This is a genomic window from Streptomyces sp. NPDC090108 (genome assembly GCF_044747185.1).
GTDB lineage: Bacteria > Actinomycetota > Actinomycetes > Streptomycetales > Streptomycetaceae > Streptomyces.
In genome coordinates this window covers 374,803-603,984 of sequence record NZ_JBIVDQ010000004.1, presented here as the reverse complement: position 1 = coordinate 603,984, position 229,182 = coordinate 374,803, and the positions used below count along the sequence as shown (strand labels likewise).

The 229,182-nt window shown below is 73.4% G+C and carries 184 protein-coding genes and 4 pseudogenes (2 of these 188 cut by a window edge); 82 read left to right on the top strand and 106 right to left on the bottom strand.

Annotated features, from left to right (window positions below; all coding sequences use genetic code 11):
* The 5 genes from ACIPRD_RS17480 to ACIPRD_RS17460 form a co-directional block, all read right to left on the bottom strand.
* Window positions 1–692, bottom strand: partial view of an ROK family glucokinase gene (locus ACIPRD_RS17480; RefSeq protein ID WP_356399559.1) — the 5' portion only. It extends 454 nt beyond the left edge of the window; only the first 692 of its 1,146 coding nucleotides appear in the window; it begins with the start codon at window positions 690–692; the stop codon falls past the left edge of the window.
* Between the two features lie 157 nt (window positions 693–849).
* Complete coding sequence (locus ACIPRD_RS17475) at window positions 850–1,674, bottom strand: ATP-binding cassette domain-containing protein (protein WP_356399561.1); 825 nt, start codon at window positions 1,672–1,674, stop codon at window positions 850–852.
* Window positions 1,671–2,750 carry an ABC transporter permease gene (locus ACIPRD_RS17470; protein WP_356399563.1) on the bottom strand — a complete coding sequence of 360 codons (1,080 nt, stop codon included), beginning with the start codon at window positions 2,748–2,750 and terminating at the stop codon, window positions 1,671–1,673. The genes ACIPRD_RS17475 and ACIPRD_RS17470 overlap by 4 nt, the downstream gene beginning before the upstream one ends.
* Window positions 2,747–3,751, bottom strand: a complete 1,005-nt coding sequence (locus tag ACIPRD_RS17465; RefSeq protein ID WP_356399565.1) for a sugar ABC transporter substrate-binding protein — start codon at window positions 3,749–3,751, stop codon at window positions 2,747–2,749. Before ACIPRD_RS17465 ends, ACIPRD_RS17470 begins: the two co-directional genes overlap by 4 nt.
* A 198-nt stretch (window positions 3,752–3,949) precedes the next feature.
* Window positions 3,950–4,699, bottom strand: coding sequence for a GntR family transcriptional regulator (locus ACIPRD_RS17460; RefSeq protein ID WP_356399829.1), 750 nt, complete (start codon window positions 4,697–4,699; stop codon window positions 3,950–3,952).
* Between the two features lie 118 nt (window positions 4,700–4,817).
* Here ACIPRD_RS17460 and ACIPRD_RS17455 point away from each other — a divergent pair, with 118 nt between their 5' ends.
* On the top strand, window positions 4,818–5,834 hold the full coding sequence (locus tag ACIPRD_RS17455; protein WP_401563915.1) for a Gfo/Idh/MocA family oxidoreductase: 1,017 nt from the start codon (window positions 4,818–4,820) through the stop codon (window positions 5,832–5,834).
* A gap of 237 nt (window positions 5,835–6,071) precedes the next feature.
* Here the strand turns inward: ACIPRD_RS17455 and ACIPRD_RS17450 are convergent, their stop codons facing one another.
* The 9 genes from ACIPRD_RS17450 to ACIPRD_RS17410 form a co-directional block, all read right to left on the bottom strand.
* Entirely contained in the window at window positions 6,072–7,262 is a 1,191-nt protein-coding gene (locus ACIPRD_RS17450) for a cytochrome P450 (RefSeq protein ID WP_401563912.1), read from the bottom strand.
* A gap of 72 nt (window positions 7,263–7,334) precedes the next feature.
* Window positions 7,335–8,060 carry a response regulator gene (locus ACIPRD_RS17445; RefSeq protein WP_401563909.1) on the bottom strand — a complete coding sequence of 242 codons (726 nt, stop codon included), beginning with the start codon at window positions 8,058–8,060 and terminating at the stop codon, window positions 7,335–7,337.
* A gap of 57 nt (window positions 8,061–8,117) precedes the next feature.
* Entirely contained in the window at window positions 8,118–9,380 is a 1,263-nt protein-coding gene (locus ACIPRD_RS17440) for a histidine kinase (protein ID WP_401563906.1), read from the bottom strand.
* Between the two features lie 390 nt (window positions 9,381–9,770).
* Window positions 9,771–10,166 (bottom strand): ribonuclease domain-containing protein, encoded by a 396-nt coding sequence (locus ACIPRD_RS17435; protein ID WP_356399575.1) that lies wholly within the window; start codon window positions 10,164–10,166, stop codon window positions 9,771–9,773.
* Window positions 10,167–10,251: 85 nt separating this feature from the next.
* The gene (locus ACIPRD_RS17430; protein ID WP_401563903.1) at window positions 10,252–11,160 is read right to left on the bottom strand and encodes a DMT family transporter; all 909 of its coding nucleotides are present in this window, start codon (window positions 11,158–11,160) and stop codon (window positions 10,252–10,254) included.
* Window positions 11,161–11,296: 136 nt separating this feature from the next.
* Window positions 11,297–12,112: an AIM24 family protein gene (locus ACIPRD_RS17425; RefSeq protein ID WP_356399579.1), complete on the bottom strand. Its 816-nt coding sequence runs from the start codon at window positions 12,110–12,112 to the stop codon at window positions 11,297–11,299.
* 60 nt (window positions 12,113–12,172) lie between these two features.
* Window positions 12,173–13,453: an allantoicase gene (gene alc / locus ACIPRD_RS17420; protein WP_401563900.1), complete on the bottom strand. Its 1,281-nt coding sequence runs from the start codon at window positions 13,451–13,453 to the stop codon at window positions 12,173–12,175.
* 267 nt (window positions 13,454–13,720) lie between these two features.
* Window positions 13,721–15,058 carry an allantoinase AllB gene (gene allB, locus ACIPRD_RS17415; protein WP_356399583.1) on the bottom strand — a complete coding sequence of 446 codons (1,338 nt, stop codon included), beginning with the start codon at window positions 15,056–15,058 and terminating at the stop codon, window positions 13,721–13,723.
* A 325-nt stretch (window positions 15,059–15,383) separates the two neighbouring features.
* Window positions 15,384–15,671 carry a DUF5955 family protein gene (locus ACIPRD_RS17410; RefSeq protein ID WP_356399831.1) on the bottom strand — a complete coding sequence of 96 codons (288 nt, stop codon included), beginning with the start codon at window positions 15,669–15,671 and terminating at the stop codon, window positions 15,384–15,386.
* Window positions 15,672–15,823: 152 nt separating this feature from the next.
* Here ACIPRD_RS17410 and ACIPRD_RS17405 point away from each other — a divergent pair, with 152 nt between their 5' ends.
* Entirely contained in the window at window positions 15,824–16,513 is a 690-nt protein-coding gene (locus tag ACIPRD_RS17405; RefSeq protein WP_356399585.1) for a nucleotidyltransferase family protein, read from the top strand.
* A gap of 241 nt (window positions 16,514–16,754) precedes the next feature.
* Window positions 16,755–18,380, top strand: coding sequence for a malate synthase A (gene aceB / locus ACIPRD_RS17400; RefSeq protein WP_401563898.1), 1,626 nt, complete (start codon window positions 16,755–16,757; stop codon window positions 18,378–18,380).
* Window positions 18,381–18,399: 19 nt separating this feature from the next.
* Here aceB and ACIPRD_RS17395 read toward each other — a convergent pair whose 3' ends face one another.
* Together ACIPRD_RS17395 and ACIPRD_RS17390 are read right to left on the bottom strand one after the other, a co-directional pair.
* Complete coding sequence (locus ACIPRD_RS17395) at window positions 18,400–19,314, bottom strand: HipA family kinase (RefSeq protein ID WP_356399589.1); 915 nt, start codon at window positions 19,312–19,314, stop codon at window positions 18,400–18,402.
* A gap of 20 nt (window positions 19,315–19,334) precedes the next feature.
* The gene (locus tag ACIPRD_RS17390) at window positions 19,335–20,993 is read right to left on the bottom strand and encodes an IucA/IucC family protein (RefSeq protein ID WP_401564197.1); all 1,659 of its coding nucleotides are present in this window, start codon (window positions 20,991–20,993) and stop codon (window positions 19,335–19,337) included.
* 445 nt (window positions 20,994–21,438) lie between these two features.
* On the opposite strand from ACIPRD_RS17390, the gene ACIPRD_RS17385 reads away from it, so the two are divergent.
* From ACIPRD_RS17385 to ACIPRD_RS17365, 5 genes are all read left to right on the top strand, one after another.
* On the top strand, window positions 21,439–23,016 hold the full coding sequence (locus ACIPRD_RS17385) for an IucA/IucC family protein (RefSeq protein WP_401563896.1): 1,578 nt from the start codon (window positions 21,439–21,441) through the stop codon (window positions 23,014–23,016).
* Window positions 23,017–23,122: 106 nt separating this feature from the next.
* The gene (locus ACIPRD_RS17380; RefSeq protein WP_356399593.1) at window positions 23,123–24,664 is read left to right on the top strand and encodes a hypothetical protein; all 1,542 of its coding nucleotides are present in this window, start codon (window positions 23,123–23,125) and stop codon (window positions 24,662–24,664) included.
* Window positions 24,665–24,712: 48 nt separating this feature from the next.
* Window positions 24,713–25,471: an NUDIX hydrolase gene (locus tag ACIPRD_RS17375; protein ID WP_401563892.1), complete on the top strand. Its 759-nt coding sequence runs from the start codon at window positions 24,713–24,715 to the stop codon at window positions 25,469–25,471.
* Window positions 25,472–25,545: 74 nt separating this feature from the next.
* The gene (locus tag ACIPRD_RS17370) at window positions 25,546–26,811 is read left to right on the top strand and encodes a VWA domain-containing protein (RefSeq protein WP_401563886.1); all 1,266 of its coding nucleotides are present in this window, start codon (window positions 25,546–25,548) and stop codon (window positions 26,809–26,811) included.
* Window positions 26,811–27,611 carry a hypothetical protein gene (locus ACIPRD_RS17365; protein WP_401563884.1) on the top strand — a complete coding sequence of 267 codons (801 nt, stop codon included), beginning with the start codon at window positions 26,811–26,813 and terminating at the stop codon, window positions 27,609–27,611. Before ACIPRD_RS17370 ends, ACIPRD_RS17365 begins: the two co-directional genes overlap by 1 nt.
* Window positions 27,612–27,696: 85 nt before the next feature.
* On the opposite strand, the gene ACIPRD_RS17360 is transcribed toward ACIPRD_RS17365, so the two are convergent.
* A complete protein-coding gene (locus tag ACIPRD_RS17360; protein ID WP_401563881.1) occupies window positions 27,697–28,323 on the bottom strand; it encodes a winged helix-turn-helix transcriptional regulator in 627 nt (208 codons plus the stop codon).
* Window positions 28,324–28,410: 87 nt separating this feature from the next.
* On the opposite strand from ACIPRD_RS17360, the gene ACIPRD_RS17355 reads away from it, so the two are divergent.
* The 3 genes from ACIPRD_RS17355 to ACIPRD_RS17345 all read left to right on the top strand — a co-directional run bounded on the left by ACIPRD_RS17355 (window position 28,411) and on the right by ACIPRD_RS17345 (window position 30,984).
* Window positions 28,411–29,619, top strand: coding sequence for a pyridoxal phosphate-dependent aminotransferase (locus tag ACIPRD_RS17355; RefSeq protein ID WP_356399603.1), 1,209 nt, complete (start codon window positions 28,411–28,413; stop codon window positions 29,617–29,619).
* A 153-nt stretch (window positions 29,620–29,772) separates the two neighbouring features.
* Complete coding sequence (locus tag ACIPRD_RS17350) at window positions 29,773–30,507, top strand: hypothetical protein (RefSeq protein WP_401563878.1); 735 nt, start codon at window positions 29,773–29,775, stop codon at window positions 30,505–30,507.
* Between the two features lie 54 nt (window positions 30,508–30,561).
* The gene (locus tag ACIPRD_RS17345; RefSeq protein WP_356399607.1) at window positions 30,562–30,984 is read left to right on the top strand and encodes an acyl-CoA thioesterase; all 423 of its coding nucleotides are present in this window, start codon (window positions 30,562–30,564) and stop codon (window positions 30,982–30,984) included.
* A gap of 227 nt (window positions 30,985–31,211) precedes the next feature.
* Here ACIPRD_RS17345 and ACIPRD_RS17340 read toward each other — a convergent pair whose 3' ends face one another.
* The 6 genes from ACIPRD_RS17340 to ACIPRD_RS17315 all read right to left on the bottom strand — a co-directional run bounded on the left by ACIPRD_RS17340 (window position 31,212) and on the right by ACIPRD_RS17315 (window position 35,397).
* On the bottom strand, window positions 31,212–32,591 hold the full coding sequence (locus ACIPRD_RS17340; RefSeq protein WP_356399609.1) for an 8-oxoguanine deaminase: 1,380 nt from the start codon (window positions 32,589–32,591) through the stop codon (window positions 31,212–31,214).
* 137 nt (window positions 32,592–32,728) lie between these two features.
* Window positions 32,729–33,655 carry a factor-independent urate hydroxylase gene (pucL, locus tag ACIPRD_RS17335; protein ID WP_356399611.1) on the bottom strand — a complete coding sequence of 309 codons (927 nt, stop codon included), beginning with the start codon at window positions 33,653–33,655 and terminating at the stop codon, window positions 32,729–32,731.
* 7 nt (window positions 33,656–33,662) lie between these two features.
* Complete coding sequence (uraH, locus tag ACIPRD_RS17330) at window positions 33,663–34,043, bottom strand: hydroxyisourate hydrolase (RefSeq protein ID WP_356399613.1); 381 nt, start codon at window positions 34,041–34,043, stop codon at window positions 33,663–33,665.
* A gap of 3 nt (window positions 34,044–34,046) precedes the next feature.
* Complete coding sequence (gene uraD / locus ACIPRD_RS17325; RefSeq protein WP_356399615.1) at window positions 34,047–34,559, bottom strand: 2-oxo-4-hydroxy-4-carboxy-5-ureidoimidazoline decarboxylase; 513 nt, start codon at window positions 34,557–34,559, stop codon at window positions 34,047–34,049.
* A 215-nt stretch (window positions 34,560–34,774) separates the two neighbouring features.
* Entirely contained in the window at window positions 34,775–35,086 is a 312-nt protein-coding gene (locus ACIPRD_RS17320) for a helix-turn-helix domain-containing protein (RefSeq protein WP_401564194.1), read from the bottom strand.
* Between the two features lie 47 nt (window positions 35,087–35,133).
* Window positions 35,134–35,397, bottom strand: coding sequence for a thiamine-binding protein (locus ACIPRD_RS17315; RefSeq protein WP_356399619.1), 264 nt, complete (start codon window positions 35,395–35,397; stop codon window positions 35,134–35,136).
* Between the two features lie 124 nt (window positions 35,398–35,521).
* Here ACIPRD_RS17315 and ACIPRD_RS17310 point away from each other — a divergent pair, with 124 nt between their 5' ends.
* The 3 genes from ACIPRD_RS17310 to ACIPRD_RS17300 all read left to right on the top strand — a co-directional run bounded on the left by ACIPRD_RS17310 (window position 35,522) and on the right by ACIPRD_RS17300 (window position 37,748).
* Window positions 35,522–35,755, top strand: coding sequence for a hypothetical protein (locus tag ACIPRD_RS17310; protein ID WP_356399621.1), 234 nt, complete (start codon window positions 35,522–35,524; stop codon window positions 35,753–35,755).
* Window positions 35,756–36,291: 536 nt separating this feature from the next.
* The gene (locus ACIPRD_RS17305) at window positions 36,292–36,675 is read left to right on the top strand and encodes a hypothetical protein (protein WP_401563872.1); all 384 of its coding nucleotides are present in this window, start codon (window positions 36,292–36,294) and stop codon (window positions 36,673–36,675) included.
* Between the two features lie 275 nt (window positions 36,676–36,950).
* A complete protein-coding gene (locus ACIPRD_RS17300; protein ID WP_401563869.1) occupies window positions 36,951–37,748 on the top strand; it encodes a hypothetical protein in 798 nt (265 codons plus the stop codon).
* Between the two features lie 160 nt (window positions 37,749–37,908).
* Here the strand turns inward: ACIPRD_RS17300 and ACIPRD_RS17295 are convergent, their stop codons facing one another.
* Together ACIPRD_RS17295 and ACIPRD_RS17290 are read right to left on the bottom strand one after the other, a co-directional pair.
* Window positions 37,909–39,543, bottom strand: a complete 1,635-nt coding sequence (locus tag ACIPRD_RS17295) for an AMP-binding protein (RefSeq protein ID WP_401563866.1) — start codon at window positions 39,541–39,543, stop codon at window positions 37,909–37,911.
* Complete coding sequence (locus ACIPRD_RS17290; protein ID WP_401563863.1) at window positions 39,540–41,213, bottom strand: AMP-binding protein; 1,674 nt, start codon at window positions 41,211–41,213, stop codon at window positions 39,540–39,542. The genes ACIPRD_RS17295 and ACIPRD_RS17290 overlap by 4 nt, the downstream gene beginning before the upstream one ends.
* A 175-nt stretch (window positions 41,214–41,388) precedes the next feature.
* Between ACIPRD_RS17290 and ACIPRD_RS17285 the strand changes: the two genes are divergently transcribed.
* From ACIPRD_RS17285 to ACIPRD_RS17275, 3 genes are all read left to right on the top strand, one after another.
* Window positions 41,389–42,243, top strand: a complete 855-nt coding sequence (locus ACIPRD_RS17285) for a LuxR C-terminal-related transcriptional regulator (protein ID WP_356399630.1) — start codon at window positions 41,389–41,391, stop codon at window positions 42,241–42,243.
* 204 nt (window positions 42,244–42,447) lie between these two features.
* Window positions 42,448–45,465: an AAA family ATPase gene (locus tag ACIPRD_RS17280; protein WP_401563861.1), complete on the top strand. Its 3,018-nt coding sequence runs from the start codon at window positions 42,448–42,450 to the stop codon at window positions 45,463–45,465.
* A 201-nt stretch (window positions 45,466–45,666) separates the two neighbouring features.
* Window positions 45,667–46,458, top strand: a complete 792-nt coding sequence (locus tag ACIPRD_RS17275) for a serine protease (protein WP_356399634.1) — start codon at window positions 45,667–45,669, stop codon at window positions 46,456–46,458.
* A 156-nt stretch (window positions 46,459–46,614) separates the two neighbouring features.
* On the opposite strand, the gene ACIPRD_RS17270 is transcribed toward ACIPRD_RS17275, so the two are convergent.
* Both ACIPRD_RS17270 and ACIPRD_RS17265 read right to left on the bottom strand, forming a co-directional pair.
* Window positions 46,615–47,235 carry a TIGR03668 family PPOX class F420-dependent oxidoreductase gene (locus tag ACIPRD_RS17270; protein WP_401563859.1) on the bottom strand — a complete coding sequence of 207 codons (621 nt, stop codon included), beginning with the start codon at window positions 47,233–47,235 and terminating at the stop codon, window positions 46,615–46,617.
* A 16-nt stretch (window positions 47,236–47,251) separates the two neighbouring features.
* A complete protein-coding gene (locus tag ACIPRD_RS17265; protein ID WP_401563856.1) occupies window positions 47,252–47,911 on the bottom strand; it encodes a phosphoribosyltransferase in 660 nt (219 codons plus the stop codon).
* A gap of 331 nt (window positions 47,912–48,242) precedes the next feature.
* Between ACIPRD_RS17265 and ACIPRD_RS17260 the strand changes: the two genes are divergently transcribed.
* Window positions 48,243–48,683: an SRPBCC family protein gene (locus ACIPRD_RS17260; RefSeq protein WP_356399637.1), complete on the top strand. Its 441-nt coding sequence runs from the start codon at window positions 48,243–48,245 to the stop codon at window positions 48,681–48,683.
* A 15-nt stretch (window positions 48,684–48,698) separates the two neighbouring features.
* On the opposite strand, the gene ACIPRD_RS17255 is transcribed toward ACIPRD_RS17260, so the two are convergent.
* The 6 genes and pseudogenes from ACIPRD_RS17255 to ACIPRD_RS17230 all read right to left on the bottom strand — a co-directional run bounded on the left by ACIPRD_RS17255 (window position 48,699) and on the right by ACIPRD_RS17230 (window position 54,984).
* Window positions 48,699–49,343 (bottom strand): LysE family translocator, encoded by a 645-nt coding sequence (locus ACIPRD_RS17255; protein WP_401563853.1) that lies wholly within the window; start codon window positions 49,341–49,343, stop codon window positions 48,699–48,701.
* A 165-nt stretch (window positions 49,344–49,508) separates the two neighbouring features.
* A complete protein-coding gene (locus ACIPRD_RS17250) occupies window positions 49,509–50,720 on the bottom strand; it encodes an XdhC family protein (protein ID WP_401564191.1) in 1,212 nt (403 codons plus the stop codon).
* Window positions 50,718–50,936: pseudogene (locus ACIPRD_RS17245) on the bottom strand (XdhC family protein); the annotation flags it as partial. The pseudogene ACIPRD_RS17245 and the gene ACIPRD_RS17250, both read right to left, overlap by 3 nt.
* Before the next feature lie 172 nt (window positions 50,937–51,108).
* Window positions 51,109–53,532, bottom strand: a complete 2,424-nt coding sequence (locus ACIPRD_RS17240) for a molybdopterin cofactor-binding domain-containing protein (RefSeq protein WP_356399643.1) — start codon at window positions 53,530–53,532, stop codon at window positions 51,109–51,111.
* Window position 53,533: 1 nt separating this feature from the next.
* Window positions 53,534–54,082 (bottom strand): (2Fe-2S)-binding protein, encoded by a 549-nt coding sequence (locus tag ACIPRD_RS17235; protein WP_401564190.1) that lies wholly within the window; start codon window positions 54,080–54,082, stop codon window positions 53,534–53,536.
* Complete coding sequence (locus ACIPRD_RS17230) at window positions 54,082–54,984, bottom strand: FAD binding domain-containing protein (protein ID WP_401563851.1); 903 nt, start codon at window positions 54,982–54,984, stop codon at window positions 54,082–54,084. Before ACIPRD_RS17230 ends, ACIPRD_RS17235 begins: the two co-directional genes overlap by 1 nt.
* Before the next feature lie 357 nt (window positions 54,985–55,341).
* Between ACIPRD_RS17230 and ACIPRD_RS17225 the strand changes: the two genes are divergently transcribed.
* Together ACIPRD_RS17225 and ACIPRD_RS17220 are read left to right on the top strand one after the other, a co-directional pair.
* Window positions 55,342–57,015, top strand: coding sequence for a PucR family transcriptional regulator ligand-binding domain-containing protein (locus ACIPRD_RS17225; RefSeq protein ID WP_356399647.1), 1,674 nt, complete (start codon window positions 55,342–55,344; stop codon window positions 57,013–57,015).
* A gap of 166 nt (window positions 57,016–57,181) precedes the next feature.
* On the top strand, window positions 57,182–57,949 hold the full coding sequence (locus tag ACIPRD_RS17220) for a hypothetical protein (RefSeq protein ID WP_356399649.1): 768 nt from the start codon (window positions 57,182–57,184) through the stop codon (window positions 57,947–57,949).
* 550 nt (window positions 57,950–58,499) lie between these two features.
* Here ACIPRD_RS17220 and ACIPRD_RS17215 read toward each other — a convergent pair.
* Window positions 58,500–59,315: a GntR family transcriptional regulator gene (locus ACIPRD_RS17215; RefSeq protein WP_401564189.1), complete on the bottom strand. Its 816-nt coding sequence runs from the start codon at window positions 59,313–59,315 to the stop codon at window positions 58,500–58,502.
* Window positions 59,316–59,483: 168 nt separating this feature from the next.
* Between ACIPRD_RS17215 and ACIPRD_RS17210 the strand changes: the two genes are divergently transcribed.
* Together ACIPRD_RS17210 and ACIPRD_RS17205 are read left to right on the top strand one after the other, a co-directional pair.
* A complete protein-coding gene (locus tag ACIPRD_RS17210) occupies window positions 59,484–60,329 on the top strand; it encodes a (2Fe-2S)-binding protein (protein ID WP_356399653.1) in 846 nt (281 codons plus the stop codon).
* 238 nt (window positions 60,330–60,567) lie between these two features.
* Window positions 60,568–61,602: a DUF2637 domain-containing protein gene (locus ACIPRD_RS17205; protein ID WP_356399655.1), complete on the top strand. Its 1,035-nt coding sequence runs from the start codon at window positions 60,568–60,570 to the stop codon at window positions 61,600–61,602.
* 97 nt (window positions 61,603–61,699) lie between these two features.
* On the opposite strand, the gene ACIPRD_RS17200 is transcribed toward ACIPRD_RS17205, so the two are convergent.
* The 3 genes from ACIPRD_RS17200 to ACIPRD_RS17190 form a co-directional block, all read right to left on the bottom strand.
* Window positions 61,700–62,182 carry an ATP-binding protein gene (locus ACIPRD_RS17200; protein ID WP_356399657.1) on the bottom strand — a complete coding sequence of 161 codons (483 nt, stop codon included), beginning with the start codon at window positions 62,180–62,182 and terminating at the stop codon, window positions 61,700–61,702.
* A gap of 304 nt (window positions 62,183–62,486) precedes the next feature.
* A complete protein-coding gene (locus tag ACIPRD_RS17195; RefSeq protein WP_401563848.1) occupies window positions 62,487–64,229 on the bottom strand; it encodes a pyruvate dehydrogenase in 1,743 nt (580 codons plus the stop codon).
* A gap of 83 nt (window positions 64,230–64,312) precedes the next feature.
* Window positions 64,313–65,191, bottom strand: a complete 879-nt coding sequence (locus ACIPRD_RS17190) for a protein phosphatase 2C domain-containing protein (protein ID WP_401563845.1) — start codon at window positions 65,189–65,191, stop codon at window positions 64,313–64,315.
* 1,768 nt (window positions 65,192–66,959) lie between these two features.
* Between ACIPRD_RS17190 and ACIPRD_RS17185 the strand changes: the two genes are divergently transcribed.
* The gene (locus tag ACIPRD_RS17185; RefSeq protein ID WP_401563842.1) at window positions 66,960–67,946 is read left to right on the top strand and encodes a helix-turn-helix domain-containing protein; all 987 of its coding nucleotides are present in this window, start codon (window positions 66,960–66,962) and stop codon (window positions 67,944–67,946) included.
* 36 nt (window positions 67,947–67,982) lie between these two features.
* A complete protein-coding gene (locus ACIPRD_RS17180; protein WP_356399665.1) occupies window positions 67,983–68,465 on the top strand; it encodes a DUF456 domain-containing protein in 483 nt (160 codons plus the stop codon).
* A 237-nt stretch (window positions 68,466–68,702) separates the two neighbouring features.
* On the opposite strand, the gene ACIPRD_RS17175 is transcribed toward ACIPRD_RS17180, so the two are convergent.
* From ACIPRD_RS17175 to rsgA, 5 genes are all read right to left on the bottom strand, one after another.
* Window positions 68,703–69,950: a GDSL-type esterase/lipase family protein gene (locus ACIPRD_RS17175; RefSeq protein WP_401563839.1), complete on the bottom strand. Its 1,248-nt coding sequence runs from the start codon at window positions 69,948–69,950 to the stop codon at window positions 68,703–68,705.
* A 294-nt stretch (window positions 69,951–70,244) separates the two neighbouring features.
* Window positions 70,245–70,553: a hypothetical protein gene (locus ACIPRD_RS17170; RefSeq protein WP_401563838.1), complete on the bottom strand. Its 309-nt coding sequence runs from the start codon at window positions 70,551–70,553 to the stop codon at window positions 70,245–70,247.
* Between the two features lie 49 nt (window positions 70,554–70,602).
* Window positions 70,603–71,205, bottom strand: coding sequence for a methylated-DNA--[protein]-cysteine S-methyltransferase (locus ACIPRD_RS17165; protein ID WP_401563836.1), 603 nt, complete (start codon window positions 71,203–71,205; stop codon window positions 70,603–70,605).
* Between the two features lie 17 nt (window positions 71,206–71,222).
* Window positions 71,223–72,647, bottom strand: coding sequence for an AlkA N-terminal domain-containing protein (locus ACIPRD_RS17160; RefSeq protein WP_401563833.1), 1,425 nt, complete (start codon window positions 72,645–72,647; stop codon window positions 71,223–71,225).
* A gap of 400 nt (window positions 72,648–73,047) precedes the next feature.
* The gene (gene rsgA / locus ACIPRD_RS17155; RefSeq protein ID WP_401563830.1) at window positions 73,048–74,238 is read right to left on the bottom strand and encodes a ribosome small subunit-dependent GTPase A; all 1,191 of its coding nucleotides are present in this window, start codon (window positions 74,236–74,238) and stop codon (window positions 73,048–73,050) included.
* Window positions 74,239–74,688: 450 nt separating this feature from the next.
* Here rsgA and ACIPRD_RS17150 point away from each other — a divergent pair, with 450 nt between their 5' ends.
* A complete protein-coding gene (locus tag ACIPRD_RS17150; protein WP_401563828.1) occupies window positions 74,689–82,986 on the top strand; it encodes a hypothetical protein in 8,298 nt (2,765 codons plus the stop codon).
* Entirely contained in the window at window positions 82,983–85,820 is a 2,838-nt protein-coding gene (locus tag ACIPRD_RS17145; protein ID WP_401563825.1) for a hypothetical protein, read from the top strand. Before ACIPRD_RS17150 ends, ACIPRD_RS17145 begins: the two co-directional genes overlap by 4 nt.
* Window positions 85,821–85,854: 34 nt before the next feature.
* Here the strand turns inward: ACIPRD_RS17145 and ACIPRD_RS17140 are convergent, their stop codons facing one another.
* The 3 genes from ACIPRD_RS17140 to ACIPRD_RS17130 form a co-directional block, all read right to left on the bottom strand.
* Window positions 85,855–87,363: a cellulose binding domain-containing protein gene (locus ACIPRD_RS17140; protein ID WP_401563823.1), complete on the bottom strand. Its 1,509-nt coding sequence runs from the start codon at window positions 87,361–87,363 to the stop codon at window positions 85,855–85,857.
* A 248-nt stretch (window positions 87,364–87,611) separates the two neighbouring features.
* Window positions 87,612–88,931 carry a radical SAM protein gene (locus tag ACIPRD_RS17135; RefSeq protein ID WP_401563821.1) on the bottom strand — a complete coding sequence of 440 codons (1,320 nt, stop codon included), beginning with the start codon at window positions 88,929–88,931 and terminating at the stop codon, window positions 87,612–87,614.
* 97 nt (window positions 88,932–89,028) lie between these two features.
* Complete coding sequence (locus tag ACIPRD_RS17130; RefSeq protein ID WP_401563818.1) at window positions 89,029–90,042, bottom strand: hydroxyacid dehydrogenase; 1,014 nt, start codon at window positions 90,040–90,042, stop codon at window positions 89,029–89,031.
* Window positions 90,043–90,150: 108 nt separating this feature from the next.
* Here ACIPRD_RS17130 and ACIPRD_RS17125 point away from each other — a divergent pair, with 108 nt between their 5' ends.
* Both ACIPRD_RS17125 and ACIPRD_RS17120 read left to right on the top strand, forming a co-directional pair.
* Entirely contained in the window at window positions 90,151–91,404 is a 1,254-nt protein-coding gene (locus ACIPRD_RS17125) for an FAD-binding protein (protein ID WP_401563817.1), read from the top strand.
* 271 nt (window positions 91,405–91,675) lie between these two features.
* A complete protein-coding gene (locus ACIPRD_RS17120) occupies window positions 91,676–94,618 on the top strand; it encodes a glycoside hydrolase family 2 TIM barrel-domain containing protein (RefSeq protein WP_401563814.1) in 2,943 nt (980 codons plus the stop codon).
* A gap of 67 nt (window positions 94,619–94,685) precedes the next feature.
* On the opposite strand, the gene ACIPRD_RS17115 is transcribed toward ACIPRD_RS17120, so the two are convergent.
* A complete protein-coding gene (locus ACIPRD_RS17115) occupies window positions 94,686–95,987 on the bottom strand; it encodes an MFS transporter (RefSeq protein WP_401563813.1) in 1,302 nt (433 codons plus the stop codon).
* Entirely contained in the window at window positions 95,984–96,754 is a 771-nt protein-coding gene (locus ACIPRD_RS17110; RefSeq protein WP_401563810.1) for an ArsR/SmtB family transcription factor, read from the bottom strand. Before ACIPRD_RS17110 ends, ACIPRD_RS17115 begins: the two co-directional genes overlap by 4 nt.
* Window positions 96,755–96,928: 174 nt before the next feature.
* Here ACIPRD_RS17110 and ACIPRD_RS17105 point away from each other — a divergent pair, with 174 nt between their 5' ends.
* Window positions 96,929–97,528 (top strand): TetR/AcrR family transcriptional regulator, encoded by a 600-nt coding sequence (locus tag ACIPRD_RS17105; protein ID WP_401563807.1) that lies wholly within the window; start codon window positions 96,929–96,931, stop codon window positions 97,526–97,528.
* A 10-nt stretch (window positions 97,529–97,538) separates the two neighbouring features.
* Here ACIPRD_RS17105 and ACIPRD_RS17100 read toward each other — a convergent pair whose 3' ends face one another.
* Together ACIPRD_RS17100 and ACIPRD_RS17095 are read right to left on the bottom strand one after the other, a co-directional pair.
* Window positions 97,539–99,209, bottom strand: a complete 1,671-nt coding sequence (locus ACIPRD_RS17100; protein WP_401563805.1) for a hypothetical protein — start codon at window positions 99,207–99,209, stop codon at window positions 97,539–97,541.
* Window positions 99,206–100,144 carry a hypothetical protein gene (locus tag ACIPRD_RS17095; protein ID WP_401563802.1) on the bottom strand — a complete coding sequence of 313 codons (939 nt, stop codon included), beginning with the start codon at window positions 100,142–100,144 and terminating at the stop codon, window positions 99,206–99,208. The genes ACIPRD_RS17100 and ACIPRD_RS17095 overlap by 4 nt, the downstream gene beginning before the upstream one ends.
* 97 nt (window positions 100,145–100,241) lie before the next feature.
* Here ACIPRD_RS17095 and ACIPRD_RS17090 point away from each other — a divergent pair, with 97 nt between their 5' ends.
* Together ACIPRD_RS17090 and ACIPRD_RS17085 are read left to right on the top strand one after the other, a co-directional pair.
* Window positions 100,242–100,658: a hypothetical protein gene (locus ACIPRD_RS17090; protein WP_401563799.1), complete on the top strand. Its 417-nt coding sequence runs from the start codon at window positions 100,242–100,244 to the stop codon at window positions 100,656–100,658.
* Window positions 100,659–100,671: 13 nt separating this feature from the next.
* Window positions 100,672–101,367 (top strand): hypothetical protein, encoded by a 696-nt coding sequence (locus tag ACIPRD_RS17085; RefSeq protein ID WP_401563796.1) that lies wholly within the window; start codon window positions 100,672–100,674, stop codon window positions 101,365–101,367.
* A 121-nt stretch (window positions 101,368–101,488) separates the two neighbouring features.
* Here ACIPRD_RS17085 and ACIPRD_RS17080 read toward each other — a convergent pair whose 3' ends face one another.
* The 3 genes from ACIPRD_RS17080 to ACIPRD_RS17070 form a co-directional block, all read right to left on the bottom strand.
* A complete protein-coding gene (locus tag ACIPRD_RS17080) occupies window positions 101,489–102,274 on the bottom strand; it encodes an isocitrate lyase/phosphoenolpyruvate mutase family protein (RefSeq protein WP_401563793.1) in 786 nt (261 codons plus the stop codon).
* Window positions 102,275–102,409: 135 nt separating this feature from the next.
* A complete protein-coding gene (locus ACIPRD_RS17075) occupies window positions 102,410–102,778 on the bottom strand; it encodes a VOC family protein (RefSeq protein WP_356399703.1) in 369 nt (122 codons plus the stop codon).
* 24 nt (window positions 102,779–102,802) lie between these two features.
* Window positions 102,803–104,593 carry a DUF2264 domain-containing protein gene (locus ACIPRD_RS17070; RefSeq protein ID WP_401564187.1) on the bottom strand — a complete coding sequence of 597 codons (1,791 nt, stop codon included), beginning with the start codon at window positions 104,591–104,593 and terminating at the stop codon, window positions 102,803–102,805.
* A 438-nt stretch (window positions 104,594–105,031) separates the two neighbouring features.
* Between ACIPRD_RS17070 and mmuM the strand changes: the two genes are divergently transcribed.
* Window positions 105,032–105,961: a homocysteine S-methyltransferase gene (gene mmuM / locus ACIPRD_RS17065; RefSeq protein WP_401563790.1), complete on the top strand. Its 930-nt coding sequence runs from the start codon at window positions 105,032–105,034 to the stop codon at window positions 105,959–105,961.
* Between the two features lie 424 nt (window positions 105,962–106,385).
* On the opposite strand, the gene ACIPRD_RS17060 is transcribed toward mmuM, so the two are convergent.
* From ACIPRD_RS17060 to ACIPRD_RS17045, 4 genes are all read right to left on the bottom strand, one after another.
* The gene (locus ACIPRD_RS17060; protein WP_401563788.1) at window positions 106,386–107,954 is read right to left on the bottom strand and encodes a carboxylesterase/lipase family protein; all 1,569 of its coding nucleotides are present in this window, start codon (window positions 107,952–107,954) and stop codon (window positions 106,386–106,388) included.
* A 185-nt stretch (window positions 107,955–108,139) separates the two neighbouring features.
* On the bottom strand, window positions 108,140–108,472 hold the full coding sequence (locus ACIPRD_RS17055; RefSeq protein ID WP_401563786.1) for a hypothetical protein: 333 nt from the start codon (window positions 108,470–108,472) through the stop codon (window positions 108,140–108,142).
* Window positions 108,469–109,332 (bottom strand): isocitrate lyase/PEP mutase family protein, encoded by an 864-nt coding sequence (locus ACIPRD_RS17050; protein ID WP_356399711.1) that lies wholly within the window; start codon window positions 109,330–109,332, stop codon window positions 108,469–108,471. Before ACIPRD_RS17050 ends, ACIPRD_RS17055 begins: the two co-directional genes overlap by 4 nt.
* Window positions 109,333–109,491: 159 nt before the next feature.
* Window positions 109,492–110,142 (bottom strand): ThuA domain-containing protein, encoded by a 651-nt coding sequence (locus ACIPRD_RS17045; protein ID WP_356399713.1) that lies wholly within the window; start codon window positions 110,140–110,142, stop codon window positions 109,492–109,494.
* Window positions 110,143–110,352: 210 nt separating this feature from the next.
* On the opposite strand from ACIPRD_RS17045, the gene ACIPRD_RS17040 reads away from it, so the two are divergent.
* Window positions 110,353–110,760: a VOC family protein gene (locus tag ACIPRD_RS17040; RefSeq protein ID WP_356399715.1), complete on the top strand. Its 408-nt coding sequence runs from the start codon at window positions 110,353–110,355 to the stop codon at window positions 110,758–110,760.
* Here ACIPRD_RS17040 and ACIPRD_RS17035 read toward each other — a convergent pair.
* Both ACIPRD_RS17035 and ACIPRD_RS17030 read right to left on the bottom strand, forming a co-directional pair.
* A pseudogene (locus tag ACIPRD_RS17035) lies at window positions 110,752–111,429 on the bottom strand (helix-turn-helix domain-containing protein); the annotation flags it as partial. The gene ACIPRD_RS17040 and the pseudogene ACIPRD_RS17035 overlap by 9 nt on opposite strands.
* Before the next feature lie 163 nt (window positions 111,430–111,592).
* Window positions 111,593–112,744 (bottom strand): YihY/virulence factor BrkB family protein, encoded by a 1,152-nt coding sequence (locus ACIPRD_RS17030; RefSeq protein WP_356399717.1) that lies wholly within the window; start codon window positions 112,742–112,744, stop codon window positions 111,593–111,595.
* Window positions 112,745–113,044: 300 nt separating this feature from the next.
* Here ACIPRD_RS17030 and ACIPRD_RS17025 point away from each other — a divergent pair, with 300 nt between their 5' ends.
* The 14 genes from ACIPRD_RS17025 to ACIPRD_RS16960 all read left to right on the top strand — a co-directional run bounded on the left by ACIPRD_RS17025 (window position 113,045) and on the right by ACIPRD_RS16960 (window position 127,418).
* On the top strand, window positions 113,045–114,682 hold the full coding sequence (locus ACIPRD_RS17025; RefSeq protein WP_401563782.1) for an acyl-CoA dehydrogenase family protein: 1,638 nt from the start codon (window positions 113,045–113,047) through the stop codon (window positions 114,680–114,682).
* A gap of 867 nt (window positions 114,683–115,549) precedes the next feature.
* Complete coding sequence (locus tag ACIPRD_RS17020) at window positions 115,550–116,890, top strand: hypothetical protein (RefSeq protein ID WP_401563779.1); 1,341 nt, start codon at window positions 115,550–115,552, stop codon at window positions 116,888–116,890.
* Between the two features lie 179 nt (window positions 116,891–117,069).
* Window positions 117,070–117,645 (top strand): GNAT family N-acetyltransferase, encoded by a 576-nt coding sequence (locus ACIPRD_RS17015; RefSeq protein ID WP_401563776.1) that lies wholly within the window; start codon window positions 117,070–117,072, stop codon window positions 117,643–117,645.
* Between the two features lie 206 nt (window positions 117,646–117,851).
* Window positions 117,852–117,935: a putative leader peptide gene (locus ACIPRD_RS17010; protein ID WP_356399842.1), complete on the top strand. Its 84-nt coding sequence runs from the start codon at window positions 117,852–117,854 to the stop codon at window positions 117,933–117,935.
* Window positions 117,936–118,060: 125 nt separating this feature from the next.
* Entirely contained in the window at window positions 118,061–119,758 is a 1,698-nt protein-coding gene (locus tag ACIPRD_RS17005; RefSeq protein WP_356399725.1) for a nitrite/sulfite reductase, read from the top strand.
* A complete protein-coding gene (locus ACIPRD_RS17000; protein WP_356399727.1) occupies window positions 119,755–119,937 on the top strand; it encodes a hypothetical protein in 183 nt (60 codons plus the stop codon). The genes ACIPRD_RS17005 and ACIPRD_RS17000 overlap by 4 nt, the downstream gene beginning before the upstream one ends.
* Window positions 119,934–120,647, top strand: coding sequence for a phosphoadenylyl-sulfate reductase (locus ACIPRD_RS16995; protein ID WP_401563774.1), 714 nt, complete (start codon window positions 119,934–119,936; stop codon window positions 120,645–120,647). The genes ACIPRD_RS17000 and ACIPRD_RS16995 overlap by 4 nt, the downstream gene beginning before the upstream one ends.
* Before the next feature lie 26 nt (window positions 120,648–120,673).
* Window positions 120,674–121,210, top strand: a complete 537-nt coding sequence (gene cysC / locus ACIPRD_RS16990; protein ID WP_356399731.1) for an adenylyl-sulfate kinase — start codon at window positions 120,674–120,676, stop codon at window positions 121,208–121,210.
* A gap of 94 nt (window positions 121,211–121,304) precedes the next feature.
* Window positions 121,305–122,249, top strand: coding sequence for a sulfate adenylyltransferase subunit CysD (gene cysD / locus ACIPRD_RS16985; protein ID WP_356399733.1), 945 nt, complete (start codon window positions 121,305–121,307; stop codon window positions 122,247–122,249).
* A gap of 2 nt (window positions 122,250–122,251) precedes the next feature.
* The gene (locus ACIPRD_RS16980) at window positions 122,252–123,586 is read left to right on the top strand and encodes a GTP-binding protein (RefSeq protein WP_356399735.1); all 1,335 of its coding nucleotides are present in this window, start codon (window positions 122,252–122,254) and stop codon (window positions 123,584–123,586) included.
* A 235-nt stretch (window positions 123,587–123,821) separates the two neighbouring features.
* On the top strand, window positions 123,822–124,934 hold the full coding sequence (locus ACIPRD_RS16975) for an aliphatic sulfonate ABC transporter substrate-binding protein (protein ID WP_401563770.1): 1,113 nt from the start codon (window positions 123,822–123,824) through the stop codon (window positions 124,932–124,934).
* A 36-nt stretch (window positions 124,935–124,970) separates the two neighbouring features.
* Entirely contained in the window at window positions 124,971–125,750 is a 780-nt protein-coding gene (locus tag ACIPRD_RS16970; RefSeq protein ID WP_356399738.1) for an ABC transporter ATP-binding protein, read from the top strand.
* Window positions 125,737–126,669, top strand: coding sequence for an ABC transporter permease (locus ACIPRD_RS16965; RefSeq protein WP_356399740.1), 933 nt, complete (start codon window positions 125,737–125,739; stop codon window positions 126,667–126,669). Before ACIPRD_RS16970 ends, ACIPRD_RS16965 begins: the two co-directional genes overlap by 14 nt.
* A 5-nt stretch (window positions 126,670–126,674) precedes the next feature.
* Window positions 126,675–127,418: a sirohydrochlorin chelatase gene (locus ACIPRD_RS16960; RefSeq protein ID WP_356399742.1), complete on the top strand. Its 744-nt coding sequence runs from the start codon at window positions 126,675–126,677 to the stop codon at window positions 127,416–127,418.
* A 30-nt stretch (window positions 127,419–127,448) separates the two neighbouring features.
* Here ACIPRD_RS16960 and ACIPRD_RS16955 read toward each other — a convergent pair whose 3' ends face one another.
* The 3 genes from ACIPRD_RS16955 to ACIPRD_RS16945 form a co-directional block, all read right to left on the bottom strand.
* Entirely contained in the window at window positions 127,449–127,748 is a 300-nt protein-coding gene (locus tag ACIPRD_RS16955) for a hypothetical protein (protein ID WP_356399744.1), read from the bottom strand.
* 517 nt (window positions 127,749–128,265) lie between these two features.
* On the bottom strand, window positions 128,266–128,949 hold the full coding sequence (locus ACIPRD_RS16950; protein ID WP_401563766.1) for a DsbA family protein: 684 nt from the start codon (window positions 128,947–128,949) through the stop codon (window positions 128,266–128,268).
* 106 nt (window positions 128,950–129,055) lie between these two features.
* On the bottom strand, window positions 129,056–129,601 hold the full coding sequence (locus ACIPRD_RS16945) for a DUF1697 domain-containing protein (protein WP_401563765.1): 546 nt from the start codon (window positions 129,599–129,601) through the stop codon (window positions 129,056–129,058).
* 415 nt (window positions 129,602–130,016) lie between these two features.
* On the opposite strand from ACIPRD_RS16945, the gene ACIPRD_RS16940 reads away from it, so the two are divergent.
* The gene (locus ACIPRD_RS16940; RefSeq protein ID WP_401563762.1) at window positions 130,017–132,263 is read left to right on the top strand and encodes an MMPL family transporter; all 2,247 of its coding nucleotides are present in this window, start codon (window positions 130,017–130,019) and stop codon (window positions 132,261–132,263) included.
* A gap of 74 nt (window positions 132,264–132,337) precedes the next feature.
* Here the strand turns inward: ACIPRD_RS16940 and ACIPRD_RS16935 are convergent, their stop codons facing one another.
* Genes ACIPRD_RS16935 through ACIPRD_RS16920 form a run of 4 tightly spaced genes read right to left on the bottom strand, consistent with a single transcriptional unit; the run spans window position 132,338 to window position 136,010 of the window.
* Complete coding sequence (locus tag ACIPRD_RS16935; RefSeq protein ID WP_356399751.1) at window positions 132,338–132,946, bottom strand: hypothetical protein; 609 nt, start codon at window positions 132,944–132,946, stop codon at window positions 132,338–132,340.
* Window positions 132,947–132,964: 18 nt separating this feature from the next.
* Complete coding sequence (locus ACIPRD_RS16930) at window positions 132,965–134,263, bottom strand: ABC transporter substrate-binding protein (RefSeq protein WP_401563759.1); 1,299 nt, start codon at window positions 134,261–134,263, stop codon at window positions 132,965–132,967.
* Window positions 134,263–135,096 (bottom strand): carbohydrate ABC transporter permease, encoded by an 834-nt coding sequence (locus ACIPRD_RS16925; RefSeq protein WP_356399756.1) that lies wholly within the window; start codon window positions 135,094–135,096, stop codon window positions 134,263–134,265. The genes ACIPRD_RS16930 and ACIPRD_RS16925 overlap by 1 nt, the downstream gene beginning before the upstream one ends.
* Window positions 135,093–136,010, bottom strand: a complete 918-nt coding sequence (locus ACIPRD_RS16920; RefSeq protein WP_401563757.1) for a carbohydrate ABC transporter permease — start codon at window positions 136,008–136,010, stop codon at window positions 135,093–135,095. The genes ACIPRD_RS16925 and ACIPRD_RS16920 overlap by 4 nt, the downstream gene beginning before the upstream one ends.
* A gap of 229 nt (window positions 136,011–136,239) precedes the next feature.
* Between ACIPRD_RS16920 and ACIPRD_RS16915 the strand changes: the two genes are divergently transcribed.
* Window positions 136,240–137,103, top strand: a complete 864-nt coding sequence (locus ACIPRD_RS16915) for a phosphotransferase (protein WP_401563755.1) — start codon at window positions 136,240–136,242, stop codon at window positions 137,101–137,103.
* Window positions 137,104–137,127: 24 nt separating this feature from the next.
* Here ACIPRD_RS16915 and ACIPRD_RS16910 read toward each other — a convergent pair whose 3' ends face one another.
* The 5 genes from ACIPRD_RS16910 to ACIPRD_RS16890 all read right to left on the bottom strand — a co-directional run bounded on the left by ACIPRD_RS16910 (window position 137,128) and on the right by ACIPRD_RS16890 (window position 142,709).
* Window positions 137,128–137,931 (bottom strand): SAM-dependent methyltransferase, encoded by an 804-nt coding sequence (locus ACIPRD_RS16910; RefSeq protein WP_401563753.1) that lies wholly within the window; start codon window positions 137,929–137,931, stop codon window positions 137,128–137,130.
* Window positions 137,932–138,053: 122 nt separating this feature from the next.
* On the bottom strand, window positions 138,054–138,767 hold the full coding sequence (locus ACIPRD_RS16905; protein ID WP_356399764.1) for a 3'-5' exonuclease: 714 nt from the start codon (window positions 138,765–138,767) through the stop codon (window positions 138,054–138,056).
* A 248-nt stretch (window positions 138,768–139,015) separates the two neighbouring features.
* Window positions 139,016–140,254, bottom strand: a complete 1,239-nt coding sequence (locus tag ACIPRD_RS16900; protein WP_401563751.1) for an SAV2148 family HEPN domain-containing protein — start codon at window positions 140,252–140,254, stop codon at window positions 139,016–139,018.
* Window positions 140,255–140,356: 102 nt separating this feature from the next.
* Window positions 140,357–141,706, bottom strand: a complete 1,350-nt coding sequence (locus ACIPRD_RS16895; protein WP_401563748.1) for a copper amine oxidase — start codon at window positions 141,704–141,706, stop codon at window positions 140,357–140,359.
* Window positions 141,707–141,884: 178 nt separating this feature from the next.
* Window positions 141,885–142,709: a Tat pathway signal sequence domain protein gene (locus tag ACIPRD_RS16890; protein ID WP_401563747.1), complete on the bottom strand. Its 825-nt coding sequence runs from the start codon at window positions 142,707–142,709 to the stop codon at window positions 141,885–141,887.
* Window positions 142,710–143,034: 325 nt separating this feature from the next.
* On the opposite strand from ACIPRD_RS16890, the gene glgX reads away from it, so the two are divergent.
* From glgX to ACIPRD_RS16875, 3 genes are all read left to right on the top strand, one after another.
* Window positions 143,035–145,173: a glycogen debranching protein GlgX gene (glgX, locus tag ACIPRD_RS16885; RefSeq protein WP_356399772.1), complete on the top strand. Its 2,139-nt coding sequence runs from the start codon at window positions 143,035–143,037 to the stop codon at window positions 145,171–145,173.
* 225 nt (window positions 145,174–145,398) lie between these two features.
* On the top strand, window positions 145,399–147,774 hold the full coding sequence (gene treY / locus ACIPRD_RS16880) for a malto-oligosyltrehalose synthase (protein ID WP_401563744.1): 2,376 nt from the start codon (window positions 145,399–145,401) through the stop codon (window positions 147,772–147,774).
* 206 nt (window positions 147,775–147,980) lie between these two features.
* Entirely contained in the window at window positions 147,981–149,231 is a 1,251-nt protein-coding gene (locus ACIPRD_RS16875) for a M14 family zinc carboxypeptidase (protein WP_356399776.1), read from the top strand.
* 193 nt (window positions 149,232–149,424) lie between these two features.
* Here ACIPRD_RS16875 and ACIPRD_RS16870 read toward each other — a convergent pair whose 3' ends face one another.
* Both ACIPRD_RS16870 and ACIPRD_RS16865 read right to left on the bottom strand, forming a co-directional pair.
* On the bottom strand, window positions 149,425–149,838 hold the full coding sequence (locus ACIPRD_RS16870) for an SSI family serine proteinase inhibitor (protein ID WP_401563741.1): 414 nt from the start codon (window positions 149,836–149,838) through the stop codon (window positions 149,425–149,427).
* Between the two features lie 154 nt (window positions 149,839–149,992).
* Entirely contained in the window at window positions 149,993–150,544 is a 552-nt protein-coding gene (locus ACIPRD_RS16865; protein WP_356399780.1) for a DUF1707 and FHA domain-containing protein, read from the bottom strand.
* Window positions 150,545–150,719: 175 nt separating this feature from the next.
* Between ACIPRD_RS16865 and treZ the strand changes: the two genes are divergently transcribed.
* Entirely contained in the window at window positions 150,720–152,465 is a 1,746-nt protein-coding gene (treZ, locus tag ACIPRD_RS16860) for a malto-oligosyltrehalose trehalohydrolase (protein WP_356399782.1), read from the top strand.
* Between the two features lie 113 nt (window positions 152,466–152,578).
* On the opposite strand, the gene ACIPRD_RS16855 is transcribed toward treZ, so the two are convergent.
* The 4 genes from ACIPRD_RS16855 to cyc2 form a co-directional block, all read right to left on the bottom strand.
* The gene (locus tag ACIPRD_RS16855; RefSeq protein WP_401563738.1) at window positions 152,579–153,523 is read right to left on the bottom strand and encodes a phosphotransferase; all 945 of its coding nucleotides are present in this window, start codon (window positions 153,521–153,523) and stop codon (window positions 152,579–152,581) included.
* A gap of 53 nt (window positions 153,524–153,576) precedes the next feature.
* On the bottom strand, window positions 153,577–154,704 hold the full coding sequence (locus ACIPRD_RS16850; RefSeq protein WP_401563735.1) for a M24 family metallopeptidase: 1,128 nt from the start codon (window positions 154,702–154,704) through the stop codon (window positions 153,577–153,579).
* Between the two features lie 308 nt (window positions 154,705–155,012).
* The gene (locus tag ACIPRD_RS16845) at window positions 155,013–155,630 is read right to left on the bottom strand and encodes a PDZ domain-containing protein (protein WP_401563733.1); all 618 of its coding nucleotides are present in this window, start codon (window positions 155,628–155,630) and stop codon (window positions 155,013–155,015) included.
* A gap of 111 nt (window positions 155,631–155,741) precedes the next feature.
* Window positions 155,742–157,928: a germacradienol/geosmin synthase Cyc2 gene (gene cyc2 / locus ACIPRD_RS16840; protein ID WP_401563730.1), complete on the bottom strand. Its 2,187-nt coding sequence runs from the start codon at window positions 157,926–157,928 to the stop codon at window positions 155,742–155,744.
* A 242-nt stretch (window positions 157,929–158,170) separates the two neighbouring features.
* On the opposite strand from cyc2, the gene ACIPRD_RS16835 reads away from it, so the two are divergent.
* Both ACIPRD_RS16835 and ACIPRD_RS16830 read left to right on the top strand, forming a co-directional pair.
* Window positions 158,171–158,962 (top strand): alpha/beta hydrolase, encoded by a 792-nt coding sequence (locus ACIPRD_RS16835; protein WP_356405745.1) that lies wholly within the window; start codon window positions 158,171–158,173, stop codon window positions 158,960–158,962.
* Window positions 158,959–160,221 (top strand): cytochrome P450, encoded by a 1,263-nt coding sequence (locus ACIPRD_RS16830; RefSeq protein WP_356405747.1) that lies wholly within the window; start codon window positions 158,959–158,961, stop codon window positions 160,219–160,221. Before ACIPRD_RS16835 ends, ACIPRD_RS16830 begins: the two co-directional genes overlap by 4 nt.
* Here the strand turns inward: ACIPRD_RS16830 and ACIPRD_RS16825 are convergent.
* The gene (locus tag ACIPRD_RS16825; protein ID WP_401563726.1) at window positions 160,198–161,409 is read right to left on the bottom strand and encodes a damage-control phosphatase ARMT1 family protein; all 1,212 of its coding nucleotides are present in this window, start codon (window positions 161,407–161,409) and stop codon (window positions 160,198–160,200) included. The genes ACIPRD_RS16830 and ACIPRD_RS16825 overlap by 24 nt on opposite strands.
* A 22-nt stretch (window positions 161,410–161,431) precedes the next feature.
* On the bottom strand, window positions 161,432–162,079 hold the full coding sequence (locus ACIPRD_RS16820) for a ScbR family autoregulator-binding transcription factor (RefSeq protein WP_356405751.1): 648 nt from the start codon (window positions 162,077–162,079) through the stop codon (window positions 161,432–161,434).
* Window positions 162,080–162,419: 340 nt separating this feature from the next.
* Between ACIPRD_RS16820 and ACIPRD_RS16815 the strand changes: the two genes are divergently transcribed.
* Window positions 162,420–163,442, top strand: a complete 1,023-nt coding sequence (locus ACIPRD_RS16815; RefSeq protein WP_401563723.1) for a lytic polysaccharide monooxygenase — start codon at window positions 162,420–162,422, stop codon at window positions 163,440–163,442.
* Window positions 163,443–163,460: 18 nt separating this feature from the next.
* Here ACIPRD_RS16815 and ACIPRD_RS16810 read toward each other — a convergent pair whose 3' ends face one another.
* Window positions 163,461–164,114 carry a Tat pathway signal sequence domain protein gene (locus ACIPRD_RS16810; RefSeq protein WP_401563720.1) on the bottom strand — a complete coding sequence of 218 codons (654 nt, stop codon included), beginning with the start codon at window positions 164,112–164,114 and terminating at the stop codon, window positions 163,461–163,463.
* Window positions 164,115–164,771: 657 nt separating this feature from the next.
* Here ACIPRD_RS16810 and ACIPRD_RS16805 point away from each other — a divergent pair.
* From ACIPRD_RS16805 to ACIPRD_RS16795, 3 genes and pseudogenes are all read left to right on the top strand, one after another.
* Window positions 164,772–165,452, top strand: a complete 681-nt coding sequence (locus ACIPRD_RS16805; RefSeq protein ID WP_356405757.1) for a DUF6230 family protein — start codon at window positions 164,772–164,774, stop codon at window positions 165,450–165,452.
* A gap of 4 nt (window positions 165,453–165,456) precedes the next feature.
* Window positions 165,457–165,945 (top strand): DUF6114 domain-containing protein, encoded by a 489-nt coding sequence (locus ACIPRD_RS16800; RefSeq protein WP_401563717.1) that lies wholly within the window; start codon window positions 165,457–165,459, stop codon window positions 165,943–165,945.
* Between the two features lie 13 nt (window positions 165,946–165,958).
* Window positions 165,959–166,489, top strand: a pseudogene (locus tag ACIPRD_RS16795) (sporulation protein); the annotation flags it as partial.
* A 127-nt stretch (window positions 166,490–166,616) separates the two neighbouring features.
* On the opposite strand, the gene ACIPRD_RS16790 reads toward ACIPRD_RS16795, so the two are convergent.
* The 8 genes from ACIPRD_RS16790 to ACIPRD_RS16755 form a co-directional block, all read right to left on the bottom strand.
* Complete coding sequence (locus ACIPRD_RS16790; RefSeq protein ID WP_356405761.1) at window positions 166,617–167,573, bottom strand: ABC transporter substrate-binding protein; 957 nt, start codon at window positions 167,571–167,573, stop codon at window positions 166,617–166,619.
* Between the two features lie 113 nt (window positions 167,574–167,686).
* Window positions 167,687–168,355 (bottom strand): ABC transporter permease, encoded by a 669-nt coding sequence (locus ACIPRD_RS16785; protein WP_401563714.1) that lies wholly within the window; start codon window positions 168,353–168,355, stop codon window positions 167,687–167,689.
* Window positions 168,352–169,005, bottom strand: coding sequence for an ABC transporter permease subunit (locus ACIPRD_RS16780; protein ID WP_356405765.1), 654 nt, complete (start codon window positions 169,003–169,005; stop codon window positions 168,352–168,354). The genes ACIPRD_RS16785 and ACIPRD_RS16780 overlap by 4 nt, the downstream gene beginning before the upstream one ends.
* A complete protein-coding gene (locus ACIPRD_RS16775; protein ID WP_401563711.1) occupies window positions 169,002–170,132 on the bottom strand; it encodes an ABC transporter ATP-binding protein in 1,131 nt (376 codons plus the stop codon). Before ACIPRD_RS16775 ends, ACIPRD_RS16780 begins: the two co-directional genes overlap by 4 nt.
* Before the next feature lie 389 nt (window positions 170,133–170,521).
* Window positions 170,522–170,929 (bottom strand): peptide-methionine (R)-S-oxide reductase MsrB, encoded by a 408-nt coding sequence (gene msrB / locus ACIPRD_RS16770; protein ID WP_356405770.1) that lies wholly within the window; start codon window positions 170,927–170,929, stop codon window positions 170,522–170,524.
* 19 nt (window positions 170,930–170,948) lie between these two features.
* A complete protein-coding gene (gene murC / locus ACIPRD_RS16765) occupies window positions 170,949–172,340 on the bottom strand; it encodes a UDP-N-acetylmuramate--L-alanine ligase (protein ID WP_356405772.1) in 1,392 nt (463 codons plus the stop codon).
* Window positions 172,341–172,551: 211 nt separating this feature from the next.
* The gene (locus ACIPRD_RS16760) at window positions 172,552–173,025 is read right to left on the bottom strand and encodes an indole-3-glycerol phosphate synthase (RefSeq protein ID WP_356405774.1); all 474 of its coding nucleotides are present in this window, start codon (window positions 173,023–173,025) and stop codon (window positions 172,552–172,554) included.
* Between the two features lie 155 nt (window positions 173,026–173,180).
* Window positions 173,181–174,134, bottom strand: a complete 954-nt coding sequence (locus tag ACIPRD_RS16755) for a pyrimidine reductase family protein (RefSeq protein WP_401563708.1) — start codon at window positions 174,132–174,134, stop codon at window positions 173,181–173,183.
* Window positions 174,135–174,170: 36 nt separating this feature from the next.
* Between ACIPRD_RS16755 and zapE the strand changes: the two genes are divergently transcribed.
* From zapE to ACIPRD_RS16695, 12 genes are all read left to right on the top strand, one after another.
* On the top strand, window positions 174,171–175,274 hold the full coding sequence (gene zapE / locus ACIPRD_RS16750; protein WP_401563705.1) for a cell division protein ZapE: 1,104 nt from the start codon (window positions 174,171–174,173) through the stop codon (window positions 175,272–175,274).
* 211 nt (window positions 175,275–175,485) lie between these two features.
* Window positions 175,486–175,881 carry a hypothetical protein gene (locus tag ACIPRD_RS16745; protein WP_401563703.1) on the top strand — a complete coding sequence of 132 codons (396 nt, stop codon included), beginning with the start codon at window positions 175,486–175,488 and terminating at the stop codon, window positions 175,879–175,881.
* A 79-nt stretch (window positions 175,882–175,960) separates the two neighbouring features.
* A complete protein-coding gene (locus ACIPRD_RS16740; protein WP_356405780.1) occupies window positions 175,961–176,539 on the top strand; it encodes a carbonic anhydrase in 579 nt (192 codons plus the stop codon).
* Complete coding sequence (locus tag ACIPRD_RS16735) at window positions 176,536–178,032, top strand: SulP family inorganic anion transporter (RefSeq protein ID WP_401563700.1); 1,497 nt, start codon at window positions 176,536–176,538, stop codon at window positions 178,030–178,032. Before ACIPRD_RS16740 ends, ACIPRD_RS16735 begins: the two co-directional genes overlap by 4 nt.
* A 277-nt stretch (window positions 178,033–178,309) precedes the next feature.
* Window positions 178,310–179,359: a slipin family protein gene (locus ACIPRD_RS16730; RefSeq protein ID WP_401563697.1), complete on the top strand. Its 1,050-nt coding sequence runs from the start codon at window positions 178,310–178,312 to the stop codon at window positions 179,357–179,359.
* Window positions 179,360–179,508: 149 nt separating this feature from the next.
* A complete protein-coding gene (locus ACIPRD_RS16725; RefSeq protein WP_401563695.1) occupies window positions 179,509–180,363 on the top strand; it encodes a polysaccharide deacetylase family protein in 855 nt (284 codons plus the stop codon).
* Window positions 180,364–180,406: 43 nt separating this feature from the next.
* Window positions 180,407–180,619: a hypothetical protein gene (locus ACIPRD_RS16720; RefSeq protein WP_401563692.1), complete on the top strand. Its 213-nt coding sequence runs from the start codon at window positions 180,407–180,409 to the stop codon at window positions 180,617–180,619.
* A 153-nt stretch (window positions 180,620–180,772) separates the two neighbouring features.
* A complete protein-coding gene (locus tag ACIPRD_RS16715; RefSeq protein WP_401563689.1) occupies window positions 180,773–181,510 on the top strand; it encodes an aminoacyl-tRNA hydrolase in 738 nt (245 codons plus the stop codon).
* Window positions 181,511–181,717: 207 nt separating this feature from the next.
* Window positions 181,718–183,139, top strand: a complete 1,422-nt coding sequence (locus ACIPRD_RS16710; RefSeq protein ID WP_401563686.1) for a DUF692 domain-containing protein — start codon at window positions 181,718–181,720, stop codon at window positions 183,137–183,139.
* A gap of 124 nt (window positions 183,140–183,263) precedes the next feature.
* Complete coding sequence (locus tag ACIPRD_RS16705) at window positions 183,264–184,013, top strand: DUF4142 domain-containing protein (protein WP_356405794.1); 750 nt, start codon at window positions 183,264–183,266, stop codon at window positions 184,011–184,013.
* A 96-nt stretch (window positions 184,014–184,109) separates the two neighbouring features.
* Window positions 184,110–184,913, top strand: a complete 804-nt coding sequence (locus ACIPRD_RS16700) for a TIGR04222 domain-containing membrane protein (RefSeq protein WP_401563683.1) — start codon at window positions 184,110–184,112, stop codon at window positions 184,911–184,913.
* A gap of 173 nt (window positions 184,914–185,086) precedes the next feature.
* Window positions 185,087–186,772 (top strand): alpha/beta hydrolase, encoded by a 1,686-nt coding sequence (locus ACIPRD_RS16695; protein WP_401563680.1) that lies wholly within the window; start codon window positions 185,087–185,089, stop codon window positions 186,770–186,772.
* A 48-nt stretch (window positions 186,773–186,820) separates the two neighbouring features.
* On the opposite strand, the gene hemQ is transcribed toward ACIPRD_RS16695, so the two are convergent.
* Window positions 186,821–187,552, bottom strand: a complete 732-nt coding sequence (hemQ, locus tag ACIPRD_RS16690) for a hydrogen peroxide-dependent heme synthase (RefSeq protein ID WP_356405800.1) — start codon at window positions 187,550–187,552, stop codon at window positions 186,821–186,823.
* 5 nt (window positions 187,553–187,557) lie between these two features.
* The gene (hemG, locus tag ACIPRD_RS16685; RefSeq protein WP_356405802.1) at window positions 187,558–189,045 is read right to left on the bottom strand and encodes a protoporphyrinogen oxidase; all 1,488 of its coding nucleotides are present in this window, start codon (window positions 189,043–189,045) and stop codon (window positions 187,558–187,560) included.
* Window positions 189,046–189,201: 156 nt separating this feature from the next.
* On the opposite strand from hemG, the gene ACIPRD_RS16680 reads away from it, so the two are divergent.
* Both ACIPRD_RS16680 and ACIPRD_RS16675 read left to right on the top strand, forming a co-directional pair.
* Entirely contained in the window at window positions 189,202–190,188 is a 987-nt protein-coding gene (locus ACIPRD_RS16680; RefSeq protein ID WP_401563676.1) for a DUF4349 domain-containing protein, read from the top strand.
* Window positions 190,189–190,221: 33 nt separating this feature from the next.
* Entirely contained in the window at window positions 190,222–191,661 is a 1,440-nt protein-coding gene (locus ACIPRD_RS16675; RefSeq protein ID WP_401564183.1) for an FAD-dependent oxidoreductase, read from the top strand.
* A gap of 56 nt (window positions 191,662–191,717) precedes the next feature.
* On the opposite strand, the gene ACIPRD_RS16670 is transcribed toward ACIPRD_RS16675, so the two are convergent.
* The gene (locus tag ACIPRD_RS16670; RefSeq protein WP_356406038.1) at window positions 191,718–192,002 is read right to left on the bottom strand and encodes a hypothetical protein; all 285 of its coding nucleotides are present in this window, start codon (window positions 192,000–192,002) and stop codon (window positions 191,718–191,720) included.
* A 100-nt stretch (window positions 192,003–192,102) separates the two neighbouring features.
* Here ACIPRD_RS16670 and ACIPRD_RS16665 point away from each other — a divergent pair, with 100 nt between their 5' ends.
* Window positions 192,103–192,927, top strand: a complete 825-nt coding sequence (locus ACIPRD_RS16665; protein ID WP_401563673.1) for a rhomboid family intramembrane serine protease — start codon at window positions 192,103–192,105, stop codon at window positions 192,925–192,927.
* Between the two features lie 10 nt (window positions 192,928–192,937).
* Here ACIPRD_RS16665 and hemE read toward each other — a convergent pair whose 3' ends face one another.
* Complete coding sequence (hemE, locus tag ACIPRD_RS16660) at window positions 192,938–194,005, bottom strand: uroporphyrinogen decarboxylase (protein ID WP_356405808.1); 1,068 nt, start codon at window positions 194,003–194,005, stop codon at window positions 192,938–192,940.
* A 98-nt stretch (window positions 194,006–194,103) separates the two neighbouring features.
* Here hemE and ACIPRD_RS16655 point away from each other — a divergent pair, with 98 nt between their 5' ends.
* The 5 genes from ACIPRD_RS16655 to ACIPRD_RS16635 all read left to right on the top strand — a co-directional run bounded on the left by ACIPRD_RS16655 (window position 194,104) and on the right by ACIPRD_RS16635 (window position 201,064).
* On the top strand, window positions 194,104–194,760 hold the full coding sequence (locus ACIPRD_RS16655; RefSeq protein ID WP_401563668.1) for a DUF3000 domain-containing protein: 657 nt from the start codon (window positions 194,104–194,106) through the stop codon (window positions 194,758–194,760).
* Between the two features lie 540 nt (window positions 194,761–195,300).
* Window positions 195,301–195,960 carry a response regulator transcription factor gene (locus ACIPRD_RS16650; RefSeq protein ID WP_356405812.1) on the top strand — a complete coding sequence of 220 codons (660 nt, stop codon included), beginning with the start codon at window positions 195,301–195,303 and terminating at the stop codon, window positions 195,958–195,960.
* A gap of 148 nt (window positions 195,961–196,108) precedes the next feature.
* A complete protein-coding gene (locus ACIPRD_RS16645; RefSeq protein WP_401563666.1) occupies window positions 196,109–197,395 on the top strand; it encodes a ribonuclease D in 1,287 nt (428 codons plus the stop codon).
* A gap of 325 nt (window positions 197,396–197,720) precedes the next feature.
* Window positions 197,721–198,938 carry an acetyl-CoA C-acyltransferase gene (locus ACIPRD_RS16640; protein ID WP_356405816.1) on the top strand — a complete coding sequence of 406 codons (1,218 nt, stop codon included), beginning with the start codon at window positions 197,721–197,723 and terminating at the stop codon, window positions 198,936–198,938.
* Entirely contained in the window at window positions 198,935–201,064 is a 2,130-nt protein-coding gene (locus ACIPRD_RS16635) for a 3-hydroxyacyl-CoA dehydrogenase NAD-binding domain-containing protein (protein WP_401563663.1), read from the top strand. Before ACIPRD_RS16640 ends, ACIPRD_RS16635 begins: the two co-directional genes overlap by 4 nt.
* Before the next feature lie 83 nt (window positions 201,065–201,147).
* Here the strand turns inward: ACIPRD_RS16635 and ACIPRD_RS16630 are convergent, their stop codons facing one another.
* Genes ACIPRD_RS16630 through ACIPRD_RS16615 form a run of 4 tightly spaced genes read right to left on the bottom strand, consistent with a single transcriptional unit; the run spans window position 201,148 to window position 208,698 of the window.
* Complete coding sequence (locus ACIPRD_RS16630; protein WP_401563660.1) at window positions 201,148–203,118, bottom strand: PIG-L family deacetylase; 1,971 nt, start codon at window positions 203,116–203,118, stop codon at window positions 201,148–201,150.
* 35 nt (window positions 203,119–203,153) lie between these two features.
* Window positions 203,154–206,024: a stealth conserved region 3 domain-containing protein gene (locus ACIPRD_RS16625; protein ID WP_401563657.1), complete on the bottom strand. Its 2,871-nt coding sequence runs from the start codon at window positions 206,022–206,024 to the stop codon at window positions 203,154–203,156.
* 8 nt (window positions 206,025–206,032) lie between these two features.
* On the bottom strand, window positions 206,033–206,989 hold the full coding sequence (locus tag ACIPRD_RS16620) for a hypothetical protein (protein WP_401564180.1): 957 nt from the start codon (window positions 206,987–206,989) through the stop codon (window positions 206,033–206,035).
* The gene (locus ACIPRD_RS16615; RefSeq protein ID WP_401563651.1) at window positions 206,989–208,698 is read right to left on the bottom strand and encodes a stealth family protein; all 1,710 of its coding nucleotides are present in this window, start codon (window positions 208,696–208,698) and stop codon (window positions 206,989–206,991) included. The genes ACIPRD_RS16620 and ACIPRD_RS16615 overlap by 1 nt, the downstream gene beginning before the upstream one ends.
* Before the next feature lie 688 nt (window positions 208,699–209,386).
* On the opposite strand from ACIPRD_RS16615, the gene ACIPRD_RS16610 reads away from it, so the two are divergent.
* Window positions 209,387–210,481 (top strand): LCP family protein, encoded by a 1,095-nt coding sequence (locus ACIPRD_RS16610; RefSeq protein WP_401563648.1) that lies wholly within the window; start codon window positions 209,387–209,389, stop codon window positions 210,479–210,481.
* A gap of 69 nt (window positions 210,482–210,550) precedes the next feature.
* On the opposite strand, the pseudogene ACIPRD_RS16605 reads toward ACIPRD_RS16610, so the two are convergent.
* A pseudogene (locus tag ACIPRD_RS16605) lies at window positions 210,551–211,567 on the bottom strand (hypothetical protein).
* 123 nt (window positions 211,568–211,690) lie between these two features.
* Here ACIPRD_RS16605 and ACIPRD_RS16600 point away from each other — a divergent pair.
* Window positions 211,691–212,083 (top strand): NTP pyrophosphohydrolase, encoded by a 393-nt coding sequence (locus tag ACIPRD_RS16600; RefSeq protein WP_356405828.1) that lies wholly within the window; start codon window positions 211,691–211,693, stop codon window positions 212,081–212,083.
* Window positions 212,084–212,136: 53 nt separating this feature from the next.
* Here ACIPRD_RS16600 and ACIPRD_RS16595 read toward each other — a convergent pair whose 3' ends face one another.
* The 9 genes from ACIPRD_RS16595 to ngcE form a co-directional block, all read right to left on the bottom strand.
* Complete coding sequence (locus ACIPRD_RS16595) at window positions 212,137–213,669, bottom strand: amino acid permease (RefSeq protein WP_401563645.1); 1,533 nt, start codon at window positions 213,667–213,669, stop codon at window positions 212,137–212,139.
* A gap of 152 nt (window positions 213,670–213,821) precedes the next feature.
* Window positions 213,822–215,762 (bottom strand): 1-deoxy-D-xylulose-5-phosphate synthase, encoded by a 1,941-nt coding sequence (gene dxs / locus ACIPRD_RS16590; RefSeq protein WP_356405832.1) that lies wholly within the window; start codon window positions 215,760–215,762, stop codon window positions 213,822–213,824.
* A gap of 220 nt (window positions 215,763–215,982) precedes the next feature.
* Window positions 215,983–217,296: a sugar ABC transporter permease gene (locus tag ACIPRD_RS16585; protein WP_401563642.1), complete on the bottom strand. Its 1,314-nt coding sequence runs from the start codon at window positions 217,294–217,296 to the stop codon at window positions 215,983–215,985.
* Window positions 217,293–218,084 (bottom strand): ATP-binding cassette domain-containing protein, encoded by a 792-nt coding sequence (locus ACIPRD_RS16580; protein WP_356405834.1) that lies wholly within the window; start codon window positions 218,082–218,084, stop codon window positions 217,293–217,295. The genes ACIPRD_RS16585 and ACIPRD_RS16580 overlap by 4 nt, the downstream gene beginning before the upstream one ends.
* Window positions 218,085–218,263: 179 nt before the next feature.
* Window positions 218,264–219,361 carry a sugar ABC transporter substrate-binding protein gene (locus ACIPRD_RS16575; RefSeq protein WP_356405836.1) on the bottom strand — a complete coding sequence of 366 codons (1,098 nt, stop codon included), beginning with the start codon at window positions 219,359–219,361 and terminating at the stop codon, window positions 218,264–218,266.
* 133 nt (window positions 219,362–219,494) lie between these two features.
* Window positions 219,495–220,706 carry an ROK family transcriptional regulator gene (locus ACIPRD_RS16570; protein ID WP_356405838.1) on the bottom strand — a complete coding sequence of 404 codons (1,212 nt, stop codon included), beginning with the start codon at window positions 220,704–220,706 and terminating at the stop codon, window positions 219,495–219,497.
* A gap of 553 nt (window positions 220,707–221,259) precedes the next feature.
* Complete coding sequence (locus tag ACIPRD_RS16565; protein WP_356405841.1) at window positions 221,260–222,186, bottom strand: carbohydrate ABC transporter permease; 927 nt, start codon at window positions 222,184–222,186, stop codon at window positions 221,260–221,262.
* A 6-nt stretch (window positions 222,187–222,192) separates the two neighbouring features.
* A complete protein-coding gene (locus tag ACIPRD_RS16560) occupies window positions 222,193–223,119 on the bottom strand; it encodes a sugar ABC transporter permease (protein ID WP_356405843.1) in 927 nt (308 codons plus the stop codon).
* A gap of 28 nt (window positions 223,120–223,147) precedes the next feature.
* Entirely contained in the window at window positions 223,148–224,593 is a 1,446-nt protein-coding gene (gene ngcE / locus ACIPRD_RS16555; protein WP_356405846.1) for an N-acetylglucosamine/diacetylchitobiose ABC transporter substrate-binding protein, read from the bottom strand.
* A gap of 408 nt (window positions 224,594–225,001) precedes the next feature.
* On the opposite strand from ngcE, the gene ACIPRD_RS16550 reads away from it, so the two are divergent.
* Window positions 225,002–228,745, top strand: a complete 3,744-nt coding sequence (locus tag ACIPRD_RS16550) for a GH92 family glycosyl hydrolase (RefSeq protein WP_401563638.1) — start codon at window positions 225,002–225,004, stop codon at window positions 228,743–228,745.
* Window positions 228,746–228,880: 135 nt separating this feature from the next.
* Here the strand turns inward: ACIPRD_RS16550 and ACIPRD_RS16545 are convergent, their stop codons facing one another.
* Window positions 228,881–229,182, bottom strand: the 3' end of a protein-coding gene (locus ACIPRD_RS16545; RefSeq protein WP_401563635.1) for a GH92 family glycosyl hydrolase. Its footprint extends 2,965 nt past the window's final position; only the last 302 of its 3,267 coding nucleotides appear in the window; the start codon falls outside the window, past its right edge — the gene reads right to left on this strand; it ends in the stop codon at window positions 228,881–228,883.

The following is a 229,182-nucleotide window of genomic DNA, read 5'->3' as shown; positions in this document are numbered from 1 at the left end:
GCGGCGGCCAGTTCCCGGGCCTCGCGGACGAGCGCGTTGCCGGAGCTGTACTGCTCCCAGCAGCCGCGGTTGCCGCACGGGCAGCGGTGGCCGCCGGGCACGACCTGCATGTGGCCGAACTCGCCGGCCACGCCGAACTTGCCGCGCTTGACCTGGCCGTCCTCCAGGATGGCGCCGCCGATGCCGGTGCCGAGCGTGATCATGACCAGGTGGTCCTCGCCGCGCCCGGCGCCGAAGCGCCACTCCGCCCAGGCGGCGGTGTTGGCGTCGTTGTCCACGAGGACCGGCACGGACAGGCGGCCGGAGAGGCGGTCCCGCAGGGGTTCGTTGCGCCAGGACAGGTGGGGGGCGAACAGGACGCGGTTGCGGTCGGCGTCGACCCAGCCGGCCGCGCCGATGCCCACCGCGTGCACGTCGTGGCGGTCGGAGAGGTCCAGGACCAGTTCGACGATGGTGTCCTCGACGACCTGGGGGCTCTTGGACTTGTCCGGGGTCTCCGCGCGGAGCTTCTCCAGGATGTTGCCGTCGGCGTCCACGACGCCCGCCATGACCTTGGTGCCGCCGATGTCGATCCCGACCGTCGGCACGCGGGGTGCGGTCAGGTGGGAGCGGCGCTCCCGGGTGCCGACCGTGCGGAGGACGGGGGCCCGGCGGGAGCCGATGGGGGCGGTGAGGTCGCGGTAGGTGCTCATCGTTGGTCGATTCTGCCTCACCGGGAGGGCCGGTGCGTCGCGGGACGGGGCGCGGGGCGCCCGGCCGGCGGCGGGTGCCGGTGCGCCGGCCGCGTCCGGGCGGCCGGGCCGCGCGGACGCCCGGCCATGGCCCGTCCCCGTGTTCCTTCAGTCTGCTTCAGTTCCGCTGGAGTTCGTGGACCAGCGCGTCCAGATCGGCTCCGCCGGCCATCTGCTTGGTCAGCTCGTCCAGGGTGATCTCGTCGCGTGTGTGGTTGCCCACCATGGTGCCGCGCCGGAGGAGGACGAAACGGTCTCCCACCAGGTAGGCGTGGTGCGGGTTGTGGGTGATCAGTACGACGCCGAGGCCGTTGTCCCGTGCTGCGGCCACATATTTGAGGACCACACCGGACTGCTTCACACCCAGTGCGGCCGTGGGCTCGTCCAGGACGAGGACCTTGGCGCCGAAGTACACGGCGCGGGCGATGGCCACGCACTGGCGCTCGCCGCCGGACAGGGTGCCGATGGGCTGGTCGACGTCGCGCAGGTCGATGCCCATGCGCAGCAGCTCGGCGTGGGTGGTGCGGCGCATGAGGTCGACGTCCAGGCGCTTGAACGGACCCGCGCCCCTGCGGGGCTCGGAGCCGAGGAAGAAGTTGCGCCAGACCGGCATCAGGGGCACCACGGCGAGGTCCTGGTAGACCGTGGCGATCCCCAGATCCAGGGCCTGGCGCGGGGAGGAGAGCCGGGTCTCCTCGCCCTCGACGCGCAGGGTGCCGCCGTCGTGCTGGTGCAGACCGGCGACGGTCTTGATCAGCGTCGACTTGCCCGCGCCGTTGTCGCCGAGGACGCAGGTGATCTCCCCCGCGTGGACCTCCAGGCTCACGCCCTCCAGGGCGCGGACGTTGCCGTAGTACTTGCTCACGTCGGTCAGCTCGACCAGCGGCGTGCGGGCCGCGTTCGCGGAGCCGGCCGGCGGGTTGGTCTCGGCGCTCTCGTTCATTTCGCGGCCTCCGCGCGCTTGCGGACCCAGAGGTTGAGCAGGGTCGCGAGGAGCAGCATCGCTCCCAGGAAGAACTTGAACCAGTCGGGGTTCCACTCGGCGAAGACGATGCCCTTGCTGGTCATGCCGAAGATGAGCGCGCCGACCGCCGAGCCGATGGCGCTGCCGTAGCCGCCGGTGATCAGGCAGCCGCCGATGACGGCCGCGATGATGTAGATCATGTCGTTGCCGACGCCCTCGCCGGACTGGACGGCGTCGAAGGAGAACAGCAGGTGCTGGCCGGAGATCCAGGCGCCGAGCGCCACGGCCATGTAGAGGCCGATCTTGGTCTTGGCGACCGGGACGCCGACCGCGCGGGCCGCGTCCTGGTTGCCGCCGACCGCGAAGATCCAGTTGCCGACGCGGGTGCGCAGCAGGATCCAGGAGGCCACGGCGACGAGGCCGAGCCACCACAGGATGGTGACCTTGAAGTCGACGCCGCCGACGGTGAGGGTCGAGGCGAAGACGGCGTGGGCGCTGGGGAAGCCCTCCATGTCGGCGATGGTCTTGGTGGAGACCGTGCCGTCGATCAGCTTGGTGAAGCCGAGGTTCATGCCGTTCAGCATCAGGAACGTGCCCAGCGTGATGATGAAGCTGGGCAGCTTGGTCCGGGTGAGCATGAACCCGTTGAAGGCGCCGATGGCCAGGGTGAACAGCAGCGAGACGCCGGCGCCGACCCAGGTGTTGGCCGTCATCTGGTAGCTGAACATCGAGGAGATCAGCGCGGAGGACGTCACGAGGACGCCCGAGGAGAGGTCGAACTCTCCGCCGATCATCAGCAGGGCCACGGGCACGGCCATGATCCCGATGACCGAGGAGGCGTACAGGACCGTGGCGAGGCTCGCCGGGTGCAGGAACCCGTCGGCCATGACGGCGAAGAAGACGAAGACGGCGATCGCGCCGACGACCGAGCCGAGCTCGGGGCGGGCGAGCAGCTTCCGCAGCGGCGAGGTCTGCAGAATCCTTTCGTCGGATGTCTTGTCCGGCAGGGCGCCCGGCGGGCCGGCCGCGCCCCGTTCGTCGGTCGTGGTGCTCATCGGGTGCCCCGCTCGGTGTACTCCGCCAGCGCGGACGCCTGGTCCTTGGTGATGATCTGCGGGCCGGTGAGGACCGGCTTGCCGCCGCCGAGGACGTCGCCGTTGTACTTGTACAGCCACAGCAGGTCGACGGCCTGGTAGCCCTGGAGGTACGGCTGCTGGTCCACGGCGAAGCCGAGGGTGCCGTTCTTCAGTTCCGCGGCCACCTGGGCGTTGAGGTCGAAGGTGTCGATCTCGGCCTTGCTGCCGGCGTCCGCCTTCGCCTTCACGGCGGTGTCGGCGTAGGGCGCGCCGAGGGTGACGACCGCGTCCAGGGACTTGTCGGCCTGGAGCTTGGCCTCGATGGCGGACTGCGTGTCGGGCATGTTCGTGCCGTTGACGTAGAGCTTGCGCAGCTTGCCGTGGAAGGTCTTCGCCACGCCGTCGCAGCGCTGCTCGTGGCCGACGTTGCCCTGCTCGTGCAGGACGCACAGGGCGTTCTTCCTGCCCCGCTTGTTCAGCTCGTCGCCCACGGCCTCGCCGGCGATGGTCTCGTCCTGGCCGATGTGGGTGAGGGCGCCGAAGGCCTTGGACTCCTCGGAGCCCGAGTTCACCGTGACCACCGGGATGCCCGCCTTCTCGGCCCGCGCCACCGCGGCCTTCATGGCGTCCGGCTTGGCGAGGGTCACGATGATGCCGTCGACCTTCTTGTCGACCGCCGCGTCGACCAGCTGGGCCTGCTGCTGGGCCTCGTCGTCGTGCGAGTACAGGAAGTTGATGTTGTCCTTGACGGCGGCCTGCTTGGCGCCGCTCTGCACGATGTCCCAGAAGGTGTCGCCGTCTCCCGAGTGGGTGATCATCGCGAAGGTCCAGCGGGGCGTGTTCACCGCCGACCTGCCCTGGGCGGCGGCAGCCTTGCGGGCGTCCTCGGCCCGCTTGCCGCCGGTGCTGCTGCAGCCGGCGAGGGAGAGGCCGAGCGCCCCTGCCACCGCGATGCCTACCCAGGTCCGAAACCGTGCCACGAGGCGTTGCCCTTCTTGCCGTGCTCTGACTTTGTGCTCCTACAGGCGCAAGGGGCGGGCGAGCACACGGCGCGCCGCGCCGGCGGGCTCACCTGCCCCAAACACTTCAGTATCGAACACGGTAAACACCCGCGATATGCCCGGGGAACCCAAACCGGTCACATTGTCCTGACATTATGACGAACGTGGACGGCCCCCTCAGGGCCGTACGAGCAGCTGGAATTCGAAGGAGTAGCGGGCCGGACGGTAGGTGTGGTCGCCGAGTTCGACCGCCCGGCCGGTGTCGTCGAATGTGACGCGTTGCATGGTGAGCAGCGGGGCGCCCTCCGGCTCGGCAAGCCTCTCGGCCTCCGCCGCGGTGGCGCCGCGCGCGCCGATCGACTGGCGGGCGCTGTGCAGGGTGATGCCGGCGGAGCGCATCAGCCGGTACAGGCCGGTGGCCTCCAGCCGGCCGGTGTCCAGGTCGAGCAGGCCGGACGGCAGGTGGTTGATCAGGTAGGCGATCGGCTCGCCGCGCGCGAGGCGCAGCCGCTCGACGCGGTGCACGTCGGCGCCCTCGGGGACGCCGAGCGCGGCGGCCACCTCGGCCGGGGCCGGGACGACGGTGTTGACCAGGACCTTGGTCGTCGGCCGCTGGCCGGCCGCCTCCAGGTCGTCGTAGAGGCTGCTGAGCTCCAGCGGGCGCTTGACCTGGCTGTGCACGACCTGGGTGCCGACGCCCCGGCGGCGGACCAGCAGACCCTTGTCGACCAGCGTCTGGATGGCCTGGCGGACGGTGGGCCGGGACAGACCGAGCCGGGCGGCCAGCTCGATCTCGTTGCCCAGCAGGCTGCCGGGAGTGAGGACACCGTGCTCGATGGCGGACTCCAGCTGCTGGGAGAGCTGGAAGTACAGCGGCACCGGGGAACCGCGGTCCACACGCAGCTCCAGCGAGACGGTCGGGTCCACTTCTGGTTTCGGCACGGGCCCGAGCGTAGTCCGGCGCCCGGTTGACGGGAAGTTGTGTAGTCCGATTGTCAGGACATGCGGATTGACAGCGTGGCGGGTCGGCCCTCAGGTTGTTCCCATGCGCATCGGGGTCATCGGTACGGGCCGCATCGGCACCATTCACGCGAACACGCTGAGCCGCCATCGGGAGGTCGGATCACTGATCCTCACGGACACGGATCCGGCACGCGCGCAGGCGGTGGCGAACCGGCTGGGCGAGACGGCCGCGCCGAGTGTGGACGAGATCTTCAGGTGGGGCGTGGACGCGGTGGTGATCACCACCGCGACCTCCGCGCACGCCGAACTGATCGGCCGGGCGGCCCGCTCGGGCTTACCCGTCTTCTGCGAGAAGCCGATCGCCCTCGACCTGCCGGGCACGCTGCACGCGCTCGCCGAGGTGGAATCGGCCGGCACCGTGCTGCAGATGGGCTTCCAGCGGCGCTTCGACGCGGGCTACGCGGGCGCCCGGGAGGCCGTGCGCTCGGGGCGGCTCGGCCGGCTGCACACCGTGCGGGCCATGACCTGCGACCAGTCCCCTCCCCCGCCGGAGTGGCTGCCGCTGTCCGGCGGCCTGTTCCGCGACACCCTGATCCATGATTTCGACGTGCTGCGCTGGGTGACGGGCCGCGAGGTGATGGACGTGTACGCGACCGGCTCGGACGCCGGGCCCGCGATGTTCCGCGAACACGGTGACGTGGACACCGGGGCCGCCGTGCTCACCCTGTCCGACGGCACCCTCGCGACGGCGACCGCGACCCGGCTGAACGGGGCCGGGTACGACGTCCGCATGGAACTGGCCGGTGAGCGGGACACGGTGGTGGTCGGCCTCGACGACCGCACCCCGCTGGCCTCCACCGAGCCGACGGGCCCCCCGCCCGCCGACAAGCCGTGGAGCGGCTTCCTGGAGCGGTTCGGCCCCGCCTACGAGGCCGAGCTGTGCGCCTTCGTCGAGGTCGTGCGCGGTGAGCGGGCCAACCCGTGCGACGGTCGCGAGGCCCTCCAGGCGCTGCGGGTGGCCGAGGCCTGCGAGATCTCGCGGCGCGAGCGCCGGCAGGTCCGGCTGACGGAGGTCCCGGACCGGTTGCTGACGCCGTAGGGAGCGGCCGGGGAGGCGGGCGCCCGGAATGCGCTCCGGCGCTCCACGCTCCGCCCGTTCACCCGCGGCCCTCCACGCCCGCGCTCACCGCTGACCTCTGACGCCTGACCGCTGACCTCTGACGCCTGACCGCTGACCGCTGACCGCTGACCGCTGACCGCTGACGGCTGACCGCTGACGGCTGGCGGCTGGCGGCTGGCGGCTGGCGGCTGGCGGCCCAAGCCTCATGGCCGCCGCTCACCAGCGGACCGGCAGCGTGCGCACCCCTCTCATCAGCATGCCCGGGAGCCACTCGCCCGGGGCGGGGTCCAGGGCGAGGCCGGGAGCGCGGGCCAGGAGGCTGCCGATGGCGGTACGGCCCTCCAGGCGGGCCAGCGGAGCGCCCAGGCAGTAGTGGATGCCGTGTCCGAAGGCGAGGTGGCCGCGGGTGTCGCGGCGGATGTCGAAGCGGTCCGGCTCGGCGTAGCGGCCGCCGTCGCGCTGGGCCGCGCTGAGGCCGATGAGCACGGGTTCGCCCTGTCCGATGGCCGTGCCGGCGATCTCCAGCGGCTCGGCGGCGAAGCGGTACGTGGCGGTCTCCACCGGTCCCTCGTAGCGCAGCATCTCCTCGACGGCACCGTCGAGGAGGTCCATGTCGGCGCGCAGGGCGGCGAGCTGGCCGGGGTGGGTGAGGAGGGCCAGGACGCCGTTGCCGATGAGGTTGACGGTGGTCTCGTGTCCGGCGATGAGCAGCAGGTAGGCCATGCCGCGCAGCTCCGTCGGGGAGAGCCGGTCGCCGTCCTCGGCCGTGGTGCGGATCAGGTCGCTGAGCAGGTCGTCGGTCGGGCCCGCGCACCGCTTGTCCTCGATCAGCTCGGTGAGGTACTCGCCGAAGCGGACGACGGCGTCGTACTCCGCCTGCTCGCTGGTGGGCGCGACCACCTCGGTGGTGATCTTGCGGAACTCGGCGCGGTCCATGTCGGGGACGCCGAGGAGTTCGCAGATCACGGTGAGGGGCAGCGGGTAGGCGAGGGCGTCGATGAGGTCGGCGCGGCCGCGCGGGATCATCTCGTCCAGCAGGTCGTCGGTGATGCGCTGGATCCGCGGGCGCAGCCGCTCCATCCGGCGCGCGGTGAAGGCGCGGGTGACCAGCGAGCGCAGGCGGGTGTGCTGCGGCGGGTCGGTGACCAGGAGGTTCTTGCCGATCAGCTCCTCGTCCAGGAACCTCAGGCCGATCCTGCCGCCGTCCTTGGCCAGCCGCGGGTCGGCGAGAGCGGCGCGGGCCTCCTCGTACCCCACGACCAGCCAGGTCTCGCGGTGCTGGTCGATCCCCGGCATCCGGACCCGGTGCACGGGGCCCCGCTCGCGCAGGAGGGCGTACACCGGATGGGGGTCCCGGCGGAACTCGTCGCCGTACTCCCCCAGGTCGATCACAGTTGGCCTGTCCATCGCTCCCCTTCCGGACTCCCCCGAGGCCTGCCGGGCGCGCCCCGGTGACCGGTCAACGTCCGAGGCGTCCGCTCAGTGCCCGGCCTCCGGCGTGTCTCCGCGTCCGTCCCCCGGTGAGTCCTCCCGGCGTCCGTCCTCCAGGTATCCCCCGTCGTAGGCGAGCAGGGCGATCTGGACGCGGTTGCCGAGGTCCAGCTTGGCGAGGATGCGGGAGACATGGGTCTTGACGGTGGGCACGCTCATGAACAGCTCGGCGGCGATCTGCGCGTTGGCCAGGCCCCGGCCCACGGCGACGGCGACCTCCCGCTCGCGTTCGTTGAGCCGGGCGAGCCGCGCACGCGCGCGTGCCTGGCGGGAGTCCGCGGCGGTGCCGGCCGCGTGCCGCATGAGCTGGCGGGTGACGGCGGGCGAAAGCACCGGCTCCCCCGCGGCGACCCGGCGGACCGCGTCGACGATCTCGGCGGGCGGGGTGTCCTTGAGCACGAACCCGGCGGCGCCCGCGCGCAGCGCGTGCAGGACCTGCTCGTCGGCGTGGAAGGTGGTGAGGACCACCACCTCCGGGGCGTCCGGCAGCGCACGCAGCCGCCGGGTGGCCGTGATGCCGTCCACGGCCGGCATCCGGAGATCCATGAGCACGACGTCCGGCCCGGTCCGCGCGGCCACCGTCTCGGCCTCGTCCCCGTCGGCGGCCTCGCCGACGATCTCGATGTCCCCGGCCCCGCCGATCATCAGCGCGAGCCCGGCCCGCACCAGGGGGTCGTCGTCGACGAGGAGGAGTCTGATCGGCGTCGCAGTCATGGGCTCACGAAATCACGTCCGCGCACCGGACACCCCGGCCTCCGGCGCGGGCGGCCTTCAGCCGGCGCCCCACGGCAGCCATCCCCGTACCTCGAAGCCGCCGTCCGTCGTGGGGCCGTGCACCAGCCGGCCGCCGGCGAGGTGCGCGCGTTCGGTCAGGCCGATCAGGCCCTGGCCGGAGCCGGGGACGGGTGGGGCCTCTGCCTCGGGAGCGGCGTTGGTGACGGTGACGGTGAGACCGTCGGCGGGGGTGCCGGCGAGGCCGAGGAGGACCTCGGTGCCGGGGGCGTGCTTGCGGGCGTTGGTCAGGGCCTCCTGGGCGATGCGGTAGGCGGTGCGGCCGACGGAGACGGGGACGTCCGCGGGGTCGGTGACCCGGTGGTCGAGGGTGACCTTCATTCCGGCCTCGCGGCACTCGGCGACCAGGGCGTCCACGGCGGCGAGGGTCGGCTGCGGACGGCTGCCGGCCGCGTCGTCCGCCTCTCCGGTGCGCAGCACGCCGATGATCTCCCGCAGGTCCTGGAGCGCCTCGTGGGCGCTCTCCCGGATGACCCCGGCGGCGCGCACGATCTCCTCCCGGGGCGCGTCCGGCCGGAACTCCAGGGCTCCGGCGTGCACGCTGAGCAGGGTGAGCCGGTGGGCCAGCACGTCGTGCATCTCCCGTGCGATGGCCTCGCGGGCGAGCCGCTGTGCCTGTTCGGCGCGCAGCCGTGCCTCGCTCTCCGCCTGGCGGGCGCGGTCGCGCAGGCTGAGCATGAGCTGCCGCTTGGAGCGGACCACCATGCCCCAGCCGATGACGGTGACCGTGAGCAGCACCGAGAAGGCGACGATCCCGGCGTACGGCAGGTCGGGGTCGGGCCGCAGCCAGTAGAAGACCGGGATCAGCGCGATGTCGATCCCGCCGATCCAGGCGACGTACCGGAAGGGCCGGTGCACGGCGAGGGTGAACAGGGCGACCATCACCGCGCCGCCCGCGGTGTCGGACGCGAAGCCGGCCACGACCATCGCGACGGCGAGCCCGACCGGCCACCGGCGCCGCAGCCAGACCGCCGCGCAGGCGACGGCGCCGAGCACCACGTCGAGGACGGCGAGGGAGTGGGGCAGGCCGGGTTCGTCGCGCAGGGCCCGCGCGGCCACGAATCCGAGGCCCACGGCGAGCAGGAAGCAGGTGAGGTCGACCAGCCAGTCGCGGGCGGTGCGCCGGGGGCGGCGGCCCGCGGGGGCGGTGTCGGGGTCCAGGTCGTGGACGAGGGCGGACGGGAACAGCCACCGGCGGCCCGCGAGATCCTGCGGCGCCCGGGCCGGTTCGTCATTGCTCACATTCGGCAAATCTACGCACGATCGGCGCCCGCTCCGGCACTGTGCGGGCGATCGGCGACCAAAGTCGCACGACCGTGGACTTTGGGTGGCCCGGCGCGCGCGGGGCGCGGTGCTCGCCGGACGCGATGTCCCCGGCCAGGAGGTGTCCGGCGCCTGGGAACGCGCGCTCGCCGCAGGCGCCGTCCGCGGCCTTGGGGGGCGTCCGGCGCGGGACGCGGTGCTCGCCGAGCGCGCCGTGCGCGGCATGGGGGGTGTCCGGCGCGCGGGACGCGGGGTTGTCGCAGGCGCCGTCCGCGGCCCCGGGGTGGGGGTGGGAGGCCGGGCCGGTGAGCGCGGCCTCCCGTTCCCGGGGCGGCGGTGTGGCGGTGCCTCAGGACCCGCCGGGCCGGCTCAGCAGCCGAAGTCGATCAGGTCGAACGTGACGTAGTGGTCGGAGGTGTAGTAGTCCTCCTGGCTCTCCTCGCCCGTGACGATGCGCCGGGCGCCGCGCGTGGAGGAACCGGGGGTCTTCACCGTGTACTCGTGGTAGTAGCCGGTGGACTGCGCGGGCAGGACCTGCTCGCGGTTCTCGAAGACGACGCCGTCCTGCGGGTACGGGAAGGGGCCGCCCTGGTCGATGAGGTCCAGGGTGTCGTGCGCCTGCGAGGGGAGGGAGCCGGCGCAGATGCTGCCGACGGACGTGGCGGCGGCGTCCGCCGCGCCGGCGGAGAGGGTGCCGCCGACGAGGAGGGCGGACAGGAGCGCCGCGGCGGCGCCGATGCGAGATGCGCGTGGGGGGAATCTCATGCCGTCATCATGACGCGCGTAGAGGCTGGCATGTCAACGACAAGAATGTGTGGTCTCCCGCCGGGTCCGGTGAACATCCGGCGTGTCAGTCCGCCGCCCGGCGCCCCCACGCGGTCCCCACGAGAACCAGCGCTCCGCCCGCGAGACCGGTCGCGCCGAGCCGTTCGCCGCCCAGCAGCAGCCCCGCCGCGGCGGCCCACAACGGCTCGGTGCCGAGCAGCAGGCTGACCCGGGACGGCGAGCTGCGGCGGACCGCCCACATCTGGACGAAGAAGGCGACCACGGTGCACAGGGCCGACAGGAACAGCAGTCCGGCCCAATCCCGCACGCCGAAGCCCGCGGCGGTGGCCCACGGCGTGGGCCCGCCGGCCGCCGACAGGGCCGCGAACACGACGACGGCGGTGCCCAGCTGGACCGTGGTGAGCGGCAGCGGTGCGGCGGTCTGTACGGCCCTGATCCGGGACATGGCGAGGACGTGCAGGGTGCGCGCCAGGGCGGCGAGCAGCATCAGCAGGTCGCCCGCGGAGGGCCGGGTGAAGCCGCCGCCCTGGGTGAGCAGGACGACCCCGAGCACCGACAGGGCGGCGGCGCCGAGGAAGGACGGGGCGGGCCGGGTGCGGGTGACGGCTGTCTCGGCGAGCGGGGTGAAGACCATGGTGAGGCTGATGATCAGGCCCGCGTTCGTGGCCGACGTGTGGACGACGCCGTAGGTCTCCAGCAGGAAGATGCCGCTGAGGATCAGGCCCAGCAGGGCCGCGCCGCGCCACTGGGCGCCGGTCAGGGCGCGCAGGGAGCGCCGCGCGGCGACGACCAGGACGGGCACCGCGAGCGCGAACCGCAGGACCAGTACGGCGAGGACCGTGCGGGCCGTGGTGACGTCCTTGGCCGCCAGATAGCTCGCGCCCCAGACGACCGCGACGAGCAGGACGGGCAGGTCGGTGGACCGGGCACGGCGGGGTGCGGCGGCTGCGCCCGGTACGGCGACGGTCGACATGGCGGGCCCTCCGGGGCTGCGGACGGTGCGCGACGTCGGCGGCTCGCACGGGAACGATCACCGTACCGGTGGCGGTGCGCACGGGCCAGGGATCACGCGACGCCGGAGCCTTCGGGGAGGCGCCGGAGTCCGGCCGTCAGCCCACGTTCGTGGAGAAGATGCCGCCGGTCGGGCCCTGCTTGTCGCCGCCCTGGGCCTTCTTCAGGGCGTTGGCCAGGCTTTCGATGGTGAGGGACTGGAGGATCACGCGGCCGTTGCCCTCCAGAGTGGCCAGGGACAGGCCCTCGCCGCCGAAGACCGCGTTCATGATGCCCTGGCGGTTGAGGCCGCCGACGCGCTGGACGCCGTACCGGATGCCCTCCTCGAAGGCCACGACGCAGCCGGTGTCGACCTCGATGCGGCCGCCGAAGTCGGCCGGGTTCAGGTCGATGAAGTTGCCGGCGCCGGCGATGATCACCGTGCCGTGGCCGGTGAACTTCTCCAGGACGAAGCCCTCGCCGCCGCTCATGCCGGTACGGCCGCCCTGGAAGGCGATGCCGAACTCGACGGTGGACTCGGCGGCCACGAAGGCGTCCTTCTCCGCGAACCACGCGCGCGTGCCGTCGAGCTCCAGCGCGCGCATCTCGCCGGGCAGCACGCCCGCGAAGCCGACCGTGCCCTGGCCGCCCTGGGCGCTGAAGTACTGGAACGCCAGCGACTCGCCGGCCAGCATGCGCTGGCCGACCTGCATGGCGGTGCCCATGGCCTGGCGCAGCATGCCGCCCATGCCGCCGCTCCCGCCGCCCTGTTGCCGGCCGCCGCCCTCCGAGGGGCCGGACAGGCGCGTCTCCATGGTCACGTTCGTCGTCTTGAACAGGAACTTCCCGGCCTCGCAGTACACGGTCTGGCCGGGGTGCAGGTTGACGACCGCCATCTGCATGGCGTTGCCGACGATCTCTTGCTGAAGGGTCACGCGGGGGGAACGCGCGGGGCGGGGAGAAGAGTTCCGGAAGATCCGGCTGTGTCCCTCGCCTCACCCGCCCGGTTCCTGGTGACGGGCGGCGAGCGCGGACGCGCCGTCCTCCGTCAGGGAGCCGAACAGCCGCACCCGGGAGACGCCCCCGTCGGGGTAGATGTCCACGCGCGCGTGGGTGGCGGTGGCGGCGGCGGGGAGGACGAAGCGGTGGGCGGTGTCCGGCTGGAGGCGGGTACGGGGCAGGATCTCGGTCCAGCCGCCGCGGCCGTCACCCTCGCCGCGCCCATCACCGTCGTCCTCGCCGCGCCCGGCACCCTCACCACGCCCGGCGTCGTCGTCCTCGCCGCGCCCGGCGTCCGCCCCGGTGACCCCGATGGCCCCGGCATCCCTTGCGTCCCCGGCGTCCCCGGCGTCCCCGGCGTCCCGCACCGACACGGACGCCCAGCCCGCGCTGTTGCCCTTCAGGCACGCCGTGTCGATCTCGATCGCGCGGATCAGGGACCGGGCGACCAGGCGGTAGCGGATCCAGTCGTTGCCGTGGTCGCGGCGGCGGCGGGTCTCCCAGCCTTCGTCCATCCGCCGGGAGCGGCCGGGCAGGATGGTGTTGACGGCCGGGGAGTAGAAGAGGTCGGAGGCGTCCTCGACCCGGCCGCCGTTCTCCAGGGCGACGACGTCGAAGGTGCCGAGCACGGCCAGCCACGCTGGGTCGGGCACGGCCTCGCCGTACACGCGCAGGCGCGCGATGCCGCCGTCGGGATGCTGGACGAGGCGCAGGTGGGTGAAGCGCCGCTCCACGTCCACCGCGAAGCCGTTGGCCGCGTGGCCGCCGACCGGTGTGCGCGGGACCAGCGTCGTCCACTTCACGTCCGCGGACAGCAGTTCCCCGGGGGAAGGGGAGCCGGGCACCGACGCGCCCTCGACCGAGACGGCCTGGGGGTGGTTGCCGCGGAAGTGGGCCGTGTCCACGACGACGCCCCGTACGACCCCCGGCACGCCGAGGCGGATCAGCGCCCAGTCGTGGTCGTCGTCGGCCGGCCAGGGGTGGGCGGCGGACGGACCGCGCCGGCGGCGGCTCTCCCAGCCGTCCATGATCTTGCCCTTGTGGCCGAAGCGCTCGGGCTCGAACCCGGCCCTCCCGGGCAGGAGGAGGTTCTCGCGCTCGGCGAAGAACTCGTCGTTGGCGGCGACGACCCCGGCGCCGAGCCGCCGGTCGGCGAGGTCGGTGAACCGGGTGAATTGGAAGTCGGCGGTGCGGTAGTCCGCGTACGGGTCACCGCCCGTGTAGGGGGCGGCGTCGCCGGTGAAGCCGGCCCAGCCGGCCGGATCCTGTGCCGTCACGGTGTTCGGGGCTCCTTTCGGACTTCGGGATCGTGGGGTCGGAGGGCGCGGGCCGCGTGCCGCGAGGCGGGAACGGGCCACCGGTGGCGGGCCGGGCCTGCGGCGCCGGGGCGGGTTCCGGGACTCCGTCGCCGGGGGCTCGGTTCGGGAGCTCCGTCGCGTGGGCGCGGTCCCGGGACTCCGCCGCCGTGGGCACGGTTCGGGAGCTCCGGCGCCGGGAGCTCCGCCTCCGTGGGCACGGTTCCGGGGCTCCGGCGACGGGACGGTTCACCGCGGGCGGCTGAGGAGTGTGCCCGTCGGTGCGGCGAACTCGCCGTCGGCGAAGACGCGCCGGCCGCGCAGCCAGGTGGACTTCACGACGCCGTGCAGCGTCCTGCCCGCGTACGCCGTGACCGGGTTGCGGTGCTGGAGTCCGGCCGGGTCGACGGTGAAGGTCTCATCGGGGGCGAGGACGGCGAAGTCGGCGTCGCGGCCGGGCTCGACGGCACCCTTGAGGGTGTCGAGCCCGGCCAGCCGGGCCGGCTGCGCCGACATCCAGCGGACGACGTCCTCCAGGCCGTGCCCGCGCCGGCGGGCCTCGGTCCACACGGCGGGCAGGCTCAGCTGCAGGCCGGAGATGCCGCCCCAGGCGGTCGCGAAGTCGGGGGTCTTCAGGTCGGCGGTCGAGGGCGAGTGGTCGGTGACGACGCAGTCGATGGTGCCGTCGGCCAGGGCCTGCCAGAGCAGGTCCTGGTTGGCGGCCTCGCGGATCGGCGGGCAGCACTTGAACTCGGTCGCCCCGTCGGGGACTTCCTCGGCGGTCAGGGTGAGGTAGTGCGGGCAGGTCTCCACGGTGACGCGGACGCCCTCGGCGCGGGCGGCGGCGAGAAGCGGCAGCGCGTCGGCGGACGACAGATGGAGGACGTGCACGCGCGCGTGCAGGCGGCGGGCCAGTCCGACGAGGCGGGCGATGGCCGTGTCCTCGGCGTCGCGCGGCCGGGAGGCGAGGAAGTCGGCGTACCGGGGGCCGGCGTGGGACGGGGCGGCGGCCAGCCGGTGCGGGTCCTCGGCGTGCGCGATCAGCAGGCCGTCGAAGCCGGCGGTCTCGGTGAGGGCCCGGGTCAGCTCCTCCTGGTCCAGGTGCGGGAACTCGTCCACGCCGGACGGGGAGAGGAAGGCCTTGAAGCCGAAGACCCCGGCGTCGTGCAGGGGGCGCAGGTCCTTGACGTTGCCGGGCAGCGCGCCGCCCCAGAAGCCGACGTCGATGTGCACCCTGCCCTCGGCGGCCTCCCGCTTCACCCGCAGGTTCGCGACCGTGGTGGTCGGCGGCAGCGAGTTGAGGGGCATGTCAATGAGGGTGGTGATGCCGCCCGCGGCCGCCGCGCGCGTGGCGGTCCGAAAGCCCTCCCACTCGGCGCGGCCGGGGTCGTTGACATGCACGTGGGTGTCGACCAGGCCGGGCAGCAGGACGTGGTCGCCGACGTCCTCCAGCCGGGCCGCGGTGACCTCGGCGTCGTACGGCAGTACGGCGGTGATCTTCCCGGCGGAGACGGTGACCGTGGCGGCCCGCTTCCCTTCCGGGGTGACGACACGCGTGGAACGCAAGGCCAGGTCGGCGTCGGACACCCGGGACCCCTTCTCTTCTCCGCGCTGTTCCCCGTCGCCCGCTGAAGCTCTTCACTTCCAGGAAACGGGATTTACCCCCATGTAACGGAATTCAACGTTCTGTTGACGGAGTCTTCCCGGCGGCGCCCCGGCCGTCAAGGGGCGCGTCGGCCGACCGGCGGGCACGCCGCCGCCTTCGCACCGGCCCCGGAGGAACGCGCCGTGCCACGTCCGGCCCCCGCGAGGCCGGTCGAGCGTGACCGCGCGGCGGCGGGCGGCCGCGGAGTTCTCCGAGACGCCGACGGGTGCGGGCGGGTGAGCGGAAGGGGGCGGGGCAGGGCGGGGCTCAGGGTGCCGAGGATCCGCCCAGCACGTCCATAGCCGTCCTCAGCTCGGCGAGTCCCCTGGCCAGGGCGCTGACCGAGCCGATCGCCCCGGCGATCAGGAGCAGGGAGCGGCGCAGGCGGGGTATCTCGGGGATGCCGCCGGCGACCATCGCGGCGAGTGCGGCCAGTTCGTCCTCGGCGATTCCCCGGTCGGGGAAGTCCGCCGGGAGCGCGGCGAGTTCGCGGCGCAGACGGGCCACGGCGGTCCGCAGTCCCGCCACTCTCGGGTCCTCGTCGCTGCCGGTCACCGGCGTCTGCCCCAAGCTCCGCAACCCAGCCCTCCCCTTAGCACGGCCATGTGCGCGGGTCAGTTAACGCGACCGGATGCGCGAACGCCACCACGCGGACCGAAATTCAGCCCCAGGGGGCCTTGGCCGACGGCGCCGGGTATGCAGGATCCATGACGGACGATCACGATCACCGGGACGCCGGTCCCCCTCCGGGCCCGCGCGACGCACGGATCCAGGGAGACCCGCGTTCCGCAGGCGTCCCGGCGGACCCGCGCCCGGAGACCGCCGGGCTGCTGCTGGCGGCCGGCGGAGGCAGGCGGCTGGGCGGGCGGCCGAAGGCGCTGCTGGAGTACCGGGGGCGGCCGCTCGTCGAGTACGCGGCGGGCGTGCTGCGCGCGGCCGGATGCGGGCGGGTGCACGTCGTCCTGGGCGCGGGGGCGGACGAGGTGCGGGCACGCGCCGACCTGAGCGGCTGCGTGCTGGTCGACAACCCCGGCTGGGCGGAGGGCATGGGCTCGTCCCTGCGCGCCGGACTCGCCTCGCTCGCGGGGACGGGGGTGCGCGCGGCCCTCGTGAGCCTGGTGGACCAGCCGGGCATCGGACCGCGCGCCGCGGCCCGGGTGCTCGGCGCGTACGACGGCGAGACCACGCTCGCCGCGGCCTCCTACGACGGCGTGCGCGGGCACCCCGTCCTGTGCGGCGCGGCGCACTGGCCCGGCATCGCCGCGGCCGCCACCGGCGACCGGGGGGCCCGCGCCTATCTGCGGGAGCACGCGGGACGGGTACGGCTCGTGGAGTGCGCGGACGTGGCCGAGCCGTACGACATCGACACCGCGGCGGACCTGCGCCGCCTGCGCTGAACGGGCGGCGACCGGCGCGCGGTTCCGGCGGCCCGGCACCGCGCGCCCCTTCACCGCGTGCCTGCGCACCACGCGCTTGTGTGCCGCGCCCCGGAGCGCCTGGGCTTCAACAGAACATTGAAGCTCCACCATGAGGAAACTAGGATCCACGGACCGGTGGCGTCCTTGCGCGCAGCGGGCGCCGACTGTCCGATTCATGCTCCTTGGCGTCCGATGCCCTTGCTGAAGGAAGTGACAGCTGATGTCCGCACCCGCGCCGTCCCCTCTGACCGTCACCGGCGCGGGGCCGCTGCCCCGGCAGGAGGAGGTCCTCACCGACGCGGCCCTCGGCTTCGTCGCGGAGCTGCACCGGCGGTTCACCCCGCGCCGTGACGAACTCCTCGCCCTGCGCGCCGAGCGCCGTGCCGGGATCGCCCGCACGGGAACGCTCGACTTCCTCCCCGGGACGGCGGACATCCGCGCGGACGACTCCTGGCGGGTGGCCCCGGCCCCGCCCGCGCTGGAGGACCGGCGCGTGGAGATCACGGGTCCCACCGACCGCAGGATGACCGTCAACGCCCTCAACTCGGGCGCGCGGGTGTGGCTCGCGGACTTCGAGGACGCCTCCGCTCCCACCTGGGAGAACGTGGTGCTCGGCCAGCTGAACCTGACCGACGCCTTCACCCGGTCCATCGACTTCACCGACGCGGTGTCCGGCAAGTCGTACGCCCTGCGGCCGGACGCCGAGCTGGCGACGGTCGTCATGCGTCCGCGCGGCTGGCACCTGGACGAGCGGCATCTCGTCGACGCCGGCGGCACGCCGGTCCCCGGTGCCCTCGTCGACTTCGGCCTGTACTTCTTCCACAACGCCCGGCGCCTGCTCGACCTCGGCAAGGGCCCGTACTTCTATCTGCCGAAGACCGAGTCGCACCTCGAAGCACGCCTGTGGAACGACGTGTTCGTGTTCGCGCAGGACCACCTCGGCATCCCGCGGGGCACCGTCCGCGCCACCGTCCTCATCGAGACGATCACGGCCGCCTACGAGATGGAGGAGATCCTCCACGAACTGCGCGAGCACGCCTCGGGGCTGAACGCCGGCCGCTGGGACTATCTGTTCTCCCTGGTGAAGAACTTCCGTGACCGCGGGCCGGAGTTCGTCCTGCCGGACCGCAACGCGGTCACGATGACGGCCCCGTTCATGCGGGCGTACACCGAACTCCTCGTCCGCACCTGCCACAGGCGCGGCGCGCACGCGATCGGCGGCATGGCGGCGTTCATCCCCTCCCGGCGGGACGCCGAGGTCAACCGGGTCGCCTTCGAGAAGGTGCGCGCCGACAAGGACCGTGAGGCGAACGACGGTTTCGACGGTTCCTGGGTGGCCCACCCCGACCTGGTGCCGATCGCCATGGAGTCCTTCGACAAGGTGCTCGGCGACCGGCCGCACCAGAAGGACCGGCTGCGCGAGGACGTGCGGGTCGAGGCGGCGGACCTGATCGCCGTCGGCTCCCTGGAGGCGAGGCCGACGTACGGCGGTCTGGTCAACGCCGTCCAGGTGGGCATCCGTTACATCGAGGCGTGGCTGCGCGGGGTCGGCGCGGTCGCCATCTTCAACCTGATGGAGGACGCCGCCACCGCGGAGATCTCCCGCTCGCAGATCTGGCAGTGGATCGACGCGGGCGTCGAGTTCGAGAACGGCGAGAAGGCCACGCCGGAACTGACCCGCCGGATCGCCGCGGAGGAACTGGCCGCCGTCCGGGCGGAGATCGGCGCGGAGGCCTTCGACGCCGGGCACTGGCAGGAGGCGCACGACCTGCTGCTGCGGGTGGCGCTGGACGAGGACTACGTCGACTTCCTGACCCTGCCCGCGTACCGGCAGCTGGAGGGCTGACCTCCCGGGGGCGCCCGTCTCAGCCCAGGTGGACCGACCAGTCCTGCTCGGCCGCCGGCTTGCCGTGCAGGTCGGGGACGCGCTTGAGCCAGTCGGGACGGCCCTGCTCGGTCCGGCGGGCGCGTGCGGCCTCCTCGGCGGCGAGCTCCTCCCGGCTCGGGAAGTCGGTGGGCAGCCACTGGGCCGACAACCGTACGCGCTCCAGGAGGTAGTCGACGTAGGCGGCGCGGACGTCGTCGGGCGTGGCGAAGCCGGCGTCCTCGGCGAGCCAGGCGTCCGGGACCTCGGCGACGATCCGGCGCAGCAGTTCCCCGGTCACCCTGGGCGCGAGTTCGGCGTCGGCGGCGCGGACGTCGGGGCCGTACTGGCCCAGCGCGTGGTGGCGGAAGTCGTACTTCCTGCCCGGGGTCGTGGTGTCCCAGCGGTGGTGGAAGACCAGCGCGGCACCGTGGTCGATGAGCCAGAGCCGCGGCGGCACGGTGCCGAGGGTGGGCCAGACCATGAGGTTGGAGCTGTGGACCGTACGGTCGACGTTCACGGTGAGCGCGTCCAGCCAGACGATCCTGCCCGCCTCCAGCGGGTCGACGGGGAAGTCCCTGGCGATCTCGGGCGTGAAGTCGCGGGCGCCCGGCAGATAGTCCATGCCGAGGTTGACGCCCGCGCTGGCGCCGTGCAGCTCGCGCACCTCCTGGTGGGGCTCGTCGGCGGCGATGGCCGGGTCGAAGTGGGCGAGGACCAGCTCGGGGAAGCGCAGTCCGAGGGCGCGCGCGAGTTCCCCGACGATCACCTCGGCGACCAGCGCCTTGTGGCCCTGCGCGGAGCCGGTGAACTTGACGACGTAGGTGCCGAGGTCGTCCGCCTCGACGACGCCGGGCACGGACCCTCCCGACCTGAGGGGGGTCACGTATCGAACGGCAGTCACATCGCGCAGCACACCGGCCAGCGTAATTCAGGTCAGCCGGGGAGCAGGGGGTTGGGCAGCGGCAGGTAGCGGGCGTCGGCGCCGTCCGCGCCGGTCCAGCGCAGCAGCAGGTTGGTCTTGCCGGGCAGGGTGGGCGCGGCGAGCAGGGCGGGGATCTCGGGCAGATCGTGCCGGGCCAGCTCGCGGCGCACGGCGGGCCACGGGTCGAGGCCGGGGTGCTGTTCGGCGAGGGCGGCGGCGATCTCGCCGAGGTGGTTGACGACCAGGGTGTAGACCAGCCGCTCCCAGCCCGCTGCGCGGGAGACCTCGGGCAGGAGCTTGACGCCCTCGGCGTCCCGGAACAGCGCCTGCACGGGCGCGCCGGTGGCGTCCACGGCGACCAGGGAGTTCTGCAGATGGGCCTCCAGGACCACCCCGTGCGCGTCGAACGCGGTAAGGACGGGCGGGACGACCTGGCGCAGGTACGCCTCCCACCAGGCGTCCGGGTCGGGCGCGGCCGCGGCGGGGCTGCCCTCGAAGCCCTCGGCGAGACCGGCCGCGAGCAGGGGGGTGGCGCCGGGCAGCAGATGGCCGCGCAGGCCGTCGCGGGTGAGGACGGCGAGTTCCTCGAAGGCGAAGGCCGCGGTGCGGTAGCCGCGGTCGCTGAGCCAGGCCGCCGGGCCGTCCATGGCGGCGAAGGCACCCCCGGCCGCCTGGTCGGTGCGGCGCAGTCTGCGCAGGTCGTGGCGCCAGAGGCGGCGGATGTCGTTGGTGATGCGCACGTCGAGGCTGAACTTCAGGAAGAGGTCGCGCGCGGGCTCGTACACCGTGCGCACCGCCGCCGTCGGCCACACGCCGTACTCCGTGGTGCCGAGCCGCAGCAGGCGTCCGTCGGCGAAGGCCGGCGCGAGGTCGCGGGCGAGGAGGTCGAGCTGCCAGGGGTGGGCGGGCAGCAGCCGGTACCCGTCCGGTGCCGTGCCGAGGGCGTCCAGGGCCCGGGTGTCGCCCTCCTCGGCGACCTGGTCCTCGCGGACACCGAGCAGCACCAGCGGGAAGCGGGCGTGCGCCTCCGGGGCGTACGGCAGCCATGCCGCGGCCGGGCCGCCGCCGCGCGCCTTGGGGGCGGGGTGGTGGGGGTGGCCGGTGATCAGGGACTGCTCGGAGCGCAGGTACGGGTCCTCGGGCGGGGCCGTCCGGGCGCGGGCGGTGAGCAGCGCGGCGACGGTGTCGCGGCTGTCGATCATCTCGGCGGGCAGGTCGTCGTTGGGCAGGCCCGTGTACCGGCGCAGTTCCTCGGCGGCCAGTTTGACCAGCTCGGTGTGCCCGATCCGCTGCCACTCGCCGGCCACCAGCACCTCGGGCTCGGCGGGCCGCCGCCCGGCCCGCACCCGCAGCAGCCGGCCACTGCCGGAGAGCCGGTACACGGGGCGGTTCCCGTGGGGGGAGGGGCGGGGCTCGTCCTCGCGGGGGGCGGGGGGTGCGTGGTCCTCACTGAGGGCGGGCCGGGGCTCATCTTCGCTGGGGGCCGTGTGTGCCTGCTCCTCACGGGGGCTGGGGCGCGGCTCGACCTCGCGGGGGGCGGGGGGTGCCTTCTCCTCACGGAGGGCCGGGAGCGCCTCGTCGCCGTGGGGGGCGGGGAGCGGCTCGGCCACTTCGCGCAGGAGGCAGTTGAGCAGGGGCGCGGCGGCGTAGGCGTCGGCGCGGCGGCCGATGTCGTCGCCGGGGCGGCCGGCGGCCTCACCAGGGCGGTCGGTGGCGTCGCCAGGGCGGGTGGTGCCGTCGCTGGAGCGGCCGAGGCCGTCGCCGGGGCGTGCGGTGGCGTCGGAGAGGGGCTTGGGGTCCACGCGGTCCATTCGTTCTTCGTCGGGGGGTGGTCTCGGTCGCAGGGACGGGGCTCACGGGGCTCACGGGGCGGGACGGTCGGAGGAGGGTCGGTCGGGGGTGGCACGCACTGCGGGGCGCAGCGTGCCGACAGGCCGTCCGCCGCGGCGAGCGTGCCGATAGGCCGTCCGCCGGTACGCCGTCCCCCGTACGACGCCCGGAGGCCGGTGCGCCGACCTGCCCGGCGGCGTCCGGGGCCCGTCGCGACCAGTATGTCTGCCGTATCCGACAATCGTGCTGAGCCGCCTGCCGCCCGCCCGTCCCGAGGAGACGACCGTGCACCACTCTCGCACCGCCGAGGCCGAGCCGGCCGAGGAGCTGGCCGCCGTACGGCCCGGCCTGCTCGACCGGTACCGGGCCGCCCTGCCGGGTGCCCGCGCGGCGGTGCTCACGCGGCTGTGGCGGGCGTTCGCCCATGAACCGCTGCCGTGGATCATCCGCCGGACCCGGGGCGCGCACAGCCTCACCCTGCACCTTGCCGACGGCCGCCGGCTGCACGGGCCGCTCGCGGATCCGTACGCGACCGGTGACCTGGTGACCGCCGTGCGCCTGGACCGGGAGCGGTACGACGATCCGGCGCTGCTGATGACCGACCTCGCGGTGCCGCACGCGGCCGCCTTCGCCGTCGAGCTCGGCGGCAGCACGGCGTCGCTGGCGCTGTCCCGGGCGGGAGCGGACCACGCGGACGCGGATCGCACGGGTGCGGACGGCACGGGTGCGGATCGCGCCGGTACGGGCCACGCCTGTACGGGCCACGCTCGGGGGTGGCCGGAGCGGGACTGGGAGTGGGAGCAGCGGGTGACCGACGGGCATCCGTTCCACCCCAACTGCCGTTACCGGCCGGGTTTCTCGGTGGCGGACCAGCTGGCGTACGGCCCGGAGCACGGTGCGGTGGTGGAGCTGGGCACGGTGGCGGTACCGGCGGCGGAGTGCCTGGTGTCCGGGGAGTGGCCCGACGAACTGCGTTCCGGGGAGCGGTTGTTGATCCCGGTGCACCCGTGGCAGGCGACGCATGTGCTGAAGCGGTCGTACGATCCGTGGCGGCCGGCGCACCCGCTGATGTCGCTGCGCACGCTGGCGCTGTCCGGCGGTCCGCATGTGAAGACCGCGCTGAGCGCGCGGCTGACCTCTTCGGTGCGGGACATCTCCGTGTACTCCGTCGAGGCGTCGGCGGCACTGTCCGCGTTCGGGGAGGAGCTGGCGGCGCGCACGGACGGCCTGCTGCACATCACCCGCACGGTGGGCGCGGTCACGGCCCACTCCCCCGATCTGGCGGCGCTGCTGCGGGAGTCGCCCGAGGAGTACGCGGGGCCGGGCGAACGGGTGCTGCCCGTGGCCGCGCTGGCCACCACCCGGCTCCCGGAGGACCCCGCCTGGCTGGCCGCCTTCACCCGTCTCGCCCTCACGGCCGGGCTGCGCCTGCTCGATCTGGGCGTCGCCCTGGAGGCGCACGGCCAGAACCTGCTGGTGATCCTCTCGGCCGCCGACGACACCCCGCTCCGCCTCGTCTACCGGGACCTGGCCGACATCCGCATCAGCCCCGAGCGGCTGCGCCGCCACGGCATCACGCCGCCGGCGCTGACCGGACGTCTGATCAACGACGACGAAACGGTCCTGCGCCGCAAGCTGTTCGGGTCACTGGTCGCGGGCGCGCTGGCGGGCACGGCGGGCTCCGGCGCCGCCCTGGGCGCGGCCCTCGGCTCCGCGCTGCCCGCCCTGCCCGGCACCCCGGACCTGCCGGCCCTGCGCGAACACCCGCTCCCCGCCAAGGCACTGACCCTGATGCGCCTCTCCCCCGAGACCCCGGGCGACCAGTGGACGGCCCTCCCCAACCCGCTGTCGTTCCTGGACTGACCTCACGTCACATTTCGCACACAAAAGGCCCGATCATCTGATCGCGCCCTCCCCGCGGGGTACTTCTGTGGAGCGACGGACACGGATGCCCCGGGGGGAGCGGAACATGACTGACGTCGAGAGCGGTGACGGTCTGATGACGGCGATACGTCCGGAGCAGCTGGATCCGGGCGCGGTGGTGGCACAGTCGCTGGACAACCAGTGGGTGCCGGCCGGACTCGCCGAGGAGATGATCGAACAGGGCCGCTCCCTGGACGAGATCGGCGGGCGCCGGACCCGGGAAGTGCGGGCGGAGTACTTCCGCAGCCTGATCAACGCGAGCCAGGTCGTCATCAACCGCGCGTACTTCTACAACAACGACGCGATCAACAGCGACCTCACGGAGGAGACGGACGAGGCGCGTACGGCGCACCAGAGGCTGCTGGCCTCGGGGGCGATCGTCCCCTTCCTGCTCAACGAGCGTCATCCGGCGGAGGAGCCGCCCGCCCATCTGCATGTGCGGCGGGCCGGGTTCACCGCCTGGCAGGAGACGCTGGCGGGCATGCCGGCCAGTGACCGGGTGCGGTGTGTGCGCATGTCCTGGGACGGCTCGACCGACGACGCGGAGAACCGGGACCGCACCCGGATGCGGCTGTTCCAGCCGTTCACCGAGAAGGTGCAGGGGCTCACGGCCAAGGACATCGACATCCTCGCCGCCCAGGTCGGGGTCGCCCAGGAGGACGCGGACCGGTTCGGGCAGCGGCTCGGCGAGGTCGTCGGCTTCAGCAACGATCTCAGCGTGCGCAGACAGCCGGTGGTGCGCAACACCCTGTACGAGGAGTTCGTGACCGTCCCCGGCACGAACGTCGCGGAGGGCAGGTACGACCGGGACAAGCCCTTCGCGGCGGAGATAAAGCAGCTCCTCGACCTGATCTACAACGTCAACCTGGCGGATGCCCTGGGGCGCTATCCCCTCACGCCGGTCGGCAGTCTGCGGCGGGTCGTCCTCCAGGAGGCCCGCGAGGCGAGGTCGGCCACCGGCTTCGTCGAGGATCCCGGACAGCTGCTGACCTTCCTGCGCAGGCAGACGTTCGCCACCGTCCAGGACCACCTGACGCCGTCCGCGGTCAACGACCTGACGCTGGGCGACATCTGGCGGCTGCGGCAGACCTCCGCCTGGAACGCGTACATCCGTGCGTTCGGTGAACTGACGTCGGATCCGGGGGCGTTCCACGACGGCGTCGGTCAGGTCTTCGACCGCTACGTCCGGCTCAACTCGGAGATCCTGGCGCTGGCCCGCGACCGCAGGAAGGCCCGTCCCGCTTCCTGGCGGCCGGTCGCGGAGGTGGTCGTCACCGTGGGCGCGGCCGTCTTCTCGGCGGTCGGCGGTGACGGTGCCTGGCAGGTCGCCGGTTCGGTGCTGCCGCTCGCGGTGAGTGGCGCCCTGACCGGTTCGGTGCAACTGGTGCTGCGCAACCGGACCGCCGGACGGCAGGAACAGCGTTTCGCCCGCGAGATCGCCTCCGTCCGGCTGGCCAGTGAACGAGAATGGTCCGAGTTCCACGACCTGGTGCGGCACCTCCCGGGCTACCGGGAGACCACGGGGCCGGCCCCGACCGGCACGGCGTCCGCGACCACCCAGGACAACGAAGACCTGCCCGAATACTGAAAGCGGGGAGTACCTCTTGCACCGACTGGCGAGCGTGCGGTGGATCCGGTGAACCGGTACGAGGCTCTGCGCCGGGACAGACCCGACTGGTTCCGTGACGGCGGTCCGGGCGGCATCGAGATCCTGACGGATCCGGGTTCGGTCCGGGCCGCCCGCCGCCTGGTGTCCAAGGCGTCCCGGCCCGCCGCCCGCGGTCCGCTCTCCGCTCTGTGGGGGCGGCTGCGCGCCACGCTGCGGCCCGTTCCGGTGGGTGTGCTGTCGGCCGGGCGGTTCCTGTGGCACCTGCGGGACCCGGTGCGCTTCCCGGACGGCCGGCTCGGCCTGTACGACCGTGTCCTGCCGCCTCCGGAGACCTCTCCCGGCGTGGTCGTCCTGCCGCTCCTCGGCCCGGCGGGCCCGGGGACGAGGGTGGTGCTGATCGAGCACTACCGGCACGCGACCCGGGACCGGCACTGGGAGGTCGTACGCGGTTTCGGCGAACCGGGCGCCTCGACGGAGGAGAACGCGACGCGGGAGCTGCGGGAGGAGATCGGCGCCGTTCCGACGTCGGTGACCGATCTCGGTGAACTCCACCCGGACACCGGGCTGCTGGGGCACCGGGTCAGGCTGTGTGCCGCCCGGATGGACGAGGTCGGCGCGCTCGAGGAGGGTGAGGCGATCGGCCGGGCGATCACGGTGCCGGTCGCCGAGGCGGAGGAGATGGTGGCCGACGGCCGGATCACCGACGGGTTCACCGTCGCCGTGCTGTACCGGGCCCGCCTGTCCGGCGTGTTCGACCCGAAGTCGGAGGAGCAACAGGTCACCTGACGGGCCGGGGTCCGGAGTCTCACCGTTCATCTGCCGTTTTGGCGTGCGGCGTGTGCGGTCAATACGATCCACCGATGATCAGAAGACAACGGCTCGCGGCGGGCGTCCTCGCTCTGCTCGCGGCCCTGGCGGCCGGGATCGCGTTCCCCGGCGGAGCTGTCGCGGACGAGACGGAGCAGCAGCCCGCTCCGAAGGTCGAACTCGTCCTGGACGTCAGTGGCTCCATGCGTGCGCGGGACATCGACGGCGGTACGCGGATGGCCGCGGCGAAGCAGGCGTTCAACGAGGTGCTCGACGCGACGCCCGAGGAGGTCCAGCTCGGCATCCGTACGCTGGGCGCCAACTACCCGGGCAACGACCGGAAGACGGGCTGCAAGGACACCGCCCAGCTGTACCCGGTCGGCCCGCTGAACCGGACCGACGCGAAGACCGCGGTGGCCACGCTGGCGCCGACCGGCTGGACGCCGATCGGTCCCGCGCTACTGAAGGCGGCCGACGACCTCCAGGGCGGCGACGGCACCCGCCGGATCGTCCTGATCAGCGACGGCGAGGACACCTGCCAGCCGCTGGACCCGTGCGAGGTCGCCCGCGAGATAGCCGGCAAGGGCATCGGGCTGACCATCGACACGCTCGGCCTGGTGCCGGACGCCAAGACCCGTGACCAGCTCAGCTGCATCGCGGACGCGACCGGCGGCACCTACACCTCCGTGCAGCACAAGGAGGAACTCAGCGACCGTGTCGGCCAGTTGGTCGACCGGGCCGCCGATCCCGTGGTGACCCCGGTGGCCGCCACCGGCGCCGACCGCTGCGACCAGGCACCCTCGCTCAAGTCGGGCCTGTACACCGACCACGAGGAGTCCGGGCAGCAGCGCTGGTACAAGGTCGACGTGAAGCCGGGCCAGGAGCTGCGTGCCTCGGTGAGCGTGGCGGACGACCGCACCGTCGCCCCGAACTACGGCGTGCTGCTGCGGGCGGTGACCATGAAGGGCCGCGAGATCGTGCGCGGCGAGGCCGCGGGCAACGGGCGCACGGACGCGATCTCGACGGGCCTTCGTTACCCGAAGGCCGAGAGCGACGACGACAGCGCGCCCGCCGAGACGGTGTGCCTGCAGGTCACCCACTCCTTCGCCGCGGCCGCGGGCGTGAAGACCACGCCGGGCATGCCGCTGGAGCTGACCGTCGACGTGGTGGACGGTCCGTCGCAGGCGAGCGACGTGGCCTCATTCGGCCTCGGGCGCGGCTGGTGGCTGCTGGGCGCCCTGGTGCTGACCGGTTTCGTCGCCGGTCTGCTGTGGGGCTGGCTGTCGCGCTGGCGGGTCGCGGTCTGGAGGACCAACTGATGCGTATCACCCACATCCTGGGCGCCGCGGCGCTCGCTCTGGGACTGGCCGCGGGTCCTGCCGCCGCCGACTCCTCCCCGTCGCCGAGCGCCTCGTCCGGCAGCGAGGCGCCCACCCAGGCGGGCACCTCGTTCCGTACGGCGACGGAGATCGAGCAGGGGCAGCGGGCCACCGCGTCCGGTTCCACCGGTGACTACATGTACTGGTCGTTCCCGGCGGACACCGGCCAGCGTCCCACCGTCAGCGCGACGGTGAAGCTGCCGCAGACGCACTCCGCCGAGACCTGGCAGATCGACGTCTACGACGGACTGCGCCGCCGCCAGGCGTGCCAGTACGGCGCGGCGACGCGGACCGCGGAGCAGGGTTCCGGCTCGGTCGAACTGGCCTGTGTGCTGCGTACCGTCCGTTCCTGGTCGGAGCCCTGGGCCGACGACCCGCTGCCGGGCACGTACTACGTCCGGCTCACGGTGCTGGGCCTCGGCTCCTCCGACCTCGGCCAGCCGGTGAGCACCGAAGTGCGCGTCGACTCCAAGGACATCGGGGGCGCGGCCGCGGTGGACGGTTCGCTGGCCGAGCCGCTCGTGCCGGGCATCGCCGTCAAGTCCGCCTCGGAGGACGACGGTTCGAAGTCGGCGGTGCTCTCCAGCATCAAGCCGGACGACGGCTGGTCCTCCGGCTGGTGGACGGACCGCTGGGTGTGGACGGCGATCGGCGGCGTCCTGGCCGCCCTCGCGGGCATCGGCGGATACGCGCTGACGCGCGGCTCGGGCCGCCCGTCCCAGGTCCCGCCGGGCTACTGAGCCCGCCCGAAGAACGGTGAAGGCCCGCCTGCACGGCGGGCCTTCGTCGTCTCCTCCCCGCGGTGGCCCGTGGCGCCCGGCGCGTTCACTCCTCCCGCAGGCTCCTGGCCAGCGGGCCGTCCCCCGTCACCGTGATCCGCCGCGCGCGGACGGCGTCCGGGACGCTCAGTTCACCGCGGCCGACGGCCGTGCAGGTGGCGGTGTCCATGGCGAGGTGGGCGTCGGGCTCGCCGGGCGCCGGACCGTCGCCGTACGCGGGGCCGTCCAGGGCGCCGAGACGCAGGTGGAAGGTCCCCTCCTCCAGCGTGACCTCGACGACTCCCTCGCCCGCGAGGGACCGCAGCAGGGGCAGCGCGAACCAGTGGGCGCGCACGGCGTCGGTGGGCCGGCGCTCCCCCAGCCCGGCCTGCCCCCACTCCCCCAGCGCCTGCAGCACCGGGAGCAACCGAGCGCCGTGCGGGGTGAGTTCGTACACGTTCGCCGCGGCCGGGGGTGGAAGGCGGCGCCGGGTGGCGAGTCCGTCGCGCTCCATGTCCTTCAGCCGCGAGGCGAGGACGTCCGTGCTCACACCGGGCAGGTCCGCGTGCAGGTCCGTGTAGCGGCGGGGTCCGGCCAGCAGCTCACGGACGATCAGCAGGGTCCAGCGGTCTCCGACCAGGTCGAGGGCACGGGCCGCGGAGCAGTACTGGTCGTAGCGTCGGCGAGGTGGCATGCGAGGCAGTCTAGACGGGTTGTTGGACTTTCCAAGCTCCGACTTGGTAAAACCAAGTGACACCAGATACCGGAGAGGTAGCGGCGCATGGAGTTCCGGCAGTCCAACAAGCTCAGCGAGGTCTGTTACGAGATCCGCGGCCCGGTGATCGAGCACGCCGACGCGCTGGAGGAGGCGGGGCACAGCGTGCTGCGTCTGAACACCGGCAACCCGGCGCTCTTCGGTTTCGAGGCGCCCGAGGAGATCGTCCAGGACATGATCCGGATGCTGCCGCGGGCGCACGGCTACACGGACTCGCGCGGCGTCCTCTCCGCGCGTCGGGCGGTCGCGCAGCGCTATCAGACCCTGGGCCTGGAGGTGGACGTCGACGACGTGTTCCTCGGCAACGGCGTCTCGGAACTCGTCTCCATGGCCGTACAGGCCCTGGTCGAGGACGGCGACGAGATCCTCATCCCCGCACCGGACTTCCCCCTGTGGACCGCCGTCACGACACTCGCCGGTGGCAAGGCGGTCCACTACCTCTGCGACGAACAGGCCGACTGGACGCCCGACCTGGCCGACATGGCCGCGAAGATCACGGACCGGACGAAGGCCGTGGTCATCATCAACCCCAACAACCCCACCGGCGCGGTGTATCCGAAGGAGGTGCTCCAGGGCATCCTCGATCTGGCCCGCCGGCACGGCCTGATGGTGTTCGCCGACGAGATCTACGACCAGATCCTCTACGACGACGCCGTGCACCACTCGACCGCCGCGCTCGCCCCCGACCTGGTCGTCCTCACCTTCTGCGGGCTGTCGAAGACCCATCGCGTGGCCGGCTTCCGCTCGGGCTGGCTGGTGATCACGGGGCCCCGGCAGCACGCCAGGAACTACATCGAGGGCCTGACCATGCTCGCCTCCATGCGGCTGTGCCCCAACGCCCCCGCGCAGTACGCCATCCAGGCCGCGCTCGGCGGCCGCCAGTCCATCGGGGAACTCGCCGCGCCCGGCGGCCGGCTGTACGAGCAGCGGAACGTGGCCTGGGAGAAGCTGAACGAGATCCCGGGCGTGTCCTGCGTCAAGCCCAAGGGCGCCCTGTACGCCTTCCCGCGTCTGGACCCCAAGGTCCACAAGATCCACGACGACGAGAAGTTCGTCCTGGACCTGCTGCTGCGGGAGAAGATCCAGGTGGTCCAGGGCACGGGCTTCAACTGGCCCGCCCCCGACCACTTCCGCATCCTCACCCTCCCCCACGCGGACGACCTGGAGGCGGCGATCGGCAGGATCGGGCGCTTCCTCGGCGGCTACCGGCAGTAGCGGTCGCGTCCACCGCGCTCCGGAGGCGTTGTCGGACCCCAGCCGTACGCTGCGTACAGGTGCCGGCCGCCGTGGCCGGGCCGGGCGGCGGCCTGCTCCCGGCAGTGGCGGCGGCCGGACAAGGGGCGTCCGCGCTACCGGAGGGAGCACGAGGTGACACGACCGCCGAGCGCCGCGCAGCGGCGGGTGATCAACGACGCCGATCCGGTGACCGGCCGGCTGCGCGGGACGGAGGCGCAGCTGTCGGCGCTGGTGAAGCGGGGTCTGGCCTTCCGCCATCCGCGTCCGCCGCACGATCATTTCCTCACCCCCGCCGGACATCGGACACGGGAGAGCCCGCCCGCGGCGGAGCACCCGGGGGTGACGCCCCCGGAAGCGCCCGCGGGAACCGCTCCCCCGCCCGCCGGCCGCACCCCGGCGGGCGGCGGCGGTGGCCCGGCGGGCGGCGGTGCCACTGCGGCCGGGACGGGTGCTCCGCAGGCGCCGCCGCCCTCGGGGGTGTTCGCCGCCCGGGTCGGCGGGGAGGAGGAGGCCTCCGCCCCGGACCCGGCCCGCGCGCGTGAGGTGCACAGCGCCTGGCAGGGGCTGCTGGAGCTGCGCCGCATGACCAGCCGGGACGGCGCCACGGACCGGCCGTGCGACTGGGAGCGGACGCATCTCGTGCGGGCCGCCGCGCTCGCCCTGGAGGCGGACGGCCACCACCCCGCGGGAACGGACGGCCCGGGCTACCGGGTGCGGGCGACACCGCAGCCGGAGGCGGTCGCCGTGTACGCGGCGGAGCTGCGGGCCTGCGCGGCCACGCTGGAGCGGGCGGGATGGCAGGCCGGCGAGTACACCGAGCCGCGGACCAGGGCGCGTTATCTGCTGGCCTCCCCGCGCCGGGCGTGAGCGGCGTGTCAAGATCGGTCGACCGGAGAAGTCCGACACGAGGAGGGCAAGCAAGTGTCCGAACCGTTTTCCGTCCGTGTGACCGTCCGCGGCTACGAGACCGACGTACAGGGCCATCTCAACCAGGCCGTCTACCTCAACTACGCGGAGCACGCCCGCTGGTCGCTGCTCCAGGCGGCCGGACTGAGCCAGGCCCGGCTCATCGGCCGGGGCGTCGGCCCGGTGGCGCTGGAGACGACGATCCGCTACCGGCGCGAGCTGCTGGCCGGTGACGAGACCGACATCACCTGCGCGTTCGAGTGGGGCGAGGGCAAGACCTTCCGGATCCGGCAGGAGATACGCAAGAGCGACGGCACGCTCGCGGCCGAGGTCACCGCCGTCGGCGGGATCATGGACCTGAAGGCCAGGAAGCTGGTCGCCGACCCGCGCGCGGTCTTCAAGGAACTGGCCGCCGACCCGGGCCTCTTCGGCCTCTGATCCGACGCCCACGCGCCGCGCGTCAGCGCCCCGAGGCAGCCGCTGCGGGCCGCTGCGGCGGCGATGACGGCTGCGGCGGACGCGGAGGGCTGCGGCGGACGCCGCCACGGAGCCTCTTCCGGGGCGCGCGCCTCGCCGCGCGCCCCGGAAGGGGCCGCCGCGGACCACGCTCGGTCCACGGCCTCCGCGCGGGAGCCGTCACTCCCCGGGCGGAGGTCTCCCCCGGCTCAGCCCTCGGCGGTGATCCGCGCCAGGCGCCGGGCCTCGGACCGGGTGGAGCGGGCGACGGCGTCCTCGTCGACGGTGAGCAGGCGGCCGTTCCCGACGATCTGGCGTCCGTCGACGAAGGACGCGGTGACCGGTGCCGCCGCCCCGAGGACGAGGGCCGCCACCGGGTCGGCGATGGAGGCGTGGGCGACGGTGTCCAGCTTCCACAGCACCAGGTCGGCCAGCTTGCCGGGCTCCAGCGAACCGGTCTCGGCGGCGCGGCCGAGCACCTGCGCCCCGCCGTAGGTGCCGAGGCGCAGGGCCTGACGGGCGGTGAGCGCCGCCTCCCGGTGGGCGCCGAGCCGGTTGATCAGCAGCGCGTTGCGCAGCTCGGTGTGGAGTTCACCGGACTCGTTGGAGGCGGTGCCGTCGACACCGAGGCCGACGGGGACGCCCGCCCGGAGCATGTCGGGGACGCGGGCGATGCCGGCCGCGAGGCGGGCGTTGGACGACGGGCAGTGCGCCACGCCGGTCCCCGTCCGGGCGAAGGCCGCGATGTCGGAGTCGTTCATGTGGACGCAGTGCGCCATCCACACGTCCGCGCCGAGCCAGCCCGTCGACTCGAAGTAGTCGGTCGGGCCCATGCCGAACAGTTCGTGGCAGAACTTCTCCTCCTCCACCGTCTCGGAACCGTGGGTGTGCAGCCGCACTCCGAGGCGGCGGGCCAGCTCGGCGCCCTGCCGCATCAGTTCGGTGGAGACGGAGAAGGGGGAACAGGGGGCGACGGCGACCTGGGTCATGGCGTCCGCGGAGGCGTCGTGGTGGCGGGCGACGGTCTCCTCGGTGGCGGTGAGGGCGTCCTCCAGCGTCTCGACGGCGAAGTCCGGCGGCAGGCCGCCGTCGCTCTCGCCGCGGTCCATGGAGCCGCGGGCCAGGGTGAAGCGGACGCCGGTCTCACGGGCGGCGCGGACGATCGCGCCGGACAGGTCCCCGGCGCCGCGCGGGAAGACGTAGTGGTGGTCCATGGCGGTGGTGACGCCGCCGCGGGCCATCATCGCGAGCGAGCCCTGGGCCGCCGCGTAGACCATGGGCTCGTCGATGCGCGCCCAGGTCGGGTAGAGCGCGACCAGCCAGTCGAAGAGGTTGTGGTCGGTGGCGAGGCCCCGGGTGATCCACTGGTAGAAGTGGTGGTGGGTGTTGACCAGGCCGGGGGTGGCGAGGTGCCCGGTGGCGTCGATCCGGCGTACGACGTTCTCCAGGCCCTCCGGCGCCCTGCCCGCGCCGACCGCCTCGATGCGGTTGCCGGCCAGGACCAGGTGCCCGTCGGCGTGTTCGGTGTCCTCGGCGTCGACGGTCGCGATCGCGCAGTTCTCGATGACGACGCGCTGGGCTGCTGCCATGGTCCGTCCTTGTCGGGAGGGCGAGAGGGCTGGGGAGGGCGAGGGGGCTCGGGAGAGCTGGGGCGGGCCCGGGAGGGCGAGAGGGCTCGGGAGAGCTGGGGCGGGCCCGGGAGGCCCCGGGGGAAGACCCGGCCGGCTCAGAGGCCGGTGAGATCCGCCGGTATCCGCGCCTCGCACCCCTCGCGCAGGACGGTCGCCTCGATCAGGCCGTACGGCCGGTCGGCGGCGAAGTAGACCTCGTTGTCGTTCTTCAGCCCGAAGGGTTCGAGGTCGACCAGGAAGTGGTGCTGGTTCGGCAGCGAGAACCGGACCTCGTCGATCTCGTCCCGGTGCTCGATGATCCGCGCGCCCATCCGGTAGAGGGTCTGCTGGAGCGAGAGGGAGTACGTCTCGGCGAAGGCCTGGAGCAGATGCGTCCTGGTCCGCGCGTACGACTCCTCCCAGTCGGGCATCTCCTCGGCGTCGTCGGACCACGCGAAGCGCCAGCGGGCGGCGACCTCGGTGGCGAGGACGCGGTCGTACGCCTCTTTCAGGGTCGTGTAGCCGTCCTTGGCGAAGCCCCAGAACTCGGAGTCGGTCGAGTTCATCACGACCAGGTCCTTCAGGCCGGAGACGACCTCCCACGACGAGCCGTCGTAGGTGACCTGCGTCAGCCGGACCTCCTGCCCCCTGCGGGCGAAGGAATGGCCGGCCTCGGCGGCGTCGGAGGTGACGATCCGCTCCCAGGCGTACTCCTCGATCCGGATCCGGGCCGTGCCGATCGGCTCCTGGGAGGTGACGAAATGGCGGGCGAGGTGGATGCCGAACTGCTCGGCGGACGCGATGCCGTACTCCTTGGCGAACGCGTACACCGTGTTCTTGGTGGTGTCGGTCGGCAGGACGTGGGCGTTGGAGCCGGAGTAGTGGACCTCGTCCATGGCGCCGCTCAGCGACACGGAGACGTTGAGGTCCTTGATGTGGTGGGTGGCCCCGTCCCGCGTGATCCTCACGACCCGGTTCTCGGCCTTGCCGTACTGGTTCTGTCCCAGGACCGCGGGGCGGCCCCGGCGGGGTGTGTCTGCCATGGTGACGCTAGCTCCCTCGGTATACGGAGTAGCCGAACGGGTTGAGCAGCAGGGGTACGTGGTGGTGCTCGCCGGGTGCGAGGGCGAAGGCGACCGCCACCTCGGGGAAGAACGCGGCGCCGCCGCCGTCCTGTCCTCCGGGGGCCTCCCGGCGCTTCTCCCAGTAGGCCTCGACGGCGAAGTCCAGCCGTACGTGGGTGGTCCCCTCCGGCGGCGCCGGCAGGTCCTTGCAGCGGCCGTCGGTGTCGGTCGTGGAACCGCCGAGCGGCTGCCAGTCCGCGTCGTGCCCGGCGCGGGCGGACAGCCGGACGGCGACGCCGGCGGCGGGGCGGCCCACGGAGGTGTCCAGGATGTGCGTGGACACGGAGGCGGCGGTGCGGTTGCTCATGTGTCAGGCGTCCTCTTCGGCGAGTCGGGCCAGCCGGATGCGGTTGATCCTGCCCAGCTCGGCGCGGACGGTCTCCCACTCGCGCTCCGGCGTGTTGCCGAGCCTCTCCTTCAGCGCGTCGCGCATCTGCTCGCCGGTGCGGCCGGTGGCGCAGACCAGGAAGACATGGCCGAACCTGTCCTGGTAGGCGAGGTTGAGCGCGAGCATCTCGGCCCTGAGCTCCTCGGAGGCCCCGGCCATGCCGCGCTGCTCCCGCGCGGAGGCGGGGTCGCCGGGCTTCGGGCGCCCGATCGGCGGATGCGCGGCCAGCGCCTCGGCGAGATCCCTGGTGTCCAGCCGGGCCAGGGCGGTGTCGGCGGCGGCGCACAGCTGTTCCGCGGTGGCGTACGGGCGGCCGGCGAGCAGCGGCCGGACCCACGCGGCGCAGGCGCAGGCCGCGAGGAGGGCGGCGCGGGCCGCGTCCTCCTCCAGGGCGTTGAACCGGGCCAGGCCCGGGGGCGGGCAAGTCGGACTCAAGCGGGCTCCTCCGTGACGCGGGGGACCGTCGTGCTGGGGGTGTGTCTTCGATCTTCGCGGAACCGCGACGGTCGGAGAGTCACCCCCCAGGGCTGCGGCCAGCTAACGCCCCCGGAATCACGGCGTCAACACTTTGTTGAGAATTCCGTGTAACGGCACGCCCGGCGGACGCGGAGAGAGGAGGGAGGGGGAGGAGCGAGGAGGGAGGGGCGGGCTCAGTGCCCCTTCTCGCGGTTGAGGTAGTTGTAGACCGTGAAGCGGCTGACGCCGAGCGCGGCGGCCACGGTCTCCACGCCGTGCCGCACGGTGAAGGCGCCCCGCGCCTCCAGGCTCCGTACGACCTCCTGCTTGGCCCTGCGGTCCAGGTCGGCCAGCGGACGGCCCTGCCCGCGCTCCAGGGCGGCGAGGATGTGGTCCAGGGAGTCCGCGAGCTGGGGCAGCCGTACGGCCACGACGTCGGCGCCCTCCCAGGCCAGGACGACGTCCTCGGGGCCGGCCTCGTCCGGCGGCAGCAACCGCCCGCCCATGGCGTCGACCAGCGGCTTCACGGCCGCGATGAACGGCTCGTCCCCGGTCACCGATCACCCGTCCCTTCCCGGTCGCCGATCACGTTGACCTGGAGCGAGACACGGGTGGCACCGGCCTCCAGGGTGGTGCGCAGCAGCGTGTCCAGGGCGCTCAGCACGGCGTCGGCCGATCCCTCGACCGTGTTGCCGAACGGCCCGACGTCGACGGTGTCCAGGCCGGCGCTCTCGATGACCTCGCGGGCCACCGCGGCGTGCGCGGGAACCTCGTCCAGGTCGAAGGGTTCGGTCGTGAACTCGGCTTTCAATCGCACCCGCACAACCTAACGCCCCGCCCGGATTCCCGGCAGGGCCGGGGGCCCCGGGACCGGACCGGATCCCCCCGCGCGGGCCGGGCTTCCGGGTGCGGGTCCGGGGCGCCCGCAGCACGCTGAAGGCATGGGCAATCCGACGCACTACCCGCACATCGTGGTCCACTCCCCGGCTCTGGACGGTTCCCGGCGGGTGACGGAGGGGGACGTGACGCTGGGGCTCGCCTCGCATCTGGACGACGTCATCGAGATCCTGCGGCTGGCCGACCTGGACCGGATCGAGGTGGAGGAGAGCGACCTCATCGAGTGGCAGGGCGGCGGCCCGGACGACTGGCCCGGCCTGTCCGAGCACGAGGTCTAGGGGGCGTCTCCCCGATCTTCGTGGGTCCGCGGCGCCCGGCACGGCCTGATCCACGAAGATCGAAGAGACGCCCCCCAGGGCCTGGCTTCCGGATCTTGCCGGGGTCGCGCGGTCCGGTGCGCGCGTCTGCGGCGTTGTCGTCGGTTGCCCAAGCTCCGCGCCGGGTACGGCAGCGGCCGTACCCGCTCTACGTCACCCTCAAATGAAGCTCTGAACACCGCCGGGAAGGCTTCGGCGGCCGTCGCCGGCGGGGAGACTGTGAGCACGCGGGCCCCGTCGGCACGGGGGCGACGGGCCCCGCGTCCGGGGGTGGGCCATGGGGGCCGCGACGGCGGGGACGCCGGATCCGTACGCGCCGGCCATGCTGCGCGGGGGTGCCCGGGAGGCCGTGACGGTGGCGGTCCTGGGACCGCATCTGCGGGGCGCGGTGGAGGCCGGCAGGCCGGGCACCATGCGGACCCTCGGGGCCGGCACCCGCGCGGGCGCTGCCACCGCTCGCGAAGGCCGTGCACGGCGCGCTCCACCGTCCCGCCGGGATGGGGCAGCTGCTGGAACGGCGAGGAGTCCGCACCGCCCTCGCCGCGATGCGCGCGGATCTGGTCGCCGCGGGGCTGCTGCGGGCCGCTCTCCCCGGCCGGACGCGGGCCGGACGCCGCACGCTGAAGGACGCGCGCACCCGGCACCCGCTGCCGTCGGGCCCGGACGGACGCCCCCCGGTCGGCGGCGCCGGGCTCTCCGACGAGGAGAAGCTGATCCTGGCCGCCCTGTACGGGGACAGGGCTCTCCGCCTGACGGCTCCCCGCTTCGCCCGCGCGGCGGGACTGAAGGGCCGCGGCGGCACCACGGAACGGGACCTGCGCCAGGGATGGGGCGGCGGAGGCGGAAGCGGAAGTGGCGGCTTCGGCTGCGGGACGGTGTGAACGGACGCCGCCTCCCTCGCGGCGGGACCGTGAAAGCGCCGGGCGATACGGGCTCCCTCGCGGCCGGACCACGGAGCGTCGGGCGGTACGGGTTCTCTCAGGGCGGGTCCACGGAGGTGCCGGGCGGTACGGCCCCGCCTCTCGGGGTGGAGACCGCAACTGCCGGACAGGCGGGGGGTGTCGGGAGGAGGATGGGGAGGCCGTTCCGGCAGAGGTGTCCCGGCGTGACCGGGCGGACGGGGCGGTCCCGAGACGACGCGAACCGGGGGTGGGCCATGGGTCGGAGCGTGCCGGTGCGCTGTCCGGGCTGCCGGCGCGAGCACGTCCACGCCGTGCAGTCGTACCCCTGTGTCTGCGGCGCTCCCACCGCGCTGTGGCCGGATCCCGCCGCCGCACCGGAGGTGCTCGCGCACCGGAGCTGGGACGAGCACTGGGTCGCCGTCGCCTGCGCCTCCTGCGGGCGGCGCAACCAGTGGCCGCAGCCTGAACTCGGCTGCCCGTGCGGCACGTTCCTGCGTCTGCCGGTGGCCCGGCCGGGTGCGGTCCCCCGGGCGTCCGTCCGCGCGGACCGGCCCCACGCAGACCGACCCCACGCGGACCAGCCCCGCGCAGACCGACCCCGCACGGACCGGACCGGCGCGCCCGCCCGACTGCCCGCCCTCCAGCCCGTCCCCATCCGCACCGCCCTCGACGCGGTCACCGACGCCGTGCTCTGTCTGCGCCGGCTGGGCTTCGAGGACATCCGCCGCGCCGACCAGCGCCCGCCGTCCGGCATCGGCCTGGCCGGGCGCGGCCTGGTCGCCCAGGTCGACCCGACCGCGCGCCCGGCGTCGCCCCGGGACGTGGAGTGCCTGTGGCTGACGGCGATGACGGAGTCCGCCTGCGGGGTTCTCTTCTCCCTCGCCGGGTTCACCGAGGCCGCCCGCGCCGTGGGCGACACACTGGGCGTCGCCCTGTTCGTCCTCGACCTCACCGGCGTCGCCGCCCCGGTCAACGGCCCGGGACTGCGGCTCACCGAGTCGGGCGCGCCCCGTCCGGCCGGCCGGGGACGCGGCGGCGGCGGAGTGGCGTGACGGCTACGGGGTGGCTTGACGGCAACGAGGTGGCTTGACGGCAACGGCGGAGGCGGATGCGCCTGTTCCGGTGCACCGCCGTCCGCGCCGCCCCCGAAGCCCCGTCACCCCCGCCGCCCTGCCTCCCCCGCAGCCGCCGCAGCCCCGCCTCCGCCGCCGGTCACCCCCCGTACGTCTCCCGGAGTTCCACCTTGCGCACCTTGCCCGACACCGTCATCGGGAAGGAGTCGAGGATCTGGAGCCGGCTCGGGATCTTGTAGTGGGCGAGCCGGCCCCGGCAGAAGGACCGGAGGTCCTCCAGGGTGAGCGGCGCGCCGGGGTCGTGCGGGACGACGCAGGCGAGGACCTCCTCGCCGTAGGCCTCGTGGGGTACGCCGACGACCTGGACGTCACGGATGGCCGGGTGCGCGTAGAGGAACTCCTCGATCTCGCGCGGGTAGATGTTCTCGCCGCCCCGGATGATCATGTCCTTGATCCGGCCGACGATCTCGACGTAGCCGTCCTCGCGCATGACCGCGAGGTCCCCGGTGTGCATCCAGCGGGCCGCGTCGACGACCTCGGCGGTCTTCTCCGGTTCGTTCCAGTACCCGAGCATCACGCTGTAGCCCCGGGTGCACAGTTCACCGGACACCCCGCGCGGCCGGGTGATCCCGGTGGCCGGGTCGACGACCTTGACCTCCAGGTGCGGCAGCACCCGGCCGACCGTTCCGGTGCGGTGTTCGAGGTCGTCGTCCATGCGGGTCTGGAGGGAGACGGGTGAGGTCTCGGTCATGCCGTAGCAGATGGAGACCTGCTCCATGTGCATCTCGGCGACCACCCGCTTCATCACCTCGACCGGGCAGGGGGAGCCCGCCATGATGCCGGTGCGCAGGGTGGACAGGTCGTACCCGGCGAAGTCCGGCAGGTTCAGCTCGGCGATGAACATGGTCGGTACGCCGTACAGGGAGGTGCACCGCTCCTGCTGGACCGCCTCCAGGGTGGCCCGGGGGTCGAAGGACGCGGCCGGGACGACCATGCAGGCGCCGTGCGAGGTGGCCGCCAGGTTGCCCATCACCATGCCGAAGCAGTGGTAGAAGGGCACGGGGATGCAGATCCGGTCCTGCTCGGTGTACGCGATCGACTCGCCGACGGAATGGCCGTTGTTGAGGATGTTGTGGTGGGAGAGCGTGGCTCCCTTGGGGAATCCGGTCGTGCCGGAGGTGTACTGGATGTTGATCGGGTCGTCGCAGGACAGTTCGGCCGCCCGGGCCGCGAGTTCCGCCTCGCGGTCGGGGGTTCCGCGCTCCAGCAGTCCGTCCCAGCCGGGGTCCCCGATGTACACGATTTCGCGCAACAGCGGGCATCGGCCGCGTACTTCGCCGATCATCGCCCGGTAGTCGCTCGACTTGTGGCTGATAGAGGCGAACAGCACCGAGACACCGGCCTGTTGGAGGACGTACTCGACCTCGTGGGTGCGGTAGGCGGGGTTGATGTTGACCATGACGGCGCCGATGCGGGCGGTGGCGTACTGGACCAGCACCCACTCCGCGCAGTTGACCGCCCAGATGCCCACCCGCTCGCCCTTGGCGACCCCGCTCGCGAGCAGCGCACGGGCCAGCCGGTCGGTGTCGGCGGCGAATTCGGCGTAGGTCCAGCGGCGTCCGGAGGGGACGTCGACCAGGGCCTCGCGGTCGGGCCAGGCCGCCACGGCCCGGCCGAGGTTCGCGCCGATCGTGTCGCCGAGCAGGGCGGTGGTGCCCGTCCCGTGGGTGTACGACAGCTCCGGGCCGTGCGTGGGCTGCGTGTTCGGGCTCACCGGAAGTCCTCCTCGCGGTATTCGTCGCCGCCGCCGGCGGCCGTCGCCTCGCGCAGCTCGATGCGGCGGATCTTGCCGGAGACGGTCTTGGGCAGCGGCCCGAACTCCAGCCTGCGCAGGCGCTTGTAGGGCGCGAGCACCTCGCGGGAGTGCTCGAAGAGCACCTTGGCGGTGCCGGGTCCGGGCTCCCAGCCCTCGGCGAGGACGACGTACGCCTTCGGTACCGCGAGCCGGAGTTCGTCCGGTGCGGGGACCACGGCGGCCTCGGCGACCGCCTCGTGCTCCAGCAGCGCGCTCTCCAGCTCGAAGGGGCTGATCTTGTAGTCACTGGCCTTGAAGACGTCGTCGGCCCTGCCCACGTAGAAGACGTACCCGTCCTCGTCGCGGCGGCCGATGTCGCCGGTGCGGTAGTAGCCGCCGGCCATCGCCTCGGCCGTACGCTCCTCGTCGCCGTGGTAGCCGGTCATCAGGCCCACCGGGCGGTCGGCGAGGTCGAGGGCGATCTCGCCCTCCTCGGCGCCGGGTTCACCGGTGACCGGGTCGAGGAGTTCCACCCGGAAGCCGGGGCTGGGCCGGCCCATGGAGCCGGTCTTCAGCAGCTGGCCGGGGCTGTTGGAGACCTGGACGGCGGTCTCGGTCTGGCCGAAGCCGTCCCGGATGGTGACGCCCCAGACACGGCGGACCTGTTCGATGACCTCGGGGTTGAGCGGTTCGCCGGCCGCGACGGCCTCGCGGGGCGGCGTGGCGAGCCGCCCGAGGTCGGACTGGATGAGCATGCGCCACACGGTGGGCGGCGCGCAGAACGTGGTGACGCCGGCCCGGTCCATCTCGGCCATCAGACGGCCCGCGTCGAAGCGCGTGTAGTTGAACAGGAACACCGTCGCCTCGGCGTTCCACGGGGCGAACAGATTGGACCAGGCGTGCTTGGCCCAGCCGGGCGAGGAGATGTTGAGGTGCACGTCGCCGGGCCTGAGGCCGACCCAGTACATGGTGGACAGATGGCCGACCGGGTACGAGGTGTGGGTGTGCTCGACCAGCTTGGGGCGGGCGGTCGTACCGGAGGTGAAGTACAGCATCAGGGGGTCGTCCGCGAGGGTGGGCCCGTCGGGGACGAAGGCGGCGGGGGCCGCGTACGCGTCCTCGTACGGCTCCCAGCCCTCCTGGAGCGTGCCGCCGACCGCGACACGGGTGTAGGTGCCGGGCACCTCGGCGAACTTGGCCGCGTCCGCGGCCCGCGCGATCACGTGCTTCACCTCGCCCCGCTCCACGCGGTCGCGGAGGTCGGCGGGGCCGAGCAGCGGGGTCGCCGGAATGACGACGGCACGCAGCTTCATCGCGGCGAGCGCGGTCTCCCACAGCTCCGCCTGGTTGCCGAGCATGACCAGGATCCGGTCGCCGGCGGCGACGCCGCGGGCGCGGAGGTGGTTCGCGACCCGGTCCGAGCGCTCGGACAGTTCGGCGAAGGACAGACGCGTCTCGCCGCCGTCCTCCTCGACGATGTGCAGCGCGGTCCGGTCGTTGCCGGCGGCGATCACGTCGAACCAGTCCAGCGCCCAGTTGAAGTGGCCGGGGCGCGGCCAGCGGAAGCCGTCGTAGGCGGCGGCGTAGTCCTCCCGGTGTTCCAGCAGGAAATCGCGGGCGCTGCGGAACAGCTCCGTGGGGGTCGTCATCCGTGTCCTCCTCGCTGCCGGGACCGTCCACCGCCGGAGCTCCGACGGGTGCACTCCCGTGTCCCGGACCATTGCCGGGCGGCTCTCTGTCATCGTCTAATCCGTGATGCGGGTCTCACCACCCCCGAACGGGGGTAGGGGCCGAGCGGGACAGCCGCGCCGAAGGAGCGATGAGGTGGCAGCAGAGACCGTGGCCGCGGAGGAGATCCGCGGTGCGCTGGCCCGGCTGCGGCGGTCGACGGGGCTGCCCGTCGCGTTCGGCGGTCTGATCGATTCCGGCCGGCCGCGCATCCGCATCAGCGAACTGAGCGGCACGACGACGGCCGCGCTGCGCTCGCTGGCGGTGACCTCCGGCAGCGGGCTGGGCGGCAAGGCCGTGGCGCTGGCCCGCCCGTGCGCCGTCACGGACTACTCCCATTCCCGGCAGATCAGCCACGAGTACGACCTGCCGGTCGCCGTCGAGGGCATCCGCTCGGTGCTGGCCGTCCCGGTGGTCGTACGGCGGCGGGTGCGCGGGGTGCTCTACGGCGCGCTGCGCACGGCCCAGCCGCTGGGCGACCGGACGCTGAACGCGGCGGTGGCGGCCGCCCGGGACGTGGAGCAGGCGCTGCTGGTGGGGGACGAGGCGCGGGGACTGCTCGCGGCGGCACGGCCCGGTGCGGACACCGGACGGCCGGGGCGCGACGGACGGCGCGACACGGGGGCCGCCTGGGAGCAGGTGCGCGAGGCGCACGCGGCGCTGCGGGCCCTGGCCCCGCGGATCACCGACCCGGCCCTGCGGGGCGAACTGCTGGCGGCCTGCGGTCTGCTGACCGTGTCCCGGCCGTCCGGGGACACGAGCCTGGCGCCGCGCGAGCTGGACGTGCTGTCCTGGGTCGCGGCGGGCGCCACCAACGCGGTCGTGGCGGAACGGCTGGGACTGCGCCCGGAGACGGTGAAGGGATACCTGCGCTCGGCGATGCGCCGGCTGGGCGCGCACACACGAGGGGAGGCGGTGTCGGCGGCACGGCGGGCGGGACTGCTGCCGTAGGCGGGACCCTGTGCCGGGCCGGGCGGTGGCGGCGGTCGTGGCACCGGCGGCGGCCGGGACCTCGCGGAAACCGGCCGGGTGACCGGGCGTTGCTGTGAATTCCCCGCGCTTCGCCCGTTTGTTATCTCCCTCACCAGGGCTTCCGTCCGAATTTCAGGGATCGTTGCCTAGAATTTGGCCCGAACACGACACACGAGGGGAGCGGTGACCGTGCGACGGGACTTCCAGGAACCTGCCCGATGCCGCTCCGACCTGGTCATCGGCCGTGAGGAGCTGTTCGCGGGCGCACGGGAGCAAATCGGCTCCGGTGGCAGTGTGCTGCTGCACGGCCCCGCCGGAATTGGCAAATCGACCGTCCTGCGGGCGCTGTCCGAGGAATTCGGCGCGACGGCGCGCACGGTGTTGCGCTGCTCCGCGACGGAGTCCGAATCGCACCTCCCCTTCCTCGCTCTCGCCGACCTCTTCGGCCTGGTCGTCGACGAGATCTCGGCCGGTCTGCCCGCCGCCCAGCGCACCGCCCTGGAGTCGGCGCTCACCGGCCGCGGTGAGTCCAGCCTGCTGCGCGACGGCCTCGCCCTGCGCCTGGCGGTCCTCTCCGCGCTGCGCGCGCTCGCCGCCCGGGGGCCGGTCCTGGTCGTCGCCGACGACCTCCAGTGGCTGGACCCGGCCAGCGCCGAACTGCTCGGCTTCGCCGCCCGCCGCCTGGAGGGCACCCCGGTGCAACTGCTGTGCGCGGTGCGCACGGAGGGGCCGGAGAGCCAGGAGTACGGCCGTCATCTGCGGGCCTGTCCGCCGGGCACCGCCGCCGTCCGGCTCGGCCCGCTGAGCCGCACCCAGGTGGCGCGGCTGCTCGACCACCGCGGCCACGGCGGTCTGCCGCGTTCCACCGTCCGCGAGATCCATCGCACCAGCGGCGGCAACCCGCTGTTCGCGCTGGAGCTCGGCCGCGCCCTCGCCGACAGCCCCACCCCGCCCCGGCCGGGCGAGCCGCTGCCGGTGCCCACCTCGCTGCGCGCGCTGGTGCTCAGCCGGCTGGACATGCTGTCGGTCGAGGCGCGCCGCACCCTGCTGGTGGCGAGCGCGGGCGCCCGCCCGACGTCCGCGCTGCTGCACGCGGCGGGCCGGGAGAACGCCGAGGCCGAGTGCGCCCAGGCCGCCGAACTCGGGCTGCTCGCGACCGAGCCGGACGCCCCGGCCGTACGGTTCGCGCACCCGCTGATCTCGGCCGCGCTGTACGCGGAGGCGCCCGCCCCGGAACGGCGGGCCGCGCACGCCGCGCTGTCCACCGCCGCCTCCGACCCGATCGAACGGGCCCGGCACCTGGCCCTGGCCACCACCGGCACCGACCCCGAGGTGGCCGCCCGGCTCGCCGGGGCGGCGACCCTCGCCCGGGACCGGGGCGCCCCGTCGGTCGCGGCCCAGCTCGGGCTGCTCGCGGCCCGGCGCACCCCCGCCGAGAGCCTGCCCGGCGCCGAGGAGCGCCGCCTCCAGGCCGCCGAGGACGCGATCACCGCGGGCGAGGTGGACCTGGCCCGGGACATCGCGCGCGAGGTGCTGAGCCGGTCGGACGTGCCCGCCGAGCGGGTGCGGGCCTGGATGATCGTCATCGACACCGCCGGCCACACCATGGCCGTGGTCGACTCGGTCTTCCCGCAGGCCCTCGCCGACGCCGGTGACGACCCGCGGCTGCTGGCCCTGGTCCACTATCAGCTGGCCTGGCGGGCGCTGATCGTGGAGGGCGACTTCACCGAGGCCCGGGAGGCCGCCGCGCACGCCGCCGACCTCGCCGCGCGCGGCGACGACCGGCGTACCGAGCTGCTGGCGCTGGCCTTCCAGGCGCAGACGGAGACCCTGATGGGTCATCCGGAGGCCCCGCGCACCATCAAGCGCGCCCTGAAGGAGCCCCAGGACCCCCGGGTGGCGTGCCATCACAACGGGGCGGAGAGCGCCCGGTTCCGCTGGCTGGTCATGGGCGACCAGCTGGGTGAGGCGCGCGTGACGGTGACCGCGCTGCTGGGCGAGGTGCGCCGGCGCGGCTCGGTGGAGAGCGAGGTGCACTTCCTGCGGGGTCTCGCGGAGACCGAGCTGCACGCCGGGCACTGCGGGCGCGCCCTGGAACTGGCCCGGGAGAGTCTGCGGCTGGCCCGGGACTCCGGGATCGGGGAGACCGCCTCGGCGATGCTCACCTCCCTGGCGGAGGCCTCGGGCGGCGACGTGGACCGGGCGCTCGCCCTCGCCCGGGAGGCGGTGGCGCACGCCGAGGAGGACGGCGACCAGATGTACCTGTCCCGGGCGCTGGCCGCGCTCGGCTACGCCCAGTTGGTGGCCGGCGATCCCTCGGGCACGGTCCGCTCGCTGCGCCGGGTCCGCCGGCTGGAGCGGGACCTCGGCATCACCGACCCGGCGCGCGGGCGCTGGCACGGCGACCTCGCCGAGGCACTGGTCCGTACCGGTGAACCGGCCGAGGCCCAGGACGTCATCGACGCCAGCCGCGAGCACGCCCTGCGGCTCGGCAGGGAGAGCGTGCTCGCCGTCCTGGACCGGGCCGAGGCCCTGGTCAGGGCCGCCCGCGGCGACCAGGAGGCCGCCGTCGCCCAGCTGACCTCCGCTCAGGACAGGCTCGCCAAGCTCGGCTACGGCCTGGAGGAGGCGCGGGCCGCGTTCGCTCTGGCCCGGCTGCGGACCGGACACCCGGGGGACGGCGGCGGCCGTACGGGGAGCGGGCGCGCGGAGGGCGTCGGCGGGCCCGCGGTGGCCGGCAGCGGTCGCACGGAGGGCACGGGCGGCCGCCCGGCGGGCGGGACGAGGGGCGCGGAGAGCCGGGTCCGGGGCGCCGGGGGCGGGACCGGGAGGGCGGACGGGACCGGGAGGGCGGACGGCGGCAGCGGGCGGCGGACGGCGGCGTACGACGAGGCCACCCGGCTGTTCCGGCGCTGCCGGGCGCTGCCGTGGCTGGACCGGGTGGACGAGGCCCGGTCCGCTCCGGGGCCGGAGGCCGCCACCGGGGTGCCGCAGACGCCGGACGCCCTGGCCGTGCTGGCCTCGATGGAGCGTCAGGTCGCCGCGCTGGTCATGGAGGGCGCCACCAACCGGGAGATAGCCGCCCGGCTGTTCGTGAGCGTCAAGACGGTGGAGGCGACGCTGACCCGGGTCTACCGCAAGCTGGGGATCCGTTCGCGGGTGGACATCGTCCGATTGGCGGCAGGTCGCCGAGCGAAGTGACCCGGCCCCCGGTTAACTGAGCCGGACCGAGGGTTTTCCCTCCCCCGTCCCCCTAGGGGGTTCCCTCATTGGGAGGCGGGAGTTGCGGGTCCTAGCGTAAGGGCGTGCCGCTCGCCCGGGCACACGGGGCCGGTCCTCGCAGTCCCGTGCATGACCCCCCACCCGTGCGACCCCCACCGGCAACCCCCACTGAGGAGACTCATGTTCGGGCTCAGACGTGCCAGAAGGACCGCCCTCGCCGTGGCGGCCGCCGCCACGGCGGCCGCGACCGCGCTGCTCGCCTCCCCCACCGCGAGCGCCGCACCCCAGCCCGTCGTGGGCGGCACCACCACGACCACGACCGCGTACCCGTTCGTCATGCAGATCACGGACGCCTCCGGCAACCAGTTCTGCGGGGGCACCCTGGTGTCCGCGAAGAAGGTCGTGACGGCGGCCCACTGCATGGCGGGCGAGAGCACCGGCAACGTCCGCGTGGTCGGCGGCCGCACGTACCTCAACGGCACGAACGGCACCGTGAGCCGCGTCAGCAAGATCTGGGTGAACCCGGGCTACACCGACGCCACCAACGGCGACGACGTGGCCGTCCTGACCCTGTCGACGTCGATGCCGTACACCCCGGCGCCGTACGTCGCCTCGTCCCAGACGGGCGTCTACGCGGCCGGCACCACGGCCCGGATCCTCGGCTGGGGCACCACCTCGGAGAACGGCAGCTCCTCCAACCAGCTGCGGACCGCGACCGTGCCGATCGTGTCCGACTCGAGCTGCGGTACCTCCTACGGTTCGGACTTCGTCCAGTCCGACATGGTTTGCGCCGGTTACACGACCGGCGGCGTAGACACCTGCCAGGGCGACAGCGGCGGTCCCCTGCTCATCGGGGGCGTCCTGGCAGGGATCACTTCCTGGGGAGAGGGGTGCGCGGAGGCCGGTTTCCCGGGTGTCTACACCCGGCTGACCACCTTCTCGGACCTGGTGAAGGCACAGGTCGACTCCTGACCCGGAGAACTTCCCGAGCCTCCCTCGGGTGAAAGCCAGGGGGGCGCTGCGAGCGACCACGAGCGGCCCGCAGCGCCTCCCTATCCACCTGTCGGCCGCCCTTCGGGGCGGCCGGTCGGCGTCCCGGCGGACGTCCGCGGACCGGGGAACGGTTCCTCAGGCGTCCGGTCCGGGACGGCGCGCCTCCCATCCCGTCCACCGCCGCACGGTGACGGCGATGACCGGTCCCGTCGGCGGACGCTCCCGGTACTGCGGGTACTTGGCGCACAGCGCCTCCACCGCCGCGTCGTAGACACGCCGTTCGGCCGGGTCGCGGGCGTCCTCCCGCCCGTCCTCCGGCTCGCCCTCCCGCTCGTCCGTGCCGCCGGGGGCGGCGGTGCCGGCGCCGGCTGCCGCGCCGGGCCCGCGGGGCGGGGGCGTCGCACCGGTGGCCGGGGCGGATGTGCCGGTGGCGCCGGAGGCCTCGGGCCGGGGCGCCAGGACATCGGCCTCGCCGTCCACACGGCCCCACCACAGCTGCGCCCAGTCCTCGTCGTAGGCGTCGGCGAGGAGGCAGACCGCGGGGTGGGCGGCGATGTTGGCGAGCCGTCTGAGATCGGCGGTCGTCTTGGGCTTGTGGTCCACGGCGGTGACGATGCGGTCGGTGCCGCCCTCGGTGAGCCGGGCGAAGACGACCGGGACCTGATGAGGGCGGCCCGCCGCGTCCACCGTGGCCAGCCGGGCCACGCGGGCCCTGGTGAAACGGCGGCGCGCCTCGGCCGCGTTCAGTGCGGGCATCCTCGCCCCCTCGGGCTCAGTCGGTGTGCGGCGCGCGGTGTGCGTCCAGGATGTCGAGCACCTCCGCGTCGGACAGTTGTGCGAAGTCGTCGTACCACTGACCGACCGCGCAGAAACCGGCCGGACGGAGCGGGCACACCACGGTGTCCGCCTCGGCGGTCATCAGGGCGACGGAATCAGGGGCGCCGACCGGGACGGCCAGGACGAGCCGGGCGGGCCGCCCGCGGCGCGCGTGGCGCAGGGCGGCGCGGGCGGTGGCGCCGGTGGCCAGTCCGTCGTCGACGATCACCACCGACCGGCCGGTGAGGTCCGGGGGCGGCCGGCCGCCCCGGTAGCGGCGCTCGCGGCGCCGCAGTTCCTCGCGCTCCCGCTCCACCGCGGCGGCGAGCCGCCGTTCGGTGAGGCCGAGACGGGCGAGGGTCGCGAGATCGAACAGGGGCGGGTCGTCGTCGGCGAGCGCGCCGACGGCGAACTCCTCGTGGTGCGGGGCGCCGATCTTGCGGACGACGAGCACGTCGAGCGGGGCGCCGAGGGCGCGGGCGACGGGCGCCGCGACGGCGATCCCGCCGCGCGGCAGGGCCAGGACGACGGGGTCGGGGAGTCCGCCCCGCTCGCTCAGTTCCCTCAGCGGGCCGGCGAGCGCCCGGCCGGCTGCGGCGCGGTCCCGGAATCCCATGGGCCCGTCCTCTCCGCGGAGCTGCCTCCGGTCCCCCTGCCTCCATGGTGCTCCCGTGCCGCCTCCCGGCGCCGCCCGGCCCGCCGGCCCCACCCGGGTCACCCGGTCGGAGGGGGTCTCACCCGGGGGAGGGAATTCGTACGCATGCACTAGGGACGGGGTGGACGCCCCCTACGCAGCGTCGCCCGTGCCCGGGCGGGCGCCCCAGGGTGAGCCGCCGGGGGCGGACCGGCCGGGGATGGTACGAACGTCGTACCGCGCGGTGTCCGCCGGCCAGGTGAGCCACGGGCGAAAGCCCTGGTGACGGGTGGCGATTCCTTACGATCGTGCTGTGCCTCTCTTCACGCTTGAACGTACGGTCCCGCTCCCCCTCGACGAGGCGTGGCGCCGGCTCACGGACTGGCCCCGCCACGGTGACGCGGTCCCTCTGACACAGGTCACCGTGGTCACCCCGGGACCGACCCGTGAGGGCACCCGCGTCGTGGCCCGTTCGGGCATCGGCCCGCTGGTCTTCGAGGATCCGATGGAGGTGACGGTCTGGCATCCGCCGGCCGGGGACGAGCCGGGGCTGTGCCATCTGGAGAAGCGCGGCCGGGTGGTGCTCGGCTGGGCCGCGATCGAGGTCCGCCCGGGGCCCGGCGGCCGTACCCGGGTGCTGTGGCGGGAGGACCTGCGGATCCGCTTCCTGCCCGGCGCGTTCGACGGCGTGGTGGAGGGAACGGCGCGGACGGTGTTCGGGCGCGCGGTGAACCAGCTGCTCAGGAAGGCGTAGCCCGGTCCGGGCGGCTCAGTCCTTGCGGCCGGTCAGCGCGACCGTCACGCCGAGGCCGACCATCGCGAGTCCGCCCGCTCCGCCCACCGCCGCGAGCCTGCGGGGCGAGCGGGCGAACCAGTCGCGGGCGGCCGAGGCGCCCAGCCCCCAGACGCTGTCGGAGGCGAGGGCGATGAGGTTGAAGACCAGGCCGAGCAGCAGCATCTGGGCCGGGACATGGCCCTGGTCGCGGCTGACGAACTGGGGCAGCACGGCGGCGAAGAAGACGATCGTCTTCGGGTTGGCCACGCCGACCGCGAACCCCTCCCCCAGGGTGCGCAGGGCGCCGTGCTCCGGGCCGCCGCCGGACTCGGCGAACGCGTCCCGCAGCGAGCCGCGCCGCCGCCATGCCCGCACGCCGAGGTACACCAGGTAGGCGGCTCCGGCGAGCTTCAGGACCGTGAAGACCAGGACCGAGCGCTCCACGACCGACCCGACGCCGAGCGCCACGGCCACGACGAGCACATAGGCCCCGGCCGTGTTGCCGAGCACGGTGGTCAGCGCCGCCCGGCGCCCGTGCGCCAGCGCCCGCCCGACCACGAACAGCACGCTGGGGCCGGGCACCACGATGAGCAGGAGGGACAGGAGCGCGAAGGCGGAGAGCCGGTCGGGGGACACCATGGGCTCATGCAAGCACAGGGGTGGCGGAGGGCGGCAAGCGTTTTTCGGCGCCGAGGCCGGTCCGCCACGCGGTGCCTGCCGGGCTCGGGTGCCTGCCCAGCTAGCGGTGCCTGCTGAGCTCGCGGTGCCCTCCGGGCCGGGGCGTCCGCCGAGCCCGTGGGGGCCTCAGGCCACCGACCCCATGCGCCCCGCCGGCCGTACGGCGGTGTCCGGGTGGATCGGGATGTGCGCCCCGGTGAGCGGGACACCGCTGCCGCCGCGCCGGTCGGCGACGATCTCCGCCGCGATGGACAGCGCCGTCTCCTCCGGGGTCCGGGCCCCGAGGTCGAGGCCGATCGGGGAACGCAGACGGGCCAGCTCCCGTTCGGTGACACCGGCTTCGCGCAGGCGGGCGCAGCGGTCGAGGTGGGTGCTGCGGGAGCCCATCGCGCCGACGTAGGCGACCGGCAGGCGCAGGGCCAGCCGCAGCAGCGGCACGTCGAACTTGGCGTCGTGGGTGAGGACGCACAGGACGGTGCGGCCGTCCGTCGCGGTGCGCTCCAGGTACCGGTGCGGCCAGTCCACGACGATCTCGTCGGCCTCGGGGAAGCGCGCCCGGGTGGCGAAGACGGGACGGGCGTCGCAGACGGTGACGTGGTGGCCGAGGAACTTGCCCACCCGGACCAGGGCCGCGGCGAAGTCGACCGCGCCGAACACGATCATCCGTGGGGCGGGTACGGACGACTCGACCAGGACGGTGAGCGGGGCGCCGCAGCGCGAGCCCTGTTCGCCGATCTCCAGGGTGCCGGTGCGGCCCGCGTCGAGGAAGGCACGGGCCTCGGCGGCGACCGTCCGGTCCAGCTCGGGGTGACCCCCGAAGCCGCCGTCGTAGCGGCGGGAGGAGCCCACGGAGCCGCGGGGCCCGGGGCGGCCCTGGGGTACGTGGGAGGAGCCGCGAGGCCCGTAGGGGGAGCCTGAGGACCCGTAAGGGGTGCTCCGGGGCCCGTACGGGGCGCCCTGGGGCCCGTGGAGGGAAGAGGGCCGGGACGCGTCGCCCGGGCCACCGGGGCTGCCGTACGGGCGGTCCGGGCCGCTGTCGCCGCCGTCGCTGCCCTCGCCGTCGCCGCCCTCGGCGTGGCCGTCGTCACCGCCGTCGCCGTCGTCACCGCCGTCGCCGGGGCGCACGAGCAGGGCCCGCCCCAGCATGTGCTCAGGACCGGCCACGATCCGGGCGAGGGCGGCCGCCTCCCCGCTCGCGGCCGCGGACAGCGCGGCGGTGAGCACCGGCCGGGCACGGTCGTCCGCGCGGACCGGCGCGACAAGGACGTCGATGACACCGCCGCAGGTCAGACCGACCGCGAAGGCGTCCGCGTCCTCGTACCCGAAGCGTGCCCGCACGGTCGCGCCGTCGGCGAGCGCCTGCCGGCACAGCTCGTACACCGCGCCTTCCACGCACCCCCCGGAGACCGAGCCGACGGCGGCCCCGTCCGCGTCCACGGCGAGCGCGGCACCGGGCCCGCGCGGGGCGCTCCCGGTGACGGCCACCACGGTCGCGACGGCGAAGTCGCGCCCCTGTTCGGCCCACCGGCTCAGTTCCTCGGCGATGTCCAGCATCTGCCGTCCTCCTCACGGGGTCGCGCGGCGGCGGGGGCCGGCCGGGGCGGATCCGTCCCACGCCGGACGCGTGCGGCGGGGACGCCCCTGGGGGATGTCTCCCCGGTCTCCGCGGGTCCGCGACGATCGGGCGGACACCCCTTGGCGGTTCGCCGGCGAGGGCCCCGGAAAGTCATGGTCCGGTGAGGTGTTCGGGCCGTACCGGCGTACGGGCGAGCTCCAGCCCGGTCGCGTCCCGGATCGCCGCGAGGACGGCCGGTGTGGACGACAGGGTGGGTGCCTCTCCGACGCCGCGCAGCCCGTAGGGGGCATGGTGGTCGGCGAGTTCGAGGACGTCCACCGGGATGGTCGGCGTGTCGAGGATGGTGGGGATGAGGTAGTCCGTGAAGGACGGGTTGCGCACCTTCGCCGTCCTCGGGTCGACGACGATCTCCTCCATGACGGCGATGCCCAGGCCCTGGGTCGTGCCGCCCTGGATCTGTCCGGTGACGGAGAGCGGGTTGAGGGCCTTGCCGACGTCCTGGGCGCAGGCGAGCTCGATCACCTTGACCAGGCCGAGTTCGGTGTCCACCTCGACGACGGCGCGGTGCGCGGCGAACGAGTACTGGACGTGTCCGTCGCCCTGGCCGGTGTGCCGGTCGAAGGGCTGGGTGGGCCGGTGCCGCCATTCCTCCTCGACCTCGACGGCCTCGTCGCCGAGGACGTCCGCCAGCGCGGCGAGCACCTCACCGGCCTCGGTGACCACCTTGCCCTCCTCCAGCAGGAGTTCGGCGGTGGCCCAGGCGGGGTGATGGCTGCCGAAGCGGCGCCGGCCCAGCTCCAGGACCCGCTCGCGGACCCGCTCGCAGGCGTTGCGCACGGCGCCGCCGGTGACGTAGGTCTGCCGGGACGCGGAGGTCGAACCGGCGCTGCCCACCCGGGTGTCGGCGGGGTGGATGGTCACCTGGGCGACGCCGAGCTCGGTGCGCGCGATCTGGGCGTGGACGGTGACGCCGCCCTGGCCCACCTCCGCCATCGCGGTGTGCACGGTGGCGACGGGTTCGCCGCCCAGCACCTCCATGCGGACCCGGGCGGTGGAGTAGTCGTCGAAGCCCTCGGAGAAGCCGACGTTCTTGATGCCGACGGCGTAGCCGATGCCCCGTACGACGCCTTCGCCGTGCGTGGTGTTGGACAGGCCGCCGGGCAGCTGGCGCACGTCGGCGCCCTCGCTGGACTCCCACTGGCGTTCGGGCGGCAGGGGCATCGCCTTGACGCGGCGCAGGAGTTCGGCGACCGGGGCCGGGGAGTCGACCCGCTGCCCGGTCGGCATCAGGCTGCCCTGCTCCATGGCGTTGAGCCGGCGGAACTCCACCGGGTCCATGCCGAGTTCACGGGCCAGCTTGTCCATCTGGGCCTCGTAGGCGAAGCACGCCTGGACCGCGCCGAAGCCGCGCATGGCGCCGCAGGGCGGGTTGTTGGTGTAGAGCGCGAGGGCCTCGATGTCGACGTCGTCGACGACGTAGGGGCCCACGCCGAGCGAGGCGGCGTTGCCCACCACGGCCGGGGAGGAGGAGGCGTAGGCGCCGCCGTCGAGGACGATCCGGGCCTTGACGTGGGTGAGCCGGCCGTCCTTGGTGGCGCCGTGCTCGTAGGTGAGCCTGGCCGGGTGGCGGTGCACATGGCCGAAGAAGGACTCGAAGCGGTTGTAGACGATCTTCACCGGCCTGCCGGTCCGCAGGGCGAGCAGGCAGGCGTGGATCTGCATCGACAGGTCCTCGCGGCCGCCGAAGGCACCGCCGACGCCCGAGAGGGTCATGCGGACCTTGTCCTCGGGCAGGCCGAGGACGGGGGCCATCTGCCGGAGGTCGGCGTGCAGCCACTGGGTGGCGATGTACAGGTGGACGCCGCCGTCCTCCTCGGGCACCGCGAGTCCGGACTCGGGGCCGAGGAAGGCCTGGTCCTGCATGCCGAAGGTGTACTCGCCCCGCACGATCACGTCGGCCCGCAGGGCGGCCGCCGCCGCGTCGCCGCGGACGACGGGCTGGCGGTGGAGGATGTTCGGGTGCGGGACGTGGGCGCTGTGGTGGTCGGTGCGGCCCTCGTGGACGAGGACGGCGTCCGGTGCGGTCGCGGAGGCCTCGTCGGTGACGACGGGCAGCTCCCGGTACTCGACCCTGATCTTCGCGGCGGCCCGGCGGGCCGTCTCGGGGTGGTCGGCGGCGATGATCGCGACGGGCTCGCCGTGGTGGCGGACCTTGCCGTGGGCGAGCACCGGGGTGTCCTGGACCTCCAGGCCGTAGGTGCGCACCTCGGTGGGCAGGTCGTCGTAGGTGAGGACGGCGTGGACGCCGGGCAGGGCGAGGGCCTCGGCCGTGTCGATCGACACGATCTCGGCGTGCGCGACGGTGGAGCGCAGGATCTGGCCCCACAGCATGTCCTCGTGCCACATGTCGGACGCGTACGCGAACTCGCCGGTGACCTTGAGGAATCCGTCGGGGCGGAGCGTGGACTCGCCGATGCCGCCCTTGGCGTGGGAGCCCTGGGTGATCTTCGTGGGAGCGCCGGCGGGCGCGCGGTCGGGGGCGGACGGCCCGGCGGGGTGGTCGCCGTACGGCATGTCAGGCCCCCTCGGACTGCCGGGCGGCCGCGAGGCGGACCGCGTCCATGATCTTCTCATAGCCCGTGCAGCGGCACAGGTTGCCCGACAGCGCCTCGCGGATGTCGGCGTCGCTCGGGTCGGGGGTGCGCTCCAGCATCTCGTCGGCGGCGACGAGCAGCCCCGGGGTGCAGAAACCGCACTGGACGGCACCGGCATCGATGAACGCCCGCTGGATCGGCGCGAGTCCGTCCGGTGCGGCGGCGGCCGGCACGGCGTCCTCGGGGGAGGTGCCGGGCCCGTCCGCGGCGCCGGACCGCTGCCTGGCGTACGCGGCGAGGCCCTCGACCGTGACGACCTCGCGGCCCTCGGCCTGGCCGGCCGCGACCAGGCAGGCGCACACCGGCACGCCGTCCAGGCGGACGGTGCAGGAGCCGCACTCGCCCTGTTCGCAGGCGTTCTTGGAGCCGGGCAGGCCGAGGCGCTCGCGCAGGACGTACAGCAGCGACTCGCCCTCCCAGACGTCGTCGGCCTGCTGGTGGCTTCCGTTGACGACGAGATTGACGCGCATCATGCGGCGCCTCCCTTCGGGAATGCGGAGCGGCGGCCCTCGCGGTAGGCCTCCCAGGTCCAGGTGAGCGTGCGGCGGGCCATGACACCGACCGCGCGGCGGCGGTACTCCGCGGTGCCCCGTACGTCGTCGATGGGGCTGCAGGCGGCGGAGCAGAGGTCGGCGAACTGCTTGAGGACCGACGGGGGCAGGGCCCGGCCGCCGTCCCAGTGGCTGCCCTCCTCCAGGGCCGCGTTCAGGAACTCCTCGGCGGCCCGGGCCCGTACCGGGGTGGGCGCGGCCGAGCCGATGCCGGTGCGCACCGTGCGGGTCCGCGGGTGCAGGGCGATGCCGAAGGCGCACACGGCGATGACCATGGCGTTGCGGGTGCCGACCTTGGAGAACTGCTGGGGGCCGTCGGCCTTCCTGATGTGCACGGCGCGGATCAGTTCGTCCGGCCGGAGCGCGTTGCGCTTGACGCCGGTGTAGAACGCGTCGATCGGGATCATGCGGGTGCCGCGGGCCGCGGACTCGGCCTCGACCTCCGCGCCCGCGGCGAGCAGGGCCGGGTGGGCGTCACCGGCGGGCGAGGCGGTGCCGAGGTTGCCGCCGACACCGCCGCGGTTGCGGATCTGCGGGGAGGCGACCGTGTGCGAGGCGAGCGCGAGGCCCGGCAGCTCGGCGGCGAGGTTCTCCATGATCCTGGTGTACGGCACGGAGGCGCCGAGCCGCACGGTGTCCGCGCCGGTCTCCCACGCGTGGAGGTCCGCGACGCGGCCGAGGTCGAGCAGGTACGCGGGCCTGCGGTGGTCGAAGTTGATCTCGACCATCACGTCGGTGCCGCCCGCGATCGGCACGGCGTCGGGGTGCTCGGCCTTCGCGGCGAGCGCCTCCTCCCAGCTGGCGGGGCGAAGGAAGTCCATGGCCGGCTCTCTTCTTCCGTCTTGTCGGTCGTCCGGACCGAGCCGGTCCCCGTCCGGCGGGCCGGGCTCGTCCATGACCTGTTCACGCGGCGCGCCCTCAGTACACCGCCGCGTACTCCGGGAGGGTCAGTCACCGAAACCATGAAGGAGTTGGCTGGCCACAGCCGTCATCTTGTAGATTCGTATGAACGGAGACCATCCGTAACCTCTCCGCTTTCCTCAGGAAACGTTTCCGCTGGAAGTACGGAGCAACGGCCGGACGAATCGGGCACCGCCCGCGCGCCCCGGCGCCGGACCGCTCCCCGCGGTCCGGCACGATCCCCCACAGATTTCTAGACGAAGAACGGCGGCGACGAGATGCGGCTGCGCGCACTGCTGGACACCGACGCGCTGGGCCTGCGGCTGCTCGGCGGCGAGGAGGAGCTGGACCGCGCGGTCCGCGGTGTCATGACCACCGACCTGCGCGACCCGAGCCGCTATCTCTCCGGCGGCGAGCTGGTGCTCACGGGCCTGGCCTGGCGCCGGGACGCCGGCGACTCCGAGGCTTTCGTACGGATCCTGGTGCAGGCCGGGGTGGCCGCGCTGGCGGCCGGCGAGGCCGAGCTCAGCGGCGTGCCGGACGACCTGGTGCTGGCCTGCGCCCGGCAGCGGCTGCCCCTGTTCGCGGTGGACGAGTCGGTGGCGTTCGCGACGATCACCGAGCACGTCGTACGGCAGGTGTCCGGCGAGCGCGCCGGGGACCTGGCCGCGGTGGTGGACCGGCACCGGCGGATGATGACGGCGGGCCCGGCGGGCGGCGGCCCGGACGTGGTCCTGGACCTGCTCGGCTCCGACCTGGACCTGCGCGCCTGGGTGCTCTCGCCGGCCGGCCGGCTGATCGCCGGCTCCAAGAGCGCGGGCCCGGAGCTGCCGCCCGAGAGCTGCGCGCGGCTCGCCGCGGAGCACCTCGCGGCCACCCGCGAGGGCCGGCCCGCACCGCACCGCACCGTGCTGGACGGCACGGTGTACTCCCTCTTCCCGGTCCGCTCCTCCGGCCGCTCCCCGCGGGGCGAGCGGGACGCGCGCGAGACGGTCCTGTCGGACTGGCTGCTGGCCGTCGAGGCGGACGCCGGGGACTGGCCCGAGGAGCGCATGGACCTGCTCCAGGGCGTCACCCAGCTGATCGCCGTCGAACGCGACCGCCGGGACGCGGCGCGCACGGTACGGCGCCGGCTCGCCCAGGAGGTGCTGGAGCTGGTGCAGACGGGCGCCGCGCCCGCCGAGATCGCCGCCCGGCTGCGGGTGGCCGCGCCGGTGCTGCTGCCCGGGCTCGGGGCGGCCCCGCACTGGCAGGTGGTCGTGGCCCGCGTCGAGTGGGACGGCATGGAGGGCGAGGGCGGCCCGGTCGCCCAGGCGCTGCTGGAGGAGATCCTGGTCGACCCGGCGGCCACCGGCCCCGAGCCCTCGGACCGCGTCGCCGTCGCCCACACCGGTGACGAGGCCGTCGCCCTGGTGCCGCTGCCGGCGGTCTCCACCGAGCACGACGGCTCGGAGGCCGGGCTGGCGGCCGACGCGCTGCTGCGGGCCGTACGGGAGCCGCTGTCGGCGGGCCTGACCGGCGACGGGCGGCTCACCCTCGGCGTCAGCGCGGCCGTGCACTCGGCCGAGGGGCTGCGCGGCGCGCTGGAGGAGGCCCGGCACGCCCGCCGGGTCGCCGCGGCCCGCCCGGGCCGGGTCTGCGCCGCGGGGCACCAGGAACTGGCCTCGCACGTCCTGCTGCTCCCGTTCGTCCCGGACGACGTCCGCCGCGCCTTCACGGCCCGCCTGCTGGACCCGCTCAAGGAGTACGACCGCCGCCACCGCGCCGAGCTGATCCCGACGCTGGAGGCGTTCCTGGAGTGCGACGGCTCCTGGACCCGCTGCGCCACCCGTCTCCACCTGCACGTCAACACGCTGCGCTACCGGGTGGGGCGTATCGAGCAGTTGACGGGACGGGACCTGTCGAGGCTGGAGGACAAGCTCGATTTCTTCCTGGCACTGCGCATGAGCTGAGGTCAGCGGGGTGCGGGGCGTTCCGGTCGGGGTACGCCCCCACCCGGCCACTTTGTGAATTCTTTCACCCACCCCCTTGGCCGGGGACGGGCATTGGTGCTGGAATGCCGCCACCACTCAACAGCTCGACGGCGTGCTCGGGGAGGGCAACGTGGCGCATTCCGCCATGTCTGGTAACGGAACGACCCCCGGTGACGATCCTCTCCAGACCGCGGTGTGGCGGCTGCGCTCGCGGGCCTGCTGGGCCGACGCGGCGGCGCTGCTGCCGGCCGACACCCCGGCGGCCACGCTGCAACGGGCCGCGCTCATGTCCGAACGGTGCCTGTACACCGAGCGGGGCTGGGCGGAGGCGGAGGACGCGCTGCGGACGGCCGAGGCGGCGGCGCACTCCGACGAGGAGCGGGGGGCCGCCGCGTGCGAGCGGGGCCAGCTGGCGTACGCGGCCACGCTGCACGGGGTGCGGGACCGGGCGGACGAGGCGCGGGCGGCGCTGGGGCGGGCGGCGGCGCTGATCCCTCCGGGGACTGCGGGGCGGGCGCTGCTGGACTTCCGGCGGGGGCTGCTCGCGGAGAACCTCGCGCGGTCTCCGCAGGCGGCGCGTGCGGCGTACCGGCGTGCGCACGCCGGTGCGACCGCGCATCCGGATCCGCTGCTGCTGTCCTTCACCTGGCGTCATCTCGCGGGGCTGGCGCTGCGGGACGGGGAACTGGCCGAGGCGCGGCACGGGTTCGCGGAGTCGCTGCGGATCCGGGAGGAGCTGGGGTATCTGGTGGGGACGGCGCCGGCGCTGGTCTCCTTGGCGGACGCGGAGTCCGAGCCCGAGGCTTCCCGTCTCCGTGAGGAGGCGCGTCGGCTGTTCCGGCTCCTCGGCGGGGTCCCGACCTGGCTCGCCCGCCAGCTGGCCCCGCCGGCGCCGGGAGCGGCCACAGCCTGACTCCCCCGACCTCGCGTCTGCGTCCCCCTGGGGGGGGCACCTGAGGCCGGTTATCGGGTGCGGGTCCCTCATGGCCGTTCGCGCAGTTCCTCGCGCCCCTGGGGGGGGTGGGGGGCTGAGGTCGTGGTCAGGTGCGGGTGCGGTGGACCCTTCCCGCGCAGTTCCCCGCGCCCCTGAGGGGGTGGCCTGGGGCCGGTTCTCGGGTGCGGGTCCGCCGTGGCCGTTCGCGCAGTTCCCCGCGCCCCTGGGGGGGGGTGGGGGCTGAGGTCGTGGTCAGGTGCGGGTGCGGTGGACCCTTCCCGCGCAGTTCCTCGCGCCCCTGGGGGTGCGCGGGGGCGTCGGAAGGTCCTGCAGACGGAAGTGGACACCGGCCCGCCCCAGGGGCGCGGGGAACTGCGCGGGAAGGGACCGCCGGGCCACCACCCGACAACGATCCCCAGCCCCCACCCTCCAGGGGCGCGGGGAACTGCGCGATCAGCCACCGGGAACCCGCACCCGAAAACCGGCCCCACGGCACCCCAAGGGGCGCGGGGAACTGCGCGGGGGTTGGTCAGGTGGCGCCGGTGAAGTGTTCGGTGACGAGAGAGCAGACCACGTCAAGGTCACGCGCGATCAACGCTTCGAGCAGAGCCGTGTGTTCCGCCGCGTCAGCGACAAGATTCGCCCGCCCCCGCAGCACAGGCCCACTCACGAGCGGCCACTGCGACCGCCGATGGAGATCCTCCGCGATCCGCACGAGCTGCTCGTTGCCGGACAGCGCCAGCACCGCCCGGTGGAAGGCCCGGTCGGACTCCGCGTACCCCGCCGCACACCCCGTGGAAGCCGCCCGCACCGTCTCCTCCGCGAGCGGCAGCAGCGCGGCCCACCGCTCCGCCGGCACACTCCGCGCCAGCCGCAGCATCACCGGCACCTCGATCAGCGCCCGCACCTCCGCCAGCTCAGCCAGCTCACGGGTGCCGCGCTCGACGACCCGGAAGCCGCGGTTGGGCACGACCTCGACGGCCCCTTCGAGCGCGAGCTGCTGCATCGCCTCGCGCACCGGCGTCGCCGACACCCCGAAGCGTTCGCCGAGGACCGGCGCGGAGTACACCTCGCCGGGCACCAGCTCGCCCGCCACCAGAGCCGTGCGCAGCGCGTCGAGTATCTGTCCGCGCACCGAGGACCGCTGTACGACGGCCTTCACGCCGGGCATCGGCGGCTCGCTGTGCGTGTGCTCGCCGCGCACCCCGGGCGCCCCGGGGCCCCGGCCGCGCACAGCGGCGTCGGCGTCCGGGCCGGCCTCCGCGGCGCCGGCGGCGCGCGCCTGCGCCGGCACCCGGGCGACTGCGGCCCGTGTCCTGGCGAAGTCGTAGGGGCCCTGCGGCACGGGATCCTCCTCCGGCTGCTCGGCGGTCGGTCTCAGCGGGCGACGAGTTGTCACTTGTCCGTCAAGCACCTTAGGCGCACAACGCGGCAGTTCAAATTCCCCGAAGAAAGGCTAAGGTTAGGCTTACCTTTGCATCCCAGCCCGCGATCAAGGACCGGTGACCCCGTCATGCCCGCAGCGGCCCCGTCGCTCACCGCCGCGTACGCCCGTCTCACCGAGGCCTACCCCGGCCTGGCCGTGACGGTCCTGGACCCGGCGGACGAGGCCGCGCTGCCCGAGGGCGGCGCCTGGGTCACCGGCGCGGGACTCGCGGAGGGCGGCACCCACCTCGACGCCTTCCTCGCCTGGGACGAGGCGCAGGTGCTGCGGGACTACGGCCACCGCGCCCGCCCGGACGTCGTCGCGAGCTTCGGCCTGCACCGCTACGCCTGGCCGGCCTGCCTGCTCATCACCCTCCCCTGGTTCCTGCACCGCCGGGTGCCCCGGCTGCCCGCGGCGCACGTCGCGTACGACCGCGCCGCCGGCCGCATGGCCGTCCGCCCCGCCTCCTTCGCCTGCCTGCCCGGCGACCCGGCGGCCGCCCTGCCCGGCGCCGTCGTGGTGCCGGACGAGGAGGCGCTGCGCGCCGAGGTGCGGGCTGCGGTCGCCGAACACCTGGAGCCGTTGCTCGCCGCCTTCGGGCCGCGGACCCGGCGGCGCGGGCGGGCCCTGTGGGGCATGGTGACGGACGACATCGTCGAAGGGCTCTGGTACATCGCCGGACAGCTCGGAGCGGCGGAGGAGCAGCGGGCCGTACGGGAGCTGGAGATGCTGCTGCCCGGGGCGACCCGGCCGTACGTCGGCTCGGCCGCGTTCCGCGCGCTCACCGGCCCGGACGGCGAGCCGATGCCCACCCGGGACCGGGCCAGCTGCTGCATGTTCTACACCGTGCGCCCCGAGGACACCTGCGCCACCTGCCCGCGCACCTGCGACTCCGAGCGGATCGCCCGGCTGACGACCGCTGTCGCCGCCTGACGGACGGCCACGGCCCTCCCGCGGCGCGGAAACTCCCCCGGAGCCGTCCGCACCATCCGTGCGGGTGGTCTTATTCGAACTCAACTCACGTGATTCACGCGGCCGTTCGAGCAGATCGGCACCCTGAGTACCCCCTTGCACCTCCTTGGCGTCCTCTTGCCCCGAAACCCCCTGTGGGCCGTCCGGGGTGGGCCACTATGACGGGCGTTACGCCCTATCCCAAGGCAAGGGACCCCTGATGAGATTGACCGACATATCGCTGACCTGGCTGCTTCCGGGCGCCGTGCTGCTCCTGGGCATGCTGGCGGCGGTTGCGGTACTCGCGCGCGGCAAGCGCTCCTCCGGGGAGAACACGGACGACTCCTGGGAGCGCAGCGAGGAGCGCCGCAGGCGCAAGGAGGCCGTCTACGGCACGGCGTCCTACGTGCTCCTGTTCTGCTGCGCGGCGGTGGCGGCCGCCCTGTCCTTCCACGGCCTGGTCGGCTTCGGCGAGCAGAACCTCGGGCTGGACGACGGCTGGCAGTACCTGGTGCCGTTCGGCCTGGACGGCGCGGCCATGTTCTGTTCCGTCCTCGCGGTGCGCGAGGCGAGCCACGGTGACGCGGCCCTCGGCTCCCGCATACTCGTGTGGCTGTTCGCCGCCGCGGCCGCCTGGTTCAACTGGGTGCACGCGCCCCGGGGTTCGGGGCACGACGGCGCGCCGCAGTTCTTCTCCGGCATGTCCCTGTCGGCGGCCGTCCTGTTCGACCGGGCGCTGAAGCAGACCCGCCGGGCCGCTCTGCGCGAGCAGGGTCTGGTGCCCCGTCCGCTGCCGCAGATCCGGATGGTGCGCTGGATGCGGGCCCCCCGCGAGACCTACCGGGCCTGGTCGCTCATGCTGCTGGAGAACGTGCGCAGCCTGGACGAGGCGGTCGACGAGGTCCGCGAGGACAAGCGGGAGAAGGAGGAGCAGCGCCAGCGCCGGCGCGACCAGCAGCGCCTGGACCGCGCCCAGTTGAAGGCGATCAGCCGGGGCCACCGCGGCTTCGTCGGGCGCGCCGGCCGGCAGGTGGAGGTGCAGGCGGTGGAGCGCGGCCCGGCGCCGGCGACCGCGGAGCCCGTCATACCTGCGGCGGAACAGTTGCCCGTACGCTCACGGCCCTCCCTCCAGTCGGTCCCCCAGGGCACTGAGTCCGTCACCGTCGACCTCACCGCGGAGGACGACACCATGGCCCTGCCGCGCCTCGACTCGCTGGAGCGCAAGCTGAAGGACCTGGAGCAGCAGTTCGGCTAGACCTGTCGTCGGACTCCGGTCCGGCGACGGGGAGGGGGCGTGACCGCACGGGTCACGCCCCCTTCTCCTGCCCGGTGTCAGGGCCGCGCGGTCTCGCTCACGCGGCCTCGGTGCCGAGTTCGAACCACACCGACTTGCCCACTCCGTGCGGCCGTACGCCCCAGGCGTCCGCGAGGGACTGGACGAGGACCAGGCCGCGGCCGTGCGTGCCGTCACCCGCGTCCGGGGCGCACAGGCGCGGTCTTCGGGCGACGAAGTCCCGTACCTCCACGCGCAGTCCGCCCGGCGAGAGGACGGCCGTCAGGACGGCTTCGCGGTCGGTGTGAACGAGCGCGTTCGTGACGAGTTCGCTGGTGAGCAGTTCGGCTGTCTCCGAGCGGCCGGGCATCCCCCAGTGCCGCAGCAGTTCCCGCAGTTCCCTGCGCGCCTCGGAGACGGCCCGGAGGTCCGCCCGGCCCAGGGTGCGGCTGAACCTGCGCGCCCGTTCTCCGATGGTTCCGGTGGTCCCGGTCTCTTCCTCCGCCGTTGCCGAGGAGTCCCCGATGGTGCCGGGACCGCCCCCTCGCGCCTGCCTCGTCATGACCCCCGCCCACACGCTTTTGGACCTGCCCCTCATGGTCGAACACGTTCACGGGATCCATTCCCAGTGGGCCTGGGGCCAGTCATGGGCCTCCGCCGACGCCCGCCTGTTCGGCCACCCCGGCAGGGCCCCCGGGCCACGTCCGGTCCCGCCCCGGGACCGCCCAGACCGCCCTGTGACGCCACGGGTGCCCCATCGCCGCAGGGCACGGCGGTCCGGCACGCGCTGCCGACGGCCCGTCACGCGGTGTGAAACTGGCCGGAAACAGCCGCCCTCGGAGGGGGCGGAGGGGCTCGGGGCGGCTTCAGGGCCTCGGTACGTTCCGCAGGTTGGAACGGGCCATCTGGAGCATGCGGCCGACGCCGCCGTCCAGCACCATCTTCGAGGCGGACAGCGCGAACCCGGTGACCATCTCGGCCTTGATCTTCGGCGGGATGGACAGCGCGTTGGGGTCGGTGACGACGTCCACCAGGGCCGGCCCCTTGTGGCGGAAGGCGTCCCTGAGAGCGCCGGCCAGGTGCTTGGGCTTCTCCACCCGCACCCCGAAGACACCGCAGGCGCGGGCGACGGCGGCGAAGTCGGGGTTGACGTCCGTGGTGCCGTACGCGGGCAGTCCGGCGACCAGCATCTCCAACTCGACCATGCCCAGGGAGGAGTTGTTGAACAGGACGACCTTGACCGGCAGATCGCGCTGCACGAGGGTCAGGAAGTCGCCCATCAGCATGGTGAATCCGCCGTCGCCGGACATGGAGATCACCTGGCGGTCCCGGTCGGTGGACTGGGCGCCGATGGCCATGGGGAGCGCGTTGGCCATCGAGCCGTGCGTGAACGAACCGATGATCCTGCGGCGCCCGTTGGGCGAGATGTACCGGGCCGCCCAGACGTTGCACATCCCGGTGTCCACGGTGAACACGGCGTCCTCGTCGGCGACCTCGTCGAGGACGGAGGCCACGTACTCGGGGTGGATCGGGACGTGCTTCTCCACCTTGCGGGTGTAGGCCCGGACCACGCCCTCCAGCGCGTCGGCGTGCTTCCTCAGCATCCGGTCGAGGAAGCGCCGGTCGGTCTTCTCCTTCACCCGGGGGATCAGACAGCGCAGCGTCTCGCGCACGTCGCCCCACACCGCGAGGTTCAGCCGGCAGCGGCGGCCGAGGACTTCGGGGCGCACGTCGATCTGCGCGGTCATCACGTCGTCCGGCAGGAAGGCGTTGTACGGGAAGTCGGTGCCGAGCAGGATCAGCAGGTCGCACTCGTGGGTGGCCTCGTAGGCGGCGCCGTAGCCGAGCAGTCCGCTCATGCCGACGTCGTACGGGTTGTCGTACTGGATCCACTCCTTGCCGCGCAGGGCGTGCCCCACGGGGGACTTGATCCGTCCGGCGAACTCCATCACCTCGGCGTGCGCGCCGGCCGTGCCGCTGCCGCAGAACAGGGTGACCGTGGTCGCCTTGTCGATCAGCTCGACGAGCCGGTCGAGTTCGGCGTCGCCGGGGCGGATCGTGGGCCGGGAGGTGACCAGCGCGCTCTCGAAGGTCTTGTCGGGGGCGGGCTCGGCGGCCACGTCACCGGGGAGCGTGACCACGCTGACCCCGCTCTGTCCGATGGCGTGCTGGATGGCGGTCTGCAGCACCCGGGGCATCTGCTTCGGGTTGGAGATCATCTCGCTGTAGTGGCTGCACTCCTGGAACAGCCGGTCGGGATGGGTCTCCTGGAAGTAGCTGAGCCCGATCTCGCCGGACGGGATGTGCGAGGCGAGCGCGAGCACCGGGGCCATGGAGCGGTGGGCGTCGTACAGACCGTTGATGAGGTGCAGGTTCCCCGGGCCGCAGGAGCCGGCGCAGGCGGCCAGTCTGCCGGTGATCTGGGCCTCCGCGCCGGCCGCGAACGCGGCGGTCTCCTCGTGGCGCACATGGACCCAGTCGATGGCGGGGTTGCGGCGGATGGCGTCGACGACCGGGTTCAGGCTGTCCCCGACGACGCCGTACATCCGCCGGACGCCGGCCCGGACGAGGATGTCGATGAACTGCTCGGCGACGTTCTGCTTGGCCATGGCTGCCGTCCTGCCCGTTCGTCGACCCGGAAGAAGTCCCCCCTTCCGTCCCATCAAGTCACAGGGGCGGCCGCCGCGCCTCCTCACACCTCCCAGACGGCCGCCGCCGTACGGTCGTCCGCGTAGCCCTTGACCCGTACCCGGGCGTCCGCGAGGAACTCGGCGAGGCCGGGCGGGGTGCCGCGGGACCAGCGGCGGGCGAGGTAGGCGCAGAGGGCGGGCTCGCCGCGCAGCGGGGCGGCGAGCCCGTCGGTGCACATGACGAGCACGTCACCCGGGCGGGCTACCGAGGCGCGGAACCGGAAGGGGTCGCGGGGCGGCTCGGGAGCGAGTTCGTACGGGCTCGGCGGCGTCGGGATGCCGAAGTCCATGGTGAGCCGGTCCCCCTCGGGCGTCTCGGCGGGCGGCGAGCCGAAGCCGACGACGGGTCCGCCCGTGGTGGCGGCCGGTGTCACCTCCGGCTCGATGTCCTGCCACTCCCCGTCCCGCAGCCGGAACAGGCCGCCCTCCCCGACGCCGAAGAACACGCGGGTGCGGCAGGCGGGGTCGGCGGGCAGCAGCAGGCAGCGCAGGGTCGCCGCGTACTCCTCCGGATCCAGGTCCCGGGCGGCGGCACCCGCCCGCAGCCTGCCGAGCGTGCGGTCGGTGAGCCGCTGGAGTCCCGACTTCAGCTCACCGCGCCGGGCCGAACGGATGTCCTCCGCGAGCCGCTGGTGGCTGCGGCCCACGGCCTGTCCGATCAGCCGGCACGCCTCTGCGGCGGCCCGGCCCGCGCTCGGGGTGCCGCGCGCGCCGGTCGCCATCGCGACCAGCACCAGCGCGTCCTCGCCGGTGCCGAACCGGGCGGTGAGCAGCGCGTCCCGGCGCGCCTCGCCCCGGTACCGCGCGGAGTCCCCGCGCAGGGACACGGACCGCAGCGCGCAGGCCCCGTACCGGGCCCCGTCCAGCACGGTGTCGGCCACGAGTTCCCCCAGCTCGTCCGGATCGGCGGCCGGAAGCGCGGACGGCTCGGGATCGTAGGTGGGCGGCCCGGATCCGACGTAGTCGAGCGAGGAGGGGGGCGCGGGCGGCGCCTCGAAACGGTCGTCCGACCCGGCGGAGCCGTCGGCCTCGGAGATGCCTTCAGCCTCGGGCTCGGAGGAACCGGCGGCCCCGGAGGCGACGGGCGCCTCGGAGGAGCGTGGAGGCTCTGAGGAGCGTGGAGGCCCGGAGAAGGCGGGGGGTGCGGAGGAGGGCGGGGGCGGGATGTGCCCGGAAGGCGGGGCGGGTTCGGGGGCGCCTGACGCCCGGCGACCGGCGGTCCCGCCGGGCTCGTCCGGTACGACGGCTGGGGCGCCGTCCCCGGGAACCCGGCCCGGGACGGGCTCTGCCGGCCCCCAGGGCCTGCCCGCGGCGGGAGCGTAGCCGCCGAAGGACTCGGGGGCGGCGGAAGGCTGTGGAGGAACCGCGGGAGCGGGTGGCGGCGGGACGGCGGGCGGAACCGGTGAAGCGGCCGGGGAGGCACCCCCCGGAGGGCCCCACGGCACCTGCTGCCGGGCAGCGCCGGACGTGGCGTCCGGCGGCACGCCGGCTCCGGGCGGCGGCTGGGACGGGTCGGCCACGGCATCCGGCGACGCGGCAGCGGAGGGCGACCCGGCACCAGGATGCGGGGCCCCGGGGAAGACCGGAGGCGGCCCAGGAGCGGCGGGCGGCGCGGCGGCCGACGGGGGAGATGGCGACGCGGCAGCGGGATCCGGTGGCCCGGAAACAACCGGCGGCGGCCCGGAGGGCGGTGCGGCGGCACCCGGTGCCGTGGGAGCGGCGGGCGGCGGCGCGACCGCGGGGCCCGGCGGCCCGGGAGCGACCGGTGGCGGTCCGGGGGGTGGTGGGGCGGTGGTCGGCGGTCCGGTGGTGGGGGGTGGGGTGGTGCGCTGGGTGGGGAGGTGCGGGGGTCGGGGAGGGTCCTCGTGGGGGACCTGCGGCGGGTCGGGCCGCGGGTCGCGTGCCGGTCCCTGCGGGGATTCCCGCTCGGGACGCCGCTCGGGACCCCGTTCCGGCTCCCGCTGTAAGGGCGTCACGGCCGGTGTTCCGGTTCCCCGCGGGCGTCCCGTCACCGCCTTCTCCGCCGAGGCGAAGCGGTCGTCCAGGGAATCGCGCGCGGCCGTGGGACCGGTGTCCTCGGTCGCGTCGTCGTACAGCTCTTCCCACCAGTCGTCCTCGTGACGGGCGGGCTTTCCCCCCTGCTGGCTCATGTCCTTGATTGTCCACGGCACGGGCCGCGTGAAAACGGTGCATCGGGAAAATCCGGTACGCCGACGGCCCTCGAACAACGAATCGGGGGACAGGACGAACGCCCGTACGAGGACAGGTCCGGACCGGTGCGTCGTCGCCGGGCGGCGCCACCCCCCACGGGAGAACCGCCCGGCGACGACCCGAGTGACCCGGTCCCGGATTCCCCTTCGCGCGCGTCGCGCACGCCCGGGGCCGGGTCACCGTCCTGCACGGCCGGCCCGTCGCGGGGGCCTGCCGGAAAAGGCCGGATCACGATGGTCTCCGGCGCCACCGCGGAGCGCCGTGCGCACGGCCGCGCGTCCTGCGGTGCTGCCACCTTGGCAGAGTGACCACCGGTACGGCGATGATGTCCGGCGGCGGGTTCACGCCGTGGCCGGTTCCCGCCACGCGCGCCGCCCGGACCGCCTGCCGCCGGAGCCGGCGTTCCGCCGACCGCGCTCAGGGGAGGAACACGGGCCGATGCTGGCTGCGATAGGACTGGACGGGACGCACGAGTCGGCGTACCGGGCGCTGGTGTCCGTGGGCGCGGCCGAGGTGGCGGATCTCGCGCGGAGCCTGTCACTGGCCGAGCAGGACACCGAGCGGGCGCTGCGCAGGCTGGAGCGGCAGGGGCTGGCGGCCCAGTCCCCGGCGCGGCCGGGCCGCTGGGTCGCCGCGCCGCCCGGGGTGGCGCTCGGGGCGCTGCTCACCCGGCAGCGCCACGAGCTGGAACAGGCGGAGCTCGCGGCGGCGCTGCTCGCGCAGGAGTTCCGGGCGGCGGCCGAACCCGGGGTGCACGACCTGGTGGAGGTGGTGACCGGCGCCTCGGCGGTCGCGCAGCGCTTCCTCCAGCTCCAGCTGGGCGCCACCGACGAGGTCTGCGCCCTGGTCACCGCCCGCGCGCTGGTCGTCTCCGGGGCGGAGAACGGGGCGGAGGAGCAGGCGGCCGGACGCGGGGTCGGCTACCGGGTGGTGGTCGAGCGCACGGTGCTGGACCTCCCGGACGGGCTGTCCGGTCTGACGGCGGCGCTCGGCCGGGACGAGCACGTGCGGGTGGCGGACCGGGTGCCGACGAAGCTGGTGATCGCCGACCGTTCGCTCGCCATGGTGCCGCTGACGTCGGGAGCGGCCGGACCGGCGGCCCTGATCATCCACGCGAGCGGGCTGCTGGAGCTGCTGGCCGGACTGTTCGAGTCCGTGTGGCGCGAGGCGCTGCCGCTCAGGCTGGGTGCGGCCGGGGTGACCGAGGACCGGCCCGACGGCCCGGACGCCACCGATCTGGAGGTGCTGTCGCTGCTGCTGGCGGGGCTCACCGACGCGAGCGTGGCCAAGCAGCTCGGCGTGGGCCTGCGGACCGTGCAGCGCAGGGTGCAGCGGCTGATGGCGCTGACCGGGGCGACGACCCGGCTGCAGCTGGGCTGGCACGCCAACGAACGGGGCTGGGTGTCCCGAGCGGGCTCGGTCTGACCTGCGGGTTCTTCCGGTCTCCGGCACTCTGGGCAGATGGGAGCGTGGGAACTCCTGCTGGTCGGCCTGGTGATCCTGCTCGGCCTGTGCGGAGTGCTGGTGCCCGGGGTGCCGGGGGCGTGGCTGGTGTGGGCCGGGGTGCTGTGGTGGGCGCTCCAGGACCCCCGGCCGGTGGCCTGGGCCGTCCTGGTGGGCGCCACGCTCGTCCTGTTGCTGTCCCTCGTCGTCCGCTGGGCCCTGCCGCCGCGCCGGCGGCGTGAGGGCACCACCCCGCCCTTCCTCGCGGTGTACGCGGGGGCGGGCTCCTTCCTCGGCTTCTTCCTGCTCCCCGTGGTGGGCGCGGTGCCCGGCTTCATGGCCGGCATCTACCTGCATGAGCGGCTGCGCCTCGGCGGCCACGGCGAGGCGATGACCGCCCTGCGCACGGCGATGCGTTCGGGCGGCTGGAGCGTGCTCGCCGAACTGTTCGCCTGCCAGCTGATCGCGGGGGCGTGGCTCGGGGCGGTGATCTGGGGGTGAGCCGACGCTCCGGTCCGGGGCCTGGAGCGACCGGGCCTGGAATGACCGGGACCTGAGGTGACCGGGCCCGGGATGAGGGGGGCGGAAGAGGTACCGTCCACCTGCCGTCCGCACCGCGGGCCGCCGCATGACGCCTGCGCTCCGGCCCACCGCATGACGTCGGCACCGCGGCCCATCGCATGGCATCCGCACCGCGGCCCACCGCATGGCATCCGCACCGCGGCCCGCCGCACGCCGTCAGCGGTGCAGGGCGCGTCCGACGGCGTCGGCGACCGCGCGCATGCCGCTGTCGTCGAAGTGCAGGTGGTCGCCGGGGTCGTAGGCGGGCCGGATGCGCTGCGGGTCGGCCGGGTCGCGCACGGCGGCGTCGGCGTCGGCGACGGCGTCGAAGAGACGGCCGGTGCGGATGAGGGTGTTGACCCGCTGCCGCGCCGCCTCGCGGGCCGGGGTGTGGGCGGAGTAGCCGCCGAACGGGGTCAGGGTGACACCGACGACACGGATGCCGCGGGCGTGGGCGCGGGCCACGAGGGTGCGGTAGGCGTCCGCGTAGGCGCGGGCGTCGAGGGCGTCCGGGGCGCCCTTGATGTCGTTGATGCCCTCCAGGACGACCAGGTACCGGACCCCGGCCCGGTCCAGCGCGTCGGGGTCCAGGCGGGCGAGGGCGCCCGGTCCGCCGCCGTCGCGCAGCAGGCGGTTGCCGGAGATGCCCGCGTTGAGGACACCGAGGCCGTGGCGCCGGAGGCGTTCGGCGAGGAGGTCGGGCCAGCGGTGGTTGGCGCCGAAGGTGGAGCCGTCGCCGTCGGTGAGGGAGTCGCCGAGGGCGACCACGCTGCCGGCCGCGGTGCCCCGGACGTCGACGCCGGTGACGTGGTACCAGCTGCTGATGGTCTTCCGGTACGCGCCGCCGTCCACGTCGGCGGCCCGGCCCGCGCCGGCCGGTGCCACGTAGCTGGTCTGGAGGGCGGTGCGGTGGCAGGTGACGGGTCCGGAGCCGTCCGGGGTGAACACCGTGACCAGCAGGTCGGCGGCGGCCGGGACGGTGAGCCGTACGGGGTCGCTCACCAGGTCGCGGCCGGGTGCGGCGGTGACGGTCCGCGCGCCGTGGAAGGTGACGGTGCGCATCGTGCCGCGTACGGCTCCGGCGCCGGCGCCCTGCCGCAGGGCGACCGTGACCGCGCCGAGGCGCAGGGGCGTGCCGCCGAGCCGGTTGCCGAGCCGGAGGCGCAGGACGCTGCCTCCGGTGCTCAGATGGACGACGTTCCTGACGGCGGCGCCGGGCAGTGCGGCGGCGGTGCCCGAGGGTGCCGCCTCCCAGCTGCCGGTCCACGCGCGCGGAGTGGCGGGGGCGGGCGCCGCCGCCGGGTGCCGGGGCGGTGCCGCCGCGGGCGCTGCCGGTGCGGCTCCGTGGGCCGCCGACGCCGTGCCCGGCACCGCCGCGAGCAGGAGTGTCGCGAGGATGCCTGCGGCTCTGCCGCTGTGCGTCATGGTGCGTCCGCCCTTCCCGTGGCCCGGCCCGTCCGTCCGTCCGTCGCAGGTGACCGTGCCACACGGGTACCGCGCTGAAGCGGAACGGCACCCACGGGTCCACCCGCACGGCCCAGCGAGGCATGAGGCCAGGTGGGAGGGAGGTATCGGGACGCGGTCTCGGTGCGTGAGCCCGGTAACCGGAATCACGCAGCTGGCTCGGCGGCCCGGCTCGGGGGATCGGACTCGGGGATCGGACGCGGCGACCCCGGCCAAAGGTTCGGGCTCAGGGCTGCCCCGGCCAGGGGGTCGGGCTCAGGGCTGCCCCGGCAGCGCCTCCGGGGCCGCTTCGGGTCCGGCGAGGCGGAGCAGGAGGCGGCAGTGGTCCTCGGCCTCGACGGTCACCCGCATGCCCCAGTACTCGGTGAGCCGGTGGGCGGTCTCGACCAGCCGGCGGCGGTCCTCGATGGTGTACGCGGGGAAGCGGGCCCAGCCCTGCTCGGCGATCGTGTTGCCGAGTTCGCTGAACAGCACCGCCCGGAAGCGCTGTTCCTCCTCGTCGGTCAGCGGCGCGGGCTCGTCGTCCGCGGGCCGCAGCCGGACGTTGTAGAGGTCTCGTATCACCGCGTACTCACCTTCTGGCTCAAGGTCGGCTCCCCGCAAGCCTATTCGCTCAGCCGAGCGCTCCCTCCAGGGTGAGCAGCCGCACCTTCCGCTCGAGTCCCCCCGCGTACCCGGTCATCGAACCGTCGGCGCCGATGACACGGTGGCAAGGGCGCACGATCAGCAGGGGGTTGGCGCCGATGGCCCCGCCGACGGCGCGTACGGCCGCCCGGGAGGCGCCGATACGGCGGGCGATCTCGCCGTAGGTGGTCGTCGCCCCGTACGGCACCGCGTCCAGCGCCTCCCAGACCCGCTCCCGGAACTCGGTGCCGTGCGTGCGCAACGGGAGCCGGAATTCCTTGAGTTCACCGGCGAAGTAGGCGTCGAGCTGCCGCACGGCCTCCTGGAAGAGGACGGGATCGTGCCGCCAGCCGTCCTGGACGCTCCGGCCGCCCTTCTGGCCGGGCACGGACAGCGAGGTCAGCGCGCCGTCCGGGTCGGCGGTGAGCAGCAACCGCCCCACGGGAGCCTCCGTGTACGTCCAGTGGACGGTTCCGGCCGCCGCCGTACCGCTCGGGTCCCGCACGTCCGTCACCGCCTGCGCGTGCACCGCGTCGATCGCGTCCATCGCGTCCACCGTGCCGATCGCATCCATCGTGTCCCTCTTGCTCATGATTGTCACAGTCTTCCTCATGTCCGTCCCCTCCCTCGTCCGTCCGTCTCCCCCGCCACCCGCAGATGCTGGACGGCGTACGACCGCCAGGGCCGCCAAGGCCGCCAGGACTCCGAGGCGCCGGCCCCGGGCGGGGCGACGTCCGGATCGCCGAGGGCGCGTGCCCGGAGCACGGCGACGACGTCCGGTTCCATGCCGGGCAGCGCGAGCAGCAGCTCCTGCGTCCGGTCCCGGTCGGCCCCCGGATCCAGGCGTACGACGCCGTCGGCGAGGGCGGCGGCCAGCGCGCCCAAGGGCTCCCCGGGCAGGGCCCCGGCGAGGGCGTGCGCCTCGGGGAACACATGGGTGAGGCTCCCGGACGGGGCGTCGAGCGCCTTGCCGCAGCGCCGCACGAGCCGGTCCAGGCCGTCACCCGTGCCCGTCAGGGCGCGCGCGGCGACCTCCAGCGGGTCGACGGCGCCCGGGCAGCGCAGCCCGGGCCGGGCGGCGACGAGCGGGGCGAGCCGCGGGTCCGCGGCGAGCCGTTCGTCGACGGCGTAGGGGTCGGCGTCGAGGTCGAACAGCCGGCGCAGCCGCTGGACGGCCGTGGTCAGGTCCCGGGGGTCGGTGAGCCGCAGCCGGGCGTCCAGCCAGCCGCCGGGATGTGTGGCGGCGCCCGCCCTCGGCCCGCCCACGCGTTCGTCGACGGCCACGAGAGCGGTGCCGTACGGCAGGCGCAGGGTACGCCGGTAGGTGCGGGCGCCGGAGGCGCCGGTCACCTCCTCGACACCGGGCACGGCCTCGCGCGCCAGCTGGTCGAAGACGGCGTCCGACCGGTACGGGCCGCGGTGGGCGAGCCGTACCGGGACGCCGGTGCCGTGGACGGCCCGGCGGTCGTGTCCGCCCCGGGGCGCGGCGGCGCGCACCTCGGTCGGGGTGGAGTCGTAGATCTCCCGGACCGTGTCGTTGAACTGCCGGACGCTCGCGTGTCCGGAGGCGAAGGCGATCTCCGTGACGGGCAGGTCGGTCGTCTGCAGGAGGATGCGGGCGGTGTGGGCCCGCTGGGCCCGGGCGAGCGCCAACGGGCCCGCGCCGAGTTCGGCGGTGAGCTGCCGCTGCACCTGCCGGGCGCTGTAGCCGAGCCGGGCGGCCAGCCCGGCCACGCCCTCGCGGTCGACGACGCCGTCGGCGATCAGCCGCACGGCCCGGCCGACGACGTCCGCCCGGACGTTCCAGTCCGCGGAGCCCGGCACGGCGTCCGGTCGGCAGCGCCGGCAGGCCCGGAACCCGGCGCCCTGCGCGGCGGCGGCCGACGGGAAGAACCGCACGTTCGGCCGCTTCGGCGTCACCGCGGGGCAGCTGGGCCGGCAGTAGATACCGGTGGTCCGCACGGCGAAGAAGAAGGCCCCGTCGAACCGGCCGTCCCGGCTCCGCACCGCCTCGTACCTGCTCTCTTCGTCCATCACCTCTCCAGTGTCGGCCTCCCGGCCCCGGGACGGCTGGCGGAAATCGGACGTGCAGCTCACGCGGACACAGGCCCCGGTACGGCCCAGGTCATGCCGGGAGAGGTCCACCGGAACCTCCGGGGCGGGGCGCGGGTACCGGGAAGCGGGCCGTGGATGCCCGAGGGCAGGCCAGGGGTGGCCGGGAGGCCGGACGTGCGCGCCCGACGGCGGGACGCAGACGCCCGGTGCCAGGACACGGTGCCGCAGACGACCGGTGCCAGGACACGGTGCCGCAGACGACCGGTGCCAGGACACGGTGCCGCAGACGACCGGTGGCGGGCACGTCGCAGACGACCGGTGGCGGGACACGGGTGCCCGGAGGGGGTGGCCCCCGGGCATCCGTGCGGGCGTGGAGTGCCTACGCCCGGCGGCCCCGCTTGGCCTCCATCGCGGCCCGGCCCTCGGCGCCCTTCCGCTTCCAGTCCCGCCGGATCTCCGCGCGGACCCGCGCGTCGGTCTTCGCGACGATCCACTGGTTCTCCCGGATCAGCTTCCGGTAGCTCTCCAGCCGCCGCACCGCGAGCTCCCCGTCCTCGACGGCGGAGCGCACCGCGCAGCCGGGCTCGCTGTCGTGCGCGCAGTCCTGGAACCTGCACCGCTCGGCCAGTTCCTCGATCTCGGTGAAGACCTGCCCGACCCCGCTCCCGGCGTCGTACAGACCCACGCCGCGCAGCCCGGGGGTGTCGATGAGCACTCCCCCGCCGGGCAGGACGAGCAGGTTGCGGGTGGTGGTGGTGTGCCGTCCCTTGCCGTCGACGTCCCGGGCGGCCCGCACGTCCATGATGTCCTCGCCGGCGAGGGTGTTGGCGAGTGTGGACTTGCCCGCGCCGGACTGGCCGAGCAGCACGGTCGTACCGGAGCCGGTGAGGGCGAGGAGGACGTCGAGTCCGTCGCCGTGCAGGGCGCTGACCGGGAGCACGGGCACCCCGGGCGCGCTCGCCTCGACGTCCTGGACGAGGTGGGCGAGCGTCGCCGGGTCGGACACGAGGTCGGCCTTGGTGAGGACGACGACGGGCTGGGGCGCGGACTCCCGGGAGTTGCCCGGACCGTGCAGCAGCGCGTCGCCGGTGGAGCAGGACATCGCGAGGGCGAGGAACCGCTCGATCCGCCCGAGGTCGAGTTCGGCCGCGAGGGAGACGCAGACGACGACGTGATCGACGTTGGTGGCGAGCACCTGGCCGTCGGACCGCTTGGACGACGTCGACCGCACGAACGCGCTGCGGCGCGGCAGGAGCGTACGCACGTACCGCGGATCGCCGCCCGCGGGGTCGACGGCCACCCAGTCGCCGGTGCACACGACCTTCATCGGGTCGCGGGGCACGACGAACTCGGTGTCGGCGCGCACGACGCCGTCGGCGGTGACCACGTCGCACTGACCGCGGTCGACCCGTACGACACGGCCGGGCAGCAACCGCCGCTCGGCGTACGGGGCGAACTCGGCCTCCCAGTCCGCGTCCCAGCCATAGGGCGACAGCGGGTGCGGGAGGGCCGGGGACGGGCCGAAGGAGGAGGAAGCGGAGGAGAGAGAAGAGGAAGAGGAGGAAGACAAGGGGTGACCCTTCACAAGGTGCCCCCGGCATCGCGCGTGGTGCGCGGACGAGACGGTCTGAGGTCAGCCGGAGGCCACGGAGGTGGACTTGACGAACTTCCGGATGCGGGCAGAGCCCGGCGCGGCGACAGTCATCGGTCGACACCTCCTGGATCACACTCGTAGGGTTCCGGCGCCTTCGCGGCGACCGGACGGAAAGGACCGTAACCGCTCCCGCCGTCCGGGCGCCACTCCTTTTCCGGTGCGCCGCCCGGCGCGCCACGAGGCCCGCGCGCCGGGCCGGCCCGAGGGCGGCGCGGGCGGACGCGGTCCGTGAGCCGGTGCCCGCTGAGCAGGGGATGAGGACGGCACCGGCTGATAGCCTGAGTCATTCCGGGACGGTGCGATTCACGCTCCCCGAGGGGGACATGGCGGTCCGTCAGATACGCGTTGCTGGTGCGGGGGTGCCGGGTGAGCGAAGCTGTCGAGTGGGCAACGGCTGTGGACTGCTACACCACATCGCTGGCGACCGGCACGGCGCTCGCACCGGACACCGCGGCGGCCGCCGCCCCCGTGGCGGTCGTGGTGGCCCGCAAGGCCATCTTCCACGCGCACGCCGTGGCGCCGGAGAAGTCGCTCGCCGTGCGCCATGTCGCGGCCCTGGCGGAGACCTTCACGGAGGACGACCCGCTGGGAGTGGGCGCGCTCCTCGACTTCTGGCACTTCGCCTGGACGAGCCGGTTCGTCACCGGGGCCTTCCTCGGCGACGAGACCCTCCCCCACTCCCTCAAGCACTCCCTCCAGGCCGTCGTGTCCGCGGGGGGCCGGCCCGCGCTCCAGGCGGCCCGGGGCGGTCTGCTGCGCGAGGCGCGGCGCAGGCTGGAGTCGGAGACCTTGGCGGCCGCGGCCGCCAACCACGTGATGGGCAAGGAGCTTTTCCTGCGCCCCCTGCAGGTGTTCACCGAGAGCGGGCCCGACGACTGCCTCCTGCTGGCCAGAACGCCGGACGACGCCGTCAGATCCGTCAACGGCGCGCTGCTGAAGCCCCTCACGATGGGCGGGGTCCGCTACCAGCAGACGGTGGAGACCGCGGCGCGGATCGCCGGCCGGATGCGCGAGGTGCTGGAACTCACCGCCATCGTCCGCGACGCGCCGCCGCCCGAGCCGCTCCACCTGTCCGAGGACGACGTCGCCCAGCTGTCCGAGCCGGCCCGCGGCCTGCTGCCGGCGGTCCTGCTGGACCTGGTCGGGCCGGGCGGTGAGCCGTTCGACCCGGCGCCCGTGCTCGCGCTGGTCGAGGAGCGTCTGGCCCTGCGGGACGCGACGGAGGCGATCCGTCCCGCGCTCGCGCTCGCCGAGACCGGCAGCAAGGGCGGGGCGGTCGCCGAGGCCCAGTCGTATCTGGCGTCGGTGCGCGGGCGGCTCGACGGTGTGGCCCGGCACGTCTCGGAGAGTCCCGAACTGGTCGAGTTCCTCGAGGAGGTCCGCGCGGAGGTCGCGCAGGGGTGGACCGGGCAGGTCGACTCGTTCCTGGAGCTGGCGCGCCCGCTGGTCGCACGGGGCAGACGCCTGGAGCGGACCCGCGCCCTGCGCGACAGGCTGGCGGAGAGCGGTGCGGGCACCGGCGAGGGCGACGACGACGGGGCCGACGGCGGGTCGGGCGGTGGGGCCGGCGGCGGTGAGAAGTCCACGGCGGTCCGTCTCGCGGCGATCGTGGCCACCGCGGAGCGCACCGAGGACGAGGAGGCCGCCGAGCAACTGCTGTCCATGGCCGAGGAGATGGCGCTGCGGCTGGCGCCCGGACCGGCCGCGTTCGGCGCGGTCCGCGGCGGGCCGCGGGCCGCGGCTCCCGTGCCGAGCGGTGAGCCCGTGCGTGTGCCGCCCATCCTGCTGCTCGCCGAGCTGCTGGAGGAGCCCTGGCATCCGCTGCTGGCGCGGACCCTGCGGGGTGTGGCCGGGGGCGACGGGGCGGCGGCCGCCTTCGAGGAGATGGCGGCCGGCGGACCCGGCCGGGCCCAGCGCGCCGCGGCCGTGTGCGCGGTCGGCTGGTCGGTGTACGACGGGGACCCCGAGCGTGCGCTGGAGCGGCACGCGCGGCTCGCCGGGGAGGCAAGCCGGTCGGCGACCCGGTACTGGAACGAGGGCTGCGCCCGGGCCGCGCTCGGCGACATCGGCGGGGCCGTCACCGCCTTCGAGAACGTGGGCAGGCTGGGCGACAGCACGCCCCAGCTCGTCGTACCGCCGGTGCTGGAGCTCTTCCGGGCGGCCGGGCGGCCCTGTCCGTTCCCCGCGCCGCCGCGGCACGGTCCGGTCCCCGCCGGGCGCGTCGACGCCGTTGTACGGCAGCGGTTCGAGGCCACCGCCAAGCGGATGCGGCTGGCGGGGCGCACGGCCGAGGCCGAGCTTCTCCTCGCGGCGCTCACCGAGGTGTGCGCGACGGCTCCCGGCCGCTCCCTGCTGATGAAGATCTACCGGGAGGAGCACCGGCTCGCCGACGCCGAGGAGTTCGTGTCCCGCATGACCGCGCGCGGGGCGGCGGACTGGATGCTCCGGTTCGAACTCGCCCTGGTGGCCGCCGAGAGCGGTGACCTGGACCGCGCGACGGAGCTGCGGAACGGGCTGACCGGCTCCGGCGCCCCCGAGCAGCATCTGCTGCAGCTGGACCGCCGGCTCGTTCACACGCTTCCGTCCCCGGGCGTCCCTCCGCTCCCCGCGCAGGGGACGCACGGTTCTCCCACGCAGGGGACGCACGGTTCTCCCGCGCAGGGGGCTCACGGCTCGTTCGCGCAGACCCCGGCGGCGCAGAGCTCTCCCGCGCAGTCCCCGGTGGTCGCCCCCCTGCCCGACGCGTCGCAGGCGGGCCTCCACACGGACGCCTGGAGGCTGCCGCCCCTGCTGCTGCACGAGGACCTCCTGGCGCCGGACGCGGACAGCCTGCCCCGGGGGCTGCTGGCGGCGCTGACCCAGATCGAGAACCCGGCGGAGGCGGCGCTGAGCTTCGCCGACTGGTCCACCGCGGCGACGGGGGCCGCCGCGGAGGCCGCCGCGGCGTGCGCCGTCGGCTGGGCCTGCCGGTCCGGCGACGCCGACCTCGCCGGTGACCTGGCCGACCGGCTGCTGCCCGCCGGCGCCTCCGGCTGGATGCTGTGGAACCGCGCCTGCGCGCGGGAGTTGCTGGGGGACGCGGAGGGCGCCGCCCAGGTGCTGGCGACGGCCCTGGAGACCGGGGACCAGCCGCCGCCGGTGGTGTGGCCGCTCGTGGTCGAGCATCTCGTCGCGGCCGGGAAGCCGGTGCCGCCGTCCCCGCACAGCGCCTCCGTGGGCGCCCGTCCGCCCGCGCGCATCACCAACGCGGCCATGCAGCACTTCGAGTCGCTGGCCAAACGCCTCTTCACGGTCGGCCGTGTCCGGGACGCCGAATGGCTGCTGCGCGCCCTGGTCGAGGCGGCGCCCCGCACTCCCGGGCTGATGCTGCTGATGAAGATCTGGCGCGAGAGCCGCCGGCTGGACGACGCGCTCGCCCTGGTCTCCCAGCGGCGCGCGCTCGGCGAGGACGACTGGCGACTCGCGTACGAGACCGGTCTCGTGGCCGTGGCGGCGGGGCGGCCGGGCGTCGCCATGGACCTGCGGCGGCAGGCCGTCCTGCTGGGCGGACCCGCCGACTGGATCGCCCAGCTGGACCGGCGGATCGGTGTCCCCGCCGTGTCCGGCGGGACACGCGCGTTCAACGGCGTGCACCCCTCGCTGACTCCGGAACAGCACATCGTCCAGCAGGCCCTGAACGGCCGCCAGAACAAGGCGGCGCTCCTGGAGCCGGCCCGTCAGCTGCTCGACGAGCGGGGCCCGTCGCCGGTCCTGGCGGTCGCCCGCCAGCTGGAGCGGACCGCTCCCTGGGTCTGTCTGACCCTGCTGGACCTGCTGATCGACCGGGTCGCCGAGCAGCCCGACCTGGAGGCCCCGGCCGGGCTCGTCGAGCAGGTGGTGGCCGGAGGCGACCCCAAGCTGGTCGAGCGGCTCGCCTCGGCGCTCGACTACTCCGGGGACAGCAGGGAGGCCATCCGGCTGCTGACCGAGTTCGCCGAGCAGTGCAAGCCGACGCTGCGGCCCCGGATCCGGCATCAGCTGGTCGGGCTGCTGCGCGGCGACGGGCAGGACGAGGAGGCCGACCGGATCGTCGCCCGGACCACCCCTCCGCTGCCCCCGCGCCCGCTGCCGGCCGACCCCGGCCGGGCCCTGACGCTGGAGCCCCGCCGCTCCCACCTCGTGCTCCCGCCCCGCCCGGAGGACGGTCCGGCGCCCCTGCACGAGGCCCAGGAGCTGGAGCAGCTGCACGGTCCGGGAGCGGCCGCCGACGCCTGGTGCGCCGCGCTGGAGGCCGGACATGTGCTGGCCTACCCGCACACGCTCGGCACCCTGGTCACGGCGGGGCGCGGCGCGGAGGCGCTGGAGCTGTACCGCAGGTACGCGGACCGGTTCTGGACCGGTTCCATGGCCGCCTGGAACATCGCCGCGGCCTACGCCCAGCTGGGCCTGCTCGACGAGGCCGCGGGCACCCTGGAGATCGAGGCCGAGATCAGCAGCAGGACGGTGCTGGGGCCCGCGGACCGGGCCGTGGTGGACGAGATCTTCCGCAGCGTGGGCAGGCCGTCGCCCCGCGGTCTGCTCTCCCCGAGCAACGCCCCCGCCGCCGCCCCGGCCGGCCTTCTCCCGGCAGGTGCCGCCCCGCACGGAACCGCCCCGGACTCCGCCGGTGTCCCGGCCCCGCGGGCGGCCGCCGGGGAAGCCGTGGACGGGGACACGGGGGAACCGGACACGTACCCGCGGGAGTTCGTGAGTCTCGCGCCGCCCCGGGCGAAACCCGCGGAGTGGGAGAACCGCAAACGCAGCGACACCTTCCGCAACGCCCTGCGCGGCGTCGATCCGGACTCCCCCCAGTTCGAGCGGCAGGTCCTGCTGATGCGGAACGTCTGCGGCCACCTCGTCGAGGGACTGGCGGGCGAGAGCGAGCGCTTCGTCCGGACGACGCCCGTGGCGCTCGACACCGAGGGCCTCGCCCGGCTGAGCCCGGCGGCGGCCGCCGCCTTCACCGCGGGTTTCGCGGCCGCCGGGGACGACCGCTGGCACGACGCCGCCACCGCGTGGCGCACGGCGTACGACGCCCACCCCCGCAACGAGGTGATCGCCTCCGGCCTGGTGATCGCTCTCGTGCGCACCGGGGAACTCGCCCTGGCCCGGCCGCTCGTCGACGGATTCGCGTTCAGCAGCGCCTTCATCCGTCCGCGGACCGCGCTGGCCCACGCCCTCGGCGGCCCCGGGGCCGCGGTCGAGGAGATCTCCCGGATGCGCGACGAGGACCTGGGCGTCGGCCGGGTCGATCTGGCGCTGGCCCAGGCCGGGCTCGAACTGCACCACCTCCAGGATCCGCACGCCGCGGCCCGGACCCTGCTGTCGGTGGCCACCGACCGCCCGCCGGGCCTCGCCCGCATGTTCGCCGTGGTCGCGCTGGTCCTGGGACGGGAGGCCGGGGACGGCGAGCTGGTCGCGGAGGCGCTGCGGTGTCTGCTGGCACCGGTCCAGCCCGTCAACGAGATCGTGGCGGCGTCCCTGCGCGCCCGGCGGCCGGACCACCTCGAACTGGTCCGGGGCCTGCTCGGCACCGCGCAGATGAAGAAGCTGGCCGAGGCACGCTCGACGGAACTGGGCCTCGACCAGCCCTCGCACCGCCGGCTGCGGGTGATGCGCACCCTGATCGAGCAGCGGCGCGCGGTGTCCGCGGACACCCGCTGGCTGTGGGCGCGGATGCTGTGGCAGGACGGGGAGAGCGCCGAGGCATCGCGGGCCTACCGGGAGGTCGTCCAGGAACTGAGGTACACGCCGGGGCGTCTCGCGCCCGCCGTCGAGGAGTGGATCCAGGCCGCCCGCAGCAGCGGTGACCCCGCCCTGCACCTGGAGGCCCTGTCGACGAAGCAGGATCTGGACCTGCCGATGCGGACCCGGGAGCTGGAGATCCTCCGCGGTGACGAAGTGGCCCAGGAGAGCCTGCTGTACGACCTCAACGCGGACCTCGTCTCCTTCGAGGCGGCCGATGTCGTCGGGGCCCGGCCGGAGGCGGCCCACCGGCTGGAGCGGGTCGTGGAGTCGGTGCGTTCCGTGGCCGCGGGCGGCCCGGACGAGCCGGCCGTCGGTGAGCTGGTGTCCGTCTGGTACCACCAGCTCGCCCAGGACATCGGCACCGAGGAGGGACGCGTCCGTCTGATGGTGCTGCGCCAGCAGGCCAGGAAGCTGACCAGCCGGGTCGGTGACCGCCCGCTGCGCGACGCGGCGCAGCGGGTCAGCGTGGTCACGTACCGTCTGTGGGAGGAGTCGGGGCGCCGGCTGCTGCCGCCGCGCCTCGCCGCGGCCTTCCAGGTGTCCGAGCCCGAGCTGTGGTGCCACGACGAGGGCCCGCTGCACGTGCGTCTCGCGGTGGAGCCGCAGGAGGACGAGGGCAGCGTACGGATCGGCTGCAACGGCTCTCCGTACGCCGAGGTGGAACTGGTCAGCGGCCGCAGACAGCAGGTCGTCTTCCGGGTCGACGAGCTGTGCGGCGTCGGCGGGGTCGACCTGGACTTCTGGGTCCACCGTCCGGGCGCGGCCGGGGCGGAGACACTGAAGATGTCGTTCCCGGTCGAGCGCAGGAGCTGGCGGGAGGAGCTCGCCGGACACGCCTTCGCCGCCGGCAGCCCGGCCGACCAGCGGATCCGGGTGCCGCGCGAGGCCGAGATCACCGAGCTCCGCCACTACTACCGCGAGCGCAGATCGGCTCCCGTACGGTTCCTGCACGGACCGCGGCAGGTGGGCAAGACCACGCTGGCCCGCTCGCTGGCGATCCACCCGCTTCCCGAGGACCCGGCCGACTGGCCGCTGCCCGGAGTGCTCGCCGTGGAGGTCAACGGCGAGAGCTGGAGCCACCTGTACGGGGTGCCGCTGTGGCAGTGGCTCGCCGACCAGATCTGCAAGGGCGTCGGAAAGGCGTGGGCCGCCGGGGTGTCGTGGGACAGCCCGCTGCCCACCAACGGCTACGAGTTCGGGAACTGGCTGACCGGCATCCGGCTGGAGGGCCTCGCCGGCTGGCGTCTGCTGCTGATGATCGACGAGTTCCAGACCCTGCTCGACCGGGTCCATGAGGCGGGTCAGCCGATCGCCCACCTCGGCGACCAGCTCCGCGCGATGACGAGCGACCCCGACATGCCGCTCCTGCTGCTGACGCTGGGATCCTGCAGCTTCGAGAGCCTCAAGGAGCGGCTGGTGCCGCACCGGAGCAACCTCACGGACGAGATCCGTGAGTTCCCGGTCGGTTTCATGGAGCCGCATCAGGCCCGGATGATCTTCCAGAAGGGTTTCGACCAGGGCGTCTTCCTGCACACGGCGGTCGTCGAGCGGGTGGTGGACTTCACCGGCGGTTATCCGTACCACGTCCACTGCATGGGCGAGGAGCTGGCCAAGCTGCTGGCCCGCCGGAAGGCCTCCATCATCACCCTGGAGGACGTCGAGTCGGCCGCCCAGGCGCTGGTCGACCGGCCCGAGATCAACAAGCCGTTCTCGGACATGGAGCGCGAGCCCGGTGTGGCGGAGGCGATCGCCTACCTGCTGGAGAACGAGACGGCTCCCGACGAGCCCACCACCATCGACGGCGACACGGTCGACCTGGCGGACCCGGACTTCGAGGCCGGACTGAAGCGGATCACGGACCTGGGACTCATCCGGCCGGACGGCCGCGGCGCCTGGGTCTGGTCGAACCTGCTGATCTACACCTGGCTGAAGCAGCGGGACGCCCGGCAGCGGCTCAGGGCGGAGGCCCGTGAGGCGGCCAGGCCCGCGCCGGCCGAGGAGCCGGAGACGCCGGCGGACCCCGTCGGGGATCCGGCCGGGGACCCCGCCGGGGACCCCGCCGAGGCGCTGCGCGCCGCGGGGTTCGACGTGGGCGACGCGCTGGGCGAGCAGACGGTCGACGACTTCCCCGCGGCCCGCAGGGTGACCCTCCCGGGCGGCCGTTCCGCCGTGGCCAAGCTCCTCAACCCCGACGGCGACGAGTTCGTGCGCGGCGCGCTGCGCGCGCGGTTCGACGCGCTCGACCGGAGCGTGGGCGCGAGCGCGCCCAGGCTGCTGCCGGAGCATCCCGTGGTCGACGGCCGCTGGTTCGTCTTCGAGTGGACCGACGGGCGCACGCTCGCCGAGGTGATGGGCGAGGAGGACCGGATCCCGTACGACTGGCGGGCGGCGGTGCGCTGGATCACCGAGGCGGCGGACATCGTCGCGCGCGCCTACGACCAGGGCGCGCTGACCCACGGGGACGTGAAGCCGGAGAACCTGGTCGTGGCGCCCGACGGGCAGCGGGTGACCGTCCTCGACTGGGGAGGCGGCAACCTCGGCGGCGAGGTCAGCCCGGTTCTCGACGCCCACGCCTTCGACGCCCAGTACGCGGCCGAGGAGCGGAAGTTCGCGGCCCAGGGGCTGAACGGGCCCGCCGGTGTGCGCCCCTCGGACGACGCGTACTCCCTGGCCGCCACCCTGTTCAAGCTCGTCCATCCCGACCGGGAGACGCTCAGCGGCCTGCTCGCCGCAGGCATGGACCCGCAGACCGTCGAGGACGAGTACGGCAGGATCGAGGACACGACGTCCCTGCAGCTCGCGAGCGTGCTGGGCAAGGCGCTGCACGTCCGCGCCGGCCGCCGCTACCAGAACGCCAGACAACTGGCCGACGCACTGAGGGAGATCACCCGCGCATGACCGCCCCCGCCCCCGCCCCCGCCTCCGGTCCCGGCCCGCGTCCCGTGCCGAAGCCCGGCCCCGCGGCCTCCGGCTGGGCCGCCCGGCTCCGCGCGGCCCTGCCCGGGGGTCCCGGCCGGATCGTGCTGCCGCACCACTCGCCGTCCGGGAACCACGCGTCGTACTCCTACCCCACGGAGGACGACGCCGTCGTCCTGCTCCCCGGCGCCGCCGTCGTCGTACAACTGCTGCCCGCCGAGGCGGGCAGGGTGCTGGGCCATTACGCGGCCTACCACTGGCACCACGAACAGGGCTCCGTGCGCACCGTGGTACCGAACCCGCTGGCCCGCATCCGGCACAAACAGTCCGTCCTCTACACGAAGCTGGGCCGCAAGGTCGGCACCCAGGGCGTCGTCGTCCACTACGACGAGGTCGACGTGTCCGCGGTGGAACGGGACGCCTCGCACCCCTTGGTGCCGCTGAGCGGGCTGGACGCCTGGCTGGCCGCGCTCCCGCAGGGCAGGCGCCCGGCGGGCGGCTCCGAGGAGCTGCGCCGCCGGCTGCTCGGCCGCCGCGCGGAGAGCTGGCCGGACAACGGCTACCGCCGCGGACGGGTGCTCACCTACCAGGACACCTGGGTCGTCCATGAGGGCGTCCACACCGACGCGGCGGGCCGGGACCGGCGGGTGGCCCTGGTCGTGGGGCCGAACGAGACCGGCAACCGGTACGGCGCGCGCCGCGACCACGACGTCGCCCACCGGTCGGCGTCCGGTCCGCTGCTCGCGCCGTTCACCGTGGAGAACGGGACCCGTCTCGTGGTGCCCCTGGCGCTGCCGCCCGGCCCCGATCTCGGTGCCCGTCTGCACGCCGGTCTGACGACGCGTGAGGCGCTGGGCCACTCCCTGGCCCTGCTCCGTACCGTCGCCGACCGGCACGCACGGTACGTCGTGCACCAGGCGATCAGGCCCGAGCTCGTCTTCCCCGACGAGAATGGCCGGACGGTCACCCTGATCGGCGCCGCGTACGCCCGCATCGGCGGCCAGGGCGGCGGGACGGACCTGCTGCGGTCCGCCGTACGGGACGTCCACGTGGCGCCGGAGATCCGTGAGGGCGCCGAGCGTACGGCTCCGCAGGCCGCGGATCTGTGGTCCTGGGCCACCGTCACCCTGGCCCTGCTGCTGGGCCCCGGCGCCGGGGAGTACCCGCCGGCCGACCTGCGCCGGCTCCCGGCGGACGTGCCCGGTGCGTGGCGCCGGGCGCTGGAGCGCTGCCTCGGCCGCCAGGGGGAACGCCCCACCGCCTCCGCGACGCTGGCCCTCCTCGACGGCCCGCCCGTGCTCAGCGGTGACCCGGCCGTGGCCGCCGCTCCCCCGGCCGCCACGGCTCCCGGCGCCTCCCCGGTTCCCGGGGTCTCCGGCGCTCCCGGAGTTCCCGCGGTGCCGCGACGGCCGGCCGACCCGGTACCCGCCGTACCGGCGTCGCCGTCGCGCGGGGCCCGCCTGTACCAGCTCGGTCCGTACCAGACGGAGCAGGAACGCGAGGTCGCCCGCGTCCTGGCCCAGGGGCTGGACCCGTCGGACGCCGTGATCGTCGCGGCACGGGCCGAACGGCGCGGGCGGCCGACCGACGTCGACTGCGTGGTCCTGCGCGGGGACGTCCTGATCGCGGTCGAGTGCAAGAACTGGCGGCTGCCCGAGGGTCTCGACCCGGCGGCCGACACCTGGCCGCCCGGACCCGGCGTGACCCGCGCCTACACGAGCCACTCACCGCTGCCCCTGCTGCGGGAGCTCGCCCCCGCCCTGGCCCGGCAGATCGGCTGGCCGGGACGCACCGCCTGCCTGCTGGCCGTACCCCACGTGCCGGCCCTCACCGACCCCGGTTCCGCGGCGGCCGGGCTCCTGGTCGAGCAGAGTCCCGCCGCGCTGGTGGGCCGGGTCCGCGCGATCGCGCCCGGCGGCCGGCGCCCGCCGGAGTTCGCCGACTGCCTGCGGCGGCTGGTCGGCGAGATCGCCACCCCGCCGGTCCTCTCGGGTTTCCGGCTCCAGTCCCCGCACGCTCTGGGCGACGGCTGGCAGGCGTTCCGGGCGGAGGCGAACGGGCTGCCCCACTACCTCAAGGTCATCGGCGAGAACATGACCACGCTGCCGTCCGCCGAGGCCGGCCGGCTGCGCCGCGCGCTCAGCGGCCGCACCCACGAGGTGGCTCGGCTGCTGAGCACGCGTCCGGAGCTCGCCCGGCGGGTGTTCCGGCCGGTGGAACTGCCCAGGGACACCTTCGAGGTGGAACCGCACCTGCTCATCGCCTACGTCTGGGAGCACGACGAGCCGGTGCGCGGGCTGCCCGCGCCCCTGCCGGCGGCCCGCGCCGCGGAGGTCCTCGCCGGGCTCGCCGCCGCGGTGGCCGAACTCCACGCGGGCGGCGTCATCCTGCGGGACCTCTCCCCCGACTCCGCGTACCGGTGCGCGCCGCCGCCGGGGACGGACCCGCAGGAGGCGTACTACAAGGTGTCCATGCTGGAGTGGATGCGGGTGCCCCAGGCGTCCACCGCCGCGGTCTCCCAGCTCTTCTCGCGTTTCCCGTCGCCCTATGTGGCGCCGGAGATCCGCGACGGCGACGCCCGGCGGGTACCGGCGTGCGACCTGTACTCGCTCGCCGCCACGGCGCAGTGGCTGCTCACCGGTGAGGATCCGCCCTACCGCGGTGCCGCCGAGCACGCTCCCGGCGCCCTCGCCGCCCACGGGGTCCCCCGCCCCCTGGCCGGCCTGATCGCGTCGGCGCTGCGCCCGGCCGCCGGCCGCCCGGCCTGGAGCGCCCGGGAGTTCTCCGCGCGGGTCGGCGCGGCCGCCGCCGGCTGACCCCGCCCCGCCCTCCGGGATCCCCCCCGGGGGGTCAGCCCTCGGTGCAGGAGGCCCCGTTGAGCGTGAAGGCGGACGGGGCCGGGTTGTCGCCCTGGGAGGCGCCGATGAAGCCGAAGGCCACCGAGGAGTGCGCGGCGACGGTCTTGTTGTAGTCGGTGGCGGAGGCGGTGACGTGGGAGCCGTTCTGCTGCGCGCGGGCGTCCCACATCTGGCTGACCCGCTGGCCGTCGCGGTAGGTCCAGTCGAGGTGCCAGTCGCTGAGGGCGGTGGCGCTGGTGAAGGTGACGGTGGCCTGGAAGCCGTCGGACCACTGGTCGGTGATCCGGTAGGCGACCTCGCAGGTGCCGGCGGGAGCCGAGGTGTGCGGGGCGTGCGGAGCGGCGGAGACGGAAGCGGAGGCGGAGACGCCCGGGGACGTGGGCGCGGGGCCGCCGGGGTGGGCGCGGCTCCTGGTGGCCGTCGCCGAGGGGGAGTCGGTGAGCGGGGTGGTCGGATCGGGGGCGGCGGCGGACGGCTCCGAGGGGGTCACCGGATCGCGGGTGGTGCGGGGGAGCGCGGGGTCGGCGACCGGCTGCCGGTCGTCGTGGGAGGCCGTCGCGCCGTCGGTGGAGTCGCCGAACGGCATCAGGGACGCGCCGAGGGCCAGGGCGGACAGCAGGACGGCCGCGCCGAGCATGCCGCCGCGCAGGGCACGGCCGCGGCCCGCGCCCTCCTCCGGCGTGTCCGCGCGGGCCGCGCCGGGCCGTCCCACGCCGAGGCGGGCCTCGGCGGCGCGGCGCCGGCGTTCGAGGTAGGCGAGCCCGCCCCAGCCGACGACACCGCCCGCGAGCGCGGCGGGCAGGGCGCCCCCGTGCAGGCGCAGGCAGGCGGCGGCCTCGGCGCACCGGACGCAGGTGGCGAGGTGCCGGGACAGGTCCTCGGGGGTGTCGGCGGCGGGCAGACGGGTGACCGCGTCCAGCAGCCGGGCGTAGCTGCGGCACTCCGCGTCCATCGGGGTGTCGAGGTGGGCGCGGTGGCAGCGGTCCCGGAACAGCACGCGGACCTGGTCGAGTTCGTCGGCGACGGTCGCGGTGTCGAGGCCCAGGCGCCGGGCGACGGTGGGCAGCGGCAGCGCCTCCACCTCGGCGAGCCACAGCAGCGAGGCGTCCGTCTCCTGCATGTCCCGCAGGCCCCGCAGGGCGACCGGGCGCTGGAGGGGCGGCCCCGCGTAGCGGGCAGCGGCGTCGGAGTTGAGCCACAGCCGCAGCTCGGGGTCGAGCCGGTGGCCCTGGCCTCCGCTCTCCCAGGCGGTGGCGGTGTCGCGTACGGCGGTGAGCAGTTCGGCGATCACCGGCAGCCGGGAGGGCCGGCGGCCCGCGCCGGGTCCGGGCGCCCCCGCCGCGCGCAGCTCGCGCATGCCGAGGGTGAACGCCTCGGTCGCCAGCTGGGGTGCCTTCTGGGAACCGGCGGTGCACAGGTCGGCATAGGAGAGCACCGCGTCCCAGCACTCGGTGAACAGCGTTGCCTCGATGTCGTCCTGAGGCGCCGGCAGGTCGGGCATGAGACTCCTGCATCCACGAGCGAGGTCAACTCGTCACACGAAGGGAGGAGTTGAGGGAAACCTCGCGGAAAACAGGAGCCTTTCACGTGGTGGACACAACTGACAAGCGACTCATCCGAATCCGGTGACCCGGCCGTCGCACGGTACGACCGCACCCGCCCGGAGCCACAACTCCGCCGGGGAGTACGGCCGCGGGGGCGGATGCGTTCATCACCGGACCGGACGCGGGCGGTGCGTCCGGACCCTGGTCACACCTCGGTGGGTTCCGCCGCGGGGAGGCTGTCCATGAAGGAGCTGACGGAGAACACCGCGCGGCCGGGGCCCGGTTCGCCGTAGCCGGGCGGCGAGGTGAGGCCGAACTCGTCCATGGTGGCGCGGTAGGCCTCTAGCAGGCGGATGTGGTACTCCAGCGGCGCGCCCTGCGGGTTGGCCTTGCCGAGCGGGGTGGTGGGCTCGGGGCACCAGGTGGTGAAGCGGGGCGTGATGCCCTGCGACATGAAGAAGCGCAGGCCCTCGGTGGTGGAGGCGATGGCCTCGTCGACGGTGGTGAAGCCGAACGGCTCGGCCATCTCCACGCCGGCCACGAAGTTGGGGATCACGTTGCGGGCGCCGAAGATCTCCGCCGAGTCCAGGATCCGCTTGTGCCACTCGTCGCGGCCGACGTAGCGCTCCTTGCCGGGGCAGTACAGCTCGAACAGCCGGCGGTCCCACACCTCGAAGTTGGGGTGGTAGATCTGCACGCCGTAGTCCTTGAACCGCTGCACGTCCGCCTTGGGCAGCGCCTGCGCGACCACCTTGCCGATCCAGCGGCCCGGGAAGCGCTCCTCGATGGCCTTGGCGTAGTGGCCGTAGAAGTCGGCCTCGTCCCGGCCGGCGACCGTCTTGGTGATCGCGCCGCCGGTGAGCGTGTAGGCGGTGGACGCCTTCTGGGTGTCGTACTTGTCGATGATCTCCAGGGCTTCGAGGACCTCCTCGACGTCCTTCACCCCGGTGTACGGCCGCCCGGCAGCCTTGTGCTGGCGCCAGTTGTGGTTGATGTCGCAGTACTGGCACTCCTCCTTGGCGCCGAAGTACTGGCAGACCCGGAAGACGGTCAGATAGATGAGGTAGCCCCACTGGATGGTGGGGGCGACCTCCATGACGGACTTCCCGTTGGACAGCTTGTGCCGGTAGTACTCCGGCATGGGCGGGACGCCGACGTCGGCGATCCGCTTGCCGTCGAGGTAGAGGCCGAGCAGTCCCTCACCGTCGGCGGCGACCCGGTACGGCGAGGCGGGATTCACCCGAACGGAGACGACCGTACGGCGCAGGCCGTAGGGGCCGCCGGTGAGGATGATCTCCTCGGGCGGGCGGCGCAGCGCGGCCTCGCCCAGCTCCGGCAGGGTGCCGTGGTCGAAGGAGAAGATGAAGTACGACTTCGGCTTGACCTCGCCGCCCTCGTTGTCGCTGAGGGCGGACGGGTCGAACGCGACGCCGCCCCGGAGCAGATCCTCCTTGAAGACGGCCTCCCGCGGCACATGGGGGAAGCGCTCCATCAGATCCTCGACCAGCGCGGTACGGCTGCCCATCCCGTGTTCTCCTCCCGGCTCGGCGTGCGACTCCTCACGGTATGCCTCCGCCCCTCCGTCCGCCGTACCGGGTCCCTCGTGGCGCGCGGCCGCGGGGTCAGGCCGAACGCTCCAGCAGGGCGGGGTCGACCGCGTGCGCGAGGGGTGCTCCGGCCAGGAGCCGTTCGGCCTCCTCCACGACCGTCAGGCCGAGGCGGGCGAGTTCGTTGCCCTCGGAACCGGCGAGGTGCGGGGTGACGACGGCGTTGGGCAGGACGTGGAGGGGGGAGCCGGGGGGCAGGGGTTCGGGGTCGGTCACGTCGAGGACGGCGGTGAGGCGTCCGGTGCGCAGCCGCGCGACGAGGGCGTCGTGGTCGACCAGGGCTCCGCGCGCGGTGTTGAGGAGGACGGATCCGTCGGGCATGAGGGCCAGTTCGCGCGCGCCGATCAGATGCCGTGTCTCCGGGATGTCCGGGGCGTGCAGGGTGACGACGTCGCAGGTGCGCAGCAGCTCGTCCAGGGGCAGGAGGGGGACGCCCAGGCGGGCGGCACCGGCCGGGTCGACGTACGGGTCGCTGAGGACGACGCGCAGGCCGTGGGGGCGCAGGAGCCCGATCAGCCGGCGTCCGACGCGGGACGCGCCCACGATGCCGACCCGGCGGCCGTGGTTGCCGGGGCCGGCGAGGGGACCGGTGCCGTCCGAGGGGAAGGCGCGGCCGGGGTGCGGCGGGCCGAGGCGGGCGAAGGTGTTCTTCCCGGTGAGCAGGATCATGGCGAGGGCGTACTCGGCCACGGGCAGGGCGTTGGCCTCGGCAGCCGACGAGACGACGATGCCGCGCCGCCACACCTCCGGGGTGACGAACCCCTTGACCGAGCCGGCCGCGTGCAGCACCGCGCGCAGCCGCGGGGCCGCGTCCAGCGCGTCGGCGTCGAGGCGGGGGCAGCCCCAGCCGGTGACGAGGATCTCGGTGCGGGACAGGACCTCCCGCACCCGCGGACCGGTGAAGCCGCCGACGGCCAGCCCGGGGTCGATGTCCACGCGGGCGCGCAGCCGGGCGAGGAGGTCCGGCGGGAAGAGGTGCGGCAGGTTCCGGGCGGTCAGGGCGAACAGTGCCTGGGGACGCTCGGGCAAGGGAAGGCCTTCCGGCTCGGCCACGCGCGGACAGCAACCGCGTTCCACCGTAGGCCGCGGCGGATGAGAGGGTCAACGCACACGCACTCTCGGGGAGGGACGGCAGGAATGACCAAGTCGGCGCGGACGGTCACCAACTGGGCGCGGAACATCACGTACACGGCCGCGGAGTTCCACCGGCCGGACACGCTCGACGCGCTCCGGGCCCTGGTGGCGGGCAGTGCGCGGGTGCGGATGCTGGGCAGCGGCCACTCGTTCAACACCCTCGCGGATCCCGGCCCCGGGGGCGTGCTGCTGTCGCTGGCCGGCCTTCCGCCGGTGACCGACGTGGACACCGCGGCACGCACCGTGCGCGTCTCGGGCGGTGTCCGGTACGCGGAACTCGCCCGCGCCGTCCACGCGCGGGGGCTGGCGCTGCCCAACATGGCGTCGCTGCCGCACATCTCGGTGGCGGGCTCGGTCGCGACCGGCACCCACGGCTCCGGCGTCGCCAACGGCCCCCTCGCCGCGGCGGTGCGGGAGGTGGAGCTGGTCACCGCCGACGGTACGACGGTGACGATCGGCCGGGACGACCCCCGGTTCGACGGGGCCGTGACCTCGCTCGGCGCGCTCGGCGCGGTCACCGCGCTGACGCTCGGTCTCGAACCCGCCTACGAGGTCGAGCAGTACGTGTTCACCGAACTGCCCCTCGCCGGACTCGACTTCCCGGCGGTGGCGGCGTCGGCGTACAGCGTGAGCCTGTTCACGGACTGGCGGGAGCCGGGGTTCCGGCAGGTGTGGGTGAAGCGGCGCACCGACCAGGCCGAGGTGGACTTCCCGTGGGCCGCGCCGGCGACGCGGGCGATGCATCCGGTGCCGGGGATGCCGGCGGAGAACTGCACCGGGCAGTCCGGGGTGCCGGGGCCCTGGCACGAGCGACTGCCGCACTTCCGGGCCGAGTTCACGCCGAGCAGCGGGGACGAGCTCCAGTCGGAGTATCTGCTGCCCCGCGAGGCGGCCGTCGACGCGCTGCACGCGCTGGACGCGGTCCGGCCGGCGCTCGCCGGTGTCCTGCAGACCTGCGAGGTGCGGACGGTCGCCGCCGACCGGCAGTGGCTCAGCCCGGCCCACGCGCGCGACTCGGTGGCCCTGCACTTCACCTGGACCGCGGACACCGCGGCCGTCCTCCCGGTGGTGGGCCGGGTCGAGGACGCGCTCGACGCGTTCGGGCCGCGCCCGCACTGGGGGAAGGTGTTCCGCACGCCCGCGCCGGTGCTGCGGCGGCGCTACCCGCGCCTGGACGACTTCCGGAAGCTGGCCGAAACCCTGGACCTCACAGGCAAGTTCAGCAACGCCTTCGTGCGGGAGATCCTCGGCGGCTGAGCACGGCTCCGCCCCCTTCCGACGCCGGGCGGACGGGGCGGCGGGCTTGGCGGGAACGGCGGGACGGCGAGGTGGCGGGCCCGGCGAGGTGGCGGGGGCAGTGGGGCGGTGGTCCCCGGCGGGAACGTTGGGACGGCGGGCCCGGCGAGGGCGGCCGGGGTGGCGCCGGAGACCTCCCCCGCGTCCCCCGTTCGCGCCCTTGTGGCCGGACCTGCCGGCTCGTAGCCTGGCGCCGCCCCGCCCCGCCGTTCAGGGCCGCGCCAGGAGGCCGATGACCGTGCGCACCCGCACCGACTACGTCGAGGACGTCTCCCCGGGCACCGGCGCACTCCCGCCGAGGGCCCGGTACGCCTCCTCCGACGCGATGTCCTTCTCCCTGAACGGCGACTGGTTCTTCCGGCTGTCGGAGGCGGCCGGCGCGGAGGACGACTCCTTCGCCCGGGACGGGTACGACACGAGCGGCTGGGCCCGGGTGGCCGTCCCCGGGCACTGGGTGCTCCAGGGGCACGGCTCCCCCGTCTACACCAACCACCGGTACCCGTTCCCGGTCGACCCGCCCCGGGTGCCGGACGAGAACCCGACCGGCGACCACGTGCGCCCCTTCGACCTGCCCGCCGGCTGGCCGGACCCCGGGACCGGCGGGGCGGTGCTGCGCTTCGACGGCGTGGAGTCCTGCGCCCGGGTGTGGCTGAACGGCACCGAACTGGGCGACTTCAAGGGCTCCAGGCTGCCGCACGAGTTCGCGGTGGGCCCGCTGCTGCGCCCCGTGGGCAATGTGCTGGCGGTCCGGGTGCACCAGTGGTCGGCCGGTTCGTACCTGGAGGACCAGGACCAGTGGTGGCTGCCCGGCGTGTTCCGTGACGTCACCCTGCTGCACCGGCCGCCCGGCAGCGCCGGGGACTTCTTCGTGCACGCCTCCTACGACCACCTCGGGCGCACCGGCACCCTGCGGGTCGACTCCGCCGTGGCCGGGCGGGTCCTCGTCCCGGAACTCGGCGTCGACGTCGCCGCCGGCGAGCCGGTGACCGTGCCCGCCGAGCCGTGGACGGCGGAGACACCGCGGCTGTACGACGGGGTGCTGGCCACCGCGGGCGAGCGGGTGGCGCTGCGCGTCGGCTTCCGTACGGTGGAGTCCGCGGACGGTCTGATCAGGGTGAACGGCAGGGCGGTGCTGTTCAGGGGCGTCAACCGGCACGAGTGGCATCCGCGGCGCGGACGCGCGCTGGACCTCGCGACCATGCGCGAGGACGTGCTGCTGATGAAACAGCACAACATCAACGCCGTGCGCACCTCCCACTATCCTCCGCACCCCGCGTTCCTGGACCTCTGCGACGAGCTGGGGCTGTGGGTCGTCGACGAGTGCGACCTCGAGACGCACGGCTTCACCGAGCAGGGCCGGCGCGGCAATCCGGCCGACGACGACCGCTGGACCCCGGCGCTGCTCGACCGCGCGGCCCGGATGGTCGAGCGGGACAAGAACCACCCCTCGGTCGTCATGTGGTCGCTCGGGAACGAGGCCGGCACCGGACGCGGGCTGACCGCCATGGCCGGGTGGATCCACGGCCGCGATCCCTCGCGGCCCGTCCACTACGAGGGTGACCCCGACTGCCGTGACACGGACGTGTACTCACGCATGTACGTCCCGCACGCGGAGGTCGAGGCGATCGGCCGCGGTCTGGACGGCGGCCCCCGCGCACGGCGCCGGCTGCCCTTCGTCCTGTGCGAGTACGCCCACGCCATGGGCAACGGCCCCGGCGGACTCGCCGACTACCAGCGTCTGTTCGAGGCGCACGACCGGCTCCAGGGCGGTTTCGTCTGGGAGTGGATCGACCACGGCATCGAGGACGAGCGGTACGGCTACGCCTACGGGGGCGACTTCGGCGAGGAGTTGCACGACGGCAACTTCGTCTGCGACGGCCTGCTGTTCCCGGACCGCAGGCCGTCCCCCGGGCTCGTCGAGCTCAAGAAGGTCGTCGAGCCGGTCGCGATCGGGCGCCGGGACTCCCTCTCGCCGGGTACCGGCCGTGCACCCGGTACCGCTGCCGATGCCAGTCCCGTCCGCGGCCTCGGCCCCGTGGACGCGGTGCGCGTCACCAACAAGTACGACTTCGCGGACCTGTCGGCGCTCGCGTTCACGTGGTCGTACGAGGTGGACGGCGAGACCGTCGGCTCCGGCCCTCTGGCGGTGCCCGCTCTCGCCCCCGGCGCCTCGGCCGAGGTGGAGCTGCCCGAAGCGCCGCCCGGCGCCCCCGCGGGCGAGGCCCACTGGACGGTACGGGCGCGGCTCGCCGCCGACACCCCGTGGGCGCCGCGGGGCCATGTCGTCGCGTGGGGCCAGTTCGCGGTGTCCGCGCGCCGGACGCCGTCGGTGGCAGCGACGGCCGCACCGGTGCCGGTGCCGGGCGAGGACGGGCTGATCACCCTGGGCCCGGGGACCTTCGACACGCGTACCGGTGCGCTGCGGACGGTCGGCGGGGTGGCGGTGACCGGTCTCCGCGTGGACGTGTGGCGGGCCACCACCGACAACGACGACGGCGCCGCCTGGCAGCGCGACCCCCGCTGCGGCCCGCTGTGGCGCACGCTGGGCCTGCACCGGATGCGGCACCGCGTGGACGCGGTCGAGCGGACCGGCGACACGTTGACGGTCCGCACCCGGGTGGCCCCGGCCGGCACCGGGGCCGGGCTGTCGGCCGTGTACCGCTGGACGTCGGACGGCACCCGGCTGCGGCTGACCGTGTCCGTCGTACCGCGGGGGGACTGGCCGGTGCCGCTGCCCCGGCTGGGCGTCCGCCTCGGGCTGGCCGCCGCCGACCGTGTGCGCTGGTACGGCGGCGGGCCGGGCGAGGCCTACCCGGACAGCAGTACGGCGGCCGTCGTCGGCCGCTGGGAGTCGAGCGTGGACGACCTCCAGACGCCGTACGTCCGCCCGCAGGAGAACGGCGCGCGGGCCGGGGTCCGCTGGGCGGAACTCGGGGGTCTGCGCGTCGAGGGGGATCCCGGGTTCTTCCTCACCGCCCGCCGCTGGACCACCGAGCAGCTGGACGCGGCCGCGCACCTCACCGACCTGGTCCCCGGCGACACGGTCTGGGTCAATCTCGACCACGCCCAGCACGGGCTCGGCTCCCAGTCCTGCGGCCCCGGCCCGCTCCCCCGCCACCGTCTGGAGGCGGGGCCGGCCGAGTTCTCGTTCGTGTTCTCGGAAGTGCCCGGGTAGGCGCCCGGGGGCCGGACCGATGTGTCCCCGGCCCCTCCCGTCCGCCGCGCCACGCCCGACTCCCCTGTCAGGCCTCCTCCTTGAGGCTCTCCGGCCGCCTGGCCTCCTGCGCCGTTCCGGACGGCGAGGCGGCACCGGCGCGGTCCAGGGCGCGGATGCCGAGGACCGGGGAGAACACGACCCACAGCGCGGACAGGGCGCCACCGGCGGCCGCGACCGTGATCGTGGGGCGGAGCCCGACCAGGGTGGCGAGGGCGCCGCCCGCCAGCGCGCCGAACGGGCGCACGCCGTAGTTGACGGTGGTGAAGGCACCGGCGACCCGGCTGCGCATGGAGTCGGGAGTGACCGAGGCCATCAGGGAGTTGAGGTTGACGTCGAAGAGCATGACGCCGACGGAGGACAGGAACTCGGCCGCCGCCAGCACGGCGGCACGGGCCCACAGCGGTCCGGACGCGGCCCAGACGAGGGCGTACGGCGCCGGGAACAGGACGGCGCCCACGGCGACGGCCCGACCGACGCCGATGAGCCGCGAGACGGCGGGGGCCGCCACCGCGCCGAGGATCCCGCCGACCGCCCCGACGCCGAAGGTGAAGCCGATGGCGCCGGGCGACAGGCCCAGCTCCCGCTCGGCGAACAGCACCAGCAGGCCGGTACCGGCCAGGAAGGTGAAGAAGTTGACGGTGGTGGCGCCGCCGAGCCCGGCGCGCAGCAGCGGGTGCCGCAGCACGAAGGCGAGTCCCTCGCGGGCACCGCGCAGCAGCCGGGGCCGGCCGGAGGAGACGGGGGTGGGTTCCGCGACGCGTACGCGCCCCAGCAGCAGGGCCGAGGCGAGGAAGGACAGCGCGTCGGCGACCAGGGCGAACGGTGCGGTCAGCAGCTGCACGAGCACGCCGCCGAGCGCGGGGCCGGCCACGAAGGAGAACGAACGGCTGGCGCTGAGCGCGCTGTTGGCCTCGACGTACGACGACCGTGGCACGAGCCGGGCGAAGAACGACGGGTAGGCGGTGCCGAACACCACGCTCGCGAGCCCGGTCAGCAGGGCCACGGCGCAGAGCTGGGCGAGCGTGAGGACGCCGAGCAGCGCGGCGGCCGGCACGGTCAGCAGCAGGACGGCGCGTGCCAGGTCCGCGGTGACCATCAGGGCGCGCTTGCCCGCGCGGCGCTCGGTCCAGGCCCCGAGGAGAACGGCGAGCAGGTTGGGCGTCCAGACCAGAGCGGTGAGCCAGGACACCTGGACTGCGGTGGCGTGCAGCGCGCCGACCGCGATCAGGGGCAGCGCCAGCTCGCTGACCCGGTCGCCCATCTGCGAGACGGACTGGGCCGCCCAGAAACTCCGGAAGCGCGGGTCCCGCCGCAGCCCGCCGCTCACGCCGACGCCTCCCTGTCCTCGGCCTCAGCGCCATCGGGGGCCACGGCGGCTCCGACGGCTTCGGTCGCTTCGGTCGCCTCGGTCGCCTCGGTCGCCTCGGTCGCCTCGGTCGCCTCGGTCGCCTCGGTCGCCTCGGTCGCCTCGGTCGCCTCGGTCGCCTCGGTCGCTTCGGTCGCTTCGGTCGCTTCGGGGAGGGCGTACAGCAGCATGCGCACGCCCCGGGCGCCGGGGGGCTGTGCGGAGGGGGCGCGGGTGACGTAGGGGGCGAGGAGTTCCTCCATCGCCTCGCCCAGCACCGCGAGTTCGTCCGCCGTGACGACGATCCGCGTGCTGGCCGCGTTCACCGCCCGGAGCCACTCGGGCTCCAGCCGGGGCTCGGTCTCGGTCAGCCAGCGCAGCGGAACTCCTGCGGTGCGGGCCATCATCTCGCCGGACAGCAGCCGGGCCGCCGCCCGCCCTTCCTCGTCGTCCGGGAGGTCGAAGCGGAAGCCGCGCGCCGCGGCCTCCCAGCGCCGCTCGCGCCGGTCCGCCGTCCCGGCCTCAGTCTCCGCCCTCGCGTCCCGGACCAGCCCGAAGCCCGCGAGATGGCGCAGATGCCAGCTGGTGACGGACGGGGTGGCGCCGACGTGCGGGGAGAGCTGGGTGGCGGTGGCGGGGCCGTACCGCTGCAGCCGTTCCAGCACGGCGAGCCGCACCGGGTGGGCGAGGGCACGCATGGCCTTGGGGTCGTGGAGTTCCAGATCGCCGAAGCGGTTTCCTGATTCCATGACGTGAGAGTGTTCTCCCACATATCGTGAGAGTCAACTCTCATACCCGAAAAGCAACTTGGTCCGATGCGGGCCCCACGGCCACCCGGCCCTCCGTACCTCCCTCGCTCTCCCGGTCCCGTGCCCTCCCCGGGGCCTCCTAGGATTTCCCCGGGGAATCCAGGAAGGTGGCTCATGGTCAGAGCGGGACTCACCGTCGACCGGCTGGTGGCGGCGGCAGCCGAACTCGCCGACGAGGCGGGCTTCGAGCACGTCACCCTCTCCGCGCTGGCCCGCCGCTTCGGCGTGAAGGACGCGAGCCTGTACTCGCACGTCCGGAACCTGAACGACCTCCGCACCCGGCTCGCCCTGCGCGCCGGTGCCGAGCTGATCGACCGGATCGCGGCGGCGGTCGCGGGGCGCGCGGGCAAGGACGCGCTGGCCGCGTTCGCCGGCGCCTACCGGTCGTACGCCCTGGAACATCCCGGCCGGTACGCGGCCACCCAGATCCGCATCGACCAGGACCTGATCGCCGGCACCCCCGCCCTGCGCCGCACGGCGGACATCACCTACGGCATGCTGCGCGCCTACGGACTCGACGAGCCCGACCTCACCGACGCCGTACGCCTGCTGCGCAGCACCTTCCACGGGTACTGCGCCCTGGAGTCCACCGGCGCCTTCGGCGCGGCCCGCGACGTCCAGGCCTCCTGGGACAAGGCGGTCGCGGCCCTCCACCTGACCCTCGCGCACTGGCCCCGGGAGACGGGGGCGGACGACCGGGGAGGCACCCCCTAGGGGGTGTCGTCTACTCGTCGGGGGCGATGCAGCGGCTGTCCTCGGGGCCGGCGGCGCAGAAGAAGCCGTGGTCCTTGCCGTCGACACTGACGGAGACGGCGCTGTACGGCTTCCGCTTCACCTCGATCACCCCGCCCGCACGGTAGCGGCGTTCACCGGGGGTGTTGGTGGTGTCGATGCGGCCGCGCAGGGTGTCGGGGTCGCCGGTGGTACCGAGGGTGCCGGTCGCCCTGCCGCCCCACTCGCTGGAGGTGTCGCACGGCGCCGGATCCTCGCCGCAGACACGGAACAGCCGCCAGCGGTAGGTGAAGCGCCCCTTCGCGTCGATGGCCAGGGACCCGGATCCCCAGGTCCAGGTGCGGGCGAAGGACGCGATCCCGGACCGCTGCCGGACCGCGGGCGGGGTGCCGCCGCGGCCGAGCCACAGGCGTGCGCCGGGCCTGGTGTCCGTCTGCTGCCCGGCTTCGCCCTGGCCCAGCAGGATGTACCGGCCGTGGAGTCCGGCCGCTCCGTACAGATCGAAAACCGCGTCGAAGTGGTTCCGCTTCGTGGGCTGCTTGGTCCACCGCCGGCCGTCCGTGGAGGACCACAGCGCCCCGACGGGCCCCAGGCGCAGGTCCTTGGAGCGGCCCACCGCGACGAACCCGCCGGGTACGACGCTCACCGCGTTGAGGGACTGCTGGTCACGGGGTGCCACACCGCTGTCGGGGAGGCGTCCGACGTCGAGCGGACGGCCACGCGTCCATACGCCGTCGTCCGCCGTACGGCTCCACAGCGTGGAACGGAAGGTGTCGGGAGAGTCCGATGCGCTCTCCGAGCGCGTCACCAGGACGCTGCCCCGGTCGCCGGACGCGCCCGCCACGGACGTCTGGTGGGCGAACGGGACGGAGCCGCCGCCCCAGTGGACCCCGTCGCGCGAGGACACGACGAGCCGCTTGGTGAACCGGGTTTCATTGACGCAGGCGGCCGTCACCACGAATCCGGCCGCGTCGGCCACGGCGGACACATCCGGCTCGAAGACCGGGGAGGCCGGGCAGGGAACCTCGTGGGGCTGGCCGAAGGCGCCGTCAGCGGGGGCCGTCCACAGCCGGAGCGACTCTCCCCGATAGGCCGAGGTGTCCGTTCCCGCGCCGCTCTCGGAGAAGGGGCCGCCGTCGTGCGCGACCACGACCGTGCCTTCCGGTCCGTCCGAGACGGCCAGGATCTGGTCCGACGCGACCCCGCCCGGCAGGAGTTCCGGACGCTTCCAGTGGCGGGCGTCCTCGGTCCGCCACACGGCGGGCACCAGGCTGCCGCCGTTGCTCGTCGTACCCGCCAGCGTGAGCCGGTCCTCGTGGACGGCCAGGTACGCGGGGATCCCCTCCTCCGGCTGCGCGTGGTACCAGGAGGTTCCGTCCTTCGAGCCGTACAGGCTGACCCCACCGCCCTCGGACATCCCGGAGACCATGAACTCGTCCTTGGTGGCCAGCACCTGGCGGGGCCGGAAATCCAGGAAGAGGGAGGGGAGTTGGTCTCTGGGGACCAGGCTCCACTGGACGGCGGAGGGCGGCGGGCTGTCGTCGGACCTGTCCCCGGAGGCGTGTTGGCACATCGTCGTGCACGCCATGAGCAGGACGGACAGCCCCGCGAACCACCATCGGTCGCGGCGCGCGGACGGGGACGGGGACGACATGGTCTTCATCGGGCTTCTTCGAGGCAGGTCTTGGTGTCGCCGGGCAGCAGCCAGTAGCCGGTCCCGGCGCGGACGGTGACGCAGGTGGGCCGTGCCGCCGAGGTGGCGGTGACACGGAAGGGCTTGCCGTGGTCGGTCACCGTCAGCCGGCCCTTGTGGCCGCCGCTGCTCCAGGAGAGGACGAGACGGAACTCCGTGTCGTACTCGACCGACCGGGGGCGGATGAGGAAGTACTCCGCGTCGCCCTGCTTGACGGCGTAGGGCCATGGCCTGAACTCGCCGGCGGTCCCCTTGGTGGCGGTGTCCGGGACCGCCTCGAGCTCGGGGGCCTTCTGGTCGAGATCGACGGTGAAGACGCGCCTGGGGCTGTCGGATCCGCACGGGTTGACGACGTGGACGCCGTGCGCCGGGGGGTGCCGGGCGACGATCTCCGCCCGCGCGCCGGTGATGAGCAACTCCTCGTCGCTCGCGCCCTGGAGGACGACGGCGATGCCGCTGCCGGAGGCGCGGATGCCGCCGGGGGGAAAGGAGGGCAGGGGCGCCATGCCCCGCGCGGGCATCTTCATTCCGGGAACGACCGCCGACTGCTCGCAGTCCCAGAGAGTGGTGTCGGCGTCGGCCAGCGGTCCGGCCGGCGCGGAGCCCGCGTCGCCGCTCGCGGAACGGCCGCGGTCGAACGCGTGCGTCGCCAGCAGACCGCCGACGATCACGAGAACGGCCAGCGCCACCGCGCAGACGACCTTGACGGTCTCGGTTCTTCGCAGTCCGTCGCGGACCAGGACGACGAGGCTGCCGATCTGCAGCACGTCGTTCCCGGCCTGCGCGACCGGTCCGTGGATCTCGGAGTCGTCGATCGCGTTGCGCCGTGTGCCGTCCCGGCGCTCCGCCGCCGCGTCCCCCGGTCCGCCGTCCCGGCTCTCCGGCCGATCAGCCCGCTGCGTCACCACTCACCCCCCGAAACCCCCGTTTCACAGCGATGGAACCAGAACGCGCCCTATGGTGTCCACTCAGAGTGATCGCATAGATCCAGGGGGTGGTCACATGGATCCTGTGTCCATGGGTGTGCTGGTGGCCTTGGCCGGCGGTGCCGGCGGCGAGATCGGGCGTCAGTCGTGGGCGCGGCTCACGACTCTGGTGCGGCGCCCCGCTCCGGCGCTGCCCGACGGTTCGTCGACGAGTACGGGCGAGGCCGAGTTGCGGGCGCTGGGGGACGACCCCGCCGACACCGGCAGCGCTCACGCGCTGAGCATCGCCCTGGCGGTACGGGCCGCGACGGACGCGGAGTTCAGGGAAGAGCTGCGGCAGTGGGCGGACGACGCGCGCGCCGCGGTCGAGGCCGCTCCCGACGTGCGCAACAGCGTCCAGGGCAGCACCGTCCATGGTCCCGTCATCCAGGCGGGCCGCGACGTGAGCGGTCTGACGCTGCCCCAGTCGCCACCCCCGCCCCCGGCGCGGTGAGGGCGGCACGACGATGACGCGTACGTCCGGGCGCCGCGCTCCCCTGCTCGCCGCGGCACTCGTCGCCCTGGGGGTGCTGGTGGCCGCAGGGGTGTGGTGGCGTTACGGGGCCGACGACGGCGCGGCGGCGCGGGACACGGCGCGCCCGGCGCGGCCCGGCCCGGGAACCACACCTCTCGACCTGGAGCTCCTCGACTGGCGCAACGCGGTGATCCCCGGCGGCCTGTGCCGCCACGAGGGATCCATCCGGCTGCGGGACGGCACGGCGACCGGCGTGTCCTCGGCCTTCGACGGGCCCGAGCCGCACATGCCCCAGGACGTCAGTGTCTTCACCCGCGAAGTGGCCTACGGGGACCTGACCGGCGACGGCCGCTGGGAGGCCGCCGTGCCGGTGATGTGCGCCAATCACGGTTCGACGGCGGCGGGCCAACGGGCCATGGGGGTCATGGTGTTCGACGGCGCCGACGGGCGGCTCCGGCTCGTGGGCACTCTCCTGAGCCAGCAGCCGCGGGGTGGCGAACCGCCGAACATGATCACGGTCACGAAGATCGCTCCCGGCTCGGTCACCGCCCTCGAAGGCTTCTACGGCCCGGCGGACGCCAACTGCTGTGCCACGGGCAAGGCCGAGAGCACCTGGCGCTACACGCACGGCAGGCTGACGCCGGAAGGCAGCATCGTGCGGGTGACACCGTCCCCGATGCCCCGGTAGCAAGGGCGCTTGCCCTCGCGGGACTTCACCGAGTCCGGGCCTGGAGGACTCGGACGGGACGGGCGGACGCGGATGGAGGAAGGGAGCGGGGCGGACGGGGGCGGGGCGGACGCGCCCGGCATCACGTCGTCCTGTTCGCGGTGCGGCCGCACACCTCCTCGTAGGACGGGGTCGTACCGCCCGGGGTGCGGCCGGCCGCGATGTCGGACACGGCGTCCAAAGCGGCGCCGAGCGCACGCCGGTAGAGCAGTGAGCCGAGACTGACGCGGGCCACGCCGAGGTCGGCGAGCCGGCGCAGAGGGGGGCCGGCAGGCGAGTAGAGGATGTTGAGCGGGGCCCCGACGCTCCGTACGAGAGTCTCGATCCGGCGTGGATCGGTCAGCCCCGGGACGAACACCCCGTCGGCTCCCGCCTTCCGGTAGAGCTCCAGGCGGCGCAGGGTGTCCCGCTCGTCGCCGTCGCCCGACCAGTACGTGTCGGTGCGGGCGTTGACGAACAGGTCCGGCGCCGCCGCCTTCACCGCGGCGATCTTCGCGGCGTGCGGGCGTGCCGCTCCGAGACCGTCCTCCAGGTTGATCCCCACGACTCCCGCGGCCCACAACTCGGCGGCGAAGGTGGCCACTTCCTCCGGATCGTCGCTGAAGCCGCCCTCTGCGTCGACCGAGAGCAGATACGGTCCGGGGCCGAGGATCCGGGCCAGCCTCAGGGTGGGTTCGCGGGTGGCGCCCCGCCCGTCGGGCAGACCGGCCCCCGCCGCCACGGCGAGGCTGGTCGTGCCGATGGCGGGAAAGCCGCGGGCCGCGAGGGCGGCGGCCGAGGCGTGGTCCCAGGCGTTGGGCAGCAGCAGGGGATCACCGGGGCGGTGGTGGAGGGCGGCGAACGACGTCGCGCCGGTCTCTGCGGTCATACGTCCACGCTAGGCACGGATCGTTTCGGCGCCGGCCGAACCATGAGCGCCCCGGCCGTCTCACCTACGGCTCTCCCTCGCGCCCCGTCTCCGCCCGTGACGCCTCCCCCGCGCTCCGTCGCCGCCCGCCCCCGGCTACTCCGCGCGTTCGCTCGTGCTGCGCTCCACGCAGAACTCGTTCCCCTCGGGGTCGGCGAGAACCACCCAGCCGGTTCCGTCGGGCCTGCGCCGGTCGTCGACCTGGGTGGCGCCGAGGGCCAGCAGGCGTTCGACCTCCTCGTCTCGGCTGCGGTCCTGCGGCTGGAGGTCGAGATGGACACGGTTCTTGACGGTCTTGGGGCCCGGAACGGTGACGAAGAGCAGACCCGCGCCCTCGATCAGCGCCTCCTCGTCGCCGGGGTGGTCGTCCTCGTGCAGGGGCTGGTCCAGCACCTGGGACCAGAAGCGGGCGAGGGCGTAGGCGTCGGCGCAGTCGATGGTGGTGTGACGGATGCGGGAAGTCATGGGCGCGAGTGTGCCCGATCGCCGTCAGGCGCGGACGGTGATTTCCGCGGCGGCCGCCGTCAGGCGAACCGTCACCTCGCCGCCGCCGCTCCATCGGACCTCGAAACCGCCCGCCCCGCCCGACCGCACCGCCACCAGCGCGTCCAGGGGCTCGGGATCGGGGTCCGCGGTCAGCCGGGCCAGTGCCACGAACAGGGTGTCACCCTCGCCGGTGACACCCAGGAGACCGGCGCCGGTGCGCGATTCGGTGCGGATGCCGGTGTCGGCGTCGGCGTCGGCGTCGGCGTCGGTGGCATCCGCGGGGGCGCCGGAGGAGCCGTCGGAGGGGTCGGACAGGCCTGTGACGGGGAGGAGTTCGGACCGTACGCCGTCCTTCGCGGCCCACCCGGAGATCCGGACGGGCGTGCCGGGCGCCGCCCCCGAGACGAGATGCGCCCGCACCTCGGCCGCGCCCCGGGCGAGGACCACGCTGGTCACGGTGATCCCGTCGCGCACGGTGTGCCGGGAGGCCGCCCACCCCTCACCGACGCCGAGCGGCACGATGTCCGCGCGGTCCGGACTCCCGCCCACGGTCACGGAGTTGTCGTACGTCGCCGCGGGCGCGGTAGCGGTCGAGTAGGCGAGCCGGGTGTAGTACGGGTCCCACCGGACGTCCTCGCTGCCATGGTTGTGCAGGCGGACCACTCCGTCCGAACGGGTCGACTGAAGCAGCCAGTTGGGGGCGCGCAGAGTCCTGGTCAGGTCCGCGCGCTCCACCGGGCCCGGTTCCTCCGTCGCCGTCCACACCTCGTGGTCGGGAGGGAGCAGCAGGCCGAGGAAGCCCTTGCTGGCCCAGTACGGGGAGGCCGGGCCCGAATAGCTCTGCACCACGGACTCGTCGGGGCCGAGCCAGCCGAGGGACAGCAGTCCCCGTGCGTCCACCGCGCCCCGGTCCAGGAAGTGGCGCAGCGCGCCGGAGGCCAGTCTGCGGGTCTCTCCGGGGGACAGCGGGGTGTGCCCGGTGAGGGCGCCGAGCCACAGCGGGGCGGCGGTCGCGAAGCGGTAGGTCAGGGAGCGGCCCTGGCGCATCGGCGCGCCGTCGGCACCGAACAGGTGCGCGTGGTCGCCGAGATGGGCCCGGAGCCGGGTGCCGTAGCGGTCCAGGCGCGCCGCGTCGCCCGCGAGCCAGGCGTGCAGCACGGGGTAGAGGTGCAGGGCCCAGCCGTTGTAGTGGTCGAACTTGCGGCCGTCGCCGTCGGTGTACCAGCCGCCGCCCTCGTACCAGTTCTCGATCCGTTCGAGGCCGCGGTCGACCGCCGCGCGTGCCGCCTGTGGCGTGTGGCCGATGTCCTGGAGGAAGCCGCCGACGGTGACCGGGAACAACTCCCAGTTGTTGGGCCAGGGTTCGGCCGTGAGCGCGTCCGTGAGCCAGGCGGCCGTGCGTTCGCGCACCGGCTGGTCCAGGCGGTCCCACAGCAGCGGGCGGGTGAGGCGGAGCCCGAGCGCGACGGAGGCGGCCTCGACCAGGGGCTGGCTGCGGTCGGTCACGGGAGGCCAGGCGTCGCCGGGGCCCGTGGCGAGTCCTTCGGCGTAGCGGCCGAGCACGGTCTCGTCCCGGCGGAACGCGGCCAGCAGGAACGTGCGCGCGTACCCCTCCAGTCCGTCCGAGAGGCGTCCCGAGTGGCTCACATGGTCGCCGGGGAGGTGGTAGAGGGCGCGGTCGGGCGTGGCCCAGGGCTCGACGGCGGCGAGCAGGGCGTCGGCCGCGGCCTCCCAGTGGGCGCGGGTGAAGCCGGTGTACGGGCTGAGCGAGCGGTCGTCGGCGGGCAGGTGGATCACGTCGGCGGCTGTCCTTCCGTGCGCGGTGGGCTCTTGGGGGCGCGGTCACCTGATGGAGGCGGGCTGCCCTTGCGGGGCCGGGCGGCCGTACGGGGCGAGGCGGCCCTCGCGGGGCTGGACGCCGTGCGGACAGGGGGTCTTGCGGGGCTGGGGTGAGAAGGGTCCGGCGGCCGGACCCTAGCGCTTCGGGCAAGCGCTTCCCATACCTCGTACGGAGAATCCAGCGCTCCTGCCGCATTCGGTGAATCCGGCACCCCAGCCGCGTACGGAGACTCCGACCCTCGGAGACTCTGGCCCTCCTGCCGCATACGGCGAATCCGGCCCTCTGCCGCGTACGGCGAATCCGGCACTCCGCCCTCACGCCCCCGGACCGCGCCTCGGACGCACCGGCGGACACACCGGCGGCCCCGGCGGCGGGTGGACTAGCGTCGAGGCATGACCGGCACCCCCACGCCCCGCCTCGCCGACGCTCTCGCCGGGGAGCCGCTCGTGCTCGACGGCGGCATGGCGGGGGTGCTGGAGGCGGCGGGCCACGACCTGAGCGACCACCTCTGGTCCGCGCGGCTGCTGATCGACCGGCCCGAGGCGGTCACCGAGGCGCACCTGGCCTACTTCGCGGCGGGCGCGGACGTGGCGATCACCGCCGGCTACCAGGCCACCTTCGAGGGGTTCGGCAGGCGCGGGATCGGCCGTGAGGAGGCCGCGCGGCTGATGGCGCTGAGTGTGGGGCTGGCCCGCGAGGCGGCCCGGCGGGCGCACGCGGCGGGCGCCGCCCGGCCGCTGTGGGTGGCCGCTTCGGTCGGCCCCTACGGGGCGATGCTCGCGGACGGCTCCGAGTACCGGGGGCGCTACGGGCTGAGCGTCGCGGAGCTGGAGCGGTTCCACCGGCCGCGGCTGGAGGTGCTGGCCGCCGCCGCGCCCGATGTCCTGGCCCTGGAGACCGTGCCGGACGCGGACGAGGCGGCGGCGCTGCTCCGGGCGGTGCGCGGGCTGGGGGTGCCCGCCTGGCTGTCGTACAGCGTGGACGGCCGGCACACCCGCGCCGGTCAGCCCCTGGAGGAGGCCTTCGCACCGGCCGCCGACGCGGACGAGGTGATCGCGGTGGGCGTGAACTGCTGCTCCCCTCGGGACGCGGAGTACGCGGTGCGGACCGCGGCACGGGTGACGGGCAAGCCGGTCGTCGTCTATCCCAACAGCGGTGAGACCTGGGACGCGGCCGCGCGCGCCTGGACCGGCCGCTCCACCTTCACCGCGGAACGGGTGCAGGGCTGGCGGGACGCGGGAGCCCGCCTGATCGGCGGCTGCTGCCGCGTGGACCCGGAGACGATCGCCTCCGTCGCCCGGATCCTGACACGGCAGGACTAGGGGGCGTCTCTCCGATCTTCGTGGGTCCGCGACGCCCGGCACGGCACCTCGCCGCACGGCCGAACCTCCCACGTACGCCCAGTACGAGGGCGGTCCGGCCGCACGCCGAGGCACCGCACCGGACACCGCGGCCTGATCCACGAAGATCGAAGAGACACCCCCTAGGACCTGTCTTCCGGATCCTGCCGGGGTCGCGGGGTCCGGCACGCGTGGGCTGCGAGGCGCCGTAGGCCCGGCCTGATCCGGAAGAAAGTCCCTAGGGGGTCTCCCTGATCTTCGGGGGTCTGCGAAGCCCCCTGGTGGGAGGCGCTGGGGCCGGGGCGCGCACCCGCGGGGCGCCGGGGTGCCCGGCCACGGACCCACGGGCCCGGCGCAGCCGGCAGCAACCCCGCAGGTCCCCGCGCGGCTCACCGTCCCGCGCGGCTCACCGTCGCCGTGCGCCCACCGAGCGGCGCAGGCGGCGTACCGCGGAGGCGAGTTCCGCCCGGCGGGCCCAGGTGTCCGGGGCGGGGGCGGGCTGCGGGACCCGGGGAAGGGCCGCCCAGAGGGCGATCTCGGTGTCCCTCGGGCCGTGGGCGATCCGCGGGCCGCCCTCGTTGAAGATCCGTACCGGATGGGTGGCGTCCCAGGCCTGCCAGCCGGGATCGCCGGTGGCGGCGAACCGTACCCACGCCGCGTGCATCTCGTCGCACAGCCCGTGCGGAGCGTCCGCGCCGGCCAGCATGACCGACTCGGGAACCGCGCCGGAGTCGAAGACGAACCCGAGTTCGAGGGCGTGGCAGGCGCCGAGGGCGGGGCGGCGGGACGGCCAGGCGAACTCGTAGAGGTAGGAGGTGCCGGGGCGGGCGTCGGCGAGCCGGTGGAGGGGGACGCGGAGCAGGTGGTCGGTGACCATCTGGCCGACTGTCTCCGCGGTGCCGGCGTCCGGGTGCAGGGTGCGGTAGCCGCGGGGGACCTCGTGACCGGCGCGGCAGCGGGCCATGGCGCCCGCCAGGACGACCGGGCCCAGCCGGTCGACCCGTTCCAGGAGTCCGCCGGGGACCAGCCACAGCCGGTACTCGTCCCGGGTCCAGCCCATCAGGAGCTCGACGCCCCGGGCGGCCTCACCGTCGAGGAGCGCCTGGAGCGGGTCGCGCGGCACGAGGTCGCCGTCCACGACGATGCCGAAGGCCGGGCCGCCGAGGACCGGGCTGCTCAGCCGGCCGGCCTCGGCCTGGGTGCGCAGCAGCAGGGCGCGGTCGACGGCCGCGAAGGCCTCGGCGGTGGCGGGGATCCTCAGCCGGGCGGCCATGCGCCGGACCATCCGGCGCACCTTGTCGCGTTCCGTGGACTCGGGCGGTCCGCTCTGCAGGACGGCCCGCCGGACGAGTCCCTGGGCCTGGGGCGCGGCGATGAGCGCCCCGGCGCTGATCGCGCCTGCGGACTGTCCGCACAGGGTGACGTTGTCCGGGTCGCCGCCGAAGGCGCGGACGGCCTCGTGCACCCAGCACAGGGCGGCCAGCTGGTCGCGCAGGCCGGGGTTGGCGGGTGTGTCGGGGAACAGCCCGTAGCCCTCGACGCCCAGCCGGTAGTTGACCGAGACGAAGACGATCCCGTCCCGGGCGAACGCGCTGCCGTCGTACACGGGCACCGCCGAGGATCCCCTGGTCAGAGCCCCGCCGTGCAGCCAGACCAGGACGGGGAGCCGGGCGCCGGGGGCGGGCTCCGGGGTCCAGACGTTGAGGTTGAGGCAGTCGTCGCCGGGGATCACCGGGTCGGCGAGGAACTGGGCGAACGCCTCGGAGTACGGCGGTTTCGGCGCGGTCGGGCCGAAGGATCCGGCGTCGCGCACGCCGTCCCACGGTTCTGGCGGGACGGGCGGTCTGAAGCGCCGGGGGCCGAAGGGCGGGGCGGCGTAGGGGATGCCCCGGAAGACCGCGATCCCCCGCTCGTAGCGGCCGCGCACAGCCCCGTGGGGCGTTCTGACCACAGGGTCCGTCCGGTCTGCCGTCATCGCCCACCAGCCCTTCGCCGCGCTCGTGTGCCGTTCACATCAGAGCGCCGCGGGGCCCCGATGTATTCCGGTGCACCGACCGCGCCCCTGGGGGCGTCCCCGGCGGCGGCCGGGCGCCCCCGCGAGGGGATGCCCGGCCGCCGGTCCGGCGCTGTCGCGCGGTCGCGGTCGTCCGCCCCGCCCGCTCAGTCCTGCTCGTGCGGGTGGTGGGCGCCGACCAGGGCCTGCACCGCGTCCACGGCGCTGCCGTCGTGGTCGCTGCCGGCGGTACCGCTGCCGGTCCCGACGTTGGCCGTGCGGTCGACCTCCAGGATGGAGTCGGCGTGGGAGTTGTCGAGGACGGTGATCATGCTGTCGTTCGCGGCCGCCGGCCCGGCACCGGCCCCGAGGAGGGCCGCGGCGAGCGCCGCGGCCGCTCCGCACCGGGGCACGGCGGGCAGCAGCCGTTCCCAGACCGCGCGGGCGTCGGCCGTACGCCGACCGGCGGCGCGGGCGCGCGGCCCGTACGCGTCCGTCACACGCCCACGCTCTCGGGGGTCAGCCGCTCGGGGTCGATGTTGCGTTCCAGCAGGGTGGTGGACGCCTTCACCCCGACACCGGCCGCCGGGTCGACCTGGGGCAGCCGGCCGTCGGCCGCCTTCAGCCCGGCGAGCGCGGCGTCCATCGCCTCGTGCGCGGCGAACAGGCACGGGGTGCTGTAGATCGCGACGTCGACGGAGAGGTCGGACAGCTCGCCGAGGGAGAGGCGGGGCGACTTGCCGCCGGCGATCTGGTTGAACAGCAGCGGCTTGGTGCCGACGACCTCGCGGATGCGCTTGATCCATTCGACGCTGCGCACGCCGTCGACGAGGACGACGTCGGCGTCGGTCGCCGCGAGCCGCTCCGCGCGGCGCAGGATGTCCCCCTCGTCCGTGGCGTCCGTGCGGGCGACGACGAGCAGGTCCTTGCGGGTCTCCAGGACCTTGTGGAGCTTCTCCAGGTACTCCTCCAGCGGCAGCACCTGCTTGCCGTCGGCGTGCCCGCAGCGGCGGGGCCGCTTCTGGTCCTCCAGGATCACCCCGGAGGCGCCGATGCGTTCGAGCTGCTCGACGACGTGGCAGGCGACCTCGGGGTCGACGTAGCCGTCGTCGATGTCGACCAGCAGGTGGTGGTGCGGGAACGCGCCCCGCAGCCGCTGGACGAAGGCCACCATGTCGGGCCAGGCGATGAATCCGATGTCGGGCAGCCCGTAGTACGAGGCCGCGAAGCCGAAGCCCGAGACGAACATGCCGTCGTAGTGCTTGGCTGCGATCGACGCGGAGTACATGTCGTACACGCCGATCAGAGGTGTGGTCCCGGGCCCGGCGATGCTCTCGCGCAGCTTCTTCCCGTAAGTCAAGGTCCGGCTCCTTCTGTGGGTGGGTGACGCGGACGGCGCGTGGGCCGTCGCGTCTCGACGCCCTTTACCGAGACAAAAGGATCTCCAGGAACATGCGTGACCTTCTGCCTGTAAGGGCTTTACTCACCCCGACGGCGGATCGCGTTCACCGCGGAAACGTCACGTGATCAGCCCTGCCGCCCAGGTCACACCGCCACTCAGGTGAGCCAGGAAGGTCGGATCGCGGTAGGCCTCGGCGGCATGGCCGAGGGCTGTGTAGAACACCCGTCCGCGCCCTTGTCCCCGGCACCAGGCCAGCGGATGGTCGGCCCCCATCCCGCCGCCCTCGTACGACGTCTCGTCGGCGCGCAGCAGCACCCGGGCGTGCCCGCGCGGGCCGGGGCGGAAGTCGTACCACTCGTCGGTGACGTCCCAGACGGCGGGCAGCGGGCGGGTCGCGGGATGGCCGGCGTCCTCCACCACGGCCCGGCCGGGCTGGAGGGCCGGGTGCCGGTCGAAGCGGGCGCCGAGGAGTTCGCCGTAGTACGGCCAGCCGTACTCGGTGCAGGCGGCCGCGTGCACCCCGGCGAAGCCGCCGCCCGCCTCCACGTACGCGGCGAGCCGTTCGCGTCCCGCGGGGGTGAGCACATCGCCGCTGGTGGAGAGGAAGAGGACGGCCGCGTAGCGCTCCAGGGGCCGTTCGAGGTCGGCGGGGTCCTCGGTGTGGTCGACGGCGAACGGACGCATCGCGCGTACGGCGGCGACGGCGGCCGGGATGGAGTCGTGCCGGTAGGCGGTGGTGCGCGTGCAGACGAGCAGCCGGGGCGTCATGCCGGCGACCCTACGCCGGGCACCCGGAAAGAACCCCGGTCCGGGCGCCGGACCTCACGGCCGCCGCGGGGACCGCACACGGTCCGGGCACCCGGTCCACGCGACGGTCCGGGCGCACGTTCCTCGCGGCGGTCCGGGCGCCCGGTCCACGCGGCGGACGTGTCCGATTCGTTCAAGACCGGCGGATGCCGCCGTGCCTACGGTGGGCGTATGACTCCACGATTCGCCGTGATCGGTGTGGTGGCCTCCGACCTGGCCGCCTCACTCGCCTTCTACCGCCGCCTCGGGCTGGTCTTCCCCGAGGGCGCCGAGGACCAGCCGCATGTCGAGGCCGAGTTGCCGGGCGGGCTGGTGCTCGCGCTGGACACCGAGGAGACCGTCCGGTCCTTCCACCCCGGCTGGCGGCCGCCCGCCGCCGGCGGCAGGGTGTCACTCGCGTTCCGCTGCGGCTCCCCCGCCGAGGTGGACGCCGTGTACGGGGACCTGGTGGACGCCGGACACCACGGCGAGCTCAAGCCGTGGGACGCGTTCTGGGGGCAGCGGTACGCCACCGTCCACGACCCCGACGGCAACGGGGTCGACCTGTTCGCGCCGCTGCCCGGGGCCGCCACCGAGTAGCCGGCCGAGCGGCATGCCGGTCAACCGGCGCACCTCCCGGGCCAGATGGGGCTGGTCCGCGTACCCGGCGCGGGCGGCGGTCTCCGCGTACGGCACACCGGCCCGGGCCAGTTCCAGGGCGCGGCGCAGCCGCAGGATGCGGGCGAGGGTCTTCGGGCCGTAGCCGAAGGCGTCGAGGCAGCGGCGGTGCAAGGTGCGCGCGCCGACGCCGAGTTCGTCGGCGGTCGCCGCGACGGGCCTTCCCCGGTCCAGGTGTTCGGCGAGGCGGCGCAGGAGCGGGTCCGCCGGCGGGGAGTCCGCCGCGCAGGCGAGGGCGATGTCCTCCAGCCCCGTCGCGGGGCCGTCCGCGGCCTCGACGCGGCCGAGCAGGCGGCGGACCCGGGAGGCGGGCCAGAGGTCGGCCAGCGGGACGCGCCGGTCCCGCAGTTCGTGGGCCGGCACGCCGAGCAGGGCGGGCGCGGCGCCCGGGAGGAACCGGACGCCCGACCAGGTGCGCGGCGGACCCCCGACGGCGTGGGCGCGGGTGTCGGGCCCGGCGACCAGCAGCCGGCCCTCGCAGTACAGCAGGTCCATGCAGCCGTCGGGCAGCACGGGCGGTGAGGCGGTCCCGCTCGGGGAGTTCGTCCATACGACGGCCCCGGGCAGCCGGGACGCCCGCTCGGTGTACACAGGCCTCAGCCTACGACGGCCGGACCGGAGGCGAAGGCGCCACCGGTCCGGCCGTACGGGGAACTCCGGGCGCCCGCGGGCCGGGACGGCACCGGGCGGACGCCCGGAGTCACCGGCGGTCACACGCGGCCACTCCCGTGCCGCACACCGCCGCGCGCTCCCCTCACTTCTGCGGCCGCGCAGGCCCTCCGCCGCTCTTGCGGGTGTGGTGGGTGTTCCTGGCGTGGGCGCGCAGGCGGCCCGTGACGTCGTCAGGGGGGAGGAACCGCGACCAGCGTTCGGGGAACTCGGACGGCATGTCGGGGTCGTCGGGGTCGGCCTCGTGGGCGGCGGCGCGGGCGACGTACTCGACGACCTGGGCCTTGCGGAGCTGCTCGTTGGCCGCGCGGGCGGCGGCCGTGGCGGCGGCGGGCCAGACGCGGTCGATGGCGGCGTTCATCGCCGCGCCGACGAGCACCGCGAAGGCGCCCACGCCGATCCACAGAAGTACGGCGACGGCCGCGGCCAGGGAGCCGTAGATCGTGGCGCCCTCGATGGTGTGGGTGAGGTAGATGCGCAGCAGGAAGCTGCCGAGGACCCACATGGCGAGGGCGACGAGGGCACCGGGTACGTCCTCGATCCAGGGGGACCGCACGGGCACGGAGACGTGGTAGAGCGTGGTCAGGAAGACGATGGACAGGACGATGACCACCGGCCAGTACAGGACCTGTACGACCGTCTCCGACCAGGGCAGCACCCGGACCACCGCGTCCGGTCCGGCCACCATCAGCGGCAGCGCGACCGAACCGATCAGCAGGGCCACGATGAACAGCAGGAAGGCCATGATCCGGGTCTTGACGATGCCCCGGACCCCGTCGAGGCCGTACATGACGGTGATGGTGTCGATGAAGACGTTCACCGCGCGGGAGCCCGACCACAGGGCGAACAGGAAGCCGATCGAGATGACATCGGGTCTGCCGCCTCTCATCACGTCGTGCAGGATCGGCTCGGCGATCTCCCTGACACCCTTGTCCGACAGGACCGTGCGGGAGGCGTCGAGGAGGTTGCTCTCCAGGCTCTGGATGGTGTCGGCCCCGGTCCAGTCGTCCACATAGCCGAGCAGGCCGATGAGGCTGAGCAGCAGGGGCGGCACGGAGAGCAGCGTGAAGAACGCCGCCTCGGCCGCGAGACCGAGGATGCGGTACTCCATGCAGGAGTTGACGGTGTCCTTCAGCAGCAGCCAGGCGGTCCTGCGCTTGGAGACGTTCCGGTAGAGGGCTCGGGCGCGGTGGAGCCGGCCGGCGGGCCGTTCGGGGGTTTCACTTGCTGGCTGCACGTCCTAACGGTATCCGCCGTACGGGACCGCCCTCACCTCGCGGGGGCGGGATCCGGGCCCGGAACCGGCACGGCACGGCTCCCGGGGACACCTGATCGTCCCCGTACCGCCTCCGCGCCCCCTCCACGGCGCATCCGCACCGCCACCCCCTCCGTGTCCCCTCGTGTCCCCTCCGTGCCCCCTCCATGCCCTGCGCCTGTAGCCCGCGAGGACCCGCTCCCCGCCCTCGCGAGAACCCGCCGGGACCCGCCGTGCCGGGCCCGCGTCATCGGCCCCGCGGTCCCGGGTAGGTTCGCCGTCATGGCAGGCACCTCCACCCACACCGTGACGAACCAGCCGCCCCCGCTGGCCGGATACGACGTCTTCACCGCGGACCGCGCGCTCGTCGAGGCGGTCGAGCGGTACACGGGACCCGAGCTGCGCGAGGAGGTGTTGGCCGAGCTGTCCGGGCTGGGCACCGCCGCCGGATCGGCGCAGGCGCAGGAGTGGGGGGTCCGCGCGAACGAACACCCGCCGCGGCTGAGCACGCACGACCGTTACGGCAACCGGATCGACGAGGTCGACTTCGACCCGTCCTGGCACCGGCTGCTCGGCAAGGGCGTCGGGGCGGGCCTGACCGGCGCCTGGACGCGGCCGGCCGGACATGTGCGGCGGGCGGCGGGGTTCGTGGTGTGGACCCAGGTGGAGGCGGGCAACTGCTGTCCGCTGTCGATGACACACGCGGCGGTACCGGCACTGCGCACCGACCCCGCGCTGGCCGCCGTGTGGGAACCGCTGCTGACCTCGGCGGTCTACGACCCCGGGCTGCGCCCCGTCACGGAGAAACCCGGCGCCCTCCTCGGCATGGGCATGACCGAGAAGCAGGGCGGCAGCGACGTACGGGCGAACACCACCGAGGCCCGGCCGCTCGCCGAGGAGGGGACCTACACCATGACCGGGCACAAGTGGTTCTGCTCGGCGCCGATGTCGGACGGTTTCCTGGTGCTGGCGCAGGCTCCCGGCGGCCTCACCTGCTTCCTGGTGCCGCGCGTCCTCCCGGACGGCACCCGCAACGTCCTCCTCCTCCAGCGGCTCAAGGACAAGCTGGGCAACCGGTCCAACGCCTCGGCCGAGGTCGAGTTCGCCGGGACCTGGGCCCGCCGGGTCGGCGAGGAGGGGCGCGGGGTGCGCACCATCATCGGGATGGTCTCGGCGACCCGTCTGGACTGCGCGCTCGGCTCGGCCGGGCTGATGCGGCAGGCGGTGGCGCAGGCGGTCCACCACTGCGCCCACCGGGAGGCGTTCGGCGGGAAGCTCATCGACAAACCGCTGATGCGCAACGTGCTCGCGGACCTCGCGCTGGAGTCGGAGGCCGCCACCGCGCTGAGCCTCCGCCTCGCGGCCGCCCACGACGACGGGAGCGAGCGGGAGCGCGCCTTCCTGCGGCTCGCGGTGCCGGCCGCGAAGTACTGGATCACCAAGCGCTGCGCGCCGCTCGCGGTCGAGGCCGCCGAGTGCCTGGGCGGCAACGGGTACGTCGAGGAGTCCGGCCTGCCCCGGCTGGTGCGCGAGTCGCCACTGAACTCCGTCTGGGAGGGCGCGGGGAACGTGCAGGCGCTGGACGTGCTGCGGGCCCTGCGGGACGAGCCGGGCGCCCTGGACGCCTGCCTCGGCGAGATCGGGCTCGCGCACGGCGCCGACCACCGGCTGGACCGCGCGGTCAGGGACCTGTTCACCGAACTCGCCGACCTGGAGGGCGTCGAGGGCCGTGCCCGGCGCCTGGTGGAGCGGCTCGCCCTCGTGCTCCAGGGATCACTGCTGGTGCGTCACGCGCCGCCCGAGGTGGCCGACGCCTTCTGCGCCTCCCGGCTGGGCGGCGATCACGGCGCCTCCTTCGGCACGCTGCCCTCCGGTCTCGATCTGGCGCCGGTGGTGGAACGCGCCCTGCCGGTCCTCTGAGCCGCCGGTGCGGCGAACCCCCGTACGGCCCCCCGGACCACGGTGCCGAAGCGCACGCCGGCCCACGGCACCGCGCACCGCGCACCGCGCACCGCGCACCGCGCACCGCGCACCGCGCACCGCGCACCGCGCACCGCGCACCGCGCACCGCGCACCGCGCACCGGCCCATGACACCGCCCGTCGGCCCGCGACACCGCACAGGACGCCCGGCCGCGCCCCGGACAGCCCCGGCCGCGCCCGCGGCGGCAGGAGCCCGGCCCGGCGGGGGTGGTGCCGCGCCGGCACCGCACCACCCCCGCCTCACAGGCCCGTTGGAGCCCGCGTACACCGCCCCGGAGGCGGCACACGGGTCAAGTCCGGTCCGGAAAAGCGTGGTTCACCGGGGCTGCGGGAGGCCGCGGCTCATCGCTGTCCGCGCCCGGAGCGTACGCGTCCGTGACGCGCCGGCGGCGGCGCGGAAGTGACCGTGCCACCGGCCGGCGACCCCCGTGACCTGCCCCCCCCCCGGGGCCTACGGCGGCGGCCGTGACCCGACGGCGGACGGCGGGACGGGACGGCCGAGTCCGGGGGTTGGGAGGCCGCACGGGACCGCCCGGTCCGGGGGCGGGAGGACGCACGGGGACGCCTGCTCCGGAGGGCGGGAGGACGCACGGAACCCCCCGGTCCGGGGGCGGGAGGGCGCACGGGGGCGCGACGGCGGGTTTTCGAACGCGCCCCTTTCGCACGACTGTCCCTCGTGTATTTGCGGGGTCTTGGCCCTGCGGCGCACGGCGCTGCCGTAGCATCCCGTGACGGGCCTTCCCACCTGCTCCTCGGTCAACGTACGGATCATCAGGAGCAGTTGGCTCGCCGCTCGGGAGGAGACCATGAAGCATCGCGGGAGACACCGCCGGCGCAGACGGGGTGCGGCGCTGCGCGCCGTCCTGGCCGGAACCGCCCTGGCGCTCACCGCGGCGGCCACGATGATCAGCGCCTCGCAGGCCACGGTCGCCGGGAGCCCCGGCGCGCTGACACCGCTGACCTCCTCGTCCGACACCGCCCCGCTGCGGCTCCAGGAGGACCTGGTGCCCGCCCCCGACCTCGACCGGCTCGCCTCGTCCATGGGGCACCCCGTCGGCGTGGACGCCGTACTGCGCACCGCCGACCGCGCCCTCCGCGAGGGCGCCGCCTGCTCCGCCGGGGACCGCGCGACCCTGCCCGTCGACCCGGCCCCCCGCCGCGCCTGGTGCTGGGACCCGGCCGACGCCGCGACCCCGGGCTGGCGCCCGGCCTCGGTGACGACCTCCGGCGACGCCGACGACGACGGCATGTGGGGCCCGCACCGGGTGATCCTCGCCGGCTGGAGCCACGCCTCCGGGACCGGGTCCGCCACCGAGCGCGGCCTGGCACGGGTCGCCTTCATCGACGCCGACGATCCCGCCCGGCCCGTCTACCGCTGGGTGCTCCTCGTCGTCCCGGTCGACGGCGGCCGCGACTACCGGGGCCTGGCGTCCCGGATCTCCGGCATGGTCTGGTACCAGGGCAAGCTGCTGGTCACCACGGAGACCGGCAGCGACCGGGCCCTCTACGTCTACGACATGCACCGCATCCAGCGCACCACCGTCGACAGCCCCGCGATCGGCCGGGTGCCCGGCGGCTGGTCCGCCGACGGCTACGACTACGTGATGCCCGCCGTGGGCTCCTACCGCGCGCAGGGCGGCCGCTGCGCCGGCTCCGGCCGTACGGCGGTCTGTCCGGGCACCCTCTCCCTGGACCGCACCACGGCCCCGGACAGTCTCGTCGCGGGCGAGTGGACCTCCCCGGACGGTGAGCGGCGGGCCAGGCTCTGGCGGTACGCGTTCAGCAAGGACCCGGCGCGCGGCGGCCTGCTCGCCACGGACACGGCCGGACGCGCCGACCCGGTCGAGGTGTACCGGACGAAGGCGAGCGGCGTCCGGGGCGTGCTGTCGTACCGGAAGGCGGGGGCGCCCCGCTCCTCCTGGTACGTGGGACGGCTGCCCGGGTCCGGGGCCGGCCACGGCGGGCTGTGGCGGCAGGACACCGAGGCCGCGAAGGCCGCGCGGTGCGGCTCGGACCTCTCGCACCACTGCTGGGCACAGGGCGCGGGCTCGCTGTCGTACTGGCAGGAGACGGGTGACGTGTGGTCCGTGTCCGACCGGATGCTCTTCTCGGTGCCGCTGGACACGCTCGACCGCTCCCTGGGGTGAGCGGGGCGGCCGCCGCGACGGAACGGCGGCCGGAGGACCGGGGAGAGGCGCACGGGGCGAGACGGCGGCCGGACCGGGGAGAGAGGCCGCGGCCATGGCGAGGCACGGCGGCCGTGGCGAGGCGGCGGCCGGAGCGGGGCGATCGACAGGCGGTGCGGGCGGATGATTTTCTGGCCCGCATGAGCAGCGTCCCCGTCACCACCTGGTACCTGGAGCAGACCTCCCCCGCAGACGCCCTGCCGGCCGCCGCGCCCGAGGGCGACGGCCTGCGGATCGAGCGCGCCGAGGTGCCCTCCCCCGAGTTCAGCCGTTTCCTGTACGCCTCGGTAGGCGGCGACATCGTCTGGACCGACCGGCTCGGCTGGCCGTACGCCCGCTGGCAGGCGTACCTGGACCGGCCGGGCGTGGAGACCTGGGTGGCCTACGACCGGGGCACCCCGGCCGGGTACATCGAGCTGGACGCGCAGGACGACGGCGCGGTCGAGATCGCCTACTTCGGACTGCTCCCCGCCTTCCGCGGCCGCCGGATCGGCGGCCGCCTGCTGGCGTACGGCACCGCCCGCGCCTGGGACCTGGCCGAGCGGTGGCCCCAGCGGCCGAAGACCGCCCGGGTGTGGGTGCACACGTGCAGCAAGGACGGCGAGTTCGCGATGGACAACTACCTGCGGCGCGGGTTCAGACTGTTCGAGACGAAGGTCGAGCTGGAGCCGGACGTGGCGACGCCGGGCCCGTGGCCCGGGGCGTACACCGGCTGAGCGCCCGCCGCGTACGCCCGGTGCGCTCGTCGCGTACGCCGCGTACGCCGCGTACGCCCGGTGCGGACGCCGGCCGCGGACACCCGGTGCGGCGGTGTGCCCGACAGGCCCGGCACACCGCCCACTCGTCTCACTCTTCGAAATACTTACGTCCGGATGACGGACAATGGTGGACTGGCCGGAGATCCGCGTGCCAGGCTTCCGTCATGCCCGGAACTGGAGTTGCCTTGGTGAGTCGGCGGCACGTCGACCTCGGCCGCATGTCCAGCGCCATCTGTCCGGCGAGCTGACGCTTTCAGCTCCGCCGATCCCCCTGCTTCCGCAGCCAGCTGCGCAATGACGCGCAAGCGTCTGCGTATGCGCACGTGTGCGCAGGTCAGAAGAGCTTTCCGCCTGTCCCGAAGGACGTAGAACCATGGCCGCCACCCCGCAGAACTCCGCTGCCCCGGCGCCCCGCCGCAAGGTGAGCCGTCACCGCGGTGAGGGACAGTGGGCCGCGGGCCACTTCACCCCGCTCAACGGCAACGAACAGCTCAAGAAGGACGACGACGGTCTCAATGTGCGGACACGTATTGAGACGGTCTACTCCAAGCGCGGCTTCGCCTCGATCGACCCGAACGATCTGCGGGGCCGGATGCGCTGGTGGGGGCTCTACACCCAGCGCAAGCCCGGCATCGACGGCGGCAAGACGGCGATCCTGGAGCCGGAGGAGCTGGACGACGAGTACTTCATGCTGCGGGTACGGATCGACGGTGGCCGGCTGACCACCACGCAGCTGCGTGTCATCGGCGAGATCTCCCAGGAGTTCGCGCGCGGCACGGCCGACGTCACCGACCGGCAGAACATCCAGCTGCACTGGATCCGGATCGAGGACGTGCCCGCCATCTGGGAGCGCCTCGAAGCGGTCGGCCTGTCGACCACCGAGGCCTGCGGCGACGTGCCCCGGGTGATCCTCGGCTCGCCGGTCGCGGGCATCGCCGAGGACGAGATCATCGACGGCACGCCGGCCATCGAGGAGATCCACCGCCGGGTCGTCGGCAACAAGGCGTTCTCCAACCTGCCCCGCAAGTTCAAGTCCGCGGTCTCCGGTTCGCCGCTGCTGGACGTGGCGCACGAGATCAACGACATCGCGTTCGTGGGCGTCGAACACCCCGAGCACGGGCCCGGCTTCGACCTGTGGGTGGGCGGCGGCCTGTCGACCAACCCGAAGATCGGCGTGCGGCTCGGCGCCTGGGTGCCGCTGGACGAGGTGGCGGACGTCCACGAGGGCGTCATCTCGATCTTCCGCGACTACGGCTACCGGCGGCTGCGCACCCGGGCCCGGCTGAAGTTCCTGGTCGCCGACTGGGGCCCGGAGAAGTTCCGGCAGGTGCTGGAGGACGAGTACCTGGGGCGCGCGCTCCTCGACGGCCCGGCGCCCGCGCAGCCGGTGGAGCGCTGGCGCGACCACGTCGGTGTGCACCGGCAGAAGGACGGCCTGTTCTACGTCGGTTTCGCGCCGCGTGTCGGACGGGTCGACGGCAGCACGCTGGCGAAGATCGCGGGCCTCGCGGAGGTGCACGGCTCCGGGCGGGTCCGGACCACCGCCGAGCAGAAGATGATCGTGCTGGACGTCGAGGAGTCGCGGGTCGAGTCCCTGGTGGCCGGCCTGGAGGCGCTCGACCTCACGGTCCACCCGTCCCCCTTCCGGCGGGGCACCATGGCGTGCACGGGGATCGAGTTCTGCAAGCTCGCCATCGTCGAGACCAAGGCGCGCGGCAGCGCGCTCATCGACGAACTGGAGCGCAGGCTCCCGGACTTCGACGAGCCGATCACCATCAACATCAACGGCTGCCCGAACGCCTGCGCGCGCATCCAGGTCGCGGACATCGGCCTCAAGGGCCAGCTCGTCCTGGACGAGAACGGCGAGCAGGCCGAGGGCTTCCAGGTGCACCTCGGCGGCGCCCTCGGTCTGGAGCCGGGCTTCGGACGCAAGGTGCGCGGCCTGAAGGTGACCTCGCGCGAACTGCCCGACTACATCGAGCGGGTGCTCACGCGCTACCAGGCCGAGCGCGAGGACGGCGAGCGGTTCGCCACCTGGGCCGCGCGTGCCTCCGAGGAGGCGCTGTCGTGAGCGAGCGTGCCGCCCCCTTCTACTGCCCCTACTGCGGCGACGAGGACCTGCGTCCGAGCGAGGAAGGCCACGGCGCGTGGGAATGCGGGGCGTGCAGCCGCGCATTCCGGCTGAAGTTCCTCGGGCTGCTCGCCCGGGGGCTGCGGCGGGCCGACGACGGAGGGGACGGGCAGATATGACGACGGGCCATCGGGCACCGCGCACGGACGCGGAGCTGAGGGAACTGGCCGAGCGGGCCGGACGCGAGCTGGAGGACGCCTCCGCGCTGGAGATCCTCCGGTGGGCGGTGGACACCTTCGGCGAGGACTTCTGCGTGACCTCCTCCATGGAGGACGCCGTGCTCGCCCATCTCGCCTCGCGTGTCCGCAAGGGTGTCGACGTCGTCTTCCTCGACACCGGCTACCACTTCCCGGAGACCATCGGCACCCGGGACGCCGTCGAGGCCGTGATGGACGTGCGGGTCATCACCCTCACGCCCCGGCAGACGGTCGCGGAGCAGGACGCGGAGTACGGTCCCGAACTGCACGACCGTGACCCGGACCTGTGCTGCGCGCTGCGCAAGGTCCGGCCGCTGGAGGAGGGCCTGGCGGGCTACCGGGCCTGGGCGACGGGGCTGCGGCGCGACGAGTCGCCGACCCGGGCGAACACCCCGGTCGTCGGCTGGGACGCGGAGCGGGGCAAGGTCAAGATCTCCCCGCTCGCCCGCTGGACCCAGGAGGACGTGGACGCCTACGCCGCCGAACACGGCGTGCTGACCAACCCGTTGCTGATGGACGGCTACGGCTCCGTCGGCTGTGCCCCGTGCACCCGGCGGCTTCTGCCGGGCGAGGACGCGCGTGCCGGCCGCTGGGCGGGGCGTGCCAAGACGGAATGCGGGCTGCACACATGACGGACGACGCGAATCAGGAGAGCCTCGTGACCGACGGAGCCACTGTCTGGCTCACGGGTCTGCCGAGCGCCGGCAAGACCACCATCGCCCACGAGCTGGCCGCGCGGCTGCGCGCCGAGGGCCATCGCGTGGAGATCCTGGACGGCGACGAGATCCGGGAGTTCCTCTCCGCGGGCCTCGGCTTCTCCCGTGCGGACCGGCACACCAACGTGCGGCGCATCGGCTTCGTGGCCGAGCTGCTCGCCCGCAACGGCGTCAAGGCGCTGGTGCCGGTGATCGCGCCGTACGCGGACAGCCGCGAGGCGGTGCGTGAGCGGCACGCGGAGCACGGGACGCCGTATCTGGAGATCCATGTGGCGACCCCGGTCGAGGTGTGCTCGGTGCGGGACGTGAAGGGGCTCTACGCCAAGCAGGCCGCGGGCGAGCTGACCGGACTGACCGGGGTGGACGACCCCTACGAGGAGCCGGAGAAGCCCGATCTGCGGATCGAGTCGCAGCACCACAGCGTGCCGGAGTCCGCGGCCCTGGTCCATGCGCTGCTCGGCGAGAAGGGGCTCCTGTGAAGGACGCGCACGCGGCCGCGGGGACGCGCCGTACGGACGGAGACGGGGGCACCCCCTGGGCGGTTTCCCCGGGTGAGAACGAAAGGGGCACAGCATGACGACCGTCGCCGAGGTGACGGGCGGCGAGGAGGGCACGGCCGGTCCGTACGCCCTCTCGCACCTGGACGCGCTGGAGTCCGAGGCGGTGCACATCTTCCGCGAGGTGGCGGGCGAGTTCGAGAACCCGGTGATCCTGTTCTCCGGTGGCAAGGACTCCATCGTCATGCTGCATCTCGCGCTGAAGGCGTTCGCCCCGGCCGCCGTGCCCTTCTCGCTCCTCCATGTGGACACGGGACACAACTTCCCCGAGGTGCTGGAGTACCGGGACCGTGTGGTGGACGCACATGGGCTGCGCCTCCATGTGGCTTCCGTCCAGGACTACATCGACCGCGGTGTGCTGAAGGAACGTCCCGACGGCACCCGTAACCCGCTGCAGACCCTGCCGCTCACGGAGAAGATCCAGAGCGAGAAGTTCGACGCGGTGTTCGGCGGCGGCCGGCGCGACGAGGAGAAGGCCCGCGCCAAGGAGCGGGTGTTCTCGCTGCGGGACGAGTTCTCCCAGTGGGACCCCCGCCGGCAGCGCCCCGAGCTGTGGAACCTGTACAACGGCCGGCACGCGCCCGGCGAGCACGTGCGCGTCTTCCCGCTGTCCAACTGGACCGAGCTGGACGTGTGGCAGTACATCGCCCGCGAGGGCATCGAGCTGCCGGAGATCTACTTCGCGCACGAGCGCGAGGTGTTCAGCCGGTCGGGCATGTGGCTGACCGCCGGTGAGTGGGGCGGCCCGAAGGACACCGAGGCCACCGAGAAGCGGCTCGTGCGCTACCGGACCGTCGGCGACATGTCCTGCACGGGCGCGGTCGACTCGGACGCGACCACGCTGGACGCCGTGATCGCCGAGATCGCCGCGTCCCGGCTCACCGAACGGGGCGCCACCCGCGCCGACGACAAGCTCTCCGAGGCCGCGATGGAAGACCGCAAGCGCGAGGGGTACTTCTGAGCATGAGCACGACGACGACCGAGAAGCTCTCGGCCACCACGCTGCTGCGGTTCGCCACCGCGGGCTCCGTCGACGACGGCAAGTCCACGCTGGTCGGACGGCTGCTGCACGACTCCAAGTCGGTCCTCGTCGACCAACTGGAGGCCGTGGAGCGGGCGTCGGCGAGCCGCGGCCAGGACGGCCCCGACCTCGCGCTGCTCACCGACGGCCTGCGCGCCGAACGGGAGCAGGGCATCACCATCGACGTGGCCTACCGCTACTTCGCGACCCCGCGCCGCCGGTTCATCCTGGCCGACACGCCCGGCCATGTGCAGTACACCCGCAACATGGTCACCGGCGCCTCCACGGCCGAGCTGACCGTGGTGCTCGTCGACGCCCGCAACGGCGTCGTCGAGCAGACCCGCCGGCACGCGGCGATCGCCGCGCTGCTGCGGGTCCCGCACGTGGTGCTGGCCGTGAACAAGATGGACCTCGTCGGCTACCAGGAGTCCGTGTTCGCCGCGATCGCCGAGGAGTTCACGGCGTACGCGACCGAGCTGGGCGTCCCCGAGGTCACCGCGATCCCGATCTCGGCACTCGCCGGGGACAACGTGGTGGAGCCGTCCGCGCACATGGACTGGTACGGCGGCCCGACCGTCCTGGAGCACCTGGAGACGGTGCCGGTCAGCCACGACCTGTCGCACTGCCACGCCCGGCTGCCCGTGCAGTACGTGATCCGCCCGCAGAGCGCCGAGCACCCCGACTACCGGGGATACGCGGGCCAGATCGCGGCCGGCGGCTTCCGGGTCGGCGAGGAGGTCACCGTCCTGCCGTCCGGCCGGACGACCCGGATCTCCGGCATCGACCTGCTCGGCACGCCCGTGGACGTGGCCTGGACGACGCAGTCGGTGACCGTGCTGCTCGAGGACGACATCGACGTCTCGCGCGGCGACCTGATCGTGCCGGCGAAGGACGCGCCGGCCGTCACCCAGGACGTGGAGGCGACCGTCTGCCATGTCGCCGATCAGCCGCTGACCGTCGGACACCGGGTGCTGCTCAAGCACGGCACGCGCACGGTCAAGGCCGTCGTGCGGGACATCCCGTCGCGTCTCACGCTCGACGACCTGTCCCTGCACCCGCATCCGGGACAGCTCGCCGCCAACGACATCGGGCGGGTGAAGATCCGTACCGCCGAGCCGCTGCCGGCCGACTCCTACGCGGACTCGCGGCGCACCGGTTCCTTCATCCTGATCGACCCGGCGGACGGCACCACGCTCACCGCGGGCATGGTCGGCGAGTCGTTCGCCGCGCCGGAGCCGGTCGAGGACGCTTCCGCCGACGAGGGCTGGGACTTCTGACGATGAACCCGACCGATTTCTACTCCACGTTCGCCAAGGAGGGCGGCCGTGTGGGCAGCGGCGCCCTCGGCAGCGGCCAGGGCGGAGTCGCGCGATGTGCGGGCTGACGTACGCGCACCGCCTGCGCGCCCACACCCCCCACGTGCGGTACCAGAAGCGACGAAGACCCTTTGCCGAACTCCCGGCCACGACCTGAGAGTCCGTGACCGCCGGGCCACCGAGAGGAAAGCCTCCCGTGCCTGCCACCAGCTCGAAACTGCTCCGCCGCGGAATCGCCGCGTTCGCCGCACTGCCGCTGCTGGCCCTCGCGGCCTGCGGTTACGGATCCGAGGCCAAGGGCGGGGACGCCGACCAGAAGGTCGCCGCCGGGGCCAGGAAGATCGACGGCCTGGACTCCGTGAGGATCGGCTACTTCGGGAACCTCACCCACGCGACCGCGCTGGTCGGCCGCCGGCAGGGCACCTTCCAGAAGGAACTGGGCGCCACCAAGGCCGAGTACGCCACCTTCAACGCGGGGCCGTCCGAGATCGAGGCCCTCAACTCCGGCTCCATCGACATCGGCTGGATCGGCCCGTCCCCCGCGATCAACGGCTACACCAAGTCGGGCGGCACGGACCTGAGGATCATCGGCGGTTCGGCGTCCGGCGGCGTCAAGCTCGTCGTCGACCCGAAGAAGATCAAGTCCCTGAAGGACGTCAAGGGCAAGAAGATAGCCACCCCGCAGCTCGGCAACACGCAGGACGTGGCGTTCCTCAACTGGATCGCCGGCCAGGGCTGGAAGGTCGACGCGCAGAGCGGCAAGGGTGACGTCACCGTCGTCCGCAGCGACAACAAGGTGACCCCGGACGCCTTCAAGTCGCACTCCATCGACGGCGCGTGGGTACCGGAGCCGACCGCGTCCAAGCTGGTCGCCGAGGGGGGCAAGGTCCTGCTCGACGAGTCCTCCCTGTGGCCGGACAAGAAGTTCGTGATCACCAACATCATCGTGTCGCAGAAGTTCCTCAAGGCCCACCCCGCGGCCGTCGAGGCGGTACTGAGGGCCTCCGTCCGGACCAACAAGTGGATCAAGGCCAACCCGGACGCGGCCAAGGCGGCGGCGAACGAGCAGCTGGAGGCGGACTCCGGCAAGGCACTGCCCGCGCAGGTCCTGGACCCGGCCTGGCAGTCCATCCGGACGACCGACGACCCGCTGGCCGCCACGCTGCACACCGAGGCGGACCACGCGGTGAAGGCCGGCCTGCTGGACAAGCCGGACCTCAAGGGGATCTACGACCTGACGATCCTCAACAAGGTCCTCAAGGCCGAGGGCGCGGCCCCGGTCGACGCGGCCGGCCTCGGCTCCAGCTGACGCCGGGTCCCGACGATCTCCCAGGAGGTGACGACCATGTCCACGACCCTCGCCAAGGCCGAACCGTCGGCGGCGTACGCAGCACACCTCGAGCAGGTCTCGAAGTCCTTCGCGACGCCGGACGGTGAGCAGCTCGTCCTGGACGGCATCAGCCTCGATGTCGCGCCGGGCGAGTTCGTCACCCTCCTGGGGGCCTCGGGCTGCGGCAAGTCCACGCTGCTCAACCTGGTGGCGGGCCTCGACCGGCCCTCCGCCGGGGCCATCAGCACGGACGGACGGCCCGCGCTGATGTTCCAGGAGCACGCCCTGTTCCCGTGGCTGACCGCGGGCAGGAACATCGAACTCGCCCTGAAACTGGGCGGAGTTCCCAAGCCCGACCGGCGCGCCCGGGCGGAGGAGCTGCTGGAGCTCGTCCGGCTGAAGGGCGCCCACGGCAAGCGGGTGCACGAGCTGTCGGGCGGTATGCGCCAGCGGGTGGCGCTGGCGCGCGCGCTGGCACAGGAGAGCAACCTGCTGCTGATGGACGAGCCGTTCGCGGCGCTGGACGCCATCACCCGGGACGTGCTGCACGACGAGCTGACCCGGATCTGGCAGGAGACCGGGGTCTCGGTCCTGTTCGTCACGCACAACGTGCGCGAGGCCGTGCGTCTGGCGCAGCGCGTGGTGCTGCTGTCCTCCCGTCCGGGCCGGGTGGCCCGGGAGTGGACGGTGGACATCCCGCAGCCGCGCCGCATCGAGGACGCGCCCGTGGCGGAACTGTCCCTGGAGATCACCGATGTACTGCGTGGGGAGATCCGCCGCCATGGCCAGCACTGAGACGACCACCTCCGGGACGCGGACGCCCGGACCCGGGAGCGCACAGGACCCGGAGGGCACGAACGGCACGGGAAGCGTGGAGGCGGGCCTCGACGCGCTGGAGTCGGTGCGCTCCGGGCGGCCGCCGCTGCGCCGGACCCTGGTCGACAAGGTCGTGCCGCCGGTCACCGCGGTGCTCGTGGTCCTGCTGGTCTGGCAGGGGCTGATCTGGCTGAGGATCGCCGACGATCCCGGCAAGCTGCCCTCGCCGGGCGCGGTGTGGCACGCGGTCCAGCGGGACTGGCTGGAGGGCAAGCTCCTCGGCTACATCTGGACCAGTGTCTCGCGCGGCCTGCTCGGCTTCTTCTTCGCGCTGCTCATCGGCACCCCGCTGGGGCTGCTGGTGGCCCGGGTGCGGTTCGTGCGCGCGGCGATCGGGCCGATCCTGTCCGGGCTGCAGTCGCTGCCGTCGGTGGCGTGGGTGCCGCCGGCGGTGATCTGGCTCGGCCTGAACAACTCGATGATGTACGCGGTGATCCTGCTGGGGGCGGTACCCTCCATCGCCAACGGCCTGGTGTCCGGCGTGGACCAGGTGCCGCCGCTGTTCCTGCGGGCGGGCCGCACGATGGGCGCCTCCGGGCTGCGCGGCGTCTGGCACGTCACGCTGCCCGCGGCGCTGCCCGGCTACGTGGCGGGCATGAAGCAGGGCTGGGCGTTCTCCTGGCGTTCGCTGATGGCCGCCGAGATCATCGCGTCCTTCCCCGATCTCGGCGTGGGTCTGGGCCAGTTGCTGGAGAACGGCCGCAACTCGGTCGACATGGCGATGGTGTTCGAGGCGATCCTGCTCATCCTGTTCGTCGGCATCGCCATCGACCTGCTCATCTTCAGCCCGCTGGAACGCTGGGTGCTGCGCAGCCGCGGCCTGCTGGTGAAGGGCTGACGGCCATGTCCGGCGCTCCTGTCCTCCTCGTCGTCGCCCATGGCAGCCGCGATCCGCGGCACGCCGCGACCGTGCACGCCCTGGTGCGGCTGCTGCGGTCGACGCGGCCGGGGCTGCGCGTGGAGACCGGTTTCCTCGACTTCAACGTCCCGTCGGTGCACGGGGTGCTGGAGTCGCTGGCGGCCGAGGGAGTGCGTGACGTCGTGGCGCAGCCGCTGCTGCTGACGCGTGCCTTCCACGCCAAGGCGGACATCCCCGCGGTCCTGCGGGACGCGCCGGCGCGGCTGCGGATCAGGCAGGCGGAGGTGCTCGGCCCGTCCCCGCTGCTGCTGTCGGCGCTGGAACGGCGGCTGTACGAGGCGGGGCTGCGTCCCGCCGACAGGTCCTCGACCGGGGTCGTGCTGGCCTCGGCGGGGTCATCGGACCCGGAGGCGATCGCGGTGATCGCCGACATCGCGCGGGAGTGGTGGCACACCGGTTGGTGCGCCGTGCGGCCCGCGTTCGCCTCCGCCACCGGATTCCCGCGCACCGAGGAGGCCGTGGCGGACCTGCGCGCCCTCGGCTGTGCGCGGGTGGCCGTCGCGCCGTACGTCCTGGCACCAGGCTTCCTCCCCGACCGCATCGCGCGGGGCGCGGCGGAGGCGGACGTGCTGGCGGACGTGCTGGGACCGGCGCCGGAGGTGGCGCGGGTGCTGCTCGACCGGTACGCGGAGGCCGTCGTGTCGGCCCCGCTGGCCCTGGGGGCATGAGAGCGCCCCGTGCCCGCCGGGGCCCGCGGGTCAGAGGCCGAGGGCGTTGCTGAGCTGCTGGGTGAAGGCCAGGCTGCCGGAGCCGGCCATGGCGCCGATGCTGACGGCCTCCAGGGCCGAGCGGATGCGTCCCCGGTTGGGCGGATAGCCGTCCTCCGCGGCCTGGGCCAGTTCGTCCTGGATCACCTCGCCGTGACCGGCGAGCACCGGGTACTCCGCCCGCAGCGCCTCGGCGAGGCCGTCCGCGAGGCGGATCAGGGCCTCCAGGCCGGGCTCGGCGCCGGGCCGGTAGCGGCCGGGGGTGCTGCCGTGGAAGTTGTACGCGCTCAATTCGTGTCCTCACTCCTGGTCCGACGGAGCCATGGGATGCGGGTTCCGGCGAGGGCGTGCGGTACGGCGCCGCCGGGACCGCCGACGTTACCGAGGCCACGGGGTGTCCCACCGGTTCCGCCCAGTGGATCAGAGCGCCGCGGCCGCCGCCGGAGGGCCGAAAATCGGCACCCGTTCGAGTGACGGATGCCCGTCGGCCGGTACACGCGGGCGCGGGCGCGCTGCTCCCGGCTCGGCCGGCGCGCGCCGCGCCCCCGGCACGACGCAGGTGTGCCTTCACCGGTTTCACGTGGGCGGGTGCGTTCCGGGCCGTGGGCGCGAAGGGCCGCCCACGTTCCGACGTTCCCCTGTGACGTCGGATCGTGAGCGGCCCTTCGTTCTGCGCCGCACGGGAGGTAAATGTCACAGGCGGGCACCGGGTCGTCACACCGCACCGGTGATTATCGGCCAACCTTGCGACAGGGGCGCGTGGTTGACAACCGGCTGGTGCGCGCCTCCGGAATCCCGGCCGCCGCGGTCAGTCGAAGCGGAGCCCTCCCGTGCGGGTGCGCTTGAGTTCGAAGAAGTCGGGATGGCCCGCCAACGTGCGGAAACTGTCGAAGAGTTCGGCCGCCTCCGCGCCCCGCGGGACCGCTCGCAGCACCGGTCCGAACCACACGGTTCCGTCGACATGGAGGGTGGGTGTGCCCACGTACCCTCCCGACTCCGGCTCCGCGCCCCGTTCATGGCTGCGGCGCACCGCTTCGTCGTACGACGGATCGCGCGCCGCGTCCGCCAGCGCGGCGGGGAGTCCGAGCTCGGCGAGGGACTCGGCGATCACCACGTCGAAGTCCTTGACGCCCCGCTCGTGGATCCGGACGCCGAAGGCGGTGTACAGCTCCCCCAGCGCCTGCTCGCCCCGCTCTGCGGCGACGGCCGCGGCGACCCGCACCGGTCCGATCGAGCGGTCGACCAGATCCCGGTACCAGTCGGGAAGTTCGTTGCCGGTGTTGTGCAGATACAGGCTCATCACATGGAAGCGCAGGTCGAGCGGGCGGGTCCGTTCGACCTCCAGCATCCAGCGCGACGTGATCCAGGCGAAGGGGCAGGCGGGGTCGAAGTAGAAGTCGACACGGGCGGGTTCGGCGGTGCGTCGGTTCCCGGTCCCGGCCTCACCCTTGGTCTCGGCCTTGATCCCGGTCTCGGTCTCGGTCTGTGTCATGCCGTCGACGCTAGTGCGCCGTTGGCCTGTCACCGCGGTCCAATCGGCCACCCTGTTCTTGGGCCAATCCCGCCTCCGCGGAGGGGCGGGAGACCACCCCGTCCCCTCACTCCCGGGTCATCTCGACGAGCTTGAGCACCGTGTTCCAGTTCCGGCCGGTGGCGATCAGACCCTGGGTGACCCGCGGCCGGGACAGCTCGACGGCGAGCCTGGAGCGGCCGAGTCCCTCGGGGGCGTAGACGTACAGGCAGCGGTCGCCGACGCGGAACTCCTCGGGCAGGCGGGCCTCCTGGTCGATCCACGCGAGACGGTCGGGGTCGGCCGGCGCGGAGAGATAGGTGACGTGCAGCTGTCTGGGCTCCAGCCGCTCGGCCGGGAAGGGGCAGGCCTCGGCGACCGCGGCGAGATAGGCGTGATCGCGCACGATCACGTCGACACCGAAGCCTAAACGGTCCTCGACCGCCCGGGACAACTCGTCGGCCAGGGAGTCCTCGTCGCCATGACCGGCGCTGAACACGGCCTGGCCGGACTGCAGATGGGTCCGTACGCCGTCGTGCCCCAGACCGGTGATCAGGGCGCGCAGGTCGGCCATCGGGAGCTTCCTGGCGCCGCCCACGTTGATCCCGCGCAACAGCGCCGCATAGGTGGTCATCCGGCCACGATAGAGGGGCGGTCGTGCCCCGTGGGGGTGGGCACGACCGCCGGGGCCCGGCATACGCCGGACTGCGCGAAACTCTCGCCGATCGAGCGGGTGCGCTGCAACCTCTCCACGCAGCTGTGACTTGTTCAACAAGCTTGTGAAATCACAAAGTGGATCTCTGTCGGCGGATCGGACAGGACGGCTCCCGGAGACCGGAACCGACAGCGCCCGGACCGTCCCCGAGAGTCACCCCCGAGAACCTCCGATAGATGTAAGGGGTCACCGTCCTCCCCAGCGGTGAGTCCGGCCCCGCACACGTCACCGGCCAGTACGACGAGACGTCCGCACCCCGCCCCTACTGTCGGAACAGACATGCGAAGACGTGGCGGCAGGGGGCCGTCACCGCGTACGAGGGGGACATCCCGTCATGGGGAAGACAGATGTGCGCGTGCGGGGCCTCGCCGCCCGCGCCGGCGGCTGGAGCGCCCGGCACCGCTGGGCGGCCGTCGGCATATGGGTGTTGTTCGTCGTCCTGGCCATGGGGCTCGGCTCGGCGGCCGGCCGGGTCGACGTGGACGAGAGCGACCAGCTCAAGGGGGAGACGCACACCGCCGCGCGCATCATCGAGGACGCGGGGATCGAGCGGCCGGCCGGCGAGACCGTCCTGATCCAGTCCCGGGACGGCTCGCTGCGGGCCACCGGCACGGAGTTCCGCGCGGGCGTCGCCGACGTGATGAAGGCCGTGGAGGACACCGGCAGGGTCACCCACCTCACCTCCCCCTACGACACGCGGACCATCTCCCGTGACGGGCGCAGCGCGCTGGTGCGCTTCGAGATGCGCGGGGACGCGGACACCGCGGGCGAACGGGTCGCGCCGGTGCTGGACGCCGTGGCCGGGGTGCAGAAGGCCCACGGCGGGCTGCGGATCGAGGAGATCGGCGCCGCCAGCATGAACAAGCAGTACAAGGACGCCTTCGGGGACGACTTCCAGAAGGCCGAGTACTCGGCGGTCCCGGTCGCCTTCGGCATCCTGCTGATCGCGTTCGGCGCGCTGGTGGCGGCGCTGCTGCCGGTGGGCCTGGCGGTCACCGCGATCATGGCGACGATGGGCCTGATGGGTCTGGTCAGCCATGTGCAGCCGATGAGCGACACCGCCAACTCCGTGATGCTGCTGGTGGGCATGGCCGTCGGCGTCGACTACTGCCTGTTCTATCTGCGCCGGGAGCGCGAGGAGCGGGCCGCCGGGCACGACGCGGGCACCGCGCTCAGGATCGCGGCCGCGACCAGCGGCCGCGCGGTCATCGTCTCCGGTGTCACGGTGTGCGTGGCGATGGCGGGCATGCTCTTCACCGGTCTCGCCGAGTTCGAGGCGATGGGCCTGGCCTCGCTGATGGTGGTGGCGGTCGCCATGGTCGGTTCGGTGACGGTGCTGCCCGCGCTGCTGTCCCTGCTCGGCGAGCGGGTGGAGAAGGGGCGGCTGCCGTTCCTGCGCCGCCGCACGGCCGGCCCGGACGAGGGCAGCCGGTTCTGGAGCGCGGTGCTGCGGCGGGTGCTGGCGAAGCCGCTGGTGTCGGTCGTGGTGGCCGCGGGCGCGCTGCTGGCGGTGGCCGCCCCCGCCCTGGGTATGAACACCCAGCAGCTCACCCTGGACCAGGAGTTCGGGGACTCGCTCCCGATCGTGCAGACGTACAACCGGCTGAACGACGCCTTCCCGGGCGGCTCCGAGCCCGCCCAGGTGGTCGTACGGGCCGAGGACATCGGCGCGCCCGAAGTCCGGGGCGCGATCGACGACTTCAAGCGTCGGGCGGTCTCCTCCGGGGCCTCGCGCGGCCCCGTGGACGTCACGGTGTACGCGGAGCGGAACGTCGCCCTGATCGACGTGCCGCTGGTCGGCGGCTCCGACATGGACCGGGCGGTCGAGAGCCTCGACAAGCTGCGTGACGAGGTACGGCCCGCCACGCTCGGCAGGGTCGCCGGGCTGGAGGCCCCTGTCACCGGCCAGGTCGCCGGCAACCAGGACTTCAACGACCAGCTGCTCGGATCCGTCGTCCCGGTCTTCGCGTTCGTGGTCGTCTTCGCCTTCCTGCTGATGCTGCTGTCGTTCCGCTCGCTGACGGTCGCCATCACCTCGATCGTCCTCAACCTGCTGTCGGTGGGCGCCGCTTACGGCATCCTCGTCGCGGTCTTCCAGCACGGCTGGGGCGCGTCCCTGGTGGGCGCGGAGGGTGTCGGCGCGATCGTCACCTGGCTGCCGCTGTTCCTGTTCGTGATCCTGTTCGGACTGTCGATGGACTACCACGTGTTCGTGGTCTCCCGGATCCGCGAGGCCCGGCTGCGCGGCCGCAGCACGAAGGACGCCATCCAGCACGGCGTGGTGACCACCGCCGGTGTCGTCACCAGCGCCGCGGTCATCATGGTGGCCGTGTTCGGGATCTTCGGCACGCTGTCCATGCAGTCCATGAAGCAGATGGGCGTGGGCCTGGCCGCCGCCGTCCTCATCGACGCGACGGTCATCCGCGGAGTGCTGCTGCCGGCCGTGATGGCGCTGCTCGGCGAGCGCAACTGGTACCTGCCGAAGTGGCTGCACCGCCTGCCGGACCTGACGCACGACGATGCGCCGCAGCCGGCCGACGCGCTCCCGGCCCAGGAGCGGGACGAGCGGCTGCGGGTCTGACCCGGCCCTCCCCGGTCCCGCACGACGGGGCCCGTCTGTACCCCCGAGGGGGGCCGGCGGGCCCCGTCGCCCGTTCAGCAGGTGATCGTGTCCACGTGCGACCAGACCGGGTCGGTCGCGTCGCCCTCGATCAGCAGGCTGCCGCCGTCCGGGCCCCAGTGCAGGTCGTACGTGCCCGAGGCCCAGGGGCGGTAGCCGTCGTCGGCCGTCCAGTCGCCCACGTGGGCGCCGAACCCGGTGAAGCCCGCCGCGTAGACGTCTCCCCTGCCGCTCATCAGGAACGACGTCTCGCGCACGACGACCCGGCAGCCGTCCGGGCCGTACGGCCCCTGGACGTAGTAGTCGGCGCCCAGGTCGTCCAGGGCCTCGATCAGGACACCCAGCCCGATCAGCAGGATCAGCACGGCCCCGGCGAGACCGGCGACCGGGCGCAGCCGGAACGGCCCGGCGCCCGGCGGCCGCCGCGCGGGCGGGTCCGGGAAGAGGCGTCCCCGCAGCAGCACGGCCGCGGTGAGGAGCGCCACGCCCGCCGGGACCCAGCCGGGCACCACCCGCCCGAACACGACGAGGACGTAGTCGCTCCAGGCCAGCACGCCGGCGGCGGCCACGGCCGCGCAACCGACGACACCTCGCGACAACTTGTCTTCGAGCCGGCCGAGCCGGCTGCGCGGGACCTCGTGCATCCGGGCACGATAGCCCCCTCAGCGCTGGTACCGGGCCAGCACCAGGTCGCCGTCCTTCTCCAGGCGGCCGCGCAGTCCGGCGAGGCCGGTGGCGCCGCTGTAGTACTCCTGGAAGGCGGGCGTGGCCACCTTGTCCTTCCACTCCGGGTAGCCGCGGACGGTCTGGGCGGGCGCGGGGCGCAGGTGTCCGGCCAGGGCGGTGCCGGTCGCCCAGCCGTTCTCCGCGGTGTGCAGGGCGGGGTCCTTCAGGGCCTCGGTGCCGGTGGGCAGCATCCAGTCGCCGAGGGCGAGCCGGACCATGTTCCGCGGCCTCAGCAGGAAGTCGATGAAGGCGGCCGCCTCCTTCTTGTGGGGGCAGTCCGCGGCGATGGACAGGGTCTGCGGGCTGACGCCCTGGGTGAGGCCGGCGGCGCCCGCGGGGGCGGGCAGCACCTGCCAGCGGAAGCCCTTGGGGGCCTGCTGGGCGATCTGCTGGCGGTAGGAGAGGCCCAGCGGGACCATCGCGTACCGGCCGCCGAAGAAGCCCGGCAGCGTGTCCGAGCCGCCGCTGCCGAGCGTCGAGGCGGGGGCGCTGTGGTCGACCGTGACCTGGTCGTGGACGATCCGCGGTACGACGGCCTCACCGGGGCCGAACCGCACGCTCACCTTGCCGTCGGCGCCCCGCTGGAAGAGCCGGCCGCCCGTCGAGAGCGAGAGGTTGAGCGTGACGGAGACGGGCTCCTTCAGCGGCCAGGCCACGCCGTACTTCCCGTCGCCGCTGAGCCACTTGGCGATCTGCCGGAACTCGGCCCAGCTCCAGGGGTGTGCCGGCGTCGGTATGCGCACCCCGGCCGTGCGCAGCCAGGTGGCGTTGGCGATCAGCACCCGGGGCTCCTGGAGGAACGGCACCCCGTACACCCCGTCGCCGAAGACCGCCGTGTCCCAGCTGTGCCGCGGGATGTCCGCCTTCAGCCGGGCGGACAGGAGGCCGGTGAGGTCGGCCAGGTAGCCGCCGTAGGCGAAGTCGGCGAGGTCGTCGGAGGCGTCGTGGACGATGTCGGGGGCCTCGCCTCCCTCGAAGGAGGTGAGCAGTTGATCGTGCACGCTGTCCCAGCTGCCCTGGACGTACTCGACCTTGACGTCCCGGTGGCTCGCGTTCCACTCCCGGACCAGTTCCCGGTTGGCGGTGACGGACTCCTGCTGCCAGGCCAGGGACTGGAAGCGCAGGGTGACGGGTCCGCCCACGTCGCGCGTGCCCGGGGAGCAGCCGGCGAGGAGCAGGAGGAGGACGCCGGCGAGCGCCCCGAAGAGTCCGGTCCGCGTGCGCGCGTTCCGCATCAGCTCTTCACCGCCCCGGCGATCAGGCCGCCCGTGATCCGCCGCTGCACGAGGGCGAACACGACCAGGGACGGCAGGGTGGCGAGGAACGCCGCGGCGGCCAGCGGGCCGAGGTCCGCGACGCCCTCCGCGCCGAGGAAGTGGGTGAGGACGACCGGGAGGGTCTGCTTGCCGGGGCTCTTCAGCAGCACCAGCGCGAAGAAGAACTCGTTCCAGGCGGTGACGAAGGCGAACATGGCCGTCGCCGCGATCCCCGGGGCGAGCAGCGGCGCCGTCACCGACACCAGGGTCCGCAGCCGCCCGGCCCCGTCGACGGCGGCCGCCTCCTCCAGCTCCGCGGGCACCGCCCGCACGTATCCGGTGAGCATCCACAGCGCGAAGGGCAGCGCCCACACCACGTAGACGGCCACCAGTCCGGCGAGCGAGTCGATCAGCCGCAGGTTCTTCAGCACCAGGAACAGCGGGATGATGACGAGGACGAACGGGAAGGCCTGGCTGACCACCACCCACGCGCCCGTCGCCCGCGCCAGCGGACCCCGGCGCCTGGCGGTGACGTAGGCCATCGGTGTCGCGATCAGTACGGCGACGACGGCCGCGCCGGCCGCCGCGAGCAGGGAGTTGAGGGCGGCGTGCAGCAGCGGCTGCTCGTCGAAGGCCTGCCGGAAGTTGGCGAGGGTGGGGTCGCGCGGGATCCAGGTGGGGTGCGGACGGGCCAGCTCGCCCGGCGGCTTGAACGCGGTGGACAGCAGCCACAGGAGCGGGAAGGCCAGAAACAGCAGGTACGCGAGCAGCGCGGTGTACTGTCCGGCGCGCGCCGCGGGGCGGGTCCTCACGCGTCCTCGCCTCCTCGCAGCCGGCCGGCCAGGAACACCGCGAGCAGGACCGAGATCACCGCGACCATCACGCATCCCATCGCCGCCGCGTAGCCGAACTGGCCGTAGCGGAAGGCTTCTTCGTAGGCGAACAGCATGGGCAGCCGCGTCCTGCCGCCGGGGCCGCCGCTCGTGAGGACGTACACGAGCGCGAAGGAGTTGAAGTTCCAGATGAGGTTGAGCGCGGTGACGGCGAGGGCGACCGGCCGGAGGGCGGGCCAGGTGACCGTGCGGAAGCGGCGCCAGGCGCCGGCACCGTCGACGGCCGCCGCCTCGTGCAGTTCGCGCGGGGTGTTCTGGAGTCCGGCGAGCAGCGCGACGGTGGTCTGCGGCATGCCCGCCCAGACGCCGACGACGATGACGGCGGGCAGCGCGGTGGCGAGCCCGCTCAGCCAGTCCCGGCCGCCGCCGAGGCCGAGGTGGCGGAGGGTCTCGTTCAGGATGCCGGCGTCCGGGTTGTAGACCAGGCGCCACATGATGCCGACGACGACCTCGGGCATCGCCCAGGGGACGATCGCGAGGGCGCGCGCCAGCGGGCGGAACCAGAGGTTCTGGTCGAGGAGGAGGGCAAGGCCGAGGGCCAGCAGGAACTGGGGCACGGTCACGCCGACCGCCCACACCAGGCCGATCCGGAACGACTCCCAGAACAGCGTGTCGTGCAGCAGGTCCCGGAAGTTCAGTACGCCGGTCCACGTGGTGGGCGCGGCGCGGCCGGACTGGGCGTCGGTGAACGCCAGCAGAATGCCGTACAGCAGCGGTCCCACGCTGAGGACGAGGATCGGGATCAGGGCGGGCAGCACCAGGAACCAGGCGCCGGGACCGGCGGCGCCTCCACCCGTGCGCCGGTCCCGCCGCGCTTCGGCCACCGCTGCCACGGAACCAGCCTCCGTCCTGTCGCCGCCACGACGCTTGACGCGTTCATGTTCGTAAAGGCGTGAAGTCACGTCAAGGGACCGCGCACAGGGCGCGACCTGTACGAATGCGAGGATGGCCGGAGCCGGGCGGTCCCGGCACGATCGGAACGGGACGGTCGGCACGGGACGGTCGGCATGGGACGGCCGGCACGGGACGGTCGGCATGGGAAGAACGGCACGGAGGCGCACGATGGACGAGGCACGGGCACGGGACGTACTGGCCGAGGCGAAGGTACTGCCGGGTCCGGCGCGCGACGCGCGGCTCCTCGCCCTCGGCGAGAACGCGGTGTTCGCCGCCGGTGATCTGGTCGTCAAGGTCGGCCGGGACGCCGAACTCCTCGGCCGGGCCCGCCGCGAGCTGGACATCGCGGGCTGGCTGGCCGGCGCGGACGTGCCCGCGGTGCGTGCGGCCGAGCCCGAGCCGCTGCTGGTGGACGGCCACCCGGTGACCGTGTGGCACCGGCTGCCCGATCCCGTACGGCCCGCCGAACCGCGCGACCTCGCGGAACTGCTGCGCGTCGTGCACGCGCTGCCCGCTCCCCCGTTCGCGCTGCCGCCCCGCGAACTGCTGGGCGGGGTGGAGCGCTGGCTGCGGCTCGCGGGCGACGCGATCGCGCCCGAGGACGCGGCGTATCTGCGCGAGCGCCGCGACGGCTTCGCGGCGGCCGCGGCGGCCCTCACGCCGCACCTGACCCCCGGCCCCATCCACGGCGACGCGCTGCCCCGCAACGTGCACATCGGCCCCGACGGCCCGGTCCTGGTCGACCTGGAGACCTTCTCCGCCGACCTGCGCGAGCACGACCTGGTGGTCATGGCCCTCTCCCACGACCGCTACGGCCTCCCCGACGAGGCCTACGACTCCTTCACCGGGTCCTACGGCTGGGACGTCCGCGCCTGGGAGGGCTGCTCGGTCCTGCGCGGCGCCCGCGAGACCGCGAGCTGCGCCTGGGTCGCCCAGCACGCCCCGTCCAACCCCAAGGCCCTCGCCGAGTTCGAACGCAGGGTCGCCTCCCTCCGCACCGGCGACGAAACGGTCCGCTGGTACCCGTTCTGACCGGTACCGGAGGCTCCGCGGGGGCTACTCCTTCAGGCCCACCGCGCCCGCCGCGTGGCCCTGTTCGCGGGGGGTGCCGGGGGCGTCGGGGTCCGGGCGCCAGTCGGCGGATCTGACCAGGCCCGGTTCGACCAGGCGCAGGCCCTGCAGGAAGCTGCCGATGTGCTCGGGGGCGCGCAGGTGGTACGTGTTGACGGACTGGGCGTTGTACGCCGCGACCGCCGCCTGGAGCGGTTCGCTGGTGGCCGTGCCGTCGCTCAGGGCCACGTAGCTGCCCCGGGGCAGGGCGTCGATCAGTTCGGCCACGATCCGTCCGGGCTCCTCCTCGTCCGCGACCTGGCCCATGATGTTGAGCAGCATCAGGCCGATGGGCCGGTCGAAGTCCAGGGTCTGGGCGGCCTGGGTGAGGATCTTCTGCGGATCGCGCACGTCGGCGTCGAGGTAGGCGCACGCCCCTTCCGGCGTGCTGCGCAGCAGGGCGTCGGCGTGGGCGAGGACGATGGGGTCGTTGTCCACGTAGACGATCCGGCTCTCGGGCGCGATGCCCTGGGCGACCTCATGGGTGTTGTCCGTGGTGGGCAGCCCGGTGCCGATGTCGAGGAACTGGCGGATCCCGGCGTCCTTCGCCAGGAACCTCACCGCGCGGACCAGGAAGCGCCGTTGCACCCGGGCGATGGCCGCGAACTCGGGGAAGTGCTCCAGGATCAGGTCGCCGGCCTGGCTGTCCACCGGATAGTGGTTCTTGCCGCCGAGCAGGTAGTCCCACACCCGCGCGGAGTGGGGTCGATCGGTCTGCAGCCTGCTGCCCCAGTCGTCTCGCTCAGTCATGGCCGAAGCATGACACAGAGAGGTGTCCGGGAAACATCAACTTCCTTGTCCCGCAGCCCCGTTGTTCACCAGCGCCCCCTGCCCGGCAGCCCGGGCCGGAGTGCTCGCGGCGCCCGAGCCGCTCAGGGCCTCCGCGGTATGAGCGGCCACGCCGACTCGACGACGGCCGCCGGATCCGCGGTGCGCCGCAGATAGGCCTGCAGGGAGGCCGACTGCTCGGCCGCGGCCCGCACCTGGAGGGCGTGGAGCTCGGCCGGGGGCATCGCCCCGACGCGCCGGTGCCTCTCCGCCATGCGCCGCACGACCCGGCCCGCGGCCACGGCGTCGGCCCTGGCGTTGTGCGCGTCGTCGAGCGACACCCCGTAGTGGTCGCAGAGCGCGTGGAGGGCCCGCCTCCCCTTGCGGTACTTGTCCACGTGCTTGTCGATCACCAGCGGGTCGATGACCGTCAGCGGCCCGCCGCCCAGCCGGTCGCCGATCGGCTCGACGCCGTACCGCCGGCACTCGCGGTCGAGCAGCGACAGGTCGTAGCGCGCGTTCATCACCACCAGGGGCAGCCCCGAACGCGCCCCCTCCGCGACGGCTTCCACGATCTCCTCGACCGCGGGAGCGGGCCGCACCCCGTCGGCGCGGGCGCGCTCGGTCGAGATCCCGTGGATCGCCGACGCCTGCTCCGGTATCGCCACCCCGGGATCGAGCAGCCAGGTCCGCTCCTGCGAGACGGTCCCGTCCGGGTCCAGCCGGACGACCGCCGCGGTGACGATGCGGTCGGTCTCCACGTCCGTGCCCGTGGTCTCCAGGTCGAAGGCCATCAGCGGCCCGGTGGTCCAGCTCATCGCACGGCCTCCGCGGAGACGGGGAGGACCGGCCCGACGCCCGTCCTCCGGCGCGGCACACGCGCGCCGGCGGCGGCGCGGGTGCCGTTCGGATCGGTTGCGGCCGTCTTCGCGTCGAAGCCGGCCGACGGCTTCCTGTGCCGTCGCATGGGCGGTCCCCCTTCTCGGTGGTGCTGTCCCCCAGTGGGTTCCACCTTCGCACGGGGCACTGACAATCCGAGGGGTGCGTTCCGCCGGTGACGGACGAGTCAGGACACCGGGCGCGAATCGGACCAGGACATCTCGAATTCCTCACGATAGGTGGGGAAAAGTCCGGTTTCCATCGCATCGTCCGACTTGACCACGCGGCTGCCTCCCCGCAGCACCAGCACCGGTGACTCCATCCCCCGCGCCCCACGCAGATAGGACTGCACCACGGCGACACCGTCCGCGCCGTCCCCGTCCACGAGGTAGGCGGTGAAGCGGGGCGTCTCGTCGTACACCTGGATCTCGAAGGCGCCCGGATCGCGCAGCCGGGAGCGCACCCGGCGCATGTGCAGGATGTTCATCTCCACGGCGCGGCTCAGCTCGCCCCGCTTCATCCCGAGCTCGCGCTCGCGGCGCTTGACCGCGCTGGAGGCAGGGTTGAGGAAGAGCAGCCGCACCCGGGTGCCGCCCTCGGCGAGCCGCACCAGGCGGCGCCCGGAGAAGTTCTGCACCAGCAGGTTGAGCCCGATGCCGATGGCGTCCAGGCGCCGGGCGCGGCCGAAGAGGTCCTCGGCCGGGAACTGGCGCATGAGCCGCACCCGGTCCGGGTGCACCGCGACCACGTCGGCGTACCGGTCGCCGACCAGGTCCTCGACCGCGTCGACGGGCAGCCGGCCGGCCGAGGGCACGTCGGCCCCGGCGCCGAGGAGTTCCAGCAGCCGGGCGGAGGCCCGCTCGGCCTGGTTCAGCACGGCCTCGGACAGGGCCCGGTTGCGGGAGACGACATTGCGCGTCACCTCCAGCTCGTCCAGGGCGAGTTCGAGGTCCCTGCGCTCCTCGAAGTAGGGCGCGAAGCAGGGCCAGTGCTGCACCATCAGCTCGCGCAGCTGGGGCAGCGTCAGGAAGCTGAGCACGTTGTCGTCGGCCGGGTCGAGCAAGTAGCCCTTGCGGCGGCTGACTTCGCGCACGGCGACCGCCCGCTGCATCCATTCCTGCCCGGTGTGGCCGGCCGCGGCCACCACCCACTCGTCACCGTGGACGGGTTCGTAGACGGGGCGCAGCACGGCGGCCACGACCGCCCGCATCCGCTGCTCGACGAGGTTCAGCCAGATGTAGGCCCTGCCCGCCCGCTGGGCGCGGGTGCGCACCTCGTGCCAGGCGTCGGCGTCCCAGTCCAGTTCCGGCCCGATGGACCCCGCGGCCATCGGACGGGCCAGGGACACCGCGCCGGGCGGGACGTCTGTGGAGTTCCCCTCGTGACCCTCGCCACCAGGGGGCAGCTCCAGCCCTCCCGAGCCCACCCGTGCACCGCCTTCCGTCCCCCGGACCTTCCCCGTCCCAACGATCAAGGAAGGGTACTCCGGGAGCGGCGGCCGGTGCAGCCGGATGGGCAGGTCGGTTTCTCAACTACGGGGTCGCCAGTGGCCGTTCTGCCCTGCCAGCTCGGCGGGAGTGAGCGGATTCATAGCCGTGACGTCGCGGGGTGCGATGCTGAAACCCTGCCAGTGGACCGGCATGGGCTGCTGGTCCTCGTCGCGGGCGATGTGGTGGAAGCCCACGTTCATCCACACCACCGGGTGAGTGAGGGTCTGTCCGTTGACCCACCGGTCGACCGACCGGGGTGTTCCGGCGGCGCATCCGGGGTTGTTGCTGGCGAACAGCTGGCACTTGTCGTACTCGGTGAAGTACACGTCGTGGCGGGTGAACGGGCGCCCGGGGTAACGGGTGCTGGGGCCGGGCACGATCTCGTACGAACGGGCGTGGCCGTCGGCGTTCTTGCCGGCCGTGCTGACGATCCGCCACCAGCGGTAGGTCTTGCTGTCGCCCGCGAGTTCCTTGGTGACGGCGGTGCGGGTGGTCCTGTTGGTGGGCGCCTGGCCGCCGGGGGCGGGGGCGGTGACGGCGGAGTCGTACTGCTCGACCTTCGCCTTGGAGGAGCCGTCGAGGCCGAAGTCTATCCGCCAGAACACATTGTGGCTGTGACTGGTGGCGTAGGCGCGGGCCCCCTTGCCGATGGGCCAGCCGCGGCCGTCGCCGGCGTCGTAGTCGTCGTAGGAGAGGCTGCCGGTCGCGCCGACGTTCATCTGGACGGTGCCGTCGTCCTGGAAGCGCCATTCGGTCAGGTACTCGTACCAGCCGACCTGGTTGACCGTGTAGACGAGCAGGTCCTTGCCCTGGGTCTGGAAGACCTTGTTCGCGCTGTCGCCCTGCATGCGGTAGGCGTGTCCGCGTGAACGGGTCGTCGTGCAGAGGCCCTTGACGTCGGGATTAGCCGGGTCCACGGCGTCCGGGACGCGTACGGTCCTGATGGTGCCGCCGGGGCATTCGCCGGGGGCGAGGTTCACCAGGCCCTGGGCGAACCCGAAGCCCGTCAGGTCGTCGTACTCGACGCTGCCGTCGTCGTAGGGCACGTCGATCTGGGCGAGGCGGGCGCTGTTCAGCACCTTGACGGGCTTGGGTTCGCCCTTGGGCTGGTAGGAGACGTGTTCGAGGACGAGCCCGGCCTTGCTGTCGTAGCGCCAGCACATCCGCCAGGTGGTGCCGCCGGTCAGTTTCTGCTCGATGCGGTAGGCGGCGCCGCAGTCGGCGGCGGGGGCGGCGCTCTGCCGGGTACCGGCGGCCGCCTGGTGGGCGGCCACCGGGCGGGCGGTGGCCGGTCCCGCGCCGGCCGCGGCTCCGGCGGCGAGCACGGCCAGGGTGAGGCCGACGGATGCGGCCCGGACGCGGGCACGCGTGATCCTGTTCACGGGCATGACGGAACGACTCTCCTGAAGTGGACGAGTGTGGAGGGTGGAGGGGCGAACGACCCTGTGGCACGCCGGACTTGGCCGTCCACGCGGGCCGGTGATCGGCGCGGCCGCGCCGGTCACCGGATGCCGGCTGCGGGCTGCGGGCTGCGGGCTGCGGGCTTGCCGGGGCCGGCGCCGGTGCTCAGCGCCGTTCGAGCCGGCCGACCTTGCGGGTGCTCAGGTCGACGACGAGCCTGCGGGCGTCGATCCAGGGCCCGTTCTTGACCTTCGGGAACAGCCGTACACAGCGGTGTTCGCCGCAGGAGTCGAGGACGGCGGGCTGCCCGCCCGGTACGGCCCGGTAGACCGCCCCGTTGAGCAGGAGCTGGTCCGGGGAGGTCAGTTCACGGCCGGTGGCGTCCTTGTAGTCCGCCTTGAGTCCGGCGCCGAGCGGGTCCGCGATGAGCAGTCCGGCCCCCTCGGTGTTCTCGGCGCGGCTGAGCGGCGGCTGGACACCGTGGCTGACGGCCGTCCGCTCGACGGTCCCGGTGTCCAGGGCGACGGTCCTGGTGACGAGCGAGTCGTCCCGGTAGTCGTAGAAGGTCACGTCGGCCCGCCGCGGCGGGTCCGGCTCGTCGAGCTCGCCGGCCTCGGGTTCGGCGAGGTCGACGCTCAGCCGCTGCGGGCCGCGGCCGCCGGCGACGTTCTCCCCGGTGCTCAGCAGCCGCCCGGTCCGGGCGATCCGCTCGACCCGCCGGATCTCGTCGTCGGTGAGCGGGTCTCGGCCCGTGCCCTTCTCGCCCTCGGCCGGCACCGGTGCGACCACTCCCGGCCGCACCTCGTCCAGCCCCTGGCCGGACTGCGCGGCGGCCCGCGTGCCGGTGCCCGGGCCCCCGCCCGCGCCCCCGCTCTCGTCCGCCCCCGCCGTGCCCGGCAGCGTGACGGCGGCCATCACCGCGGTCCCTGCGGCCGCCAGGCCCACCCCCGCCATCACCTTGCCCAGATGGCGGTGCACTGTCTCGCGCACGTCTTCCCCCTGTCCTCCCGGTGTCACGGGAGTACCTGTCTGCCCCACTGGTTCGGCACACGGCCGCGGCCCGCGCTGGTCGACGCGGGTCACCACCGGTCGCGAGGATCGTCCGAGCCCGGGGAGAAGCCCTTCTGGCGCCCCGGACATCTCCGAGGCCCCTCGGGTCCCTCTCGGGCCCCCTTGCCGCTCTCGCTCCACGATGCGCCGTATGCACCGGTCGGCGGGTAAGAGGGGTGTAAGTCATGTGAGGTTCCCTCACTTTCGGGCAGACTCGCGGTCAACGGGCCCCCGGCGGGGCACAACACCTGGAAGAGTCGGGGTCATGCAGGTCTGGCCTGGAGAGGCGTATCCGCTCGGCGCCACCTATGACGGCGCCGGAACCAACTTCGCGGTCTTCACGGAGGCCGCGGACCGAGCAGAGCTGTGTCTGCTGCACGACGACGGCTCGGAGACGGCGGTGGAGCTGCGCGAGAGCGACGGCTTCGTGCGGCACGCGTACGTGCCGGGTGTGATGCCGGGACAGCGTTACGGGTTCCGGGTGCACGGCCCGTACGACCCGGGGCGCGGGCTGCGCTGCAACTCGGCGAAGCTGCTCCTCGACCCCTACGCGAAGGCGATCGCCGGGTCCGTGCGGTGGGGCGAGGAGGTGTACGGCTACCACTTCGACGCCCCCGACCGGCGCAACGACCTGGACTCGGCGCCGCACACCATGAGCTCGGTGGTGATCAACCCGTACTTCGACTGGGGCGACGACCGGCCGCCGCGCACCGAGTACCACCACACGGTCATCTACGAGGCCCACGTCAAGGGGCTGACGATGCGCCACCCGGGGCTCCCGGAGGAGCTGCGGGGCACGTACGCGGGACTCGCCCACCCCGCGGTCATCGAGCATCTGACCGAACTGGGCGTCACCGCGCTGGAACTGATGCCCGTACACCAGTTCGTGAACGACCACCGGCTCGCCGACATGGGTCTGAGCAACTACTGGGGCTACAACACCATCGGCTTCTTCTCCCCGCACAACGCGTACGCCTCCTGGGGCGACCGCGGCCAGCAGGTCCTGGAGTTCAAGTCGGCGGTCCGGGCGCTGCACGAGGCCGGGATCGAGGTCATCCTCGACGTGGTCTACAACCACACCGCCGAGGGCAACCACCTGGGCCCGACGCTGTCGTTCAAGGGTCTCGACAACCCGTCGTACTACCGGCTGGCGGACGACCCGCGCTACTACATGGACACCACGGGCACCGGGAACTCGCTGCTCATGCGGTCGCCGCACGTCCTCCAGCTGATCATGGACTCGCTGCGGTACTGGGTGACCGAGATGCATGTCGACGGGTTCCGCTTCGACCTCGCGGCGACGCTCGCCCGGCAGTTCCACGAGGTGGACCGGCTCTCGTCGTTCTTCGACCTGGTGCAGCAGGACCCCGTGGTCTCCCAGGTGAAGCTGATCGCCGAGCCCTGGGACGTGGGCGAGGGCGGCTACCAGGTGGGCAACTTCCCGCCGCTGTGGACCGAGTGGAACGGCAAGTACCGCGACACCGTGCGGGACCTGTGGCGCGGAGAGCCGCGCGCGCTCGCGGAGTTCGCCTCGCGGCTGACCGGTTCCTCGGACCTCTACCAGGACGACGGGCGCCGGCCGCTCGCCTCCATCAACTTCGTCACCTGCCACGACGGTTTCACCCTGGGCGACCTGGTCTCGTACAACGAGAAGCACAACCGGGCCAACGGCGAGGACGACCGGGACGGCGAGAGCCACAACCGGTCCTGGAACTGCGGTGCCGAGGGCGAGACGGACGACGAGGACGTACGGCGTCTGCGCGCGCGGCAGATGCGGAACTTCGTCGCCACGCTGATGCTGTCCCAGGGCGTGCCGATGATCAGCCACGGCGACGAGTTCGCCCGCACCCAGCGCGGCAACAACAACGCCTACTGCCAGGACAACGAGCTGTCCTGGGTGCGGTGGCCCGAGGAGGGCGATGCCGGGGACGGCACCGGCGCCGGCGACGACGGGCTGCTGGAGTTCGTCCGCGCGATGGTGTGGCTGCGCCGGGACCACCCGGTGTTCCGGCGGCGGCGCTTCTTCCACGGGCGCCCGGTGGAGGGCACGCACGACGCGCTGTCCGACATCGTCTGGTTCACGCCGGAGGGCGCGGAGATGACGCAGCGGGACTGGGACTCCGCCCAGGCGTCCGCGCTGGCGGTGTTCCTGAACGGCAACGCGATCTCCGAGCCCGGTCCGCGCGGGGAGCGGATCAGCGACGACTCCTTCCTGCTGATGTTCAACGCCTCCCCCCAGGAGCTGGACTTCCAGGTGCCCGCCGATCACGGCAGGCAGTGGCAGGTCGTCGTCGACACCGCCCTGCCGGAGGGGGTGGCGCCGGGCACCGGCCAGAAGGTGGCGGCCGGCGAGCGCCTCACCCTGCCGGACCGCAGCATGACGGTGCTGCGCCGGCCCGCGTGAGAAAGACGGCGGCGGGCCGACGGGTGCGGCACCGGGTGCGGCGGGCCGGCGCGTGCGGGGCGTGCGGCGTGAGACCCGGCTGCGGGCACGGGACGCGGGGTGCGCCCGGACCGCCGATGCGCCCGGGGCGCCGGTACGGGCGTGCGCGTGAGACCTGGCGGGGATGTGGCCGGTCCCGAGCGCGTCGATGACAGGAAGGGCTGCGGGCGGGGTACGTAGGTGTGCATGACCCTTGCGCGTTCCGGACCCGGGGTGCCCACGGCCACCTACCGGCTCCAGCTCCAGCCCGCGTTCCCGTTCGCCGCCGCGGCGGCGGCCGTCCCGTACCTGGCGTCGCTCGGCGTCTCCCACCTCCACCTGTCCCCCGTCCTGGAGGCCGTCCCGGGATCCACGCACGGGTACGACGTCGTGGACCCCGCGCGCGTGCGCGAGGAACTGGGCGGGGAGGAGGGCCTGCGCGCGCTGGCGCGGACGGCCCGGGAGCACGGCCTCGGCCTGGTCGCGGACATCGTCCCGAACCACATGGCGATGGCGCCCCGGCACAACCACGCCCTGTGGGAGGTGCTGCGCGAGGGCCCCGGATCGCGTTACGCGCGCTGGTTCGACATCGACTGGGAGGCGCAGGGCGGCCGGCTGCTGCTGCCGGTGCTCGGCGGGCCGCTCGGCGCGGAGCTGGAGCACCTGGTGGCCGACGGGGACGTGCTGCGCTACCACGATCACGTGTTCCCGCTCCGGACGGGCACCGGGGACCTGCCGCTGCCCCGGCTGCTGGACGCGCAGTGGTACCGCCCGGTGTGGTGGCGGCTGGCCCGCACGGAGCTCAACTACCGGCGTTTCTTCAGCATCTCGGAACTGATCGGGGTGCGCGTGGAGGATCCGGAGGTCTTCGACGCCACCCACGCCAAGATCCTCCAGCTGCTCGCCGAGGGGGTGCTCGACGGGCTGCGCGTGGACCACCCCGACGGCCTCGCGGACCCCGACGGCTATCTGGCCCGCCTCGACGGGGCGACCGGCGGCCGCTGGACGGTCGTGGAGAAGATCCTCGCCGACGGCGAGCGGCTGCCCTCCTCCTGGCCCGTCGCGGGCACCACGGGCTACGACGCCCTGCGCCAGGTGGACGGCCTGTTCACGGACCGGGACGGCGCGGGCGAACTGGTCTCCCACTACCGGGGTTTCGCCGCCCCGCAGACGGACCGGGGCGGCGACTGGGAGGCCACGGTGCGACGGGCCGCCTACGAGGTGCTCCGGCACGAACTGGCCGCCGAGAGCGACCGGCTCACCCGCGCCGCCGCGCGGCTGTGCGCCTCCTCACCGGACCTCGCGCTGCGCGACCGGGCGCCCTGGGCGCTGCGCACGGCACTGGAGGAACTGCTGGTCCGGATGCGCGTCTACCGGCCGTACGAATCCGGTGACGCCTCCGAGGTGGTCACCGGACAGGCCGCGGAGGAGGCCCGGTCCGCGTTCGTGGTGCCCGAGGAGGCCGGCGCCGTGGACGTCGTACGACGGCTGCTGGTCGAGCCGCCCGGCGCGGGCGCCGACGCCTCCGCGGAGGACCGCGCGGGCCGGGCGGAGCTGCGCACCCGGTTCGCGCAGACCGCGTCGGCGCTGCGCGCCAAGTCCGTGGAGGACACGGCGTTCTACCGGTACGTGCCGCTGCCCGCGGCCACCGAGGTGGGCGGCGATCCGGGCAGTCCCGGGGTGTCGCCGGAGGACTTCCACGCGTACTGCGCGCGTGTGCAGCGCGACCGGCCCGCCACCGGGACCGTGGTCACCACGCACGACACCAAGCGTAGCGCCGACGTGCGGGCGGCGATGGCCGTGCTGACCGAGTGTCCCGGACGCTGGGCGCGGCTGCTGGCCGAGGTGACACGGACCGAGGAGACCGTCCCGGACGGCCAGCTGGCCTGGGCGGCCTGGCAGACGGTGTTCGGGCTCGGTCCGGCCGAGCCCGAGCGGGTCCAGGACGCCCTGCTCAAGCACGCGCGCGAGGCGGGCATGTACACGAGCTGGACGGAGCAGGAGCCGCCGTACGAGGAGGCGGTGGCGGCCTTCGTCACGGCCGGGCCGTGCGGGCCGCCCGGCGAGCAGGTGGCCGCCTTCCGCAAGACCCTGGAACCGCACATCCGGGCCAACGTGCTCGGCACCGCCCTGGTCCATCTGACGATGCCGGGCGTGCCGGACGTCTACCAGGGGACGGAGAGCGAGTTCCGGGCCCTGGTGGACCCCGACAACCGGCGGCCGGTGCCCTTCCCGGCCCCGGCCCCCGGCGAGAAGGACGTCCTGACCGCGGCGGCACTGCGGCTGCGCGCCCGCAGGCCCGGCGTGTTCGGCCCGGGGGCCTCCTACGACCCGCTCACCGCCGAGGGCCCGGCGGCCGGCCACTGCGTGGCGTTCGCGCGTTCCGGTGAGGTCGTCACGGCGGTGACCCGGCTGTCGCTGCGGCTGGCCGGGGCGGGCGGCTGGCGCGGCACACGGCTGCCGCTGCCGCCGGGCCGCTGGCGGGATCTGCTCACGCCGGGACACGAGTTCACGGGCCAGGCGCAGGCGGAGGACCTGTTCGGCGGACTCCCCGTGGCACTGCTGGAACGCGTCGGCGACTGACCCGGGAGCACCGGCGGTGCCCTCCCCGCCGCCCACGCTCTCCCCCGGCGGCATCACGCGCGGGACGGACGCGCCCGGATCGCGGTTCCGGGGTGCAGCCGGGTCGCGCGTCCGGGCGCCCCCTGGAGCCGCCACGCCACACGCTTGACAGTTCACCCGGGCCGTGCGGCACTGAGAGGGCGAAGCCGGGCGGACACGAGTCGGGGGTGAGTCTCCTGCCGGAGCTGCGCTACCCCAGCCTTCCCGAACTGATCGCCTTCGCGCGCGCGTCGGCCGCCCGGGCACCCGGGCTGTGCGAGCTGCGGCAGGTCGGTCTCTCCCGGGCGGGACGGCCCCTGCACCTGCTGTCGGTGGGGCACGCCCGCCGGGCGGTGCTGGTGGTGGCCGGAGCCCACGCCAACGAACCGACCGGGGGTTCCACGCTGCGCGCGCTGGCCGGACGGGTGCTGGCCGAACGGGAACTGCGGTCCGGCACGTCCTGGCACTTCCTGCTGTGCGCCGACCCCGACGGCGCGAGTCTGCACGTGACTCCGGCGCCGCGCAGCCTGTTCGACTACCACCTCGGCTTCTACCGCCCCCCGGGCGCGGAGCAGCCGGAGTGGGCGCCGTCGGTGCTGCCTCCGGACCGGCTGCCGCCGGAGACCCGCGCGCTGACCGGGGTGATCGACGAGCTGCGCCCGTACCTCCAGGTGACGCTCCACGGAACCGATCTGGGCGGCAGCTGGGTGCAGTTGACGAAGGACGTGCCGGGTCTGGCCGAACCGTTCGCCAAGTCGGCGGCGCAGCTGCACATCCCGGTGGAGACGGGCGCCTCGGACGCGGCGGGCTGGCCGTCCCCCGGTCCCGGGGTGCATGTGATGCCGGGCCCGGACTCGCGTGCCGCCTACCCGAGCATGCCCGACGACGCCCGGCACAGCACCTGGTACCACGCGCACCGCTACGGCGGTCTGACGGCCGTGGTGGAGGTGCCGATGTGGGCCGGGGACGTGGTGGACGACCCGGCCGAGCACCCGGAGCCCGCCGCGGCGCTGCACCGGCTGGCCGGGCGGCTGCTGCGGGACGCCGCCGAGGTGGAACGGGTGCTCGCCGACGCGCTGCCCCGGCTGGACGACACGGGCGGCCCGCTGCTGCGGGCGGCCAGTTGGGTGCTGGGGCTGATCCCCGGGCTGGCGCGGGACTGGACCCACACGGCGCCGGCCGGCACGACGATGGCGTACGTCGCCAGTGTGGACGCCTTCGGGCGGCGGCTGCCGCTGCGGGCCGCGGCGATGCTGCTGCGGGTCCTGCGGGAGTCGGACGACACGGCGGCGCCCCGGCTGGAGCGGCTGGTCGCCTCCTGGTGCGACGCCTTCGCGCTGCGGTTCGGGGCCCGCTGGGTGCCGCTGGAGCACCAGGTGGAGCACCAGTCGCGGACCGTGCTGGTGGCGGCCCGGCAGGCCCGTGACCGGGCGGCGTGACGGCACCACCGGCCCGTGAACGGCCCGCGCTACAGCACCGTCGGCCCTTGAACGGGTCGCGTGACGGCACCGCCGGCCCGGGGCGAGGGCCGGGCCCCCGGTCGTACCCCCGGCCGACAGTGCCGCGAGCAGGGCGGCCGGCCGGCAGCGCCGTACCACGCCCCCCGGACCGGCGCCCCGAGCCCGGTGCCGCTCAGGCCTCCAGCGCGAACACCGCTCCCGTGCGCGCGTCCATGACGCACTTGCTGGTGTAGGTCTGCTCGTAGTCGACCGGACGCCCGTTCCAGCTGCCCCGCGCGTGCACGGACACCGGGGCGTAGATCAGCGGACAGAAGACGTCCTGGTGCGGGATGCGGTCGATGTCGCCGTCGGCGGCGGCGAGTTCGGCGCAGGCCTGCGCCGCGTGCGGGTGGCCCGTGGGAGGGTCGCACATCAGCAGGGCGCTGGTGGTGGTGCCGGTCTGCGCGTCGCCGCGGGTGACGGTGAGGTACAGCCAGTCGCCGGGTGCGGATCCGCGGGTCGCGGCCTGGGCGGGGCCCGCGGCGAGAAGGCCCGCGGCGGCCAGCAGTGCGCCGGCCGCGGCCGCCGCTCGGGTGAGGTAGGTCATCCCCCGTGCATCGGCACGGCCGCGCGCCTTCCCCAGCCCGGCTCACCCGAACGGTCCCGAAAACCGGCGGAGGGGTGAGCGCGGACACTCCCGTCGGGCACCCCGGCGGGCACTCCGTCGGCCGCTCCGTCGGCAACCCCGCCCGGCGCGTCGCTCAGGGCGCCGAAAGCCGGAAGGTGATCTTCCCGAAGCCGACCAGATCGCCCTCGCGGACGACGACGGAACCGACCACACGGCGCCCGTTGACCGTGGTGCCGTTGGTGGAGCCGAGGTCCCTCAGGACCCATGCGCCGCCCTCGCGGCGCAGGTCGGCGTGCACCCGGGAGACCGTCTCGTGGTTCAGGCGCAGCCCGTTGGCCGGATCGCGGCCGATGCGCAGCGGGTGGCCGTGCGCCGGGTGCGGCAGGAGGAGCTTCGGCAGCCGTTCGGCCTGCCAGGCGCGGCGCAGCCGTACGGTGAATCCGGAGACGGCCTCCACGGTTCCCAGTACCGCCCGCGAGAGGCGGTTCTCGCTCGGCAGATCGGCGGTGAGCACGGCGAGTTCGTCGGCTCCCCGGGCGGCGAGGGCGAGTTCCATGCGGCGCACGAAGGTGTCGTGCGACAGCCGGCCCATGGCGGCGCCGTCTCGCAGCACCTGCAGCACCTTGTCGCGCTCCGCGTCGGACAGCCGCGCGGGGTACGTGGGGAACTCGAAGGACGACGTCACGTTCGTGATTGTCGGTCAGCGGACCCCGGGTGTCCAGAAAGGGGGAACCCGCGGTCGCGCCCGCCCGCTTCGGCGACACCCGCGGGGGAAAAGGCCGTTTGGGAAAGCGGATTGATCATTTTCGGGGCACGATGGACGGACTGGGTAACTGTGAGCAGACGAAGGGGAACCGTCCGTGCAGTTCGACGTGTGGGCACCACAGGCAGACCGCGTGACGCTTCAGTGCGACGGCGCCACGCGCGTGTTGGAGCGCGATCCGGAGCGGGTGGGATGGTGGACAGGGGAGGCCGAGGCGGAGGACGGCACACGGTACGGCTTCGGGCTGGACGGCGGTCCCGTACTGCCCGATCCGCGCTCGCGCCGGCAGCCGGACGGTCCGGACGGCCTGAGCGCGGTCGTGGACCACGGCCGGTACGGCTGGCGTACGGCGTGGCAGGGGCGCGGGCTGCCGGGTGCGGTGCTCTACGAGATGCACGTGGGCACCTACACCCCTGAGGGCACCCTCGACGCCGCCGCCGACCGCCTCGGACACCTCGCGGAACTCGGCATCACGCACGTGGAGTTGATGCCGTTGAGCCCGGTGCCGGGGCGGCACGGCTGGGGGTACGACGGGGTGGGGCCGTGGGCGGTGCACGAGCCGTACGGCGGTCCCGAGGCGCTGAAGCGGTTCGTGGACCGGGCGCACGAGCAGGGGCTGGGTGTCGTCCTGGACGTCGTGCACAACCACTTGGGCCCGTCGGGCAATCATCTGCCCGCGTTCGGCCCGTACTTCACGGACACGCACCACACGCCCTGGGGCGCCGCGGTGAACCTGGACGCGCCGGGCTCGGACGAGGTGCGCGCGTACTTCCTCGACAGCGCGCTGGCCTGGCTGCGGGACTACCGCCTCGACGGGCTGCGTCTGGACGCCGTGCACGCGCTCCACGACAGCCGGGCGCGCCACTTCCTGGAGGAGCTGTCGGAGGCGGTCGACGCGCTCGCCGCGGAGGTGGGGCGCCCGCTGTTCCTGATCGCGGAGTCCGATCTGAACGATCCGCGGATCATCACCCCGCGCGCGGAGCACGGCCTCGGGGTGCACGCGCAGTGGAACGACGACTTCCATCACGCCCTGCACACCGCGCTGACCGGCGAGTCCCAGGGCTACTACGCCGACTTCGCGCGGGCCCCGCTCGGCGCGCTCGCCAAGACCCTCACCGGCGGCTACTTCCACGACGGCACCCACTCGGCGTTCCGGGGCCGTGACCACGGGCGGCCGCTGGACCGCGGACGCGTGGGAGCCCACCGGCTGCTCGGCTACAGCCAGACCCACGACCAGATCGGCAACCGCGCCCAGGGCGACCGGCTCTCGGCCACCCTCTCCCCCGGTCTGCTGGCGTGCGCGGCGACGCTCACGCTGACCGCGCCGTCCACCCCGATGCTGTTCATGGGCGAGGAGTGGGCGGCCGGCACGCCGTGGCAGTACTTCACCGACCACACGGACCCGGAGCTGGCCGAGGCCGTACGGCGGGGCAGGCGGCGGGAGTTCGCGGCGCACGGCTGGGCCGAGGAGGAGGTTCCGGACCCGCAGGACCCGGCGACGCGGGAGCGGTCCTGCCTGGACTGGTCGGAGCCCGAGCGCGAGCCGCACGCCCGCGTCCTCGCCTGGTACCGGCGGCTGATCGCGCTGCGCCGTGAACTGCCCGACCTGACGGCCCCCGACCTCGCCGACACCAAGGTGGCGTACGACGAGGAGGGCCGCTGGCTGGCCTTCCGGCGCGGGGACGTCCGCGTGGCCGTCAACCTCGGCGAGCGGGCCGCGGCGATCCCGCTCGGCACCGGGCGGCTGCGGGTGCTGGCCTCGTGGGACCCGGTGGAGGCACCGGGCCCGGACGGGCTGCTCCAGGTCCCCGCGGAGTCCTGCGTGGTGCTGACACAGGCCTGAACGCACGCCGCCGGGCGTCGCGGGCCCCGCGACGCCCGGCAAGATCCGGAAGACAGGCCCTAGGGGGCGTCTCTTCGATCGTCGCGGACCCACGAAGATCGGGGAGACGCCCCCTAGAGCTCGCTCTCCTCGTCCTTCAGGTCGGTGACCCGCTCCAGCAGGATCGGTTCCCAGGCGTGCCGCAGCTGGGTCCGCAGCAGGGACAGGGAGCCGGGTGTGCGGCCCGCCAGGTGGTCGGCGAGGCGCAGGACGGTGTCGCAGCGGGCGAGCCAGAGACCGCGCAGGCAGGGACGGGCGCCGTAGCCGGCGAGGGTGGCGGCGCGGACGGCCGCGGGCGATCCGACGGCGAGGGCGAGACCGGCGATGTCCTCGGCCGGGTCGCCGACGGCCGTCCGCGTCCAGTCGAGGATGCCGCGCACCCGTCCGTCGGCGCTGACCACCACGTGGTCGCCGGTCAGTCCGTGGTGGGTGAGCACCGCGGAACCGGGCTGCGCGGCGAGCTGGACGGCGCCGGGCGAGGTGAGCTGGTGCAGCCTGGCGGGGTCGAACTCGTCGGCGGCGGCGAGCCGTTCGGCCGCGTGGACGGCCATGCGGCGCAGTGCCTCCAGGGAGCGCGGGGCCGTGCGCGGCACGCCGAGCGCCTCGGCCTGCCGTACGGGGACCGCGCGCAGTCCGGTGAGCAGCCCGGCGAGGTCGGCCTCGCCGAGCGCGGAGACGTCGTTGATGTCGGTGGTGCCGCCGGGCACCTTGGTGTCGAGCGTGCAGGCGAGACCGGGCGACCAGTCGCCGTGCCCGACGGAGACCGGGACGGTGACGGGGACGTGCGGGCGCACGATGTCGCGCAGGCGCAGTTCGCGGCGGCGGCGCACGGACGCCTCGGGGTCGGGCGCGAGCCGCAGCACGTGCCGGGTGCCGACCCACCAGGTGTACGCGCGGCCCTCCGTGACGGGCCGGACGTCGGGTCCGCCGTCCGTGCCGTTCCTGTCGCCGCTCTCCTTGAGCAGCGAACGCACGAGTCTGCGGACGGTGTCCGCGCTGGGTGCCGGTGCCTGGGTCATGGGTCGTACGGTGCCGTTCCGGGATGTCGTCGAGGAGGTGTCTCGGGGTCCTCTCAGTCCACTATGACCATCTCACGGGTGGTGTCGTTGAACCGGCGCCCGCCGTCCCCGGTCACCGTGACGATGTCCTCGATGCGTACGCCGAAGCGGCCGGGCAGGTAGACCCCGGGCTCGACGGAGAAGCACATGCCGGGCACGAGGGGCTGCTCCTCGCCCTCGATCATGTACGGCGGCTCGTGCGTGGTGACGCCGATCCCGTGCCCGGTGCGGTGGATGAAGTACTCGCCGTACCCGGCGTCGTTGATCACCGCGCGGGCCGCCCGGTCGATCTCCTGGCAGGCCACGCCCGGCCGTACGGCCCGGAAGCCGGCCTCCTGCGCGGCGCGCACGACGTCGTGGACCCGGCGCTCCTCCTCGGTCGGTTCGCCGACGTGGACCGTGCGCGTGGTGTCGGAGCCGTAGCCGTCCTTGAGGCCGCCGAAGTCCAGGACGACCATGTCGCCCTCCTGGATGACCCGGTCGCCCACCTCGTGGTGCGGGTTGGCGCCGTTGGGTCCGGAGCCGACGATGGTGAAGTCGACCTGGGAGTGGCCGAAGCGGCGCAGCAGCGCGTCGAGGTCACGGCCGACCTCGGTCTCGCGGCGCCCGGCGAACCGGACCTTGCGGATCTCCTCGAACGTGGCGTCGGCGGCGGCGCCCGCGGCGGCCAGGAGCTCCAGTTCCGCGGGGTCCTTCACCGCGCGCAGCATGGGCAGGGCGTCGGTGAGGGAGGCGTACCGGGACTCGGGCAGGGCCCGCTGGAGGCCCAGCAGGTGCATCGCCCAGGTGTTGTCGCTGATGCCGAAGCGGCCGCGCCCGTCGAGGAGCGCGGCGGTGACGGCGTAGGGGTCCTTGCCGTCGGTCCAGTCGCGCAGGGTGAGCGCGGTCGCCCCGGCCGCCTCCTCGGCGTCCGGTGCCTCCAGTGTCGGTACGACGAGCACGGGGTCGCGGCCGGGGGTGAGGACGAGGACGGTGAGCCGTTCGGTGACGGCGGTGGGCGTGTACCCGGTCAGCCACACCATGTCCGGTCCCGGTGCCACCAGCAGTCCCGCCAGGCCGGCGTCGCCCGCGGCGCGCGCCGCGCGTTCCATGCGGGCGTCGTAGTCGCCGGCGGTGAAGTGCGCGGGTGTGGTGCCGGTCATCCGGGCCTCCGTACGCGGTCGGGGTGGCGGGGCCGAAGCGGGTCCCCCCGCAGCATCCTGCCCGGCCGGGCGGGCCGGTGCGAGCCGGTCGGCGGCCCGTGGCGGACGCCGGTGCGGCGGGCGGGAGGCATGCGGCCATCATGACCTGTGGTGCCCACGATGCCCAGTGGGTTTCCGGAGTCCCGGAGCCCGTGCGCCGCCCGCCCTCGCGGGCGGGCCGGCCCGTACGGTCGCGGCGGAGGTCCCTCCACGGCGTGGCCCTCCCCTCCCGGGCCACGGGGCGGCCGGCCCCGGTCGCTCGGCGCCCGTCAGATCACCACCCCCGGAACCACCGTCAGCTGCTGGAAGTTGCCGCTGCGGTGGCGCACCGTGACGGTCACCTCCGTGCCGGGCCCGGCGTGTGCCACGGCCCGGGCCAGGTCGGCGGCGGTGTCGATGCGGGCCGCTCCGAACTGGAGCAGGATGTCGCCGCGGACGAGGCCGGCCGTGTACCCGGGGCCGGGGGTGTGGACGGCGGTGACCAGCGCGCCCACGTCCCGTGCGTCGACGGCCTCAAGGCCCAGGGAGGCACCGGGCCGCGTCTCGGCCGGACCGAGGGCCGCCATGGTGCGCGGGGAGGCGCCGGACACGGCGGCCGCGGGCGCGCCCGGGGCGGCGGACGGCGGGGTGTGCCGCTGCGCCCCGGCCGGCCCGCCCCTGCCGGTCAGCGAGGTGCCGACGGTGCCGAGGCCGACTCCGCACAGCACCAGGGCGGTGCTGGTGGCCAGGCAGAAGAGCAGTGTTCTGAGCCGTCTGCCGCGGCGGCGCGCGGCATGCGGCCGCCTGGCGGGCCCGTCCGGGCCGCTGTGTCCCGGCTCCCGCCGGTCCCGTCGCGTCCAGCGGTCCCGGCCGGGCAACGGCTTGGGCCGCAATGCGGTCTGTTCCATGATTCGCTCGCCTCCGGCTGAAGCTCTACCCGCCGTGCCCCGCCGCCACGGGACACGAACGAGTGAGACTGACCGGAGCGCGGGCGGGTTCAGCCCTGAGCCCGTCGGGGTTCAGCCGGTGAGCTGCAGCGGGGCCGGGGCGCGGTCGGGGAGGAAGCCGTGGGCGCGGCGGCCGAGCCACTCCGCCTTGTAGCGGTCGACCTGGCGGTGCCAGTGCAGGATGCCCGACAGCCAGTTCTGGAGGTCGCGGACGTAGGCGCCCAGGGCGGCGCGCGACTCGGCGGACAGGTTCAGGTCGTCGCAGAGGATGGGCAGTTCATGGGCGACGACGTGCTCGAACTGCTCCATCCGCTGGGTCATCAGGTCGTGGACGACGGTGAGCGCGGCCGGGTAGTCGACGCCGAAGAAGTTCTGCACGACGAGGATCGCGTTGTGGATCTCGCCCTCGTACTCGATCTCCTTCTGGTACGAGAAGACGTCGTTGACCAGGCAGGCGTAGTCGATGGCGGCGTTCTCCAGGGAGCGCACCGGTCCGCTGCGGTAGACCTCGGGCGGGATCGCGGGGCCGTGGCCCATGCGGCACATGCTGAGGGTGAGGTCGGAGCCGAAGGTGGCGCGGCGCATCTCCAGGTAGTCGACCGGGTCGGGGATGCGGTGGTGGAGCTGGTTGCACAGCTCCCACACCCAGCTCTCGGTCATCGCGTCCACCGATGCCTTCAGGGTGCGCCGCTCGTCGGGGCTCATCTCCGCCGTCGTACGCGTCCACAGGTCGGTCAGCCCCCGCTCCATGGCGTCGGCGGGGATCACGGAGGGCCCGCCCTCCAGCGGCATGCACGCGGAGAGCCGGGCGGTGGTGAGGCGGGCGGCGGCCAGGTCGCGGCGGTTGCCGTGGACGAGCGGGTAGTAGTCGTCGCCGTACGTCCCCCAGGCGAGCCACTGGGCGCTGAGGTCGAGGGCCTCGGGGGTGGCGTCGGGGTCCAGTCCGGCGGAGCACAGCGCGAGGTCGTACGCGGCGAGTTTGTCCTCGTCCCAGACGCCCTCCTCCAGGATGCCCATGCGGTGCGACCAGGCGAGGAGGGTGCGGCGGGCGGAGTCCAGGTGCGGGCTCAGCTCCAGCGGGAAGGGCATGTGGAAGTCGGGCAGCAGCGAGGGTCCGACCTTCCGGTACGGCACGTGGGAGTGGGCGCGCAGCCGCCCGGCCTGGAACACGGAGGACGCCCCGGCGGCCGGCGCCGCGGACAGCAGGGCGCCGATGTCGGCGGCGGAGGTGCCGAGGCCGCCGGAGAGCCGCCAGGGCGAGTCGGACCGGGCCGACCCGTTCATGTAGCGGCTGGAGCGCAGGTGCCATTCGTGGCCGCCGGACTGCCAGTCCTGGAGTCCCTTGGTGTAGGCGGCGACGGCGGCGACCTCGTCGGGCCTGAGCCCCTTCTCCAGGGCGACGGCGGGCACTTCGGTGAGCGCGGTGTGCTCGAACTGGTGCAGCCGCGAGGTGAGGATGTCGTTGACCGCGTCGGCGGCCTCCTGGGTGGTGCAGCCGAAGAACTTCTCCAGCACCAGCACGCCGTTGCTGTTCTCGCCCTCGTCCTCGACCTCCCGCTGGTACGAGAAGAGGTCGTTACGCAGGTGGACGGCGTCGGAGAAGGTCTCCATGAGGACGCGCAGCGGCCGGGTGCCGGCGACGGCCGCGGGCACCTCGGCGGTCGCGTACTCCACCAGCCCGGAGGACCAGGGCGCGCCGCCGACCTTGCGGCGCATCTCGATGTACTCGACCGGGTTCGCGATCCGGCCCTCGTCGATGTTGGACAGCTCCCACAGGGACTCGTTGAGCAGGTGCTCGGTGGCCACGGAGAAGCGCCGCCGCCAGTCGGCCGACATCGAGGGGACCGTACGGGCCCACAGGTCGGCGAGTCCCGCCTCGACCGGGTTCCGCGGCTCGGGGACGGGGGTGGCGGGGTCCAGCGGCATGAACAGCGGCAGCCGGTCCAGGTGCGCCTTTCCGGCGGCCCGGTCGGGGGTGCGCTTGTACATGTCGAGGAAGTGGTCGTCGAAGAAGAACACCCACACGTACCAGTCGGTGATCAGCGAGAGGGCGGGGCCGTCGCAGTCGGGGTGGGTGTAGGCGCACAGGAGTCCGTAGTCGTGGGCCTCCAGGTCGGCCGGTTCCCAGATCCCGGACCCTTCCAGCATGCCCATCTCGCGCGCCCACGAGGTCGAGTGGGCGCGCGCCTCGTCGAGATGCGGGTTGAGCCGCGCGGGGTACGGCATGTAGAAGCGCGGGAGTTCGAACGGCTGCGTCATGGCCAGGCCCTACCCGTGCCCGCGGAGGGGCATCCTCGGCCGGGGACATGATCACACCATCGCGTGAACCCTCGTCGAAACGGTGAACTACGGCCGCTGGGTGTGGCGTTGAGAGCTGCGGGCGGACAGGGGCGGAAGGCCGTGCGCGCACGGGCACGCCGCGCCCCGACGGACCGGACGGTGTCCGCGTGAGCCCCGCCCGCGCCCTTGCCGGGCCACGGCGCGCGGGCCACGGTAGGCGCATGACCTCCTTCGTGCTGCCTCATGAGGTGCACGGCGACGGCCCCCACAAGGTGTTCGCCGTGCACGGCTGGTTCGCCGACCGCTCCGCCTACGCGCCCGTTCTGCCGGACCTCGACCGTGACTCCTTCAGCTACGCGCTGGTCGATCTGCGCGGCTACGGCGCGGCCAGGGACGCGGTGGGCGCGTACACGACCCTGGAGGCCGCCGTGGACCTGGTCGAGCTGGCCGACCGGCTCGGCTGGGACCGGTTCTCGGTGGTGGGGCACTCGATGGGCGGCGCGGTGGCGCAGCGCCTGCTGTCGGCCGCCCCGCACCGGCTGCGCCGGATCGCCGGGGTCTCCCCCGTGCCCGCCTCGGGGCTGGAACTCGCGGGCGGGCAGTTCGAGTTGTTCGCGGACGCGGCGCACCGGCCGGAGAACCGGCGCGCGATCCTCGACGCCACGACCGGTGGCCGCCGTCCCGCGGCCTGGCTCGACCGCATGGTCGACCGCTCGCTGGAGTGCGCCGACCCGAAGGCCTTCCGGGCATGGCTCGACTCCTGGGCGGGGGACGACTTCCGCGCGGACGTCGAGGGCAGCGAGGTGCCCGCGCTGGCGGTGGCGGGGGAACTCGACCCGGCGCTGTCGCCCGAGCTGCTGCGGCGGACGTGGATGTCCTGGTACCCCCGCGCGCGGCTCGCCGTCGTCCCGGGCGCCGGGCACTACGCGATGGACGAGACCCCGCTGGAACTGATCCGTGTGGTCGAGGACTTCCTGCGCGAGGACACCGGCGCGGAAGGCGTGCGGGGGTGAGCGTGCGCGAGGCACCGCCGGTGCCCGACGTCTTCGACCCGCGCCGGTACGCCGCGGGGGTGCCGTACGCCGACTACCGGGTGCTGCGGGACGAGCATCCCGTGGCCTGGCAGGACGAGCCCGAGGTGCTGGGCTGGCCGGCCGGTCCGGGTTTCTGGGCGGTGACCCGGCACGCGGACGTGGTGCGGGTGCTCAAGGACTCGGGGGCGTACTCGTCGCACCTCGGCGCGACCCAGATCCGCGATCCCGCTCCGGAGGATCTGCCGTTCATCCGCCGCATGATGCTCAACCAGGATCCGCCGCAGCACGGACGGCTGCGGCGGCTGGTCAGCAGGGCGTTCACGCCGGGCCGCGTGGACCGGTTCGCGGCGGTGGCCCGCGGGCGGGCGCGCACGCTGCTGGTGCGGGCCCGCGACGAGGCCGCCGCCGGCGACGGCACGGCGGACCTGGTGTCCGCCGTCACCGACGAGTACGCGCTGCTCAACCTGGCGGATCTGCTGGGGGTCCCGAAGAGCGACCGGCGGCTGCTGCTGGACTGGACGCGGCGGGTGATCGGCTACCAGGACCCGGACGAGGCCGGTCCGTCGGTGCTGGACGAGACGGGCAGGCCGGTCGATCCCCGCTCACCGGCCCTGCTCCAGGACATGTTCGGGTACGCGCGGCAGCTCACGGCCTACAAGCGGCGCTATCCGGCCGACGACGTGATGACGGCCCTCGCGCACGACGCCGAACTCACCTCCGGCGAGCTGGAGATGTTCTTCTTCCTGCTCACGGTCGCGGGCAACGACACCGTGCGCGGCGCGGCCCCCGGCGGCCTGCTGGCACTCGCGCAACATCCCGAGTCCTACGACCTGTTACGCGCGGGCAAGGTGGAACTCGCTTCGACGGTCGACGAGTTGTTGCGCTGGCATCCGCCGGTGCTGACGTTCCGCCGGACGGCCGCCGAGGACACCGAGCTGGCCGGACGCCGGATCCGGCGGGGCGACAAGGTCGTGGTGTTCCACGCCTCGGCCAACCGGGACGAGCGGGTGTTCACCGCGCCCGACCGGCTGGACCTCTCCCGCAGTCCGAACCCGCATGTCTCCTTCGGGGACGGTCCGCACGTCTGCCTGGGTGCCCACTTCGCCCGGCTGCAGCTGCGGCAGCTCTACACGGAGGTGCTGCGGACCCTGCCCGGCCCCCGCCCGGCCGGTCCGCCGCGGCGGCTCGTCTCCAACTTCATCAACGGGATCAAGTCACTTCCCCTGCGCCTCGTCTGAGGCGTTGACCTGGATCAGCGCATGCGTGCCTCCGGTGCGCCAGGCCTGTCCCTCCGCCGCGGTCAGTGCGGCCTCGGTGGCCGGGGACAGGCCGGTGATCACATCGGACTTCAGGGTGCGCAGCGAGGCGACCGGACCGGGGAAGTACGCGGTGACCTCCTGGAACGGCGTGGTCGGTGCCCACATCCGGTCGCCGACCAGACGCCGGTAGTTGAGGTCGCCCTTGAAGATCGTCAGGGCGGCCGAGGCGAACTCGGCGCGCAGGTCGTCCGGCATGTCCGCGTACGGCAGCGGGGCCGCGGAGAACGGGTGGGCGCGTACGGCGAGCCGGCCGTCCGCCATCGCCGACCAGAGCAGCCGCCCGTGCCCGCCGGCCGCACCCGGTGCCGAGCGGAGGCGGACGAGCGCGTCGACCACGTCGGTGGTCGTGGCGTCGGACACGTAGTAGGGGTACGGCTTGACGTGCAGGACCGCGCGGCCGATCCGGCCCTCGTCGAGCAGATGGGCGATCAGCAGCAGATCGGGGACGAGTTCGCGGCCGGCGTTGTCCGCGACCAGGCAGAGGGTGCCGGCGCCGCTGCCGGGAGGCGGCAGCAGGGACCACAGGGTGTCGCTGTCGTCGGCGACGAGGCCGGGCGCCGCCTCCCCGGCCACGGCGGCGGCGTTCCCGGCGGAGATGCGGAAGCCGAGGTCGGCGCGGTTGCCCCACAGCGAGCCGTGCAGCAGGGCGCGGGCCCGCTCGGTGGCCGGGCGCCCCTCCAGCGCGTCGAGGGCGGCCAGTTCCCCGTCCGTCTCCTCGGCGTCGAGTTCGGCGCGCTTGAACGGGCGGAACGGGTCGACGCCCTGCCACACTCCGGGGCCGGTCCAGCCGACGGCGTCGAGCAGCCGCCGGTAGAAGTAGCTCTCGGACCACAGCCAGGGCACGTCGAACCAGGACCGGCCGGAGAAGGAGTCCAGCCCCCAGGCCGACCAGAGGGCGCGGTCGCCCGCGCCCTCGGGCAGCGGCTCGATCACGCCGTCCGTGCAGCTCGCCAGCAGCGCGTCGAGCGCGCGGTGCGTTCCGGGGTCGTAGGGGAAGGCGTCCCGCACCTGCCGGATGATCGCGGGGTGCCGTTCGGCGAGCACACGGTGCGGGAACGAGCCGGGTTCGTCGCCGAGGATCACGGGCGGGGCGGGGATGTCGGGCATGTCCGCCACCGTATCGCGCGGGTCAGCCGGCTCTGATCTCCCGCTCCAGCTGCGTGGCGAGGGTCAGATAGCGGGGGCGCCGGTGCACGGGGACCAGGCCCCGGAGCATCAGGATCCACATCTCGGCCGTCCGGCGGGGCAGCCGCTCGACCGGTTCCAGGGAGCGTCCGGCGATCCGGGTGCCGACGAAGAAGCAGACGAGCGAGTGGGACACCGCGGCGACGTCCATGTCCGCGTGGACGTCGGACTCCTTGACGGCGCCGGAGAACTTGCGGGTGGCGAAGTCGAGCCACTCGGTGAACGGATGCCTCAGCGGCGGCCGTACCGTCAGGTCGGCGGTGGCGAGGCGGAGCCCGGCGCGCGGCACCGGATCGTCCACGGCGAGCCGGGCGAAACCGAACGTGGTGCGCATCAGGGCCTCCAGCGAGGAGCAGCCCCGGCCCTCGACGTCGGACACCAACTGCTGTGCCGCCACGGCCTGGAGCTCCAGGATGGCGTGGGCGAGGTCCTCCTTGGCGGCGAAGTGGAAGTACAGCGCCCCCTTGGTGACCTTCGCGTGTCCGACGATGTCACTCAGACTGGTGGATTCGTACCCTTGCCGGTCGAACAGGTCGGCGGCGGCCGTGATGATCGTTGCCCGGGTCTGCTCAGCGCGTAACTGCCTCGCCATCGACCGGCCCCTCCTCATGGCGTCTACGAACGGGACACGCGGTTTGTTTTAACCGCTCGCATACGATAACTCACCCACCGGCAGCGGGAGTCGGCCGGGCACCAAGGAACATCCGGCGACCCCGGAGACCTCCTGTCCCCGTCATCGCCCCTCGCGACCGCCCTCTTCGGGGTACCGGCGGACGACGCCGGGAGCCCCGGGGGCGGTGGCGGAAAACCGCCGGACCGGTCGGTGATGCGGGCGGCGGGCAGCTCGTGCGCGCGGGCGCTGAACGCGGCGGGGGTGTCCGCCGTACTGGTCACAGACCACTCCGTTCCCGCGCCCGCCGAGGAGACCCCTGATGACCCGGACCACCCGGATTCCCCGGCCGGCTCCGACGGCCCGGGCGACCCGCACCGCCGCCCGGCTGGGCGTCACCGTGGCCGCCGCCGCGGCTCCGCTCCTGCTCCTGCCGTGGACCGCGGGTCCGGCCCAGGCGCACGGCGCCCCCACCGATCCGGTCAGCCGGGTCTACGCCTGCTCCCCCGAGGGCGGCAGCGCGAACCGGACGGCCGCCTGCCGGGCGGCGATCTCGGCGAACGGCGCCCCCTTCACCGCGTGGGACAACCTGCGGGTCGCCGGAGTGGCCGGCCGCGACCGGCAGGTGATCCCGGACGGCAGGCTGTGCAGCGGGAACCTCCCCGCGTACCGGGGGCTCGATCTCGCCCGGACGGACTTCCCGGCGACGCGGCTCGCGCCCGGAAGCCGGATGACGCTGACGTACGCCTCGACGATCGCGCACTCCGGCACCTTCAAGCTGTATCTGACCAGGCCCGGTTACGACCCGGCGAAGCCGCTGAAGTGGTCCGACCTGCCCACGCGGCCCTTCGCGCAGGTCACGGACCCGCCGCTGCGGGGCGGCGCCTACCACATCGGCGTGACGCTCCCGAAGGACCGCACGGGCCGGCAGATGCTGTACACGATCTGGCAGAACAGCAGCACGCCGGACACGTACTACTCGTGCTCCGACGTGGTGTTCCCGGCGGCACGGAAGACCACGGCGTCCGGCACGGGAGCGAGTACGGCGGCGGGTGCGAAGCGGGAGAGCGCGAAGCCCGGGAGCGCGAAGACGGCCACCGCCTCCGCCCGGCCCTCGGACTCGGCGCGGCCCTCGCCGGAGGACACGCCCACGGCGAGCGGACCGGCCGGCGCGCGAAGCGGCGGGTCCCCGGACTCCGCGACCGCCGCGGACGACAGCACACCGGTGGCCGAGGCGACCCGTGCGGACACGGGTCCCTCGGCTCCGCTGCTGGCGGGCGGCGCCGCCGCGGTGCTGGTGGTCACCGGGGGCACCGCCCTCGCCCTTCGCCTGCGGCGGCGCTGAACTTCTGCTCGCTGATCCTCAGTTGACGAAGACGGCGGCTCCCGCGTCGGTCACCGGCGCGTACTTGGCGGTGAAGAAGCCGCTGGCGAAACAGAGCGACGAGCCGGAGCTCTTGGTCATCTGCTGGTTGGTGAAGGTGATGCTGTTGCCGGCGTTGTCGGCGTGTCCGGTCAGGCTCGGCGCCTGGTAGACGCAGGTGACGGAGCCGAGCAGGGTGCGCAGTTTGGCCGTGGCCTGGATGACGGAGCCGGCCGGCGGCCGGACGGTGAGCGTGCCGTCGGAGGCGACGGTCGCGTCGTAGGGCAGGTTGTCGATCGTGATGCCGGTGACCCCGAGGACACCGATGACGTTGCTGGTGCAGCCGGCCGAGTCGAAGGTGTGCGCGGTGACGGACTCGGTGGCGGTGCCGGGGGCGGCCGGGTTGTCCGTGACCTTCGCGGTGAACTGGGACGCCGTGCACTTCACGCCGCTGGTGCCGGTGGCGCTGGAGTAGAGCGTGGCGGTGGTGCCGGTGGCCAGGGGCGCGGTGAGGGTGTCGCCGACCGCGGCGGCGATGCCGCCGGCGCCGCCCGTGGTGAGGACGGCGGAACCGTCCGCGGAGGCGGGGACCGCCGCCGCCACGCTGAGCGCGGCGAGGGTCGCGGCGAGGGCGAGGAAGGGTCGCGTGCGCATGGGGGAGCCTCTTTTCCGAGGTGGGGGACAGAGGTGGCGCGGGGTGGAGACAGAGGTGGCGCGGGGTGCGGACAGAGGTGGCGCGGGGTGCGGACAAGAGGTGGCGCGGGTGGGTCCGGAGGTGCGTGCGCGGTGGGTCCGGAGGTGCGTGCGCGGTGGCGCCGGTCCGTGACGCCTTCTCCGTACGTCACGGACCGGCGCCGGCCGGCCGGGCGGACGGGCCGGACGAGGAGGGTGCGAGAGGACGCTGCCGGTCCCTGGGGAGCGCGGCGCACAGCTCCGGGAGGGCCGGGAGAACGGCGGACGCCGCTCGGCGGATCCGGCGCCACGGATCCGTGGAAACAGGGGAAGTTGTAGACGGACGCGAGCGTCAACGTCAAGGACTCACAAGCGAGTTGGCGCGCAAATTGCCGTGAAGGAGCCGGTGGCGGTCACCTCGTGGCGCGATCCCCGCACAGTCGACACTCTTTTTTCACAACTCTCTTGACCCTTCAAAGTAACCGGCGGTAACTTCCTGGAAAGGCTACTGCCGCGTAACGGGAAAGCCCTTGCCCCCGACGGGAGCGCGAGGAGACGTGCGGGGCAGCCGCTGTCCGCGCCAGGACACCGCGCCACGTGAAACCCACCCCGCATTGATCCATGCCCATGGGAGCAGACATGGCCTCGTCCCCGGACCACTCGTCCGCAGACCACACGCCCGGAGACCCGGAAAGCGGTTCCGTCCCCGCGGCCCCGGCCGGCGACGGCAGACGCGGACGCGTCCGGCTGCGCCGGGCCGCCGTGATGGCGGTGCCCGCGACCCTGGCCGCCGCCACGCTCGCGGTCCTCACCGCGCAGGGCGCGCTGGGCGTGCAGTTCGCCATCTCCGGGATGCCGTTCACGGTCACGGCGACGGAGCTCAAGGGCACCGGCTTCGAGCAGTTCGGCGGGCTCGACAACATGGCGGACGGCAGCCCGAACGCGGGCGACACCGGCGGGCAGGTGCTCGTCGTCACCTCCGCCATCAAGCGTGCCGAACTCACCAGGCTGTGCCAGAGCGTCGACCTCGGCGGCACCAATCTGCTGATCACCGCGGGCAGCGGCGCGCAGAAGGTGTCCGCGCGTGATCTGACGACCGACTCCACCGAGCTGTCCGGCGACGCGGCCTTCGACAACATCGAGATCGGCAACGACGCGAGCACGCTCGACAAGGCGAACGCCAAGGGCCCGATCGGCGTCTTCAGCCAGCAGGCCGACACCGTGCGGATCGCCAACCTCCGCCAGACCAACTACGCCACCACAGCTGGCGTGTTCAAGCTTCCCGGACTCAAGCTGCGCTTCAGCGACTCGGGTTGCTGACCGTATGCCCGAGCGTCCACGCCAGGGGTTCGGGGCCGCCTTCCGCGGCTGGCGGGCCCGTCGGCCGTTCTGGGGCGGGCTGCTGCTCGCCCTGGGCGGCGGCGAGATCCTGCTCACCGAGAAGGCCTCGCTGAAGGTCGTCATGCACATCGGCATGCAGGGCCTCGCCGGCTATCTGCTGCCCGGCCTGATGGTCCTGCTGGGTCTGCTGATCCTGTTCAGCCCCGCCCAGCGGCTGTTCTACTCCCTGACCGGGATCCTGTTCTCGCTGGGCACCTGGATCACCTCGAACCTGGGCGGCTTCTTCGTCGGGCTGCTCCTCGGCGCCGTCGGCAGCTGCCTCACCTTCGGCTGGCTGCCCGACCAGGAGCCACGTGTCCCGCGGCGCCGGCGCCGCGAGCAGGCGCGCGCGGCGCACCGGGGCGGCCCGGGCGAAGAGGTGACGGCGGGCACGGGCCCCGTTCCGGGCGCTGGGGCCGGGGAACCCGCCTGAGCGGCCCACGCCCGGAGGCACCGGCCAGCGGCTGCCGTTCTACCAGGAGATCGAGCTGACCCCGTCCCCGCGGTACGCGCACGCGGTGAACGAGATCGAGCTGACCTTCCTGGCATCACCCATGGGCGTCGAGATCGTTCTGGAGGCGGACGGACGCGGCGGCGCCTTCTCCTCCGGGCACGACGCGCTGACCCGCGTCCAGGTGCGCCACGAGGACGCGGCGGCGCTCGACTGGAACGCGGAGGTCGAGGGCTGGATGGACCGGCTGGCCGGCGCCGGCCACGGTCACGACCGGGGTCACGGCCACGGCGCCCACGCGTCCTGGGGACACGGTGAGCCGTACGGCGCGCACTCCTGCGGTGACCATCACTCGGGGCCGGGCATGGGCACGGTCCTGGCCGCGGGCGCCGCCGGGCTCGCGGTCGGCGTGGTGGGTGCCCTGGTCGCCGAGGAAGTCGTGGACGAGATCGGCGACTTCTTCGAGGGCGACGACGACGGCGACGACGACGGGGACGACGGCTGGTTCGGCGGCGACGACGACTGACCGGCACGGCGACGGCCGCGTCGCAGGACCGCGCGGCCACCGTCGTCCGGCACGGCCCCGTTCCGCAGAGCGGGGCACGGACCGGTGGTGTCCGGGCGGCCGCGCGTGTACGGCCGCCCGGGACCGGTCAGGAGAGGCCGGCCGTCTTCAGCCACTCCTTGGCCACGTCGAGCGGGTCCTGGTGGGACTGGACCTTGGCGTTCAGCTCCAGCAGGGCGGCGGTGTCCAGCTTGGCGGACACCGCGTCGAGGGTGTCGGCACCCTTCTGGGGCACGGACCCCTTGTACGTGAGGGGCTGGACGTTCTCGAACCCGAAGAGGTTCTTGGTGTCGCGCAGGACGACGAACTTCTCCTTGGCGACGATCGGGTCCGTGGTCAGGATGTCCGCGGCCTGTACGGCGTTCTTCCGCAGCGCCGACTGGGTCAGCGGGCCGCCGACGTCCAGGGCCTTGAAGGACTTGAACTGAAGGCCGTACACCTCCTTCAGCCCGACCAGCCCCTGGTGGCGGGTCTGGAACTCCGGGGAGGCGCCGAGGGACAGCTCCCCCGCGATGTCCTTGAGGTCGGCGATGGAGGACTTGTCGGTGAGGCCGTACTTCTTCGCGGTGGCCGCGTTGACGGTGACCGAGTCCTTGTCCTGGGCCGCGGAGGGCTTCAGCAGGGCCAGCTTGGCGTCCAGCTTGCCCTCGATGGCCGAGGTCGTCTCCTCGACGCTCGTCGGGGCGGCCTTCTGGTCGAGGTAGGCCAGCAGTGCGCCGTTGTACTCCGGCAGCACGGACACGGCGCCGTTCTTGAGCAGCCGGTAGGTGGTCTCGCGGCTGCCGATGTTCGGCTTGTAACGGACCTTGATGCCCTTGGCCTTGAGGGCCTCGCCGTAGATGTCCGCGAGCAGGATGCTCTCGGGGAAGTTGTTGGAACCGACGACGACGGTGCCGTCGCTCGCCTTGCCGCCCGTCAGGGGGTTGTCGGAGCCGCCGTCGGACGAGCCGCAGCCCGCCAGCAGCGCCGTCGCCGCCGCGAGGGCGACGGCGGCCGCGCCCCGGTTTCTCCGGATGGACCTGCTGATGCGGTTCGTGTCAGTCACGGATCGATCCAATCCAGCCCGCTCTTCGCCGGTCAAGTGCCCTCGGGTCACCAAATGGCTTCGATGCGGGCCCAGTTGAGGCCATGTGAACAGTACTTTTCGCGTCCGGGGAATCAGTTGCCCCTCCGCACACCGGGTGATACGGCGATCCGCGACACCGCCCAGAACACCGCGAGCGTGATCAGTGCCAGCCCGGCGACCAGGGCGGCGCCGCCGACGACCTTCTCGTAGTCGCTCTGGTAGAGGCCGTCCATGATGTAGCGCCCGAGGCCGCCGAAGCTGACGTAGGCGGCGATGGTGGCCGTGGAGACGATCTGGATGGCGGCCGTGCGCAGTCCGCCCAGGATCAGGGGCAGCGCGACGGGGATCTCCACCTGGAACAGGATGCGTGGCTCGGTCATGCCCATGCCCCGCGCCGCGTCCACCGGGGACGGGTCGAGGGAGCGGACCGCCTCGTAGGTGGTGACGAGGATCGGCGGCACGGCGAGCACGACGAGCGGGATCATCACCGGCAGCGTGCCGAACCCCAGCCAGAGGAACATCAGGATCAGCAGGCCGAAGCTGGGCAGCGCGCGAGCGCCGGTGGCGACCAGCGCGATGGCGTTGCCGCCGCGCCCGAGATGGCCGGTGACCAGACCGACGGGCAGCGCGATCAGCGCGGCGAAGGCCAGGGCCTCCAGGGACCAGCCGATGTGTTCCAGCACCCGGGTGGGGATGCCGTCGGGGCCCTGCCAGTGCGCGCTGTCGTCGAAGAAGGCGCGGGCGAAGTCGAGAACGTTCACCGGGTGGCACCCTTCTTCGGCATCCAGGGCGTCAGCAGCACGCGGACGGCGACCAGCGCGGCGTCGACCAGGACGGCCAGCACGGCGGTGGTCAGCACGGAGTTCACCGCGAGCATGGGCAGGTGGTAGGCGTTGGCGTCGTAGAGCATGTTGCCGAGGGCACCCTGGTTGCCGATGAGCATGCCGACGCTGACGAGGGAGATGCTCGACACCGCGGCCACCCTCAGGCCCGCGATGATCGCGGGTACGGCGATGGGCAACTGCACCTGGAGATAGCGCCGTACGGGCCCGAAGCCCATGGCCTGGGCGGCGGCCAGCGTCTCCGGCGGCACCGAGCGGACGCCGTCCACGATGGCGGGGAGCAGCACCACGAGGCTGTAGACCGCGAGGGGGATCATCACGGTGATCTCGCTCTGGCCGGTGTAGTCGATGAGGACGACGAAGAACGCCAGCGACGGGATCGCGTACAGCACGGTCGTGACGCCGAGGACGGGCGGATACAGCCAGCGGAACCGCGCGCAGAGCTGGGCGACGGGCAGCGAGAGCAGGAGTCCGGCCAGCACCGGCAGCAGGGCCTCGCGCAGATGCAGGGCGATCAGGCCGCCGTAACTGTGCTGGAGGTCGCTGGGCAGGTCGAAGAAGCCGTTCACTCGGTGACCCCCGCGGCCTGCCGGGTCTCGGTGTGGGCCGCGCGGATCGCCTCGCCGATGACCTGCTGGGAGACGACCCCGACCGCGTGCCCCTCCCCGTCGACGGCCACGGCCCAGCCGGTCGGCGAGAGCACGGCGCCGTCGAGGGCGCTGCGCAGCGAGTCCTTCCCAAGCACGAACGGCCGTCCGTACGGGATGAGTCGGTCGCGGTCGATGGCGCCGGCGGTGAGCCGGCCCGGCTCGCCCCAGCCGAGCGGTGTGCCGTCGGCGTCCGTCACCAGGAGACAGGGGGCGGCTCCGGCCCCGCCCGCGGCGAGCCGTCCGGCGTCCGCGTCGATCGGGACGAGGGGCGCGGTCTGCAGCTCCAGCCCGTCCGAGGGGAAGAAGGACAGGCGGCGGATGCCCCGGTCGGCGCCGAGGAAGTCCTCCACGAAGGCGTCGGCCGGCGCGCTGAGCAGTTCGGACGGCGGGGCGAACTGGGCGAGCCGGCCGCCGGTGCGCAGCACGGCGACCATCGTGCCCAGCTTCACGGCCTCGTCGATGTCATGGGTGACGAAGACGATGGTCTTGCCCAGTTCGTCCTGGATGCGCAGGAGTTCGTCCTGCAGTCCCTTGCGCACCACGGGGTCGACGGCGGAGAAGGGTTCGTCCATGAGCAGCACCGGCGGGTCGGCGGCGAGTGCCCGCGCCACGCCGACGCGCTGCTGCTGTCCGCCCGAGAGCTGGTACGGGTAGCGCTTGGCGAGCGCGGTGTCGAGCCCGACCCGCTCCATCAGTTCGACGGCCCTCTCGCGCGCCTTCCCCTTGCTCCAGCCGAGCAGTCGGGGCACGGTGGCGATGTTGTCGAGGATGGTGCGGTGCTGGAACAGCCCGGCGTTCTGGATGACGTAACCCATCGACCGCCGCAGGGTGTTGACCGGCTGCTGCCGGATGTCCGCGCCGTCCAGGAGGATGGCTCCCTCGCTGGGCTCCACCATCCGGTTGATCATCCGCAGGGTCGTCGTCTTGCCGCATCCGGAGGGACCGACGAGGACGGTGATCGCGCGGTCCGGTATTTCCAGCGACAGCCGGTCGACCGCCACCGTGCCGTCCGGGTACCGCTTCGTGACTGCATCTATCCGTATCAAAACGCCGCGTATCCTTCGGTCGGTTCTGGCCGCGCCCGGGGCCCTGGACCGCCGCCGGGAGGATGCGAAGCGCTCTCCTCCCTCCAGAGGACATCGGGGCTGAAGACTTCCCCCTACCCCGCCGAGGCGGTCCTGACGCCACGCAAACACCTGTCGGCGGCCTTTTGGCAAGACCTTCACACCGTTGTCACGATGTCTCACGGACACCTTGCGTCACAGGGCCGTGACCGCCCGCGGCACCTCCCTGCTCAGCGCGCCGCCGCGGCATGACGACGGGCCGGTGCCCGGCGCCTCGTGCGAGGCGCGGACACCGGCCCGCAGGGGTCGGTGAGGTCCGGTGGGCGGCGCTCCCGGGCGGAAAGGCCGGTACGGCGCCCGCCGGTCCCGCGTCAGTTCTCGTCCGGCGCCAGCCGCAGCGAGATGGAATTGATGCAGTACCGCTGGTCCGTGGGCGTCGGGTAGCCCTCGCCCTCGAAGACGTGCCCGAGGTGGGAGCCGCAGCGTGCGCAGCGGACCTCGGTGCGGACCATGCCGTGGGAGCGGTCCTCGATCAGCTCGACCGCGTCGGTGTCCTTCGGGTCGTAGAAGGAGGGCCAGCCGCAGTGGGACTCGAACTTCTCACCCGAGGTGAAGAGATCGGTCCCGCAGGCACGGCAGGAGTAGACGCCCTTGGTCTTGGTGTCGGTGTACTCGCCCCGGAAGGCCGGTTCGGTGCCGGCCTGGCGCAGTACCGCGTACTCCGCCGGGGTCAGCTCCGCGCGCCACTGCTCGTCCGGCTTCTCGACGTCGTACGACATGAGCCTCAGCCCCTTCTCTTCACTGCTGCGACAGACGGTCCAGGATCAGCGGGCCGAGGTCGGTCACATCGCCCGCGCCCATGGTGAGAACGAGATCGCCGGGTCCGGCCATTCCCGCGATCACTCCGGGGACGGCGTCCTTGTCGGAGAGGGCGGTGACACCGGCACCCGCGGCACGCGCGGCCTCGATGATCAGCGTGCTGGTCACCCCGGGGATCGGGTCCTCGCGGGCGGGGTAGATGTCGAGCACCACGGAGGCGTCCGCGAGCGCCAGGGACAGGCCCATCTCCTTGCCCAGCTCCTGGGTGCGGGAGAACAGGTGCGGCTGGAAGACGACGAGGATCCGGGCGTCACCGGCGGCGGCGCGCATGGCCTCCAGGTCGGCGGTCATCTCGGTGGGGTGGTGGGCGTAGGAGTCGATCACCTGGACGCCGGCCGCCTCGCCCTTGAGCTGGAGGCGGCGCTTGACGCCGGTGTAGGCGGCGATCGCGGGCGCCATCTCCTCGGCCGGGACGCCGAGGGCGGCCGCGGCGGCGAGCGCGGCGACGGCGTTGAGCGCGTAGTGGCGGCCGGGCACGGAGACCGCGAAGGTCAGCTCGCGGCCGTCCAGCAGCACGGTGACCTGGCTCTTCAGTCCCTGCGGCACGACGGCGAGGACGCGCACGTCGGCGTCCTCGGCCTCGCCGTAGGTGACCGTCCGCACCGTACCGGCGAGGCGCCGGGTCAGCTCGCGGGCGCCCTCGTGGTCGGCGGAGATCACCAGGGTGCCGCCGGGCACGATCTTCCCGGCGAAGGTCTCGAAGGACTCGTAGATCTCGTCCATCGAGGCGTAGTTGGCGTGGTGGTCCAGCTCGACGTTGAGGACGATGGCGACCTCGGGCGCGTACTTGTGGAAGCTGCGGTCCGACTCGTCCGCCTCGGCGACGAAGATGTCGCCCTCGCCGTGCAGCGCGTTCGAGCCGGGCGCGTCCAGGTCGCCGCCGATGGCGTACGACGGCGTGCGGCCCAGTTCGCTCAGCGAGACGGCCAGCATGGAGGTGGTCGTGGTCTTGCCGTGGGTGCCGGCGACGGCGATCGGGCGGAGCCCGTCCATCAGCGCCGCGAGGGCGTCGGAGCGGTGCACGACCGGGATGCCCAGTTCGGCGGCGCGGGCCAGCTCGGGGTTGTCCTGGCGGATCGCGGACGACACGACGACGCAGCTGGCGTCGTCGGCGAGGTGCCCGGCGGCGTGGCCGATGTGCACGGTGGCCCCGAACGCCCGCAGCGCCTCGGCGGTCGCCGAGTCCTTGGCGTCGCTGCCGGCCACCTTGGCGCCGCGCTGGGCGAGGATCTTGGCGATGCCCGACATCCCGGCGCCGCCGATGCCGATGAAGTGAGGTCGGTCCATCGCGGCAGGAAGGCCGGGTGCCATGCGTTTCTCCCAGAGACGGTACGGGCTGGAGCAGGCCTAGCCTATGCGCTGCGACGGCGGCCACCTCGCAAGGGGCGCGGGCGGGGCCCCGCCGCTGCCCGGGGACACGGGGAGGGGCGGGCGCCCGCGGACGGCGGTGCCCGGGACGGGTCCCGGCACCTCCGCACCCGCGTACGCCCGCCCCCGGCAGGCCGCCGCTCCCCGCGGAGCGCTACGCCTTGGCGTGCGAGAACAGCTTGAGCACCGGCACCCCGACCTTGTGCCGCGCCCGGGAGGCCCAGTCCCGGTGGAAGAACTCCTCCACGTAGTGGGGGTCGGTCAGCACGATCACCTCGTCCGCGTCGACCTCCGTGACCAGGGTCTTCAGCGCGTCGAGCGGATGATCCTCGACCAGCCGCCCCTCCGCCCGGCACCCGGCGGCCCGCAGGGCCTTCAGCGACACGTCGAGCGCCTGCTCCCCCACGCTCCGGGCGGCGTTCCCCTCGGGGGTCCCGCCCTCGTGGACGGCCGAGTCGAGTTCGCCGAGCGCGATGTCGTCGATGGCCCGCAGCAGCCGGTCCGCCTGGTCACCGCGCGGTTCGAGCAGTACGTGGAAGAAGACCGGCTCGTCCCCGTGCAGGGTCGTGACGAACTCCACGTCGGGGGACGTCAGGGCCTTCTCGATCATCAGAACGCTTGTGAACACCAGGCGCCTCTTCTCCTTCGAGGATCCGCCGGACCCTCTGTCCTCCGTGGGCAGGGCCAGGCCCTGCGGAAACCATCCTGCCCCGTGATCGCACGGGTAGTGCCGCACTTAGTGTGCCCGTCGGAAGCTAAACGGAACGGTAGATTCCGCTGTTTTCAGGAGCGTCGGTAACGACCGAACAGAAATCCGTCCTCTTCCAGGAGGGACGCCAGTTCGAAGCGGTGCGGAACGGCGACCGACGGTCCCCCGGCGATCCGCTGCGCGTCGCCCGCGGTGAGCATCGGCGAGAGGGTGAGGCACAGCTCGTCCAGCACCCCCGCCGCCACGAACTGGCCGAGCAGCCGAGGTCCGCCCTCGGTGAGCTGCCGGGTGTACCCGAGACCGGCCAGCGCGTCCACCACGCGGGCGGGGTCGACGCCGGTGCCCTCGCCGGCGACGATCACCCGGGCACCGGCCCGCTCGGCGGCGGCGACCCGGCCGGCGGGCGCGTCGGCCCCGGTCAGAAGGACCGTCGGCACCAGGGGCGAGGTGAACAGCGGCAGGGAGAAGTCCAGCTCCAGGCCGGCGGTGACGATCGCGATGGCGGGGGCCGGCGCCTGCCCCGCGGCCTCGCGGGCCGCCGCGAACTCCGCACGCGCGCGTGCGGGCCGGTACCCCTCCTGGCGCACGGTCTGCGCACCCACCACGACGACGTCCGCGAGCGCCCGGAGGGTGCCGAAGATCCGCATGTCGGCGGCGCAGGAGATGGGCTGCGAGCGTCCGTCGTGCTGGGCGGCACCGTCGAGCGTCGAGACCATGTTGGCCCGCAGCCACGGCCGCGCACGGCCGACGCCGGTACCCGTGCCGGTGCCGGTGCTGGCGCCGGATTCAGAAGCGCATGCGGAAGCGGAACGGCCGGCCGAGGCGGAACCCGGGCGGACGGACTCCGGGCACGCCGACTCCGGATACGCGTACGCCGCCGCCAGCTCGGCGAGGCTCCACTCACGGCCGTCGGGGCCCCCGGCACCCTCGCGGGCCCCGCCCACCCCCTCCCGTCCCCTCTGCCTCTCCGCACCCTCATCAGGGGCCTGGGCTGCTGTTTCATAGGTCACAGGGAACAGGCGTCGCATTCGTGCAGTGTGACACGGCGCTTAGCATGGGTGACTGTGTCGTCCTCCCCCAGCGCCTCCGGAGCCACCCCAGTGACCGAAGCCGGTCCGCTGTCCCTGTGCGAGCGCGAGCCGCGCGTCCCCGCCGACCGGCTGGTCGCCGAGATGGTGCCACCGCCGCGCTTCGACTCGGTGCGTTTCGCCACCTACATCCCGGACCCCGGCCAGCCCAGCCAGACCCAGGCGGTCCAGGTCCTGGAGGGCTTCGCGACCGGACTCGGCGGCGCCCACGCCTCCGGCGCCGGCAGGCGCGGCTTCCTCGGGTTCGGCAGGGCCAAGGCGCCGAAGGTCCCGGCCGGGCCCCGCGGCGTCTACCTGGACGGCGGCTACGGCGTCGGCAAGACCCACCTGCTCGCCTCCCTCTGGCACGCGACCCCCGCCGAGTCCTCCCGCAAGGCGTTCGGCACGTTCGTGGAGCTGACCAACCTGGTGGGGGCCCTGGGCTTCCAGCAGACGGTGCAGACACTCTCGGGCCACAGCCTGCTGTGCATCGACGAGTTCGAGCTGGACGATCCCGGTGACACCGTCCTCGTCTCCAGTCTGCTCGGCCGCCTGGTCGAGGCGGGCGTGGCGCTCGCCGCCACCTCCAACACGCTGCCCGGCAAGCTGGGCGAGGGCCGGTTCGCGGCCGCCGACTTCCTGCGCGAGATCCAGGGCCTGTCCGCCCACTTCCGCCCCCTGCGCATCGACGGCCAGGACTACCGCCACCGCGGTCTGCCCGAGGCTCCGGCGCCGTTCTCCGACGAGCAGGTGACGAAGGCGGCGTACACGACCGACGGCGCCTCGCTGGACGACTTCCCGCACCTGCTGGAGCACCTGGCCAAGGTGCACCCGAGCCGGTACGGCGCGCTGACCGACGACGTGAAGGCCGTGTGCCTCACCGACGTGACGCCGGTGCCGGACCAGTCGACGGCGCTGCGGCTGGTGGTCCTCGCGGACCGGCTGTACGACCGGGAGATCCCGGTGCTGGCCTCGGGACTCCCCTTCGACCGGCTGTTCAGCGAGGAGATGCTGAACGGCGGCTACCGGAAGAAGTACTTCCGCGCGATATCGCGGCTCACCGCGCTCGCCCGGGACGCGAAGGGCCTCGTCGGCTCCTGAACCGCGGCACGCCGGAGCGGGGCTGACCATCGGTCAGCCCCCGTGCGTCAACGGCTGATTCCGGCCACGACAACCGCACTTTTTGCCCTCTCTTGCGCACGTAACCCTCCGTTAACCCTGCAAAGGGCTTTGCGGGGTTACGCTCTTTCTTGACCATCCATTGACCAATGCTTGGCGTGGACGGGGAGTGCGGGAGAGCGAAGGGGGGCGCATGTTCCGAGGTGAGACACCCAAGGCCGCGCTCGCCCTGCTGTTCGCCACTTTGCTCGCCCTGCTGTACTTCGCACCCACGGGAAACTTCGCGGCCGCGCATACGCTCGGTGAGGCGAAGGCCAGGACCACGACCGGAATCGTGCTCCCGGGACAACCGTCGGGCGGCGGAACGGACCTGCTCCGGGAAGCCGACCACTCCCCAGCGCCCGCGGGCCCCGCGCACGCCCGCCACCGGCACCGCGCCACCGACTCCGCGCAGGCCCCGGAGCGCCCGCCCATATCCCGGCGGCCGGCCCCCGCGCACCCGCCGGCCGCATCCGGCGCTCCGCACCGCCGCGACACGAGATCCGTCAGAGTTCCCGCTCCGGCAGCCCTTCAGGTCTTCCGCTGCTGAGGAGCGGCTTCCTCTCCCCCCACGACCGTCGTGCAGGCCCGACGCGCCGTCGAGGCGCGCCAGGAGGAGTCCACACACCATGCAGCCCCTCATCGACAACGCTCGCACCTTCGGACAGCGCCCCGAGGAGTTCGCCGAACTCGCGAAAGGCCAGTCCCCGCAGGTCCTGTTCATCACCTGCTCCGATTCCCGGGTCGTCCCGGCGCTGATCACGGGCGCCCGCCCCGGCGAGCTCTTCGAGCTGCGCACCGCGGGCAACATCGTCCCGCCGTACGCCTCGCAGCACCCCACCGGCGAGGCCGCCACCGTCGAGTACGCCGTGGAGGTGCTCGGCGTCCGCGACATCGTCGTCTGCGGTCACTCGCACTGCGGGGCCGTCGGCGCGCTGGTGCGCGGCGACGACCTGGACGCCGTACCCGCCGTCCGGGACTGGCTGGCGCAGGCCGCGCCGCGGCCCGCGGGCGCGGCCGAGGACCCGGAGGTCGCCGAGGGCGTGCGGAGCCACGTCCTGACCCAGCTGCTGCGGCTGCGCTCGTACCCGTGCGTCGAGCGGAGGCTGGCACAGGGCCTGCTCGCCCTGCACGGCTGGTACTACGAGGTGCACACCGGCGCCGTACGGGCGTACCGCCCGCACACCGACACCTTCGAAGCCCTGTGAGCGCGCCGACGGCCACGAAGGGCCTCATATCCCGCGCGCCGCACCTGCGGCAGGACTTCGCCGCCTCCCTCGTCGTCTTCCTGGTGGCGCTCCCGCTCTGCGTGGGCGTGGCCGTCGCGTCCGGCGTCCCGGCCGAACTGGGCCTCGTCACCGGCATCGTGGGCGGTCTCGTCACCGGGCTGATGCGCGGCAGCAGCCTCCAGGTGTCCGGCCCGGCGGCCGGGCTGACCGTGCTCGTCTACGAGGCGGTCCAGGAGTTCGGGCTGCCGGCGCTCGGCGCGATCGTGCTGGTCACCGGTGTGCTCCAGATCCTCATGGGCCTGCTGAGGCTCGGCCGGTACTTCCGGGCCATCTCGGTGTCGGTGGTGGAGGGGATGCTGGCCGGGATCGGCCTGGTCCTGATAGCCGGCCAGCTCTACCCGGCCATGGCCGCGGAGGCCCCCGGCTCCGGCCTCGCCAAGCTGGCCGGCCTGCCCCGGGCGCTCCTGCACGCGACGGGCGACGGGCGGGCGCTCGCCTCGCTCGCCCTGTGCGCGGGCACGGTCGCCGTCCTGGTCCTGTGGCGGCGCACGCCGGCGAGGGTGCGCACGGTGCCGGGCCCGCTGGCCGCGGTGGTCCTCGCCGCGCTGGCGGCGCTCGTACTGGATCTGCCGGTGGCCACCGTCGAGGTGAGCGGACTGCTGGACTCGGTCAAGCCGCCGTCGGCGGATTCCCTCGCCGGCCTGGCCTCCGCCGGAGCGGTCGGCACGGTCGTGGCGTTCACGCTGATCGCGTCGGCCGAGTCGCTGTTCAGCGCGGCGGCCGTGGACCGGCTGCACGACGGACCGCGCACCGCCTACGACAGGGAGCTGATCGCCCAGGGCGCGGGCAACAGCGTCTGCGGACTGCTCGGCGCGCTGCCGATGACCGCGGTGATCGTCCGCAGCGCGGCCAACGTGCAGGCGGGGGCGCGTACGAAGGCCTCCCGCGTGCTGCACGGCGTCTGGCTGCTGCTGTTCGCCGCGCTGCTGCCGGACGTGCTGGCGTGGATCCCGCTGCCGGCCCTCGCCGGGATCCTGCTCCACTCCGGCGCCAGACTGGTGCCGGTGCGGACACTGGGGGCGCTCTGGCGCGAGCACCGGGGCGAGGCCCTGGTGCTGGCCGTCACCGCCGTGTCGATCGTCGCGGTCAGCATGTTCGAGGGAGTGCTGATCGGCCTCGCGCTCGCCGTCGTCAAGACCGCCTGGGAGGCCTCGCACCTCCGGCTGGAGGTCGTCGACAAGGGCGCGGGCCCGGTCGAGGCCCATCTCTCGGGCAACGCGACCTTCCTGCGGCTGCCCAAGATCCTCGACAGCCTGGAGTCGCTGCCACAGGACCGCCCCGTGCGCCTGGACCTGTCCGGCCTGCACCACCTGGACCACGCCTGCCGTACGGCCCTGGAGAACTGGGCCGGGCGGCACAGCGCGGCCGGCACCGAGCCGGTACGGGTCACGGCGCCCCTCCCGCGGCCCTGACCCCGGGCCGTGGGAGCCGCGCCGTGAGAGCTGTGCCGTGAGAGCCGTGCCCTGACCCCGGGCCGGTGCGGGTCCGCGTGACGCGGAGCCGCACCGGCTCCGGTGTACGCCCCGGCCCGGTGTACGTCCTGGCCCGGTGCACGCCCTGGCCCGATGCGCGCCCCGGCTCCGGCGTCCGCCCCGCACCGTCCACGACGGCTCTTGGCCCGTACCCCCGGGCCGGGCATATCGTTGCAGACAAGGACAGAGCGGACCTCTCGGCGTTGAGGGGGGCACCATGCTTCAGGAACTGGTCGGGGTCGCGGCGGGTGTGGGCTGCGCCGGTCTCGTGTATCTGGCGGCGGCCGCGCGCGTGGTCAAGCAGTACGAGCGGGGCGTGCTGTTCCGGCTCGGACGGCTCGCGGGGGACGTGCGGACACCGGGGCTGACCCTGGTGATCCCGTTCGTGGACCGGCTGCACAAGGTGAACATGCAGATCGTGACGATGCCCATCCCCGCCCAGGAGGGCATCACCCGGGACAACGTCACCGTGCGCGTGGACGCGGTCGTCTACTTCCGGGTGGTCGACGCGGCGAGCGCGCTGGTGAAGGTGGAGGACTACAAGTTCGCGGTCTCGCAGATGGCGCAGACGTCACTGCGGTCGATCATCGGCAAGAGCGACCTGGACGATCTGCTGTCCAACCGCGAGCAGCTGAACCAGGGGCTGGAGCTGATGATCGACAGCCCGGCCGTCGGCTGGGGCATCCAGGTCGACCGCGTGGAGATCAAGGACGTGTCCCTGCCGGACACGATGAAGCGGTCCATGGCCCGCCAGGCCGAGGCCGACCGCGAGCGGCGGGCCCGGATCATCAACGCGGACGCGGAACTCCAGGCCTCGAAGAAGCTGGCGGAGGCGGCGCAGCAGATGTCGGACACGCCGGCCGCGCTCCAGCTGAGGCTGCTGCAGACGGTGATGGCGGTGGCGGCGGAACGGAACTCCACGCTGGTCCTGCCGATCCCGGTGGAGCTGCTGCGCTTCCTGGAGAGGGGCGCGCAGCCGGCGGGCCCGGAGCTCGACGGGACCGCCCGCGCGGTGCCCCCCGAGCAGGTGCCGGCACAGCCGTCGGCCGCCCCGCCCGGGATCCCGACCCCGACCCCGGCTCCGGCTCCGGGGAGGGCGGACGGCCCGCAGGAGCGGCACGGCCTGAACGGGACCGTGGGGCCGGGAGAGGCCGAGGACCTGCGGACCGTCGGCGCACTGACGGACATCGACGGACCGACGGAGGCCGGAACCCCGCGGGACTCCGGAGAGCCTGAGGGGACGGGCGGCCCCAGGGAACCGGTCTAGATGCGGGGCACGCCGGATCCGACGACGCGCCACGGTGCTTGTACGGGGCTCGGGGCCCGCGCGTCGAGCCGCCGTGCGGGTGACCGTATCGCCGCGTCGGTCGGCATATATACATACAAACTGATTTTCAGACCTACTTTCGTACGGTGATGACACACGCATGCCGAATCACCGCCGTCTGCGCCATGGGCGCGGTCCTGGCCGCCTGCGGTTCCGCGGGCACGTCCGGCACCGCGCACCCGGCCCGCTCCGGGGCAGCAGCCCCCGCCGCGTCCCCGTCCGCCTCCCGCCCGCCGGTCCTCGCCCAGGGCCCGGGCGGCCTCACCCCGGTGTTCGAGCACGGACCTCGCACCCTGGGCAAGACCGTCGCCCTGACCTTCGACGCCGACATGACCGCCGACGAGGGGGACCGCGCCGCATCCGGCGAGCACTTCGACAACCCCGCCCTCATCGACGCGCTGCGCACGCTGAAGGTCCCGGCGACCGTCTTCATGACCGGCCGCTGGGCCGAGCAGTACCCGGCGCAGGCCCGCTCCCTCGGCGCCGACAAACAGTTCGAGGTGGCCAACCACTCCTTCAGCCACTACTCCTTCACCCCCGACTGCTACGGCCTGCCGACCGTCGACGCCGATCACATGAAGTCGGACGTCGAGCGCGCGTACACGGCCCTGCGCAAGGCGGGCGTCGCGCACCCGATGCCGTACTTCCGTTTCCCCGGCGGCTGTTACGACGACCGGTCGCGGAAGGCGCTCGGCGCGCTCGGTGTCACGGCCGTGCAGTGGGACGTGGTGAGCGGCGACGCGTTCGCCACCGACGCCGACGCGGTCACCCGGCAGGTGCTGGACGGCGTGAAGCCCGGGTCGGTGGTCATCATGCACTGCACCCGCAGCGCGGCCCCGACCACCGAGCGCGTCGTCCGCGCGATCGTGCCGGAACTGCGCAGGCAGGGCTACCGGTTCGTGAAGGTCTCCGAGCTGATCGGCGAGACCGCCGGCCACCGGTGACCCGGCGCGGCCCGGCCGCCGGTGACCGGCCTACGCTGGAGTCATGACCGAGAACACCGGAACGGCCGGGCCCGCGGCGGCAACCGGGAACACCGGGGCGAGCGGGACCACCGGGGCGTCCGGCTCCGGCTCCCCGGCGTACGCCGATTGCGTGCTGTGCGGGAAGCCCACCGAGTACCCGGAGTCGCACCGGGGCATCACCCTGTGCCCGGTGTGCGAATGGCAGGAAGCGCAGCGCACCGCCTGCTCGGGGTGAGCGGCAGGCGGTGAACGCGCCAGGACGAGGTCCGGGCGGGCGGCCGGCGTGCCGGGGACGAGGTCCAGGCAAGCGGCCGACGTGCCGGGGACGGAGTCCGGGCGGGCGGCCGGCGTGCCGGGGTCCGTCGCGGAACTCGTAGGCTGGGTTCTCGTGAGTCAGATCCCAGCCGCCCCCGGTGACAGCCCCTTCCAGTCCGAACGCAGTCCGCGCGACGAGTCGCCGCAGTTCGTGCTCCCCCTCGTCGTACGGATCGAGCGGGACGCGCCGCCCGCCCGCACCGACGCGCTGGAGACCGCCGCGCGCGCGGTCCTGCTGATGCTCAGCGACGAGCGGGCACTGGGCGAGGGCGAGTGGGCCCAGGCCGTCCAGGACTGGGAGGACGCCCGCATCCGCAAGGTCGTACGACGGGCCAGGGGCGCCGAGTGGCGGCGCGCCGAGGCGCTGCCCGGCATCACGGTCACCGGCAGGTCCGCCGAGGTGCGGATCTTCCCGCCGGTGCCGCTGGACGGCTGGCCCAAGGACCTGGTCAAGCTCCAGGTGTCGGGCACGGAGCTGGACGATCCCGAGCCGCCCGCCGGGGCCGCTCCCGGTACGCCCGTGCTGTGGCTGAACCCCGATCTGGAGATGTCGGCCGGCAAGACGATGGCCCAGGCGGGGCACGGCGCCCAGCTGGCCTGGTGGGCGCTGTCCGACGAGGAGCGCGCGGCGTGGCGCGAGGCCGGCTTCCCGCTGGCGGTGCGCACGGCGGGCCCCGACGAGTGGCGCGAGCTCACCTCCGCGGGGCTGCCGCTGGTGCGGGACGCCGGTTTCACGGAGATCGCACCGGGCTCCAGCACGGTCGTCGCCGACCACCCCGCCCTGCGCCGGACCGGCCGGGCCCTGCGCTAGACCGGCCGAACCCTGCGCCGAACCGGCCGGACACCGCGCCGGACCGGCCCGCACCTGCACCGACCCCCGCTCCCGCTCCCGCTCCCGCTGGACCGTCCGGTCGTCGGCCTCCTCCGGTTCCCGAAGCTCAAATGTTCCTCTGAGAGGGGTTCGGCGGGGGCGTCCGGGGTCATACCCCCGGCATTCGGGCACGAGGGGGGACGGGGCATGCTGCGACTGGGCACGGGGATCGGCTGGCGGCCGGAGATCGCGGACGCCGTGGAACGCATGCCGGGGATCGACTGGGTGGAGGTCGTGGCGGAGAACGTCTGCCCCGGCCATCTCCCGGAGTCGCTGCTGAGGTTGCGCGAGCGCGGGGTGACGGTGATCCCGCACGGCGTCTCCCTCGGCCTCGGCGGCGCGGACCGGCCCGACGAGGGACGGCTCGCGGCGCTGGCCGAGCGGGTGGAGGCGCTCGGCGCGCCGCTGGTCACCGAACACATCGCGTTCGTCCGGGCCGGCGGCCCGCTCACCGCCTCCCCGGGGCTGGAGGCGGGCCACCTGCTGCCGGTGCCGCGCACCCGGGACGCGCTCGACGTGCTGTGCGAGAACGTGCGCATCGCGCAGGAGTCGCTGCCCGTGCCGCTGGCGCTGGAGAACATCGCCGCGCTCTTCTCCTGGCCGGGCGAGGAGATGACGGAGGGGGAGTTCCTGTCCGAACTGGCCGAGCGGACCGGCGTACGCCTGCTCGTCGACGTGGCCAACCTCCACACCAACCACGTCAACCGGGGCGAGGACCCGGCCGAGGCGCTCGCCCGTCTCCCCGTGGAGGCCCTCGCGTACGTCCATGTGGCGGGCGGCTTCGCGCGCGACGGCGTCTGGCACGACAGCCACGCCCACCCCGTGCCCCGCGAGGTCCTGGACATCCTGACCGCTCTGGCCGGCCGGGCCGCACCGCCCGGGGTCCTGCTGGAACGGGACGAGAACTTCCCGGAACCGGCCGAGCTGGAAAGCGAGCTGAGCGCGATCCGCGACGCCGTCGACGCGGGCCGCCGCGCGGCAGACACCCCCGCCACCGCCGCCACCACGACGAGCACGGCCGACACCCCCGTCACCGCCACCACGACGAGCACGGCCGACACCCCCGTCACCGCCGCCACGGCCACCACGGGCGGCCGCCGGACCGGTACGGGAGGCACCCCGGCCGGTACGGCCCCGACCCCCGCCGGTACCGGCACCACCGCGGCCCGGCAGCGTCTCGGTGTCGCGCAGGCCGCGGTGCTGTCCTCGCTGGTGGCCGGGACTCCGGTGCCGGAGGGCTTCGACCGTGTCCGGATGCGGGTGCAGGCCAGGTCCCTGGCGGCGAAGCGGGCGGACGTGGTGGCGAAGGTGGCCCCCGAACTGCCGGTCATCCTCGGTGCGGAGTACCGGGAGCGGTTCCTCGCCTACGCCCGGACCCGCCCCATGGACGGCGGCTACCGCCAGGACGCGCTGGACTTCGCGGGGCAACTCCTGCGGAAGGAGGACCCGTTGGCACCGAGGATCCACCGGCATCTGCGTGCCTGGTGGCTGGACCGCGCGGGGCCGGCCCCGCGCGTCCCCGGCCCGGCCGTGCGGGCGGCACGCAAGGTGCTGCTGCGCGGGGCGTGAGCCGCGTCCTCCGCCCCACGCGGCCGCGCCCTCCGCCCCCCACGCGGCCGCGCCCTCCACAGCGCCGCCGCGTAATATGCCGATCGCACCCACCGATTCCGTGGTGCGGTGTGCAGGAGGCACCATGCGACGGCGACCACGGCCCCCCATCGAAGGCCGGGGCATGTTCAACGGCACCGGACTCGTCATCGCGGCCCTGGCCGCGACGGCCGTCGCGCTGCTCTATCCGCTCTGGTCGTACGCGGACCGTCCGGACACGGCGAGCGCGAGCACGCTGAGCGCGCGGACCGTGACGACCCCGTTCGGCCCGCTGTCCGACCAGGACCGGGACTTCGTCACCAAGGTCCGCCTGGCGGGGCTGTGGGAACTGCCCGCCGGGGAGCTGGCGCGGCAGAAGGGGACCACCCAGGCCGTACGCGACGCGGGACAGCATCTGATCGACGGGCACACCACCCTGGACACCCATGTCCGCACCGTCGCGGGGCAGCTCGGGGTGCCGTTGCCGAACGAGCCCAACGAGCAGCAGAAGCAGTGGCTCGCGACCCTGCGCTCGGCCCAGGGCCAGGACTTCGACCGGCAGTTCGCGGGCATCCTGCGGCTCGCGCACGGCCGGGTGTTCTCCCTGGTCGCCCAGGTCCGCGCGGGCACCCAGAACTCGCTGGTGCGCGACCTCGCCGACGACGCGAACGCGACCGTGCTGGACCACATCAGGGTCCTGGAGGCGACGGGATACGTCGACTTCTCCGCGCTCGCCAGGGACCTGGCCGTCTCCCCCACCCCCGTGCCCTCGCCCGCCGCCGTCGATCCCTCCGACGCCGTGCCGGTCGCGCCCGCGCCGTCTCCCTCGAACACCCCGCCGGACGGCACCGGTTGACCTGCGAAGAAAACGGAACGTCACATACCGGCAACACTCTGTCCGGATACTGAACAAGGCATGGCGTTCAGCGGGCCGCTGACATAGAAACACGTCATGTTCTGGGTCCTTCTCCTCGTCCTGGCCTGGGCCTCGGCCGGGTTCGCGTGCGCCCGTCTGTGCCTGGCCGCCATGCGTACGGCGGCCGCCGACCGGGAGGCCGCGGCGTCGGGCCGCGGGCACGATCTGACGCTGTACGAGGCCGCGTTCCTGTCCGGCGGCCCCACCCGGGTCGCCGATCTGACCATGGTCTCCATGGCCCGCCAGCGCCGGCTGCTGCTCGCGCACACCGGCTGGGCCACCGTCGTCGACCCCCGGGGCCACGACGAGATGGAGCGGTCGGTCATCGGCGCGATAGGACCCGGCGGACAGTCCCTGATCGCGCCCGTCCGGGCCGCCGCGTCCGGGACGGAGGCCGTACGCACGCTCGCGGACGATCTGGTGCGCGCCGGGCTCGCGATACCGGAGGGCGCGCCGGAGACCGTGGCGGCCGGACTGCGCCAGGTGCGCGCCACCGTGCCGGTCGTGCTCGCGCTGGGCGCCGCCGCCCTGCTGCTGCCCGACGGGACCGGGACGCCGCGCTCGCTGATGTGCCTGTGGTTCGCGCTGCCTCTCCTCCTCACGCTGAGCGGTCTGGCCATCGCCCGGTTCGAGGGGCACTCCCCCACCCGCTGGGCCTCCCCGGCCGGGCAGCGGCTGCTCGGCGCCCTGAAGAACCGCCGGACCGGTGACGGAGGCGATGACGGCGGCGGTGACGAGCGTTCCTTCCTCACCTCGGTCGCGGTCAGGGGCATCCGCGCGATCGGCGAACCGGCGCTGCGGGCGGCCTTCACGCCCCGCGACCAGCCCTGGCGGGAGTGAACGCCGCTTCAGGGAGCGTCTCCCGGCGTCTCCCAGGGGGCGCACGGGGGGCATTGGGGCCGACACCGGCCTGCCGGTGCTTGCCTTGGCCCTCGGCCCTTTGAAACATCCCTTCTGTTGTCGCCGGGCGGTGGCAGCCGTGCCATCGCCCCCGCGCACCGAAGGGATACGCGATGAGAGCTGCCGTCCTGTACTCGGCCGCCGGGTCCTTGCTCCTCACCACGCTGGCCGCTGCCCCGGCACCCGCCGTGCCCCACGCGCCCGCAAGGACCGGCGTGCCGGGTGCGAGTGCCGCGGCCGAGGCGCGCGGGAGCGCGGAGGCCGCGGCGCGGGCCCGGCGGACCGGTGTCGCCTTCGGCGCCTGCCCCGCCGACCTGCCGGCACCGTCCGGCATGAGGTGCGGCACGGTCAGCGTGCCGCTGGACTACGCGCACCCCTCCGGCAGGCGGATCGAGCTGACGGTCAGCCGGATGCCGGCCACCGGGAAGGACCCGCGCAACAGCAAGCGCAGGGTGCCGAGACAGGGGGCCCTCGTCTACAACCCGGGCGGTCCCGGCGCCTCCGGCATGGCCTTCCCGATGATCGGCGTGGTGCCGCAGTGGAAGCGGATCGCGGCCGCCTACGACCTGATCGGCTACGCGCCCCGCGGCGTGGAGCGTTCGGCCCCGCTGTCCTGCGAGGACCCCGCCCGGTTCTTCAAGGCGCCCACACAGGCGCCGGTCCACCCGACGGAGGCGTACAAGCGGGAGCGCATCACGCGGGCGAAGGCGTACGCGCGCGGCTGCGCCGAGCGGTCGGGAAGCGGGCTGCGCTTCTTCAACTCCCTGAACAACGCCCGCGACCTGGACGTCCTGCGGGCCGCGCTCGGCGAGGACCGGCTGACGTTCATGGGCGCGTCGTACGGCACCTACCTCGGCGCGGTGTACGGCACCCTGTTCCCCTCGCACCTCAGGCGCATGGTGCTGGACTCGGCGGTCGACCCGGACCCGGCCCAGGTCTGGTACCGCGACAACCTCGCCCAGTCGGCGGCGTTCGAGGGCCGCTGGGCGGACTTCCGCGAGTGGGCCGCCCGCCACGACGACGTGTACGGGCTCGGGAACACGGCGGAGAAGGTGCAGGCCGCCTACGACACCGCGGCCCGCCGGCTGGCGGCGGAGGCGGCGGGCGGGAAGGTCGGTCCGGGCCAGCTGCAGAACACGTTCCTGATGGCCGGGTACTACGACGACTTCTGGCCGAGCCGGGCGGCGGCGCTCTCGGCGTATCTGAAGGGCGACGCGAAACCCCTGATCGGCCTTGCCGTGCCGAGCCCCGGCATGGCCGCCGAGGCGGAGAACGGCAGCGCGGTGTACACGGCCGTCGAGTGCAACGACGCGCCCTGGCCGACGGACTGGAAGGTCTGGGACCGCGACAACACCCGGCTGGCGCGGGTGGCGCCCTTCGAGACCTGGGACAACGCGTGGACGAACCTGCCCTGCGCCTACTGGCCGGCGCCCCGGCAGCAGCCGCTGGACGTCCGCACCGGTCCCGGTGAGCTGCCCGCCGTGCTGATCCTGGCGGCCGAGCGGGACGCGGCCGCGCCGTACGCGGGGGCGCTGGAGATGAACCGGCGCCTGTCGGGCTCGGTGCTGGTCACCGAACGGGACGCGGGCACGCACGGGATCGCGGGCGGCCCGAACGCGTGCGTCAACGCCCACCTGGACGCCTATCTGCTGGAGGGCCGGCTGCCCGCGCGGCGCGCCGCCTGCGGGCCGCGCACGGAGCCGCTGCCGGACGGGCCGGCCGGTCGCGGCTCCGCGCAGAGCCCCCGGGACGCCCTCAAGGGCAAGGGCGAGCGGACCGCGGCCTCCGGGCGGTCCTGAGCACCACCGGCGCGGGGCCGTCCGGTTCGCGGACGGCCCCTCGGGGCCTCAGGCGAGACCGGCGACCAGCTCGGCCACGGACTTGCGGCGGCCCGTGTAGAACGGGACTTCCTCGCGGACGTGCATGCGGGCCTCGGAGGCGCGCAGGTGACGCATGAGGTCGACGATGCGGTACAGCTCGTCGGCCTCGAAGGCCAGCAGCCACTCGTAGTCGCCGAGCGAGAACGAGGCGACCGTGTTGGCGCGCACGTCCGGGTAGCCGCGGGCCATCTTGCCGTGGTCGGCGAGCATGCGCCGGCGGTCCTCGTCGGGCAGCAGGTACCAGTCGTAGGAGCGCACGAAGGGGTAGACGCTGACGTAGTCGCGCGGCGTCTCGTCGGCGAGGAACGCCGGGATGTGCGAGCGGTTGAACTCGGCGGGGCGGTGCAGCGCCATGTTCGACCACACCGGCTCCAGGGCGCGGCCCAGCCGGGTGCGGCGGAAGAGGTTGTACGCCTCCTGGAGCTGGTCGGCGGTCTCGGCGTGCCACCAGATCATGAGGTCGGCGTCGGCGCGCAGACCGGAGAGGTCGTAGGTGCCGCGGACGGTCACGTCCTTGGCGGCGAGCTGGTCGAACAGCTCCTGGACCTCGTCGGCGTAACCGGCGCGGTCCTCGGGCAGCACGTCCTTCAGCTTGAAGACCGACCACAGGGTGTAGCGGATGACCTCGTTCAGGTCCTTGGCCAGCTTGCCCTTGTTCGGGATCCTGCCGGACTCGGTGGTGGGGGCGTCGTCACTCATGGCCCCTATTCTCCCGCTCCGCCGTGCAGGCTCTGCACCGGGGCGGCGGTGAGTCTGCGGACACCGTCCAGGTCACCGCCCAGCTGGTCCACGGCGGCGTCGGCGCTCGCGATGCAGGCCGGGATGCCGACGCCGTCGTACGGGGCTCCGCAGACCGCGAGGCCGGGGAGCCCGGCGACGTGTGCGCGGATCCGGGCCACGCGCGCGTGGTGGCCGACCGGGTACTGCGGCAGGCCGTCGGTCCAGCGGGTGACGCGGGTGGCGAGGGGGACGGCGTCCAGGCCGGTGGCCTCGCGCAGGTCGTGCCGGGAGATCTCGACGAGGTCGGCGTCCTCGCGCCCGAGCACCTCGGTCTCGCCGTGGCGGCCCACGGAGGTACGCAGGACGACCACGTCCGGGTCGTCCTCGGCGATCCAGCCCCACTTCTGGGAGGCGAACGTCGAGGCCTTGATGGTCCGGCCGTCGACGGGGGGTACGAGGAAGCCGCTGCCCTCGGGCAGGGCGAGGCCGGTGCGGCGGTAGGCGAGGGTGATCAGGGCCATGGAGGCGTACTCGACGGCGGCGAGTTCGGCCGCGGCGGCCGGTGACTCGGCGCGCAGCAGGCCGGCGGCCGCGCGCGCGGGGACGGCGAGGACGACGGCGTCCGCGTGCAGCACCCGGTCTCCGGCCACGATCCGCCAGCCGCCGGGCGCGGGGGTGTCCGCGCCCGGGGCTCCCGGCTCCGCGACCCGGCGCAGCTCCCGTACCGGTGTCCCGGTGAGGATCTCGCCGCCGCGGGCGCGCACGGACCCGGCGACCGCGAGCGGCAGCCGTCCGACGCCGCCCTCGATGCCCATGAACACCGGGCCGGTCTGCTGGTGCGCGGCGGCCCTGGCCTGGATGGCGCGGACGGCCTCCGTGAGGGAGTCGTGGGCGCGGGCGGCCTCGAAGAGCTGCGGGACGGCCGAGCGCATCGAGATGCCGTACGCGTCGCCCGCGTACACCCCGCCGAGGAGGGGCTCGACCAGCCGGTCGACGACCTCGCGGCCGAGTCGCGCCGCCACGTACTCCCCGACGGCGACGTCCTCGCCGATCTCCGTGCGGGGCAGCTCCGCGTCGCGTCCGATGCGGGCGAGTCCCTCGTCGGACAGCACCCCGGCCAGCGCGGACGCGGTGCCGGGCACGCCCATCACATGCCCCTTGGGCATGGGGCGCAGGGCGCCGCGGGTCCAGATCGAGGCGGACGCGGTGGCCGGGGTCCGAAGGCTGTCCGCGAGGCCGGCCGCGCGCGCGAGGGCCACCGCCTCGGGGCGGCGGGCGAGCATCGACTCGGCGCCGAGGTCCACCCGGACGCCCGCGATCTCACCGGGCAGCAGCTTGCCGCCGACCCGGTCGGAGGCCTCCAGCACCGTCACCCGCGACCCGCGCTCCAGCAGCCGGTGCGCGGCGGCCAGCCCGGCGATGCCGGCTCCGATGACGACGACATGGCCCGTGCCCGTACCCGTTGTGCTCATACCCCCCACTCTCCCAGACCTCGCCGGCACTCCCGCGCGGGCCCGGTGTCCGTGCCGTGCCCGGACCGTGACCGCATCGGGATCCCCGGGAGCCGACGTCCACCGGGGTTCGCGCGTCCAACAGGTGACGACATCACATCTCCCGGGGGTCGGCCCATGCGCGCACCACGTTCCACGAGATCCGTCCGGGCTCTGGCGGGCGTGCTGCTCGCCGCGTCCCTCGCGCTCGCCGGATGCGGCGCCCCGGGCGGTTCGGGCGGTTCGTCGGGCGACTCCGGCAAGTCCGCCGCCGGCCGCTCGGACCAGCGGGCGGGTGCCGGCGGCGGCGCGGACCGGCGGGCGGGCGGCGGCGCGGAGGGCGCGGCGTCCACCGCCGGCACCCCGCGGCCCGCGCCGGACGCCGTCATCCGCACGGCCTCGCTGACCGTCCAGGTCGCGGACGTGCAGAAGGCCCTGGCGGACGCCCGCACGGCCGTGGAGGGCGCGGGCGGCTACGTCGGCGAGGAGAGCACCGGGCGGGACCCGGACGGGCACGAGCGGACCCGGGTCGTGCTGCGCGTCCCGGCCGCGAAGTACGAGGAGGTCATGTCCGGCCTCCAGGGCGCCGGCCGGCTCGTCGAGCGCACCGCGCGGGCGCAGGACGTCACCGACGAGGTCGTGGACGTGGACAGCCGGGTCAGGTCCCAGCGGGCGAGCGTCGCCCGGGTGCGCGAACTGATGGGCCGGGCGGAGAAGTTGAGCGATGTCGTCGCCCTGGAGGGAGAGCTGGGCCGCCGCGAGGCCGATCTGGAGGCGCTGCTGGCCCGGCAGGCGTCCCTGAAGGACCGCGTGGACCTGGCGACCATCACCCTGTCGCTGTCCGCGAAGCCGGCGCGGACGCACGCGGCGGACGGCACCCCGGGATTCCTGGACGCCCTGTCGGGCGGCTGGCACGTGTTCGTCGCGATGCTGCGCTGGTTCGCCCTCGCGCTGGGCGCGGCCCTGCCGTTCGCCGTGTCCGCGGGCGTGCTGGTGTGGCTGTGGCTGCGGGTCGTCCGCCCGCGGCTGCCGCGCCGCCCGGACCCGGCGCCCGCGCCCGGCGCTCCCCTCGCTCCCGCCCCGCTGCCCCAGGCGCCCCCGGTGCCGGGTCCGGACCGGACGTGAAGTGGAGCCGCCCCGTAGCGTGTTCGCATGACCATGAGCGGTGGGCGGGGCGGCAGGGACGGCCGGGGCGACGGAGAGCGCGGGAGCGGCAGGGACGGCAGGGAGCGGCTGGTGGTGATCGGCGGCGACGCGGCGGGGATGTCCGCGGCGTCGCAGGCGCGCCGGCTGCGGGGCCCGGACGAGCTGGAGATCGTGGCCTTCGAGCGCGGTGACTTCACCTCCTTCTCGGCGTGCGGGATCCCGTACTGGGTGGCGGGTGACGTCGCCGGACGCGACGAACTGATCGCCCGCACGCCCGAGGAGCACCGCGCGCGCGGGATCGACCTGCGGCTGCGCACCGAGGTCACGGAGATCGACGTGGAGCGGCGGCGGGTACGCGCGCGTGAGGCCGGTTCCGGCACCGGGTCCTGGACGCCGTACGACAAGCTGGTCATCGCCACCGGTGCCCGGCCGGTCCGCCCCGCGATGCCGGGGATGGACGCCCCCGGGGTGCACGGCGTGCAGACCCTGGGCGACGGACAGGCGCTGCTCGACACGCTGGCACGCACGCGTGGCCGGCGCGCGGTGGTCGTCGGGGCGGGCTACATCGGGGTGGAGATGGCGGAGGCCCTGATCCGGCGCGGCTTCGAGGTGACGGTCGTCAACCGCGGCGGCGAGCCCATGGCGACCCTGGACCCGGACATGGGCCGGCTGGTGCGCCGGGCGATGGAGGGCCTGGGCATCACCATGGTGGACGGCACCGAGGTCACCGGGGTGCTGACCGGCGACGACGGGCGGGTCCGCGCGGTGGCCACCGACAGCGGGGAGTTCCCGGCGGACGTCGTCGTCCTCGGCATCGGGGTCCGCCCCGAGACCGGTCTCGCGGCCGCGGCGGGGCTGCCGGTGGGCGCGCGCGGCGGCCTGCTCACCGACCTCGCGATGCGGGTGCGCGGCCACGAGGACATCTGGGCGGGCGGCGACTGCGTCGAGGTGCTGAACCTGGTCTCGGGGCAGGAGCAGTACGTGCCGCTCGGCACCCACGCCAACAAGCACGGCCAGGTCATCGGCACCAACGCGGGCGGGGGTTACGCGACCTTCCCGGGGGTCGTCGGCACGGCGGTCAGCAAGGTCTGCGACCTGGAGATCGCCCGCACCGGGCTGCGCGGGAAGGACGCCGACCGCGCCGGCCTGCGGTACGTGTCCGTCACCGTCGAGTCGACCAGCCGGGCCGGCTACTACCCCGGCGCCGCGCCCATGACGGTCAAGATGCTCGCCGAGCGCCGCACCGGCCGGCTGCTGGGCGTGCAGATCGTCGGCCGGGAGGGGGCGGGCAAGCGGGTCGACATCGCGGCGGTGGCCCTGACCGCGCGGATGACGGTGGAGCAGATGACGAGCCTGGACCTGGGGTACGCTCCGCCCTTCTCGCCGGTCTGGGACCCGGTCCTGGTGGCGGCGCGGAAGGCGACGGCGGCGGTCCGCGCGGCGGGCTCCTGAACGCCCGTACGGGGCAGGCGTTCAGGAGCGCCTCACGGGGAACCGGGTGCCTGCCGTCAGGCCGTTCCGCTGATCCGCGGCAGCGAGGCGACGGACCCGCTGGAGGCGACGGGCGAGGGCTGCTCCCCCGCGGGCCGCGCGTGCGTCGCGGACGGCCGGGCGGAGCGCAGCCGGTGGCTCACCGCCTCGTCCAGCGTCACCGGACGCTGCATCTGGGCGGCGAGCCGGCCCGCCTCCTGGCCGAGCCGTGCGACGTCCTCCCAGGGCAGCCGCACCACCAGAGAGATCTCCGCCTCCCCGTCGGGAGTCGCGTGCATCGCCGGAACCTGCGGAGCGTTCATCGCGTTCATCGCCTGTCCTCACGTCGGTTGACAGGGGATACGCACGATCCGGCGGCGGCGTTCACAGATTCACCCGTCCCGGCGGGGGCAGTAGTCCTGTGTGGTCATACCCGTCCATGACGTGAATCCGGCGCGTCGCACCCCGTATGTGACGTACGCCCTCATCGCCGCGAGCGTCCTCGTCTTCCTGATCACCCCCGGCACGGGCAACACCGTGGCCGGGGGGAGCGAACTGGCGCGGCTCTGTCATCTCCAGGCCTTCGTGGACCACTACGCGGCGGTCCCGGCCGAACTGATCCACCATCGGATGCCCCGGGCGGTCCCGACGGGCGACGTCGGTGTCGGGCCGCGCGGACCGGGGTGCGTGCTGGGCCCGCCGGACTACGACAAGTCGCCCGCCCTGTCGGTGTTCACGGCCATGTTCCTGCACGCCGGCTGGGTGCACCTGCTGGGCAACATGCTGTTCCTGCTGATCTTCGGCAACAACGTCGAGGACCGGATGGGCCACATCCGGTTCTTCCTCTTCTACGTCGTCTGCGGCTACGCGGCCGGTTACGGCTTCGCGCTGCTCAACGCCGGCTCGGCCGAACCGCTGATCGGCGCGTCGGGGGCGATCGCCGGGGTGCTGGGCGCCTATCTGGTGCTGTACCCGAGGGCCAGGGTCTGGGTCCTGGTGCCGTTCCTGGTCTTCCTGCCGCTGCGGCTGCCCGCGTGGGTGGTGCTGGGCTTCTGGTTCGGGCTCCAGGCGGTGAACTCCTCCGGGCACCACGACCCGGGCGCCGGCACAGTGGCGTACGCCGCGCACGTGGCCGGGTTCCTGGCGGGCATGCTGCTCGCCTGGCCGCTCAAGGCCGGCACCCCGGAACCGCCGGAGCCGCGCCGTCTGCTGTTCGGCAGGCAGGCGCGGCCCCGTCAGGTGTGGTGAGCGGCTCCGCTCAGCGCGCGCTGTGCGTGTGGACGTAGTCCACGAGGCGGGTCAGCGCGTCGGGGTCGGTGTGGGGCATGACGCCGTGGCCGAGGTTGAAGACGTGGCCCTCGAGTCCGGCGGCGGAGTCGAGCACGGCCTGGGCCTTGGCCTCGACGGTGTTCTTGTCGGTGAACAGGACCGTTGGGTCGAGGTTGCCCTGGAGCGCCTTGCCGGGGCCGACGCGGTGGACGGCCTCGTCCAGCGGGATGCGCCAGTCGACGCCGACGACGTCCGCGCCGGCCTCGCCCATGAGGCCGAGCAGTTCGCCGGTGCCGACGCCGAAGTGGATGCGCGGGACGCCGTAGCCCGAGACGGCGTCGAACACCTTCGCCGAGGCGGGCATCACGGAGCGGCGGTAGTCGGCGGGGGCCAGCGCGCCGACCCAGGAGTCGAACAGCTGGACGGCGGAGGCGCCGGCCTCGATCTGCACCTTCAGGAAGGCGGCGGTGATCTCGGCGAGGCGGTCCAGCAGGTCGGCCCACAGCTCGGGGTCGCCGTACATCATCGCCTTGGCGTTCTCGTACGTGCGCGACGGTCCGCCCTCGACGAGGTAGCTCGCGAGGGTGAAGGGGGCGCCGGCGAAACCGATCAGCGGGGTGCCGCCCAGCTCGCGGGTGAGCATGCCGATCGCCTCGGTGACGTAGGACACGTCCTCGGGGGTGAGGTCGCGCAGCCGGGCGAGGTCGGCGCGGGTGCGGACCGGCTTCTCGACGACCGGGCCGACGCCGGGCTTGATGTCGAGGTCGATGCCGATGGCCTTGAGCGGGACGACGATGTCGCTGAAGAAGATCGCGGCGTCCACGTCGTGCCGGCGCACCGGCTGCAGCGTGATCTCGGTGACCAGCTCGGGCCGCATGCAGGACTCGAGCATCGGAATGCCCTCGCGCACCTTGCGGTACTCGGGCAGGGAGCGGCCGGCCTGACGCATGAACCACACCGGGGTGTGCGGTACGGGTTCACGCCTGCACGCCTTGAGGAAGGCGCTGTCGTACGTCGCGGTCGGCTGCTGGCCCGTGGGGCTTCCGTTGGCACTCACGTCGGCAAGTCTCGCACGGTCCGGACCACAGAAGTGCCGCCGCCCTCAGGGGGTGTCTTGCCCCGCGCGGGGGCCCGCTTCCCCTTACTCTTCCCCGCATGGCTGCGGCTCAGGAACGACTGTCGGACGGCGCTGACGGAATGGACGACGCGAAGGACACCGCTCATGCGGTGCCGCCGGCGTTCCGTGCCGCGGTGGACGCGCTGCGCTCCGCGCGGCTGAGGCCGCAGGTCGAGGTGGAGCCGACGCCGGCCCCGCAGCGGCTGGCGCCGTTTGCGTACGCGCTGGAGGCCGTGGTGGCCGACGGCGAGCAGGAGCTGGCCGACGGGCGGCTGGTGCTGCTGCACGATCCGGCCGGGCACGACGCCTGGCGCGGGACGTTCCGGCTGGTGACGCTGGTACGGGCGGAGCTGGAGGCGGAGATGGCCGCCGATCCGCTGCTGCCCGAGGTGTGCTGGTCGTGGCTGACCGGGGCGCTCCAGTCCCGCGGGCTCGCCTGCGGCGAGCCGAGCGGCACGGTCACGCGTGCGGGGTCGCACTACTTCGGCGGCCTGTCCGAGCGGCCGCCCGCCTCGCAGATCGAGATCCGGGCGTCCTGGACGCCCCGGGAGGGGCGCGGCGGGGTGCCGGACACCGCCGCGCACCTGGCGTCCTGGTGCGATCTGCTGGCCCAGGTCGGCGGACTGCCGCCGGCCGGTCCGGGCGACGGCTCGGTGGTCACGCTGCCGCAGCGCAGGGGCCCGCAGTCCCGCTGAGACCGCGTGAGAGACCGCGTGCGCGGGGGCTCGTGGCGCGCCGGGTGCGCGGGATACGCGAGGTGCCCGGGTGCGCAAGGTGCGTGTCCGGAGGCGGGAACCGTGTTCCCGGTCCGTGACCCCTGCCTTCCGGGCCGCCCTGCCGTCCCTGCCCCCGCCGTCCATGCCGCCCTGCCGTCCGGGCGGGCGGAGTCCGTGGCCGTGGTCAGGTCCGTGGCGTGCGACCCGGGTCCGTACGAGGGTCCGCCGTCTCGGTGACGTGTACCCATCCATCGACGGGGGTCAGTCCTCGTGATCGTTTCATTGACCCTCTCTTTGTCGATACGGCCACATTCCGCACCCGAATGGCAACGGCCCGGACCGAGTCGATCTTCGGATGATCGATCGCGTGTCCGAATTGCACGGATTGTTACTCACTAGATCGTGATCATTCTCTAAAGGCGGACGGGTTTGCTGCCGAAGACGACTGTGACCTTGAAAGCACGGTTCGTCCCGGCTTCATCCCCACAAGCCGGCCCCGTCCCCCACCCAGGAGGCCTGGTGTCCGTTCTCCTCGAGCAGCCCGCAAGCCTGGTCGCCTACCGCCCGAACAAGCCGACCGCCATGGTGGTCGTGGCCGACCCCCGCGTCCGTTCCACCGTCACCCGCCACCTGTGGGCGCTCGGTGTGCGCGACGTGATCGAGGCCTCGTCCATCGCGGAGGCTCGTCCCCGCATCGGCAACCCCCGCGACATCTGCGTCGCCGACGTCCACCTGCCCGACGGCTCCGGCCTCACCCTCCTGTCCGAAACCCGCGCCGCGGGCTGGCCCAACGGCCTGGCACTGTCCGCCGCCGACGACATCGGCGCCGTCCGCAACGCCCTCGCCGGCGGTGTGAAGGGCTACGTCGTCACCGGCACCCGCACCAACATCGGCCTCCCCACCCGCCCCGGCGCCGCCCCCATCGGGGCCGCGGGCCGTATGCACCGCCGCCCCCCGGGTGCCCCGAGCCACCCGGGCGGCTACCGCGAGCTGTCCGGACGCGAGGTGGAGGTGCTGCGCCTGGTCGCCGAGGGACAGTCGAACAAGGCGATCGGCGTCTCCATGGGCCTGTCCGCCCTGACCGTCAAGAGCCACCTGGCCCGCATCGCCCGCAAGCTCGGCACGGGCGACCGCGCCGGCATGGTGGCGGTGGCCCTGCGCACCGGGATCATCCACTGAACCGGTGTGCCGGACGAGCCCTTCCCCACCCCGACTTCACCCGTGTGAAGCCGAAGTTTCACCGGCCTGACTGATTTACACCCCTGCGGCGCCCGTCGACGGAACGTTCCGGCGACGGGCGCCGTGCCGACCCGGATACCCTTGACAGGTGACGGACGCCCAAGAGACCGCAGCAGACAGTTCCCCGCGTATCCCCGGAGGCACCCCTCCGGACGACGCCGGATCTTCTCTGACGGAGGCGCCCACTCCGCTGCTCGAACCCCGCGAGGGCATTCCGCCGGTGGTCGCCGACGCGGCCGCCCTCGCCGAGGTGATCGCCGCCTTCGCCGCCGGCTCCGGCCCCGTCGCCGTCGACGCCGAACGCGCCTCCGGATACCGCTACGGCCAGCGGGCCTACCTGGTGCAGCTGCGCCGCGAGGGCGCGGGCTCCGCACTGATCGACCCCGTCGCCTGCCCCGACCTCTCCGGTCTCGGCGAGGCGCTGTCCGGTGTCGAGTGGGTGCTGCACGCGGCCACCCAGGACCTGCCCTGCCTGCGCGAGATAGGCATGGTGCCCAGCCGCCTGTTCGACACCGAGCTGGCCGGACGGCTCGCCGGGTTCCCCCGGGTCGGTCTCGGCGCGATGGTCGAGAACGTCCTCGGGTTCGTCCTGGAGAAGGGCCACTCCGCCGTCGACTGGTCGACCCGCCCGCTGCCCGAGCCGTGGCTGCGCTACGCCGCGCTGGACGTCGAGCTCCTCGTCGACCTGCGCGACGCGCTGGAGAAGGAGCTGGACCGGCAGGGCAAGCTGGAGTGGGCCCTGCAGGAGTTCGACGCGATCGCGTCCGCCCCGCCGGCCGAGCCCCGCAAGGACCCCTGGCGCCGCACGTCGGGCATGCACAAGGTGCGGCGGCGCCGGCAACTGGCCGTCGTGCGCGAGCTGTGGGAGACCCGGGACCGGATCGCCCAGCGGCGGGACGTGTCCCCGGGCAAGGTGCTGAGCGACGCGGCGATCGTGGAGGCCGCCCTCGCCCTGCCGTCCGGCGTGCCCGCGCTCGGGGCGCTGAACGGCTTCGGGCACCGGACGGGCCGCCGGCAGCTGGAGCAGTGGCAGGCGGCCGTCGACCGCGCCAAGGCGCTTCCCGAGAGCGCGCTGCCCCAGCCCGGCCAGCCGGTCACCGGTCCGCCGCCGCCGCGGGCCTGGGCCGACAAGGACCCCGCCGCCGCGACCCGGCTGTCCGCGGCCCGGGCCGGGGTCTCGGCACTGGCCGAGAAGGTGAACATGCCCCAGGAGAACCTGGTGTCCCCCGACACCGTGCGGCGCGTCTGCTGGGAGCCGCCGGCCGCCGACCACGCGGCCGTGGCCGCCGCGCTCGCCGGCTTCGGGGCCCGCCCCTGGCAGGTGGAGCTGGTCACCCCGGTCCTGGTCACTGCGCTCTCCGCCGAGAGCGCCTGACCCGGGGACCCTCATGACGGACGCGGGCCGGTCATGCCGTACACCCACGGCATGACCGGCCCGCGTGCGTTCCCGCGCGCCGGCGCCGCGCAGGCCGTCCCCCGTTCGGGCGTACGTCCGCCCGGCCCGTTCCCGCACGGTGGCGCACCGCGGGGCGTCGAGTTCGCGCCAAGCTCCCGGGGGGGGTCCACCCGTGTGACGTTCACCGCTCCCCGGGGTGGGGGTGTGCAGCTACGTTACTCATAAGTAGCATGGGTCCTGAGCGCGCGCTCAGCGCATGTGCGTGCCGCAGCAGTGCCACCCCGCACCCTGGAGGAGAGCCATCGTGCCTCGTACCGTCAGGGACGTCGTCTTCGTCGACGGCGTCCGCACCCCGTTCGGCAAGGCGGGCCCGAAGGGCATCTACCACGAGACCCGTGCCGACGACCTCGTCGTGAAGGCGATCCGGGAGCTGCTGCGCCGCAACCCCGGTCTGGACCCGAAGAAGATCGACGAGGTCGCCATCGCCGCGACCACGCAGATCGGCGACCAGGGCCTCACCCTCGGCCGTACGGCCGGCATCCTCGCGGGCCTGCCGCAGTCGGTGCCCGGCTACTCGATCGACCGCATGTGCGCCGGCGCCCTGACCGCCGTCACGACCACCGCCGGTTCGATCGCCTTCGGCGCCTACGACGCCGTCATCGCCGGTGGCGTCGAGCACATGGGCCGCCACCCCATGGGCGAGGGCGTCGACCCGAACCCGCGCTTCGTCAGCGAGAAGCTGGTCGACGAGTCCGCCCTGTTCATGGGCATGACCGCCGAGAACCTGCACGACCGCTACCCGACGATCACCAAGCAGCGCGCCGACGAGTACGCCGTGCGCTCGCAGGAGAAGGCCGCCAAGGCGTACGCCGACGGCAAGATCCAGCAGGACCTGGTGCCGATCTCGGTGCGCCGCACCAACGCGGACGCCGGCGAGACCGGTTGGGGCATGGTCACGGCCGACGAGCCGATGCGCCCGGGTACGACCATGGAGAGCCTCGCGGGCCTGAAGACGCCGTTCCGCGTGCACGGCCGGGTCACCGCCGGCAACGCGGCCGGTCTGAACGACGGCGCCACGGCCTCCATCATCGCGAGCGAGGACTTCGCCCGCGAGAACGGCCTGCCGGTCAAGATGCGCCTGGTCTCCTACGCCTTCGCGGGCGTCGAGCCGGAGGTCATGGGCTACGGCCCGATCCCGGCCACGGAGAAGGCGCTCGCCCAGGCGGGGCTGTCGATCGAGGACATCGACCTCTTCGAGATCAACGAGGCCTTCGCCGTCCAGGTGCTGGCCTTCCTGGAGCACTACGGCATCGCGGACGACGACGCGCGCGTCAACCAGTACGGCGGCGCGATCGCCTACGGTCACCCGCTGGCCTCCTCGGGCGTGCGTCTGATGACGCAGCTGGCCCGCCAGTTCGAGGAGCAGCCGCACGTCCGCTACGGCCTGACCACCATGTGTGTCGGCTTCGGCATGGGCGCGACGGTCATCTGGGAGAACCCGCACTTCGAGGGGGACAAGTGAGCACCACCACCGAACTGTTGAAGGGCGCGGCCGAGCTGTTCCCGGACGAGGTCGTGACCTCCGCGCACGTCCGTCACTTCGAGCTGCCCTTCGGCGCCGGGCGCTTCGCGCTCATCACGCTGGACAACGGCTTCGATCACACCAAGCCGACCACCTTCGGCCCGGCGTCGCTGGCGAACCTGAACGCCGCGATCGACCAGGTCGAGAAGGAGGCCGCGGACGGCGCGATCGTCGGTATCGGCATCACCGGCAAGCCGTTCATCTTCGCCGTCGGCGCCGACCTCAAGGGTGTCGAGCTGCTGAAGAGGCACGAGGACGCGCTCGCCATCGGCAAGGGCGGCCACGAGGTCTTCAAGCGTCTGTCGAAGCTCGCCGTCCCCACCTTCGCCTACTACAACGGCGCGGCGATGGGCGGCGGCGTCGAGGTCGGCCTGCACTGCACCTACCGGACCGTCTCCAAGGCGATCCCGGCGTTCTCGCTGCCCGAGGTCTTCCTCGGCCTGGTACCCGGCTGGGGCGGCTGCGCGCTGCTGCCGAACCTGATCGGCGCCGACAAGGCCGTCTCGGTCATCATCGAGAACAGCCTGAACCAGAACAGGCAGCTCAAGGGCAAGCAGGTCTTCGAACTCGGCATCGCCGACGCGCTGTTCGAGGGTGCCGACTTCCTGGAGCAGTCGCTGCTGTGGACCGCGCGGGTCCTCAAGGACGAGATCGCGGTCGAGCGTCCCGCGATCGACCGCGGCGAGGCCTGGGACCAGGCCGTCGCCAAGGGCCGCTTCGTCGCGGACTCCAAGGTGCACGGCGCGGCCCCGGCCGCCTACCGCGCCCTCGACATCATCGAGGCCGCCAAGAACGGTGACCTCCAGCAGGGCTTCGACGCCGAGGACCAGGCCCTCGCCGACCTGATCATGGGCGGCGAACTGCGCTCCGGCATCTACGCGTTCAACCTGGTGCAGAAGCGCGGCAAGCGCCCCGCCGGCGCCCCGGACAAGTCGCTGGCCCGCCCGGTCACCAAGGTCGGTGTCGTCGGTGCCGGTCTGATGGCCTCCCAGCTCGCGCTGCTCTTCCTGCGCCGCCTGGAGGTGCCGGTCGTGCTGACCGACATCGACCAGGAGCGCGTCGACAAGGGTGTGGGCTACGTCCACGCCGAGATCGACAAGCTGCTCGGCAAGCACCGGATCAACCAGGACAAGGCCAACCGCCTGAAGGCGCTGGTCACCGGTGTCCTGGACAAGGCCGAGGGCTTCGCGGACGCGGACTTCATCATCGAGGCCGTGTTCGAGGAGATGGGCGTCAAGCAGAAGGTGTTCGCGGAGGTCGAGGCGGTCGCCCCGGCGCACGCGATCCTCGCCACCAACACCTCCTCGCTGTCGGTGTCGGAGATGGCGTCGAAGCTGAAGCACCCCGAGCGGGTCGTCGGCTTCCACTTCTTCAACCCCGTCGCGATCCTGCCGCTGCTGGAGATCGTCCGCGGTGAGCAGACCGACGACGCGGCGCTCGCCACCGCGTTCGGTGTCGCCAAGAAGCTGAAGAAGACCGCGGTCCTCGTCAAGGACGCCCCGGCGTTCGTCGTGAACCGCATCCTGACCCGCTTCATGGGCGAGATCCAGAACGTCATCGACGAGGGCACCCCGGTCGAGGTCGCGGAGAAGGCCGTCGAGCCGCTCGGCCTGCCGATGTCCCCGCTGGTGCTGCTGGAGCTGGTCGGCCCGGCGATCGGCCTGCACGTCTCCGAGACGCTGCACGGCGCGTTCCCGGAGCGCTTCACGGTCTCCCCGAACCTCAAGGCGGTCGTCGAGGCCGGCAAGCGCGGCTTCTACGTCTACGACAGCGGCAAGCCCGAGCTCGACCCCGAGGTCGCGGCGCTGCTGAAGCAGGGCGACACCGTCCTGACGGAGGAGCAGGTCCGCGCCCGCGTCCTGGACGCGGTGGCCCAGGAGATCGGCCTGATGCTCGCCGAGGGCGTCGTCGCCGAGGCCCAGGACATCGACCTCTGCCTGATCACGGGCGCCGGCTGGCCCTTCCACCTGGGCGGCATCACGCCGTACCTGGACCGCGAGGGCGTCTCGGAGCGGGTGAACGGCAAGAAGTTCCTGGCCCCGGGCGTGGCGTCGGTCCCGGCGTAACACCTTCCGCCGCTGTGCGCGAAGGCCCCCGCACGACCGTGCGGGGGCCTTCGCGTGTGTCCCGGCCGGGCGACGCCCGTCCGTCAGCCGACGATCGTCCAGGGGCCGAACTCGTCCGACCCGGGTTCCGCCTGACGGGAGACCGCCAGACGGGCGTCGGCGCCGATCACCGCGATCACGGCGCGGCCCTCCGCGTCGAACGCGGCCGCCGGAGCGCCGGCGAAGGTGCCGCCGAGCGGCTCCGCGGACAGTTCCCGCCAGGTGCCGTCGCCGGGCAGGAAGCGGTGGGCGACGCCGCCGGAGTCGCTGCGGCAGGCGAGAAGCGTGCCCGCCTCCGGGGACGGTCCCGCGGCGAGGGCCACGGCGCCGTAGCCGCCCCGGCCGCCCAACGGCTCGGCCGGCTCCGCCCAGCGGCCGCCGGGAGCGTCCTCCTGGGCGGCGAGCAGGTCGCCGGTGTCCGGCTCCCGGTAGACGGTCATCACCCGGCCGCTGGGCTGGAGCACGGCCGCCACGGGGCCGGCGGACGGCGCGAGCCGGAAGCGCGGGGCGCGGGCGAGCGGTTCGTTGAGGGACTTGTGCCCCCAGCGGAAGACGGCCTCGCGGCTGGGCCCGAAGACGTCGACGTGGCCGTTGGCGGCCGTGACCGCCGCGAGGCCCTCCTGCAGTTCGTGACCGCGCAGGTCGGTCCAGCTTCCCCAGGTGCCGTCGGACATCCGGATGCGGGTCTGCAGGCCCTGGCCGGCGTTGCGCACGAAGAGATGTGTCCTGCCCAGACCGTCCCGGGCCACGACCGGGCCGCCGAGGTGCCGGTCGCGGTGCGGGGTGCCGGCGGAGGGGTTGCCGAGACTCGTCCAGTCGCCGAACCCGCCGCCGGGCTCGGTCTGTTCGAGCAGCACGATCTCCCGCGTGTGCGCGTCGTCCGCCGCCAGCCGGGACAGCCGCTCGGCGAAGATCTGCCAGCGTCCGTCGGGGCTGAGGCAGACCGCGAGGCCGGGAGCGAGGGGGCCGCCGCCGAGGAGGAAGGGTCCCCGCCACTGGCCGCTGCCGGGCTGGGTCTCCAGCCACACCGCGGCCTGCCCGCTGACGACCGCGAAGGCGGTGAGCCGCCCGCTGCGGTCGGCCAGCAGCCAGCCGGCGCCGCCCGGGTGCCGCGGGGCCGTGCTCTGCACCCACCCCGTCATCCGGGCGGCCAGCCCGACGGAGTAGTCCCCGCTGCCCGCCGGGTCCCCGCAGTCGTAGCCGTCGGCCGCCGCGTAGAGGTTGAGGAACAGCTCCTTCTGGGCGACGGCGCGGATGCCGAGGTTGTGCGGCCAGCGCTCGTTGTAGTAGCCGCGGAAGGCCTCCACCGTGAACGTCCGGCCCTCGGCGGGTCCCGGGTAGCGGTTCAGGGCGAGCCAGGTGAACAGGGCGGCCGCGGTGTGGTCGCAGTGGTCGGCCAGGTCGCCGTAGTCGTGGCGCTGCGGGAACCGCTCGCTGTGCACCAGCCGGTCCGGGTCCGGGTCCAGGCTGCGGATCACGGTGGGACGGACGATGTCCATGATCTGGAGGAGGGTCCGGACCAGGCCGTCCTTGGTGTACCAGTGCTGCTCGCGGACCAGGCCGCCGCTGAGCACCAGCGTGGGAACCCGCTCCGCCTCCTCGCGCCACAGCACGTGCAGGCTCCGCGGGGGGCCCTCCGGCGTTCCGTGCTGGCGGATGTTGAGGAAGATCAGTGTCACCCAGGGCGCGTCGGTCAGCGAGTAGACCTCCGCCACCGGACCCGCCGCCGTGGTCAGGGTCATGGCCTTCCAGCGGGCGGTGCGGTCGCCCAGGGCCATCGCCGCGTAGGCGGCCTTGATGCCGTTCTGCCGGGCCTTTCCGTACGCCGCGCGGTCCTCGGTCACCGGCCCCCGCTGCCCGGGCCGCGGGTTGCGGCCGCTGGAGTCGCCGCTCGTCAGGTAGACGGTCGTCGTGCGGGTGCCGCTCCTCAGCCCCTGGAGAATCGCGGGGTTCACGAAGTACAGGTCGTCGTCCGGGTGCGCCATGATCTGCAGCGCGGACGCGGGACTGGTCACGTTGTTGCTCCTCCCGGTGACGGGACTCGGGGTGTTCACAGCGGCCAGCCGGGCAGGTAGCCGAGGCGCGCACGTTCGTTGCGCTTCGATCCGGACTCGAACTGGCTCGGCACCGGGAAGTAGCTGGGCAGGAACGCGGCGAGGATCGCGTCCTGTTCGTCCTCGGTCACGTCGCCGTCGTGGTAGTCGTTCAGACAGAACACGTCGTGCGGGCGCACCGCGAGGAGGCGGCTGAGCCGGGGCTTGTGCTCGCTCAGGCCGACGTTGACGAAGCCGCAGGAGATGCCGCCGGGCACACTGCGCCCGGTGTGGTACGCGTAGTAGTGGTGCAGGGACGAGGGGATCGAGATGTCGTCGTGGCTGCGCAGCTGGTGGGTGGAGGTCGCGGACGCCTCCTCGTGGTAGCGCTCCGCGATGTCCTCGAGGACGCTGCGCCGCAGCGGGTACGGCGCGTGCAGGAAGCCGTTGACGAGGACCTGCCCGAAGTCCCGCTCGATCAGCGCCCGGTTGTTCTTGGCGCCGGCGATGTTGAACTCGTCCTCCTGCGAGACCGGCGCCATCGGTATGGAGGTCGGTGACATGAAGTGCTTGGCCTGGCCGTTGCCGAGGAAGAACAGGTCGGGCCGCACGGTCCGCCCGAGGAACATGTCGTCGTTGAAGTACAGGAAGTGCTCGGCGAGGCCCTCGATGTGGTGCAGCCGGCTCTCGATGGCGTGGGAGTTGTAGGTGGGCAGCGTGCCCTGGTCGCCGAAGATCTCCGTGTGGTCCACGACCCGGACCCGCGGGTGGTCGAGGTCGAGCCAGTGCGGGACCTGCCGGTCGGTGACGATGTAGATGTTCCGGATCCAGGGGGCGTACATGTCGATGGACCGCAGGGAGTAGCGCAGTTCGTCGCGGTCCCGGAAGCGGGCGGCGCTCGTCGCCGAGTCCTCCGTGTCCAGGCCCAGCGCCGCGAGGACGGCGCTCTTGCGCTCCAGCCAGTCCACGTCGCCGCCGTTGACCCAGGTGTAGACGGCGTCGACGGGGAAGGTGACGTCCCCGTGCAGGGTCCTGGTGAAGGGCTCGATGCTCGGGTAGGCGCGGCCGCCGAGCGGAAGCGCCCTGCGGCGCAGGGACTTCTCGGGGACCCGGTCGCCGATGAGCGTCCGGGTGGGAGCCCGCAGCCAGGTCTCGTCCTCGGGGTCGGTCTCCCAGAACGAGACGGTGCAGCCGTAGACGGCGCCGAGGCGCAGCGTGCGCGACGGGGAGACCAGGTTCTGGTGGATGCGGACGCCGGAGACGGTCGGCGTCGCGTACGGGGCGACGAGTGCGGCGAGGACGGTCGCCGTGGTCTTCTGCCCCTCGTTGAGGACACTGGCGTACACGGCGTCGTCGCCATGGGTATCGGCCAGGGCCTTGAACACGGCGTCCCGGTAGCCGGCGTGCACGGCGACGGTGTGCCGGACCATGTGGTCGCGCACGACGAAGTGGGGGATGCCGGCGGCTTCGAGGGCGTTCACCGCCAGGGCGAGATTGCGCTGCACGACGTCCCAGGGCGACTCCCAGTCCTGGAGCCGGCACACCTGGCCGCCGTCCTTGACCAGGTCGTCCCGGCGCAGCAGCCGCTCCTCGGCGGTCCGCTGCCCGTCGGAGCGCACGGTGGTGGCGGGGGCGGGGACCGCGGACGGAAGGATGCCGTCGGGACCGCTCCGGTGGGCGTGGACGGCCTGGCGTTCGGCCTTGGCGGCGGTGCGCCGGCCGCTGTCCCGTTCGGCGAGAAGCTCGTGGAAGACGCGTTCCCACTGGGCGGTGACGACGGCGGGCGCGAAGCGGTCCACCGAGTCCAGCGCGGCGGCGCCCATGCGCAGGCGCAGCTCGGTGTCCTCGATGAGCAGCATCAGCGCGGAGGCGAGGGCGTCGGTGTCGCCGGGCGGGACGAGGATGCCGGTCCGTCCGTCGACGACGACCTCGCGCGGGCCGTTCGGCGAGTCGTAGGAGACGACGGGCACACCGGCCGCGTGCGCCTCGGCGAGGACCAGGCCGAACGCCTCGCTGCGGGAGGTGAGGGTGGCGATGCTGGCCTTGGCCCACTCCTCCGCGAGATGGCGGGAGTTGCTGTTCAGCTGGACGCAGTCGTGCAGTCCGAGCATGTCGATCTGGCGGCGCAGGGCACCGCTGAGCGGCCCGTCGCCGAAGATCCTCAGCTGCCAGTCCGGGTGGTGCCGGGCGACCGTCGCCCAGGCGGTGACGGCGTGGTCGATCTGCTTCTCCGCGACCAGCCGGCCGGCGATCACCACGGTCCGGGTGCGCAGGGTGGAGCGCGGCCGGAAGCCGCTGGGCAGTGCGTTGGGCACGACCTCCAGACGCGGCGCGGCGTCGCCGAGGGTCTCGGCGAACCATTCGAGGGTGCGTTCGCTGAGCACCGCCAGGGCGTCGAGCTGGGCCGCGTAGCGGCGCAGGGGTTCCCCGGTGGGGCCGCGCAGCTCGGAGACCCGGTGTTCCTGGTGGACGGTGACGACGTGCGCGGGGGCGTACCGGACGGCGAGCGCCATCAGCGCGGGGGTGGTGCTGATGAGGATGTCGGTGTCGGTGTCCTGGAGGGCGAGGCCGAGCTCCAGGTCGGAGAGGCGGCTGAACACCGGCTCCCAGGACGGTTCGACCACCTGGCTGGGCTGGGCGGCCAGTCCGGCCCACACCTGGTCGTCGACCGAGGTGTGGCGCAGCGGCCGGACCGGTGTGGACGTCAGGTCGACCAGGTAGTCGACGCGGACTCCGGCGTCCGGGGTGAAGAACTGCTCCGTCGTGCTCTTGAAGACGCTGAGCACGCGCACGTCGTGGCGCGCCGCGAGCTCGGACGCCTGGTTGAACGCAGCGCGTTCGGTACCGCCGACGGCGTCGGCCGTGGTCAGCAGGAACGTGATCTTCATCTGTCGGTTCAGCCTGCCTCGGGCATGCGCGTGCAGGTCACCCGGAGGTTCCCCGCGGGGGTGTAGCGCGGTTGGACGATCATGGTGGTGAGCCCCTGCGGGGTGACGGCGAGCCGGCGCATGGCGAAGACGCGCAGCGGGTTGCGCACGTCGTGCAGCCGGCGCCCCAGGCGCAGGGAGGTGCCCGCGGCGTCGCGCAGGCGGACGTCCCAGTGTTCGGGCCGGGCGTCGCCGGGCGCCATCGCGCCCAGGGGCACGTCGACACGGAAGGCGCCGGGCCCGAGGACGGTGACCGGCTGCTCGACGGTGCGTCCGGAGGCGGTGAACTCCGCCCACGGTCTGTCGGTCGCGGTGCCCAGGACCCGGAAGTCGACGGTGAGTCCCGAGTGCTCCAGGCGCACCTTGGCCACCTCGGCGGCGGCCCGCGCGCCCGCGCTGACCACGCGGACGCTGCCGCGCGCGGAGCGGCCGATCCGGTGACGCTCGCCCGTCACCGGGGAGGCCTCCATGGGCTTGGTGGGTCCGGCGTAGGGCACCGGCGGGTTCACCAGCAGCAGTGACAGCGTGCGCGTACGGCGTCCGGTGCGGACCCGCAGGCGCACGCGCCAGCGTCCGGTGCCGACGGGGAGCCCGCCGACCTCGGCGCCCAGCAGGACGGCGGCGTCCACGAGGGTCTCACCGTCGGCGCCCCGGTAGACGCGGGCCTCGCAGGGGTGGGCGCGGCGGCCGCGGCGCAGGACGATCTCCGCCCGCTCGGGCAGGCGGGCCGAGGCAGGCAGCCGGGCGTGCAGGTTCACGGTCTGGCCGTCGAGGATGCCGGCGTAGGACACCAGGGCGGCGCGTCTGCGGAGCGGGACGAGGAGGTTCCCCATCAGCCGGTCGCGCAGCCGGACGGCGCGGGTGCGCAGCCGGCTCAGGAGCGCCGTCGCGCGCGGCGCGGCGGCCGGGTTCTTGAGGCGGGACATCATGACCGGGCGCGCCCCAGTTCTCCGCCGCGGACCGGGCCGGGGAGCGGCGCTGCCCCGGGACCGGTCTCGAAGGGGCTGGGAACCGGGAAGTAGGAGTCCAGGAAGGTGGCGACCATGTGAGCTTGCTCTTCGGGATCGGCGGTGGTGACCGTGTCGTTCATGCAGAAGGTGTCGAAGTCGCGGCGGGCCAGCAGGTTGTTGAGCCGCCGCTCGGCCAGATCGTCGGCCAGGTCGACGTAGACGTAGCGGATGTCGCCCGCGGTGGCCCGCGCCGAGCCGTAGGCGTAGTAGTGGTGCAGCGACGAGGCGATCGGTACGTCGTCGGGCGACCGGAAACGGGAGTGCTGGGTCACCTGGTGGGCTGTGCCGTAGACCTCCTCGATCTCCGCGAGGACGCTGCGCCGCAGGGCGTGCGGGGTGTGCTTCATCTTCTGGGAGATGACGGTGTTGAACTGCTGGGCGATCAGGCCGCGGCTGTTCTTGCCCGCCGCGTCGACGGGCAGGTCGTCCTGGCTCACCCGTCCGGACGGGATGAGGGCCTTGGACTGGAAGAACTTGGTCAGCCCGTTGGGGTGGAAGAAGTGCCCCGGCCGCACCGGGCGCCCGAAGAAGACGTCGTCGTTCAGGTAGAGGAAGTGCTCCGACAGCCCGTCGATGTGGTGCAACTGGCTCTCGATGGCATGGGAGTTGAACGTCGGCAGCGCCTCCGGGTCGGAGAAGATCTCCCGGTGGTCCACCAGTCTGATCCCGGGCAGGTCGGTCCGCAGCCACCTCGGCACCTGGCCGGCCGTGACCAGGAAGATGTCACGCACCCAGGGCGCGTACTGGTGGATCGAGCGCAGCGAGTACCTGAGCTCGTCGCGGCTGGTGTAGCGGGCGTCGTTGGCCGCCTGCTCGTGAAGTCCGCGCCCCCGCCCGGCGGTGAGCCGCCGGCGGGCCGCCTCCCGGCGGGCGCGCCACACGGGATCGGAGTCGTCCACCCAGGTGTAGACGACGTCGATCGGGAAGAGGTGGTCGTCGGGCAGCGCGGCGAGGAACTCGGGGACCGTGCGGACGTCGCCGGTGCGGTAGAGGTCGGGGATTGCAGTGAAACGTTTCTGCTCCGCCCGGCAGCGGCCCGCGTCCACCGGGATCTCGGTGACCACCCGGTTGGGGCGCGGCGCGACGAGCCGCCCGTCCTTCTCCTCCCAGAACTCGATGTCGCAGCCGGACTCACCGCCGAACACCAGGTTGCCCGTGGGGTCGCAGACGATCCACGCCACCCGCAGGACCTGTTCCCTGCGCAGTCCGCGCCAGTTCGCCACCGCGCTCCCGGCCCGCAGCCGCAACGGGGACGCGGCACCCACGTAGCCGGGGTAGCGGGCGCAGGCGAGCCGCAGGAGCTGCTCGACGTCGGCGCGCAGCCGGGCCGGAACGGCCACACAGGGCACCTGGGGGGTGTTCGTGCCGCGGACGCAGAAGTAGTCGATCCCGGCCTCCTCTAGGAAGGAGACGAGGAGATGGAGATTGCGGGCCCTCGCGGCCCACTCGGTGGCGCCCGCCACCTCGACGGCGCGCAGGTACTTCCCGGCCGCCTTCACCACGCGCCGCACGCCGTCGGGGGCGGCGTCCTCGGCCTCGCCGCGGTCGCGGCTCAGCACCCGGACGACGGCGGTGGACCGTACGGCGTCGGCGGACGCGAGCGAGCGCTTCACCGAGGCACGCATCGGACCGGGCACCCGCTGCACGACCCAGCGCCGGGCCCCCGCGGGAACCACGGATCGATATGTCGACACGAGGGCGTTCGCCTCGGGATTACTCGGGCCCACCTGACTCTGACACCATCCAACTCGAAGCCTGGAGCAGGCCGGTCCGACGGCCACCCCCACCCTGAACAGCGACCATCGCCCCATTGCCGCAGTCACCCGGACCGCCGGCCGCACCCCTCACCCCGGGCCGCACCTGGAATTCACCCAGGTTTCAACGATCACACAGAATATTTACATCTCGCCTGCACCCTGTCCAGGAGCAACGACCCCCGCGGCGGCTCTGTCATTCATGCCACACCCGTACAACCCTTCGGCGAAACCGCACGTCGGCGGGGTCGTCGAAGGCGACGGCCCGCGGCCGGAACGCGCGAGCCCGGACCGCGCCCCCGGAGTCGCACGCCCGGCGAACTCCCCTGCCGGGGGCTCGACAACACCGGATCACCACATAACATGCACGCTACAGACACTCTTTGAGCCCGGGTCGACTCGCGGCACGGCACCCGGAATCCGCGCGACCGGAAGCCGTGACCTCTGCAGACATGTCACGTGATGTACGTCACCGCCGTACAACGTCCGTCATCTCCTGCTGGTCTGCCCGATCACCCAAGCACTTCTGTCGGGCACGAACAGACGAGGACAGCGACTCATGACGCATGCCCCCAAGGACCCGGACGCTCCCGCACCGGGGCAGGAACCCGCGGCCGGCCCACCGCCGCGCCGGCGCCGTCGCGTCCTGCGCTGGGTGGCCGCGGCCACCGCCGTGGTGGCGCTGGGCGCGGGCGGAACCGCCTACTGGCTGTACAGCCGGCTCGACTCCAACATCAAGGGAGTCGACATCGACCGGGCGATCGGTGACAACCGGCCGCCGAAGCAGCCGACTTCGGGCCAGAACCTGCTGATCCTCGGGTCGGACTCACGGGCCGGCGCCAACGGGGCGTTCCATGCCGGCCATGTCTCCGGAGCCCGCGCGGACACGACCCTGGTGGTCCACATACCCGAGGGACGCGCGCGGGCCACCGCCGTCAGCATCCCGCGCGACACCCTGGTGAACCGCCCGGAGTGCCTGGACAGCCACGGCAGGAAGCTGCCCCCGGCGCGGCGCGTCATGTTCAACTCGGTCTACTCGCTGGCCGGTCCGGCCTGTGTCGTCGACACGGTCGAGCACATGTCCGGGGTCCGGATGGACCACTACATGGAGGTCGACTTCGCGGGCTTCAAGGGTCTCGTGGACGCCATAGGGGGTGTCGACGTCAGCGTGCGCGAGAACATCCACGACCACCACAGCGGCCTCGACCTGACCGCCGGCCGGCACCGTCTGAACGGCACCCAGTCCCTCCAGTTCGTCCGCACCCGGTACGGCATCGGGGACGGCAGCGACCTCGGCCGCATCAGCATGCAGCAGAAGTTCCTCATCGCCCTGCTCGGCGAGATCAAGAAGCAGGACCTGCTCGACAGCCCCGCCAAGGCCTACACGGTCGCCGACCAGCTCACCGGGTGCCTGACGACGGACTCGGGGCTGGCGTCCCTCACGAAGCTGACCGAGTTCGCCCGGAGCATGCACGGGGTCTCCCCCTCCACCACGGAGATGATCATGCTGCCGGTGCGGTACGACCCCCAGGACCCCAACCGGGTGGTGGCCGCGCGTCCGCAGAGTGACGAACTGTGGAAGGCCCTGCGCGCCGACGAGCCCGTCCCCGCGGCGGCGAAGAAGTCCCCCGCCGGAGGCGGCGCCACCCCCTGACACCGGACCGGAACCCGGCACGCGGGCCGGAGCCGGACCGGAACCCGGCACGCGGGCCGGCGCAGGTCCTCAGACCTCCCGCCACGCCTCCAGGGCGAGCCCCGGCTCGTCCTTGCGCCGGGTGAGCAGGAGCCGGCCGGACGAGGGCGAGGAGGCCGCGGCGACCACGCGGCCGGTCTCGTCCGTCGCGAGGGCCACCCGCGCGTCCCCCGGAAGCACCGGACCCGACTCCGTCCACCACGCCCCCGCCGACTCCCGCTGCGTGGGGTAGGCGGCGAAGGCCACCCGGTTGCCGGCCGAGCACTGGGCCAGCAGGGTGCAGTCGTGGCCGTCCAGCTCACAGCGCACGGCCGTGACCGGGCCCGGTCCGGCGGCGGGCAGCAGCACGGCCGGCGGGCCGCCCGGGCGCCAGGCGCACAGGTCGCCCGACCCATCGGTGTAGAAGACCGTCGTGTGCTCGGCGGACGTGGCCAGGGCGTACAGCGTGCCCGGGCGGACCGGTGTCTCCAGGCTCTCCTGACGGACCGGCACGGCGCCCGGCTCCGGCTGGCGCCAGTACAGGATGCCCTGGGGCACGGTCGCGTACAGCTCGACCCTGCCGTCCTCCCCCGTCACCGCCGCGAGGTCGTCCTGGACCCCGCTGCCCATCAGGTCCTGCCAGGAACCCCAGCCGCCCTTCTCCTTCTGCGCCAGCATGCTGACCCCGCGGCCGTTGTTGCGCACGAAGACATGGGCACGGCCCTCGGCGTCCACGGCGACGGCGGGCGGGCCGGTCCGGTCGCCCTTCTTGTTGGGGTGGCCGAGGGGATGTCAGTCCAGGGCCGCGAGGCGGGCCCGGAAGTGCGTGGAGTGCACCAGCCCCGACTCCCCCGCCCCCGTGGGCCGCCAGGAGACCAGGTGCCCGTACGCGTCGGCGCCCTGGCCGACGGCGAGGACCGGGTGCAGCCGCTGGTCGCCGCCGACCCGTTGCGGGCCGCCCCAGGGGCCGTCCGGGGCACGCTCGGCCCGGCACAGGACCGCGTCGCCGGAGGTCCGGTAGACGCTGAGCCGCCCGTCGCGGCCGCGGAGGAGCCAGTCGCCGTTCACCGGATCACCTTAGACGCCACGGGACGCACACGAAGCGGTACGAAAACTCCCCGCCGCGGACCGGCGGGGAGGCGCCCGGGTCCGGGCCGCGCCCGCCCGGCCGCCGCGTGCCACTCTGGAGCCATGGACAACACGCACGATGCACCGGACCCGGACGATCCCCTGCTGGTGATCGTCGACTGCGCGAACGTCATGGGTTCCCGCCCCGACGGCTGGTGGCGGGACCGCAAGGGGGCGGCCGAGCGGTTGCGGGACCGGCTGGCCACCGGCGGAGTCCCCGGCCGGCCGGATCCGTCGGAGATCGTCCTGGTCGTGGAGGGCGCGGCGCGGGGCGTGGAGTCCGTGCCGGGGGTGCGGGTGGAGTCGGCACCGGCCAGCGGGGACGACTGGATCGTCGAGCTGGTCTCCGGCACCTCCGACCGGCCCCGCCTGGTGGTCACCGCCGACCGCGAGCTGCGCCGCAGGGTGTCCGACCTGGGCGCGGACGTGGCGGGCCCGCGCACGGTCCTCGGCTGAGGCGGTACGGCGTCCTCGACGGGGCGTGAGCCGCGCGCGAACCGGAGCGGCGGCTACTTCCCCTTGTCCCGGTGCTCATGCCCGCTCTGGACGTCGTCCGCGGTGGTCTCCTCGCGGAGGCCGAGCCGGCTGTGCGAGCGGCCGTAGGCGAAGTAGACGGCGAAGCCGATGGCCATCCAGATGGCGAACCGGAGCCAGGTCTCGGCCGGCAGGTTGAGCATCAGCCACAGCGAGGCGCACACCGACAGCACCGGGATCACCGGGACCCACGGGGTGCGGAAGGCGCGGTGCAGGTCGGGGCGGGTCCTGCGGAGGATGACCACGCTGATCGCGACGATGATGAAGGCGAACAGCGTGCCGATGTTCACCAGCTCGCCGAGCGTCTGGAGGCTGGTGAAGCCCGCGATGACCGCGATGATCACGCCGAGCAGGATGGTCGGCCGGTACGGCGTCCTGAAGCGCGGGTGGGTGTGCGAGAAGAAGCGCGGCAGCAGGCCGTCGCGGCTCATCGCGAAGAACACCCGGGTCTGGCCGAGCAGCAGGATCATGCAGACCGTGATCAGGCCGATGGTGGCGCCGAAGCTGATGATGCCCGCGTAGGCGGGATGGCCGGTGGCCTTGAAGGCCTGGGCGAGCGGGGCCTGCACGGAGAGGTTCGTGTACTTCTCCATGCCGGTCACCACGATCGAGACCGCCACGTAGAGCAGCGTGCAGATGAGCAGCGAGCCGATGATGCCGCGCGGCATGTCGCGCTGCGGGTTGCGGGTCTCCTCGGCCGCCGTGGCCACCACGTCGAAGCCGATGAAGGCGAAGAAGACGATCGAGGCGCCGGTGAAGATGCCCATCACGCCGAAGTTCGACGGCGCCCATCCGGCGATCAGCTGGATCAGCGGGGCCTTGAGGTCGCTGGTGGCGGCGGCCGGCTCGGACGGCGGGATGAAGGGGTGGTAGTTGGAGGACTTGACGATGAACGCCCCGGCGATGATCACGATCAGCACGACGATCAGCTTGATCGCCACGACCACCTGGGTGACCCGGGCCGACAGCTTCATGCCGACCACGAGCACGGCCGTGAGCACCAGCACCAGCAGGGCGGCGAAGATGTCGAAGCCGAACCCCGAGGCGCCGTCCCGCCCGCCGAGCACCTCGGGGATGTTCCAGCCGATGTTGTTCGACAGGAACGACCGGAAGTAGCCGGACCAGCCGACGGCCACCACCGCCGTCCCCAGCGCGAACTCCAGCACCAGGTCCCAGCCGATGATCCAGGCGGGCAGCTCGCCGATCGAGGCGTAGGAGAACGTGTACGCCGATCCGGCCACCGGGACGGTGGAAGCGAACTCGGCGTAGCAGAGGGCGGCGAGGGCGCAGACGATGCCGGCCGCGACGAAGGACAGCGCGATGGCGGGGCCCGAGGTCGTCTTGGCGACCGAGCCGGTGTAGACGAAGATGCCCGTGCCGATGATGACGCCGACGCCGAAGACGGTCAGGTCGAGTGCGGTCAGGGACTTCTTGAGCGCGTGCTCCGGCTCCTCGGTGTCGAGGATCGACTGCTCGACCTTCTTCGTACGGAAGAGGGTACTGCTCACGGGCCTACCTCCCACGCGCTCGTCGTCCTCGAACTGATCGAGAGGGCTGGGGATGCGTATGCCCCGACATACGCAGCGTCACGCAAAAGGGCCGGTTCCGCCACCTGGAAACGGGGCGGGACCGGCCCTTTCGGGGACCTTCTGCGGTGGCGTCAGTCGCGCGCGGGCTCCACCGGGTCCACCACGGTGGACGTGGCGTCGAACTTGCCGTCCAGCCGGCCGTCGAGCTTCGCGACCAGACCGGTGACCTGGCGGGCGATGTCCGGGGCGGTCAGGCCGATCTCGGCCATGACCTCGGCGCGGGAGGCGTGGTCGAGGAAGCGCGGCGGGATGCCGAAGTCGCGCAGCGGCACGTCCACGCCCGCGTCGCGCAGGGCCTGGGCGATCGCGGAGCCGACGCCGCCGACACGGCTGTTGTCCTCGACGGTGACGACCACCCGGTGGCGCTCGGCGAGCGGGGCCATGGCCTCGTCGACGGGCTTGACCCAGCGCGGGTCGACCACGGTGGTGGAGATGCCCTGCTTGTCGAGCAGGCCGGCGATCTCCAGGCACATCGGGGCGAGGGCGCCCACCGAGACCAGCAGCACGTCCGGGGTGTCCGTGCCCGGCTCGCGCAGCACGTCCATGCCGCCGACCTGGCCCACGGCCGGTACGGCGGGGCCGACGGCGCCCTTGGAGAAGCGGACCACGGTCGGCGCGTCGTCGACGGCGACGGCCTCGCGCAGCTGGGCGCGGACCTGGTCGGCGTCGCGCGGGGCGGCCAGCCGCAGGCCGGGGACGACCTGGAGGATCGACATGTCCCACATGCCGTTGTGGGAGGCGCCGTCGGTGCCGGTGACACCGGCCCGGTCCAGCACGAAGGTCACGCCGCACTTGTGCAGGGCCACGTCCATCAGGACCTGGTCGAAGGCGCGGTTGAGGAAGGTGGCGTACACCGCGAAGACGGGGTGCACCCCGCCGTGCGCCAGACCGGCGGCGGAGACGGCACCGTGCTGCTCGGCGATGCCGACGTCGTAGACGCGGTCCGGGAAGCGCTTGGCGAACCGGTCCAGGCCCACCGGCTGGAGCATGGCCGCCGTGATGGCGACGATGTCCTCGCGCTCCTCGCCCAGCTTGACCATCTCGTCGCCGAACACGGAGGTCCAGTCGGCGCCCGCGGCCTTGACCGGCAGGCCGGTGTCGGGGTGGATGGGGCCGATGCCGTGGAAGCGGTCGGCCTCGTCCTGGAGGGCGGGCTGGTAGCCGCGGCCCTTCTCGGTCAGGCAGTGCACGATGACCGGGCCGCCGAAGCGCTTGGCGCGGGTCAGCGCGGACTCCAGCGCCTCGATGTCGTGGCCGTCGATCGGGCCGACGTACTTCAGGCCGAGGTCCTCGAACATGCCCTGCGGGGCGATGAAGTCCTTCAGGCCCTTCTTGGCGCCGTGCAGGGTCTCGTAGAGCGGGCGGCCGACGACCGGGGTGCGCTCCAGGAAGTCCTTGCCGCGGGCGAGGAAGCGCTCGTAGCCGTCGGTGGTGCGCAGGGTGGCCAGGTGGTTGGCGAGGCCGCCGATGGTGGGCGCGTACGACCGCTCGTTGTCGTTGACCACGATGACCAGCGGACGGTCCTTGGCGTCGGCGATGTTGTTCAGCGCCTCCCAGGCCATACCGCCGGTCAGGGCGCCGTCACCGATGACGGCGACGACACGGCTGTCGCGCCGGTGCAGCTCGTTGGCCTTGGCGATGCCGTCGGCCCAGCCGAGCACCGTGGAGGCGTGGCTGTTCTCGATGACGTCGTGCTCGGACTCGCCCTGCGCCGGGTAGCCGGAGAGGCCGCCCTTCATCTTCAGCCGGGAGAAGTCCTGCCGGCCGGTGAGCAGCTTGTGCACGTAGGACTGGTGGCCCGTGTCCCAGAGCACCTTGTCCTTCGGGGACTCGAAGACCCGGTGCAGGGCGATGGTCAGCTCGACCACACCGAGGTTGGGGCCGAGGTGGCCGCCGGTCTTGGAAACGGCGTCGACGAGGAAGGTCCGGATCTCCTCCGCCAGCTGGTTCAGCTCCTCCAGGCTGAGCCGGTCCAGATCGCGCGGTCCCCTGATGCGGGTCAGCAGCGGCACCCGTGCCTCCTTGCAGTAGAGCTGATCGAGCTTTTGCCGGGATGGATGAGTCTAATATTCCGGCTTGATCGCCGGTGCCCGGGTGTAGGACACGAAGATGCCCGGCGCCTGGAAAGGCACCGGGCACGTGCGCCCACCCGGGGCGCGGGGCGCCGCGTGGCCGGTCCCGGCGGACCGGCCACGCGGGCGCACCACGCCCTGCGGGGGAACCGCGGGAGCGCTACGCGCGCCCCGCCGTCTTCTGGGTCTTGCGGGTGACCGCGTCGATGATGACCGTGGCGAGGAGCACACCACCGGTGATCATGTACTGGATCGGAGCGGCGATGCCCTGGAGGGCGAGGCCGTACTGGATCGAGACGATCACCAGGACGCCGAGGAGGGCGTTCCAGGTGCGGCCGCGGCCACCGAAGAGGCTGGTGCCGCCGATGACGGCCGCCGCGATGGCGTTCATCAGCAGGTCGCCGGCGCCGGCGCCCTGGTTGGCGGAGGCGATCTTCGAGGCGATGAACAGACCGCCGATCGCGGCGAAGGTGCCGGAGATCGCGAAGACCGAGACCCGGACCAGGGTCACGTTGATACCGGCACGCCGGGCGGCCTCGACGTTGCCGCCGAGCGCGAAGACCTTACGGCCGTACGAGGTACGGCGCAGGATGAAGTCCGTGATCAGCAGGACCGCCAGGAAGAGCACGACGGCCAGCGGCAGACCCTTGTACTGGTTGAAGACGGCCGCCACGGCGAAGACGACGACCGCGAGCAGCGCGGTGCGGGCGATGGTCTCGCTGAGCGGACGGGACGGCACTCCCGCGGCCTCGCGGCGGCGGTTCTCGAAGAACGAGGTGAGGAAGTACCCGGCCGTCACGACGACGGCGAGCCCGTAGGCGGCGGCGACGTCGCTGAAGTAGTACGTGGTCAGCTTGGCGACGATGCCCTCGCTGTCCAGGTTGATCGTGCCGTTGCTGCCCAGGACCTTCAGCATGAAGCCGTTCCAGAACAGCAGACCGGCCAGCGTGACGGCGAAGGAGGGGACGCCGATGCGCGCGAACACGAAGCCGTGGATCGCGCCGGCCGCCGTGCCGGTGAGGATGGCCAGCAGCAGGGCCACCCATTCGTTCATGCCGTTGTTGACGTTCGAGACGGCGAAGACCGCGCTCGCGACGCCGGAGACGGAACCGGCCGACAGGTCGATCTCGCCGAGCAGCAGCACGAAGACGATGCCGACCGCGATCATGCCCGTGCCGACCATGGCCACGGAGATGTCGGAGAGGTTGCCGGCGGTGAGGAAGTTGGCGTTCAGGCTCGCGAAGATCGCCCAGATGACGACCAGACCGACGACGACCGGGATGGAACCCAGGTCACCGGCCTTCATCTTGCGCTTGAACTCGCCGAGGTAGCCGGCGAAGCCCTGCTCGCGGACGAGCAGGCGGGGGTCGACCGCGAGGGCCGTCTTGGCGGGCACCGCGGACTCCGTGACGGTGTCGGCGGCCGGGGCGGCCTCGACGGTCTCGGGGCTCTCGGAGGTCTTGTCGATGCTCACTTCTGAGCCTCCCCGTTGGTGCGCGCCGCACGACGGGTCACGGCGTTGTCCGTGGCGCCCGTGATGGCGGAGATGATCTCTTCGTGCGAGGTCGACTTGACCTCGAAGACGCCGTTGTTGCGCCCGAGGCGCAGGACGGCGACCTTGTCGGCCACGGCCTTCACGTCAGCCATGTTGTGGCTGATGAGGATCACGGCGTGGCCGCGCTCGCGCAGCCGCTCGACCAGGTCGAGGACCTGGGCGGTCTGCTCGACACCGAGGGCGGCGGTGGGCTCGTCGAGGATGACGAGCTTGGGCTCGCCGAGCATCGAACGGGCGATCGCCACGGTCTGGCGCTGACCGCCGGACAGAGCGGCGATCGGGATGCGGACGCTGGGGATGCGGATGGACAGCGTGTCCAGCAGCTCGCGGGAGCGGCGCTCCATCTCGACCTCGTCCAGGGCGCCGCGCTTCTTCAGCTCGCGTCCCAGGAAGAGGTTTCCGACGACATCGATGTTGTCGCACAGCGCGAGGTCCTGGTAGACGGTCGCGATGCCCAGGTTCTGGGCGTCGTGCGGCTTGTTGATCTGGACGGCGTTGCCGTCCCACTCGATGACACCCTCGTCGATGGGGTGGACGCCGGCGATCGTCTTGACCAGCGTCGACTTACCGGCTCCGTTGTCGCCGACCAGGGCGACCACTTCACCTGCGTGGATCTCGAGCTCTACGTCGGTGAGCACCTGAACGGCACCGAACCGCTTCGAGACCCCGCGCAACGCCAGGACAGGCGTAGCGGACACGTGAACCATCTCCTTCGCCGCCTGACCCGGCGGGAGGTTGTGCAGAAGTTTGGTGAGGGGTGTTCCGTCCGGCGCCCCGCCAGTCTGCGGGGCTGTTGAACGCGGGGCGCCGGAGGAGTTTTCAGCGCGCAAGTTCCACTAGGGAATTCAAGGACGAATTCCCGTGCGTGGAAAGAGACTTGCGGTGATTACTGGAGGCCGATCGCCTTGCAGGCCTTCGCGTAGGCCGCGGTGCAGATGTCGCTGGCCTTGTAGACGCCGTCCTTGATGACGGTGTCCTTGATGTTGTCCTTGGTCAGCGAGGTGACCGGGACGAGTACCGACGGAACACCCTTGGTGGTGGGGCTGTCGACCTTGTCCTTGGCGACGGAGTCGAGCGACTTGCCCTGGGCGAGCGAGACGGCCATCTCGGCGGCGGCGGTGGCCTCCGGCGCGTAGGGCTTGTAGACGCTCATGTACTGCTCACCGGAGATGATGCGCTGCACACCCGCGAGCTCGGCGTCCTGGCCGGTGACCGGGACCTTGATGCCGGCGGACTTGAGGGCGGTGATGATACCGCCGGCCATGCCGTCGTTGGCGGAGTAGACGCCGATGATCTTCTTCTTGCCGATCGCCGAGATCGCGCCCTCCATGTTGGAGTTGGCGTTCTCCGGCTTCCAGTCGACGGTGTCGTACTCCTTGCCGACGTTGACCTTGCCGTCGAGCACCTCGTGGGCGCCCTTCTTGAACTGACCGGCGTTGGGGTCGGTGGGCGAGCCGTTCATCATGACGATCTTGCCGGACTTCGCCTTGGAGCCGAGGGCCTTGAGCAGGGCCTCACCCTGGGTCTTGCCGACGGTCTCGTTGTCGAACGAGGTGTAGGCGTCGATCGGGCCCTGGGCCAGACGGTCGTAGGCCACGACCGGGATGCCGGCGCCCTTCGCCTTGTCGACCGAGGCCTTGATGGCGGCCGAGTCCACAGCGTCGACGATCAGGACGTCCACCTTGTTGGTGATCATCGTGTCGACCTGCTGGCTCTGGGTGCTCGCGTCCTGCTTGGCATTGGCGTAGACGACCTCGCCCTTGCCGTGCGTGAGCTCGGCGACCTTCGCCTTGATCAGCGGGTAGTCGAACTTCTCGTAACGCGCGGTCTGGTTCTCCGGGAGCAGGAGACCGACCTTGATCGCGTCGCCCTTCTTGGTGGAGCTGGTGCCCGCGGACTTGCCGCTGGACTCCTTGGCGCTGCCACAGGCAGCCAGCGAGACGGCCATCGCACCGGCGGCAACGGCGAAAGCAGCACGACGCATACGCGTGTTCACTACAGAAACCTCCCTGACGAGGCCGCGTCGTTGCGGCCGAGGTGGCTGGAAGTCAACTCGGCCGCGAGTTCGACGTCAAGAAGTAAATACTTAACGAGATGGCAACGGTGCCATTCGTTATCTAAGTGAAGGCAGGCGCGATCGCCGGAAGAGCCTCGGCGGCGGATCCGTCAAGAAGGGTGGAATCACCCATCTCGCTCAGTGCGAGGGCGAGCGCCCCGAGCACCTCGGCGCGCCCCCCAAGTGCCCCTGGGAGTACGGACAGTTGACGCGCGGCGCTCGGGATGGCGTAGCGCCCGACGGACTCCCTGATGGGCCCCAGGACCAGCTCCCCGGCCTCGGCGAGGTCGCCCCCCAGGACCACCCGGCTGGGGTTCAGCAGATTGCAGAGATTGGCCACGCCGCTGCCGATGTGACGGCCGACGTCGGCGATGACCCGGCGGCAGCCCGGATCGCCCTCCCTGGCGAGCCGTACGACGCCCTCCATGGTCAGGTCCTTGCCGTGACCGGGCTGGAGCAGCGGGAGCACGTACCGGGCGGCGGTGAAGGTCTCCAGGCAGCCGCGGTTGCCGCAGCGGCACACCGGGCCGGCCTCGTCGAGGGTGATGTGCCCGATCTCGCCTGCCGTGCCGCCGGGGCCCCGGTAGATCATCCCGTTGATCACCAGACCGGCGCCGACGCCGCTGGCGACCTTGATGTACGCGAGATCGCGCACCCCTCTGCCGCTGCCCCAGACCAGCTCGCCGAGGGCGCCGAGATTTGCGTCGTTGTCCACGTGGACGGGCACGCCGAGCCGGTCGTAGAGCTCCTCGGCGGGCTTGGCGCCGCTCCAGCCCGGCAGGATCGCCGTCGAGCCGAGGGTGCCCGACTCCACGTCGATCGGACCGGGCACGCCGAGGCCGACACCGGCCACCTTGGACCGGTCCACGCCGGTGGCCTCGATCAGGCGTCCGACCAGCTCCTCGGCGCGGTCGAAGCCCTGCGCGGCGGAGGCGTCGACGTCCAGCGGCTCGGACTCCTCGGCCAGCACCTGGTGGGCGAGGTTCCCGATCGCGACGCGCAGATGGGCATGCCCGAAGTCGATGCCGATCACGATGCCGGCGTCCCCGCTCAGGCTGACGCTCCGGGCCCGCCGGCCACCGGCCGACGTGGGCGTGACCTCGACGGTTCCGCCGTCCTTCAGCTCCCGCACGATGTTCGAGACCGTCGCGGCGGACAGGCCGGTCGTCCGTGCGATCTCCGCCTGCGTGAGCGACCCGGCAAGCCGCACGGCCCGTACGACTCGCTCCAGGTTGGCTCGGTGCAGCGACGACTGCGACCCCGGAGTCTCCATCGACTCATCCACTCCCGCCATCGGCCGGGCGGCCTCACTGCCGCCCGTGGCCCAGGTCACATCCGCGGAACCGGGGCCACTTACAAGTTATGAACTCCAAGCTCTGCTGAACGGGTTACCGCAGTCAAGTCCTTGACGGAAATCGCTCTCACGTCCCCGGCCCCGCCGCACCCCCCTCCCGGACCCCCTCGGGCCGTTCCCGAGCTGGGCGGAAACCCTTCTACGGGGGCCGTGGCAGCGGGGGTTCCGGGGTGCGGAGAAGCGGTGGACCGGGGGCGGGGTGATCGTTCAGGCGCGGAATCCGGGCCCGCGCCGTGACCGGGTTGTGACCAGGGAGGAGATCACCCGGGTGCGAATCACGACTGCGAAGAGAGGCGGCTCCGGGGCGGCGCGGGCGACGGGCGGCCCGCGGTGCCGGCCGGGCGGCGGAACCGCTCGGGCCCGGTGCCGGCCGGTGACGGTACCGTCACCGGCCGCGGTCCCTCGTCGTCGGGGACCGCGGCCGGTGGCCGTACGGCCGCGCCCCGGGTACGGCGGGACGCGGCCGCCACCGCTACTTCAGCGCTCCCGCCGTCAGCCCCGCCACCACCTGACGCTGGAAGACGATGTAGGCCGCGAGGACCGGCAGCATCGCCATCACCAGGCCGGCGAAGAGTCCGGACCAGTCGCCCTTGTAGCCCTGGCTCGCGGCGAGCTGGACCAGGCCCTGGGTGAGGACGCGCTTGTCGGGGTCGGTGTTCAGGACCGTGGGCAGCATGTACTGGTTCCACTGCCCCAGGAAGTTGAAGATCCCGACGCTGATCAGGCCCGGCTTGGCCATGGGCAGCATGATCTGGAAGAACGTACGGGTGTGCGAGGCGCCGTCGACGAAGGCCGCTTCCGCCACCGAGGTGGGCAGCGTGCGGAAGAACGCCGTCAGGAAGAACACGGTGAACGGCAGCGAATAGGCGATGTACACCAGGATCAGGCCGTGGATCGTGTTCAGCAGCCCCATGTTGTTCACCACGTAGAACAGCGGGACCAGCGCCAGCATGATCGGGAAGCTCATGCCGCCGACGAACAGGTAGTAGATGAAGCGGTTGCCGGGGAAGTCGAAGCGGGCGAGGACGTAGGCCGCCATGGAGCCCAGCACCAGCGTCCCGATCAGCGAACCGCCCACCACCAGGATGGTGTTGAGGAAGTAGTCGCTCATGTTGGCCTGGGTCCAGGCCCGCGACCAGTTGTCGAAGTGCAGCTTGTCCGGCAGGGCCCAGGGCGAGCCGAAGATGGAGCTGTCGTCCTTGAAGGACGTCATCACCGCCCACAGCAGCGGAAGCGCCACCATGAAGGCCCACAGGATCAGCATGCCGTGGGAGAACACGTTGAGGACGTGTCCCTCCCTCTTCCGCGTGCCGCCGGGCCGCGCCGGCCGTACGTCGGCCTTGGCGATGGCCGGGCCCGGCTCGGCCGGCAGCGGGGCGGGGGTCTCGGTCGTCTTCATGGCTTCTCAGAACTCCAGGCGCTCGCGACGGCCCAGCCGCATCACGATCGCCGCGAACGCGAGCGTGACGACGAGCAGGGCGACGCCGATGGTGGTGGCGTAGGCGGCCTGACCGTCCCGGAACGCCTTCTGGTACACGTACAGGACCATCACGGTGGTCGAGTAGTCGGGCCCGCCCGGACCGGTCGTCATGATCTGGACGACCGCGAACGACTCGGCGCCGAGCGCCAGGATGCCCATGTAGACCCAGCCGGACTGCACGGTGTCCCAGAGCAGCGGCAGGGTGACGCGGAAGAAGGTGGTGAAGCGGCCGGCGCCGTCCAGCAGGGCCGCCTCGTACAGCTCGGCCGGGATCGAGGCCATGCCGGCCGAGAACAGGACCACGAAGAAGCCGACGGAGGACCAGACCAGGACCGCCATCACGCACCACAGCGCGAGGCTCGGGTCACCCAGCCACAGCGGCTGGACGCTGTCGAGCCCGATGCCGCGCAGCAGTGAGTTGATCGCGCCGCTGTCCGGGTTGTAGGCGAACGCGAAAAGCAGCGAGACGATCGCGATCGACAGCACCTGGGGGAAGAAATAGACGATTTTGTAGAAGGAGGAGCCCCGGACCCCGGAGATCACGGGGCCGCCCCTTCTGCGCCGACCGCCCACATTGATCATGAAGGCGAAGAACAGCGCCAGACTCAGTGTCACCAGTGGCAGCACCAGAGCGAAGAGCAGGCTGTGCTGCAGCGACTTCCAGAAGATGTCGTCGTTCCACATCCTCTTGTAGTTGTCGAAGCCGACCATCTTGAATTCGGGGCTCAGGCCTGTCCAGTCCGTGAACGAGTAGTACACGGACTGGATGAACGGCCACACCACGAAGAGCGCGTACAGTCCGAGGGGTACTGCCAGAAACCCCACAATGAACCGGTACTTGCCGTGCTGCATCGCCACTCCGGTGCTGTCAGGGTGCTGGTTACTGGTGCTTGTAGTGCTTGATCGAGGTGTCCTTGGCCGCCTCGTCGGCGAAGCCCTGGATCTTCTTGACGGCCTCGGCCGGGGTCAGACGGCCGGCCATCATCTCGCCCAGACCGGCGACGCCGATCTTCTCCTTCTCGAGCTGGACGTACCAGTCCTGGAGCCGCGGGTTCACCACGTTGGAGCCGGCCTTGTCCAGCGCCGCCACACCCGACTTCAGGCCCGGGGTGAGGCTGATGCCGGTGGTGCCGCCGTTGAAGGCGGTCAGCGACTTCACCTTGGCGGTGAAGTTCTTGGACGAGGCCTCGGAGAGCATGATGCGCAGCTGCTCCATGCCGCCCGCGGCGTTCGCGGCCTTGGCCGGGACGACGAAGGGCTCACCGCCGGAGGCCCAGATGGTGCCGAACGGCAGCTTGTCGGAGCTGTCGATGCCGGTCGGCGCGGAGACGGCGAGGTCGAAGTCGGCGGGGATGACGTTCGCCGACTCGTTCTCCACCCAGGAGCCGTTCGGGATGAACAGCGCCTCGCCCTTGGCCCACGCGGTCTGCGACTGGATGTGGTCCAGGCCGGGGGTGCCCTTGAGGACGTAGCCCTTCTTGTACAGCTCGTAGTACGCCTCGAAACACGCCTTGACGGCCGGGTGCTTCCAGGCGTTCGGCTCCAGGTTGTCGATGGCGTCCAGCACCTCGCGGCCGCCGACCTTGCCGATCATCGGGTACAGGGAGAACGGGATGTAGTACGGGTACTTGCCCGCGTAGGTCCAGCCCGCCATGCCCTTCTTCTTGGCCTTGGCGCAGACCTTGAGCATCTCGTCCCAGGTCTCGGGGTACTTCTCGTCCAGCGAGTCCAGGGCCTTCTGCGAGTACCAGACGCCGTAGACCGTGTAGGCGTAGTACATGATCCAGACCGGGTCGCCGTCGAACTGGCCCATCTCCACGATGCCGGGGCGCAGCGTGTCGCGGACCTTCTTGGCCGGGTCGTCGAACGACGGCGCGTCCAGCAGCGGGGTGAGGTCAGCCAGCTGGTTCTTGCCGACGAGGACGCCCATGTCCATCTGCTCGGCGCCGGAGTTGTCGATGAGGTCCGGCGGGTTGCCCTGGTTGAAGCGGGGCTGGAGGGTGGACTGGATCTTCTGGGTGGCCGCGAACTTCACCGTGGCCTTGGGGAAGTCCTTCTCGTAGATCTTGACGGCGTCCTGGGCGTACTCCTTGCCGAAGCCGCCGTCGAAGAGCACGAACTCCATCTTGGCGCTGTCGTTGACGCCGAGCGGGTTCTTCGCGGTCTTCTTGCCGGACTTGGCCTTGTCCTGTCCGTCGCCGCCGCTGCTCGCGCAGGCGGACAGCAGGCCCATGCCGGGCGCGGCCACCAGGCCGAGCGCGGCGGACCGCTTGATCAGATCACGGCGGCCTACGCCGTCGCCACCGTGGTGCGCAGTGGATCCCATGCTCAAGTCCTCGCCTTCTCCAGGACTCAGGCGGTGAACCGGATCCTCCCCGGCACCGCGGTCGGGTCGTGCTGGGTCGTGCTGGGTCATGCTGGAAACGCCGACAGGTATAGTCCACTTGCGCCCGGCCGGGCAAGATCGAATGCAAGGTTGACCGCCGGTCTTTTCCGAGTTGAGACCTCGCGGAAATATGGGCGGCCTGTGCGCACCCCCGGAAAAATCTTCCGACATAGGCCCCTGAATGCCACACCCAACACCCTTGACATCACCGGTCACTTGGCCACCTACTTGTTCCTGCGCATCGAAGTTGACAACGTTGTCCAGAGGGGGCAGGAGGGGAATCCGCAGATGCAGCGGAGAACTCGGCACAGATGGGCTCCGGCGGTCGTCCTCGCGGCCGCTTTTGTCATGGCCGCAGGGGCACAGGGCGCCGCCGTGGCCCTGCCGGCCAGGGCACCGGCGGCCGGCGGGCAGTTCGCATCCTCGTTCGAGACGGGCGATCCGGCGCCCGACTGGCTGAACACCGTCGACACGGCACCGGACGGCTCCAAGCGCGCCTCGGGCGTGGACGGCGGCTACAGCACCGGCATCCCGGGCAACGTCACCGACCATGTGACCGAGGTCCGGGCGAACGGCGAGAACGCGGGCGCGGGCGAGGTGAAGGAGAACCTCGTCGACGGCGAGCCCGGCACGAAGTGGCTGACCTTCCAGCCCGCGGGCTGGGCCGAGTTCGACCTCGACAAGCCCGTGAAGCTGGTGACGTACGCGCTCACCTCGGCCAACGACTTCGACGAGCGCGACCCGCGGGACTGGACGCTCCAGGGCTCCGCCGACGGCAAGGACTGGAAGACGCTCGACACCCGCTCGGACCAGTCCTTCACCGAGCGGTTCCAGACCCGGTCGTTCGACCTCGCCGAGCCGGCCGAGTACCAGCACTTCCGGCTGGACGTGACGAAGAACAACGGCGCGACCGGCATCCTCCAGATCGCCGACGTGCAGTTCTCCACCGGCGGCGGGAACGGCCCGGTGCCGCAGGACATGCTGTCGCTGGTCGACAAGGGCCCGAGCGGCTCCCCGACGGCCAAGGCGGGCGCCGGGTTCACCGGCAGGCGGGCGCTGCGCTACGCCGGCCGGCACACCGCGGCCGGGCACGCGTACTCGTACAACAAGGTCTTCGACGTCGATGTGAAGGTCGGCCGTGACACGCGTCTGTCGTACCGTGTCTTCCCCTCGATGGCCGACGGCGACCGCGACTACGACGCCACCAACGTGGCCGTCGACCTCGCCTTCACGGACGGCACCTACCTGAGCGGCCTCGGCGCGACGGACAGCCACGGCTTCCCGCTGACCGCGCGCGGCCAGGGCGACGCCAAGGTGCTGTACGTCAACCAGTGGAACAACGTGTCGTCGGCGATCGGCTCGGTGGCCGCCGGCAAGACCGTCGACCGGATCCTGCTGGCCTACGACTCCCCCGACGGCCCCGCGAAGTTCCGCGGCTGGCTCGACGACGTCGCCCTCAAGACGGTGGCCCCGGAGAAGCCCAGGGCCCACCTGGCGGACTACGCGCTGACCACCCGCGGCACCAACTCCAGCGGCAGCTTCTCGCGCGGCAACGACTTCCCCGCGACCGCGCTCCCGCACGGCTTCAACTTCTGGACGCCGGTGACCAACGCGTCTTCGCTGAGCTGGCTCTACGAGTACGCACGTGCGAACAACGACGACAACCTGCCCACGGTCCAGGCGTTCAGCGCGAGCCACGAACCCAGCCCCTGGATGGGTGACCGGCAGACCTTCCAGCTGATGCCCTCGGCCGCGAGCGGCACCCCGGCGACCGGCCGCGAGGCACGGCAGCTGGCCTTCCGGCACGAGAACGAGACCGCGCGGCCGTACTACTACGGGGTGCGGTTCGAGAACGGGCTGAAGGCCGAGATGACGCCCACCGACCACGCGGCGGTGATGCGATTCACCTACCCGGGGGCGGACGCGAGCGTCCTGTTCGACAACGTCACCGAACAGGCGGGCCTCACCCTGGACAAGGAGCACGGCGTCGTCACCGGCTACTCCGACGTGAAGTCGGGGCTGTCCACGGGCGCCACCCGGCTCTTCGTGTACGGCGTCTTCGACAAGCCGGTGACCGAGGGCTCCTCCAGCGGGGTCAAGGGCTACCTGCGCTTCGACGCGGGCGCCGACCGCACCGTCACCCTGCGCCTGGCCACCTCGCTGATCGGCATCGACCAGGCGAAGGCCAACCTGGCGCAGGAGATCCCGGACGGCACCTCCTTCGACACGGTCAAGTCGCACGCCCGGCACACCTGGGACAAGCTGCTCGGCAAGGTCGAGGTGGAGGGTGCCACGCAGGACCAGCTGACCACGCTGTACTCCAGCATGTACCGGCTGTACCTGTACCCGAACTCCGGCTTCGAGAAGGTCGACGGCAAGGACCGGTACGCCTCCCCGTTCTCCGCGATGCCGGGCCCGGACACCCCCACGCACACCGGCGCGAAGATCGTCGACGGCAAGGTGTACGTCAACAACGGCTTCTGGGACACCTACCGGACCACCTGGCCGGCGTACTCCTTCCTGACCCCCTCGCAGGCCGGCGAGATGGTCGACGGGTTCGTCCAGCAGTACAAGGACGGCGGCTGGACCTCCCGCTGGTCCTCCCCCGGCTACGCCGACCTGATGACCGGCACCTCCTCCGACGTGGCGTTCGCCGACGCGTACGTCAAGGGCGTGAAGTTCGACGCGAAGGCGGCGTACGACGCGGCCCTGAAGAACGCGACCGTGGTGCCCCCGTCGTCGGGCGTCGGCCGCAAGGGCATGAGCACCTCGCCCTTCCTCGGCTACACCAGCACCGCCACCGGCGAGGGTCTGTCGTGGGCGATGGAGGGTTACGTCAACGACTACGGCATCGCGAAGATGGGCGAGGCGCTGTACAAGAAGACCGGCGTGAAGCGGTACAAGGAGGAGTCGCAGTACTTCCTCAACCGCGCGCAGGACTACGTGAAGCTCTTCGACTCCAAGGCGGGCTTCTTCCAGGGCCGTGACGCCCAGGGGAACTGGCGCGTGGACTCCGCCAAGTACGACCCGCGCGTGTGGGGTTACGACTACACGGAGACCAACGGCTGGGGCTACGCCTTCACCGCCCCGCAGGACAGCCGGGGCCTGGCCAACCTCTACGGCGGCCGCGCGGGCCTCGCCGACAAGCTCGACGCCTACTTCGGCACCCCGGAGACCGCCTCGCCGGACTTCGTCGGCTCCTACGGCGGTGTCATCCACGAGATGACCGAGGCGCGGGACGTCCGGATGGGCATGTACGGCCACTCCAACCAGGTCGCGCACCACGTGATCTACATGTACGACGCGGCCGGCGAGCCCTGGAAGGCGCAGGCGGACGTCCGCCAGGCGCTCTCCCGCCTCTACACCGGCAGCGAGATCGGGCAGGGCTACCACGGCGACGAGGACAACGGCGAGCAGTCCGCCTGGTACCTGTTCTCCTCGCTCGGCTTCTACCCGCTGGTCATGGGCGGCGGCGAGTACGCCATCGGCTCCCCGCTGTTCAAGAAGGCGACCGTGCACCTGGAGAACGGCCGTGATCTGGTGATCAAGGCCCCGCGCAACAGCACGAAGAACGTGTACGTGCAGAGCGTGAAGGTCGACGGCCGATCCTGGAACTCCACCGCGCTCCCCCACTCGCTGCTGTCCAAGGGCGGGGTGCTGGAGTTCGGCATGGGTCCGAAGCCCTCGTCCTGGGGCACGGGCAAGCACGCCGCCCCGGTCTCCATCACCCAGGACGACAGGGTGCCGGCGCCGCGCGCGGACGTCCTGAAGGGCGACGGCGCCCTGTTCGACAACACCTCGGCGACGGACGCCACGGTCACCTCGGTGGACCTCCCCGTCAGCGGCGCGGTGAAGCCCGTCCAGTACACGCTGACCTCGTCGGCGGACCACACCAGGGCGCCGGCCGGCTGGACGCTCCAGGGCTCCGCCGACGGCACCACGTGGAAGACGCTCGACCACCGCACCGGTGAGTCGTTCACGTGGGACCGGCAGACGCGGGCGTTCACCGTCGCCGCACCGGGCTCGTACGCGAAGTACCGGCTGGTGCTGGACGGCGAGTCGACCCTGGCGGAGGTGGAACTCCTGGCCTGACGCCCCCGGGACATCCCGGGGCACGGAGAAGGGGCGGACCTGGACGGGTCCGCCCCTTCGCCGTGCGGTGCCGCTGGGGAGCGCTCAGTTCCCGCTCCCGGTCATGCCGTGCTCACGCTGTCGCCGGGCACGGGCTCAGCCCACCGCCAGTGCGAAGACGTGGAGGTCGGTGTTCCGGGGGAGGCGGACGCTCTTGACCGTGCGGCCGGCCGGGGCGGTGAACGGGGTGGTGGCGAAGACGTAGGTGGCCACCGGGTCCTTGTCGGCGCCGGCGACATTGCGGTAGGCCGTCCTGGCGACGACCTGGTTGCCGTAGTGGACGCTGCCCCCGCCGCCGCCGACGGTCCAGTCGGTGAACGACAGGTCGACGGTGCCGGTCGTGCCGTCGGTGTAGGTGACGGTGGCCTTGGTCTGCTGGTCGCCGTTCACCGCGCTGC

What these genes read in the sequence shown, in the direction of transcription:
- ACIPRD_RS16730 (WP_401563697.1), top strand. Translation starts at nt 178,310, where the DNA reads ATGCTTCAGGAACTGGTCGGGGTCGCGGCGGGTGTGGGCTGCGCCGGT.
- ACIPRD_RS17200 (WP_356399657.1), bottom strand. Translation starts at nt 62,182, where the DNA reads ATGACGAGGCAGGCGCGAGGGGGCGGTCCCGGCACCATCGGGGACTCC.
- ACIPRD_RS16705 (WP_356405794.1), top strand. Translation starts at nt 183,264, where the DNA reads ATGCGACGGCGACCACGGCCCCCCATCGAAGGCCGGGGCATGTTCAAC.
- ACIPRD_RS17165 (WP_401563836.1), bottom strand. Translation starts at nt 71,205, where the DNA reads ATGAGCAAGAGGGACACGATGGATGCGATCGGCACGGTGGACGCGATG.
- ACIPRD_RS17320 (WP_401564194.1), bottom strand. Translation starts at nt 35,086, where the DNA reads ATGGGCGGGCGGTTGCTGCCGCCGGACGAGGCCGGCCCCGAGGACGTC.
- ACIPRD_RS16855 (WP_401563738.1), bottom strand. Translation starts at nt 153,523, where the DNA reads ATGACCCAGGCACCGGCACCCAGCGCGGACACCGTCCGCAGACTCGTG.
- ACIPRD_RS17040 (WP_356399715.1), top strand. Translation starts at nt 110,353, where the DNA reads ATGACTCCACGATTCGCCGTGATCGGTGTGGTGGCCTCCGACCTGGCC.
- ACIPRD_RS17135 (WP_401563821.1), bottom strand. Translation starts at nt 88,931, where the DNA reads ATGGGCAGCCGTACCGCGCTGGTCGAGGATCTGATGGAGCGCTTCCCC.
- ACIPRD_RS16710 (WP_401563686.1), top strand. Translation starts at nt 181,718, where the DNA reads ATGCTGCGACTGGGCACGGGGATCGGCTGGCGGCCGGAGATCGCGGAC.
- ACIPRD_RS17240 (WP_356399643.1), bottom strand. Translation starts at nt 53,532, where the DNA reads ATGCCGTACGGCGACCACCCCGCCGGGCCGTCCGCCCCCGACCGCGCG.
- ACIPRD_RS17185 (WP_401563842.1), top strand. Translation starts at nt 66,960, where the DNA reads ATGCTGGCTGCGATAGGACTGGACGGGACGCACGAGTCGGCGTACCGG.
- ACIPRD_RS16655 (WP_401563668.1), top strand. Translation starts at nt 194,104, where the DNA reads ATGGCTGCGGCTCAGGAACGACTGTCGGACGGCGCTGACGGAATGGAC.
- ACIPRD_RS17445 (WP_401563909.1), bottom strand. Translation starts at nt 8,060, where the DNA reads ATGACTGCGACGCCGATCAGACTCCTCCTCGTCGACGACGACCCCCTG.
- ACIPRD_RS16695 (WP_401563680.1), top strand. Translation starts at nt 185,087, where the DNA reads ATGAGAGCTGCCGTCCTGTACTCGGCCGCCGGGTCCTTGCTCCTCACC.
- glgX (WP_356399772.1), top strand. Translation starts at nt 143,035, where the DNA reads ATGCAGGTCTGGCCTGGAGAGGCGTATCCGCTCGGCGCCACCTATGAC.
- ACIPRD_RS16820 (WP_356405751.1), bottom strand. Translation starts at nt 162,079, where the DNA reads ATGGCGAGGCAGTTACGCGCTGAGCAGACCCGGGCAACGATCATCACG.
- ACIPRD_RS16825 (WP_401563726.1), bottom strand. Translation starts at nt 161,409, where the DNA reads ATGCCCGACATCCCCGCCCCGCCCGTGATCCTCGGCGACGAACCCGGC.
- ACIPRD_RS16625 (WP_401563657.1), bottom strand. Translation starts at nt 206,024, where the DNA reads ATGAAGATCACGTTCCTGCTGACCACGGCCGACGCCGTCGGCGGTACC.
- ACIPRD_RS16570 (WP_356405838.1), bottom strand. Translation starts at nt 220,706, where the DNA reads ATGGAGACTCCGGGGTCGCAGTCGTCGCTGCACCGAGCCAACCTGGAG.
- hemG (WP_356405802.1), bottom strand. Translation starts at nt 189,045, where the DNA reads ATGAGCACAACGGGTACGGGCACGGGCCATGTCGTCGTCATCGGAGCC.
- ACIPRD_RS16550 (WP_401563638.1), top strand. Translation starts at nt 225,002, where the DNA reads ATGGCCGCAGGGGCACAGGGCGCCGCCGTGGCCCTGCCGGCCAGGGCA.
- ACIPRD_RS17175 (WP_401563839.1), bottom strand. Translation starts at nt 69,950, where the DNA reads ATGACGCACAGCGGCAGAGCCGCAGGCATCCTCGCGACACTCCTGCTC.
- ACIPRD_RS16945 (WP_401563765.1), bottom strand. Translation starts at nt 129,601, where the DNA reads ATGACCACCTATGCGGCGCTGTTGCGCGGGATCAACGTGGGCGGCGCC.
- ACIPRD_RS17275 (WP_356399634.1), top strand. Translation starts at nt 45,667, where the DNA reads ATGTTCGGGCTCAGACGTGCCAGAAGGACCGCCCTCGCCGTGGCGGCC.
- ACIPRD_RS16675 (WP_401564183.1), top strand. Translation starts at nt 190,222, where the DNA reads ATGAGCGGTGGGCGGGGCGGCAGGGACGGCCGGGGCGACGGAGAGCGC.
- ACIPRD_RS16910 (WP_401563753.1), bottom strand. Translation starts at nt 137,931, where the DNA reads ATGACTGAGCGAGACGACTGGGGCAGCAGGCTGCAGACCGATCGACCC.
- ACIPRD_RS17160 (WP_401563833.1), bottom strand. Translation starts at nt 72,647, where the DNA reads ATGGACGAAGAGAGCAGGTACGAGGCGGTGCGGAGCCGGGACGGCCGG.
- ACIPRD_RS17045 (WP_356399713.1), bottom strand. Translation starts at nt 110,142, where the DNA reads ATGACGCCCCGGCTGCTCGTCTGCACGCGCACCACCGCCTACCGGCAC.
- ACIPRD_RS16575 (WP_356405836.1), bottom strand. Translation starts at nt 219,361, where the DNA reads ATGCGTCGTGCTGCTTTCGCCGTTGCCGCCGGTGCGATGGCCGTCTCG.
- ACIPRD_RS17110 (WP_401563810.1), bottom strand. Translation starts at nt 96,754, where the DNA reads ATGGAATCAGGAAACCGCTTCGGCGATCTGGAACTCCACGACCCCAAG.
- ACIPRD_RS17340 (WP_356399609.1), bottom strand. Translation starts at nt 32,591, where the DNA reads ATGGCAGCAGCCCAGCGCGTCGTCATCGAGAACTGCGCGATCGCGACC.
- ACIPRD_RS16935 (WP_356399751.1), bottom strand. Translation starts at nt 132,946, where the DNA reads ATGCACGAGGTCCCGCGCAGCCGGCTCGGCCGGCTCGAAGACAAGTTG.
- ACIPRD_RS16965 (WP_356399740.1), top strand. Translation starts at nt 125,737, where the DNA reads ATGGCCAGCACTGAGACGACCACCTCCGGGACGCGGACGCCCGGACCC.
- ACIPRD_RS16620 (WP_401564180.1), bottom strand. Translation starts at nt 206,989, where the DNA reads ATGTCCCGCCTCAAGAACCCGGCCGCCGCGCCGCGCGCGACGGCGCTC.
- ACIPRD_RS17145 (WP_401563825.1), top strand. Translation starts at nt 82,983, where the DNA reads ATGACCGCCCCCGCCCCCGCCCCCGCCTCCGGTCCCGGCCCGCGTCCC.
- ACIPRD_RS17010 (WP_356399842.1), top strand. Translation starts at nt 117,852, where the DNA reads ATGCCCGGAACTGGAGTTGCCTTGGTGAGTCGGCGGCACGTCGACCTC.
- ACIPRD_RS16960 (WP_356399742.1), top strand. Translation starts at nt 126,675, where the DNA reads ATGTCCGGCGCTCCTGTCCTCCTCGTCGTCGCCCATGGCAGCCGCGAT.
- ACIPRD_RS17310 (WP_356399621.1), top strand. Translation starts at nt 35,522, where the DNA reads ATGGGCAATCCGACGCACTACCCGCACATCGTGGTCCACTCCCCGGCT.
- ACIPRD_RS17105 (WP_401563807.1), top strand. Translation starts at nt 96,929, where the DNA reads ATGGTCAGAGCGGGACTCACCGTCGACCGGCTGGTGGCGGCGGCAGCC.
- ACIPRD_RS17225 (WP_356399647.1), top strand. Translation starts at nt 55,342, where the DNA reads ATGCGGCTGCGCGCACTGCTGGACACCGACGCGCTGGGCCTGCGGCTG.
- ACIPRD_RS17365 (WP_401563884.1), top strand. Translation starts at nt 26,811, where the DNA reads ATGCGTATCACCCACATCCTGGGCGCCGCGGCGCTCGCTCTGGGACTG.
- ACIPRD_RS17080 (WP_401563793.1), bottom strand. Translation starts at nt 102,274, where the DNA reads ATGACCGCAGAGACCGGCGCGACGTCGTTCGCCGCCCTCCACCACCGC.
- ACIPRD_RS17120 (WP_401563814.1), top strand. Translation starts at nt 91,676, where the DNA reads ATGACCGTGCGCACCCGCACCGACTACGTCGAGGACGTCTCCCCGGGC.
- ACIPRD_RS16835 (WP_356405745.1), top strand. Translation starts at nt 158,171, where the DNA reads ATGACCTCCTTCGTGCTGCCTCATGAGGTGCACGGCGACGGCCCCCAC.
- ACIPRD_RS16905 (WP_356399764.1), bottom strand. Translation starts at nt 138,767, where the DNA reads ATGAGCTGGACCACCGGGCCGCTGATGGCCTTCGACCTGGAGACCACG.
- ACIPRD_RS17195 (WP_401563848.1), bottom strand. Translation starts at nt 64,229, where the DNA reads ATGGCCAAGCAGAACGTCGCCGAGCAGTTCATCGACATCCTCGTCCGG.
- ACIPRD_RS17020 (WP_401563779.1), top strand. Translation starts at nt 115,550, where the DNA reads ATGAAGCATCGCGGGAGACACCGCCGGCGCAGACGGGGTGCGGCGCTG.
- ACIPRD_RS16670 (WP_356406038.1), bottom strand. Translation starts at nt 192,002, where the DNA reads ATGAACGCTCCGCAGGTTCCGGCGATGCACGCGACTCCCGACGGGGAG.
- ACIPRD_RS16870 (WP_401563741.1), bottom strand. Translation starts at nt 149,838, where the DNA reads ATGACCTACCTCACCCGAGCGGCGGCCGCGGCCGGCGCACTGCTGGCC.
- murC (WP_356405772.1), bottom strand. Translation starts at nt 172,340, where the DNA reads ATGGCACCCGGCCTTCCTGCCGCGATGGACCGACCTCACTTCATCGGC.
- ACIPRD_RS17205 (WP_356399655.1), top strand. Translation starts at nt 60,568, where the DNA reads ATGAGATTGACCGACATATCGCTGACCTGGCTGCTTCCGGGCGCCGTG.
- ACIPRD_RS17230 (WP_401563851.1), bottom strand. Translation starts at nt 54,984, where the DNA reads ATGGACTTCCTTCGCCCCGCCAGCTGGGAGGAGGCGCTCGCCGCGAAG.
- cysD (WP_356399733.1), top strand. Translation starts at nt 121,305, where the DNA reads ATGACGACCGTCGCCGAGGTGACGGGCGGCGAGGAGGGCACGGCCGGT.
- ACIPRD_RS16615 (WP_401563651.1), bottom strand. Translation starts at nt 208,698, where the DNA reads ATGCGTGCCTCGGTGAAGCGCTCGCTCGCGTCCGCCGACGCCGTACGG.
- ACIPRD_RS17305 (WP_401563872.1), top strand. Translation starts at nt 36,292, where the DNA reads ATGGGGCAGCTGCTGGAACGGCGAGGAGTCCGCACCGCCCTCGCCGCG.
- ACIPRD_RS17005 (WP_356399725.1), top strand. Translation starts at nt 118,061, where the DNA reads ATGGCCGCCACCCCGCAGAACTCCGCTGCCCCGGCGCCCCGCCGCAAG.
- ACIPRD_RS17025 (WP_401563782.1), top strand. Translation starts at nt 113,045, where the DNA reads ATGGCAGGCACCTCCACCCACACCGTGACGAACCAGCCGCCCCCGCTG.
- hemQ (WP_356405800.1), bottom strand. Translation starts at nt 187,552, where the DNA reads ATGAGTGACGACGCCCCCACCACCGAGTCCGGCAGGATCCCGAACAAG.
- ACIPRD_RS16800 (WP_401563717.1), top strand. Translation starts at nt 165,457, where the DNA reads ATGCCCGAGCGTCCACGCCAGGGGTTCGGGGCCGCCTTCCGCGGCTGG.
- aceB (WP_401563898.1), top strand. Translation starts at nt 16,755, where the DNA reads ATGTCCGCACCCGCGCCGTCCCCTCTGACCGTCACCGGCGCGGGGCCG.
- ACIPRD_RS16610 (WP_401563648.1), top strand. Translation starts at nt 209,387, where the DNA reads ATGACGCATGCCCCCAAGGACCCGGACGCTCCCGCACCGGGGCAGGAA.
- ACIPRD_RS17235 (WP_401564190.1), bottom strand. Translation starts at nt 54,082, where the DNA reads ATGCGCGTCAATCTCGTCGTCAACGGAAGCCACCAGCAGGCCGACGAC.
- ACIPRD_RS16720 (WP_401563692.1), top strand. Translation starts at nt 180,407, where the DNA reads ATGACCGAGAACACCGGAACGGCCGGGCCCGCGGCGGCAACCGGGAAC.
- ACIPRD_RS17075 (WP_356399703.1), bottom strand. Translation starts at nt 102,778, where the DNA reads ATGACTTCCCGCATCCGTCACACCACCATCGACTGCGCCGACGCCTAC.
- ACIPRD_RS16725 (WP_401563695.1), top strand. Translation starts at nt 179,509, where the DNA reads ATGACACACGCATGCCGAATCACCGCCGTCTGCGCCATGGGCGCGGTC.
- ACIPRD_RS17455 (WP_401563915.1), top strand. Translation starts at nt 4,818, where the DNA reads ATGCGCATCGGGGTCATCGGTACGGGCCGCATCGGCACCATTCACGCG.
- ACIPRD_RS17255 (WP_401563853.1), bottom strand. Translation starts at nt 49,343, where the DNA reads ATGGTGTCCCCCGACCGGCTCTCCGCCTTCGCGCTCCTGTCCCTCCTG.
- ACIPRD_RS16950 (WP_401563766.1), bottom strand. Translation starts at nt 128,949, where the DNA reads ATGACACAGACCGAGACCGAGACCGGGATCAAGGCCGAGACCAAGGGT.
- ACIPRD_RS16700 (WP_401563683.1), top strand. Translation starts at nt 184,110, where the DNA reads ATGTTCTGGGTCCTTCTCCTCGTCCTGGCCTGGGCCTCGGCCGGGTTC.
- ACIPRD_RS17405 (WP_356399585.1), top strand. Translation starts at nt 15,824, where the DNA reads ATGACGGACGATCACGATCACCGGGACGCCGGTCCCCCTCCGGGCCCG.
- ACIPRD_RS16565 (WP_356405841.1), bottom strand. Translation starts at nt 222,186, where the DNA reads ATGAAGACGACCGAGACCCCCGCCCCGCTGCCGGCCGAGCCGGGCCCG.
- ACIPRD_RS16930 (WP_401563759.1), bottom strand. Translation starts at nt 134,263, where the DNA reads ATGCGGAACGCGCGCACGCGGACCGGACTCTTCGGGGCGCTCGCCGGC.
- ACIPRD_RS16810 (WP_401563720.1), bottom strand. Translation starts at nt 164,114, where the DNA reads ATGCGCACGCGACCCTTCCTCGCCCTCGCCGCGACCCTCGCCGCGCTC.
- ACIPRD_RS17090 (WP_401563799.1), top strand. Translation starts at nt 100,242, where the DNA reads ATGGATCCTGTGTCCATGGGTGTGCTGGTGGCCTTGGCCGGCGGTGCC.
- ACIPRD_RS17270 (WP_401563859.1), bottom strand. Translation starts at nt 47,235, where the DNA reads ATGCCCGCACTGAACGCGGCCGAGGCGCGCCGCCGTTTCACCAGGGCC.
- ACIPRD_RS17125 (WP_401563817.1), top strand. Translation starts at nt 90,151, where the DNA reads ATGACCAAGTCGGCGCGGACGGTCACCAACTGGGCGCGGAACATCACG.
- uraH (WP_356399613.1), bottom strand. Translation starts at nt 34,043, where the DNA reads ATGAGCAACCGCACCGCCGCCTCCGTGTCCACGCACATCCTGGACACC.
- ACIPRD_RS17265 (WP_401563856.1), bottom strand. Translation starts at nt 47,911, where the DNA reads ATGGGATTCCGGGACCGCGCCGCAGCCGGCCGGGCGCTCGCCGGCCCG.
- ACIPRD_RS17300 (WP_401563869.1), top strand. Translation starts at nt 36,951, where the DNA reads ATGGGTCGGAGCGTGCCGGTGCGCTGTCCGGGCTGCCGGCGCGAGCAC.
- ACIPRD_RS16600 (WP_356405828.1), top strand. Translation starts at nt 211,691, where the DNA reads ATGGACAACACGCACGATGCACCGGACCCGGACGATCCCCTGCTGGTG.
- ACIPRD_RS17015 (WP_401563776.1), top strand. Translation starts at nt 117,070, where the DNA reads ATGAGCAGCGTCCCCGTCACCACCTGGTACCTGGAGCAGACCTCCCCC.
- ACIPRD_RS16805 (WP_356405757.1), top strand. Translation starts at nt 164,772, where the DNA reads ATGGCCTCGTCCCCGGACCACTCGTCCGCAGACCACACGCCCGGAGAC.
- ACIPRD_RS16970 (WP_356399738.1), top strand. Translation starts at nt 124,971, where the DNA reads ATGTCCACGACCCTCGCCAAGGCCGAACCGTCGGCGGCGTACGCAGCA.
- ACIPRD_RS16745 (WP_401563703.1), top strand. Translation starts at nt 175,486, where the DNA reads ATGTTCCGAGGTGAGACACCCAAGGCCGCGCTCGCCCTGCTGTTCGCC.
- ACIPRD_RS16980 (WP_356399735.1), top strand. Translation starts at nt 122,252, where the DNA reads ATGAGCACGACGACGACCGAGAAGCTCTCGGCCACCACGCTGCTGCGG.
- ACIPRD_RS16740 (WP_356405780.1), top strand. Translation starts at nt 175,961, where the DNA reads ATGCAGCCCCTCATCGACAACGCTCGCACCTTCGGACAGCGCCCCGAG.
- treY (WP_401563744.1), top strand. Translation starts at nt 145,399, where the DNA reads ATGACCCTTGCGCGTTCCGGACCCGGGGTGCCCACGGCCACCTACCGG.
- ACIPRD_RS17370 (WP_401563886.1), top strand. Translation starts at nt 25,546, where the DNA reads ATGATCAGAAGACAACGGCTCGCGGCGGGCGTCCTCGCTCTGCTCGCG.
- ACIPRD_RS16895 (WP_401563748.1), bottom strand. Translation starts at nt 141,706, where the DNA reads ATGCCCGTGAACAGGATCACGCGTGCCCGCGTCCGGGCCGCATCCGTC.
- ACIPRD_RS17140 (WP_401563823.1), bottom strand. Translation starts at nt 87,363, where the DNA reads ATGCCCGACCTGCCGGCGCCTCAGGACGACATCGAGGCAACGCTGTTC.
- ACIPRD_RS17355 (WP_356399603.1), top strand. Translation starts at nt 28,411, where the DNA reads ATGGAGTTCCGGCAGTCCAACAAGCTCAGCGAGGTCTGTTACGAGATC.
- ACIPRD_RS17290 (WP_401563863.1), bottom strand. Translation starts at nt 41,213, where the DNA reads ATGACGACCCCCACGGAGCTGTTCCGCAGCGCCCGCGATTTCCTGCTG.
- pucL (WP_356399611.1), bottom strand. Translation starts at nt 33,655, where the DNA reads ATGGCAGACACACCCCGCCGGGGCCGCCCCGCGGTCCTGGGACAGAAC.
- msrB (WP_356405770.1), bottom strand. Translation starts at nt 170,929, where the DNA reads ATGTCGTACGACGTCGAGAAGCCGGACGAGCAGTGGCGCGCGGAGCTG.
- ACIPRD_RS17430 (WP_401563903.1), bottom strand. Translation starts at nt 11,160, where the DNA reads ATGTCGACCGTCGCCGTACCGGGCGCAGCCGCCGCACCCCGCCGTGCC.
- ACIPRD_RS17085 (WP_401563796.1), top strand. Translation starts at nt 100,672, where the DNA reads ATGACGCGTACGTCCGGGCGCCGCGCTCCCCTGCTCGCCGCGGCACTC.
- ACIPRD_RS17450 (WP_401563912.1), bottom strand. Translation starts at nt 7,262, where the DNA reads ATGGACAGGCCAACTGTGATCGACCTGGGGGAGTACGGCGACGAGTTC.
- ACIPRD_RS16845 (WP_401563733.1), bottom strand. Translation starts at nt 155,630, where the DNA reads ATGGAACAGACCGCATTGCGGCCCAAGCCGTTGCCCGGCCGGGACCGC.
- ACIPRD_RS17475 (WP_356399561.1), bottom strand. Translation starts at nt 1,674, where the DNA reads ATGAACGAGAGCGCCGAGACCAACCCGCCGGCCGGCTCCGCGAACGCG.
- ACIPRD_RS16580 (WP_356405834.1), bottom strand. Translation starts at nt 218,084, where the DNA reads ATGGTTCACGTGTCCGCTACGCCTGTCCTGGCGTTGCGCGGGGTCTCG.
- ACIPRD_RS16560 (WP_356405843.1), bottom strand. Translation starts at nt 223,119, where the DNA reads ATGCAGCACGGCAAGTACCGGTTCATTGTGGGGTTTCTGGCAGTACCC.
- ACIPRD_RS17100 (WP_401563805.1), bottom strand. Translation starts at nt 99,209, where the DNA reads ATGAAGACCATGTCGTCCCCGTCCCCGTCCGCGCGCCGCGACCGATGG.
- cyc2 (WP_401563730.1), bottom strand. Translation starts at nt 157,928, where the DNA reads ATGACGCAGCCGTTCGAACTCCCGCGCTTCTACATGCCGTACCCCGCG.
- ngcE (WP_356405846.1), bottom strand. Translation starts at nt 224,593, where the DNA reads ATGGGATCCACTGCGCACCACGGTGGCGACGGCGTAGGCCGCCGTGAT.
- mmuM (WP_401563790.1), top strand. Translation starts at nt 105,032, where the DNA reads ATGACCGGCACCCCCACGCCCCGCCTCGCCGACGCTCTCGCCGGGGAG.
- ACIPRD_RS16755 (WP_401563708.1), bottom strand. Translation starts at nt 174,134, where the DNA reads ATGCGACGCCTGTTCCCTGTGACCTATGAAACAGCAGCCCAGGCCCCT.
- ACIPRD_RS17470 (WP_356399563.1), bottom strand. Translation starts at nt 2,750, where the DNA reads ATGAGCACCACGACCGACGAACGGGGCGCGGCCGGCCCGCCGGGCGCC.
- ACIPRD_RS16850 (WP_401563735.1), bottom strand. Translation starts at nt 154,704, where the DNA reads ATGACCGGCACCACACCCGCGCACTTCACCGCCGGCGACTACGACGCC.
- ACIPRD_RS17060 (WP_401563788.1), bottom strand. Translation starts at nt 107,954, where the DNA reads ATGACGGCAGACCGGACGGACCCTGTGGTCAGAACGCCCCACGGGGCT.
- ACIPRD_RS17210 (WP_356399653.1), top strand. Translation starts at nt 59,484, where the DNA reads ATGCCCGCAGCGGCCCCGTCGCTCACCGCCGCGTACGCCCGTCTCACC.
- ACIPRD_RS17360 (WP_401563881.1), bottom strand. Translation starts at nt 28,323, where the DNA reads ATGCCACCTCGCCGACGCTACGACCAGTACTGCTCCGCGGCCCGTGCC.
- ACIPRD_RS16815 (WP_401563723.1), top strand. Translation starts at nt 162,420, where the DNA reads ATGACCCGGACCACCCGGATTCCCCGGCCGGCTCCGACGGCCCGGGCG.
- ACIPRD_RS16680 (WP_401563676.1), top strand. Translation starts at nt 189,202, where the DNA reads ATGCGCGCACCACGTTCCACGAGATCCGTCCGGGCTCTGGCGGGCGTG.
- ACIPRD_RS16915 (WP_401563755.1), top strand. Translation starts at nt 136,240, where the DNA reads ATGGACGAGGCACGGGCACGGGACGTACTGGCCGAGGCGAAGGTACTG.
- ACIPRD_RS16995 (WP_401563774.1), top strand. Translation starts at nt 119,934, where the DNA reads ATGACGACGGGCCATCGGGCACCGCGCACGGACGCGGAGCTGAGGGAA.
- ACIPRD_RS17380 (WP_356399593.1), top strand. Translation starts at nt 23,123, where the DNA reads ATGACTGACGTCGAGAGCGGTGACGGTCTGATGACGGCGATACGTCCG.
- ACIPRD_RS17180 (WP_356399665.1), top strand. Translation starts at nt 67,983, where the DNA reads ATGGGAGCGTGGGAACTCCTGCTGGTCGGCCTGGTGATCCTGCTCGGC.
- ACIPRD_RS16940 (WP_401563762.1), top strand. Translation starts at nt 130,017, where the DNA reads ATGGGGAAGACAGATGTGCGCGTGCGGGGCCTCGCCGCCCGCGCCGGC.
- ACIPRD_RS17435 (WP_356399575.1), bottom strand. Translation starts at nt 10,166, where the DNA reads ATGAGATTCCCCCCACGCGCATCTCGCATCGGCGCCGCCGCGGCGCTC.
- ACIPRD_RS17220 (WP_356399649.1), top strand. Translation starts at nt 57,182, where the DNA reads ATGTCTGGTAACGGAACGACCCCCGGTGACGATCCTCTCCAGACCGCG.